Source organism: Pseudomonas sp. A014 (genome assembly GCF_052378495.1).
GTDB lineage: Bacteria > Pseudomonadota > Gammaproteobacteria > Pseudomonadales > Pseudomonadaceae > Aquipseudomonas > Aquipseudomonas machongensis.
This window is the reverse complement of sequence record NZ_CP199001.1, coordinates 3,669,723-3,884,448: the sequence shown is the minus strand read 5'-3', so window position 1 is coordinate 3,884,448 and position 214,726 is coordinate 3,669,723. Positions and strand designations below refer to the sequence as shown.

General features: G+C 60.9%; 255 protein-coding genes, 5 tRNA genes and 2 pseudogenes (2 of these 262 only partly in view). 129 read left to right on the top strand and 133 right to left on the bottom strand.

The window, feature by feature from the left end:
- On the top strand, positions 1–278 hold the 3' portion of the coding sequence (locus ACTYOL_RS18130) for a hypothetical protein (RefSeq protein WP_444756864.1). Its footprint begins 43 nt before the window's first position; 278 of the gene's 321 nt are visible here — the last part of the coding sequence; its start codon lies beyond the left edge, outside the window; it ends in the stop codon at positions 276–278.
- Positions 279–467: 189 nt separating this feature from the next.
- Here ACTYOL_RS18130 and ACTYOL_RS18125 read toward each other — a convergent pair whose 3' ends face one another.
- From ACTYOL_RS18125 to ACTYOL_RS18115, 3 genes are all read right to left on the bottom strand, one after another.
- Positions 468–725: a DUF2790 domain-containing protein gene (locus ACTYOL_RS18125; RefSeq protein WP_054895304.1), complete on the bottom strand. Its 258-nt coding sequence runs from the start codon at positions 723–725 to the stop codon at positions 468–470.
- A 109-nt stretch (positions 726–834) separates the two neighbouring features.
- Positions 835–1,305: a cyanase gene (gene cynS, locus ACTYOL_RS18120; protein WP_054895305.1), complete on the bottom strand. Its 471-nt coding sequence runs from the start codon at positions 1,303–1,305 to the stop codon at positions 835–837.
- 39 nt (positions 1,306–1,344) lie between these two features.
- On the bottom strand, positions 1,345–2,004 hold the full coding sequence (locus ACTYOL_RS18115) for a carbonic anhydrase (protein WP_054895306.1): 660 nt from the start codon (positions 2,002–2,004) through the stop codon (positions 1,345–1,347).
- A gap of 110 nt (positions 2,005–2,114) precedes the next feature.
- Here ACTYOL_RS18115 and cynR point away from each other — a divergent pair, with 110 nt between their 5' ends.
- From cynR to ACTYOL_RS18095, 4 genes are all read left to right on the top strand, one after another.
- Positions 2,115–3,002, top strand: a complete 888-nt coding sequence (gene cynR, locus ACTYOL_RS18110; RefSeq protein WP_197893308.1) for a transcriptional regulator CynR — start codon at positions 2,115–2,117, stop codon at positions 3,000–3,002.
- A gap of 507 nt (positions 3,003–3,509) precedes the next feature.
- Positions 3,510–3,767 (top strand): hypothetical protein, encoded by a 258-nt coding sequence (locus ACTYOL_RS18105; RefSeq protein ID WP_444756863.1) that lies wholly within the window; start codon positions 3,510–3,512, stop codon positions 3,765–3,767.
- Positions 3,768–4,041: 274 nt separating this feature from the next.
- On the top strand, positions 4,042–4,329 hold the full coding sequence (locus ACTYOL_RS18100; protein WP_444756862.1) for a DUF3077 domain-containing protein: 288 nt from the start codon (positions 4,042–4,044) through the stop codon (positions 4,327–4,329).
- 242 nt (positions 4,330–4,571) lie between these two features.
- Complete coding sequence (locus tag ACTYOL_RS18095; protein ID WP_444756861.1) at positions 4,572–5,447, top strand: hypothetical protein; 876 nt, start codon at positions 4,572–4,574, stop codon at positions 5,445–5,447.
- Between the two features lie 291 nt (positions 5,448–5,738).
- On the opposite strand, the gene ACTYOL_RS18090 is transcribed toward ACTYOL_RS18095, so the two are convergent.
- From ACTYOL_RS18090 to ACTYOL_RS18075, 4 genes are read right to left on the bottom strand one after another with little or no spacing between them, the layout of a single operon-like run.
- On the bottom strand, positions 5,739–6,554 hold the full coding sequence (locus ACTYOL_RS18090; RefSeq protein WP_444756860.1) for a PP2C family protein-serine/threonine phosphatase: 816 nt from the start codon (positions 6,552–6,554) through the stop codon (positions 5,739–5,741).
- Entirely contained in the window at positions 6,551–7,924 is a 1,374-nt protein-coding gene (locus ACTYOL_RS18085; RefSeq protein WP_444756859.1) for a serine/threonine-protein kinase, read from the bottom strand. Before ACTYOL_RS18085 ends, ACTYOL_RS18090 begins: the two co-directional genes overlap by 4 nt.
- A gap of 13 nt (positions 7,925–7,937) precedes the next feature.
- Entirely contained in the window at positions 7,938–8,816 is an 879-nt protein-coding gene (locus ACTYOL_RS18080) for a c-type heme family protein (RefSeq protein ID WP_153773436.1), read from the bottom strand.
- A 15-nt stretch (positions 8,817–8,831) separates the two neighbouring features.
- A complete protein-coding gene (locus ACTYOL_RS18075; protein WP_197893301.1) occupies positions 8,832–9,680 on the bottom strand; it encodes a hypothetical protein in 849 nt (282 codons plus the stop codon).
- 322 nt (positions 9,681–10,002) lie between these two features.
- Between ACTYOL_RS18075 and ACTYOL_RS18070 the strand changes: the two genes are divergently transcribed.
- Positions 10,003–10,518, top strand: coding sequence for a DUF3455 domain-containing protein (locus tag ACTYOL_RS18070; RefSeq protein WP_197891127.1), 516 nt, complete (start codon positions 10,003–10,005; stop codon positions 10,516–10,518).
- Between the two features lie 126 nt (positions 10,519–10,644).
- Here the strand turns inward: ACTYOL_RS18070 and ACTYOL_RS18065 are convergent, their stop codons facing one another.
- The gene (locus tag ACTYOL_RS18065; RefSeq protein WP_197891129.1) at positions 10,645–11,973 is read right to left on the bottom strand and encodes an OprD family porin; all 1,329 of its coding nucleotides are present in this window, start codon (positions 11,971–11,973) and stop codon (positions 10,645–10,647) included.
- Positions 11,974–12,440: 467 nt separating this feature from the next.
- Complete coding sequence (gene glpT, locus ACTYOL_RS18060; protein WP_151926185.1) at positions 12,441–13,793, bottom strand: glycerol-3-phosphate transporter; 1,353 nt, start codon at positions 13,791–13,793, stop codon at positions 12,441–12,443.
- Between the two features lie 208 nt (positions 13,794–14,001).
- On the opposite strand from glpT, the gene gcvA reads away from it, so the two are divergent.
- On the top strand, positions 14,002–14,922 hold the full coding sequence (gcvA, locus tag ACTYOL_RS18055; RefSeq protein ID WP_200603364.1) for a transcriptional regulator GcvA: 921 nt from the start codon (positions 14,002–14,004) through the stop codon (positions 14,920–14,922).
- A 12-nt stretch (positions 14,923–14,934) separates the two neighbouring features.
- Here the strand turns inward: gcvA and ACTYOL_RS18050 are convergent, their stop codons facing one another.
- Entirely contained in the window at positions 14,935–15,573 is a 639-nt protein-coding gene (locus ACTYOL_RS18050) for a cupin domain-containing protein (RefSeq protein ID WP_197891133.1), read from the bottom strand.
- Between the two features lie 216 nt (positions 15,574–15,789).
- Between ACTYOL_RS18050 and ACTYOL_RS18045 the strand changes: the two genes are divergently transcribed.
- On the top strand, positions 15,790–16,665 hold the full coding sequence (locus ACTYOL_RS18045; protein WP_444756858.1) for a DMT family transporter: 876 nt from the start codon (positions 15,790–15,792) through the stop codon (positions 16,663–16,665).
- Positions 16,666–16,763: 98 nt separating this feature from the next.
- Here the strand turns inward: ACTYOL_RS18045 and ACTYOL_RS18040 are convergent, their stop codons facing one another.
- The 4 genes from ACTYOL_RS18040 to ACTYOL_RS18025 form a co-directional block, all read right to left on the bottom strand.
- On the bottom strand, positions 16,764–18,056 hold the full coding sequence (locus ACTYOL_RS18040; RefSeq protein WP_444756857.1) for a PQQ-dependent sugar dehydrogenase: 1,293 nt from the start codon (positions 18,054–18,056) through the stop codon (positions 16,764–16,766).
- Complete coding sequence (locus ACTYOL_RS18035; protein WP_054892136.1) at positions 18,053–18,481, bottom strand: DUF2231 domain-containing protein; 429 nt, start codon at positions 18,479–18,481, stop codon at positions 18,053–18,055. Before ACTYOL_RS18035 ends, ACTYOL_RS18040 begins: the two co-directional genes overlap by 4 nt.
- Before the next feature lie 104 nt (positions 18,482–18,585).
- Positions 18,586–19,551, bottom strand: coding sequence for an MBL fold metallo-hydrolase (locus ACTYOL_RS18030; protein ID WP_444756856.1), 966 nt, complete (start codon positions 19,549–19,551; stop codon positions 18,586–18,588).
- Between the two features lie 77 nt (positions 19,552–19,628).
- Positions 19,629–20,246: a dihydrofolate reductase family protein gene (locus tag ACTYOL_RS18025; RefSeq protein ID WP_444756855.1), complete on the bottom strand. Its 618-nt coding sequence runs from the start codon at positions 20,244–20,246 to the stop codon at positions 19,629–19,631.
- A 199-nt stretch (positions 20,247–20,445) separates the two neighbouring features.
- On the opposite strand from ACTYOL_RS18025, the gene ACTYOL_RS18020 reads away from it, so the two are divergent.
- Positions 20,446–21,258 (top strand): crotonase/enoyl-CoA hydratase family protein, encoded by an 813-nt coding sequence (locus tag ACTYOL_RS18020; RefSeq protein WP_444756854.1) that lies wholly within the window; start codon positions 20,446–20,448, stop codon positions 21,256–21,258.
- 36 nt (positions 21,259–21,294) lie between these two features.
- On the top strand, positions 21,295–22,125 hold the full coding sequence (nudC, locus tag ACTYOL_RS18015) for an NAD(+) diphosphatase (protein ID WP_054892132.1): 831 nt from the start codon (positions 21,295–21,297) through the stop codon (positions 22,123–22,125).
- 69 nt (positions 22,126–22,194) lie between these two features.
- Here nudC and ACTYOL_RS18010 read toward each other — a convergent pair whose 3' ends face one another.
- Positions 22,195–22,974, bottom strand: a complete 780-nt coding sequence (locus tag ACTYOL_RS18010) for a TSUP family transporter (RefSeq protein ID WP_112898686.1) — start codon at positions 22,972–22,974, stop codon at positions 22,195–22,197.
- Between the two features lie 126 nt (positions 22,975–23,100).
- On the bottom strand, positions 23,101–24,000 hold the full coding sequence (locus ACTYOL_RS18005; RefSeq protein WP_153774876.1) for a LysR family transcriptional regulator: 900 nt from the start codon (positions 23,998–24,000) through the stop codon (positions 23,101–23,103).
- 106 nt (positions 24,001–24,106) lie between these two features.
- Between ACTYOL_RS18005 and ACTYOL_RS18000 the strand changes: the two genes are divergently transcribed.
- From ACTYOL_RS18000 to ACTYOL_RS17955, 10 genes are all read left to right on the top strand, one after another.
- Positions 24,107–24,970 carry a VOC family protein gene (locus tag ACTYOL_RS18000; protein ID WP_444756853.1) on the top strand — a complete coding sequence of 288 codons (864 nt, stop codon included), beginning with the start codon at positions 24,107–24,109 and terminating at the stop codon, positions 24,968–24,970.
- Positions 24,967–25,674 (top strand): class II aldolase/adducin family protein, encoded by a 708-nt coding sequence (locus tag ACTYOL_RS17995; protein WP_444756852.1) that lies wholly within the window; start codon positions 24,967–24,969, stop codon positions 25,672–25,674. The genes ACTYOL_RS18000 and ACTYOL_RS17995 overlap by 4 nt, the downstream gene beginning before the upstream one ends.
- A gap of 20 nt (positions 25,675–25,694) precedes the next feature.
- Positions 25,695–27,155, top strand: a complete 1,461-nt coding sequence (locus tag ACTYOL_RS17990; protein WP_416767543.1) for a 2-hydroxymuconic semialdehyde dehydrogenase — start codon at positions 25,695–25,697, stop codon at positions 27,153–27,155.
- Between the two features lie 10 nt (positions 27,156–27,165).
- A complete protein-coding gene (gene dmpE, locus ACTYOL_RS17985) occupies positions 27,166–27,948 on the top strand; it encodes a 2-oxopent-4-enoate hydratase (RefSeq protein ID WP_065861828.1) in 783 nt (260 codons plus the stop codon).
- Positions 27,949–27,960: 12 nt separating this feature from the next.
- A complete protein-coding gene (gene dmpH / locus ACTYOL_RS17980) occupies positions 27,961–28,764 on the top strand; it encodes a 2-oxo-3-hexenedioate decarboxylase (protein ID WP_112898682.1) in 804 nt (267 codons plus the stop codon).
- 14 nt (positions 28,765–28,778) lie between these two features.
- Positions 28,779–28,976, top strand: coding sequence for a tautomerase family protein (locus ACTYOL_RS17975; RefSeq protein ID WP_444756851.1), 198 nt, complete (start codon positions 28,779–28,781; stop codon positions 28,974–28,976).
- A gap of 16 nt (positions 28,977–28,992) precedes the next feature.
- Entirely contained in the window at positions 28,993–29,928 is a 936-nt protein-coding gene (locus ACTYOL_RS17970; protein ID WP_200603358.1) for an acetaldehyde dehydrogenase (acetylating), read from the top strand.
- Between the two features lie 4 nt (positions 29,929–29,932).
- The gene (gene dmpG, locus ACTYOL_RS17965; RefSeq protein ID WP_197891155.1) at positions 29,933–30,946 is read left to right on the top strand and encodes a 4-hydroxy-2-oxovalerate aldolase; all 1,014 of its coding nucleotides are present in this window, start codon (positions 29,933–29,935) and stop codon (positions 30,944–30,946) included.
- 61 nt (positions 30,947–31,007) lie between these two features.
- The gene (locus ACTYOL_RS17960) at positions 31,008–32,363 is read left to right on the top strand and encodes an MFS transporter (protein ID WP_444756850.1); all 1,356 of its coding nucleotides are present in this window, start codon (positions 31,008–31,010) and stop codon (positions 32,361–32,363) included.
- 111 nt (positions 32,364–32,474) lie between these two features.
- Positions 32,475–33,806, top strand: coding sequence for an OprD family porin (locus ACTYOL_RS17955; protein ID WP_153774873.1), 1,332 nt, complete (start codon positions 32,475–32,477; stop codon positions 33,804–33,806).
- 50 nt (positions 33,807–33,856) lie between these two features.
- Here ACTYOL_RS17955 and ACTYOL_RS17950 read toward each other — a convergent pair whose 3' ends face one another.
- From ACTYOL_RS17950 to ACTYOL_RS17935, 4 genes are read right to left on the bottom strand one after another with little or no spacing between them, the layout of a single operon-like run.
- Entirely contained in the window at positions 33,857–35,284 is a 1,428-nt protein-coding gene (locus ACTYOL_RS17950; RefSeq protein WP_444756849.1) for an efflux transporter outer membrane subunit, read from the bottom strand.
- Complete coding sequence (locus ACTYOL_RS17945; RefSeq protein WP_444756848.1) at positions 35,277–38,456, bottom strand: efflux RND transporter permease subunit; 3,180 nt, start codon at positions 38,454–38,456, stop codon at positions 35,277–35,279. The genes ACTYOL_RS17950 and ACTYOL_RS17945 overlap by 8 nt, the downstream gene beginning before the upstream one ends.
- Before the next feature lie 15 nt (positions 38,457–38,471).
- The gene (locus tag ACTYOL_RS17940) at positions 38,472–39,629 is read right to left on the bottom strand and encodes an efflux RND transporter periplasmic adaptor subunit (RefSeq protein ID WP_332261733.1); all 1,158 of its coding nucleotides are present in this window, start codon (positions 39,627–39,629) and stop codon (positions 38,472–38,474) included.
- Between the two features lie 36 nt (positions 39,630–39,665).
- A complete protein-coding gene (locus ACTYOL_RS17935) occupies positions 39,666–39,908 on the bottom strand; it encodes a hypothetical protein (RefSeq protein ID WP_197891163.1) in 243 nt (80 codons plus the stop codon).
- A gap of 187 nt (positions 39,909–40,095) precedes the next feature.
- Here ACTYOL_RS17935 and ACTYOL_RS17930 point away from each other — a divergent pair, with 187 nt between their 5' ends.
- Positions 40,096–41,016, top strand: coding sequence for a LysR family transcriptional regulator (locus tag ACTYOL_RS17930; protein WP_054892115.1), 921 nt, complete (start codon positions 40,096–40,098; stop codon positions 41,014–41,016).
- A 91-nt stretch (positions 41,017–41,107) separates the two neighbouring features.
- Complete coding sequence (locus ACTYOL_RS17925; RefSeq protein ID WP_125929493.1) at positions 41,108–41,458, top strand: hypothetical protein; 351 nt, start codon at positions 41,108–41,110, stop codon at positions 41,456–41,458.
- 1 nt (position 41,459) lies between these two features.
- Here the strand turns inward: ACTYOL_RS17925 and ACTYOL_RS17920 are convergent, their stop codons facing one another.
- Positions 41,460–42,158 (bottom strand): YoaK family protein, encoded by a 699-nt coding sequence (locus tag ACTYOL_RS17920; RefSeq protein ID WP_444756847.1) that lies wholly within the window; start codon positions 42,156–42,158, stop codon positions 41,460–41,462.
- Between the two features lie 18 nt (positions 42,159–42,176).
- Positions 42,177–43,250, bottom strand: coding sequence for a helix-turn-helix domain-containing protein (locus ACTYOL_RS17915; RefSeq protein ID WP_153774868.1), 1,074 nt, complete (start codon positions 43,248–43,250; stop codon positions 42,177–42,179).
- A 150-nt stretch (positions 43,251–43,400) separates the two neighbouring features.
- On the opposite strand from ACTYOL_RS17915, the gene ACTYOL_RS17910 reads away from it, so the two are divergent.
- Positions 43,401–45,494, top strand: a complete 2,094-nt coding sequence (locus ACTYOL_RS17910) for a TonB-dependent siderophore receptor (RefSeq protein ID WP_444756846.1) — start codon at positions 43,401–43,403, stop codon at positions 45,492–45,494.
- Between the two features lie 39 nt (positions 45,495–45,533).
- Here the strand turns inward: ACTYOL_RS17910 and ACTYOL_RS17905 are convergent, their stop codons facing one another.
- Positions 45,534–45,905: a GFA family protein gene (locus ACTYOL_RS17905; protein ID WP_153774867.1), complete on the bottom strand. Its 372-nt coding sequence runs from the start codon at positions 45,903–45,905 to the stop codon at positions 45,534–45,536.
- Between the two features lie 83 nt (positions 45,906–45,988).
- Between ACTYOL_RS17905 and ACTYOL_RS17900 the strand changes: the two genes are divergently transcribed.
- On the top strand, positions 45,989–46,810 hold the full coding sequence (locus ACTYOL_RS17900) for a class I SAM-dependent methyltransferase (RefSeq protein ID WP_151926195.1): 822 nt from the start codon (positions 45,989–45,991) through the stop codon (positions 46,808–46,810).
- Here the strand turns inward: ACTYOL_RS17900 and ACTYOL_RS17895 are convergent, their stop codons facing one another.
- From ACTYOL_RS17895 to ACTYOL_RS17880, 4 genes are all read right to left on the bottom strand, one after another.
- The gene (locus tag ACTYOL_RS17895; protein ID WP_444756845.1) at positions 46,811–47,578 is read right to left on the bottom strand and encodes an SDR family oxidoreductase; all 768 of its coding nucleotides are present in this window, start codon (positions 47,576–47,578) and stop codon (positions 46,811–46,813) included.
- A gap of 24 nt (positions 47,579–47,602) precedes the next feature.
- On the bottom strand, positions 47,603–48,670 hold the full coding sequence (locus ACTYOL_RS17890; protein ID WP_197891167.1) for a phosphotransferase family protein: 1,068 nt from the start codon (positions 48,668–48,670) through the stop codon (positions 47,603–47,605).
- 201 nt (positions 48,671–48,871) lie between these two features.
- Complete coding sequence (locus tag ACTYOL_RS17885; protein ID WP_027920549.1) at positions 48,872–49,189, bottom strand: SCP2 sterol-binding domain-containing protein; 318 nt, start codon at positions 49,187–49,189, stop codon at positions 48,872–48,874.
- A 53-nt stretch (positions 49,190–49,242) separates the two neighbouring features.
- Positions 49,243–49,956, bottom strand: coding sequence for a histidine phosphatase family protein (locus tag ACTYOL_RS17880; protein WP_444756844.1), 714 nt, complete (start codon positions 49,954–49,956; stop codon positions 49,243–49,245).
- 199 nt (positions 49,957–50,155) lie between these two features.
- Between ACTYOL_RS17880 and sohB the strand changes: the two genes are divergently transcribed.
- Positions 50,156–51,181: a protease SohB gene (sohB, locus tag ACTYOL_RS17875; RefSeq protein ID WP_151926198.1), complete on the top strand. Its 1,026-nt coding sequence runs from the start codon at positions 50,156–50,158 to the stop codon at positions 51,179–51,181.
- 145 nt (positions 51,182–51,326) lie between these two features.
- Positions 51,327–51,400 (top strand) — tRNA-Cys (locus ACTYOL_RS17870).
- A 798-nt stretch (positions 51,401–52,198) separates the two neighbouring features.
- Here the strand turns inward: ACTYOL_RS17870 and ACTYOL_RS17865 are convergent.
- Complete coding sequence (locus tag ACTYOL_RS17865) at positions 52,199–52,981, bottom strand: EAL domain-containing protein (RefSeq protein WP_153774863.1); 783 nt, start codon at positions 52,979–52,981, stop codon at positions 52,199–52,201.
- A gap of 324 nt (positions 52,982–53,305) precedes the next feature.
- Here ACTYOL_RS17865 and ACTYOL_RS17860 point away from each other — a divergent pair, with 324 nt between their 5' ends.
- Together ACTYOL_RS17860 and ACTYOL_RS17855 are read left to right on the top strand one after the other, a co-directional pair.
- Positions 53,306–53,599, top strand: coding sequence for a hypothetical protein (locus ACTYOL_RS17860; protein WP_153774862.1), 294 nt, complete (start codon positions 53,306–53,308; stop codon positions 53,597–53,599).
- A 231-nt stretch (positions 53,600–53,830) separates the two neighbouring features.
- The gene (locus tag ACTYOL_RS17855) at positions 53,831–54,700 is read left to right on the top strand and encodes an AraC family transcriptional regulator (RefSeq protein WP_065862473.1); all 870 of its coding nucleotides are present in this window, start codon (positions 53,831–53,833) and stop codon (positions 54,698–54,700) included.
- A 7-nt stretch (positions 54,701–54,707) separates the two neighbouring features.
- On the opposite strand, the gene ACTYOL_RS17850 is transcribed toward ACTYOL_RS17855, so the two are convergent.
- Both ACTYOL_RS17850 and ACTYOL_RS17845 read right to left on the bottom strand, forming a co-directional pair.
- Complete coding sequence (locus ACTYOL_RS17850; protein ID WP_153774861.1) at positions 54,708–54,887, bottom strand: DUF2388 domain-containing protein; 180 nt, start codon at positions 54,885–54,887, stop codon at positions 54,708–54,710.
- Positions 54,888–54,961: 74 nt separating this feature from the next.
- Positions 54,962–55,636 carry a polysaccharide lyase family 7 protein gene (locus ACTYOL_RS17845; RefSeq protein ID WP_151926200.1) on the bottom strand — a complete coding sequence of 225 codons (675 nt, stop codon included), beginning with the start codon at positions 55,634–55,636 and terminating at the stop codon, positions 54,962–54,964.
- On the opposite strand from ACTYOL_RS17845, the gene ACTYOL_RS17840 reads away from it, so the two are divergent.
- Both ACTYOL_RS17840 and ACTYOL_RS17835 read left to right on the top strand, forming a co-directional pair.
- On the top strand, positions 55,623–55,760 hold the full coding sequence (locus tag ACTYOL_RS17840; RefSeq protein ID WP_153774860.1) for a hypothetical protein: 138 nt from the start codon (positions 55,623–55,625) through the stop codon (positions 55,758–55,760). The two genes, ACTYOL_RS17845 and ACTYOL_RS17840, sit on opposite strands and share 14 nt — an antisense overlap.
- A 112-nt stretch (positions 55,761–55,872) precedes the next feature.
- A complete protein-coding gene (locus ACTYOL_RS17835; RefSeq protein ID WP_054892098.1) occupies positions 55,873–56,067 on the top strand; it encodes a hypothetical protein in 195 nt (64 codons plus the stop codon).
- A 1-nt stretch (position 56,068) separates the two neighbouring features.
- On the opposite strand, the gene ACTYOL_RS17830 is transcribed toward ACTYOL_RS17835, so the two are convergent.
- From ACTYOL_RS17830 to ACTYOL_RS17820, 3 genes are all read right to left on the bottom strand, one after another.
- The gene (locus ACTYOL_RS17830) at positions 56,069–56,482 is read right to left on the bottom strand and encodes a DoxX family protein (RefSeq protein ID WP_054892097.1); all 414 of its coding nucleotides are present in this window, start codon (positions 56,480–56,482) and stop codon (positions 56,069–56,071) included.
- Positions 56,483–56,586: 104 nt separating this feature from the next.
- A tRNA-Leu gene (locus ACTYOL_RS17825) sits at positions 56,587–56,671 on the bottom strand.
- Positions 56,672–56,777: 106 nt separating this feature from the next.
- Positions 56,778–56,990: a hypothetical protein gene (locus ACTYOL_RS17820; RefSeq protein ID WP_197891244.1), complete on the bottom strand. Its 213-nt coding sequence runs from the start codon at positions 56,988–56,990 to the stop codon at positions 56,778–56,780.
- A 136-nt stretch (positions 56,991–57,126) separates the two neighbouring features.
- On the opposite strand from ACTYOL_RS17820, the gene ACTYOL_RS17815 reads away from it, so the two are divergent.
- Genes ACTYOL_RS17815 through ACTYOL_RS17805 form a run of 3 tightly spaced genes read left to right on the top strand, consistent with a single transcriptional unit; the run spans position 57,127 to position 60,115 of the window.
- A complete protein-coding gene (locus tag ACTYOL_RS17815; RefSeq protein ID WP_054892095.1) occupies positions 57,127–58,275 on the top strand; it encodes a two-component system sensor histidine kinase NtrB in 1,149 nt (382 codons plus the stop codon).
- 22 nt (positions 58,276–58,297) lie between these two features.
- Positions 58,298–59,743: an ATPase domain-containing protein gene (locus tag ACTYOL_RS17810; RefSeq protein ID WP_444756843.1), complete on the top strand. Its 1,446-nt coding sequence runs from the start codon at positions 58,298–58,300 to the stop codon at positions 59,741–59,743.
- Positions 59,744–59,755: 12 nt separating this feature from the next.
- The gene (locus ACTYOL_RS17805; protein ID WP_444756842.1) at positions 59,756–60,115 is read left to right on the top strand and encodes a response regulator; all 360 of its coding nucleotides are present in this window, start codon (positions 59,756–59,758) and stop codon (positions 60,113–60,115) included.
- 71 nt (positions 60,116–60,186) lie between these two features.
- On the opposite strand, the gene csrA is transcribed toward ACTYOL_RS17805, so the two are convergent.
- The 7 genes from csrA to ACTYOL_RS17770 form a co-directional block, all read right to left on the bottom strand.
- Positions 60,187–60,384, bottom strand: a complete 198-nt coding sequence (gene csrA, locus ACTYOL_RS17800) for a carbon storage regulator CsrA (protein WP_054892092.1) — start codon at positions 60,382–60,384, stop codon at positions 60,187–60,189.
- A 264-nt stretch (positions 60,385–60,648) separates the two neighbouring features.
- On the bottom strand, positions 60,649–61,662 hold the full coding sequence (locus ACTYOL_RS17795; protein ID WP_197891252.1) for a DNA topoisomerase IB: 1,014 nt from the start codon (positions 61,660–61,662) through the stop codon (positions 60,649–60,651).
- Positions 61,663–61,716: 54 nt separating this feature from the next.
- Positions 61,717–62,808, bottom strand: a complete 1,092-nt coding sequence (modC, locus tag ACTYOL_RS17790; protein ID WP_153774858.1) for a molybdenum ABC transporter ATP-binding protein — start codon at positions 62,806–62,808, stop codon at positions 61,717–61,719.
- Between the two features lies 1 nt (position 62,809).
- Positions 62,810–63,490 carry a molybdate ABC transporter permease subunit gene (gene modB, locus ACTYOL_RS17785; protein ID WP_063545336.1) on the bottom strand — a complete coding sequence of 227 codons (681 nt, stop codon included), beginning with the start codon at positions 63,488–63,490 and terminating at the stop codon, positions 62,810–62,812.
- Entirely contained in the window at positions 63,490–64,248 is a 759-nt protein-coding gene (gene modA / locus ACTYOL_RS17780) for a molybdate ABC transporter substrate-binding protein (protein WP_197891255.1), read from the bottom strand. Before modA ends, modB begins: the two co-directional genes overlap by 1 nt.
- 167 nt (positions 64,249–64,415) lie before the next feature.
- Entirely contained in the window at positions 64,416–64,586 is a 171-nt protein-coding gene (locus tag ACTYOL_RS17775) for a hypothetical protein (protein WP_172964765.1), read from the bottom strand.
- Between the two features lie 8 nt (positions 64,587–64,594).
- The gene (locus tag ACTYOL_RS17770; protein WP_153774856.1) at positions 64,595–64,897 is read right to left on the bottom strand and encodes a DUF1883 domain-containing protein; all 303 of its coding nucleotides are present in this window, start codon (positions 64,895–64,897) and stop codon (positions 64,595–64,597) included.
- A 163-nt stretch (positions 64,898–65,060) separates the two neighbouring features.
- Here ACTYOL_RS17770 and ACTYOL_RS17765 point away from each other — a divergent pair, with 163 nt between their 5' ends.
- From ACTYOL_RS17765 to ACTYOL_RS17710, 12 genes are all read left to right on the top strand, one after another.
- Positions 65,061–65,420, top strand: a complete 360-nt coding sequence (locus ACTYOL_RS17765) for a hypothetical protein (protein ID WP_197891257.1) — start codon at positions 65,061–65,063, stop codon at positions 65,418–65,420.
- Positions 65,421–65,565: 145 nt separating this feature from the next.
- Positions 65,566–66,216, top strand: a complete 651-nt coding sequence (locus ACTYOL_RS17760; protein WP_063545334.1) for a c-type cytochrome — start codon at positions 65,566–65,568, stop codon at positions 66,214–66,216.
- Positions 66,213–67,127, top strand: a complete 915-nt coding sequence (locus ACTYOL_RS17755) for a c-type cytochrome (protein WP_200603309.1) — start codon at positions 66,213–66,215, stop codon at positions 67,125–67,127. The genes ACTYOL_RS17760 and ACTYOL_RS17755 overlap by 4 nt, the downstream gene beginning before the upstream one ends.
- A 95-nt stretch (positions 67,128–67,222) precedes the next feature.
- On the top strand, positions 67,223–68,584 hold the full coding sequence (locus ACTYOL_RS17750; protein WP_200603308.1) for a UDP-glucose dehydrogenase family protein: 1,362 nt from the start codon (positions 67,223–67,225) through the stop codon (positions 68,582–68,584).
- 48 nt (positions 68,585–68,632) lie between these two features.
- Positions 68,633–69,472, top strand: a complete 840-nt coding sequence (galU, locus tag ACTYOL_RS17745) for a UTP--glucose-1-phosphate uridylyltransferase GalU (RefSeq protein ID WP_054892082.1) — start codon at positions 68,633–68,635, stop codon at positions 69,470–69,472.
- Between the two features lie 102 nt (positions 69,473–69,574).
- Entirely contained in the window at positions 69,575–70,930 is a 1,356-nt protein-coding gene (gorA, locus tag ACTYOL_RS17740; protein WP_153774852.1) for a glutathione-disulfide reductase, read from the top strand.
- Positions 70,931–71,145: 215 nt separating this feature from the next.
- The gene (locus tag ACTYOL_RS17735; RefSeq protein WP_153774851.1) at positions 71,146–71,670 is read left to right on the top strand and encodes a fimbrial protein; all 525 of its coding nucleotides are present in this window, start codon (positions 71,146–71,148) and stop codon (positions 71,668–71,670) included.
- 58 nt (positions 71,671–71,728) lie between these two features.
- Complete coding sequence (locus tag ACTYOL_RS17730) at positions 71,729–72,472, top strand: fimbrial biogenesis chaperone (RefSeq protein WP_063545329.1); 744 nt, start codon at positions 71,729–71,731, stop codon at positions 72,470–72,472.
- 4 nt (positions 72,473–72,476) lie between these two features.
- Complete coding sequence (locus ACTYOL_RS17725) at positions 72,477–74,933, top strand: fimbria/pilus outer membrane usher protein (protein ID WP_200603307.1); 2,457 nt, start codon at positions 72,477–72,479, stop codon at positions 74,931–74,933.
- A gap of 152 nt (positions 74,934–75,085) precedes the next feature.
- Positions 75,086–75,649, top strand: a complete 564-nt coding sequence (ahpC, locus tag ACTYOL_RS17720; protein WP_004375926.1) for an alkyl hydroperoxide reductase subunit C — start codon at positions 75,086–75,088, stop codon at positions 75,647–75,649.
- Between the two features lie 125 nt (positions 75,650–75,774).
- Positions 75,775–77,337, top strand: a complete 1,563-nt coding sequence (gene ahpF / locus ACTYOL_RS17715; protein WP_054892077.1) for an alkyl hydroperoxide reductase subunit F — start codon at positions 75,775–75,777, stop codon at positions 77,335–77,337.
- Between the two features lie 166 nt (positions 77,338–77,503).
- Positions 77,504–77,695: a hypothetical protein gene (locus tag ACTYOL_RS17710; RefSeq protein WP_054892076.1), complete on the top strand. Its 192-nt coding sequence runs from the start codon at positions 77,504–77,506 to the stop codon at positions 77,693–77,695.
- A 1-nt stretch (position 77,696) separates the two neighbouring features.
- Here ACTYOL_RS17710 and ACTYOL_RS17705 read toward each other — a convergent pair whose 3' ends face one another.
- The 3 genes from ACTYOL_RS17705 to nhaR form a co-directional block, all read right to left on the bottom strand.
- Positions 77,697–78,344, bottom strand: a complete 648-nt coding sequence (locus tag ACTYOL_RS17705; protein WP_063545327.1) for a YceH family protein — start codon at positions 78,342–78,344, stop codon at positions 77,697–77,699.
- A gap of 67 nt (positions 78,345–78,411) precedes the next feature.
- Positions 78,412–79,623, bottom strand: a complete 1,212-nt coding sequence (gene sstT, locus ACTYOL_RS17700) for a serine/threonine transporter SstT (protein WP_200603306.1) — start codon at positions 79,621–79,623, stop codon at positions 78,412–78,414.
- A gap of 132 nt (positions 79,624–79,755) precedes the next feature.
- The gene (nhaR, locus tag ACTYOL_RS17695) at positions 79,756–80,649 is read right to left on the bottom strand and encodes a transcriptional activator NhaR (protein WP_063545325.1); all 894 of its coding nucleotides are present in this window, start codon (positions 80,647–80,649) and stop codon (positions 79,756–79,758) included.
- A gap of 137 nt (positions 80,650–80,786) precedes the next feature.
- Between nhaR and ACTYOL_RS17690 the strand changes: the two genes are divergently transcribed.
- Positions 80,787–81,026, top strand: coding sequence for a hypothetical protein (locus ACTYOL_RS17690; RefSeq protein WP_063545324.1), 240 nt, complete (start codon positions 80,787–80,789; stop codon positions 81,024–81,026).
- A gap of 15 nt (positions 81,027–81,041) precedes the next feature.
- Complete coding sequence (locus tag ACTYOL_RS17685) at positions 81,042–81,794, top strand: TerC family protein (RefSeq protein ID WP_054892071.1); 753 nt, start codon at positions 81,042–81,044, stop codon at positions 81,792–81,794.
- Positions 81,795–81,856: 62 nt separating this feature from the next.
- On the opposite strand, the gene ACTYOL_RS17680 is transcribed toward ACTYOL_RS17685, so the two are convergent.
- Positions 81,857–82,036 (bottom strand): hypothetical protein, encoded by a 180-nt coding sequence (locus tag ACTYOL_RS17680; protein ID WP_197891267.1) that lies wholly within the window; start codon positions 82,034–82,036, stop codon positions 81,857–81,859.
- Between the two features lie 159 nt (positions 82,037–82,195).
- Here ACTYOL_RS17680 and ACTYOL_RS17675 point away from each other — a divergent pair, with 159 nt between their 5' ends.
- Entirely contained in the window at positions 82,196–82,933 is a 738-nt protein-coding gene (locus tag ACTYOL_RS17675; protein ID WP_200603305.1) for a peptidase C39 family protein, read from the top strand.
- 100 nt (positions 82,934–83,033) lie between these two features.
- On the opposite strand, the gene ACTYOL_RS17670 is transcribed toward ACTYOL_RS17675, so the two are convergent.
- Positions 83,034–84,317, bottom strand: a complete 1,284-nt coding sequence (locus tag ACTYOL_RS17670) for an NAD(P)/FAD-dependent oxidoreductase (RefSeq protein WP_444756841.1) — start codon at positions 84,315–84,317, stop codon at positions 83,034–83,036.
- A gap of 203 nt (positions 84,318–84,520) precedes the next feature.
- On the opposite strand from ACTYOL_RS17670, the gene ACTYOL_RS17665 reads away from it, so the two are divergent.
- From ACTYOL_RS17665 to ACTYOL_RS17650, 4 genes are all read left to right on the top strand, one after another.
- Positions 84,521–84,597: transfer RNA gene (locus ACTYOL_RS17665), tRNA-Val, on the top strand.
- Between the two features lie 139 nt (positions 84,598–84,736).
- Positions 84,737–84,813: transfer RNA gene (locus ACTYOL_RS17660), tRNA-Val, on the top strand.
- Between the two features lie 153 nt (positions 84,814–84,966).
- On the top strand, positions 84,967–85,536 hold the full coding sequence (locus tag ACTYOL_RS17655; protein WP_444756840.1) for an SPOR domain-containing protein: 570 nt from the start codon (positions 84,967–84,969) through the stop codon (positions 85,534–85,536).
- Positions 85,537–85,801: 265 nt separating this feature from the next.
- Positions 85,802–86,227 carry a GTP pyrophosphokinase gene (locus ACTYOL_RS17650; protein WP_054892066.1) on the top strand — a complete coding sequence of 142 codons (426 nt, stop codon included), beginning with the start codon at positions 85,802–85,804 and terminating at the stop codon, positions 86,225–86,227.
- Positions 86,228–86,275: 48 nt separating this feature from the next.
- Here ACTYOL_RS17650 and ACTYOL_RS17645 read toward each other — a convergent pair whose 3' ends face one another.
- Positions 86,276–86,734: a MarR family winged helix-turn-helix transcriptional regulator gene (locus ACTYOL_RS17645; RefSeq protein ID WP_054892065.1), complete on the bottom strand. Its 459-nt coding sequence runs from the start codon at positions 86,732–86,734 to the stop codon at positions 86,276–86,278.
- A gap of 105 nt (positions 86,735–86,839) precedes the next feature.
- On the opposite strand from ACTYOL_RS17645, the gene ACTYOL_RS17640 reads away from it, so the two are divergent.
- Positions 86,840–87,823, top strand: coding sequence for an aldo/keto reductase (locus ACTYOL_RS17640; RefSeq protein WP_153772783.1), 984 nt, complete (start codon positions 86,840–86,842; stop codon positions 87,821–87,823).
- 48 nt (positions 87,824–87,871) lie between these two features.
- Here the strand turns inward: ACTYOL_RS17640 and ACTYOL_RS17635 are convergent, their stop codons facing one another.
- The 3 genes from ACTYOL_RS17635 to ACTYOL_RS17625 form a co-directional block, all read right to left on the bottom strand.
- Positions 87,872–88,837, bottom strand: a complete 966-nt coding sequence (locus ACTYOL_RS17635) for an endonuclease (protein ID WP_125929591.1) — start codon at positions 88,835–88,837, stop codon at positions 87,872–87,874.
- Positions 88,838–88,888: 51 nt separating this feature from the next.
- Positions 88,889–89,128: a DUF1654 domain-containing protein gene (locus ACTYOL_RS17630; protein WP_054892062.1), complete on the bottom strand. Its 240-nt coding sequence runs from the start codon at positions 89,126–89,128 to the stop codon at positions 88,889–88,891.
- A gap of 140 nt (positions 89,129–89,268) precedes the next feature.
- Positions 89,269–90,357, bottom strand: coding sequence for an asparaginase (locus tag ACTYOL_RS17625; protein WP_054892061.1), 1,089 nt, complete (start codon positions 90,355–90,357; stop codon positions 89,269–89,271).
- Between the two features lie 399 nt (positions 90,358–90,756).
- On the opposite strand from ACTYOL_RS17625, the gene ACTYOL_RS17620 reads away from it, so the two are divergent.
- The 7 genes from ACTYOL_RS17620 (at position 90,757) to ACTYOL_RS17590 (ending at position 97,785) form a co-directional block, all read left to right on the top strand.
- Positions 90,757–91,710, top strand: coding sequence for a sugar ABC transporter substrate-binding protein (locus ACTYOL_RS17620; RefSeq protein WP_054892060.1), 954 nt, complete (start codon positions 90,757–90,759; stop codon positions 91,708–91,710).
- Between the two features lie 94 nt (positions 91,711–91,804).
- Positions 91,805–93,358 carry a sugar ABC transporter ATP-binding protein gene (locus ACTYOL_RS17615; protein ID WP_153772789.1) on the top strand — a complete coding sequence of 518 codons (1,554 nt, stop codon included), beginning with the start codon at positions 91,805–91,807 and terminating at the stop codon, positions 93,356–93,358.
- Positions 93,355–94,350: an ABC transporter permease gene (locus ACTYOL_RS17610; protein WP_444756839.1), complete on the top strand. Its 996-nt coding sequence runs from the start codon at positions 93,355–93,357 to the stop codon at positions 94,348–94,350. The genes ACTYOL_RS17615 and ACTYOL_RS17610 overlap by 4 nt, the downstream gene beginning before the upstream one ends.
- A gap of 3 nt (positions 94,351–94,353) precedes the next feature.
- A complete protein-coding gene (locus ACTYOL_RS17605; protein ID WP_063545313.1) occupies positions 94,354–95,376 on the top strand; it encodes a LacI family DNA-binding transcriptional regulator in 1,023 nt (340 codons plus the stop codon).
- Between the two features lie 9 nt (positions 95,377–95,385).
- Entirely contained in the window at positions 95,386–96,294 is a 909-nt protein-coding gene (rbsK, locus tag ACTYOL_RS17600; protein ID WP_444756838.1) for a ribokinase, read from the top strand.
- Complete coding sequence (gene rbsD, locus ACTYOL_RS17595; RefSeq protein ID WP_444756837.1) at positions 96,291–96,695, top strand: D-ribose pyranase; 405 nt, start codon at positions 96,291–96,293, stop codon at positions 96,693–96,695. Before rbsK ends, rbsD begins: the two co-directional genes overlap by 4 nt.
- A gap of 124 nt (positions 96,696–96,819) precedes the next feature.
- On the top strand, positions 96,820–97,785 hold the full coding sequence (locus ACTYOL_RS17590; RefSeq protein WP_151926244.1) for a nucleoside hydrolase: 966 nt from the start codon (positions 96,820–96,822) through the stop codon (positions 97,783–97,785).
- On the opposite strand, the gene ACTYOL_RS17585 is transcribed toward ACTYOL_RS17590, so the two are convergent.
- The gene (locus ACTYOL_RS17585) at positions 97,757–97,969 is read right to left on the bottom strand and encodes a hypothetical protein (protein ID WP_444756836.1); all 213 of its coding nucleotides are present in this window, start codon (positions 97,967–97,969) and stop codon (positions 97,757–97,759) included. The genes ACTYOL_RS17590 and ACTYOL_RS17585 overlap by 29 nt on opposite strands.
- A 291-nt stretch (positions 97,970–98,260) precedes the next feature.
- On the opposite strand from ACTYOL_RS17585, the gene ACTYOL_RS17580 reads away from it, so the two are divergent.
- Positions 98,261–98,584, top strand: coding sequence for an I78 family peptidase inhibitor (locus tag ACTYOL_RS17580; RefSeq protein ID WP_153772779.1), 324 nt, complete (start codon positions 98,261–98,263; stop codon positions 98,582–98,584).
- Between the two features lie 89 nt (positions 98,585–98,673).
- On the opposite strand, the gene ACTYOL_RS17575 is transcribed toward ACTYOL_RS17580, so the two are convergent.
- Positions 98,674–98,886 (bottom strand): cold-shock protein, encoded by a 213-nt coding sequence (locus ACTYOL_RS17575; protein ID WP_012313861.1) that lies wholly within the window; start codon positions 98,884–98,886, stop codon positions 98,674–98,676.
- A gap of 163 nt (positions 98,887–99,049) precedes the next feature.
- Entirely contained in the window at positions 99,050–99,352 is a 303-nt protein-coding gene (locus ACTYOL_RS17570) for a hypothetical protein (RefSeq protein WP_054892052.1), read from the bottom strand.
- A gap of 330 nt (positions 99,353–99,682) precedes the next feature.
- Here ACTYOL_RS17570 and thrS point away from each other — a divergent pair, with 330 nt between their 5' ends.
- The 9 genes from thrS (at position 99,683) to ACTYOL_RS17525 (ending at position 107,170) form a co-directional block, all read left to right on the top strand.
- Entirely contained in the window at positions 99,683–101,605 is a 1,923-nt protein-coding gene (gene thrS / locus ACTYOL_RS17565; protein ID WP_054892051.1) for a threonine--tRNA ligase, read from the top strand.
- Positions 101,605–102,156 (top strand): translation initiation factor IF-3, encoded by a 552-nt coding sequence (gene infC / locus ACTYOL_RS17560; protein ID WP_172964767.1) that lies wholly within the window; start codon positions 101,605–101,607, stop codon positions 102,154–102,156. The genes thrS and infC overlap by 1 nt, the downstream gene beginning before the upstream one ends.
- Before the next feature lie 61 nt (positions 102,157–102,217).
- Entirely contained in the window at positions 102,218–102,412 is a 195-nt protein-coding gene (gene rpmI, locus ACTYOL_RS17555) for a 50S ribosomal protein L35 (RefSeq protein WP_003250667.1), read from the top strand.
- 28 nt (positions 102,413–102,440) lie between these two features.
- Entirely contained in the window at positions 102,441–102,797 is a 357-nt protein-coding gene (gene rplT, locus ACTYOL_RS17550; RefSeq protein WP_003250671.1) for a 50S ribosomal protein L20, read from the top strand.
- 110 nt (positions 102,798–102,907) lie between these two features.
- Positions 102,908–103,924 (top strand): phenylalanine--tRNA ligase subunit alpha, encoded by a 1,017-nt coding sequence (gene pheS, locus ACTYOL_RS17545; protein ID WP_054892050.1) that lies wholly within the window; start codon positions 102,908–102,910, stop codon positions 103,922–103,924.
- 33 nt (positions 103,925–103,957) lie between these two features.
- Positions 103,958–106,339, top strand: a complete 2,382-nt coding sequence (gene pheT, locus ACTYOL_RS17540; RefSeq protein WP_200603896.1) for a phenylalanine--tRNA ligase subunit beta — start codon at positions 103,958–103,960, stop codon at positions 106,337–106,339.
- A gap of 4 nt (positions 106,340–106,343) precedes the next feature.
- Positions 106,344–106,646: an integration host factor subunit alpha gene (ihfA, locus tag ACTYOL_RS17535; RefSeq protein ID WP_003250679.1), complete on the top strand. Its 303-nt coding sequence runs from the start codon at positions 106,344–106,346 to the stop codon at positions 106,644–106,646.
- Entirely contained in the window at positions 106,627–106,983 is a 357-nt protein-coding gene (locus ACTYOL_RS17530) for a MerR family transcriptional regulator (RefSeq protein ID WP_054892048.1), read from the top strand. Before ihfA ends, ACTYOL_RS17530 begins: the two co-directional genes overlap by 20 nt.
- A 110-nt stretch (positions 106,984–107,093) precedes the next feature.
- A tRNA-Pro gene (locus ACTYOL_RS17525) sits at positions 107,094–107,170 on the top strand.
- Positions 107,171–107,249: 79 nt separating this feature from the next.
- Here ACTYOL_RS17525 and ACTYOL_RS17520 read toward each other — a convergent pair.
- The 11 genes from ACTYOL_RS17520 to ACTYOL_RS17470 are packed head-to-tail and all read right to left on the bottom strand — an operon-like array spanning position 107,250 to position 112,180.
- Positions 107,250–108,413 carry a tyrosine-type recombinase/integrase gene (locus ACTYOL_RS17520; RefSeq protein WP_444758164.1) on the bottom strand — a complete coding sequence of 388 codons (1,164 nt, stop codon included), beginning with the start codon at positions 108,411–108,413 and terminating at the stop codon, positions 107,250–107,252.
- Positions 108,299–108,703 carry a hypothetical protein gene (locus tag ACTYOL_RS17515; RefSeq protein ID WP_444756835.1) on the bottom strand — a complete coding sequence of 135 codons (405 nt, stop codon included), beginning with the start codon at positions 108,701–108,703 and terminating at the stop codon, positions 108,299–108,301. Before ACTYOL_RS17515 ends, ACTYOL_RS17520 begins: the two co-directional genes overlap by 115 nt.
- A 39-nt stretch (positions 108,704–108,742) precedes the next feature.
- Entirely contained in the window at positions 108,743–109,294 is a 552-nt protein-coding gene (locus tag ACTYOL_RS17510; RefSeq protein ID WP_444756834.1) for a hypothetical protein, read from the bottom strand.
- Positions 109,295–109,347: 53 nt separating this feature from the next.
- Positions 109,348–109,827 carry a class I SAM-dependent methyltransferase gene (locus tag ACTYOL_RS17505; protein WP_444758163.1) on the bottom strand — a complete coding sequence of 160 codons (480 nt, stop codon included), beginning with the start codon at positions 109,825–109,827 and terminating at the stop codon, positions 109,348–109,350.
- A 46-nt stretch (positions 109,828–109,873) separates the two neighbouring features.
- On the bottom strand, positions 109,874–110,227 hold the full coding sequence (locus ACTYOL_RS17500) for a hypothetical protein (protein ID WP_444756833.1): 354 nt from the start codon (positions 110,225–110,227) through the stop codon (positions 109,874–109,876).
- Entirely contained in the window at positions 110,224–110,574 is a 351-nt protein-coding gene (locus ACTYOL_RS17495; protein WP_444756832.1) for a hypothetical protein, read from the bottom strand. The genes ACTYOL_RS17500 and ACTYOL_RS17495 overlap by 4 nt, the downstream gene beginning before the upstream one ends.
- Positions 110,571–110,858 carry a hypothetical protein gene (locus ACTYOL_RS17490; protein ID WP_444756831.1) on the bottom strand — a complete coding sequence of 96 codons (288 nt, stop codon included), beginning with the start codon at positions 110,856–110,858 and terminating at the stop codon, positions 110,571–110,573. Before ACTYOL_RS17490 ends, ACTYOL_RS17495 begins: the two co-directional genes overlap by 4 nt.
- Positions 110,855–111,211 (bottom strand): hypothetical protein, encoded by a 357-nt coding sequence (locus tag ACTYOL_RS17485; protein ID WP_444756830.1) that lies wholly within the window; start codon positions 111,209–111,211, stop codon positions 110,855–110,857. The genes ACTYOL_RS17490 and ACTYOL_RS17485 overlap by 4 nt, the downstream gene beginning before the upstream one ends.
- On the bottom strand, positions 111,208–111,564 hold the full coding sequence (locus tag ACTYOL_RS17480) for a hypothetical protein (protein WP_444756829.1): 357 nt from the start codon (positions 111,562–111,564) through the stop codon (positions 111,208–111,210). The genes ACTYOL_RS17485 and ACTYOL_RS17480 overlap by 4 nt, the downstream gene beginning before the upstream one ends.
- Positions 111,561–111,854: a hypothetical protein gene (locus tag ACTYOL_RS17475; RefSeq protein WP_444756828.1), complete on the bottom strand. Its 294-nt coding sequence runs from the start codon at positions 111,852–111,854 to the stop codon at positions 111,561–111,563. Before ACTYOL_RS17475 ends, ACTYOL_RS17480 begins: the two co-directional genes overlap by 4 nt.
- The gene (locus ACTYOL_RS17470; protein ID WP_444756827.1) at positions 111,851–112,180 is read right to left on the bottom strand and encodes a hypothetical protein; all 330 of its coding nucleotides are present in this window, start codon (positions 112,178–112,180) and stop codon (positions 111,851–111,853) included. The genes ACTYOL_RS17475 and ACTYOL_RS17470 overlap by 4 nt, the downstream gene beginning before the upstream one ends.
- Positions 112,181–112,303: 123 nt before the next feature.
- On the opposite strand from ACTYOL_RS17470, the gene ACTYOL_RS17465 reads away from it, so the two are divergent.
- Entirely contained in the window at positions 112,304–112,528 is a 225-nt protein-coding gene (locus ACTYOL_RS17465; RefSeq protein ID WP_444756826.1) for a hypothetical protein, read from the top strand.
- A 42-nt stretch (positions 112,529–112,570) separates the two neighbouring features.
- Here ACTYOL_RS17465 and ACTYOL_RS17460 read toward each other — a convergent pair whose 3' ends face one another.
- The 5 genes from ACTYOL_RS17460 to ACTYOL_RS17440 all read right to left on the bottom strand — a co-directional run bounded on the left by ACTYOL_RS17460 (position 112,571) and on the right by ACTYOL_RS17440 (position 115,772).
- Positions 112,571–112,975 carry a DUF7446 family protein gene (locus ACTYOL_RS17460; protein ID WP_444756825.1) on the bottom strand — a complete coding sequence of 135 codons (405 nt, stop codon included), beginning with the start codon at positions 112,973–112,975 and terminating at the stop codon, positions 112,571–112,573.
- Positions 112,976–112,977: 2 nt separating this feature from the next.
- The gene (locus ACTYOL_RS17455) at positions 112,978–113,766 is read right to left on the bottom strand and encodes a hypothetical protein (RefSeq protein WP_444756824.1); all 789 of its coding nucleotides are present in this window, start codon (positions 113,764–113,766) and stop codon (positions 112,978–112,980) included.
- A gap of 375 nt (positions 113,767–114,141) precedes the next feature.
- Positions 114,142–115,092, bottom strand: coding sequence for a phosphoadenosine phosphosulfate reductase domain-containing protein (locus ACTYOL_RS17450; protein WP_444756823.1), 951 nt, complete (start codon positions 115,090–115,092; stop codon positions 114,142–114,144).
- A gap of 86 nt (positions 115,093–115,178) precedes the next feature.
- Positions 115,179–115,370: a hypothetical protein gene (locus ACTYOL_RS17445; RefSeq protein WP_444756822.1), complete on the bottom strand. Its 192-nt coding sequence runs from the start codon at positions 115,368–115,370 to the stop codon at positions 115,179–115,181.
- Positions 115,371–115,376: 6 nt separating this feature from the next.
- Positions 115,377–115,772, bottom strand: a complete 396-nt coding sequence (locus ACTYOL_RS17440) for a hypothetical protein (protein ID WP_444756821.1) — start codon at positions 115,770–115,772, stop codon at positions 115,377–115,379.
- 14 nt (positions 115,773–115,786) lie between these two features.
- Here ACTYOL_RS17440 and ACTYOL_RS17435 point away from each other — a divergent pair, with 14 nt between their 5' ends.
- The gene (locus ACTYOL_RS17435; protein ID WP_444756820.1) at positions 115,787–116,206 is read left to right on the top strand and encodes a hypothetical protein; all 420 of its coding nucleotides are present in this window, start codon (positions 115,787–115,789) and stop codon (positions 116,204–116,206) included.
- Here the strand turns inward: ACTYOL_RS17435 and ACTYOL_RS17430 are convergent.
- The 13 genes from ACTYOL_RS17430 to ACTYOL_RS17370 all read right to left on the bottom strand — a co-directional run bounded on the left by ACTYOL_RS17430 (position 116,198) and on the right by ACTYOL_RS17370 (position 121,933).
- The gene (locus ACTYOL_RS17430; protein ID WP_444756819.1) at positions 116,198–116,716 is read right to left on the bottom strand and encodes a hypothetical protein; all 519 of its coding nucleotides are present in this window, start codon (positions 116,714–116,716) and stop codon (positions 116,198–116,200) included. The genes ACTYOL_RS17435 and ACTYOL_RS17430 overlap by 9 nt on opposite strands.
- A gap of 41 nt (positions 116,717–116,757) precedes the next feature.
- Positions 116,758–116,952 carry a hypothetical protein gene (locus tag ACTYOL_RS17425; RefSeq protein ID WP_444756818.1) on the bottom strand — a complete coding sequence of 65 codons (195 nt, stop codon included), beginning with the start codon at positions 116,950–116,952 and terminating at the stop codon, positions 116,758–116,760.
- Between the two features lie 2 nt (positions 116,953–116,954).
- A complete protein-coding gene (locus ACTYOL_RS17420) occupies positions 116,955–117,641 on the bottom strand; it encodes a hypothetical protein (protein WP_444756817.1) in 687 nt (228 codons plus the stop codon).
- Between the two features lie 12 nt (positions 117,642–117,653).
- Entirely contained in the window at positions 117,654–118,280 is a 627-nt protein-coding gene (locus tag ACTYOL_RS17415) for an AAA family ATPase (protein ID WP_444756816.1), read from the bottom strand.
- Between the two features lie 13 nt (positions 118,281–118,293).
- Positions 118,294–118,437 (bottom strand): hypothetical protein, encoded by a 144-nt coding sequence (locus ACTYOL_RS17410; RefSeq protein WP_444756815.1) that lies wholly within the window; start codon positions 118,435–118,437, stop codon positions 118,294–118,296.
- Between the two features lie 260 nt (positions 118,438–118,697).
- Positions 118,698–118,919, bottom strand: a complete 222-nt coding sequence (locus tag ACTYOL_RS17405; RefSeq protein ID WP_444756814.1) for a hypothetical protein — start codon at positions 118,917–118,919, stop codon at positions 118,698–118,700.
- Positions 118,916–119,158, bottom strand: a complete 243-nt coding sequence (locus ACTYOL_RS17400; protein WP_444756813.1) for a hypothetical protein — start codon at positions 119,156–119,158, stop codon at positions 118,916–118,918. Before ACTYOL_RS17400 ends, ACTYOL_RS17405 begins: the two co-directional genes overlap by 4 nt.
- 20 nt (positions 119,159–119,178) lie before the next feature.
- Complete coding sequence (locus tag ACTYOL_RS17395; protein ID WP_444756812.1) at positions 119,179–119,403, bottom strand: hypothetical protein; 225 nt, start codon at positions 119,401–119,403, stop codon at positions 119,179–119,181.
- Between the two features lie 5 nt (positions 119,404–119,408).
- Entirely contained in the window at positions 119,409–119,606 is a 198-nt protein-coding gene (locus ACTYOL_RS17390) for a DUF551 domain-containing protein (protein ID WP_444758162.1), read from the bottom strand.
- An 8-nt stretch (positions 119,607–119,614) separates the two neighbouring features.
- Complete coding sequence (locus tag ACTYOL_RS17385) at positions 119,615–119,857, bottom strand: hypothetical protein (RefSeq protein ID WP_444756811.1); 243 nt, start codon at positions 119,855–119,857, stop codon at positions 119,615–119,617.
- 424 nt (positions 119,858–120,281) lie between these two features.
- Positions 120,282–120,536 (bottom strand): hypothetical protein, encoded by a 255-nt coding sequence (locus ACTYOL_RS17380; protein WP_444756810.1) that lies wholly within the window; start codon positions 120,534–120,536, stop codon positions 120,282–120,284.
- Complete coding sequence (locus ACTYOL_RS17375) at positions 120,533–120,718, bottom strand: hypothetical protein (RefSeq protein ID WP_444756809.1); 186 nt, start codon at positions 120,716–120,718, stop codon at positions 120,533–120,535. Before ACTYOL_RS17375 ends, ACTYOL_RS17380 begins: the two co-directional genes overlap by 4 nt.
- Before the next feature lie 480 nt (positions 120,719–121,198).
- Complete coding sequence (locus ACTYOL_RS17370) at positions 121,199–121,933, bottom strand: S24 family peptidase (protein WP_444758161.1); 735 nt, start codon at positions 121,931–121,933, stop codon at positions 121,199–121,201.
- 115 nt (positions 121,934–122,048) lie between these two features.
- On the opposite strand from ACTYOL_RS17370, the gene ACTYOL_RS17365 reads away from it, so the two are divergent.
- The 15 genes from ACTYOL_RS17365 to ACTYOL_RS17295 all read left to right on the top strand — a co-directional run bounded on the left by ACTYOL_RS17365 (position 122,049) and on the right by ACTYOL_RS17295 (position 128,463).
- Complete coding sequence (locus tag ACTYOL_RS17365) at positions 122,049–122,294, top strand: hypothetical protein (protein ID WP_444756808.1); 246 nt, start codon at positions 122,049–122,051, stop codon at positions 122,292–122,294.
- Positions 122,295–122,323: 29 nt separating this feature from the next.
- Complete coding sequence (locus ACTYOL_RS17360; protein WP_160290763.1) at positions 122,324–122,518, top strand: hypothetical protein; 195 nt, start codon at positions 122,324–122,326, stop codon at positions 122,516–122,518.
- Between the two features lie 296 nt (positions 122,519–122,814).
- Positions 122,815–123,606: a Rha family transcriptional regulator gene (locus tag ACTYOL_RS17355; protein WP_444758160.1), complete on the top strand. Its 792-nt coding sequence runs from the start codon at positions 122,815–122,817 to the stop codon at positions 123,604–123,606.
- Complete coding sequence (locus tag ACTYOL_RS17350; protein ID WP_444756807.1) at positions 123,603–123,854, top strand: hypothetical protein; 252 nt, start codon at positions 123,603–123,605, stop codon at positions 123,852–123,854. Before ACTYOL_RS17355 ends, ACTYOL_RS17350 begins: the two co-directional genes overlap by 4 nt.
- Positions 123,851–124,756: a helix-turn-helix domain-containing protein gene (locus ACTYOL_RS17345; RefSeq protein WP_444756806.1), complete on the top strand. Its 906-nt coding sequence runs from the start codon at positions 123,851–123,853 to the stop codon at positions 124,754–124,756. The genes ACTYOL_RS17350 and ACTYOL_RS17345 overlap by 4 nt, the downstream gene beginning before the upstream one ends.
- Positions 124,743–125,549 (top strand): hypothetical protein, encoded by an 807-nt coding sequence (locus tag ACTYOL_RS17340; protein WP_444756805.1) that lies wholly within the window; start codon positions 124,743–124,745, stop codon positions 125,547–125,549. Before ACTYOL_RS17345 ends, ACTYOL_RS17340 begins: the two co-directional genes overlap by 14 nt.
- Complete coding sequence (locus ACTYOL_RS17335; protein WP_444756804.1) at positions 125,549–125,740, top strand: hypothetical protein; 192 nt, start codon at positions 125,549–125,551, stop codon at positions 125,738–125,740. The genes ACTYOL_RS17340 and ACTYOL_RS17335 overlap by 1 nt, the downstream gene beginning before the upstream one ends.
- Positions 125,740–126,054, top strand: coding sequence for a hypothetical protein (locus tag ACTYOL_RS17330; RefSeq protein ID WP_444756803.1), 315 nt, complete (start codon positions 125,740–125,742; stop codon positions 126,052–126,054). The genes ACTYOL_RS17335 and ACTYOL_RS17330 overlap by 1 nt, the downstream gene beginning before the upstream one ends.
- Positions 126,051–126,374 (top strand): hypothetical protein, encoded by a 324-nt coding sequence (locus ACTYOL_RS17325; protein ID WP_444756802.1) that lies wholly within the window; start codon positions 126,051–126,053, stop codon positions 126,372–126,374. Before ACTYOL_RS17330 ends, ACTYOL_RS17325 begins: the two co-directional genes overlap by 4 nt.
- Positions 126,367–126,528, top strand: a complete 162-nt coding sequence (locus ACTYOL_RS17320; protein WP_444756801.1) for a hypothetical protein — start codon at positions 126,367–126,369, stop codon at positions 126,526–126,528. The genes ACTYOL_RS17325 and ACTYOL_RS17320 overlap by 8 nt, the downstream gene beginning before the upstream one ends.
- Entirely contained in the window at positions 126,521–126,979 is a 459-nt protein-coding gene (locus ACTYOL_RS17315) for a recombination protein NinB (RefSeq protein ID WP_444756800.1), read from the top strand. Before ACTYOL_RS17320 ends, ACTYOL_RS17315 begins: the two co-directional genes overlap by 8 nt.
- The gene (locus ACTYOL_RS17310; protein WP_009396439.1) at positions 126,976–127,278 is read left to right on the top strand and encodes a nuclease domain-containing protein; all 303 of its coding nucleotides are present in this window, start codon (positions 126,976–126,978) and stop codon (positions 127,276–127,278) included. The genes ACTYOL_RS17315 and ACTYOL_RS17310 overlap by 4 nt, the downstream gene beginning before the upstream one ends.
- Complete coding sequence (locus ACTYOL_RS17305) at positions 127,275–127,634, top strand: endodeoxyribonuclease RusA (RefSeq protein ID WP_444758159.1); 360 nt, start codon at positions 127,275–127,277, stop codon at positions 127,632–127,634. The genes ACTYOL_RS17310 and ACTYOL_RS17305 overlap by 4 nt, the downstream gene beginning before the upstream one ends.
- Positions 127,631–127,780 (top strand): hypothetical protein, encoded by a 150-nt coding sequence (locus tag ACTYOL_RS17300; RefSeq protein WP_444756799.1) that lies wholly within the window; start codon positions 127,631–127,633, stop codon positions 127,778–127,780. The genes ACTYOL_RS17305 and ACTYOL_RS17300 overlap by 4 nt, the downstream gene beginning before the upstream one ends.
- The gene (locus ACTYOL_RS17295; protein WP_444756798.1) at positions 127,777–128,463 is read left to right on the top strand and encodes a hypothetical protein; all 687 of its coding nucleotides are present in this window, start codon (positions 127,777–127,779) and stop codon (positions 128,461–128,463) included. The genes ACTYOL_RS17300 and ACTYOL_RS17295 overlap by 4 nt, the downstream gene beginning before the upstream one ends.
- Positions 128,464–128,821: 358 nt before the next feature.
- Here ACTYOL_RS17295 and ACTYOL_RS17290 read toward each other — a convergent pair whose 3' ends face one another.
- Both ACTYOL_RS17290 and ACTYOL_RS17285 read right to left on the bottom strand, forming a co-directional pair.
- On the bottom strand, positions 128,822–129,244 hold the full coding sequence (locus ACTYOL_RS17290; RefSeq protein ID WP_444756797.1) for a type II toxin-antitoxin system HicB family antitoxin: 423 nt from the start codon (positions 129,242–129,244) through the stop codon (positions 128,822–128,824).
- Positions 129,245–129,289: 45 nt separating this feature from the next.
- Complete coding sequence (locus ACTYOL_RS17285) at positions 129,290–129,475, bottom strand: type II toxin-antitoxin system HicA family toxin (protein ID WP_241105720.1); 186 nt, start codon at positions 129,473–129,475, stop codon at positions 129,290–129,292.
- A gap of 94 nt (positions 129,476–129,569) precedes the next feature.
- On the opposite strand from ACTYOL_RS17285, the gene ACTYOL_RS17280 reads away from it, so the two are divergent.
- The 5 genes from ACTYOL_RS17280 to ACTYOL_RS17260 are packed head-to-tail and all read left to right on the top strand — an operon-like array spanning position 129,570 to position 130,799.
- The gene (locus ACTYOL_RS17280; RefSeq protein ID WP_016711287.1) at positions 129,570–129,881 is read left to right on the top strand and encodes a hypothetical protein; all 312 of its coding nucleotides are present in this window, start codon (positions 129,570–129,572) and stop codon (positions 129,879–129,881) included.
- Positions 129,881–130,150, top strand: a complete 270-nt coding sequence (locus ACTYOL_RS17275; RefSeq protein ID WP_444756796.1) for a hypothetical protein — start codon at positions 129,881–129,883, stop codon at positions 130,148–130,150. Before ACTYOL_RS17280 ends, ACTYOL_RS17275 begins: the two co-directional genes overlap by 1 nt.
- Before the next feature lie 55 nt (positions 130,151–130,205).
- Entirely contained in the window at positions 130,206–130,436 is a 231-nt protein-coding gene (locus tag ACTYOL_RS17270; RefSeq protein ID WP_019751353.1) for an Acb2/Tad1 domain-containing protein, read from the top strand.
- A gap of 10 nt (positions 130,437–130,446) precedes the next feature.
- Positions 130,447–130,611: a hypothetical protein gene (locus ACTYOL_RS17265; protein ID WP_444756795.1), complete on the top strand. Its 165-nt coding sequence runs from the start codon at positions 130,447–130,449 to the stop codon at positions 130,609–130,611.
- The gene (locus ACTYOL_RS17260; RefSeq protein ID WP_444756794.1) at positions 130,608–130,799 is read left to right on the top strand and encodes a hypothetical protein; all 192 of its coding nucleotides are present in this window, start codon (positions 130,608–130,610) and stop codon (positions 130,797–130,799) included. Before ACTYOL_RS17265 ends, ACTYOL_RS17260 begins: the two co-directional genes overlap by 4 nt.
- On the opposite strand, the gene ACTYOL_RS17255 is transcribed toward ACTYOL_RS17260, so the two are convergent.
- The gene (locus ACTYOL_RS17255) at positions 130,789–131,196 is read right to left on the bottom strand and encodes a hypothetical protein (protein WP_444756793.1); all 408 of its coding nucleotides are present in this window, start codon (positions 131,194–131,196) and stop codon (positions 130,789–130,791) included. The genes ACTYOL_RS17260 and ACTYOL_RS17255 overlap by 11 nt on opposite strands.
- On the opposite strand from ACTYOL_RS17255, the gene ACTYOL_RS17250 reads away from it, so the two are divergent.
- From ACTYOL_RS17250 to ACTYOL_RS17110, 29 genes and pseudogenes are all read left to right on the top strand, one after another.
- Complete coding sequence (locus ACTYOL_RS17250) at positions 131,154–131,762, top strand: putative metallopeptidase (RefSeq protein ID WP_444756792.1); 609 nt, start codon at positions 131,154–131,156, stop codon at positions 131,760–131,762. The two genes, ACTYOL_RS17255 and ACTYOL_RS17250, sit on opposite strands and share 43 nt — an antisense overlap.
- Before the next feature lie 32 nt (positions 131,763–131,794).
- On the top strand, positions 131,795–132,256 hold the full coding sequence (locus tag ACTYOL_RS17245; protein ID WP_063912507.1) for a DUF2280 domain-containing protein: 462 nt from the start codon (positions 131,795–131,797) through the stop codon (positions 132,254–132,256).
- Positions 132,243–133,541 carry a terminase large subunit domain-containing protein gene (locus tag ACTYOL_RS17240; RefSeq protein WP_044047016.1) on the top strand — a complete coding sequence of 433 codons (1,299 nt, stop codon included), beginning with the start codon at positions 132,243–132,245 and terminating at the stop codon, positions 133,539–133,541. Before ACTYOL_RS17245 ends, ACTYOL_RS17240 begins: the two co-directional genes overlap by 14 nt.
- 2 nt (positions 133,542–133,543) lie before the next feature.
- Positions 133,544–134,950, top strand: coding sequence for a DUF4055 domain-containing protein (locus ACTYOL_RS17235; RefSeq protein WP_444756791.1), 1,407 nt, complete (start codon positions 133,544–133,546; stop codon positions 134,948–134,950).
- Positions 134,950–136,026 carry a hypothetical protein gene (locus ACTYOL_RS17230; RefSeq protein WP_444756790.1) on the top strand — a complete coding sequence of 359 codons (1,077 nt, stop codon included), beginning with the start codon at positions 134,950–134,952 and terminating at the stop codon, positions 136,024–136,026. The genes ACTYOL_RS17235 and ACTYOL_RS17230 overlap by 1 nt, the downstream gene beginning before the upstream one ends.
- Before the next feature lie 151 nt (positions 136,027–136,177).
- Positions 136,178–136,924 carry a DUF6651 domain-containing protein gene (locus ACTYOL_RS17225; protein WP_444756789.1) on the top strand — a complete coding sequence of 249 codons (747 nt, stop codon included), beginning with the start codon at positions 136,178–136,180 and terminating at the stop codon, positions 136,922–136,924.
- A gap of 9 nt (positions 136,925–136,933) precedes the next feature.
- The gene (locus ACTYOL_RS17220; protein ID WP_444756788.1) at positions 136,934–137,902 is read left to right on the top strand and encodes a major capsid protein; all 969 of its coding nucleotides are present in this window, start codon (positions 136,934–136,936) and stop codon (positions 137,900–137,902) included.
- A 41-nt stretch (positions 137,903–137,943) separates the two neighbouring features.
- The gene (locus tag ACTYOL_RS17215) at positions 137,944–138,240 is read left to right on the top strand and encodes a hypothetical protein (protein WP_444756787.1); all 297 of its coding nucleotides are present in this window, start codon (positions 137,944–137,946) and stop codon (positions 138,238–138,240) included.
- Positions 138,240–138,611 (top strand): hypothetical protein, encoded by a 372-nt coding sequence (locus ACTYOL_RS17210; RefSeq protein WP_247282990.1) that lies wholly within the window; start codon positions 138,240–138,242, stop codon positions 138,609–138,611. The genes ACTYOL_RS17215 and ACTYOL_RS17210 overlap by 1 nt, the downstream gene beginning before the upstream one ends.
- 1 nt (position 138,612) lies before the next feature.
- Positions 138,613–138,996, top strand: coding sequence for a glutamate 5-kinase (locus ACTYOL_RS17205; RefSeq protein WP_444756786.1), 384 nt, complete (start codon positions 138,613–138,615; stop codon positions 138,994–138,996).
- A 2-nt stretch (positions 138,997–138,998) separates the two neighbouring features.
- Positions 138,999–139,385, top strand: coding sequence for an HK97 gp10 family phage protein (locus tag ACTYOL_RS17200; protein ID WP_444756785.1), 387 nt, complete (start codon positions 138,999–139,001; stop codon positions 139,383–139,385).
- Positions 139,382–139,789, top strand: a complete 408-nt coding sequence (locus ACTYOL_RS17195) for a phage tail terminator-like protein (RefSeq protein WP_444756784.1) — start codon at positions 139,382–139,384, stop codon at positions 139,787–139,789. The genes ACTYOL_RS17200 and ACTYOL_RS17195 overlap by 4 nt, the downstream gene beginning before the upstream one ends.
- A gap of 60 nt (positions 139,790–139,849) precedes the next feature.
- The gene (locus ACTYOL_RS17190; RefSeq protein WP_444756783.1) at positions 139,850–141,019 is read left to right on the top strand and encodes a phage tail tube protein; all 1,170 of its coding nucleotides are present in this window, start codon (positions 139,850–139,852) and stop codon (positions 141,017–141,019) included.
- A gap of 57 nt (positions 141,020–141,076) precedes the next feature.
- Positions 141,077–141,520 (top strand): hypothetical protein, encoded by a 444-nt coding sequence (locus tag ACTYOL_RS17185; protein WP_444756782.1) that lies wholly within the window; start codon positions 141,077–141,079, stop codon positions 141,518–141,520.
- 80 nt (positions 141,521–141,600) lie between these two features.
- Positions 141,601–141,882, top strand: coding sequence for a hypothetical protein (locus tag ACTYOL_RS17180; protein ID WP_444756781.1), 282 nt, complete (start codon positions 141,601–141,603; stop codon positions 141,880–141,882).
- Positions 141,883–141,896: 14 nt separating this feature from the next.
- The gene (locus ACTYOL_RS17175) at positions 141,897–145,322 is read left to right on the top strand and encodes a phage tail length tape measure family protein (RefSeq protein WP_444756780.1); all 3,426 of its coding nucleotides are present in this window, start codon (positions 141,897–141,899) and stop codon (positions 145,320–145,322) included.
- Positions 145,323–145,502: 180 nt separating this feature from the next.
- The gene (locus ACTYOL_RS17170; RefSeq protein WP_444756779.1) at positions 145,503–145,955 is read left to right on the top strand and encodes a transposase; all 453 of its coding nucleotides are present in this window, start codon (positions 145,503–145,505) and stop codon (positions 145,953–145,955) included.
- Positions 145,952–146,431: a DUF1833 family protein gene (locus tag ACTYOL_RS17165; RefSeq protein ID WP_444756778.1), complete on the top strand. Its 480-nt coding sequence runs from the start codon at positions 145,952–145,954 to the stop codon at positions 146,429–146,431. Before ACTYOL_RS17170 ends, ACTYOL_RS17165 begins: the two co-directional genes overlap by 4 nt.
- A gap of 2 nt (positions 146,432–146,433) precedes the next feature.
- Positions 146,434–146,838: a hypothetical protein gene (locus tag ACTYOL_RS17160; RefSeq protein ID WP_444756777.1), complete on the top strand. Its 405-nt coding sequence runs from the start codon at positions 146,434–146,436 to the stop codon at positions 146,836–146,838.
- A complete protein-coding gene (locus ACTYOL_RS17155; protein ID WP_444756776.1) occupies positions 146,807–149,860 on the top strand; it encodes a host specificity factor TipJ family phage tail protein in 3,054 nt (1,017 codons plus the stop codon). Before ACTYOL_RS17160 ends, ACTYOL_RS17155 begins: the two co-directional genes overlap by 32 nt.
- Before the next feature lie 56 nt (positions 149,861–149,916).
- A complete protein-coding gene (locus tag ACTYOL_RS17150) occupies positions 149,917–151,917 on the top strand; it encodes a GDSL-type esterase/lipase family protein (RefSeq protein WP_444756775.1) in 2,001 nt (666 codons plus the stop codon).
- Between the two features lie 315 nt (positions 151,918–152,232).
- Positions 152,233–152,859 (top strand): glycoside hydrolase family 19 protein, encoded by a 627-nt coding sequence (locus ACTYOL_RS17145; protein ID WP_444756774.1) that lies wholly within the window; start codon positions 152,233–152,235, stop codon positions 152,857–152,859.
- The gene (locus ACTYOL_RS17140; protein ID WP_444756773.1) at positions 152,856–153,209 is read left to right on the top strand and encodes a hypothetical protein; all 354 of its coding nucleotides are present in this window, start codon (positions 152,856–152,858) and stop codon (positions 153,207–153,209) included. The genes ACTYOL_RS17145 and ACTYOL_RS17140 overlap by 4 nt, the downstream gene beginning before the upstream one ends.
- Positions 153,206–153,532 carry a hypothetical protein gene (locus tag ACTYOL_RS17135; RefSeq protein WP_444756772.1) on the top strand — a complete coding sequence of 109 codons (327 nt, stop codon included), beginning with the start codon at positions 153,206–153,208 and terminating at the stop codon, positions 153,530–153,532. Before ACTYOL_RS17140 ends, ACTYOL_RS17135 begins: the two co-directional genes overlap by 4 nt.
- Before the next feature lie 67 nt (positions 153,533–153,599).
- A complete protein-coding gene (locus ACTYOL_RS17130) occupies positions 153,600–153,908 on the top strand; it encodes a hypothetical protein (protein ID WP_444756771.1) in 309 nt (102 codons plus the stop codon).
- Positions 153,898–154,122: pseudogene (locus ACTYOL_RS17125) on the top strand (hypothetical protein); the annotation flags it as partial. The gene ACTYOL_RS17130 and the pseudogene ACTYOL_RS17125, both read left to right, overlap by 11 nt.
- Positions 154,123–155,963: 1,841 nt before the next feature.
- Positions 155,964–156,890, top strand: a complete 927-nt coding sequence (locus tag ACTYOL_RS17120) for a DUF4007 family protein (RefSeq protein ID WP_444756770.1) — start codon at positions 155,964–155,966, stop codon at positions 156,888–156,890.
- Complete coding sequence (locus ACTYOL_RS17115) at positions 156,880–160,188, top strand: ATP-binding protein (RefSeq protein WP_444756769.1); 3,309 nt, start codon at positions 156,880–156,882, stop codon at positions 160,186–160,188. The genes ACTYOL_RS17120 and ACTYOL_RS17115 overlap by 11 nt, the downstream gene beginning before the upstream one ends.
- Positions 160,181–161,020, top strand: coding sequence for a hypothetical protein (locus ACTYOL_RS17110; protein ID WP_444756768.1), 840 nt, complete (start codon positions 160,181–160,183; stop codon positions 161,018–161,020). Before ACTYOL_RS17115 ends, ACTYOL_RS17110 begins: the two co-directional genes overlap by 8 nt.
- A gap of 229 nt (positions 161,021–161,249) precedes the next feature.
- Here the strand turns inward: ACTYOL_RS17110 and ACTYOL_RS17105 are convergent, their stop codons facing one another.
- The 3 genes from ACTYOL_RS17105 to mobH form a co-directional block, all read right to left on the bottom strand.
- Positions 161,250–163,103: a hypothetical protein gene (locus tag ACTYOL_RS17105; protein WP_444756767.1), complete on the bottom strand. Its 1,854-nt coding sequence runs from the start codon at positions 163,101–163,103 to the stop codon at positions 161,250–161,252.
- Between the two features lie 2 nt (positions 163,104–163,105).
- A complete protein-coding gene (locus ACTYOL_RS17100) occupies positions 163,106–165,580 on the bottom strand; it encodes a sensor histidine kinase (protein ID WP_444756766.1) in 2,475 nt (824 codons plus the stop codon).
- Between the two features lie 415 nt (positions 165,581–165,995).
- Positions 165,996–167,729, bottom strand: a complete 1,734-nt coding sequence (gene mobH / locus ACTYOL_RS17095; protein WP_444756765.1) for a MobH family relaxase — start codon at positions 167,727–167,729, stop codon at positions 165,996–165,998.
- A 223-nt stretch (positions 167,730–167,952) separates the two neighbouring features.
- On the opposite strand from mobH, the gene ACTYOL_RS17090 reads away from it, so the two are divergent.
- Positions 167,953–168,147, top strand: coding sequence for a DUF7740 domain-containing protein (locus ACTYOL_RS17090; protein ID WP_444756764.1), 195 nt, complete (start codon positions 167,953–167,955; stop codon positions 168,145–168,147).
- A 127-nt stretch (positions 168,148–168,274) separates the two neighbouring features.
- A complete protein-coding gene (locus tag ACTYOL_RS17085) occupies positions 168,275–168,640 on the top strand; it encodes a histone-like nucleoid-structuring protein, MvaT/MvaU family (protein WP_051095762.1) in 366 nt (121 codons plus the stop codon).
- 81 nt (positions 168,641–168,721) lie between these two features.
- On the opposite strand, the gene ACTYOL_RS17080 is transcribed toward ACTYOL_RS17085, so the two are convergent.
- From ACTYOL_RS17080 to ACTYOL_RS17005, 16 genes are all read right to left on the bottom strand, one after another.
- Entirely contained in the window at positions 168,722–169,660 is a 939-nt protein-coding gene (locus ACTYOL_RS17080) for an ArdC family protein (protein ID WP_444756763.1), read from the bottom strand.
- 702 nt (positions 169,661–170,362) lie between these two features.
- Complete coding sequence (locus ACTYOL_RS17075; protein ID WP_444756762.1) at positions 170,363–170,728, bottom strand: DUF3085 domain-containing protein; 366 nt, start codon at positions 170,726–170,728, stop codon at positions 170,363–170,365.
- Between the two features lie 824 nt (positions 170,729–171,552).
- The gene (locus tag ACTYOL_RS17070; RefSeq protein WP_444756761.1) at positions 171,553–173,091 is read right to left on the bottom strand and encodes a conjugal transfer protein TraG N-terminal domain-containing protein; all 1,539 of its coding nucleotides are present in this window, start codon (positions 173,089–173,091) and stop codon (positions 171,553–171,555) included.
- Between the two features lie 9 nt (positions 173,092–173,100).
- Positions 173,101–173,409: a hypothetical protein gene (locus tag ACTYOL_RS17065; protein WP_444756760.1), complete on the bottom strand. Its 309-nt coding sequence runs from the start codon at positions 173,407–173,409 to the stop codon at positions 173,101–173,103.
- A complete protein-coding gene (locus ACTYOL_RS17060) occupies positions 173,406–174,761 on the bottom strand; it encodes an integrating conjugative element protein (RefSeq protein ID WP_444756759.1) in 1,356 nt (451 codons plus the stop codon). The genes ACTYOL_RS17065 and ACTYOL_RS17060 overlap by 4 nt, the downstream gene beginning before the upstream one ends.
- Positions 174,758–175,738, bottom strand: a complete 981-nt coding sequence (locus tag ACTYOL_RS17055; protein WP_444756758.1) for a TIGR03756 family integrating conjugative element protein — start codon at positions 175,736–175,738, stop codon at positions 174,758–174,760. The genes ACTYOL_RS17060 and ACTYOL_RS17055 overlap by 4 nt, the downstream gene beginning before the upstream one ends.
- Before the next feature lie 224 nt (positions 175,739–175,962).
- On the bottom strand, positions 175,963–178,704 hold the full coding sequence (locus ACTYOL_RS17050) for a conjugative transfer ATPase (RefSeq protein ID WP_444756757.1): 2,742 nt from the start codon (positions 178,702–178,704) through the stop codon (positions 175,963–175,965).
- A complete protein-coding gene (locus ACTYOL_RS17045; protein WP_444756756.1) occupies positions 178,704–179,123 on the bottom strand; it encodes a TIGR03751 family conjugal transfer lipoprotein in 420 nt (139 codons plus the stop codon). The genes ACTYOL_RS17050 and ACTYOL_RS17045 overlap by 1 nt, the downstream gene beginning before the upstream one ends.
- A complete protein-coding gene (locus tag ACTYOL_RS17040) occupies positions 179,086–180,594 on the bottom strand; it encodes a TIGR03752 family integrating conjugative element protein (RefSeq protein ID WP_444756755.1) in 1,509 nt (502 codons plus the stop codon). Before ACTYOL_RS17040 ends, ACTYOL_RS17045 begins: the two co-directional genes overlap by 38 nt.
- Positions 180,584–181,390 (bottom strand): TIGR03749 family integrating conjugative element protein, encoded by an 807-nt coding sequence (locus ACTYOL_RS17035; RefSeq protein ID WP_444756754.1) that lies wholly within the window; start codon positions 181,388–181,390, stop codon positions 180,584–180,586. The genes ACTYOL_RS17040 and ACTYOL_RS17035 overlap by 11 nt, the downstream gene beginning before the upstream one ends.
- Positions 181,390–182,028: a PFL_4703 family integrating conjugative element protein gene (locus tag ACTYOL_RS17030; protein ID WP_444756753.1), complete on the bottom strand. Its 639-nt coding sequence runs from the start codon at positions 182,026–182,028 to the stop codon at positions 181,390–181,392. Before ACTYOL_RS17030 ends, ACTYOL_RS17035 begins: the two co-directional genes overlap by 1 nt.
- Positions 182,025–182,426: a TIGR03750 family conjugal transfer protein gene (locus tag ACTYOL_RS17025; protein ID WP_444756752.1), complete on the bottom strand. Its 402-nt coding sequence runs from the start codon at positions 182,424–182,426 to the stop codon at positions 182,025–182,027. The genes ACTYOL_RS17030 and ACTYOL_RS17025 overlap by 4 nt, the downstream gene beginning before the upstream one ends.
- Positions 182,427–182,433: 7 nt before the next feature.
- The gene (locus tag ACTYOL_RS17020; RefSeq protein ID WP_444756751.1) at positions 182,434–182,811 is read right to left on the bottom strand and encodes a TIGR03745 family integrating conjugative element membrane protein; all 378 of its coding nucleotides are present in this window, start codon (positions 182,809–182,811) and stop codon (positions 182,434–182,436) included.
- 15 nt (positions 182,812–182,826) lie between these two features.
- The gene (locus ACTYOL_RS17015) at positions 182,827–183,066 is read right to left on the bottom strand and encodes a TIGR03758 family integrating conjugative element protein (protein ID WP_444756750.1); all 240 of its coding nucleotides are present in this window, start codon (positions 183,064–183,066) and stop codon (positions 182,827–182,829) included.
- Positions 183,053–183,388, bottom strand: coding sequence for an integrative conjugative element protein, RAQPRD family (locus ACTYOL_RS17010; protein ID WP_444756749.1), 336 nt, complete (start codon positions 183,386–183,388; stop codon positions 183,053–183,055). Before ACTYOL_RS17010 ends, ACTYOL_RS17015 begins: the two co-directional genes overlap by 14 nt.
- A gap of 209 nt (positions 183,389–183,597) precedes the next feature.
- Positions 183,598–184,050 carry a helix-turn-helix domain-containing protein gene (locus tag ACTYOL_RS17005; protein ID WP_444756748.1) on the bottom strand — a complete coding sequence of 151 codons (453 nt, stop codon included), beginning with the start codon at positions 184,048–184,050 and terminating at the stop codon, positions 183,598–183,600.
- 263 nt (positions 184,051–184,313) lie between these two features.
- Here ACTYOL_RS17005 and ACTYOL_RS17000 point away from each other — a divergent pair, with 263 nt between their 5' ends.
- The 3 genes from ACTYOL_RS17000 (at position 184,314) to ACTYOL_RS16990 (ending at position 185,737) form a co-directional block, all read left to right on the top strand.
- The gene (locus ACTYOL_RS17000; protein WP_444756747.1) at positions 184,314–184,472 is read left to right on the top strand and encodes a hypothetical protein; all 159 of its coding nucleotides are present in this window, start codon (positions 184,314–184,316) and stop codon (positions 184,470–184,472) included.
- 158 nt (positions 184,473–184,630) lie between these two features.
- Positions 184,631–185,200 (top strand): TetR/AcrR family transcriptional regulator, encoded by a 570-nt coding sequence (locus tag ACTYOL_RS16995; protein ID WP_444756746.1) that lies wholly within the window; start codon positions 184,631–184,633, stop codon positions 185,198–185,200.
- 60 nt (positions 185,201–185,260) lie between these two features.
- Positions 185,261–185,737: a nuclear transport factor 2 family protein gene (locus tag ACTYOL_RS16990; RefSeq protein WP_444756745.1), complete on the top strand. Its 477-nt coding sequence runs from the start codon at positions 185,261–185,263 to the stop codon at positions 185,735–185,737.
- Between the two features lie 638 nt (positions 185,738–186,375).
- Here ACTYOL_RS16990 and ACTYOL_RS16985 read toward each other — a convergent pair.
- The 13 genes and pseudogenes from ACTYOL_RS16985 to ACTYOL_RS16925 all read right to left on the bottom strand — a co-directional run bounded on the left by ACTYOL_RS16985 (position 186,376) and on the right by ACTYOL_RS16925 (position 197,641).
- Positions 186,376–187,104: a TIGR03747 family integrating conjugative element membrane protein gene (locus ACTYOL_RS16985; protein ID WP_444756744.1), complete on the bottom strand. Its 729-nt coding sequence runs from the start codon at positions 187,102–187,104 to the stop codon at positions 186,376–186,378.
- Positions 187,105–187,139: 35 nt separating this feature from the next.
- Positions 187,140–189,266 (bottom strand): type IV conjugative transfer system coupling protein TraD, encoded by a 2,127-nt coding sequence (gene traD / locus ACTYOL_RS16980; RefSeq protein WP_444756743.1) that lies wholly within the window; start codon positions 189,264–189,266, stop codon positions 187,140–187,142.
- Between the two features lie 9 nt (positions 189,267–189,275).
- Entirely contained in the window at positions 189,276–189,695 is a 420-nt protein-coding gene (locus ACTYOL_RS16975) for an integrating conjugative element protein (RefSeq protein WP_444756742.1), read from the bottom strand.
- On the bottom strand, positions 189,692–190,246 hold the full coding sequence (locus ACTYOL_RS16970; protein ID WP_444756741.1) for a transglycosylase: 555 nt from the start codon (positions 190,244–190,246) through the stop codon (positions 189,692–189,694). Before ACTYOL_RS16970 ends, ACTYOL_RS16975 begins: the two co-directional genes overlap by 4 nt.
- Positions 190,228–190,947, bottom strand: a complete 720-nt coding sequence (locus tag ACTYOL_RS16965) for a TIGR03759 family integrating conjugative element protein (RefSeq protein WP_444756740.1) — start codon at positions 190,945–190,947, stop codon at positions 190,228–190,230. The genes ACTYOL_RS16970 and ACTYOL_RS16965 overlap by 19 nt, the downstream gene beginning before the upstream one ends.
- Before the next feature lie 10 nt (positions 190,948–190,957).
- Complete coding sequence (locus ACTYOL_RS16960; RefSeq protein ID WP_444756739.1) at positions 190,958–191,629, bottom strand: hypothetical protein; 672 nt, start codon at positions 191,627–191,629, stop codon at positions 190,958–190,960.
- A complete protein-coding gene (gene pilL2, locus ACTYOL_RS16955; protein ID WP_444756738.1) occupies positions 191,626–192,132 on the bottom strand; it encodes a PFGI-1 class ICE element type IV pilus protein PilL2 in 507 nt (168 codons plus the stop codon). Before pilL2 ends, ACTYOL_RS16960 begins: the two co-directional genes overlap by 4 nt.
- A 129-nt stretch (positions 192,133–192,261) precedes the next feature.
- Entirely contained in the window at positions 192,262–192,978 is a 717-nt protein-coding gene (locus ACTYOL_RS16950; RefSeq protein ID WP_444756737.1) for a DUF5983 family protein, read from the bottom strand.
- Between the two features lie 67 nt (positions 192,979–193,045).
- Complete coding sequence (locus ACTYOL_RS16945; protein ID WP_444756736.1) at positions 193,046–193,540, bottom strand: JAB domain-containing protein; 495 nt, start codon at positions 193,538–193,540, stop codon at positions 193,046–193,048.
- Positions 193,541–193,606: 66 nt separating this feature from the next.
- Positions 193,607–193,864, bottom strand: coding sequence for a hypothetical protein (locus tag ACTYOL_RS16940; RefSeq protein ID WP_444756735.1), 258 nt, complete (start codon positions 193,862–193,864; stop codon positions 193,607–193,609).
- A gap of 67 nt (positions 193,865–193,931) precedes the next feature.
- Complete coding sequence (locus ACTYOL_RS16935; RefSeq protein ID WP_444756734.1) at positions 193,932–194,471, bottom strand: STY4534 family ICE replication protein; 540 nt, start codon at positions 194,469–194,471, stop codon at positions 193,932–193,934.
- A gap of 741 nt (positions 194,472–195,212) precedes the next feature.
- Complete coding sequence (locus tag ACTYOL_RS16930; RefSeq protein WP_444756733.1) at positions 195,213–197,180, bottom strand: DNA topoisomerase III; 1,968 nt, start codon at positions 197,178–197,180, stop codon at positions 195,213–195,215.
- Between the two features lie 111 nt (positions 197,181–197,291).
- Positions 197,292–197,641 (bottom strand): annotated as a pseudogene (locus tag ACTYOL_RS16925) (helix-turn-helix domain-containing protein).
- Between the two features lie 140 nt (positions 197,642–197,781).
- Here ACTYOL_RS16925 and ACTYOL_RS16920 point away from each other — a divergent pair.
- Entirely contained in the window at positions 197,782–198,009 is a 228-nt protein-coding gene (locus ACTYOL_RS16920) for a hypothetical protein (RefSeq protein WP_444756732.1), read from the top strand.
- A gap of 93 nt (positions 198,010–198,102) precedes the next feature.
- Here the strand turns inward: ACTYOL_RS16920 and ACTYOL_RS16915 are convergent, their stop codons facing one another.
- The 9 genes from ACTYOL_RS16915 to ACTYOL_RS16875 form a co-directional block, all read right to left on the bottom strand.
- The gene (locus ACTYOL_RS16915) at positions 198,103–198,531 is read right to left on the bottom strand and encodes a single-stranded DNA-binding protein (protein ID WP_444756731.1); all 429 of its coding nucleotides are present in this window, start codon (positions 198,529–198,531) and stop codon (positions 198,103–198,105) included.
- A gap of 5 nt (positions 198,532–198,536) precedes the next feature.
- Positions 198,537–199,031 carry a DUF3158 family protein gene (locus ACTYOL_RS16910; RefSeq protein ID WP_104883723.1) on the bottom strand — a complete coding sequence of 165 codons (495 nt, stop codon included), beginning with the start codon at positions 199,029–199,031 and terminating at the stop codon, positions 198,537–198,539.
- The gene (locus ACTYOL_RS16905) at positions 199,028–199,783 is read right to left on the bottom strand and encodes a PFL_4669 family integrating conjugative element protein (RefSeq protein WP_444756730.1); all 756 of its coding nucleotides are present in this window, start codon (positions 199,781–199,783) and stop codon (positions 199,028–199,030) included. The genes ACTYOL_RS16910 and ACTYOL_RS16905 overlap by 4 nt, the downstream gene beginning before the upstream one ends.
- Before the next feature lie 150 nt (positions 199,784–199,933).
- Positions 199,934–201,145, bottom strand: a complete 1,212-nt coding sequence (locus ACTYOL_RS16900; RefSeq protein ID WP_444756729.1) for an STY4528 family pathogenicity island replication protein — start codon at positions 201,143–201,145, stop codon at positions 199,934–199,936.
- Complete coding sequence (locus ACTYOL_RS16895; protein WP_444756728.1) at positions 201,139–201,690, bottom strand: DUF2857 domain-containing protein; 552 nt, start codon at positions 201,688–201,690, stop codon at positions 201,139–201,141. Before ACTYOL_RS16895 ends, ACTYOL_RS16900 begins: the two co-directional genes overlap by 7 nt.
- Positions 201,691–201,706: 16 nt before the next feature.
- Positions 201,707–203,245, bottom strand: a complete 1,539-nt coding sequence (locus ACTYOL_RS16890) for a ParB family protein (protein ID WP_444756727.1) — start codon at positions 203,243–203,245, stop codon at positions 201,707–201,709.
- Between the two features lie 14 nt (positions 203,246–203,259).
- Positions 203,260–204,138, bottom strand: coding sequence for a ParA family protein (locus ACTYOL_RS16885; protein WP_444756726.1), 879 nt, complete (start codon positions 204,136–204,138; stop codon positions 203,260–203,262).
- 4 nt (positions 204,139–204,142) lie between these two features.
- On the bottom strand, positions 204,143–204,358 hold the full coding sequence (locus ACTYOL_RS16880) for an AlpA family transcriptional regulator (protein WP_444756725.1): 216 nt from the start codon (positions 204,356–204,358) through the stop codon (positions 204,143–204,145).
- 705 nt (positions 204,359–205,063) lie between these two features.
- Complete coding sequence (locus tag ACTYOL_RS16875) at positions 205,064–205,954, bottom strand: LysR family transcriptional regulator (RefSeq protein WP_444756724.1); 891 nt, start codon at positions 205,952–205,954, stop codon at positions 205,064–205,066.
- Between the two features lie 155 nt (positions 205,955–206,109).
- On the opposite strand from ACTYOL_RS16875, the gene ACTYOL_RS16870 reads away from it, so the two are divergent.
- Both ACTYOL_RS16870 and ACTYOL_RS16865 read left to right on the top strand, forming a co-directional pair.
- Complete coding sequence (locus ACTYOL_RS16870; RefSeq protein ID WP_444756723.1) at positions 206,110–207,306, top strand: CaiB/BaiF CoA transferase family protein; 1,197 nt, start codon at positions 206,110–206,112, stop codon at positions 207,304–207,306.
- A gap of 473 nt (positions 207,307–207,779) precedes the next feature.
- Positions 207,780–209,108 carry an MFS transporter gene (locus tag ACTYOL_RS16865; RefSeq protein WP_444756722.1) on the top strand — a complete coding sequence of 443 codons (1,329 nt, stop codon included), beginning with the start codon at positions 207,780–207,782 and terminating at the stop codon, positions 209,106–209,108.
- A 265-nt stretch (positions 209,109–209,373) separates the two neighbouring features.
- Here the strand turns inward: ACTYOL_RS16865 and ACTYOL_RS16860 are convergent, their stop codons facing one another.
- From ACTYOL_RS16860 to ACTYOL_RS16825, 8 genes are all read right to left on the bottom strand, one after another.
- The gene (locus ACTYOL_RS16860) at positions 209,374–210,096 is read right to left on the bottom strand and encodes a GntR family transcriptional regulator (RefSeq protein WP_444756721.1); all 723 of its coding nucleotides are present in this window, start codon (positions 210,094–210,096) and stop codon (positions 209,374–209,376) included.
- A gap of 45 nt (positions 210,097–210,141) precedes the next feature.
- Complete coding sequence (locus ACTYOL_RS16855; RefSeq protein ID WP_444756720.1) at positions 210,142–210,705, bottom strand: fumarate hydratase C-terminal domain-containing protein; 564 nt, start codon at positions 210,703–210,705, stop codon at positions 210,142–210,144.
- 10 nt (positions 210,706–210,715) lie between these two features.
- On the bottom strand, positions 210,716–211,558 hold the full coding sequence (locus ACTYOL_RS16850) for a fumarate hydratase (RefSeq protein ID WP_444756719.1): 843 nt from the start codon (positions 211,556–211,558) through the stop codon (positions 210,716–210,718).
- A 443-nt stretch (positions 211,559–212,001) separates the two neighbouring features.
- A complete protein-coding gene (locus ACTYOL_RS16845; protein WP_444758158.1) occupies positions 212,002–212,301 on the bottom strand; it encodes a LysR substrate-binding domain-containing protein in 300 nt (99 codons plus the stop codon).
- Between the two features lie 412 nt (positions 212,302–212,713).
- Positions 212,714–213,769 (bottom strand): aldo/keto reductase, encoded by a 1,056-nt coding sequence (locus ACTYOL_RS16840; protein WP_444756718.1) that lies wholly within the window; start codon positions 213,767–213,769, stop codon positions 212,714–212,716.
- Between the two features lie 59 nt (positions 213,770–213,828).
- On the bottom strand, positions 213,829–214,089 hold the full coding sequence (locus tag ACTYOL_RS16835; RefSeq protein ID WP_444756717.1) for a DUF6506 family protein: 261 nt from the start codon (positions 214,087–214,089) through the stop codon (positions 213,829–213,831).
- Between the two features lie 26 nt (positions 214,090–214,115).
- The gene (locus ACTYOL_RS16830) at positions 214,116–214,673 is read right to left on the bottom strand and encodes a flavin reductase family protein (protein WP_444756716.1); all 558 of its coding nucleotides are present in this window, start codon (positions 214,671–214,673) and stop codon (positions 214,116–214,118) included.
- 14 nt (positions 214,674–214,687) lie between these two features.
- A protein-coding gene (locus ACTYOL_RS16825) for an NAD(P)H-dependent oxidoreductase (RefSeq protein ID WP_444756715.1) crosses the window boundary here: on the bottom strand, positions 214,688–214,726 show its final stretch. 615 nt of this gene lie beyond the right edge of the window; the window shows 39 of its 654 coding nt (coding positions 616–654); the start codon falls outside the window, past its right edge; the stop codon is at positions 214,688–214,690.

The window sequence follows — 214,726 nt, the reverse complement described above, 5'->3', positions numbered from 1 at the left end:
AAGATCTGAAAAGGCACGGTGTGCTGATCGGCTACGATCCCGAGTTTACTACTGCTGAATTCGGGTGCGACCTGGACCATCACGTTGCTCAGGTCAGAGAGGATCCGAATAACCGTGTGTTGCAGATTGCGATACATGACGAAGGGCTCTGGAATCAGCTCCAGCAGGGAAATGTGTATCGGTGTAGCGTCAGTGATTGTCGAGGAAAGCTCTTCGGCATTCCTATTACGATAGAACCGAGAGAGGATGAGTCCTACACCATTGAGTACAGGCTCTGAAGTTTCAGGAGGGTCGTCTGCCGTCCAGATTCCCGTCCCGCAGACGAGTCGGCAGATCACCCTCTGTCGGAAGCAAAAAGCCCACAGCGATTTTCGCAGTGGGCTTGCGTCCATACAGGATGCCAAGCCTCGATCCCATCTGCCCTGATGTCCAGGAACTGCCTGTCGAGCTGCAGTAAGGATGGCGCATCAGTTGTTGGCACAGCCATTCCCCACGATTCTGTACTCCATGATATGCCGCTCGCCATTGGAGTCGTCGTAAGTCAGCTGCATCGGCACAACTTCGCAGACATTGGGCACCGGCGTAACAGCCACAACGTGCGCGATATCCAGGTTCTGAGAGTAGCGATAGGGTTCAACCGTCATTGGTGCAGCTCGAGTACCTTGGTCATCGGCCATGGCAACAGAACCAAGGCAGCCTAGGAACAGAGCGAGTAAGAGTTTCATGGTGATCACCTGTACTGAGGGCGTAGGAGGGCCTGAGCATCCGATTGGCGCTCAGTCGTCATGAATGTTGGGGACGGCCCGGCGCGGTATGGCGCCGGGCTGAGCTACATCAGAAGGGCTTGGTAGGCAGGTACTTGCCGTCCAGCGTGATCACAGCTCGGTGACCACCGTCCGGGTCTTCGACCTTCTTGATGTCCAGCTTGAAGTTGATGGCACTGATGATGCCGTCGCCGAACTTCTCGTGGACCAGCGCTTTGAGGGTGGTTCCATACACCGACATCATTTCGTAGAAGCGGTAGATGGTAGGGTCGCTCGGCACCCCGTCGAAGAAGCTGCCGCGGATCGGCATCGATTGCAGCAGTGCGACTTGATCAGCGTCGAGGTCGAGCTTTTCGCCTACGACCTTCGCGGCGCTTTCAGGCAGCGGATGTTGGCCGAGCAAGGCCGCGGTGACGAAGGCCTCGGACAGGCCCGTACCGTCAACGATTTGCGCAAAGGACAGGTCCTTGCGAGCCTTGGCCTGAATGATGACTTCGGTCAGTTCCTGGCGAGCGGTGCGGGTGGCTTGGGTCTGGATCATGGTGAGTCTCCTGGGTAAGAAAAGGTGCAGGTACAGGTTTCAGGCGACGTGCCTGGCTGGCTGGGAAACGGCGTGGACTTCTGGGTTTTCCGCGAGAGAGACGAAGGTGCCGGTGCTGCCATCAAAAGCGTCGATACGTCCGGTCTCGATGTCATAGATCCAACCGTGCAGGGTCACGCGGCCTTCTTCGAGCGCCAGGCGCACGGAGGGGTGGGTCTGGATGTTGGCCAACTGCGCGACCACGTTTTCGCGCACCATGGAAGCAACCTTGCTTGGCCCGTCCGCATGCTGACGGGCCTCATTGACTACCTTGGCTGAGTCGGCATACCGCAACCAGCTGGCTACGGCGGGCATGTGATCCAGGCATTTGCAGGTGGCGATGGCGGTCATCGCGCCGCAGTCGGAGTGGCCGCAGATCACAATGTCTGCAACCTTGAGTCCGGCGACCGCGTATTCGACCGACGCCGAAACCCCACCCGGCTCTGGCCCATACGAGGGCACGATATTGCCGGCATTACGGATGACAAACAGATCGCCTGGCTCGCGTTGGGTGACCAGTTCAGGCACCAGTCGGCTATCAGAGCAGGAGATGAAGAGAGCCTTTGGCGCCTGCTGATTGGCAAGGTCCTTGAACAGTTTGACCCGCTCCGGAAAGGCGTTTTTTTGAAACTTCAGAAATCCGTCGATGATCGCTTTCATGGTTGCTGTCTCGATGTCGCTGGGTGTGAGACGGAGATTAAGCAGTGCATGGCATAAGGTAAAAGTCTCATTTATTATGAGTAGGATCAGATTATCTTATGGGTCTAGACATGCTCGCTCGCCACATCCAGTACTTCCTGGCCGTTGCAGAACATCTCAGTTTCACGAAGGCCGCAGCAGCGCTGCATGTCTCTCAGCCGGCGCTTTCTCAGCAAGTAAGGCAGTTGGAAGAGAGCCTGGGAGCCCAGTTGTTCGACCGATCAGGCCGCACGACGCGTTTGACTGACGCGGGGGATGTCTACTTTCTCTATGCGCGCCGTGCGTATCAGGAACTGCAGGAAGCCAAAAGGGCTATACATGATGTCAGCGACCTCAGCCGTGGCTCATTGCGTGTTGCGGTAACGCCGACGTTCACGACCTATCTGGTGGGGCCGCTGATCGAGGCATTTCACTCCAGATACCCCAAGATCACCGTCAACCTGAAAGAGATTTCCCAGGAGCGTATCGAGGAGTTGCTGTTGGCGGGAGAGCTGGACGTAGGGATCGCATTTGATGAAATACATGCGCCGGATATCGAAGCCATCCCCTTGCTGAACGAAACGCTTGCTTTGGTCATGAACCGCAGACACCGCCTGGCCGAGGAACGCTCCATTACCTCGCACGGCCTGAGTGCAGAGTCTTTGGTCCTGCTCAGCACAGAGTTTGCCACTCGCGAGCAAATCGACCGCTACTGCCGCAAATATGAGATTCGTCCCAAGGTGCAGATGGAGGCCAATGCCCTCGGCGCAGTGATCGAGATCGTTCGCCGGACGAATCTCTCGACCTTGTTGCCTGCCAGAATTGCGTTGGCCCATGACGACCTGGTCGCCATCACGCTGGAGCCGGAGCGCTTGCAGCGACGGGCCGTTCTGATGCGGCGCAAAGACGCCTTTCTGAGTGCAGCGGTGCGCGTCTTCATCGAGCTGGCTAAAGAAGTATCCAGCGATCTTGATCGTTGAGGGTTTGCGCGACCGTAGGATGTGCGTGTGCAACAGGGCCCAATGGCAAGTGCAACGATGATGGCCTAGCCGACCTACGAAGCGGAGACTGGCAGGAGAGGGAAGCCCCTACTGCTTTCTAGCCGCTGACGGCGCACTGATGTGTACTACTAACCTCCAGCAAGCAACTCACCCCTAAATCAGATGACTTCCTACACGAACGAATCAGATTTTCGCTATTTCATGTAGGCCCTTTCCCAAGCATCCTCCGTCCGCTTTTGCATCATACAGATGACGACTAGTCTCGCCGGGTCGTTGCCAAATCAACGACCGGGCCTGCAAGCCCGAAGATGAGACTACCTTCGCTGGCCGAGCCTACCCGGTCACGCCGTCTATGGTGGCTACGTGCGGGAGATCTTCGGATCTGCCGGTTTTCTCGTCTTCCGGTCTTGCAGACCTGTACGTAGCCGCCACCCATCAAATGCAAGTGGTGTCGTGGTGGTCCAATCGAATAGACGAGATCACGCCATGCTCAAGATAGTCCCCGACCCACCGCACACTACAGAAACCCCCGACTACCTCGAAGACACCCTGGTCGAAGCCATGGAGTACACCCTGTGTGGCCTGGCGGTAGCCAACCAGTCGATCACCTCCCTCCCCAAATCCCCCGCCACGATCATGCTGCTCAGCGTGATGCACGAGCTCGACGCCGTGCGCTCGCTGTTGGAGTGCGCGTTGGCCCAGGTGCAGCTCAAAAGCCGAACGCGGCCCCTATCCCTGCATTAGTCCGTACTCATTTCCAAAAGGCTTGCAGGGCCTCTGTGGGAGCGGGCTTGCCCCGCGATCACGGGCAACGCCCGTGCCATACACCGCATCGCTTGCTTCGCGGGTAAACCCGCTCCCACAGGTACCCCGCTGTACTCAAAATCAGCGGAGTACCTGTGGGAGCGGGTTTACCCGCGAAGAGGCCAGCATTGGCACAACACAAATAACTGCCCCGCACCATCACCGCAGCCCCAGCCACAACCGCCCATTCACAGCACACTCGAAGGACTTCCAGATGGACAAGGACTCACCAGACCACCTCGGCAAGCTTGGCTGGACCGTCGGCACCACCACCTGCCTGGAAAGCGAAGTCAAAGGCAAACACCTGTTCCGCGTAGAGCCCGGCAACTGCGCCGACCACGCGCTGCAACAGGCTTCGGAACTACTGGCTAGCGCCCGGCGCGCATCGTTCATCGGTGTGATGGACGACGAGCCGGTGTTGGTTTGGGCTTCGCAGTACCTCAGCGAGATGGCAAAGGCGTTGATGGATGATGCGCATAGGGGGATGCATAAAAGGGATTGAGGAAGGATTTGGTCAGCTTAGAGTTGTCCGTTGGGATCTACTGCCACGTCTTTGGATGACTGCTTTCGACCCAAAGCTGTCGTTCGCGGCAGACAGCTATCCGCCAAAGCGGTTGGTCGAGAGTGAGCGGCAGGATGAACTCATGAGAAATGCTAACGACGGCGTTATGCTCTGGATTGTTCCTGACAGACACCGCAGCTATGATCGCTGGCTATTTGGTAAGGTCAGATCAAGGGGGGGCGATGGCGGTCTGGGAGCCGATCAGCGGCGTGTATATGGCTACGACTTCATGTCTTGCAAGCCTAGAGTGGCTGGAAAAATGGGTTAATTCACCGCTGAGTTCGGCTGCTATCGGTGGCATGATTGGCGCGGGTTTCGGGGCCTGGGCCGCTGGATGGATCGCTAGGAGGAGCAAACGACTCGATTCCGTTAATGAGGAAATTCGGGCTTGCAACCTAGCAACGCTCCTGGCTCAGCAAGCCTTCAATCTTGCCCTAGCGCTAAAGATTGATGCGATAAAACCCATGACAGATGCCTACGATAAAGCTCGTAGTGAGTATTTGAATCCGAAGGCTGGCGCTGCCTCGGAGACGCAAAGCCTGCAAAAAATCAGCCCGATAAATCCGCCGCTCAACGAGTTGCGCACCGTTGCCCTAGAACGCCTCACTTTGCCAGGCCCTGCCACGCGGGCGGTATTACAGGTAGTCGAATCGATGAGTCGCCTGAACCGCGCGCTGACAAGTCGCAACGAGCTAACAGATGTGTTTTTGCACAAGCAATTCCCGCCAGGTATGGATTTTCACCATATGTATTTCGGGGTACCGAAGAATGGTTCCTGCCATGCCGGCTACATGGACTGTATGAAGAGCATGGTTAGATACACTGACGAAGCGCTGTTTTTCAGTATGACGCTATGCCAAATGTTGGATGAGCAAGGGGTGCAACTGCGGAAAGAGCGTAAAAAGCTAGTTCGAGGCAAAGTGTCCATCAATCGTTTCCGTCTGGCTACCAGCATTCCCGAGGGGATCATCCCGGACGCCAAGAACTACGCGACGTGGTTTGCTGGCTATGAAGTGCAGGCCATTAGAAAAAAATGGTGGCAGTGGAGTAAAAAGTAAAGTGGCCCACACTCCGGACACGCTGTCATTTCCCTTGCCAATAGCTTACTGAACATCTGCCTTAAGCCGACTGCCACGCTGCATTCCGAAGAGCACGGACCTTTTTGTGCGAGGCACTGAATGCGCATAGTCTTCGAGTAGATGAATACCGCTTAGGCGGTAGTGGACCGGCAGCTATGGGGCGAAGACGGTCGTTCGCTAATCAACAGCCTCAGGGGCCCAAGCCGGCCCCAACCAACACACCATTTTCGAAAACACCAGCAATCCTGTGAGGCCGGTAACTTCCACCCCTCACTCAAACTTCACCAACACCACCGTAGCGTTATCCCGCCCCCCATACTCCACCGCCAACCGAATCAACCGCTGACTGCTCGCCGCCAAGTTGTCCCGCCCGGCACCCTCCAGCACCCGCGCCATCTCATGATGCGGCACACACCCATGAACCCCATCACTGCACAACATCAGCAAATCTTCCGCCTGCACCGCCTGCACCCACACCTGCGGCTCCACCCGCGGCGCTGGCCCGATCGCCTGCAGCAGCACATTGCGCGCCGGCAGCCGATCGAAATGCCCGGCGTCCAGCGCCTGCTGGTACCAGGTCTGGTCGCGGCTCAACTGCTCCAGCTCACCGTGGCGATAGCGATACAGGCGGCTATCTCCAACATGAAACGCCAACAACGGCCCGCCGACCTGAGGGCGCCAGACGCCGGTGAGGGTGGTGCCCATGCCGCGACCTTCGCTGAGCTGGCGGGTGTGGTTGTGCGCGTACAAGCGGGTGTTGACCGCTTCGAGCGCCTCGTGCAGCACGCTCAGGGCCTGCATCGAGGGCACTTGGCAGGTGGCGTCGGGGTCGCTGGAGGTGTGGGTGAGCTGCGCCAGTTGGTGCGCCAGGCAATCGCGCAGCGACTCCAGGGCCAGGGCGCTGGCCAGGGCGCCGGCCTGGTGGCCGCCCATGCCGTCGGCCACGGCCAGCAGCTCCAGGCGTGGGTCGATCAGGAAGTGGTCTTCGTTGTGCTGGCGCACCGGGCCGGTGTCGCTGTGACCGAAGGCGATGCCGCCGCGCAGCAGGCAGGGCGCGGTTGCCATGTGGTTTTGTGGCGCGCTCATGGCTGCTCCTCGAGAAAGGCGCTGCGTTGGGCGGGGTCGGGAATATGTTCGGCCAGGGTCTGCAACAGCGCCTGGCGGGTGCTGGCGCGGGGCAGGGCGCGGCGCATGACGACGCGGGCGATGGGGCCGATCAGGTAGGTCAAGCGCGTTTCGCAGGCCTCCAGGAAAGCGGGGGCCAACGCTTCTGGCGTGCCGGGTTGGCTGACCAGGATGTCTTGGGCTGGCAGTGTTTCGGTCGAGCTCAGCAGCGCTTCGGTGGCGGCGACGAACTGTTCGCGGCCACGCTCGGAGGGAATGTGCGGCAGCAGGGCGCTGCGCAGGCTGGCGAAGTCGTCGGCGCTAGCCAGGCTGCGCTTGACCAGCAGGCGCGCCAGTGGGCCGATCTGTTGCGACAGCAGCGATTCGAGCTGCGGGCGGACCTGGCGTTTCCACGGGGTCAGGGTGTCCGCCGCTTCACTGCTGCTGGTTGGCGAACTGCCCAGGCTGGCGTGGCTGAACGAGGCGGGCATCAGCAGCCGGGTGCGGTCGTCGTCCAGTTCCACGCTGCCCAGAGTCTGTGGGCCGGACAGGGCTTCCAGGGCGTCGAGGAAGTCCTGCGCCGAGGCGAAGCGCTCGTCCGGGCGCTTGGCCAGGGCCTGGCGGATCAGTTGGTCGAACTGCGGGTCGAGGGTCGGGTTCAGGCTCGACGGCGGCACCGGGGTCTGGTTGAGGATCTGCTGCATCACCATGGTCGCGGAACCCGAGAACGGGCGCTCGCCGGTGAGCAACTGGTACAGCACGATGCCTGCCGAGAACACGTCGGAGCGGCCATCCACCAGCTCGCCGCAGAACTGCTCGGGCGACATGTAGCTGGGTGTGCCGATCATCGAGCCGGTCTGGGTCAGCACCGAGGTGTCGATGCGGGCGATGCCGAAGTCGGTGACCTTGACCTGGTCGTCGGCGGTGATCAGCAGGTTGGCGGGCTTTACGTCGCGGTGCACCACGCCCTTGGCGTGGGCGTAGTGCAGGGCGCCGAGCAGTTGGCGCATCCAGCCCAGCACCTGGGCCAGCTGGCGCGGCTCCTGGTTCTGCAGGCGGGTGTTGAGGGCGATGCCGTCGACGAACTCCATGGCGATGTAGGCTGCGCCGTCGTCTTCGCCGTAGTCGTACACTGCGACGATATTCGGGTGGCTCAGGCGCCCGGCGGCCTGGGCCTCGTTCTGGAAGCGGCTGAGCAACTGGTGCTGCTGGGCGTCGCCGAGCAGCTCGCGGCGGATGGTCTTGAGCGCCACCACTCGGGCGATGTGCGGGTCGAAGGCTTTGTACACGGTGCCCATGGCACCTTTGCCGAGCACGCTGTCGATGCGGTACTTGCCCAGTTGTTCGAGCATGGTGGGCTCCCGGTTATTCTTCGAGCATCTTCATGGCACTGACCAGGCTGGTGCGCATACGCACGAACGATTGGCCCATGCGTGCCAGTTCATCGTGGCCGCTGACGTCCATCTCGGGCACGTCGTCTTCGCCGAGGCTGACCCGGTCGGCCAGTGCCGACATCGCCCGCAGGCGGCGGATGACGAACAGGTGGACCATCACGTTGAGCGCGCAGAACAGGAACACGAACACCCCCAGCAGCGACAGCATGAAGGTGTGCAACAGCTCGTTGGCGCGTTGCAGCGGCACGGCCAGCGGCACCGAGACCAGGCGCGCGCCGATGATCTCGTTGAGCTTCCAGCCAAAGCCGTTGTGCGTGCCGTAGCGGTCGACCACGGTTTTCGGTGCGGTTTCCGGGGAGGTATGGCAGGCCAGGCAGGCGGGGTCGGTGATCTGGATCGGCTGGGCGACGAACAGCGCCGGGCCCTTGCCATCGCTGCGCTCGCCGATCAGTTCCTGGGTGTCGGGTTTGCCGCGCAACTGTTCGACCACCTCGGTTTCCCAGCCGGTGGCCTTGTTGCGCGGGTTGGTCGGGTTGAGGGTGGCTTCCTTGTAGAGGAAGTCGGGGTAGGTCTTGAGCAGTTGCTGGAGCTGTTCGGTGGCGGCGAAGGAGGGGATCGACTGTGGCAGGAATTCGAACTTCAGGCGGTTCTCCAGCAGCGGCACGATCTGTTCGGCGGTGTAGGTGCTGCTGGCGCTGGCGGCGCTCATGAGCATGCGTGCCTTGTCCAGTGATTCTTCACGTGCGCTCTTTTGCAGCAGGTAGTGGGCGAACAGGCTGCTGGCGATGAAGCCAACGATGAAGACGGCCAGGAACACCAGGTTGAAGCGTACGGCCAGGGTCAGTTTCATGGGGGCTCCGGGGTGTCAGCGCGTGGCGTTCTTGCGTTCGAATCGGTACAGCGCGGTTTCCCAGTCCAGCGTGCCGCCGAAGCGCTGCACGATGGCCTGGCGGAAGGCCGGATCGGCCAGGCGCGGTGTGAATCGTGTGGCCAAGGATGCGCCGTTGAGCTTGAGGGGGCCGAGCAGCAGCGGGCTGGCGTCGGCGAAGCTGGCCTCACGCAGCTTGTTCAGCGGGTCGGCTGTGAGCTTGCGGGCGGCGACGCTGGGCAGCGGGTCGAAGAAAGCGGGCGGCATCGCGCCGATGAAGTCGCCACTGGGGCGACCCGGCGCGCTCACGGGGCCTTGGCCCTTGGCCTGGGCAAATTCTTCGCGGCGCAGCACCTGCCTGGCAGTGTCGCGCGGCTTCTGCCCCGGATCACGGACGCTGACCATGCCGTCTTCGACGAACACTTCGGTGCCACTGGCGTCGGCATGGATGACGCTGGCGGCCTTGCTCGCATCGAGCGCCAGGTTGGCGGTGCTGACCCGTAGATTGCCTTGGGGTACGCCACTCAACGGTTGCAGCTTGAGCCAGCCCTGCAGCAGGTTGAGATGGGTGGTGTTGCCAGTGTGTTCCAGATACAGGCGGGTGTGCGGGCCAAGGGCAATGCGTGTGCCGGCCAGTTGGTCGATGAGCACGCCTGTGCTGCCGGCTTCGAGGTAGTCGGCACTCTGCAGGCGGGTGCCGGCGCTGGCTTGGTAGACGCTCGTGCCACGCAGCAGTTGCACGGGCTTTTCCGCCGCGCTGATCACCCCGATATCTGCCGGGGCGGCGAGCAGTGGCGAGAGGTGGAGCAGGCCAGCCAGGAGGGGGAGGAGCGCGGTTCTGTTCACGGTTCGGTCATCGTGTGTACGGAAGGGGTAACCCCGGGATGAGCGCAGGCTACCGATTCACGGGGTGCGATGAACGTCAATTTTTTCTATGTATTTCAAGGGGATGTATTGAATGAAATCATGGAATAAAAGGGCGATGGCGGGTGTTCTCGTCATGGGCGCGCGGGTTATTCGTCGGCCTTGCAGGCCCTATCGCGGGACCAGTCGCAGCGGCGAACCGCCGCTGCGACTGGTCCCGCGATAGGGCCGGTAGATACAGCGGGAATAAACGGGTGGGCTGGTTTGTTGTGTAGAGGTCCCCATTGATCACAGGCAAAACACCATGCACCCGACCTCATGCACCACCCCGCAACGCCGCCGCGCTTTCCTCGGCGTCTGCGCCCTGGCCGTGCCACTGCTCGCTGGCGCGGCGCCGACCAGCTTCACCGTCGCGCCGGGCAAGGCCGAGATCCTCGCTGTGCAGGCAGTGGGGGTGCAGGTCTATGACTGCCGGGCCGATGAAACCGGGCAGTTGAAATGGGCATTTCGCGAACCGCTGGCCACCCTCACCCTTGGCGGCAAGACCGTCGGCCATCACTTTGTCGGGCCGTCCTGGGAGATGGACGATGGCAGCCGGGTGAGTGCCAAGGTGGTCGCCCAGGCGCCGGGCGCGGGCGAGCAGGATATTGCGCTGTTGCAACTGGAGGTTGCCAGCCACCAGGGGCAGGGCGTGTTGAGTGGAGTGGACGAGGTGCAGCGGCTCGATACCCAGGGTGGCAAGTTCGCCGGAAGCTGCACACAGGAAGGCGCGCTGCACGTTGAACCGTACAGCGCGCGGTATGTGTTTCTGGGGCGGTGATGGAGTGTTCAGGGTTTGATGGATTTCAGTGCCGGCCTCATCGCGGGGCAAGCCCGCTCCTGCAAGGGCCAGCGGCGACCTGTGGGAGCGGGCTTGCCCGCGATAGGGCCGGCACTGACGTCGCGGTCAGAGAATCGACAGCGGGTAGTCGACGATCACCCGGAACTCGTTGACATCCCCTTCGGCCTGGTCGGCATTGCCCCGATGGATCGCCTCGCGAAGGCGCACCGACAGGTCCTTGGCGGGGCCGGACTGCACCACGTACTTGGCTTCGAGGTTGGTCTCATGATGCTTGCCATCCTCGCCATAGCCATAGCCCAGGTACTTGCTGTCCGCGGCCATCTTGCTGCCATCGATGCCATGGCCGTTGACGTAGCGGGCCATGAAGCTCAACCCCGGCACGCCGAAGGTGCTCATGTCCAGGTCGTAGCGCACCTGCCATGATTTTTCCTCTGGCCCGTTGAAGTCCGAGTACTGGATGGAGTTGGCCAGGAAGATCCCGTCACCGGTGTCTCCCGGGCCGTTGATGCCGAAGGCGACATAGTCGAACGGGGTGTCGCCGTGCACTTTCTGGTAGGCCAGGGTGATGGTGTGCGCCGAGAGGAAACTGTACGCGGTGGAGAACGACCAGGTGGTGTTGTTGATCGCGCCGGCGTCGGCGCGACCATCGTCGTTGGTGCGGTAGAGGTTGAAGTCGAAGTTCAGCGACTGGTCGTCGGCCAGCGCCAGGATGTAGTTGGCGTTGCCGTAGTACTGGCGCCAGATGTCCTGCAGCTTGGAGCCGTACAGCGACACCGACAGGGCGTCGTTGACCGCGTACTTGCCGCCGATGTAGTCGATGCTGTCGGCCTGGATATTGGCGTAGGAGGCCCACAGGCCATGGTCGCCATTGGTGGTGACCGGGCCGTTGCCGCCGGTGAAGTGGCCCGCTTCCAGATCCAGTCCCTTGATCTCGCTGCTGAGCAGGTTGAAGCCAGTGGCGGTTTGCGGCAGCAGGCGCGTACCGCCGGCGGCGAATACTGGCGCCGTGGGTTGCAAGTCGCCCCAGCGCAGTTCGGTCTTGGAGATGCGCACTTTCAACGCACCACCGGCGCGGCCGTAGTCGTCTTCGGGTGAGCCGTTGTCCCTGACGGGCAGGTTGCCGGTGCCGGAGGTGCCCTTGCCGCCGTCGAGCTTGACTGCCAGGTGGCCGAACGCTTCGACGCCGAAGCCCACGGTACCCTGGGTGAAGCCGGAGCTGTAGTTGAGGATGAAACCTTGGGTCCAGTCGCGGCGATCCGGGCCTTGCGACTTGCCATCACGGTTGAAGTAGTAGTTGCGCAGGCGTGCATTCAGCTCGCTGCCTTCGAAGAATCCCTTGGCTTCGGACTGGCTCGAAACGGCTTCGGCGAATGCGGCTTGCAACGGCGCGCACAGCAGTGCCGCGCTCAGCATGGAGAGTCGGAATGGCGACATGTCATACCCCTTGGTTGGAATTGTTGAGGCAGGTGTCTGGGTAAAGGAATGTAATTGTTGTAAGGGTGTAGCCGGTATTGATGCCGGGCTACTAGTAACAAATGCCGCGCCGCGCATGCCATTGTGTTTCGTTGATAATCGAAATCACGGTTTTTGATTGCAGTATCGAGTGACTATGGGGTTAAAGTCGGCCCCGATAAAGTATTCGTGCACTCAGGACATCCCCCGTGCTAGAGCACCTCCTGGGTGGGCTCCACTTTATCGCCCTTTGGTTGTTTGCCGCCTGGTTTCAGGCGGCTTTTTTATGCCTGGTATTTAATGATGGGTGGCGAAGAGCCATTTTTTTGCGCACTGATTTCAGCGCGCCTGGAAGGGCAGGGGGCAACTTTCCTGCAGCAGAAACAACAAGGCCGGTGACAAAGCATGTCACCGGCCTTGTTGTTTGCCGCGGGCGTTATATCAGCCGATCACACCACCGCTTCGCGGCGGCTGCTGGCAACCTGAGTGTGGCGCAGTGTCGGCAGCAGGAAGGCGATCGACAGCAGGCAGGCACCGACCAGCAGCACGAAGCCGCCGTCCCAGCCGAAGTGGTCGACGGTGTAGCCCATCGCCGCACTGGCTGCGACCGAGCCGCCCAGGTAGCCGAACAGGCCAGTGAACCCGGCGGCGGTGCCGGCGGCTTTCTTCGGCGCCAGCTCCAGCGCCTGCAGGCCGATCAGCATCACCGGGCCGTAGATCAGGAAGCCGATGGAGAACAGCGCGATCATGTCGACGGTCGGGTTGCCCGGTGGGTTGAGCCAGTACACCAGGGTGGCGACGGTGACCAGGGCCATGAACACGATGCCGGTCAGGCCGCGATTGCCACGGAAGATCTTGTCCGACATCCAGCCGCACAGCAGGGTGCCGGGGATGCCTGCCCACTCGTAGAAGAAGTAGGCCCAGGAGGTCTTGTCGACGGTGAAGTGCTTGGCCTCCTTGAGGTAGGTCGGCGCCCAGTCGAGCACGCCGTAGCGCAGCAGGTAGACGAACACGTTGGCCAGGGCGATGTACCAGAGCATCTTGTTGCGCAGCACGTACTTGACGAAGATCTGCTTGGCGCTGAATTCCTGTTCGTGGCTGGCGTCGTAGCCTTCGGGGTAGTCGTTCTTGTACTCCTCGATCGGCGGCAGGCCCACCGATTGCGGGGTGTCGCGCATGGTGGCGAAGGCGAACACGGCCACCAGCACCGCCACGGCGGCCGGTACGTAGAAGGCGGCATGCCAGTCGTTGGTCCAACCCAGGCCGAGGATGAACAGCGGGCCAATCAGGCCGCCACCCACGTTATGTGCCACGTTCCACACCGACACCACGCCGCCGCGCTCCTTCTGCGACCACCAGTGCACCATGGTTCGTCCGCTCGGCGGCCAGCCCATGCCCTGGGCCCAGCCGTTGATGAACAGCAGGATGAACATGATGGTGACGCTGGAGGTGGCCCAGTGCGCGAATCCGAACACGAACATCACCGCTGCCGATACCAGCAGGCCGAAGGGCAGGAAGTAACGGGGGTTGGAGCGGTCGGACACCAGGCCCATGAGGAACTTGGACAGGCCGTAGGCAATGGCGATGGCCGAGATTGCCAGACCGAGCTGGCCGCGGGTGTAGCCTTCCTCGTCGATCAGGTAAGGCATGGCCAGGGAGAAGTTCTTGCGCAGCAGGTAATAGCCTGCATAACCGAAGAAGATGCCGGCGAAGATCTGCCAGCGCAGGCGGCGATAGGTACTGTCGACCTGTTCAGCGGGCAGCGGCGCCCGGTGCACGGCGGGGCGGAAGAAGGCAAACATCGGGGTACTCCAACGTTGTTGTTTTATCTGCGAAAGCGAATATTACATTTTCGTTACAGAAAAAAATATCGCTTTCACAGTCGGAAGTGTTGCTTTGCGAACGTTCCGTCAGATCGTGATCAAGGGCGCCTGCTGTGTGCTAGCGTTGCGCCCATTCGCGTGTGTAACAGCACATAAGACTTTGCCTTTATTGAAAGAACAGCTATCGATGACGACGCCTGCCTATCTCAACGCCCTGCGCGCCTTCGAGGCCGCTGCACGGCATCAGAGCTTTTCCGCCGCAGCGGCGGAGCTGAACGTCACACCCGCTGCGGTCGGCCAGCAGGTACGCAACCTCGAGGCCTGGCTGGGCATTGCACTGTTCACCCGCGCCGGCAGCGGCAGCGCGCGCTTGGTGCTGACCGAGGCAGCGCGGGTGGCCTTGCCGGATATCCGCGAAGGATTCGAACGATTGACGCTAGGCTTGGCCCGCTTGAAGGACGCCTCGGTGCATGCGGGGCTGACGGTGACGGTGAGCCCGGCGTTTGCCTCGAAATGGCTGTTGCCGCGCATCGAGCGCTTTCAGCAGGCCTATCCGGACATGGACGTGCTGCTCGACACCAGCGCCCGCTCGCTGGATTTCCAGGTCGAGCGGATCGATGTGGGCGTGCGCTATGGCGCGGGCAAATGGCCGGGGTTGGCCGCGGTGCACTTGATGGACGAGGTCATGTTCCCGGTGTGCGCGCCAGACTACCCGCTGCTGCGCGAGGGCATGCTGACCCCCGAGGCGCTGGCGCGCAGTACGCTGATCCATGATCTGACCATGGGCCGTGACACCGACTACCCCACCTGGCGGATGTGGCTGGATGCTTCGGGGCTGTTCGAGATCAAGTCCGACCACGGCCTGCGCATCAACAACTCGGCGGCGGTGCTGCAGGCGGCGATGGATGGGCAGGGCCTGGCGCTGGCACGCAGTGTGATGGTGCGCGATGACCTGGCGGCCGGCCGGCTGATCCGGCCCTTCGCCGACAAGGGCCTGGATTGTCCGCTTACCCAGGCGTACTACGTGGTGTATCGGCCTGAAAGCGCGAGCCTGGCCAAGGTGCAGGCGTTTCGCGACTGGTTGCTGGAGGAGGCGCGCAGCGCTTGAAGGGGCGCGCGCTCACAGCTGCAACGAGGCATCCTTGACCCAGACGCGGGCACCATCGGAGCCCGCCTGCGCCTGCAAGTCCATGCCTGCTGGCAGGCGCATCCAGCTCCACGGGCGCAGGACGAAGCCGTCGCCCTCCAGACTGCCGTCCAGCACCAGCACCTCGAGCCCACGTCCGTTGTCCAGGTGCAGCGACGCTGAGGGCTGCAACCGCTCGACGCTGACTCGCTCATGCACGTTCTCGAACAGCAACTGGTGCGGTTGTCCGTTCAAGTGCGTGCTCATCTGCACGTTGTCATGGTCATCGAACTGGCGCAGACGGACGAAGATCGTGCAACCCTGCGCGCCGCCCGGTGTGTGCTTGCTTCCGGGTGGATTACGCACGTAGCTGCCGACCGGGTAGCGCCCGTGCTCGTCTTCGAACACGCCTTCCAGCACCAGGAACTCCTCGCCGCGCGGATGGCGGTGGGTGCTGAAATGGCTGCCTGGTTCGTAGCGCACCAGGGTGGTGGCCCGCGCCTTCTCACAACCAATGCGAAACAGCGGACGGCGCTGCACGCCCGGGCTTGGGCTGTCGATCCAGGGCAGGTCGGCGCCGTGCATGATCACGCGCTGGCTCAGGTCATCGTTGAGGTATTTCTGCAGTTCCATGAGGGCGCTCCTGGGACAGTCTGAAGGTCTGGAATTGAAGCCATGATCGATGCATGGCCGTCGCTGGCGCAACCGAGCAAATCTTTGCTGCTGCTAAAGAAAATCTATGTTGCCGCTGCGCGCTCGCAGAACCGACTATCCGTTTGTGCGCGGAGCAAGCGCGGGTCAACCTGACAGTCGCTGCGCAGTGCAAAGTTTTTCTTTCGGAATGGGACTATGAACAACAAGACCATCGCCGTTTCCAGCCCGTGTGCGCGTCGCTGGCTGTGGGCTGCACTCTTCAGCCTGCTGGCCTTTGCCGCCAACTCGATCTTCTGCCGCCTGGCCCTGGCGCAGGGGGCGATCGATCCCGAGTCCTTCACCGCGCTGCGCTTGCTCAGCGGCTGCGCTTTCCTGCTGATTCTGCTGCGCCTGCGCGCACCGCGCCAGGGCCTGGGTGGCAGTTGGAAGGGCGGTCTGGCGCTGTTCCTGTATGCCTGGCTGTTCTCGGTGGCCTATGTGCAGCTGGGTGCTGGGGTAGGGGCCTTGGTGCTGTTCGGCGCGGTGCAGATGACCATGTTCCTGTACGCCTGGATTCGTGGCGAGCGTTTCAGCGGGCGGGTGATGGGAGGCATGTTGATGGCCTTTGCCGGGTTGGTGCTGCTGCTGTTGCCGGGGGCTGCAGCGCCGCCTTTGGCGAGTTCGCTGGTGATGGCGTTGGCGGGAGTGGCCTGGGGCGCGTATTCGCTGCTGGGCAAGGGGTCGTTGCGGCCCTTGGCCGATACGGCGGGCAATTTTCTCTTCAGCTTGCCGTTGCTGCTGTTGCTGGCTGCGGGGCTGGTGGTTGGCGATGGGCCGGTGGTGGGGACGAGTGGAGTGCTCTATGCACTGGCCTCAGGTGTACTGGCATCGGGGGCGGGGTATGCGGTGTGGTATGGCGTGGTCAGGCAGGTCAGCGCACAGCAGGCGGCGACCATGCAGTTGAGTGTGCCAGTGATCGCTTCGCTGGGCGGGGTGTGGCTGTTGGGCGAAACGCTGTCGCTGCGCTTGCTGGTGGCCTCGGTGGTGGTGCTGGGCGGGGTAGGGCTGGCGCTCTCGGCACGGCGCGTGTAGGCGCGCTTGTTGGAGCACCGAACCCACAGGTATTCAGCATGCCTGTGGGCTCGGGTCGGCTTCAGCGATCAGGGCATTTCACCGCAATTGCCCTTGGCTCACTGGTTGCGCGTCACTCGCCAGATGGTGTTGGCCAGGTCGTCGGCGATGATCAGCGCACCCTTCGGATCCACCGTCACCCCCACCGGGCGGCCGCGGGTCTTGCCGTCGTCACCGCGGAAGCCGGTAGCGAAGTCGACTGGCTCACCCGCTGGCTTGCCGTTGCTGAACGGCACGAAGATCACCTTGTAGCCGACAGGGTTCGGTCGGTTCCAACTGCCGTGTTCACCCACGAACACACCGTTGGCGAACTTTTCGCCCATCGCCGGCAGGGAGAAATCCACGCCCAGTGCGGCGACGTGCGAACCCAGGCTGTAGTCCGGCTTGATCGCAGCGGCGACCTTCTCCGGGTTCTGTGGTTGGGCACGGGTATCGACGTTCTGCCCCCAGTAGCTCCAGGGCCACCCGTAGAACGCCCCCTCGCGCACCGAGGTCAGGTAGTCCGGCACCAGGTCCGGTCCCAGCTCGTCACGTTCGTTGACCACCGCCCACAGTTGCCCCGAATCAGGCTGGATGGTCAGCGCCGTCGGGTTGCGCAGGCCGGTCGCGTAGGGCTTGTGGGCGCCGGTCTGGGCGTCGATCTGCCAGACCATCGCGCGGTCGATCTCCACTTCCATGCCACGCTCGGTGATGTTGCTGTTCGAGCCGATGCCCACATACAGGTAGCGCCCGTCCGGGCTGATGGTCAGCGCCTTGGTCCAGTGGTGGTTGATCGCCGAGGGCAGCTCGGTGAGCGTGGTCGGCGGGCCGTCGGCCTTGGTCTGGCCTTCGGTGTAGTCGAAGCGCACCAGTGCGTCCTGATTGGCCACGTACAGCTTGCCATCGGCAAACGCCAGGCCGTAGGGGGCGTTGAGGTTGTCGGCGAACACCGTCTGCACTTCGTAGCGGCCGTCGCCATCGGCGTCGCGCAGCAGGGTCAGGCGGTTGCCGCTTTTCACCTGGGTGTTGCCCTTGGCCTTGATCTGGCTGGCGATCACGTCCTTGGGCTTGAGCTTGGCGGCATTGCCGCCACGGCCTTCCGCCACGATGATGTCGCCGTTGGGCAGGATCAGCGTCTGGCGCGGGATCTTCAGGTCGGTGGCGATGGCCGTGATGCTGTAGCCGTCCGGAACCTTGGGTTTCTGCTCGCCCCACTGCGCCGGTTCGGCGATCTTCATGCTCGGTAACAAGCCACGTTCGGGGGCCGGAAGTTTCGGGTCGGGGCCGCGGGCCTGGGTGGCATCGCCGTCACCACCGCAGGCGGTCAGCAGCAGGCTCATGCTCAGGATCGACAGCGCAAGGGGCGTCTTCATGCAGCACCTCCCGAGCGCAGGTTGGTCAGGCCAATCCAGGTGGCGATGCAGGCCAGCACGCTGACGATCACCGACAGCACCAGCCCCGAGGGCATGACCGCCCAGGCATCCTTGGCGTGCTCGAAGGCGTTGACCAGCCCCAGCAGCCAGGTCACCACCAACAGCAGCACGTACAGCACCGGGCGACCGGCCTTGCGCTCGGCGCGCACCAGGTTGGCCAACGCGAACAGCACGGCCAGGCCGCAGAACAGCAGCCCTCCGGCGATGAGCCAGGCGGCGAAGTTGCTCCACTGGATCTGGAAGGTCTGGTAGTAGGCGATGTCGCTGATCAGTGCCCCGAGAAACAGCGGCACGGTGCCGGCCAGCAGGGTCGCATGCAGCGGCCCGGGCGTGCACCGGTAGGGGTCGTGGACGGTCGTGGTCATGGCGGCTCCTTGTCGTTGGCGATGAAAGCCAGCGATTTTTTTACGCTGGCTGCGCCTAGGGAAGGATCGCGCGGGTGGTCGGTTGGTTCAGTGCAATTTCGCGTTCAAGTATTTTGTTCGCGTACCAGCTGCCCGTTTCGGTCCAGGTGATAACGCTGGAGATCGCGCGCCAAGATCAAGCAACCGTCGTAGTGGGCCTGGGCTTCTGCGTGAATGTCGTCGATGCACGGGCTGCGTCGTGGATCGCCCTGGTAGCGCGCGCTGAAGTGCGTGAGCACGAGATTCTTCACTCCGGCGGCCTGGGCGAAGCGCGCCACCGCCTCGGCGCTGCTGTGCCCAAAGCTGATGCCAGTGCGTTCGATCAGTGGCTGGGTGAAGGTCGCTTCGTGCACCAGTACATCCGCGCCCTTGGCAACCTCTGCCAACAGTTCGGGGCGATCGTTGTCGCCACAGACGATGACCCGTCGCGCAGGCCGGGAGGCGCGCAGGTAGTGCCGTGGATCGAGTGTGCGGCCCTCGTGAACCACGGCAATGCCCTTGGCCAGTTCGCCCCACAACGGGCCGCGCGGGATGCTGTCGGCCTCCAGGCGCGGGATGTCGAGGCGGGGCTCGGGGTTGATCTCGGTGAACACACAGCCACGGCTCGGCACCCGATGGGACAGCTCGACCGCATTGACCTGCAGGCTGGTGTTGCTCCAGGTGCCGAAGGTTTCAGCAGCGTGCAGGCGCAACTCGAAGGGCAGGTAGGTGTCGCTGACAGAAAGGCTCAGGCGCACCCAGTCGTGCAGGGCAGTTGGCAGGATCAGCTCGAGGGGCTCGCTGCGCCCGGACATACCGGCGCTGGCCAGCAGGCCGGGCAGGCCGAAGCAGTGGTCGCCATGTACGTGGGTGATGAAGATCGCGCGCAGGTCGCGGACCGACAACGGCGTGTGCAGGAGCTGGTGCTGGGTGGCCTCGCCGCAATCGACCAGATACCAGCCGCTGCCGCTCGTGTCGATGACGGCCGTGGCGCTGACATTGCGTGCCTTGGTGGGCGCTCCGGCGCTGGTGCCCAGGAACAGCAGGTCCATTTGGAGTGTTTCCAGAGAGTGTCGGCCTATTCTAAGGCGCGACACCCTGGAGGGCACAACCCGCGTTGGCCGCTGTGTCAGGCAAAGCTGCCGGTCTGCACCGCGCCACTGCGCCGGTAGTGAGCGAGCAGTACCCCGCGCGGCGAGCTCAAGGACTCCACCAGGCTCAGTGCTGCCGGTTGCGCGTTGTCTGCGAACAGCCGTTTGCCGTGCCCGAGCATCACCGGGTTGATCAACAGGCGCAGCTCGTCCACCAACCCGGCAGCCAACAGTTGCTGTACCAGTTCGGCGCTGCCTTGGGTGAGCAGTGCCGGGCCGTCCTGCTGCTTGAGCGCACGGACGGCCTGGATCACGTCAGCGCCCAGGGCGCGGCTGTTTTGCCAGTCGAGGGTGTCAGGGTGGTGGGTGGCGACGTGCTTGGGCACCTTGTTGAACAGCTCGGCCATGGGCGCGTTGTCCGAGTCGGCGTCTACCTCGGGCCAGTAGCCGGCAAAGATGTCGTAGGTACGCCGCCCCAGCAGCAGTTCGAAGGGCTGGCTGAACAGCGCTTGCATGGCCTGGCCAAAGGTCTCGTCGGCATAGGGCACGAGCCAGCCGCCAAAACCGAAGCCTTGGCTGGTGTCTTCCTGCGGGCCGCCAGGGGCCTGCATGACGCCGTCCAGGCTGACGAACGCGGCAACTATGAGTGTGCGCATGGGAATGTCCTCGCGAGGGGTGTTCGGGGCAGTGGAAGAATAGGTCACTGCGGTGCCTGAACATTGGTCGAACGGGCAAGACGCGAATCGACAGCCCATTCGTTACCCGCGGCGATCAGTCCCGCCTTTGGCATAAGCACGGCCTTGCAGGTGCGTTATAGTCCAGCGCGTGAACCCTTTCCCCACAGGAGTGCCGCCCGTGACCGAGTACACCGCGTTCAAGGTCGAACTGACCGACAACATCGCCCATGTTCAGATCAATCGCCCGGAAAAAATCAACGCGATGAACGCGGCCTTCTGGGAGGAAATCGTCGAGATCTTCCAGTGGGTCGACGACACCGAGGCGGTGCGGGCGGTGGTTGTCAGCGGCGCGGGCAAGCATTTTTCCTCGGGGATCGACCTGATGATGCTGGCCTCGCTGGCCGGCCAGATGGGCAAGGACGCCGGCCGCAATGCGCGCCTGCTGCGCCGCACCATCCTGCGCCTGCAAAGCTCGTTCACGGCCGTCGACAAGTGCCGCAAGCCGGTGCTGGCGGCGATTCAGGGCTATTGCATCGGCGGGGCCATCGACCTGGTGTCGGCCTGCGATATGCGCTATTGCAGCGCTGATGCGCAGTTCTCGATCAAGGAAATCGACATGGGCATGGCCGCCGATGTCGGCACCCTGCAACGTTTGCCACGTATCATCGGCGACGGCATGATGCGTGAGCTGGCCTACACCGGGCGTATGATCGACGCCACCGAGGCATTGCGCATCGGCCTGGTCAACCGGGTCTATGACGACCAGGCTGCATTGCTCGACGGGGTCTTTGCCATCGCCCGCGAAATTGCAGGAAAATCGCCCATCGCCGTGGCCGGCACCAAGGAAATGATCAGCTACATGCGCGACCATCGTATCGACGATGGCCTGCAGTACATCGCCACCTGGAACGCCGCCATGCTGCAGTCAGAAGACCTGCGGGTCGCGGTGGCGGCCCACATGAGCAAACAGAAACCGACGTTCGCCGACTGACTTCCCGACGGCGCACGCGCCTGAAGGGATCCGAACATGTCAGCACGCTGGACTACCGCAGTACTCGACCCGCAGACCGCTGGCGGCCTGGCCGTCGCCCGCAGCCCTGCGGGGTTCTTGGTGGACGACAACGGTGCATTGTTCCCGCGGGACTGGCTCAAGCGCCAGGAGCTGGACGTGCTCTGCGAGCACGGTATCGGTCATTTCGACGGCGAACCGGTGTTCCTCCTGGAGCTGCGCACTGCCAGCGAACTGCCGGGCATGAGCTGGCGCGGCCTGCGCCAGTTCATGCTCGAAGGCGACTTCGACACCTACAAGCTGCTGGGTTACGCCGCACAGATCGGCACCTGGGCGCGCGAGCATCGTTTCTGCGGCAGCTGCGGCCAGCCGATGACGCAGATTCGCTGGGAGCGGGCGATGCATTGCCAGGCCTGCGACCTGCGCAGCTACCCGCGCATCTCGCCCAGCATGATCGTGCTGGTGACCCGTGGCGACGAAATCCTGCTGGCGCGCTCGCCGCGCTTCGTCACCGGGGTGTACAGCACCCTGGCCGGCTTTGCCGAACCGGGCGAGTCGGCGGAGGATTGCCTGGTGCGCGAAGTGCGCGAGGAAGTGGCGGTGCAGGTCAAGAATATCCAGTACGTGGGCAGCCAGTGCTGGCCGTTCCCACATTCGATGATGCTGGGCTTCCACGCCGAGTACGCTGGCGGCGAGATCGTCATGCAGCCTGACGAGATCGAGGATGCCCAGTGGTTCAGCGTGCACGACCTGCCGCCATTGCCCGCCGGGCGCTCCATCGCCCGTTACCTGATCGACCTGTACGTGGCGCGGCGTCTGGGGCTGGCAGAGCCGGTGCTGCCGACCTGATCAGGGCTGTTCCGCGTGCAACCACGACGGGGTTGTCATCGTGGTTAAACCAGATCAGGGCTGGGCCGCTCAGGCCTGGCCGAACCAGTGCTGCCAGGCCAGGCGCACGGTCAGCGCCAGCACCACGGTGATGAACACCGGGCGAATGAACTTGCTACCGCCGCTGATCGCGGTGCGGGCGCCGAAGAACGCACCGATCATCACCGACACGCCCATGGCCAGGCCGACGATGTAGTCCACTTGCCCGGAAATCACGAACACCGTCAGCGCCGCGATGTTGCTGACGAAGTTCATGCTGCGCGCCACACCACTGGCACGTACCAGGTCGATGGGGTAGAGCAGCAGTGTGCTTACCGTCCAGAACGCACCCGTGCCGGGGCCTGCTACGCCATCGTAGAAACCTAGGCTGAAACCCTGGGGGAACTGCCATTTTTTCCTGATCGGTGCATCGGCATCCAGCGGCGCCTTGGGGGTGCCGCCGAACAGCAGGTACACGCCACAGGCGAAGACGATCACCGGCAGCATCTTGTTCAGCCATTCGGCGGGCATGTAGTGCGCGATCACCGCGCCGATCAGCGCGCCGCTCAGCGTGCCGACGATCGCCAGGCGCCACTGCGCCGGGTGGAACAGCTTGCGCCGGTAGTAGGTGAACCCGGCGGTGGCCGAGCCGAAGGTCGAGCTGAGCTTGTTGGTGCCCAGCACCAGGTGCGGCGGCATGCCGGCGGTGAGCAGGGCGGGGGTGGTGAGCAGGCCGCCGCCACCGGCAATGGCATCGATGAAACCGGCGACGAAGGCCACTGCGGCGAGGATCAGCAGGGTAAGCGGTTCTACGGTGAGTTCGAAGGGCATGGGACGGCTTTCAGGCTACAGGCGAGGGCGCGGCAAAAGGTCGCGCCAGAGGCTGCACATGGTAGCCCTCGGGGCGCGCCCTTGCCAGAGTCGCTAGCGTGGCTGGAGCTTGGGAATCCGTCGTGCCTAGCCCTGCGCAAACAATTCGCTGATCACCCTGCGCAACCACACACTGCGTGGCGCCTGCTGGAAGCGTGCGTGCCAGAACTGCTTGAGGTCGTAGCACGGGATCTCCACCGGCGGCTCGACGATCTGCACGTTCACGGTATCCAGGTACAGATTGGCCACGGTGCGTGGCAGCACCACCACCAGGTCGGATTGCTCGATGATCGAGGGCACGCTCATGTAGTGCGAGGTCTCGAGCACGATGTTGCGCTTGATCCCCGCTTCGTTCAGGTGCGCCTCGAACATTTCCTGGCGGCGGCTGCCGTCGCGCACCTGCAGGTGCTCCATGCGGGCGAAATCTTCGAGCGCCAGGCGCTCGCGGGCCAGTGGGTGGCCGCGGCGCAGCATGCAGGTGAGGTCGTGGGAGAACAGCCGTTGCTGATAGATGTTGGGGGCCGTGAGGTCGGGGAAGTAACCCAGCACGGCATCGACCTTGCCGTCATGCAGGCTGTCGGTGAGCGCATCGGGTGCCAGGCTGAGCGTGCGCAGGCGAATGCGTGGCGCGAGCTGGCGCAGCTTCTGGAACAACGACGGCAGGAACACCACCTCGCCGATCTCGCTCAGGCAGAACACGAACTCGTCTTCGGCGGTGGCAGGGTCGAAGGTCGGGCTGCTGAGGATGTCACGGTCGATGATTTCGATGACTTCGCGGGTGCGCTCGATGATGCCCTGGGCCCGTGGCGTGGCCTCCATGCCGGCACCGGAGCGGATGAACAGCGGATCCTGCAGCGAATGGCGCAGGCGGGCGAGGGCGGCGCTGGCGGCGGGCTGGCTGATGCCCAGCTGTTTCGCCGCAGCGGTGACGTTGCCGGTTTCGTAGACGGCCAGCAGGACGCGAAGCAGATTGAGGTCGGTGCGCATCTCTATAACCAAATCAAATAGTGCGAATAACGAGAATTAGCTTCTGCGATTAAGCGCCGGTTGCGAGGATGAGTCCAGACAAAAATAAAACCAAGGGACTCCACCCATGATCAACCTGCACGATATCCGCTACGTGCGCCTGGGTACCGCCAACCTGGACGATGCACGCCGCTACGCGACGCAGATCCTCGGTCTGCAGGTGGCCCGCGAGGCCAGCGGTGCGGTGTATTTTCGCTCCGACAGCCGCGATCACACCCTGTGCTACTACGAGGGCGACCCGCGCGAAACCACAACCGCCTTCGAGGTCACCAGCAGCGACGAGCTGGAGCACGCCGCCGTGCTGCTCGAACGCAATGCCTTCAGCGTGGTGCACGGCTCGCGCGAAGACGCCGAGGTGCGCCACGTCAACGAGCTGATCCGTTTCAAGGACCCCAGCGGCAACAACATCGAACTGGTGTTGCGCCCCCACGCCAGCGGCAGCCGCTACTTCCCCAGCCGCGACGCTGGCATCACCGGCTTCAGCCATATCGGACTGCGCACCACCGACGCCCGCCGCGACGAGGATTTCTGGACCCGCCTGGCCAACGCACGGGTCAGCGATCGCATCGGCGAGGCGCCGCTGCTGCGTATCGACGAGGTGCACCACAAGATCGCGCTGTTCCCCTCCAGCCACGCCGGGGTGCAGCACATCAACCACCAGGTCGAGAGCATCGACGACGTGATGCGCGCCTACTATTTCCTGCGCGAGCGCAACATCAAGATCCTCTTCGGCCCGGGTCGGCATCCGACCTCGGGTGCGGTGTTCCTGTACTTCGAAGGCCCGGACGGCATGACCTACGAGTATTCCACCGGGGTCAGCCACATCAGTGCCGAAGACGACTCCAGCCACCAGCCACGGCAGTTCCCCGGCGTATCGTCGTCGTACTGCGCCTGGGGTTCGAAACCCGATATCCCGGAGTTCAAGGCATGAGCGGCCAGCCGATTGCCAGCCAGGCGCAGCAACGCCAGGTGCGCATGGCGGCCCGCGCGCTGGGCCGCGCCGGCCTGGCGCATGCCTACGGGCATTGCAGCCTGCGCCTGGACGCCGAGTACTTCCTGGTCTGTGCAGCGCGCCCGATGGGCCTGATCGGCGTGGGCGAGCCGGGCACCGTGGTGCCGGTCCATGGGCCGCTGCCAGACGGCGTGCTGGGCGAGGTGCGTATCCACCAGCAGCTCTACCATCGCCGCGCTGACCTGGGCGCAGTGATCCGCAGCATGCCGGCGCAGGTGATGGCGCTGTCCTGCGCCGGTCTCACGCCACTGCCGCGGCACGGCATGGGCAGTTACTTCCAACCGTCGATCCCGCTGTGGGACGACGTCCAGTTGCTGCGTGACGATGCCCAGGCCAGCGCGCTGGCTGAGCTGTTCGGCCAAGGCAAGGCCCTGGCCATGCGCGGTAACGGTGCCATCGTCGCCGGCGATTCGCTGGTCGAGGCCCTGACCCTGACCTGGTACCTGGAGGACGCCGCGCGCATCGAGCTGCAGCTGCAGGCCGCAGGCCTGGCCGAGCGCGGCCCGTTGCTCGATGCCCAGGCCTGCGCGCAACGCGCCACCCGTGGCGGGCGGATCTATGAGCGGATGTGGGAATACCTCACTGCCGCCGATCCGGAAGCCAGCGACACCGTATTCGAATAAAAAACAGAGGACTACCGATCATGCCTGCGCAAGCGTTTCGTCATTTCATCAATGGCGAGTGGGTCAGCAGTGCCCGCACCTTCGAAAACCGCAACCCTGCCGACAACAGTGTCATCGGCCTCGTCCACGAAGCGGGGCAAGCCGAAGTCGATGCCGCCGTGGCCGCTGCCCGTGCCGCCCTCAAAGGCCCTTGGGGGACGATGACGGTTGCCCAGCGTACTGCGCTGCTGCACAAGGTCGCCGAGGGCATCGAGCGTCGCCACGCCGAGTTCGTCGCGGCCGAAGTGGCCGACACCGGCAAGCCTGCACACCTGGCCGGGCACCTCGACATTCCGCGAGGCGCCGCCAACTTCAAGGTGTTCGCCGACCTGATCCGCAACGTACCGACCGAAAGCTTCGTGATGGACACCCCGGACGGCGGCAAGGCGGTCAACTACGCCGTGCGAGCACCGCGCGGTGTGATCGGCGTGGTCTGCCCGTGGAACCTGCCGCTGCTGCTGATGACCTGGAAGGTCGGCCCGGCCCTGGCCTGCGGCAACACCGTGGTGGTCAAGCCGTCCGAGGAAACCCCGGCCACTGCCACGCTGCTGGGCGAGGTGATGAACGAGGCCGGTGTGCCGCCGGGCGTGTACAACGTGGTGCATGGCTTTGGCGCCGATTCGGCGGGGGCCTTCCTGACCTCGCACCCGGATGTCGATGGCGTGACCTTCACCGGCGAGACCGGGACTGGCGAGGTCATCATGAAGGCTGCGGCCAAGGGCATTCGCCCGGTCTCGCTGGAGCTGGGCGGCAAGAACGCCGGCATCGTCTTTGCCGACGCCGACCTTGAGAAAGCGGTCAAGGGGCTGGGGCGCGCAGTGTTCGAGAACAGTGGGCAGGTGTGCCTGGGGACTGAACGCATCTACGTGCAGCGGCCATTGTTCGAGCGCTTCGTCGAGGCCTTCAAGGCGCACGCCGCGAGCATCGTGGTGGGCGATCCGAACGCCCATGGCACCACCATGGGGCCACTGATTTCCCTCGGCCATCGCGAGAAGGTGCTGTCCTACGCCCGCCAGGCTGTCGACGATGGCGCCACCGTGGTGTGCGGCGGCGGCATTCCCCAGGTGCCGGCGCACCTGGCCGAAGGCGCCTGGTTCGAACCGACCATCTGGACCGGCCTGCCGGAAACCTCGGCGGTGATCCGCGAAGAGATCTTCGGCCCCTGCTGCCACATCGCGCCGTTCGACACCGAAGAAGAGGCCGTGGCCCTGGCCAACGATACCCCTTACGGGCTGGCCGCCAGTGTCTGGACCCGCGACCTGCAGGTCGCCCACCGCTTGGGCAGCGCGCTGGATGTCGGCATCTGCTGGATCAACGCGTGGTTCCTGCGCGATCTGCGTACCGCCTTCGGCGGCGCCAAGCAGTCGGGCATCGGCCGTGAGGGAGGCGTGCACTCGCTGGAGTTCTACACCGAATTGCGAAACGTCTGCGTCCGCCTGTGAGGAGCACATCATGAACCTGAACGACATCCAGCGCGCTGGCCAGCAACTGCACCAGGCCCTGGCGTGTGGCCAGGCCCTGGCGCCGCTGACCGAAACTCACCCCGATATCACCCTGGAGCAGGCCTACCAGGTGCAGCTGGCGATGATCCAGCCGCGCCTGGACGCGGGCGAGCGGGTGCTGGGCAAGAAGATCGGCGTCACCAGCCAGGTGGTGATGAACATGCTCGGCGTCGACCAGCCTGACTTCGGCCACCTGCTCAGCGACATGCTCCACGCCGATGGCGCGGCCATCGCTATCGACGGCCTCATCGCGCCCAAAGCCGAAGGTGAGATTGCCTTCGTGCTCAAGGAGTCTCTGCAGGGTCCGGGCGTCACTGTCGCCGATGTGCTGCGCGCCACCGCCTATGTGATGCCGTGCTTCGAGATCGTCGACTCGCGCATTCGCGACTGGAAGATCCGCATCCAGGACACCGTCGCCGACAACGCCTCGGCCGCTGCCTTCGTGCTGGGGGACCGCGGTGTCGATCCGCGTGACGTGGACCTGGCCTGTGTCGGCATGACCCTGGAAAAGAACGGCGAGATCGTCGCCACCGGCGCCGGTGCCGCCGCGCTTGGCCATCCGGCCAACGCCGTGGCCTGGTTGGCCAACACCCTCGGCCGCCTCGGCATCGCGCTGAACAAGGGCGAGGTGATTCTCTCCGGTTCGCTGGCGGCCATGGTGCCGGTGCAGGCCGGCGACCAACTGCGTATCAGCCTCGGCGGCATCGGCTCGGCCGCTGTTCGCTTCGTTTGAAGGAAAACCCCTATGAACCTGTCCCAAGCCACCATCGCCCAACTGGCCGAACACCTGGAAAACGCCGAACTCAAGCGTGAGGCGGTGGCCAAGATCACCGACGCCCACCCCGACATGGACTGGGACGACGCCTATGCCATCCAGGACGCCATCCGCGCCCGCAAGCAGGCCCGTGGCGTGCGTATCGCCGGCCTGAAGATGGGCCTGACCTCGTTCGCCAAGATGAAGCAGATGGGCGTCACCGATCCGATCCACGGCTTTCTCACCGACTACGGCTCGAGCCTCGACGGCGCGGCTATCGATGTCGACAGCCTGATCCACCCCAAGGTCGAGGCCGAGATCGCCTTCGTCCTCAAGCACCCGCTCAAGGGGCCGGGTGTACATGTTGGCGACGTGCTGGCGGCCACCGACTTCATTGTGCCGGCGGTCGAAGTGATCGATTCGCGCTACGAGAACTTCCGTTTCGACCTCAAGAGCGTGATTGCCGACAACACCTCGTCGGCACGTTTCGTCACGGGCGGGCGCATGTCCGGGGTCGAGGGCATCGACCTCAAGTGCCTGGGCGTGGTGCTGGAAAAGAACGGCGAGGTGGTCGCCACCGGAGCCGGTGCCGCGGTGCTCGGGCACCCGGCGCAGAGCGTGGCGATGCTCGCCAACATGCTCGGCGCCAAGGGCCGCGAGCTGCCGGCGGGCACCTTCATCATGACCGGCGGCATCACCGAGGCCATTGCAGTGCAGGCGGGCGACAACGTCACCGTACGCTACCAACACCTGGGCAGCGTGTCGATGCGCTTCACCTCGTCCGGCCAACGCTGACAGGAGTACCTGACATGCCTATTGCCATCATCCATATCGCTGAAGGCCGCACGCCCGAGAAGAAGCACGCGCTGCTGGACAAGGTCACCCTGGCCATCGCCGACAGCCTCGAAGTACCGGTCGAGAGCGTGCGCGTCCTGTTGCAGGAAATCCCCGAGACCCAGTGGGCCGCCGGTGGCCAGACCCTCGCCGAACGCCGCGCCAAAGCCTGAACACAGGACCACGACAATGAACGACAAGATCAGCGTTGCCATCATCGGTTCGGGCAATATCGGCACCGACCTGATGATCAAGATCCTGCGCAACGGCCAGCACCTGAAGATGGGCGCCATGGTCGGCATCGACCCGGCCTCCGATGGCCTGGCGCGGGCCAAGCGCCTGGGCGTGGCGACCACCGCCAAGGGTGTCGAGGGCCTGCTGGCGCTGCCGGGCTTCAAGGATATCCGTATCGTCTTCGACGCCACCAGCGCCGGTGCCCACGGTCGCCACAACGCGCTGTTGCAGGAGCACGGGGTCAAGGTCATCGACCTGACGCCCGCCGCCATTGGCCCGTTCACCATTCCGGCGATCAACCTGGATGCCGAACTGGCCGCGCCGAACATCAACATGGTCACCTGCGGCGGCCAGGCCACCATACCGATCGTCGCTGCGGTGTCGCGCGTGGCCAAGGTGCATTACGGTGAAATCGTCGCCTCGATCAGCAGCAAGTCGGCAGGCCCCGGCACCCGGGCCAATATCGACGAATTCACCGAGACCACTTCCCATGCCATCGAGAAACTCGGCGGGGCACAGAAGGGCAAGGCGATCATCGTCCTCAATCCCGCCGAGCCGCCGCTGATGATGCGCGACACCGTGTTCGTGCTGTCGGAGCCGGCAGACCAGGCGGCGGTCGAGCGCTCGATCCTGGCCATGGTCGAGGCCGTGCAGGCCTACGTGCCCGGCTATCGTCTCAAACAGCAGGTGCAGTTCGAGGTGATCCCGGCAGACGAGCCGGTGAATGTTCCGGGGCTGGGGCTGCGCAGCGGCCTGAAGACTTCGGTGTTTCTCGAGGTCGAGGGCGCCGCGCACTACCTGCCGGCCTACGCCGGCAACCTGGACATCATGACCTCGGCGGCCGTGGCCTGCGCCGAGCGCATCGCCGCTACCCAGTTCGTGGAGGGCTGAACACATGAACGCCGGCAAGAAACTCTATATTTCCGATGTCACCCTGCGCGACGGCAGCCATGCCATCCGCCATCAGTACACCTTGCAGCAGGCCCGCGACATCGCCCGCGCGCTGGACCAGGCCAAGGTCGATTCGATCGAGGTCGCCCACGGTGACGGCCTGCAGGGCTCGAGCTTCAACTATGGCTTTGGCCGGCACTCGGACCTCGAGTACATCGAAGCGGTGGCCGAGGTCATCAGCCACGCGAAGATCACCACGCTGCTGCTGCCCGGCATCGGCACCGTGCATGACCTCAAGGATGCCTACAACGCTGGAGCCCGGGTGGTGCGCATCGCCACCCACTGCACCGAAGCCGATGTCTCGCGCCAGCACATCGAGTACGCCCGCGAGCTGGGCATGGACACCGTGGGTTTTCTGATGATGAGCCATATGCTGGCGCCCGAGCCGTTGGCGCAGCAGGCGAGGCTGATGGAAAGTTACGGCGCCACCTGCGTGTACATGGCCGACTCGGGCGGCGCGATGAACATGCAGGATGTACGCGAGCGCTTCCAGGCGTTCAAGGCGGTGCTCGACCCATCCACCGAGACCGGCATGCACGCCCACCACAACCTCAGCCTGGGCGTGGCCAACTCGATCACCGCGGTGGAGGCGGGCTGCGATCGTATCGACGCCAGCCTTGCCGGCATGGGGGCTGGTGCCGGCAACGCGCCGCTCGAGGTGTTCATCGCGGCCGCCGAACGCCTGGGCTGGAATCACGGCACCGACCTGTATCGGCTGATGGATGCGGCCGACGATATCGTTCGGCCCTTGCAGGATCGCCCGGTGCGGGTCGACCGCGAAACCCTGGCCCTCGGCTACGCCGGGGTGTATTCCAGCTTCCTGCGCCACGCTGAGGTCGCTGCTCGCCGCTACGGCCTGAACACCGTGGACATCCTCGTCGAGCTCGGCCGTCGCAAGATGGTGGGCGGTCAGGAAGACATGATCGTCGACGTTGCCCTGGACCTGCTGCGACCCTGAAACCACAACGCCTTGCCAATGCTTTGCCCCAACCACAAGCCTAATAAAAAGGGGAAATACCATGAGCCAGCACACTGCCCGAATCGGCGAGATCATCGATAACGCACGAATCTCGCCTTACCAGATCATCGTTCTTACCCTGTGTTTCCTGATCGTTCTGGTCGACGGCTTCGACACCGCCGCGATCGGCTACATCGCCCCGGCCCTGCGTGAGGAATGGGGCCTGCTACCGGCACAATTGTCGCCGGCCTTCGGTGCCGGTCTGTTCGGCCTGTTGGTCGGCAGCCTGGTGTTCGGGCCCATCGCCGATGCCATCGGGCGCAAGCGCGTACTGCTGGTGTCGGTGCTGGTGTTCGGCGTCGGCACCCTGGCCTCGGCCTATGCCCACTCGATCGAGTCGCTGACCGCACTGCGTTTCGTCACCGGTATCGGCCTGGGCGGGGCGATGCCCACCTGCATCACCCTGAGCTCGGAGTACTCACCGGCGCGGCGGCGGATGATCATGGTCACCCTGAGCTGGAGCGGCTTCACCGCGGGCCTTGCGCTGGGCGGCATGCTTGCGGCGCAGATCATCCCGCTGTTCGGCTGGCGTGGCGTGCTGATGATCGGCGGTATCGTGCCGCTGGCCATGCTGCCGTTGCTGGCCTGGCTGATGCCTGAATCGGTGCGCTTCATGGCTTCGAGCCCCAAGCATGGCGATGCCCTGCGCAAGGTGGTCGAGCGCATCACCGGCAATAGCTATGCCGGGGTGACCATCCTCGACGACGAGCGCCCGGCGCAGGTCCGTTCGCCGATCTCGCACCTGTTCATCGAGGGCCGCGCGGTGCGCACGTTGCTGTTGTGGCTGGCGTTCTTCTGCTCGCTGTTCGTCTTCTACCTCCTGACCAGCTGGCTGCCGAGCCTGCTCAAGGACGCCGGTTACGACATCGCCCATGCCGCGCGTGTCGGTGCGATGGTGCCGCTGGGCGGCACGGTCGGCGCGATCCTGCTGGCGCTGCTGATGGACCGTGTCGGACCGTACCGTGTGCTGGCCTGCTCCTACCTGGGGGCGGCGGTGGTGATCGCGGTCACCGGCTACCTGATGGGCGATATCTATGGCCTGGCGGCGGCGGTGTTCCTGATCGGTTTCGGCGTGGCCGGTGCGCAAAACGGCCTGAACCTGGTGTCGGCGACCCTCTACCCGACCACGGCCCGCGTCACAGGGGTCAGCTGGGCCATGGCCTGCGGGCGTTCCGGCTCCATCGTCGGCTCGACCCTGGGGGCCTGGCTGATCGCCGCGGCCGGTACGCCGGTGGTGTTCTTCCACTGGCTGGCCATCCCAGTGGTGGCAGGTGCGGCGGCGATCTTCGTGCTGTACCGGCTGAGCATCCGGCCATCTGCGGCCTGGCCGGCTGAAGCACCTCTCGCGCACTCCTGATCCCTGAACGAACACCAGCGCCCGCTTCGTGACAGAAGCGGCGTCGGGCGCGGCTTGCCTGCGCCCGGCGTTCGCGCTGCACATAACAACAAGAAACGAGGAGCACACAGCATGTCTTGCAAACGGTCTTCTTTCGCTCCCGGGCTGATCGCCCTGGCGCTGGCCCCCCTGACCACCCAGGCTGCCGGCCTGATCGAGGATTCACACGCGCGTCTGGAAATGCGCAACATCTACTTCAACCAGGACAACCGCAGCGGTAGCGCCAACCCGTCCAAGCAGGAGGAGTGGGGCCAGGGCTTTCTGTTCGACTTCACTTCCGGCTACACCGAGGGCGCCGTCGGTGTCGGTGTCGATGCCCTGGGCATGCTTGGCATTCGTCTGGATTCGGGCAAGGGCACCCACTACAACCCGCAGAGCACCAACCGCGGTGGCCTGGTGTTTCCCACCGACAGCGATGGCCGTGCGGTGGATGAGTTCAGCACCCTGGGCATGACTGGCAAGCTGCGCGTTGCCAAGACCGAGGCGCGGCTCGGCACTTTGCGTCCGAAAATGCCGGTGCTGACCCTCAACGACGGTCGCCTGCTGCCGGAAACCTTCGAAGGCCTGCAGGTCACCTCGCGCGACCTGGACAACTTCACGTTTACCGGCGGGCAGATCCAGCGGGTCAAGAGCCGCAACTCGTCGAACAACGAAGGCATGGCGATTGCCGGGGCGGGCGGGCCGTTCGGCAAACGCAGCAATGCGTTCAACTTCTTCGGCGTCGACTATGCCGTAAGCCGCGACCTGACCTTGCAGTACTACTACGGTGAGCTGGAGGACTTCTATCGCCAGCACTTCGTCGGCCTGGTGCACCAGTTGGCCTTGCCGGTGGGCAGCCTCAAGACCGACCTGCGCTATTTCGACAGCGGCCCTTCGGGGCGTAACGGCAGCGTGGCTGGGCGTGCCGAGGGCTACCGCAGTGCTGGTTTCGGCAACAACGGCAAGGTCGATAACCAGGCGTTTGCCGGGCTGTTCACCTACAGCCTCGGCGGCCACGGTTTCAGCCTGGGCTACCAGCAGCTTGAAGGCGACAGCGACTTTCCCTTCGTCAACCAGGGCGATGGCTCGGCCACCTACCTGATCACCGACCGCCAGACCGGTGCACGTTTCCAGAAAGCCGGCGAGCGGACCTGGGTGGCGCAGCACACCTACAACTTCGCCGCTGTCGGCATTCCGGGCCTGACCACGCTGCTGGCCTACCAGCGCGGCGACAACATCAAGTCGGCGCAGGGTGACCAGCATGAGTGGGAGCGCGATTTCTGGGTGACCTACGCAGTGCAGGGCGAGATGTTCAAGGGGCTGTCGTTCTCCTGGCGCAACGCCAGCTTGCGCAGCACCTACGCCAACCAGCGTGACCTGGACGAGAACCGTCTCTACATCACCTACAGCCTGCCGTTGTTCTAAGGCACAGCCCGCGCCACTTTCGTGGGCGCGGGCTTGCTCGTGAACGGGCGCTACTCCTGCTGCACCGGGTGCTGTGGCCACCCGCCGGCAAGTGCGACGAACAGGTCCACGGCGCGGGTGGTGCTGCCCGCCTGGCTGTCGGCTTGCTGGAGCTGCGCTTCGTAGAGCGAGCGCTGTACGTCCAGCAGCTCGAACAGCTCGATGGCACCAGCTTCGTAGCGGGCACTGGAGAGGTTGGCCGCGTTCTGCCAACCATCGGCCGCGCTGGTCAGGCGCAGCGTCTGCTCCTTGCTCCTGGCCAGGCGCACCAGGGCATTCTCGACATCCTCCAGCGCGACCAGCACGGTCTGCTGATACCCCGCCAGGCGACCGGCCGCTTCGGCGTCGGCCGCTGCGATGCGGCTGTTCACCCGCCCCACATCGAGGAACGACCAATCGATGCCCAGCAGAGCCAGGTTCGATTCGCTGGCGCCGCCATACAGACCTGTGCCCGTGAAGGCATAGGTACCAAGCGCGGCGCCAAGGCTCAGGCGCGGGAACAGGTCGGCAGTGGCGACACCCACCCGGGCGGTGGCGGCGTGCAATTGCTGTTCGGCTGCGGCGACATCCGGTCGGCGCCGGACAATCTGCGCCGGGGTGCCCGGCTCGATGGCCGCCGGTATCCGTGGCATGTCGACCACATGCTGCAGCTGCGCATCGAGCGCTGCTGGCGCGAGCCCGGCGAGCACTGCAAGGCGGTGCTTGTCGACGGCGATGCGCGCCTGCAACTGCGGCATGCGCGACAAGGTGGTGTCGAGCTGGGCCTGGGCCCTGGACAGGTCGTAGCTGGAGCCACGCCCGCCCTGCAGGCGCCCCTGCACGACGGCCAGGGTCTGACGCTGGCTTTCGGCGTTGGCGTTGGTCAGCGTGAGCATCCGCTGCGCTGCACGCAGGTCGATGTAGGTCGTCGCCACCTGGCTGACCACCGCAACCTGCATGGCCTGCAGATCGCTTGCCCGGGCGGCGGTCTCGGCCTGCTGCGATTCGACTGCACGGCGCACGCGCCCGAAGAAGTCCAGCTCCCAGCCCAGCACGGCTTTGTTGGCGTACAGGTCGTGGCTGCGGCTGGCGCCGTTGGCCTCGTCGCTGGCCAGGCGCTGGTGACCGGCCTGGGCCGACAGGGTGACGGTCGGGGCCTGGTCGAAGCGGGCCAGGCGCAGCAGGGCATTGGCAGCGTCGTAGTTGGCCAGTGCTGTGCGCAGGTCGTAGTTGCTTGCCAGTGTCGTATTCACCAGGGCTGTGAGCTGCGGATCGTCGAAGCGCGTCCAGAACGCGTCGTCGGCAGCGCTGGCCTGTGGCTGCACGGCAGGCGTGGCCGTTGCCTGGGAGAAGCTGTCGGGTACCTGCGGGGTCGGGGGGCGATGGTAGTCCGGGCCTACGGCGCAGCCCTGCAGGAGGGCCAGCACCGCTGCCAGCGACCAGTTTGCCGGCTTACTCATGGATCAGGCCCTCGGTGCTGTTCGGCGCCATGTGCGACGGATGGTTGGGGATGGTGGCGCCGAGCTTGCGCAGCACCACGTAGAACACCGGTGTCAGGAACAGACCAAAGAACGTCACCCCGAGCATGCCGCAGAACACGGTGACCCCCGTGGCATGGCGCACTTCGCTGCCCGCGCCGGTGCCGACCAGCAGCGGCACGGCGCCGGCGATGAACGCTACCGAGGTCATGATGATCGGGCGCAGGCGCAGCCGACATGCCTGCAACGCCGCCTCGACGGTGCCCTGGCCCTGCATCTCCAGCTCGCGGGCGAATTCCACGATCAGGATCGCGTTCTTGCAGGCCAGCCCCATCAGCACCACCAGGCCCACTTGCACGAACACGTTGTTGTCTCCGCCGGCCAGCCACACGCCGGTCAGCGCGGCGAACATGCAGATCGGCACGATCAGGATCACCGCCAGGGGCAAGGTCCAGCTCTCGTACAGGGCCGCCAGTACCAGGAACGCCAGCATCACGGCGACGGGGAAGACGATCGCTGCGGTGTTGCTCTGGGTCACCTGCTGGTAGCTGAGGTCGGTCCATTCCAGCTCGATACCGCGCGGCAGGGTGCGGGCGGCGATCTCCTGGAGCTTCTCGATGACCTCGCCCGAGGACAGCACCCGCGGGTCGGCATCACCGATCAGGTCGGCGGCCGGGTAACCGTTGTAGCGCATCACCGGGTCCGGGCCGAAGGTCGGCACGATATCGACCACCGCGCTGATCGGCACCATCTCGCCCTGCAGGTTGCGTACACGCAGGCTGCCAATGTCTGCGGCGTTCTGGCGGAACGGGGTGTCGGCCTGGGCCACGACGCGGTACACGCGGCCGAGCATGTTGAAGTCGTTGACGTAGACCGAGCCCAGGTAGGTCTGCAAGGTGTCGAAGATTGCGGTCAGTTCCACGCCCTGGGCCTGGGCCTTGGTGCGGTCGATCTTCACTTGCAGCTGCGGAATGTCCGACTGGTAGGAGCTGACCGGGAAGGTCATGCCCGGGGTGTTGGCCACCTCGGCCTGGAACCGCTCGAGCGCCTTCTGCAGGGCGGCGTAGCCCAGCCCGCCGCGGTCGGTCAGGAACAGCGAGTAGCCGGAGCCGTTGCCCAGGCCCTGGATCGGCGGCGGCAGCAGCGCGTAGGCCGAGCCATCCTTGATCGCGGCGAACTTGCGGTTGAGCTCGGCGTTGATGTCTGCGGCGCTGCGTGTGCGTTCGGAGAATGGCTTGAGCAGCACGTAGGAGGTCACCAGGTTGGGCGTGGTGGTGTTCTGCAGGGCGTTGGAGCCGACATAGGAGTTGGCGTAGGCCACCCCTTCGATGCTCGAGGCGATGGCCGACATCTGTCGGGCGACCGCATCGGAGCGGGCCAGCGAGGCGCCGGGCGGCAGGGTGGCACCGGCGAACAGGTACAGCTTGTCCTGATTGGGGATGAAACCGTTGGGGATGACAGTGAACAGCACACCCGTGGCTCCCAGCAGTACGGCGTAGACCACGAACACCAGGCCTCGTCGCGGCAGGATGCGGGCGATGCTGCCTTCATAACGCTGCGAGCTGCGGTTGAAGAAACGGTTGAACGGACGCAGCAGCCAGCCCAGGGCGGCGTTCATCAGGCGCGTCAGGCGGTCGGGTGGCGTGTCATGGTGGCGCAGCAGCTTGGCTGCCAGGGCCGGCGACAGGGTCAGCGAGTTGATGGTCGAGATCACCGTGGAGATGGCGATGGTGACGGCGAACTGCTTGTAGAACTGCCCGGTGACGCCGCTCATGAAGGCCATCGGTACGAACACTGCGCACAATACCAGGCCGATTGCCAGGATCGGCCCCGACACCTCGCGCATGGCCTGGTGTGCAGCCTGCAGCGGCGTCAGCCCCAGCTCGATGTTGCGCTCGACGTTTTCCACCACGACGATGGCGTCGTCCACCACGATGCCTATCGCCAGCACCAGCCCGAACAGGGTCAGGGTGTTGACCGAGTATCCGAGCAGGTAGAGGAAGGCGAAGGTGCCGACGATCGACACTGGCACGGCAATCAGCGGAATGATCGAGGCGCGCCAGGTCTGCAGGAACAGCACCACCACCAGCACGATCAGGACCATGGCCTCGAACAGCGTGTGCTGTACGGCGCTGATCGATTCACGGACGAACACCGTCGGGTCCCAGACGCTGGTGTAGCTCACGCCTTCGGGGAAGTCCTTGGACAGGCTGTCGAGCTTGGCGTAGACCGCGTTGGCCACCTCGATGGCGTTGGCGCCGGGGGTTAGGAAGATGCCCACGGCCACTTCCTGGTTCTTGCCGCGGAACACGCGCAGGGTGTAGTCGCCGGAGTCCAGCTGCACCCGCGCCACATCCGACAGCCGCGTTACCTGACCGTCGCGCCCGTTCTTGAGCACGATGTCGGCGAATTCCTGTTCGGTCTTCAGGCGGCCCTGGACGTTGATCGAGATGAGGAAGTCGTTGTCCTGCGGCGAAGGCTCTGCCCCCAGCTGCCCGGCCGAGACCTGCACGTTCTGTTGGCGGATGGCGGCAATGGCGTCCTGGGCGGTGAGGTCGCGTGCGGCGAGCTTGTGCGGGTCGAGCCAGATGCGCATGGCGTAGTCGCCCGCACCGTAGAGGATGACGTCGCCGATGCCGGGAATGCGCGACAACTCGTCCTTCACATGCAGGCGCAGGTAGTTGCGCAGGTACAGGGCGTCGAACTGGTCGTTGGTCGAGTACATGTCGACGAACATCAACGGCGTCGGCGATTGCTTCTGGGTGGTGACGCCGTACTGGCGCACCGACTCGGGCAGGCGCGACAGGGCCTGACTCACCCGGTTCTGCACCCGCACCGCGGCGGTGTCCGGATCGACCTTGGCGTTGAAGGTGACCACCACCTGCAGCGTGCCGTTGGAGCTGGCGACGGACTTGAGGTAGATCATGTCTTCCACGCCGTTGATCGCTTCTTCCAGCGGCACGGCGACGGACTCGGCGATTTCCTTGGGGTTGGCACCGGGGTAGGTGGCTTTCACCACGACGGTGGCGGGCACCACTTCGGGGTATTCACCCACTGGCAGCAGCGGGATGGCCACCAGGCCCGCGGCGAAAATGATGATCGACAGGACGATCGCGAAGATCGGCCTGTCGATGAAGAACTTGGAAAAGTCCATGGCTGGAACCCCTGGCTATTGCTTGTCGTGTTGCGCGGCACTGGAAACCTGAAGTTCGCGGGTGTCGCCGGAGAGTGCGTGGGGGGTGACCGGGCTGCCGCTGGCATGCACGTTCTGCAGGCCCGAGACGATGATGCGGTCGTCTGCGACCAGCCCCGAGCGGATGACGCGCTGGCGCTCGATGCGCTGAGCGGTTTCGACGTAACGGCGTTCGGCCTTGTTGTCGCTGCCAAGCACGTAGACGTACTGCTTGTCCTGGTCGGTGAGGATCGCCCGGTCTGGCACCAGGGTGGCCAGCGCCGGTTCGCCCACGGCCAGCTGGACCTTCGCGTACAGCCCGGCGGTGAGCAGGCGGTCGGGGTTGCGCACGGTCGCGCGGGCGCGCAGCGTGCCGGTACTGGCGTTCACCTGGTTGTCGATGAAGCTCAGCTCGCCGCTGTAGGGATAGTCCTCGTCGCTGGCAAGGCCGATACGGACCTCGGTGCTGGCGGCCTGCTTGAGGGCTTTCTGGTATTTCAGGAAGCTGTGTTCGTCGGGGTCGAAGTAAACGTGCACCGGGTCCTGGGAAACCACGGAGGTGAGCACGGACTGGTCGGCGACGGCAAGGTTGCCGAGCGTCAGTTGAGCACGGCTCGTACGCCCGTCGATGGGCGCGCGCACTTCGGTGAACTCAAGGTTCAGCGCCGCCGTGGCGACGGCGGATTCGGCGGCGCGAACCTCGGCCTGGCTCTGCTCGCGGGCCGAGCGCTTCTGTTCGGCTTCTTCACGGGAAACGGCGCTGCTCTTGAGCAGTTGCTGGGCGCGCAGGTCTTGCTGGCTGGCGAACGCCAGCGACGCCCGGGCCCGTTCCAGTTGGGCGCGGGCGCTGTCGAGCGCGTTGCGGTAGGGGCGTTGGTCAATGACGAACAGCAGGTCGCCTTTTCTGACTTCGGCGCCTTCGCGGTAGGCCACCCGGGTGATGTAGCCGCCGACGCGGGGCAGGATCGCTACCGTCTCGGTGGCGCTGACCCGGCCATTGAACGTGTCCCAGGTCTTGACCCTTTGCTGGGTGACCGGGATCACTTCGACATCGGGGGCACTGGCGCTGGCGGCCTGGCTGGATTCTGGGTTGCAGCCACTGACCAGCAAGGCCGTGGCGATCATTCCGGTAACGGCGACTAATCGGGCGCGCACAGGATCATCCTTAACGAGGGGATTGATGGGCGGGACTCAGCACGCAGGCGCTGTGCGTGGTTGGCTATCGTCGGCGGCAGGCTGCTTTTGCCTGGCCTGCTGCTCGGCGGCCTGCAGTGCCTCCTGCTGCTTGTGTCTTTCAATGTCCTTGGTTTGCTCGGCAAAGGTGGCGCGCAAGCGTTCATGGAAGCGTTCGAGGGCTTCGCCACCGTCGGAGGCTTGGGCGAAGAAGGGCAGGGCAGAGGCCAGCAGGACAAGGACCTTGAAACTGTTTTTCATGGCGTTCTCTCAAATGACGCGCACAGCGAGGCGCTAGATAGGATTCGGTAGGTGGAGTGGCAGGCGGTCGATGAGGGCGTTTATCAGGGCCGGTCAATCATCTGCCACGCAGACGAGCGCACTTTAAGAGAAGGTGTTTCACGGATAAACTAGCTGAATTCGTTTTATTCTTACGGGATCTCGGACAATGGCATTCGATCGACTGGAAGCGATGCGCGCCTTTTGCCGCATCGTCGAAGTGGGCAGTTTCAGCCGCGCGGCAGAGTCGCTGAACCTCGCCAAGACCACGGTTTCAGGCCAGGTCCAGGCGCTGGAGAACCTGCTGGGCATCAAGCTGTTGCACCGCACCACGCGCAAGGTCTCGACCACCACCGAAGGCGCGGCCTACTACCAGCGTGCACGGGTCATCCTCGAGGATGTGAACGAGCTGGAGGCCTCGGCATCGCAGAGCTGTGGCGCAGTACGTGGGCGGGTCAAGGTCGAGATGCCGTCGCCGGTGGGGATCTTGCTGGTGGTGCCGGCATTGCCGGATTTCGCCGCCAGGTTTCCAGATATCGTGCTGGATGTGCGTTGCAGTGAACGCGTGGTGGATTTGGTGCAGGAGGGCGTGGATTGTGCGATCCGTGGCGGGCACGTGGCAGACCAGGACCTGGTCTGCCGGCCAATCGGGGTGATGCGGTTCTGCTTCTGCGCCGCGCCGTCCTACCTTGCCTCGGCACCGCCGCTCCAGGTACCGGCTGATCTGCCACGCCATCGCCATCTGGGCTTCAAGTTCCCGGCGACCGATCGCCGCTACATCCCCACCCTGACTCGCGGCGACGAGCATTTCACCCTCGACCATCCACCGGCCATGTACTTCAACAGCGGCAGCGCCACGGCCGCTGCCGTGGTCGCCGGGTTGGGCGTGGCCTTCCTGCCCAGGGCCGAGGCTGAGGTGCACATCCGCAGCGGGCAATTGGTCGAGGTGCTGAGCGATTGGCAGATGGGCACCATGCCGATGTCGTTCGTCTACCCGCCGACCCGGGCGTTGTCGGCGAGGGTCCGGGCGTTCGCCGACTGGGTGACGGCGCTGATGGCAGAGGATCCGGTGTGGGCACCGGTCAGGTAGCGCCGGGTTGAATGCCGCTGCGCTGCACGAGCATTCACGCGCGATCACCGCCAGTGCTACAGTCGCTTCTTTTTTGCCCCGAGGATGGAACATGCGAGCACTACTGCCGATGACTGCAGCCCTGATGTTGATTGGCTGCGCTTCGTCGACCATGGAGGCCGCGCGCAACGGCCAGCCCAGCGCGCGCCTCGACTCGCAGAAAGCGCCGGAGTTGGTGGCCCAGTGCATCCAGTTCAGCTGGCAGGAAGAATCGCGCTTCGGCGTTGACGCCAGTGGTTACCTGGAAACGCGCAAGGGCGGTGGCTTGACGGTGTACACCCGCGAGGCGGAATCCTTCGTTGACGTCTACCCGCAGGCTGGCGGGACCCGGGTCGATTACTACGCCCGCAAGAACGACATGGTTGCGCTGCAGCGCAAGGCTGCTGCGGCAACCTGCCTGTGAGTCAGCGAGGCATGTAGCGCAGTTGCCAGCGCCGGGGAATCTTCCACGAGACCACGGCGAGCAGCAGGGCGGTCAGCGCGCTGGCCAGCAGTGCCGCTCGCTCGAAGCGTTGCTCCAGCAGCACACCCAGCACTGCGCCGATGAACATGCCGCTCCAGGGCACCAGTTGTACGCGCCACCCCAGCCGTTGTTGGCCCAACAGGGTGCGGCCCAGCCCGCGGCCGAACCGCGACAGCGCGCCGGTGACGTAGGTCAGGCCGATCGGCAGGCCGTTCACTTCCTCGACCACCGCATTGATCATGCCCATCGCGGTCACCGCCGCCAGTAGCGCGAGCAGTTGCATGGGCACTGGCAGCATGCCGGCGACCGCCAGCAGCAGGGCGATCACACCCAGCAACGGCCAGTGGCGTCGGCCGCTTCTGGCGGCAACGATCACCCCCAGTGCGTTGCCCAGCACGAACGCCGCGATCACCAGCGCCAGGCGCAGCACCGGCCCCAGCTCGGCGCTGCCCAGCGAGACCGCCAGGCGCGTGGTGTTGCCGCTCATGAACGAAACGAAATCGCCCGTGGCCATGAAGCCGATGGCATCGGTCATGCCGGCGAGTACCGACAAGGCGGCAACGAAATACAGCCCCACCGTGCCGCGGCGCTGTACCCGCTGTTGACGCTGGCTGTCGAGTGACGCACTTCCCGGTAGCATCGCAGCTCTCCCCCTGAATCAGCCCAGCCGTGCCTCGAGCCTGGCGATATGTGCTTGCAGCCGTTCATGTTCTTCGCGTTCGGCGGTGATGTTCGCGAATACGCTGATCAGGTGCTCGGGTTGGCCGTCGGCCTGGCGTTGCAACGAAGTACGCGCGCGGACCCACAGGTAGTGGCCGTTTTTGTGGCGTACGCGCTTTTCCACTTCGTAGCGGTCGATCTCGCCGTCAAGCAGGCGCTGCAGCAAGTGCAGGTTGTGCGGCAGGTCGTCGGGATGGGTCAATTGCTGGAAGGTGGTGCCGTAGAGCTCGTCTTCGCGGTAGCCCAGCAGTTCGCAGAAGCTGCCGTTGACCCGCTGCCAGCTGCCGTCGGGATCGATGTAGGCCAGCGCGCCCCAGGCGAACTCGAAGATGGTGCGAAAGCGCGCCTCGCTCTGGCGCAATTCTTCTTCGGCGACTTTGCGTTCGGTGGTGTCCATGCTGATGCCGACCATCTTCACCGCGCGCCCGGCGCTGTCGGCCAGCACGGTGGCGCGCGAGGCGATCCAGCATTGGCTGGCGTCGGGGCGGGTGATGCGAAAATCGCATTCGCAACCGGTGCCGTCGGCGACGGCCTGAGCGTACATGGCCTGCATCGGCGGAATGTCGTCCGGGTGGATATGTGCCCAGAACTCTTCGTTGCGCTGCACGGGCCAGCCATACACCGCCTCGACGTTGGGCGAGTAGGTGACTTCATCGGTGACCAGGTTCCACTCCCAGGTGACGATGCGTGCGCCTTCCTGGGCCAGTTTCATGCGGGTTTCACTTTCCATGATCTCGGCGGTGTAGCGGCGCCGCACGTCGGTCATCGGCAGCTCCACCACCTCGGCCTGCTGCACGCTCTGCAAGGCTTCTTCACCGTAGCGCAGCCAGATCCAGTTGACCTTGAGAAAGGCGGCGAGCTTGCGCAGGTTGTCGTAGTCGATTTCGCCACCGCGAGTCCACTTGTGCACCGCAGTGCGTGAAATGCCCAGGGCGGTGCCCACGGCTTGCAGGGTCAGCTTGTGGTGTTCGAGCAATTCCTTGAGGCGAAAGGCAAAGCTGTTTTCAACCATGGGGCGGTTCCTGGAAGCGGGCCGGAAACGCGAGTATACCCGAGCCGTAAACTTCAGGTTGACGGGCAAATGCGGTTTTTTCTCATCCGGGTACTCCTCGCATCGTTCATAAATTGTTATGTTATTACATGAAATTTAGGAGCGTCGTTGATGAAAGTTTCCCCCGCCCGGTTCTACCTGGGTTTTTCCCTGTCTGTGTTCGGCCTGCCTGGCAATGCAGCCGAACCTGTAATACTCGAGGCCTTGACCGTCAGCGACAGTCATCTGCAGGAGCGCGCCGACGGCCCGGTGCAGGGCTATCGCGCCACCCGCTCGAGCACCGCGACGCGCACCGATACCGATGTGCGCGACACGCCGCAGAGCATCGCCGTGGTGCCCAGCCAGGTGCTTGAAGACCTCAACAGCACGCGCATCGACCGTGCCCTGGACTTTGCCGGTGGCGTCACCCGGCAGAACAACTTCGGTGGCTTGACCTTCCTCAACTACAGCGTGCGCGGCTTTACCACCGGCGAGCTGTACAAGAACGGCTTTGCCATCAACCGCGGTAGCTACAGTGCACCTGACACCTCGACCATCGAGCGCATCGAGGTGCTCAAGGGCCCGGCCGCCAGCCTGTACGGGCGCGGCGATCCGGGTGGCCTGGTCAATATCGTCAGCAAGCGTCCGCAGGAGGAGGCGTTCACGCGCCTGAAGGCCAGCGCCGGCACCTGGGATCGCTACCGCGGCAGCCTCGACGTCAACACGCCGCTGGACGAGGAGGGGCGCCTGCTGTCGCGCGTCAATCTGGCAGTGGAAGATAACGGCAGCTTTCGCGATCACGTCGACAGCCGCCGACAGATCGTCAGCCCGTCGCTGAGCTGGCAACTCGACCCTGATACACGGTTGTTGCTGGATGCCGAATTCTCGCGCACCGAATCGGTGTTCGACCGGGGTATTCCGGCGGTCAACAACCAGTTGGGATCCGTGAAGCGCTCGACCTTTCTCGGCGAGCCCAACGACGGCCACATTCGCAACGACAACCAGACCCTGGACCTGGCCCTGGAACGCTACCTGAACGACAACTGGAAACTGCGCCTGGCCAACCACTACACCCAGGGCCACCTGCGCGGCAACAGTTCGGAGCCGTCGCGGGTGGTCGGCCAGGCGATCAGCCGTTTCTACCGCGAACGCAATTTCGAGTGGAACGACAACATTACCCAGGCCGAACTGCACGGGCAGTTCGATTTCCTCGGCTGGCAGCATCAGAGCCTGATCGGCCTGGAGTACGAGAACTACCGCAACAGCCAGAAATACCCACAGAGCGCTACGTCGCTCGGCTATGGGCTGGATATCTACCAGCCGGTCTACGGCCAGCCCAAGCCGCCGCTGATCAACCCCAATGACTTCTTCGAACGCACCGAAAGCCAGGCGCTCAACCTGCAAGACCAGATCATCTTCGACGAGCGCTGGCGTGGCCTGCTCGGCGTGCGCCTGGAACGGGTCGAGCAGACGGCGCTGAACCGTGCCACCGGGGTAAGCAACAGCCAGGTCAAGGAAGTCGCTACGCCGCGAGTGGGGCTGTTGTATCAATGGACGCCGGAAGTGGGGGTGTTCGCCAATGCTTCCACCTCGTTCAAGCCCAACGCCATCGGCACCCAAGGCCAGGTGTACAAGCCGGAGAAGGGGCTGGGCTACGAGACGGGTCTGAAGCTCGACCTGTTCGACAGCCGGCTCGGTGCGACTGTGGCGTTGTTCAGCATCGACAAGGAAAACGTCGTCACCACCGATGCCTTTGGTGAAAGCATCGCCGCGGGCAAGGCGCACAGCCAGGGGCTGGACGTGCAGTTCAGCGGTCAGCTCACCGAGGCCGTGCGGGTAATCGGTGCCTATGCCTATATCGATGCCGAGGTCACCAAGGGCGATGCCGCACTGCCCAAGGGCAGCGACCTGCTGGGCATTCCTCGGCACAGCGGCAGCCTGATGGTGGTGCACGAGTTCCAGAACGGCTGGCTGCGTGGCTCGGATGTCGGCGCCTCGGCCAACTACGTGGGTGAGCGCTCCGGGCAGGCGGGCGGCGACCTGCGCCTGCCGGCGTACAGCACGCTGGACTTGCTGGCGCACTACAAGGCCAGCGAGCAGTTGAGTTTCGGGGTGAACCTGAACAACGTCTTCGACCGCAAGTACTACGAGCGCGGCTATAACGCGGCGTGGAACATGCCGGGCGAGCCGCGCAACCTGAGTGTGAGCATGAGTCTGTCGCTGTAACCTGAGGGACCGCAAAGCGGTCCCGAACCAAGCCCCTCATCAACCCCGCTGCATCCACCCCGGGCAGCGGTCCTCGAACGAGTGCCCGGTCGGCACCAGGTGCTCGTCGTCGATCTCATCGAAACACCCCAGCAGCAACGCCACCGTTGGTGCATCGTCGATTGCTCCTATCGAACTGCCGCAGCTTCGGCAAAATGCCCGGCTGGAATAATCCGAGGAGCGCCAGGTGTCAGGCGCACCGCCGACACCTACCCAGCGCACTTGCGCACGATCGAACTCCACCCAGCTCGCCACCAGTGCTCCGGTGTGCTGCTGGCACCAGCGGCACGAGCAGTGGTGGGGATTGCCCGCTGGCCCATCGGCCTCGAAGCGGATCGCACCGCACAGGCAGCCGCCCTTGTAGGTCTTCATGCTGGCGTTCTCTCCTTGAAGGCTGGTTGTCGGCCTGCCCCCTGGCCGGTTAACGTGGCGGTTTTTCGCACAGGGAAGTGTCCATGAATCCGTCACTGGAACTCAACCGCGCCAATTGGGACGAGCGGGCGCCATTGCACGCCGCCTCGCCGGGCTATGAAGTCGAATGCTTCGTGCAGTCTGCCACGCATCTTTCGGAAGTCGTGCGCTTCGACCTGCCGCGCCTGGGCAATATACAGGGCCTCAAGACCCTGCACCTGCAATGCCACATCGGCACCGACACCTTGTCGCTTGCGCGGCTGGGCGCGCAGGTCAGCGGGCTGGACTTTTCGCCCGCATCGCTGGCGCAGGCGCGGTTGCTGGCAGAGCGCTGTGGCACCGATATCGACTATGTCGAGGCGGATGTCTACCGTGCCAGCGACGTGCTGCCCAAGGCGAGCTATGACTTGATCTACACCGGGATCGGCGCATTGTGCTGGCTGCCGGACATCCAGCGCTGGGCGCAGAATGTCGCGGCATTGCTCAAGCCGGGCGGACGGCTGTTCCTGCGTGAGGGGCACCCGATGTTGTGGACGCTCGACGAAACCCACGCCGATCGCCTGCAGGTCGACTTTCCGTACTTCGAGCATGAGGCGCCGCTCATCTTCCACAGCGACCAGACCTACGTCGAAAGCGAACATCGCCTGGCGCAGACCGAGACCCATTCCTGGAACCGCGGCCTTGGCGAAATCATCACGGCGCTGCTTGAACAAGGCATGCAATTGACCGCCCTGGTCGAGCACCCGAGCATCCCGTGGGAGGCGTTGCCTGGGCAGATGCTCAAGGGCGCCGACGGCGAGTGGCGCCTGGCCGAGCGGCCCGAGCGCCTGCCGTTGAGCTACACGCTGCAGGCGCGCAAGGGCTGATCAGGAAAGGAAACCGCCGTCGACGTTGAGTGCGTTACCGGTGGTATAGCTCGACGCGTCGCTGGCCAGGTACAGCACCGCGCCGGCCATCTCGCTCGGGTCGGCCACGCGCTTGAGCGGAATCTGCTGCAGGGCGGCGTTGAGGATGGCGTCGTTCTTCACCAGTGCCGAGGCGAACTTGGTGTCGGTCAGGCCCGGCAGCAGGGCGTTGCAGCGGATGCCGAACTGCGCGCACTCCTTGGCGAATACCTTGGTCATGTTGATCACCGCAGCCTTGGTCACCGAGTAGATGCCCTGGAACAAGCCCGGTGTCACGCCGTTGATCGACGCTACGTTGATGATGCTGCCACCGCCGTGCTCGCGCATCAGCTTGCCGGCTTCCACCGACATGAAGAAGTAGCCGCGGATGTTCACGTCGACGGTCTTCTGGAAGGCGCTGACGTCGGTGTCGAGTACGTTGCAGAACTGCGGGTTGGTGGCGGCATTGTTGACCAGGATATCCAGGCGTCCGAACTGCTCGCGGATGCCGGCGAACACTTGCTGGATCTGGTCCAGCTCACCGATATGGCAGGCCACCGGCGTAGCCTTGCCGCCGGCTGCGATGATTGCGTCGGCGACCTGCTGGCAGCCGTCGAGCTTGCGGCTGGAGACGATCACATGGGCCCCTTGTTGAGCCAGCAAATGGGCGATGGCTTCGCCGATGCCGCGGCTGGCGCCGGAAACGAAGGCGATCTTGCCGTCAAGGTCGAACAGTTGGGTCTTGGACATGCTGGTTTTCCTTGTTGTCGCCGGTTACAGGGTGGATTTGCCGATCAGTTGCAGGCTCATCTGCTCCAGCAGCCGGTTCATGTGGATGAACTGGGCGAAGCGTTTGTCCTGGGTCTGGCCGTGGAAGAAGCGGTAGTAGATCTGCTGGACGATCCCGGCCAGGCGGAACAGGCCGTAGCAGTAATAGAAGTCGAAGTTGTCGATGCGAATGCCGGCGCGCTCGGCGTAATAGTCGACGAACTGGCGGCGGGTCAGCATGCCGGGGGCGTTGCTCGGCTGGCGGCGCATCAGTTGCACCGGTGCCGGGTCGTTGGCCTCGATCCAGTAGGCCAGGCTGTTGCCCAGGTCCATCAGCGGGTCACCGATGGTCGCCATCTCCCAGTCCAGTACGCCGATGATGCGCATGGGGTTGTTGGCATCGAGGATGACGTTGTCGAAGCGGTAGTCGTTGTGCACGATGCCAGGGCGCGCGTGGTCGGCGGGCATCTTCTCGCGCAGCCAGGCGATCACCTCTTCCCAGCGCGGCGCATCCGGGGTCAGGGCTTTTTCGTAGCGGCTCGACCAACCTTCGATCTGACGCTGCACATAGCCTTCGGGCTTGCCCAGGTCGGCCAGGCCGCAGGCGTTGTAGTCGACCTGGTGCAGTTCCACCAGACGGTCGATGAAGCTCTTGCACAGCGCCTCGGTGCGGCTGGCGTCGAGGTTCAGTTCAGGGGGCAGGTCCGAGCGCAGGATGACACCCTCGACCCGCTCCATCACGTAGAACTCGCCGCCGATCAGCGATTCGTCGGTGCAGTGCACATAGGCCTTGGGGCAGAACGGGAAGCCGTCGTTGAGCTGGTTGAGGATGCGAAACTCGCGGCCCATGTCATGGGCCGACTTGGCCTTGTGTCCGAAGGGCGGACGACGCAGCACGAACTCGCGCTCGGGGTAGGCGACCAGGTACGTGAGGTTGGAGGCGCCGCCGGGGAACTGGCTGATGCTCGGGGTGCCTGCGAGGCCCGGGATATGCGCCTTGAGGTAAGGATCGATGATGGCTGCATCGAGTTCTTCGCCGGGGCGGACCTGGGTGGACTGGTCGGTGAGCGTCATGCGTATTCCTTATTCTCGGTCGCAAGGATCATTGGCTAATCTAATGGCCAACCTGGGTTGGGACAAGCGTGCCAAACGTCATATCGACGCGGGTGTTGCTGCGCGATCACTGCCCCTGATGAATGGTGCATGCAGGCTGCGGGCAAAAAAAAACCGAAGCCGGTCAGGCCTCGGTTTTCTTCAAGCGCGTGTTCGCATCACTCAGGAGGGGAACAGCTCGCTCAGCTTCATCGACAGCATCATGTCGCCTTCGACGCGCAGCTTGCCGCCCATGAAGGCCTGCATGCCATCGGTCTCGCCACTGACGATGCCTTTGAGGGTTTCGCTGTCCAGAACCAGGGTGCAGTTGGCGTCAGGGTTCTCGCCTTCCTGGATCTCGCAGGTGCCGTCCTTGACGAGCAGGGCGTAGTGCTTGTCTTCGTCGGTGATGTTGAAGCCGAACACCAGGTCCAGGCCGGCGGCGGCGGCAGGGTTGAACTTGGCTTTCATCGCTTCGACTGCTTTAGCTACGTCGCTCATGGTGTATTCCTTGTTGGGTGAAAGTCGCGTGCACGGGGCACAACAGGCCGGGCTCATCGATAGGTGAGAAGCTCCGGCATCCGCAACAGCTGCACGTGGGCCTGGCTGTTGAAGGAGGTCAATGCCACATCGCGGCCACGGAACTTCAGGTGGCTGAGCGACGTGTTGATGATCTGCCAGTTCAGCGCGAACGCCTGGGCTGGGGTGATTCCGGTGACCAGGTGGAGCAGGGCGGCGATGCTGCCACCGGAGGTGAAGATGGCAATGTTGTCACGGCTTGAGGCTTGTGCCAGGACGCGTTGCAGGCCGGCACCAACGCGCGCTGTGAACGCGGTCCAGGTCTCCAGGCCATCGTGAGCCTCGTGCTCGCCGTCATGCCAGCGCTGCACCATCAGCGCGAACAGACGCTGGAACTCGCTGCGATTCTGCGCAGCATTGCGCAGCACGTGCACCGCCTCGGGCTCGTCTGGCAGCAGGGCAGGGAGCAGGGCGCGGATCACGCCGTCGGCATCGAACTCATTGAAGGCTGCGTCGGTCTCTATGGCCGGGATCGCGCAGCCGGTAGCGGCCATTGCGTCGAGCGTCAGCCGCGCGGTGTCCTGCTGGCGCCGCAGGTCGCCGGCCACGCAGCGATCCAGGTGCAGGTCCAGTTGAGCCAGGTGCTCACCCAACGCCTGACTCTGGCGCACACCCAGCGGCGACAGGACATCGTAGTCGTCGGCGCCGAAGGAGGCTTGGCCATGTCGGATCAGGTAGATGTTGCCCACTGGAATGTCCGGCCGGGATGGAGGTTGCTGCGAGGTTAGGATGCGCCAGAGAGGCTGTCAATGAAAAAACATACAAGCGTTTGAAAAGGTTGTTTGAACTGTGTTGCCAGCATTTTCCCATGCTGGCGGCAGCCTAGGCGCACCGGTATGCTTGCATCAGTTTCGCGTCGTGCAGGCGCAGGTTCATTAAGGAGTCAATGTGGAGTTTCTTGCCGAATACGCAAGCTTTCTCGCCAAAACCGCCACTGTGGTGATCGCCATCCTGGTCATCCTTTCGGGTATCGCCAACCTGCGTGGCAAGGGTCGACGCAAGCCCGGCGGGCAATTGCAGGTCACTCGCCTCAACACCTTCTACAAGGAGCTGCGCGAGCGCCTGGAAGCTGGCCTGCTCGACAAGGCCGAGCTCAAGGCCCTGCGCAAGCAGCAGGCCAAGACGGAAAAACAGAAGAAGAAAGGCAAGGCCAAGCCCGAGGAAAAGGGCCGGGTCTTCGTGCTGGATTTCGACGGCGACATCAAGGCCTCCGCCACCGAGAGCCTGCGCAACGAAATCACTGCGCTGCTCACCCTCGCCACCCCACGTGACGAAGTGGTGCTGCGCCTCGAGAGCGGTGGCGGGCTGGTGCACAGCTACGGCCTGGCTGCCTCGCAGCTGGCGCGTATCCGCCAGGCCGGCATTCCGCTGACCGTGTGCATCGACAAGGTCGCGGCCAGCGGCGGCTACATGATGGCCTGTATCGGCGAGAAGATCGTCAGTGCGCCGTTCGCCGTACTTGGCTCGATCGGCGTCGTCGCGCAGCTGCCCAACGTCAATCGCTTGCTGAAAAAGCACGACGTCGACTTCGAGGTCTTCACGGCCGGCGAATACAAGCGCACCGTCACCGTGTTTGGCGAGAACACCGAGAAGGGCCGGGAGAAATTCCAGGAAGACCTGGATATCACTCACCAGCTGTTCAAGGACTTCGTCGCCCGCTACCGCCCACAGCTGCACATCGACGAAGTCGCCACCGGCGAAGTGTGGCTGGGTGTTGCCGCACTCAACCGCAAGCTGGTCGACGAGCTGCGCACCAGTGACGAATACCTCAGCGACCGCGCCCACGACGCCAACCTGTTCCACGTCCGCTACGCCGAGCGTAAATCCCTGCAGGAGCGCATCGGCGTGGCCGCCAGCGGTGCCGTGGAGAACACCTTGGTAGGGCTTTGGAGCAGGCTTGGCCGCTTGCGCTAACACCTTGAACCCCTTGAAGATTTTTTTCTTCAGGGGGGTTGCAAGGTGAGGGGAATGCCGACATAATGGCGTCCATCGAAACGCAGCTCACTTGAAAAAGCTGAGCGGTTTCAAGGAGATAGCGAAAGCTGACTCCGAACTTTGAGGCCGAGTAGCAAAGTGGTTATGCTCCGGATTGCAAATCCGTCTACGCCGGTTCGATTCCGACCTCGGCCTCCACCATTCGAAAGCCCCGCAGATTAACGTCTGCGGGGTTTTTCTTTATGGGTCCGAAAAGCCAAGAGTTCCGAAACAAAAGGCATGGAGCATGCGCTACACCGGACCCGCAACAGAAGGCCATATCGCGGCAGTTGAAAAAGGTTGTGAGGGAGGGAGATTGCGTCAGACCATGACTGCGGCCATGGCATGGGGGCGGCAGCGCGCCCTGGACTGGATCACCGAGAGCTTTCCGCCTGCGCCTACCGGCCTTGAAGTTAAACCCTCTGGACGCAGGCCTTCACGTACTTCCAGATAAGGATGCTGGAAAACGGAACGCTCTTGAAAAGACATCAGTCGTATCTCCATCGGAGGCGCATTTGAGGCGCACAATTGGAGAAAATGATGAGCCTTCAGTCCATAAGCCATAACCTGTACGAGCACACCTACCTTGGGTACCAGGCATCTATCTACGTGCTGTGGGAGGCTAGCCTTGATTTTCCCACCGGGATGCTGGTTGAAGTAGGGAGACCAGGCGCTACGGCGCGCACCATGCGTGTGAATCGACCATTCTCCTCCCCGTTTGAAGCAGTTATCGAAGGAAAGGTAATGGTCGAACAGTACGTGCAGAGTCAGAACGGCTGAGCATGATTGACACGCACAGCTTTCAGGCTGCTGCTTTCGGCCGAGCCGCATTCAGGTGAAGGCCGTTAGCTGTCGCATCCCGCTCTCTCAGGTCCGCTAGATGGCATTACCAACCGTCGAGCCTCGAAGGCTCGGGGTTGGGCTGCGCTGAATGCCTTCTGCTACAAGCAGGTCAAACTAAGAAAGTCGTTCGACCAATGGCAATGCATTTACCTGTGGTCGAGCGAACAGAAATCCTTGCATCAAATCAATCCCCAATGCTGCCAATGCTTGGCACTCTGCATCTGTCTCAATCCCCTCGGCGATCAGTGTAATGCCTAGCCGTTCGGCTACCAGAACGATACCCGCGACGATGGCTTGCCGAACCGGATCCTGGCTGATTCTCCGCGTGAGTGCCATATCCAGCTTCAGTACGTCTGGCTGAAATTCTGCGAGGAGGTTCAAGCCTGAGTAACCCGAGCCGAAATCATCTATCGCAGTGGTGAAGCCCTGTCGGCCGTATTCCTTGAAGATTGCTTTCAAGTGCTCGGTATCGTCGATCCGCTCACCCTCGGTCACTTCGAACATGAGCTGATTGGCAGGGAAGTCGAATGTCCGGGTGGCTTCCAGGGTAGCTCGGATACAGGTACTGGCACGGTAGACGGCGTTGGGCAGAAAGTTGATGCTCAATTTACAGTCCGCATGCCGTCCCAGTCCTAGTGCTGCCGCTTGCTCGATGGCCTTCACTCGACAGGCCTGATCGAAACGGTACAGATTATCGGGCGACACCTTGGCCAGGATTTGCGCAGCGCTTTCACCGCTTGGACCGCGAACCAATGCTTCATAGCCATACGGCCTACCTGAAGGAACGTGAATGATGGGCTGGAAGGCCATCGTAATGTCGAAACCCAGGCTCGCAAGGTCGCGACATTGGGAGCAGCCAATCGCTAGAAAGGGCTGGGGGAAGACGGGCTTGCTCATGGGTTATCGCCGAGGTGCGTGAGTACGACTGTTGAGAACGCTTGAATCCACAACAAGTTCCAATTTGTACCCACTCGCCTTGGCTCAGGGGCAGTCTGCCGTGAGCTGGCGTTAGGGCGAACTGTGTTCTAACGGCGTCGACCTTCGGGAGTTTATTTGTGGGCTAGAAACCTGTTTCTTGTACATGGTCTTCGCTGGCGTACAAGATTCAGGGCCGCCTGTCAGACTGCGACGGATTTTGACGCCAATTTTATGAATGTCGCCGGAGGCAGCGCTAATGTGGGTACGTCACTTACATTAACGCGTATGTCGAAGGAGGCCGGCATGATTATCAGAGGAGAGGTGTTTTGGGGCTGGGCCGACCCGACCCTGCATCACCGCGATCACGTAGAGGCGCTGGATGACGGAACCGTGATCGATGTTCAGGCGAGGCTGTCTCGAATAGGGGGCACGCAGCTTTTCATCGGCGTTTACTCGTCTTCAGGCGCCAGGCTTCTTGAAGAGGCCTACGATGAACGTCCTGGAGAGTCGATGACCCGCGCTCTTGCATGGGGTGTGGGACGCGCCAGGAGGATTGCGATGGAGGGTGTGCCCAGGAAGATTGCAGCCAGGGCATGACCCTTGAGGTTAACCACGAAGCCCAGCTCCGCGCTGGGCTTTTTGCATCTGGCGACACTACGCCCCCACAGTGCTCTCTCAAAGGGGGATACATGAAATACTGCTCGCATTGCTAGCCATGCCCGGCGTGGTTGGGTGCTCACCGCCGGATGCATTGAGCAAACCCGGCTAGGTACGCTTTCCGAGCATCGACGATCCTTGCCTCACCGCAACCACTGGGCCTTGCCACCGATGTCCTGCACACCTCCCAACGCGATCTACGCCAAGCGCTTCGAAGCGGTGCTCACCCATATCCAGGCCAATCTCGAGGGTGACCTGTCGGTGAACACCCTGAGCGAGATCGCGAACTTCTCGACCTTTCACTTCCATCGGCAGTTCACTGCGTATGTCGGCGTGCCCGTCGCGCGATACGTGCAGCTGATGCGACTGCGTCGGGCTGGTCAACGACTGGCGGGGGATGACAGCCATTCGGTACTGGACGCTGCGTTGGACGCCGGCTTCGAAAGCCCCGAGGCGTTCAGTCGTGCTTTTCGCCGGGCCTTTGGCATGTCGCCGAGCACCTTTCGCCAGGCGCCGAGCTGGCAGCTGTGGAATGCGGTATTTGCCATTCCTCATTTTTCCAGGAGTATCGTCATGCAAGTCAGGATCGTGGACTTTGTCGAGGTCAAGGTTGTAGCGCTGGAGCACCATGGTGCACCGGCATTGTTGGACCAGACCGTCGGGCGCTTCATCGATTGGCGCAAGCGCACGGGCCAGTCGCCGGTGGAGAGCAGTCGCACATTCGGCATCCCTTACGGCAACCCCGACACCACACCAGCGCAGGATTTTCGCTTTGCCATCTGTGGCGAGATCAATCAGCCGCTGGTGCCTGATGACGAAGCGGTGCGAGAGCTCATCATCCCTGCCGGGCGTTGTGCGGTGGTGCGTCATGTCGGCTCGCCGCATGCCATTGGCGAGACGATCTATCCGGTCTATCGCGACTGGTTGCCGGGCAGTGGTGAGGAACTGCGCGACCATCCGCTGTACTTCGAATACTTGAGCGTGTATCCGCAGACGCCGCTCGAGCAATGGCAGACGGATATCTACATCCCCCTGCGTTGAGCGCTGATCAATAGGTGGCGGTGATCGCCAGCGCCAGTTGTCGGTCGCTCATGAAGGGGGGTGTGGCGCTGGCGCGGTATTCATGGCATGCCTGTTCGAAGCGAGCTCCGCGAATGGCGCCGTCGGAGCCGATGAAGGCGAGTGCGTCGACGCAGAAAAAGAAAAACCCGCCATTGGGCGGGTTCAAGAACGTATCGAAGCCTGGTCACTATGCCCCTGTGAATGTCAGCATTTCGTGAAAGGCATGTCGACAGACTGTTTCTAGATGTGGCTGAGTTCGAGTCGGCTGATCACGCACACCGAGCCGTCTTCGGCGGCGGTGGAGTCGCTGTAGTCCACCTGGTTATACACGCCGCCATGGAAATTGAAGGCGCGGACGTTCCAGCTCTGGGCCATCTGCAGGACGCCAGTGCTGCCCGTACGGCCGTTGCAGGTGGCGCTGACCGTTGCCGCACCGGCGCTGGTGACTTCGATGCTGATCTCGAACGGGGTGTTCAGCGGCACGTCGGTCAGTACGTTGCTACTCAGCGGCGTGAGCTGGTTGAAGTCCTGGCGAAACCCCAGGGTGATCTTGCCCTTGTTCCAGAACACCTTGATCACGGGGCTGTCGTCGTCCTTGACGTGCATCTGCGAAATCACCACTTTTTGCGCCGAATTGACCTTTTCCAGGGTCATGCGCTGATGATTGCTGTGGCGGGTAGCGCTGGTCAGGGACCAATAGCGTGCTTCCTTCCACTCGCAGCGGGTGCGGTGGGTGCTCTTGCTCGAAGCGCCGCGGGTCGGAGCGCTCATGCGGATCGAGCCGTCGCTGAGGCGGGCGATTACCTGGGTGAGGGTGGCCAGGGCCTGGGCCCCGGTCAGTTCCAGCGCCACCGGATTGCTGGGTGACTTGGGTACGGGCGTGGTGATGATGAGGTTTTCCATGTTCACGGCCATTGCTGTTCTCCTTGCAAAAAAGACAGGTCCTACACCTAGTGCGAACCTGGAGGAGCGGCGCAAGTTTCAGCTGATCCATGAGCGGCAAAAAAAGCCCGCCATGGCGGCGGGCAAGACGTTCTGAAGGGAGCAGCGCCAGATTACGGCTTGCGCAGTTAAGCGAGCGTTAACCCGGTTCAATGATTGACCGCGACTTCCGATAAGCCTATACAGGCCCCCCAACACGGAGCTGCGCGATGCACGAAGAAGACGATCTCCCCGAACCTGAGCACGATCACTTGCTCGATCACGAATTTCTCTACGAGGACTTCGACCCTGAGGCCGATGCCCAGGGCGCCGAGGATGAGATCGAGGAAGACGAGGCGCTACAGGATGATCTCGACGATGACGAGCAAGACCATCCCGCCTGGCATGACCACCCTGACGACTGAGTCAGCGCCGGTCCAGCGAGAAGCGTCCGGCGCCTGTCACAGCCAATAGCAGCAGCCCGCCGATGATGCTCATGTTCTTGAAGAACTGGGTCATGTTGGCTGCGCGCGCAGGCTCGACCATGTTCCAGAACGGGTGGCCAATCAGCGCCGTGCCGAGCACGAACAGGGCGAACAGCAAAGCCAGTGGTCGGGTGTAGAAACCGAGTATCAGGAGGATGGCTACGAAGAACTCCATGATCACTGCGACCGCCGCCGCGACCGTCGGGGCTGGGGCGCCCAGGGATCCGAGATAGCCCACGGTGCCTTCGAAGCCGGTGAGTTTGCTCCAGCCAGAGAGGACGAAGAGGATCATCAAGAGGATGCGCGCCAGAAGGATGATGGCATCGCGTTGACCGTCGAAGAGGGTGTAGCGCATGTCTGTGCTCCGGTGGACAGTGTAAGCATCCACTCTAGCAGGTGCGCAAGCCTTTGCTGCACGAACGAAAAAGGCGCCTGTTCAGGCGCCTTTGACGAGGAATATGGTGCGAGTGGTGGGACTCGAACCCACAAGGCTTGCGCCGACAGATTTTAAGTCTGCTGTGTATACCAATTCCACCACACTCGCACACTTGACCGGGTCACCGGGACCGGCACGCTTCAATGCTGAAGGGCCATACAATCAAGCGCGCTTTATAACCCATCGTTATAGGTGAGTCAACCGCGCTGCGGGTTCAGGGCCGGATCAGCTGGGCGATTTCGCGCATGTCTTCAGCGCTGTGGCGAAGGTCCTGCACCTGTTCGCCCATGGCGGTGGCATCGTCCTGATGCACCGAGTGTCGCAGAAAACGGGTATGGCCATCGAGTGCCTGGCACAGGTGGTCGATCTGCCGGGCGGTGTGGCGCAGGTCGTCCTGCAGGCCCAGCAGACGGAAATTGATGGCCATATAGGTTCCATGACGGGTGAGGGGCTGGGGTACTATAGGGTAATCCCCGGCTTGCTGTCATTGCGCCATATATCGGACACTGATGCCGTGCACTAAGCTCTTCTACAGTTCCTCTTGTCGTGCTCGTGGAGCCCGCATGGTTTCGACCGATCGTCCCGCCCCGCCGCTCATGACCGCCAATCGCTACGAACAGCTGGTGCAGGCGGTGGTGGATTACGCCATCTACATGCTCGATCCGACCGGTCACGTCGTGTCCTGGAACCCAGGGGCCGAGCGGATCAAGGGCTATTGTGCCGACGAGGTGATCGGTCGGCATTTCTCGTTGTTCTTCACGCCACAGGATTGCGCCGACGGTCGCCCGGCACGCCTGCTGCGCCAGGCGCTGGAGCAGGGCGTGGCGCAGGACGAAGGTTGGCGAGTGCGCAAGGACGGTACGCAGTTCTGGGCCCTGGCGGCGCTGGATGTGGTGCGCGATGAGCATGGCGAGATCATCGGCCTGGCCAAGGTGACGCGCGATATCACGGATCGACGTGAATCGGCGTTGCAGCTCGACACGATGCGAGCGCAGCTGTTCCAGGCGCAGAAGCTCGAGGCCTTGGGGCAACTGACTGGTGGTCTGGCCCATGACTTCAACAACCTGCTGACCATCATCCTCAGCTCGGCGCGCCTGGCGCGTGCCAGTGGCGATCCGCAGCGGATAGAGCGCCTGCTCGAACATATTCTCGAGGCCGGACAGCGTGGCTCGCAATTGACAGGCCAGTTGCTCAGCTTCGCTCGCCACCGGCAACTGAACGTCAGCACCATCTCCCCTGACGAGTTGGTTGCGTCCACCCGCAGCCTGGTGGAGCACGCCTTGCCTGACGGCATCGACCTCATCGCGCAGGTGGCGCCAGAGGTGCCGACGATCGAGGTGGATGCCGGGCAGTTGCAGATGGTCTTGCTCAACCTGCTGTTCAATGCCCGTGATGCCATCAGCGGCAAGGGGACGATCGGCCTGGACGTGACAGTCGTTGAACTGGCGGGTGAGGTAGAGGCGCTGCACGGGCGCTTCCTGCGTTTCGATGTGCAGGACAGCGGCCACGGGATCGATGCGCAGGTGCTGCCGCGAATCTTCGAACCTTTTTTCACCACCAAGGCTTTTGGTAAGGGAACCGGGCTGGGGTTGAGTCAGGTCTATGGTTTTGCCAAGCAGAGCAATGGTGCGATCTGCGTAGCAAGTTCGGTCGGTGAGGGCACGCGCATGAGCCTTTACCTGCCGGTTTCATCGAAAGTGCCCGAACCCTGAGACACGAGGTGGACAGTACGTCATGGTAGAAACACTCAAGCGACTGGCGACCGGTATCGAGGGCCTGGATGCGCTGCTCAAGGGCGGCCTGGTAGCCGGATCCTCGTACATCGTCCAGGGGCCGCCCGGGGCGGGCAAGACCATCCTCGCCAACCAGTTGGCCTGCGGCCATGTGCGTGACGGCGGGCGGGTACTGGTGGCGACGCTGCTCAGCGAGTCCCATGAGCGCCTGTTCAAGTACCTCTCGACCCTGGAGTTCTTCGATCAGACGCTGGTGGGCGACCAGATCCAGTTCGTCAGTGCCTTCGATACCTTGCAGGACGAAGGGCTGGAAGCTGTGGTGCGTCTGTTGCGCCAGGAGATCGCCAGGCAGCAGGCCAGCTTGTTGATCGTCGATGGCCTGCTCAATGCTCGGGCGCGGGCCGAAACCAGTCTCGATACCAAGAAATTCGTCGCCGAACTGCAAGGGCACGCGGCATTTGCCGGCTGCACCGTGTTGCTGTTGACCAGTGCTCGCCTCGATGAGGGCAGCCCGGAGCACACCATGGTCGATGGCGTCATCGAGTTGGGTGAACAGCTCGAGGGCAGCCGCGCAGTGCGTCATATACAGTTGCGCAAAACCCGAGGCAGCGGTGCACTGTCGGGGGTTCATGAATGCCTGATCAACGAGGCAGGGCTGCAGGTCTATCCGCGCCTGGAGGCGTTGTACAGCCACCCGAGCAACCTGGGTTCTGACACCCTGGTGCGTATCACCACGGGTGTGAAAGCGTTGGACAGGATGCTCGATGGGGGTCTGGCCGAAGGGTCGGTGAGCCTGCTCATGGGGCCGTCGGGAGCGGGCAAGTCATCCCTTGGGCTCGGCTTTCTTGCAGCGGCCACGCCTGAGGCGCCGGCGCTGCATTTTGGTTTCTACGAGCCGCCTGCTCGCCTGAGGTTGAAGGCTGCCTCGCTGGGCTACGACTTTGCCGAAATGGAACGCCAGGGGGCCTTGCAGCTCAGCTGGCAACCGACCACCGAGGGCTTGCTCGATCAGGTTGGCGCACGCTTGCTCGCGCAGGTACAGGCGTTGGGGGCGAGGCGTGTGGTGATTGACAGCCTGGGCGCCTTCGCTCGACTCGCTTTCGATCAGGCGCGGCTCAACGGTTTCTTCCGAGCCCTGACCGGCGAGCTGCGCGCACGGGGTGTCAGTGTGATGCTGACCTGGGAGATGCGCGACCTGTTCGGCTCGGAAATCACGTCACCGGCACCGGACCTGTCGAGCATCGTCGACAACCTGTTCCTGATGCGTTTCGTCGAACTGGAGTCGCAGCTGCGGCGTGTGTTGTCGATTCTCAAGGTCCGTGACAGCCACTATGATCCGGCACTCCACGAGCTGGCTATCGGCGCCGATGGCATTACCCTGCGCAACGCATTCGCGGGGGCCAGCGGTGTGCTGTCGGGCACGGCCGTACCCCAGGGGGACCGCTGACGGTACCTGGCAATGAACAGCATCCTGATCGTCGATGATGAATACCTGATCGCCGACATCCTCGGATTCGCCCTGGAGGATGAGGGTTTTCTGGTAGAAAAGGCCAGCAATGGGCGCAAGGCGCTCGAGGCCCTGAGAGAGAAGCGGGTGGACCTGGTGATCACCGACTACATGATGCCGGTGCTCAATGGCGAGGAGCTGGTCAGGGCGATCCGCGACGAGCTGCAGCTGGCCGATCTGCCGGTCATTCTCATGAGCGGCGCACAAGCCTACGAGGGGCACAGGCTGCCGGAACTGTTCAGCGCGGTGTTCGACAAACCGTTCGACATGGACCGTATGATCGCCAAGGTCCGCGAACTGTTGAGTCCCTGAGCCGCAGGCGGAAACCCGCGGGGACGTGCCGTGCGATCAAGCGCGTCCGTGCGGCTTGAGGCGAAGGGTGGTCAGTATTGGTCGTCGGCTTTCTCCGGAGCGGGGTTGCCGGCCTGGATGCGCTTGAAAATCTCTTCACGATGGACCTGGACATCCTTGGGCGCATCGATGCCGATCCTCACTTGCATCCCCTTGACGCCCAGAATGGTGACTTTGATGTCATCGTTGATGACGATGCTTTCGCCAACCTTGCGGGTGAGTATCAGCATGTAGTTCTCCTTGGTGATGTAGAAATCCGTGGGGCCATGTGCCGCAGCGGTGGGAGCCTGTCCCTCTTCCTTCTCATTAAAGACGCTTTCGGAAGATATTAATTCCTGAGCGAACAAAATCTGTTGGCGGTCTTCAGTTGCAGGTGCCGAAATCAACCGGGTCAGATCAATCGGCGAAGGTGCTCGGTGGCAAGGATAGGGGGCCGGAGCGAATATGGGAAATTTCTCTGCTTTATGTTGTAAATAGCTCTGGTCAATGAAACTTCACAGCGCTTCGAGTGCCTGCAGAAAACGCAACAGGGCCACCTCTTCCTGCTCCAGGCCTTTGCGTGCCCGCACTCGCGGAAGTTCGGCAAGGCGGCCCAGGTGGAAGTGCTCGAGCAGCGCTGGATGGATGTAGCAGCGTCGGCACACCGCCGGCGTGTTGCCCAGGCGCGTGGCAACCTCGCGGACGATGGCCGCAACCTGGCGCCTGGCCTCGGCCTCAGGCTGCCAGGCCAGCGGACGCAGCAGGCTCAGGGCCAGGGCGCTGCCGCCCCAGGTGCGGTAGTCCTTGGCGGTGAAGTCGGCACCGGTCAGTTGCTGGAGGAACAGGTTGATGTCACTGGAGCCGATGCGATGGCGCTGGCCGTCCTCGTCCAGGTACTGGAAGAGTTCCTGGCCAGGCAGCTCCATGCAGCGCTTGAGCAGTTGCGCCAGGCGCCGGTCGCGCACGGTGATGCTGTGCTCGACGCCGCGCTTGCCGCGAAACTGGAAGCGAATGGTGCTGCCCCTGACCTCGACATGTCGGTTGCGCAGGGTGGTCAGTCCGTAGGACTGGTTGTCGCGCAGGTATTGACGGTTGCCGATGCGGATCAGCGTGTTGTCGAGCAGGCTGACCACCAGTGCCATGACCTTTTCCCGGTCCATCCCGGGGCGTGCCAGGTGCTGGTCCAGGTGCTGGCGCAGCCTTGGCAACGCTTGCGCAAAGGCCAGCATGCGCCCGTACTTGTGCTCGTCGCGTAACGTGCGCCACTCGCTGTGGTAGCGGTACTGCTTGCGCCCACGGGCATCGCGACCGGTGGCTTGCAGGTGGCCTTGTGGGTCGAGGCAGATCCACACATCGGTATAGGCGGGCGGGATGACTAGCGCCGCGATACGCGCCAGCGTATCCGTGTCGCGCACCCGCACCCCATCAGGGCTGAGGTAGATGAAGCGCCCACGCCAAAGGCGTCGGCTCAGGCCTGGCTGGGTGTCGTCGACATAGTGCAGGGTGCGGGGCAGGGTGATCTCGGGCATGGCGCAGTCCATCGACCAGTTGTCATCTGTGGACAACGACAGTGCCTGAGTTGCTCAGGCCAACAGCGCCACCGACTTGATCTGCGCCCACAGCATCTGGCCCGGCTGCAGCCCGAGCTGGTCTGCCGAGTACCGGGTGATGCGCGCGAGCAAGGCGCTGCCGGCAGCGTCGAGGCTGACCAGCACGTGCGCCGGGTTTTCGGCCGGGCGACATTCACGCACGGTCACCGGCAAACGGTTGAGGATGCTCGAGGCGCCGTCGTGGGCGAGGGTCAGGCTGACATCGCGGGCGTGTACCTTGAGGCGCAGGGTGCTGCCGACATGCAGGTCGGGATGGGCGATGCGCAGCAGCGCACCGTCGCTGCCCGGCAAGCGCAGGTCGAACAGTCCATAGTCGGGTTGGTGGCCGATCACCACACCTTCGAGCACCACACCCGCTTCCTCGCTCTGCGCCAGCGAGAGGTCGAGGCGCGCGAGCGTCTGGCCGATCGGGCCGCTGGCCATGACCTTGCCCTGCTCCAGCAGTACCAGATGATCGGCCAGGCGTGCGACCTCGTCCTGGGAGTGGCTGACGTACACCACAGGGATGTCGAGCTCGTCGTGCAGGCGTTCGAGGTAGGGCAGGATCTCGCGCTTGCGCGGGCCGTCCAGGGCGGCCAGGGGCTCATCCATCAGCAGCAGCCGGGGGCTGCTGAGCAGGGCGCGGGCGATACCGACACGCTGCGCTTCGCCGCCGGAGAGGGTGATGGGCTTGCGTTCGAGCAAGTGCCCGATCCCCAGCAACTGGCAGGCCTGGTCCAGTCCGACCTTGCGTTCGCCGGCTGAGACCCGCCGCCAGCCGAATTCCAGATTGCCGCGCACCGAGAGGTGCGCAAACAGGCTGGCCTCCTGGAACACATAACCCACCGGGCGTCGATGCGGGGCGAGGAAAGTGCCGTGGCGACTGTCTTCCCACACCTCGCCATTGATCTCGATGTAGGCTTCGCTGGCGCGTTCCAGGCCGGCCAGGCAGCGCAGGCAGGAAGTCTTGCCTGAGCCCGAATGACCGAACAGGGCGCTGATCCCGCGGCCCGGCAGGTCGAGGTCGACATCCAGGGTGAAGTCGTCGCGCGCCAGTTTCAGGCGTGCGTGCATGCGTGAACTCATCTCAGCTCCAGCCAGCCTTGCCACGGCGGCCGGCATAGAGCATCAGCAGCACCAGGAAGGAGAACACCAGCATCGCACCGGCCAGCCAGTGCGCTTGCGAATAGGCCATGGCTTCGACGTGATCGAAGATCTGCACCGAAACCACGCGGGTCTTGTCGGGGATGTTGCCACCGATCATCAGTACCACACCGAACTCGCCGACGGTATGGGCAAAGCCGAGGATGCTGGCAGTGATGAAGCCCGGCCTGGCCAGCGGCAGCACCACGTGGATGAAGGTGTCCCACGGACTTGCCCGCAGCGTTGCGGCCACTTCCAGCGGGCGCTGGCCGATGGCGCTGAAGGCGTTCTGCAGGGGCTGGACCACGAACGGCATGGAGTACACCACCGAGCCGATCACCAGCCCGGTAAAGCTGAACACCACGGTGCCTAGGCCCAGCGCCTGTGTAGCCTGACCAAGCCAGCCGTGGGGGCCGAGCGCGATCAGCAGGTAGAAACCGATCACTGTCGGTGGCAGCACCAGGGGCAGTGCCACGACTGCCCCGACGGGCCCGCGCAGCCATGAGCGCGTGCGTGCCAGCCACCAGGCGATGGGCGTGCCCACCACCAGCAGGATCAGTGTGGTCAGGCTGGCCAGTTTGACGGTCAGCCAGATCGCCCCCAGGTCACTGGCGTCGAGTGGCATCAGATTTCATAGCCGTAGGACTTGATCACCGCAGCGGCTTTCGGACCCTTGAGGTACTCGACCAAGGCCTTGGCCGCCGGATTATCCTTGCCTTTGTTGAGAATCACCGCGTCCTGGCGAATCGGGTCGTGCAGGGTGGACGGGACGATCCACGCCGAACCGTTTTCGACCTTGCCATCCTTGTAGATCTGCGACAGGGCGACGAAGCCCAGTTCGGCGTTGCCGGTGGAGACGAACTGGAAGGCCTGAGTGATGTTCTGCCCTTCCACGATCTTGCCCTTGGTGGCTTCGGTCAGCTTGAGTTTGTCCAGCACCTGGGTAGCGGCCAGGCCGTAGGGCGCGGCCTTGGGGTTGGCGATGGACAGGTGCTTGAAGTCGTTCTTCTTCAACACCTCTCCCTTGTCGTCGACATAACCAGGCTTGGCGGACCACAGGGCGAGGGTGCCGATGGCGTAGGTGAAGCGCGAGCCTTCGACGATTTCCTTTTCCTGCTCAAGCTTGGCAGGGGTGCTGTCGTCGGCGGCGAGGAACACTTCGAACGGCGCGCCGTTCTTGATCTGCGCGTAAAACTGTCCTGTGGCGCCAAAGGCTGCGACCAGCTTGTGTCCGGTGTCTTTCTCGAAGTCCTTGGCGATCGCCTGGATCGGCGCGGTAAAGTTGGCCGCCACGGCCACCTGAACTTCATCGGCCCAGGCGCTATTGAGGGAAATCAGGCTGGCCAGGGCGCTGGCGGCCAGGTGGGACAGGCGAATACGCATGAAACGGGCTCCTCGGAGGGTTATCGTTATATTGCGAAATATATAGCGATAAGCCGTGCGCCGGGAAGAGGTGAAATCATGGCAGGGTGCTATCGGGGCACCAGGCCTGTATCGGCGGTGCAGGCACCCAGGGCGGCGGGCACGCCCTGAGCGCTGTGGCTGTTGGATTACAACGCCTTGCTGACCTGAATGTCGCTGATTTTCTCGGCGTCTTCGCCGTGGATCTTGCGCAACGCTTCCAGGGCTTGTTCCTGAGAGGCATCGGGCATCACGGCAAAGTCCCAGCGGCGCTGGCCGTCGAGCTTGTACTTGATCACGTATTTGAGGTTCTGGGTCATGGCAGGGCTTATCCGAGTTTCGACGACGAGCGACGGATGATCTTGATCTTGTGGGTGAAGGTCGGCTTGCGCGTCACCGAGATCGGGCGGGCGGTCACGGTATCGAGCGTGATGTTCCAGAAACCGGTGCTGGGGACGGTGATTTTCGCCGGGAAGCGGTCGAACAGGCCGCCGTGGTAAGTGTGGCGACCGCCGTTCTTGAAGCTGCGGAAGTTGGCGTCGTTCATCAGGCGGATGTTGCAGCGCTGGGAGCACTCGATAACGACGATGTCGTCCTCGTTGAGGTGCTCGCGCTGGTGGACGAATTTCATGTGGGGCTCCGCGAGGTTGGGATTCTGCAAATGCCCAAGATACCACGATGTCAGGGTACACTGGCGGGCTGCACGGCCGGGCCAGGGAGAAATCTGCCAAAGCAGGGAGCAAAACCGCCCGGACGTTGTCGAACGATTTCTTTGATTGGCAGAGGTGCAACGGATGAAGTGGGTGATGGCGGCGGCGACGCTGGTACTGGGTGGTTGCGTCAGCGTCTCGGAGCTGGAGCAGTCGCGAGAGACGCTGGATGTGATCTCCGGCAAGACGCCGCGTGAGTATGCCGATTGTGTCAAGCAGAAGCTGGGCGACACCCGTGATCCGCTGGTGGAAGAGGCGCGTGGCGATGGCCTGCGCCTGATCGTGCCGCAGAAGCTCAGTGCTGGTGTCGGCCCGGCAGCGCTTGTCGATGTCGACAAGCGTGGCAGTGGCAGTGCCATCAAGCTGCATGAACGCTTGAACAACTTCCCTCTGCGTCTGGGTGATGTGCGCTCCGCAGCGACCCAGTGCATCTCCGGTTCTTGATCCAGCGCAAGCAATACGTCGTTAGACGCCCGATCAATACCTTATGACTTGTAGGGACATTGTTCCGCTTTAGTTATCCGGACTAGTATCCATTTCCTTATGTCTTTTAAGACTAAGCTTATAACAAGGAAATGGAGTGTCCCTGATGAACCCGATGAGTCGCGTCATGATCGGCGGTCTGCTGATCCTGGCCTGGCCCGCGGCGCATGCCGTCGATGGCCAGAAAATCTTCACCCAGGGCGGGCAGAATCCCGCCGCCATGGCCTGTCTCGGTTGCCATGGCCCGGACGGCAAGGGTATCGCCGCTGCCGGTTTTCCCCGCCTGTCCGGCTTGTCTGCCGGATACCTGAGCAAGCAACTCGAGGACTTTCGCTCGGGCAGCCGCAAGCAGCCGGTCATGGAGCCACTTGCCAAGGCGCTGAGCGACGAGGAGATCCGCTCGGTCAGCGCTTGGCTGGCCGAGCAGCCTTCCGACCCGGTTACGGGTTCGCGCCGTCAGCAAATGGCCAGCGATCCGACCGAACGCCTGGCCTTGTACGGCGACTGGAGCCGGCAGATTCCCGGTTGTGTGCAGTGCCATGGCCCAGGTGGTGCGGGGGTTGGCGAGCACTTTCCGCCACTGGCCGGACAGCCGGCGGCTTACCTGGTTGCGCAGCTCAATGCCTGGCGCGACGGTAGCAGGCGTAACGACCCTAACCAACTGATGGTCGGTGTGGCCAAGGCCATGACCGATGCCGAGGTGACGGCAATCGCCGACTACTTCGCCCACGCCGCCCGCCAGGAGGTCGCACCATGAAAAAAGTCCTGATCGCAGCATTGTGGCTCGGCGCAGGCGTCGCCCAGGCGACGCAGATCGCCATGCAAGACCAGTCGCAGCTCAAGGTGCCCGGCAGCCAGGCCACTCCGGTATTCGTGCCTCCTGCAGAAAGCGAGTTGCCGGACAACGCGTTCGGCCAGATGGTCCGCCAGGGGCATGCGCTGTTCGTTGATACTCGCCGCTTGATGCCTGAGGCTGTCGGCAATGGCATGAACTGCAGCAACTGCCATCTCGACCAAGGCCGCATGGCCCACTCCGCGCCGCTGTGGGGCGCCTACCCGATGTATCCCGCCTATCGCAAGAAAAACGACAAGGTCAACACTTACGCCGAACGTATCCAGGGCTGTTTCCAGTTCAGCATGAACGGCAAGCCCCCGGCGGCCGACAGCCCGCAGATGACCGCGCTCAGCGTCTATGCCTACTGGCTGGCGACCGGCACTCGCACAGGCGTGGAGACGCCCGGTCGCGGTTATCCTGAGGTGCCGCAACCCAAGGACGGCTACAACTTCAAGCGTGGCGAGCAGGTGTACAGCGAGCAATGCGCGATCTGCCACGGTGGCAAGGGCGAGGGGCAGAAAGTTGCAGGTGAGTACGTCATGCCGCCGTTGTGGGGGCGCGATGCCTATAACTGGGGGGCCGGGATGCACCGGATCAACACCGCCGCGTCCTTCATCAAGCACAACATGCCACTGGGCAAGCCAGGCAGCCTGAGTGACCAGCAGGCATGGGATGTCGCGGCCTGGATCAACCGCCACGAACGCCCGCAGGATCCGCGCCTGGTAGAGGGCTCCATCGAGAAGACGCGGGTGAAGTTCCATGCCAACGATGGCGTCAACCTGTATGGGCAAAAGGTCGAGGGTGTATTGATCGGGCAGGGCACGGGCGGCTGAATACCGAGCACCTGTCATATTCCCGCCGTGTCGCTGTCACGGCCCTGCAATCGCCTGCAGGTTGCAATGTCGTATCTTCCTGAAGGAGTGCGGCCATGGAACTCTGTGTGATTGGGGCGGGGTATGTGGGGCTGGTCACGGCGGCCTGTTTCGCGCAAATGGGCAATCGCGTGGTCTGTCTGGAGCATGACCGCGCGCGCCTGGCCCAGTTGCGTCAGGGACAGTGTCCGATCTACGAGCCCGGGCTTGCTGCGCTCGTGCAGGAGGGGCTGCACAGTGGCCTGTTGAGTTTCACCGAGCACTGGGATCATGCGTTGGCGCGGGTCGATGTGGCGTTCATCGCCGTGGGCACGCCCAGCCATGAAGACGGCTCGGCTGACCTGCAGCATGTGCTGGCGGTGGCCGACAGCCTCGGGCGGCACCTGCTGCGCCCAGCCCTGGTGGTGAACAAGTCGACCGTGCCGGTGGGCACGGCCGAGCGGGTTGCCCGCCAGGTCAACAGCGGCTTGCGCGCACGCGGGGCCAGTTTCACGGTGTCGGTGGCGAGCAATCCGGAGTTTCTCAAGGAGGGCAGCGCCGTCGAGGACTTCATGCGCCCTCAGCGGATCATCATCGGCACCGACAGTGACGCCGCCACTCAATGCTTGCAGCGCCTGTATGCGCCCTTTGTACGTAACCGGGAGCGCGTGCTGGTCATGAGCCCGCGCGCCGCCGAATTCAGCAAGTATGCCGCCAATGCCTTCCTTGCCACCAAGATTTCCTTCGTCAACGAGCTGGCCGGCCTGTGCGCCGAGCTGGACGTGGATATCGAACAGGTGCGTCGCGGGATCGGCAGCGACCGGCGCATCGGCAGCGATTTCATCTACGCAGGCTGCGGCTATGGCGGCTCATGCTTTCCAAAGGACGTGCGTGCGCTGATCCACACAGCCGAGCAGCATGGCTATCAGCCGTCGATCCTGCGCGCGGTCCAGGCGCGCAACGCGCAGCAGAAGACCTTGTTGTTCCAGGCACTGCAGGAGCATTTCGGGGGTAGCATGCGCGGGTGCAATGTGGCGTTGTGGGGCCTGGCGTTCAAGCCTGGCACCGACGACCTGCGCGAGGCACCCAGCCTGGTGCTGCTCGACGCCCTGCTGGCGGCAGGGGCACGGGTGCGGGCCTGTGACCCGGCGGCGCTGGAGGGGGCCGCGGCGGCTTATCCGCAGGCGCTGGCAAGTGGTCAATTGCAGTTGGGGGATGATCCCTATGCCTGTGTGGAGGGCGCGGATGCACTGGTACTGGTGACCGAATGGAAGCAGTTCCGCCAGCCGGATTTTCGTCGGATCAGGGGCCTGATGCGTAAGCCGGTACTGTTCGACGGGCGTAATATTTACGATCCATCGGAACTATCTACACTGGGTTATCTCTATCATGGCATCGGTCGGCCACAGGCGGGGCATTGTAAGGTGACTGCCGCCTGATTAGACTGCGCCGAATACCACAGGCCCAGCCCTTGTTTAAGGATGTATATGATCAAAAAATGCTTGTTCCCGGCAGCCGGTTACGGCACCCGCTTCCTGCCCGCTACCAAAGCCATGCCCAAGGAAATGCTGCCGGTGGTGAACAAGCCACTGATCCAGTATGGCGTTGAAGAGGCCTTGGACGCCGGTCTGAACGAGATCTCCATTGTCACCGGGCGCGGCAAGCGCGCGCTGGAAGACCATTTCGACATCAGCTATGAGCTGGAAAATCAGATCAAGGGCACCGACAAGGAAAAATACCTGGTCGGTATCCGTCGCCTGCTCGACGAGTGCTCGTTCTCCTATACCCGCCAGACTGAAATGAAAGGCCTGGGCCACGCCATCCTCACCGGTCGCCCCCTGATCGGTGACGAGCCGTTCGCCGTGGTGCTGGCGGACGACCTGTGCGTCAACCCTGAAGGTGACGGTGTACTGACGCAGATGGTCAAGCTGTTCAATCAGTTCCGCTGCTCGATCGTTGCCATCCAGGAAGTCGATCCGCAGGAAACCAACAAGTACGGCGTGATTGCTGGCGACATGATCCGCGATGACATCTTCCGCGTGACCAACATGGTCGAGAAGCCCAAGCCTGAAGATGCGCCGTCGAACCTGGCAATCATTGGCCGCTACATCCTGACCCCGGACATCTTCGATATCATCGCCAACACCGAGCCGGGCAAAGGCGGGGAGATCCAGATCACCGACGCCCTGATGAAGCAGGCACAGAACGGTTGTGTCATTGCCTACAAGTTCAAGGGCAAGCGTTTCGACTGCGGCGGCGCCGAAGGCTATATCGACGCCACCAACTTCTGCTTCGAGAATTACTACAAGACCGGCAAGGCCTACTGAGTCCGAGCCTGCGCTGCAGCGCCACTTTTCTTGCTGTCTGACGCTTGCAGCGCGTCACGAAAAGAGCCACCCTCGGGTGGCTTTTTTTGTGGAGTCTGGAAAGTGGCCTACGATTTTGATCTGTTCGTGATTGGTGCTGGTTCCGGCGGTGTGCGTGCGGCGCGCTTTGCCGCGGGGTTCGGGGCGAAGGTGGCGGTGGCCGAGAGTCGGTATCTGGGCGGCACCTGCGTCAACGTCGGCTGTGTGCCGAAGAAGTTGCTGGTGTACGGTGCACACGTCGCCGATGAGCTGGAGCAGGCGGCCGGCTACGGCTGGACCCTCGAAGAAGGTCACTTCGACTGGGGCACCCTGATCGCCAACAAGAACCGCGAGATCGAGCGTCTCAACGGCATCTACCGCAACCTGCTGGTCAACAGCGGCGTCACCTTGCTGCAAGGTCATGCGCGCATGACCGGTGCCCATGAGGTTGAGGTAGAAGGTCAGCGCTACAGCGCGGCGAACATTCTCATCGCCACGGGCGGCTGGCCACAGGTGCCTGACATCCCGGGCAAGGAACTGGCGATCACTTCGAACGAGGCGTTCTACCTCAAGGAGCTGCCACGCCGGGTGCTGGTGGTCGGTGGTGGCTACATTGCCGTCGAATTCGCCGGCATCTTCCAGGGCCTGGGCGCCGATACCACCTTGCTGTATCGCGGCGACCTGTTCCTGCGCGGCTTCGATGGTTCGGTACGTACCCACCTGAAGGAGGAGCTGGAAAAGCGTGGTCTGGACCTGCAGTTCAACGCTGATATCCAGCGTATTGACCAACAGGCCGATGGCAGCCTCAAGGCGACGCTCAAGGATGGTCGGGAGTTGATCGCCGACTGTGTGTTCTACGCCACCGGTCGTCGTCCGATGCTCGACAATCTGGGGCTGGAGAACACCGGCGTGGAGCTCGACGAGCGCGGTTACATCCGGGTCGACGACCTGTACCGTACCACCGAACCTTCGGTGTTCGCCTTGGGCGATGTAATCGGTCGTGTCCAGCTCACACCGGTCGCTCTGGCTGAAGGCATGGCGGTGGCCCGTCACCTGTTCAAGCCCGAGCAGTACCGTTCGGTGGACTACCAGAACATCCCCACGGCGGTGTTCAGCCAGCCGCCGATCGGCACCGTCGGCCTGACCGAAGAACAGGCACTGGCTGCCGGCCACAAGATCCAGATCTTCGAGAGCCGCTTCCGCGCCATGAAGCTGACCCTGACCGACCTGCAGGAAAAGACCCTGATGAAGCTGGTAGTCGATGCCGAGACCGACAAGGTCCTGGGTTGCCATATGGTGGGGCCGGATGCAGGCGAGATCATCCAGGGGCTGGGTATCGCACTCAAGGCAGGCGCCACAAAGCAGCAGTTTGACGAGACTATCGGCGTGCATCCGACCGCCGCCGAGGAATTCGTCACGATGCGGACTGTAACTCGTTGATAGTTCGCAGCATTCTCCGGGCCTCGAAGCATGAGGCCTGGGGATTGTTCCCACAATCGCATAGTAGAGAATCCTACCGCTGTCATGGTTGTCGCTAGCCGCTGATCAACCAATCACCGACAGAGCCTCCCAAGCCTGATGCAGATACTGTTGCCGCGCCGCTCTACGGCGCCGGTTCGGCATGTGCCTGATCGTCTAGCTTGAGGAAGGATGATATGGACAGGTTCTACAAAAGTGTTTTTGCGCTCTGCGGGTTGTCGCTGATCGCTGGGGGAGCCCAGGCAGACCATGGCGAAATCAGCTTTCAGGGGCGGGTTCTGGCGCCGACGTGCATCATCAATGGGGGGGACGGCAATCTTCCGGTGACCCTGCCGGATGTCAACGCCGCGAAACTCGTGCGTCCAGGCGATGTGGAAGGGGAAACGTCCTTCGTATTGCAACTGACGGGTTGTACCCATGTCGGCCAGGTTTCAACTTACTTCGAGCCAGGTGCAAGCGTCAGTGATCAAGGGCGTCTGATCGTCGATGCCGGCGGCAGTGAAAACGTCGAGCTGCAATTGCTCAACAGCGCCAAGAGCGTCATGAATCTCGCTGCAGCCAAGGGTTCGCAGAACTCCCAGCAAGTCACCCTCGTGGACGGTAACGCGACGCTGCGCTACTACGCCCAGTACTACTCGACAGGCCGCACTACCCCAGGCCTGGTCAGTTCCAGAATCCGCTACTCGCTGGATTATCTCTGAGTCCTATGGAGCAGCCCTGTCCGGGGCTGCTCCGCTCCCAATTTTCGAGTGGAACATCATGAAGCTATCTCTCAGCGCCATGGGGTGGGGATCGTTGCTGGCCGCGTTTCTGTCGTGCACGCAGGCCAATGCCAGTGTGGTGATTGCCACCACGCGGGTCGTCTATCCCGCCGAGAGCTCCGAGGTCACTGTCAGGTTGAGCAACGAGGGACGGTATCCGTCGCTGGTGCAGGTCTGGGTCGACGAGGGAGGGCCGGAAGAGGCCGAGGATGAGTTACAGGGGCCATTCAGCGTGACACCTGGGTTGTTGCGCCTGGACCCGGGCAAGCGCCAGAGCCTGAGGGTGTTTCACGATAGTCGTGCCATGCCAACGGATCGAGAGAGCCTGTACTGGCTGAATGTACTCGATGTCCCGCCGAAAGGTGGTGGCGATAACAGCCTGCAGATTTCCCTCAGGACTCGTATCAAACTGTTCTATCGGCCGCAGGGATTGGCCGCAAAACCTGCCGATGCACATGCTCGGCTTACCTGGCGCCTGGTCAGGGAATCCCAGGGCTGGGTACTGCATGCGGACAATCCCACGCCTTATCACGTCAATCTCGCCAAGCTCGAGGCTGTCCATCCGGGTTCGGCGTTGCCAGCATCGGTAGGCCATGTTGCTCCCCTCAGCAGCGCCCGTTTCGCGCTGAGCTCCGCGCCGTCTCGTCCCGATGCGGTTTCCCAGGTCCGCTATCAGTACCTGGATGACTACGGCGCCTCTCGAGAAGCTGTTGCAATCCTGCAGTTCCCTCAAGGCCGTTAAACCCATGAGTTTTCGCCGGTGGTGGGCCATTCTCGGTATGACGGGAGGGTATGTCGGGCTTGTACCTGGCGTGGAGTTCGATCCCGGCCTGTTGCGCCAGGGCAGCACGATCAATCTCGAGCGTTTCCAGGCCAGCGATTCGGTTCCCCAGGGCGACTTTGCCCTGGATATCATCCTCAACCAGCAGTGGATAGGGCGGCGCACCGTGTTTCTGCGCAATCGGGATGCATCCGGTCAGGCGGCGCCCTGTTATGACCGAATCCTGCTCGAAGAGTTGGGGCTTGATCTAGCGAGGCTGGCGGCTCAGCCGCGCAAGCAACTGATCATCCCCGACAGCTGCATGATGTTGCCTCAACTGCTGGTGGCCGCCAGCGAGGACCTGGATTTTGGGGCCTTGCAACTGCGCCTTGAAATTGACCGGTCTTTGCTGCGTCGCCAACCCCAGGACAATTTGCCATTCCATACCTGGGATGCAGGTGTCACAGCAGGGTTTGTCGACTACCGCCTGAATGTGCATGAGCAGCACGACCTGCAGGCAGGCAGTCGTAGCCAGCAGGGCTATCTCGGCCTGCGTGCCGGATTCAATACCGGGGATTGGTATTGGCGCCACGAAGGCAATGCGCAGATGAGCGACAAGCGCGCAGCCCGGTACCAGCCGGGTGCGACGTCGGTACGGCGCGATGTTCCCTTGTGGTCGGCCCAGCTTACTCTCGGCGATGGCTACGCTGCTGGGGATGTATTTGACAGCAGTGCCTTTCGCGGACTGCGATTATCCACCGACGAGCGCATGTTGCCCCGCGCACAGCGGGGGTTTGCGCCGGTCGTGAGGGGCGTGGCCAATACTACGGCGCTGTTGAGCATCCGCCAGCGAGGGATGTTGCTGCATGAGTCGACGGTGCCGCCGGGGCCGTTCGAGATCGACGATCTGTATGCCAGTGGCCTCAACGACGATCTGGAGGTCACCCTGGAGGAGGCTGACGGCAGCGTACGACGCTTCACGTTGCCCTATCAGGCCGCGCCACTGGCCTTGCGAGAAGGGGCAAGCCGTTTCGACCTTAGTGCGGGGGTGTGGCGCGACGACCTTGGGCGTCCTGGCCCAGGTCATGTGCAAGGCAGTTGGCAGCAAGGGGTGGACAACACCTTCAGCGTACATGGAGGCGCCTGGCTGGCAGAGGACTATCTGGCCAGCGCCATGGGGGGGGCGATCAACAGCCGCTTTGGTGCTTTTGGATTGACCGCATACCACGCGCAGGCATCGCTAGGCCAGGGTCGCTCCGCGCAGGGGCAGGCGCTGCGTTTCAGTTGGCGCCAGCGGGTGGAGGCAACGGCCACCGACCTGAGCGCCAGCCTTACCCACCGCAATAACGCTGGCTACTACAGCTTTGACGAGTTCGCCCGCACCAGCCAGCAAACGCAGCGTACAAATCAGCGTTCGCCTCAGCAGTGGCGGGCAGCGCTGACACTTCAGCAGCGCCTGCCCGGGAGCGGTCGTCTGAGCCTGAGGGCCAGCGCAGGTAAGCAGTGGGGATCTGGGGTGGGCAATCGTGAGTACAACGTGGGGTATTACAACAATCTGCGCTCGCTCTCCTACGGCATGACGCTTGGGCGCGAGTATCGAGGCAACGGACAGGCCGTAAGCGCTTTGACACTGACGGCGAGCTTGCCGTTGGGTCTGCAGCGTCGTGGATCGCTGAGCTCCAGCATGAGCCGCGACTCCGAAGGCGGGGCCAGGACGAATGTGCGCTGGAGCGCGACTGCCGGCGAGGATGGGCAATGGGGGTATGGCCTGTCCAGTGTGTACCAGGAGGGAAGGCAAGGCGGCGCAGGGCTCGACGCCAACCTGGTGCATCGCAGCCCGACGGGAGAGCTGAGCGGCGTCGTGGCCCAACGCCAGGGATCCCGCCAGCTCGCACTCGGCGCGCGTGGCTCGGTGGTCGCCCATCCGGGAGGTGTACTGTTGGCGCAACCGTTGGGCGAAAGTTTCGCTATCGTCCATGCCCCCTTCGCTGAAGCGGCGCGTATTGAACAGCATCCGAGTGTGCGGCTGAATGCCCAGGGCTTTGCGGTGGTCCCCTCGTTGAGCCCCTACAGCGTGAATACCGTCGACCTGGATCCCAAGGGCATGTCACAGGATGTGGAGTTGCAGATCAGCGGTCAGTCGGTGGTGCCCCGAGCCGGTGCGGTGACACTGCTGCACTATCCGACGCGCAGCGGTCGCTTGCTGATGCTGGAGGCTCGCAACGAGCACGGGCATGCCTTGCCGTTCGGTGCCCAGGTATTCGATGTGCAAGGTGACGAGGTGGGGATGGTGGGGCAGGGCAGCCGCCTGCATTTTCGCTCGCATGACGCGCGAGGACGGGTAAGGGTCTCCTGGGGTGAGCAAGCAGATGCGAGCTGCTGGCTGGATTACGCAGAGGGCGCAGCCTCGACCTGCACTTCAGGACCGGCAGACGAGGCATAGGAATGAAAAAATCTATCGGTCGCGCAGCTTATAGCCAAAACCAATCACCAACATGAGGTTTACCAATGAGCCATTGTCGAGGTCATTGGATAGGATTACTCCATCGAAAGTTACCCACCCCAAGTTAACTAACCCTCGAAGGAGCGTTTCTCATGCCAATCATCAACAGCCAGGTCAAACCGTTCAACGCCACTGCCTACCACAAAGGCGAGTTCGTTCAGGTAAGCGAAGCCGACCTGAAAGGCAAATGGTCCGTCGTGTTCTTCTACCCGGCTGACTTCACTTTCGTCTGCCCGACCGAACTGGGTGACCTCGCTGACAACTACGCCGAGTTCCAGAAACTGGGCGTCGAGATCTACGGCGTGTCCACCGACACCCACTTCACCCACAAAGCCTGGCACGACACTTCGGACACCATCGGCAAGATCCAGTACCCGCTGATCGGTGACCCGACCCACGTCATCTCGCGCAACTTCGACGTGCTGATCGAAGAAGCCGGTCTGGCTGATCGCGGCACCTTCGTGATCAACCCGGAAGGTCAGATCAAGATCGTCGAACTGAACGACGGCGGTGTAGGTCGTGACGCAGCCGAGCTGCTGCGCAAGGTCAAGGCTGCCCAGTACGTTGCCGCTCACCCAGGCGAAGTCTGCCCGGCCAAGTGGAAAGAAGGCGAAGCCACTCTGGCGCCGTCGCTGGACCTGGTCGGCAAGATCTGAGTCCATGCACCAGTCGAGGGCGGTGAGCAGCCGCCACAGCTGAAGTACTCACTGCCCCGTCAAACGCCCGGGCGACCTTGCCTGGGCGTTTTTGTATCCGAGTTTTGAAAAAGGAATCGCCCCGTATGTTGGACGCCACGCTTAAATCGCAACTGAAAACCTACCTGGAGCGGGTCACCCAGCCGATCGAGATCGTTGCCTCCCTCGACGACGGCGCGAAGTCCCGTGAAATGCACGACCTGCTGGTTGAGATCGCCGGCCTGTCGAACCTCATTACCCTGCGCGAGGACGGCAGCGACGCCCGTCGCCCGTCATTCTCGCTCAACCGTCCCGGGGGCAATATCAGCCTGCGTTTCGCCGGCATCCCCATGGGCCATGAATTCACCTCTCTGGTACTGGCGTTGCTGCAGGTCGGCGGCCACCCTTCGAAGGCCAGCGCCGAAGTGATCGAGCAGATCCAGGCCCTGGAAGGCGAGTTCAGCTTCGAGACTTACTTCTCGCTGTCTTGCCAGAACTGCCCGGACGTGGTCCAGGCCCTGAACCTGATGGCGGTGCTCAACCCCAACATTCGGCACGTCGCCATCGATGGTGCGCTGTTCCAGGATGAAGTCGAATCGCGCAAGGTCATGGCGGTTCCGAGCATCTACCTGAACGGTGAAGTGTTCGGCCAGGGCCGCATGGGCCTGGAAGAGATTCTCGGAAAGATCGACACCAGTGCTGGCAGCCGCCAGGCTGAAAAGATCAACGCCAAGGACGCTTTCGACGTGCTGGTGGTCGGCGGTGGCCCGGCTGGCGCTGCGGCAGCCATCTACGCTGCGCGCAAAGGCATTCGTACCGGCGTTGCCGCCGAGCGCTTCGGCGGCCAGGTGCTCGACACCCTGGCGATCGAGAACTTCATCTCCGTGCAGGAGACCGAAGGGCCGAAGCTGGCCACTGCGCTGGAAGAGCACGTCAAGCAGTACGACGTCGACATCATGAATTTGCAGCGCGGTGAAGCGCTGATCCCGGCCGCCGATGGCGGTCTGCATGAAGTACGCCTGGCCAGCGGTGCGTCGCTCAAGGCCAAGACCGTGATCCTCGCCACCGGCGCCCGCTGGCGCGAAATGAATGTCCCCGGTGAGCAGGAATACCGCTCCCGTGGCGTGGCCTACTGCCCGCACTGCGACGGCCCGCTGTTCAAGGGCAAGCGCGTGGCGGTGATCGGCGGCGGCAACTCTGGCGTGGAAGCAGCCATCGACCTGGCCGGTATCGTCGCTCAGGTGACGTTGATCGAGTTCGACAGCCAGCTGCGTGCCGATGCGGTGCTGCAGCGCAAGCTGCACAGCCTGCCGAACGTCAAGGTGATCACCAGCGCCCTGACCAAGGAAGTGCTGGGTAACGGCGAGAAGGTCACCGGCCTGCGCTACGAAGACCGGACCAGCAACGAGATCCACGAACTGGCGCTCGAAGGTATCTTCGTGCAGATCGGCTTGCTGCCGAACACCGATTGGCTCAAGGGCACGGTCGAGTTGTCGCCGCGCGGCGAGATCATCGTCGACGCCAAAGGCCAGACCAGCATCCCGGGTGTGTTCGCGGCCGGTGATGTGACCACGGTGCCGTACAAGCAGATCGTCATCGCCGTGGGCGAGGGCGCCAAAGCTTCGCTGGCAGCCTTCGACCACCTGATCCGGACTTCGGCGCCGGCGTAAGTCAGCGCGGGCCTCATCGCGGGACAAGCCCACCCCACCGATAAAGCGAAGTTCTCGAGAGCTGCGCTTTACCGGTGGGGTGGGCTTTTCCGTGATATGGCCGACCAAACCAAGTATCACCCGAGGGTGTCTATGATTACTGCAGACGCTCCCAGGAGGTACAGTCATGACCCCGATCAGTCGAGAACCCTGGTGGTTGGTGCCACCCAAGCCCGGCCAGCAGGAGCAGGACCTGCACTGGGGCTATCTGGAAATCTATCCCGACGGCCGCACCGTGTTCGTCGACCAGCGCCCCAGCGACAGAGAGTTGGCCGAGCGCAAGAGCTGCCGTAACTTCCCCGAACCCGACCAGCCCTGACTCAGCCCTCAAGCTGAGCCAGCCGGGCTTCCAGTGCCGCGACCCGGGCTTCCAGCGCCTCGATCCGCTCGTCCGAAGCCGCACCTGACGCACTGCGTGAACCACCTTCCTGCTGACGCGCGGCAAGAATCGCTTCGATCTCGGCCGGATCGCCCAGGGCGTGGGTGTAGCGGTCTTCACGCTGGCCTGCCTGACGTGGCAGGTGCAACGCCAGCCCACGTGAAACCAGGCGTTCCAGCTGATGCTGGACCTGATCGACGTCTTCGAATTCGTGCAGGCGATTGCTGCGGGTCAGTAATTCGTTGAGAGTCTGCGGCCCGCGCAGGAACATCAGGCCCATCAGTACCAACTGTGCCGGCACCAGTTCCAGCGCCTTGTCCACCCGCTGCTCCCAGCGGTCGGCGCGGCTGCCCATCTGCAGGCGGGCCATGTCCTGGCCTTCGAGTGCACGCAGGGCCTGGCCGACCTGGCCGGGGGAGAGGTTCATCACCGGCTCCCGGCTGGTCTTCTGGTTGCAGGCCAGGACCAGCGCATTGAGTGTCAGTGGGTAGCTTTCCGGGCTGGTGGCCTGCTTTTCGATCAGCGCGCCGAGGATACGGACCTCGATACTGTTCAGGCGGCCTTCGCCTGCGGTTTCGTGTTCTGACATGGCCCTGTCTCGTTACTAGGAAAAGGCCATTAGCCTAGGCCTTGCGTCTGGCTTAAGCAATTGCGGCTCAGGCAGCACGCCGCTCCATGGCCTCGCACGCAGCCGCAGTGAACAGTACGTCGGTCGATGAATTGAGCGCGGTTTCCGCCGAGTCCTGCAACACACCGATGATGAAGCCGACGGCAACCACCTGCATGGCAAGCTCGCTGGGAATGCCGAACAGGCTGCAAGCCAGAGGAATCAACAGGAGCGACCCGCCGGCCACGCCCGAGGCACCGCAGGCACATACCGCAGCCACCACGCTGAGCAGCACCGCGGTCGGGAGGTCGATGGTGATCCCCAGGGTATGCACCGCCGCCAGGGTCAGCACGGTAATGGTGATCGCTGCCCCGGCCATGTTGATGGTCGCACCCAGCGGGATCGACACCGAGTAGGTGTCTTCATGCAGGCCCAGGCGCTCCGACAATGCCAGGTTCACCGGAATGTTTGCCGCCGAGCTGCGAGTGAAGAACGCGGTGATACCGCTTTCGCGCAGGCACAGGAGGGTCAGCGGGTAAGGGTTGCGACGAATCTTCCAGAACACGATCAACGGGTTCATCACCAACGCCACGAACAGCATGCAGCCGATCAGCACCCCCAGCAGGTGCAGGTAGCCGAGCAGGGCATCCAGGCCCGCCTCGGCCAGGGTCGAGCTGACCAGGCCGAAGATCCCCAGCGGGGCGAAGCGAATCACCACGCGAACCAGCTGCGTGATGCCGTTGGACAGGTCGTCGACCACACCGCGCGTTGCCTTGCCGGCCTTGCGCAGCACTATGCCCAGGCCGATCGCCCAGGTCAGGATGCCGATGAAGTTGGCATTGACCAGTGCGCTCACCGGATTGTCCACCGCGCTCAGTAGCAGGCCCTGCAGCACTTCGGTAATGCCGCCGGGAGCGCTCAGCGTCGCTTCATGTGCGCTCAACACCAGACTCGAAGGGAACGCCATGCTCGCCACCACGGCGACCACCGCGGCACCGAAAGTGCCCAGCAGGTAGAGCCAGAGAATAGGGCGGATATGGGTCTGCTGGCCTTGTTGGTGGTTGGCGATGGAGGCAATGACCAGCACGAACACCAGGATCGGTGCCACGGCCTTTAGGGCCGAGACGAACACCTTGCCGAGGAATGCAAGATCCCGGGCCAGGCTCGGGGCGACCAGCGCCAGGGCGATACCGGCAGCCAGGCCAATGATGATCTGTGTCACCAGGCTGGTGCGGTTGAGAAGGCGAAAAACAGGGCTCATGTGCAGCGGGGTCTCGGGTTTGAACGAATCGCGGACTTTAGCACAGGCACTGTAGGACAGGGCTGACGGTATTGTTCCTCCGACGCACTGCAGCGATCGCGGTGCAATCTGCCAGACAAAGCCAGCATGGCCTCACCAGTTGAACAGTTCCCTGCGTGCCCCCTCGGTAATCGCCACGATCCCCGGATGCTTGACCTTGCGCTCCACCGAAATCGCATAGAACGACTCATGCACCGCCTCGGTTTGCCCGATCAACTCCACGCCGTATTGCCGACACACCTCATCGGCGATCACGCTTGGTGCCACGAAGATGCCGCTGCCCGATTGCCCGAATGCCTGCATCAAGGCGCTGTCGTCGAATTCCCCGACGATACGCGGCTGCACCTGCTGCTCGGCCAGCCAGCGCAACAGGCGGCTGCGCACCACCGTTTCCTGGCCGGGGATCAGTAGCGGTGCGTCGTTGAGGCAACCGGGGAAGGGCTGCTTCAACCGAGTGGCAAGTGCCGCAGTGGCAAAGAAGCTCAGGCCGCACTCGCCGAGTTTCTGGCTGTAGCCCTTGATGTCCAGGTGGCTGGGCATGGGGCTGTCGGAGATCACCAGGTCAAGGCGCTGGATCGCCAGGTCCGCGAGCAGGCGCTCCAGCTTGTCTTCACGGCAATTGATGCGCAGTACTTCGTCAAGCTCCATGGTCGGTGCCAGCAAGCGATAGACGATGGACTTGGGCACCACGTCGGCGACCCCGACGCGGAACAGGATCTGCTCCTGGGGGCCGGCCCGTAGCAGGGTCTCGAGTTCGCTACCGATCTGGAACATCTGCTCGGCATAGGCGAGGGTCTGGCGGCCGGTTTCGGTCAGCTCCAGTTGGCGACCGACGCGCTGGAACAGCTCCAGGTTGTAGGTCTGTTCGAACAGGCTGATCTGGCCGCTGATGGTCTGCGGTGTGAGATTCAATTGCTCGCTGGCGCGGGTGATGCTGCCAGTGCGGGCTACTACCCAGAAATAGTGAAGCTGCCGGTAGTTGAGCATGGAGACGCTACTCGATTCGTAAAAACCGAAGTATAACCGCTAAAAATACGAATTTTCCTGAACTGTTCTCCTCTCTAGAATTCGACTCCATCAGGCGCGGTGCGCGCGCCAGCCGAATATCGATAAGCGAGGACCCTATGCTACAACTGAAATCCATCGGCACCCCGTTGGTACTGGCGCTGGCGCTCTTGGCCACGGCGGGGTGCGACCAGGCCGAGAAATCGGCGCAGCAGGTGCTGAACCAGGCTGCCGAATCGGCCAAGCAGGCGATCGACAAGACCAACGAGGCGGCCCAGCAAGCGCTGAACGACACTCTTGGTGGTGAAGGGCAAAAGCCCGAGAGCAAGCAAGACAAGAACGACACCCAGGACATCTGAGCGAAGGAACACTAAATGGAATACTTGCTGGAACTTGCCGCGAGCCCCGCCGCCTGGGTCGCCCTGGCTACCTTGGTGGCGATGGAGATCGTGCTGGGTATCGATAACCTGATCTTCATCTCCATTCTCACCAACAAGCTGCCCGAGGCTTACCGCTCCAAGGCGCGACGCATCGGTATCAGCATGGCGCTGATCATGCGCCTGGCGTTGCTCTCTACGGTGGCCTGGATCGTCCAGCTGACGGAGCCGGTGATCGAGGTGTTCGACCACGCCTTCTCCTGGAAGGACATGATCCTGATCGCCGGTGGCCTGTTCCTGCTGTGGAAGGCGACCAAGGAGATTCACGAAAGCGTCGACCCGCATGGTGCGAAGGAAGAGTCCAAGGCCGGCTCCACCGTGACCCTCGGCTTTGCTGCGGCCATCGGCCAGATCCTGCTGCTGGACATTGTCTTCTCGGTAGACAGCATCATTACTGCCGTGGGCATGACCGAGCACCTGCCGATCATGATCATCGCCGTGGTCAGTGCCGTGATCGTGATGCTGGTGGCCGCCGACCCGCTGGCCAAGTTCATCAACGACAACCCTACCGTGGTGATGCTGGCACTGGGCTTCCTGATCATGATTGGCATGACGCTGATCGCCGAAGGTTTCGGCGCCCACGTACCGAAAGGCTATGTGTACGCAGCGATGGCCTTCTCCACGGTGATCGAGATTCTCAACATCATGGTTCGCCGGGCACGCCTGAAGCGCGAGGCGGCGCAAGGCTGACAGCAGGCTGAGGTAAAAGAGAAGGGGCTGCCAGGCAGCCCCTTGTTCTTTTGCGGATCAGGTCAATGTGCCCCGGCGTGCCGGCGGGTGCGATGCAGCGGCTGCGGCTTGGGCATGGTGGCCGCTTGGGTGTGATGCGGTCGGGCATGGCGTCGTGCGATGCGCAGTACCCCCCAGAGCATGGCGGTGGCGACGCTCAACCACATCGCGACCAGCATGAAGATTGCCATTGTCAGGCTCATGTGCGTGCCTCCTTCTCTCGGGACAGCTGTGGGCTGTTCCCTCCAGACACTTACTTAGTCTAGCCGCAGGCGTGTGACGTTCCATTGACCGAAGGTCTATTGCTTGGGTCGTTTCGTTACAAGCCCGAAGCGGGCTATACCCGCGCCGCGCAGGCGCCTATGATCGGAGCCCAGTGCCGGGCGCTGTCTGCCGGGCGTCGAAACAAGCGAGTGTCCATGTCGCAGCATTTCTTCACCTCCCTGAGCCCGCGCCGCCTGCTGGCGGCCTGCCTGGTGGCCGCCAGCCTTGCCGGTTGCGCCGGTTCTCCACCGGCGGCGCTCGACAAACTGCCGCAGCGGGTCGAGATCAGCAGCGTGCCGTTCTATCGTGGCAATGCCAACTTGAGCGGCTCCATGGCCCTGGCCGCCGTGCTTTCGCAGCAGGGCGCGCCGATCACGCCTGGCCTGCTGGACAAGTCACTGAACCTGCCGCAGGACGCGGCGTCGTTGGAGACCGGCATCCCCCGGGTCGCCCGCGAGTACGGGATGGTGGTCTATCCGCTGGACAAGCGCCTGGATGCCTTGCTCACCCAGGTGGCCGCCGGTCATCCAGTACTGTTGCGTTATCACGACGGCTCGGCGCTCTGGGGCGAGCCACGCTATGCGGTGTTGATTGGCTACGACCGTTACAAGCAGCGGGTGTTGCTGCGTTCAGGGATGGCCCGGCGGCATCTGCTGGACTTCGACACTTTCGAGAGTGCCTGGGCCAAGGAGGGGAGCTGGGCTGTGCTGGTACAACCGCCGCAGCGCCTGCCGGCCCAGGTCGATCGCCAGCGCTGGCTGAAGGCCGCCGACGAGCTGGCGCGCGATGGCCAGGAGATTGCCGCGAAACAGGCGCTGCGCAGCCTAGGGCAGTAGTTGCTGGCGGTACTGATTCCATTTCGCGGGTAAACCCGCTCCCACAGGTGCACGTTTGTGGGAGCGGGTTTACCCGCGAAAAGAACAATACGGTGCTACATCAGAACCCCAGGCGATCCCGCAGGCTGTAGTACCACGCACCAATGGCGCTGAACGGTACGCGCAGCATCTGACCACCCGGGAACGGGTAGTGCGGCAGGCCGGCGAAGGCGTCGAAACGCTCGGCCTGGCCACGCAGGGCTTCGGCCAGTACCTTGCCCGCCAGGTGGGTGTAGGTCACGCCATGGCCCGAGCAACCCTGGGAGTAGTAGATGTTGTCGCCGATACGACCGACCTGCGGCAGGCGCGACAGGGTCAGCAGGAAGTTGCCGGTCCAGGCGTAGTCGATCTTCACGTCCTTGAGCTGAGGGAAGGCCTTGAGCATCTTCGGACGAATGATCGCCTCGATGTTCGCCGGATCGCGTGCACCGTAGACCACACCGCCGCCGAAGATCAGGCGCTTGTCGCTGGTCAGGCGGTAGTAGTCGAGCAGGTAGTTGCAGTCTTCGACGCAGTAGTCCTGTGGCAGTAGAGTGCGGGCCAGTTCTTCGCCCAGTGGCTCGGTGGTGATCACCTGGGTACCGCAGGGCATGGACTTGGCGGCCAGTTCCGGCACCAGGTTGCCCAGATAGGCGTTGCCCGCGACGATGATGAACTTGGCGCGCACTTTGCCTTGTGGGGTATGTACCACAGGGTTGGCGCCACGCTCGATGCGTACGGCAGGGGTCTGCTCATAGATGACGCCGCCCAGCGACTCGACCGCAGCGGCCTCGCCCAAGGCAAGGTTCAGCGGGTGGATGTGGCCGCCGCTCATGTCGAGCATGCCGCCGATATAGCTGTCGCAGGCGACCACTTCACGGATGCGCTTCTGGTCCATGAGCTCCAGCTGGGTGTGGCCGAAGCGTTCCCACAGGCGCTTTTGCGACTCCAGGTGGCCCATCTGCTTGCTGGTCAGGGCCGCGAATACGCCGCCGTCTTTCAGGTCGCACTGGATGTTGTACTTGGCCACGCGCTCACGGATGATGCGTCCGCCTTCGAAGGCCATCTCGCCCAGCAGTTGTGCCTGCTTGGGGCCGACGGTGCGTTCGATGACGTCAATGTCGCGGCTGTAGCTGTTGACGATCTGCCCGCCATTGCGGCCCGATGCACCGAAGCCGACCTTGGCGGCTTCGACGACGGCCACCTTGAAGCCGTTCTCCAGCAGGAACAGCGCGCTCGACAGGCCGGTATAGCCGGCACCGATGATGCATACATCGGTCTCCACCTCGCCCTGCAGCGCCGGACGTGGCGGCACCGGGTTGGCCGAGGCGGCGTAGTAGGACTGGGGGTAGGGGGTGTTAGCCATGCTCGGAAAACCTCGTGTTTTATATTTTTAACGAATGTACCGATGCTATCAATAATAATAAACACCCGCTAGTCGTATGGTGAAAATCCTTTACAGGAGCGTTACTGCCACCCATGGGCGCAAACATTTTTAGAATCAGTAGGTTAGCTCGAAAAAAACTGTTGACAGGGATTTTCTAGCGCGTAGAATGCGCCCTCATCGACAGGCACATAGCTCAGTTGGTTAGAGCACCACCTTGACATGGTGGGGGTCGTTGGTTCGAGTCCAATTGTGCCTACCAAATCGAAGAAAAGGGGCGATCCGCAAGGGTCGCCCTTTTTTGCGTCCGGGCATAGCTCCAGCCTGCAAAGTTTTTGATTTTTTTGAGAAAAAACGCTTTACAGGTGTGCATTCGATCACTAATATGCGCACCACACGACAGGCACATAGCTCAGTTGGTTAGAGCACCACCTTGACATGGTGGGGGTCGTTGGTTCGAGTCCAATTGTGCCTACCAAATCGATGAGAGGGGCGATCCGCAAGGGTCGCCCCTTTTGTTTTGGCCTCAGGCAATGCCGGCTTGGCTGCGACACGCCCTGCGACAGCCTGGCCGTCGGCGCTCTGTATCCTCCATGCTAGAATCCGGTCCTTCAAATCAGGAGATAGGTGCGTGCGCAAACTGGCGGTGGTAATGGCGGTGCTGGCCCTGGCTGGCTGTGAGAACGAGGTCGAGGGCGTGCACAACCAGGTGGCCGAACACCTGCACAATCCCAAGACGGCCAAGTTCGCCAACGTGCGGATCGACACTCAGGGTTCGATCTGCGGTCAGGTCCGCGGCAAGGACGACGCCGGCCAGTATGAAGCCTATCGCAGCTATGTGGCGATCAAGCACGATGGCCAGTACGAGATCCTGGTCGACGATAGCGGCAACAATCTGCGCATCCGTGAGATCTGCGGCGGTGCCGAGCTGCAGCGCCGTGCCGATGCCCTGGCTGGCGAACCGGCGCCGGAAGGCTGGGATGTCGAAGTCGTGCAGGGGCCCAATATGGGGGCACTCACCGACATGACCGCGCGCCTGATCGAAAAAGGCATCCCTTCCTGGGTCGAATACCGCGACGGCAAGCCTGTCGTGCTGATGGGGCCTTTCCCCACCAAGGACGAGGCCAATGCGCGCAAGGCCGACGTCATGGCACGCCTGGGCACGGATTCGATCGTCATTCAGCACGGCGTCAAGCGCTGATACTCCCGCGCCCGGGCAGGGGCGTTGCATAGCCTCTGTCATAGCCCCCAGTACTGCGGCCTCTACTGCCAAGGAGGCCGATCACGCCCGCCTTACCATTCAATAGGCCCCGATACAGCGACAACGAACCGGCACTGATCTTGTACAAGCGCCATGGCTTTGAAGTCGAAGGACATTTACTGGACTATGCTTTGCGTGACGGCATCCTTGTCGATGCTGTTGCAATGGCGCGTGTGCGACGACGTGCGGGGTTAAAGGAGGGGTCATGTCTAGCCTGGAACGAGCAATCGTGGTGGCGACCAGAGCCCACGAAGGGCAGATCGACAAAGGCGGCGCCGCATACATCCTGCATCCGCTGCGGGTGATGGAGCGGGTCTCGACGCCCGAGCAGCGGATCGTCGCGGTGCTTCACGATGTGCTGGAGGATACGCCGCTGACCCTGTCCGACCTGGCCCGCGAGGGCTTCACTGTGAAAATCCTGGCGGCGCTGCTGGCGTTGAGTCGGCGTGAGGGTGAGCGCTACGAGGATTTCGTCGTGCGGCTGGGCAGTGATCCGCTGGCGCGCGAAGTGAAGCTGGCCGACCTCGCCGACAACAGTGACCTCTCGCGAATCGTATGTCCGGGGCCCGCCGATATCGCCCGGCTGAGCCGTTATCGAGAGGCCAGCGCCTATCTGCAGGCGCTGGCGTGATAGCGCACGCCCTTGGCGGGGGCGTCTGGTCACGATACGGGGCCGACTCTACAGGGAGTCAGCTGCTTCAGCCTCCGGGTCATTGAGCGTGGTCATGCACGCATCCATCAGTACATGCAGCGCGCTGATGCGCTCGAGCCCCAGCGCGTCCTGCAATGAGTCTTGGGCCGCCTGCCACGCCTGACTGCCTTCCTCGCGTTTTTCTATCCCGGCCTCGGTGATCTGCACCGCACGGCTGCGCGCGTCGCCGCCTGCCGAAATGGTCAGCCAGCCCTGGGCTACCAGTGGTTGCATGTTGCGCGTCAGGGTCGAAGGTTCCATCTGCATGGCCTTGGCCAACTCACCTGGACGCAACGGGCCGAGCCGCAGCACATGGGAAAGCAGGGCGTACTGGGTGTTCTTCAGGCCTATGGCAGCCAAGTGCTGGTCGTAGTGGCGGGTGACCATGCGCGTCAATTGGCGCAGTTTGAGGTTTGTGCAGCCAGAGGGCTTGATTGATGTGTTCATGTGAAATATTGTACCTGCAACATTTGTATATGCAAATGTTCTGTTGGCCGGGGGCGATCCACCCTGGCGCCTTTTGGAACGGTATTCATCGGCTCAGGAGCATCCATGCGCTACACACCCTTTGGCAAGACCGGATTACAACTGTCCCAGCTGGCATTGGGTACAGGCAACTTTGGCACCGCCTGGGGTCATGGCGCCGACCCCGATGCATGCAAGGCGATGTTTGACACCTATCTTGAGGCTGGCGGCAATCTCATCGATACGGCGGACATCTATCAGTTCGGTGAGTCTGAAACGCATCTGGGGCGCTTGCTGGCAGGGCGCCGCGATGAGGTGGTGCTGTCGACCAAGTTCACCCAGGGCGCCTCGCCCACTGCGGGCGTGCTGGCCACCGGCAATAGCCGCAAAGCCATGGTCACGTCTTTGGAGGCCAGTCTCAAGCGTTTGAACACGGACCGTGTCGATCTGTACTGGGCTCACTTCCCCGATCATGTGACCCCGACCGAAGAGCTGCTGCGTGGTCTGGAAGACCTCTCGCGATCAGGCAAGGTGCTGTATGTCGGCCTGTCCAATTTCCCTGCCTGGCGTGTGGCCCATGCGGCCACCTATGCCCAGCTTGCTCGCGCCGTGCCTATTGCTGCTGCACAGTTCGAACACAGCCTGGTGCGCCGCGAATGCGAGCTGGACCTGCTGCCGACCTGTCGAGCATTGGGGTTGGGCATGATGACTTTCTCGCCCTTGGGCGGCGGCATGCTGACCGGCAAGTACCGCCAGGGCGAGGCCGGGCGAGCTCAGGGCCTGGGCGGCAAGGTGTTCCAGGCAGAGAATTCGCCGCAGCGCAGCGCGATCCTCGATGCGCTGCTAGGTGTGGCGCAGGAGCATGGCGTACCGGCAGATCAGGTGGCGATCGCCTGGGCCGCCAGTCACGACACATTGCCGCTGATAGGGCCGCGCTCGCTGGCGCAGTTGCAATCGAACCTGGCGGCGCTTGAGGTGAAGCTCAGCAGCGAGCAGTTGCAGCGCCTGGATGACGTCAGCCAGCTCGTGTCGCTGCAGGTCGAGCGGACTGCTCGCATTCCGGTGGCATGACTGACCTTGCTTCCGGGGCGCCGTAAAGGCGCTCCCGGTTCATGAGGCTCAGCGGCAGTTGCCGGCCTTGCGGTAACCGGCCGCCCGGGCTTGCGACTCGGACTCGAAGCTCACCTGGTTCTTGGCCGACACCTGATTGTAGCCAGGGCAGCCGCTGGGCAGATGGTAGACGTGGCTGTTCTGGTTGCCGATGATCGTGCCCGTCATGCTGGCCTTGGCCAGGGTGGGCTGAGGTGTGGCCTTGATGGGTTTGTCGGCAACGCCACTGACCACACCGTCGCCGACGGTCTTGTAGCCGACTGTCCAGCGCCGCTCACCGCTCACGAACGGGTTGGCGTGCCCCATGATGCCGGCGATGCGACGGTCGCGCTCGCGCTCCCAGGTGGTGACCGGATACTGCTTGTCCCAGGCCATCAGTAGTTGTTGCTGCTGGCGAGACATGTTCAGGCCATAGCGATCGAACATATAGAAGGTGGTGCGGGCGACCAGGCCTTTGACTTCATCGCGCGGCTCGGCAGCGCGCTGGTTGAAATCGACGCGAGTCTTGCACTGGCCGTACTGCTGCCCCACACCCGAGGCCATGCCATAGTTGAAGTTGCTGCGATCGCCATTCACCTCGCCCACGGCCGGGTACAGGTTGAACAGGTCGGCTTCCATGGCACGGAATACCGGGTCGTCGTCGGCGCAGTGCTCGCGGCCACCGTTCTTCCAGCATTGACGTTGATGACCCAGGGTCCAGGCCGGCACGATGTGTTCCCACTCGGTGCGGTCGGCGCGGGTCTGTTGCTTTCGGGCTTGCAGGCCGCAGGAGGCGGGGTCGATGCGCCCGCCGGACTTGCCCACCCAGGTCCACTTGCAGCCGCAGTAGAGCTCACCCATGGCGCTGCTGGCCTGGTCGAGATAGATCTTCTGTTTGGCCACGACCTTGGCTTCGGCAAAGGTGGCGGGAGGGTTGGCGAGCGCTGGAGTGGCGACGGACAGGAGCAGGGCAACGGCAGACAGCAGTTTTTTCATGGGCGAGCGCAAATCATCTTTCGGTGGAAGAGGCGGGGCGGGGAGGAAGGATCAGTCTTCTTTGGGGACGGTCCAGAAGATCTGGATGCCGCCATCGTCACGGTGGGCGAGGGTGACGTTGTCGTTCTCGGCGATTTCTTCGAGCAGGGTTTCCCAGTCGTCGGGTGACTCGTGCTCCAGGCGGAAGATCAGCGCCGCGCGGCTGCGCTGGGCGGTGGGGCTGTTGATGATCTTCTGGATGCGTACGCCCAGTTGTTCATAACTGCTGGGCGCTGCGGCGGTGCTGGCCATGGAACTTTCCTTATTTTGCTGTATGTGCGTACAGTATTTCACTGTCAGTTTTTTCGCAACAGCATGTCAGGCAAAAAGCATCCAAAGGCTAATGCGGTTGTAGCAGGAGCGGCACAGGGCCGCTCCAACTCAAACCTGAATCAATATTCCCAGAAGATCCGCTGCAATTCTTTGCTGTCCTGGGTCTTGGTCATGGCGACCATTGCCAGGATCCGCGCCTTCTGCGGGTTCAGGTCATGGGCCACGACCCAGTCATTCTTGTCGTCCGGCTGTTCGGCGTTACGCAGCACGAAACCGCCCTGGTTGACGTGCGAGGAACGAATGATCTGCACGCCTTCCTTGCGCAGTTCCTGCAGTGCCGGGACTACGCGCGACGACACCGAGCCGTTGCCGGTGCCGGCATGGATGATCGCCTTAGCGCCACCCTGGGCCAAGGCCTTGTAAGCGGTATCGGTCACGTTGCCGTAGCCATAGGCGATGTCCACTTGGGGCAGGCTGCTGATCTGCTTGATGTCGAACTCGGAGTTGCTGGTGTGGCGCTTGGCCGGCAGGCGGAACCAGTACGATTTGCCTTCAACGACCATGCCCATCGGACCCCAGGCGCTCTTGAACGCCTCGGTCTTGATGTTGACCGACTTGCTGACGTCACGACCGGACTGGATCTCGTCGTTCATGGTCACCAGTACGCCCTTGCCACGTGACTGCTTGTCGCCAGCCACGGCCACGGCGTTGTACAGGTTGAGCATGCCGTCGGCAGACATCGCGGTGCCCGGACGCATCGAGCCGACGACCACGATCGGCTTGTCGGTCTTCTCGACCAGATTGAGGAAGTAGGCTGTCTCTTCCAGGGTGTCGGTGCCGTGGGTGATGACGATACCGTCGACATCCTTGCTGTCGGCCAGCTCTGCGACACGTTTGGCCAGCTTGAGCAGGTCGTCGTTGCTGATGCTTTCGGAGGCGATCTGCATCACCTGTTCGCCACGTACATTGGCGATGTCGGCCAGTTCCGGCACGCCGGCAATCAGCTTGTCGATGCCCAACTTGGCAGCTTGGTAGGTCGCGCTGTTGGCAGCGCTGGCGCCGGCCCCGGCAATGGTGCCGCCAGTGGCGAGGATGACCACATTGGCGAGCTTCTGCTGTTGTTCTGCTTCCTTGGCGGAAACGGTCATTGGCAGTGCAAGCAGCAGGGCGAGTGCGCCCGGTGCAAAGGTTTTCAGTGCGGTGTTCATTATTTTTTCTTCTCTCTTCCAAATGAGATGTTTATTCGCACAGGGTTGTAGGCAGGTTCCGTACCAAGGGGGCGGCAGTGGTGAGGCGCAGGGAGAATTGAGTCGGATTTTTCACGGCCAAACCCGCTCCCAGCAGTGTGTGGAGCACTCAACGACGGCGCTGCCATGTTAGGCACGGGTTTTCCCGCGAGGCGGGTTGCAGAGGGTTTTGCTATTCGGAAATCCGAACAATCTCTACAGTAGCTATTCGGTTTTCCGACTATTTGCCGGATAATCTCCGAGCAGTACGACGGGAGCTGGAACCCCGGAAAGTCATTTGACAAAACCTGTTCCTGTTCCCATAGTAAGGCAGCGCAAACGTTTGCGGTCCGATAAAAACCACAAGATTCGGAGTTATCCATGAAGCTGCCGTTCCCAGGTCGTCTGCTGGCTATTGCCATTCTCTCCTCCCTGTCTCTCGCCATCCCGCTGTCCCAGGCCCATGCCGAGGACAAGCCCAAGGTTGCGCTGGTCATGAAGTCGCTGGCTAACGAGTTCTTCCGCACCATGGAGGATGGCGCCAAGGCCTACCAGAAAGAACATCCCAACGATTTTGAACTTGTCGCCAACGGCATCAAGGACGAAACCGACACCGGCAACCAGATCCGTATCGTCGAGCAGATGATCGCCACCGGCGCCAAGGCCCTGGTCATCGCTCCGGCCGACTCCAAGGCTTTGGTGCCCGTGATCAAGAAGGCCATGGACGCGGGCATCACCGTGGTCAACATCGACAACCGCCTCGACCCCGAAGTGCTCAAGAGCAAAGGTATCAGCGTGCCGTTCGTTGGCCCCGACAACCGCAAGGGCGCGCGTCTGGTTGGCGATTACCTGGTGAAAGAGAAGCTCAAGGCCGGCGATCAGGTTGGCATCATCGAAGGTGTGCCGACCACCACCAACGCCCAGCAGCGCACCGCGGGCTTCAAGGATGCGATGGAGGCTGCCCAGATGAAGATCGTTTCGGTGCAGTCTGGCAACTGGGAGATCGACAAGGGCAACGCCGTTGCTGCCTCGATGCTCAACGAATACCCCGATCTCAAGGCGCTGCTGGCGGGTAACGACAGCATGGCCCTGGGCGCGGTCTCGGCTGTGCGTGCTGCCGGCAAGACCGGCCAGGTACAGGTGGTCGGCTACGACAACATCAACGCCATCAAGCCGATGCTCAAGGACGGCCGTGTGCTCGCCACGCTCGACCAGGCAGCCAGCCAGCAGGCCGTGTTCGGTATCCAGGCGGCGCTGAAGATGGTCAAGGGCGAGAAGCCTGATGTCGATGCCGACAATGTCATCCAGACACCGGTAGAACTGATCACCAAGTGATGCTGGCAGTGCGCTGAGTCCGATGCAGCGGTGGTTCGCCGCTCCCGCAGAGTCAGCGCCAGTTCAAGCAGTTGCAGCGCGTTCCATGAGAGAGGTGGCCATGTCGGCCCATGAATCCGTGCTCAGTGTCACCGGCCTGGGCAAGACGTACGCCCAGCCCGTGCTCGGCGATGTCACGCTAGACCTGCGCGGTGGCGAGGTGCTCGCCCTGACTGGCGAGAATGGCGCCGGCAAGAGCACCTTGTCCAAGCTCATCAGTGGCCTGGAAACCCCCACCACCGGGCAGATGACCTACCGCGGCCAGCCTTATAGCCCCGCGAGTCGCAGCGAGGCTGAGCGCCTTGGTGTGCGCATGGTGATGCAGGAGCTCAACCTGCTGCCCACGCTCACCGTTGCCGAGAACCTGTTCCTCGACAACCTGCCCAGCCGCGCCGGCTGGATCAGCCAGAAGCGCCTGCGCCAGTTGGCCACCGCGGCCATGGCCCAGGTCGGGCTGGACGCCATCGATCCGGACACCCCGGTCGGCGAGCTGGGCATTGGCCATCAGCAGATGGTCGAGATCGCCCGCAACCTGATCGGCGACTGCCACGTGCTGATCTTCGACGAGCCCACTGCGATGCTTACTGCGCGCGAAGTGGAGCTGTTGTTCACGCAGATCGAACGTCTGCGCCAGCGCGGCGTGGCCATCGTCTATATCTCGCACCGGCTCGAAGAGCTGCAGCGTGTCTCGCAGCGCATCGCCGTGCTGCGCGACGGCAAGCTGGTGTGCGCCGAGCCGATTGCTCGCTACAGCAGCAACGAATTGGTCAACCTGATGGTCGGCCGCGAAGTCGGCGAGCACATCGACCTTGGCCGCCGCGAAATCGGTGCGCCGTTGCTCAAGGTCGAACACATGACCCGTGGCGACAAGGTGCGCGATGTGTCGTTCGAGGTCAGGGCAGGGGAGATCTTCGGTATCTCCGGGCTGATCGGTGCCGGGCGTACCGAGCTGTTGCGGCTGATCTACGGTGCCGATCGCGCCGACAGTGGCAGCATCCAGCTCGGACGCCCGCTGCAGCCTGTGGTCATCGACTCGCCCAAAGCCGCTGTGCGCGCCGGTATCGCGCTGATCACCGAGGACCGCAAAGGCGAAGGCCTGCTGCTGCCGCATTCGATCAGCGCCAATGTCGCCCTGGGCAACCTGGGTGCGGTATCGCGGGCCGGGATCCTCGACGCCACTGCCGAGCGTGAGCTTGCCGAGCGGCAGATCAGCGCCATGCGTATCCGTAGCGCGAGCCCCGCCCAGGCGGTCGGCGAGCTGTCTGGTGGCAATCAGCAGAAGGTGGTGATCGGTCGCTGGTTGGAGCGCGACTGCCAGGTGCTGATGTTCGATGAACCCACCCGCGGCATCGACGTCGGCGCCAAGTTCGACATCTATGGGTTGCTGGCCGAGCTTGCCCGCCAGGGCAAGGCCCTGGTGGTGGTGTCCAGTGACCTGCGCGAGCTGATGCTGATCTGCGACCGCATCGCCGTGCTTTCTGCTGGCCAACTGATCGAGACCTTCGACCGTGATGGCTGGAGCCAGGACCAGATCCTTGCCGCCGCCTTCGCCGGTTATCAGAAACGTGACGCACTGCTGCACGACGCAGCTCCCAGGATGGATGTATGAAGACCCCCTCCCTCGACTCCTCCGACAGCACGCCGGCCCGCCGCAGCGGCACCTATTTCGGCCTGGGTACCTACCTGGGGCTGGCCGGCGCCTTGCTGGCGATGATCGTGCTGTTCTCGTTCCTGAGCAGCCACTTCCTCTCGTACGCCACCTTCAGCACCCTGGCCAACCAGATTCCCGACCTCATGGTGTTGGCCGTCGGTATGACCTTCGTGCTGATCATCGGTGGTATCGACCTGTCGGTCGGTTCGGTACTTGCCCTGGCCGCCTCGACCGTCAGCGTCGCCATCCTCGGCTGGGGCTGGAGTGTGCTGCCTGCCGCGCTCCTGGGCATGGCCATCGCCGCCCTGGCCGGTAGCATCACCGGTGCGGTCACCGTGGCCTGGCGCATTCCGTCGTTCATCGTCTCGCTCGGCGTGCTGGAAATGGCCCGCGGCCTGGCCTACCAGTTCACCGATTCACGCACCGCCTATATCGGCGACGCATTCTCCTGGTTCTCCAACCCGATCGCCTTCGGGATCTCCCCGGCATTCATCATCGCCTTGCTGGTGATCGTGCTCGCCCAGCTGGTGCTGACCCGCACCGTGTTCGGTCGTTACCTGATCGGCATCGGCACCAATGAAGAGGCCGTGCGCCTGGCAGGCATCGACCCGCGTCCGTACAAGATCGGCGTGTTTGCTCTGATGGGGTTGCTGGCCGGTCTTGCCGCGCTGTTCCAGATTTCCCGCCTTGAGGCTGCTGACCCGAATGCGGGCTCGGGCCTTGAGCTGCAGGTGATTGCCGCCGTGGTGATCGGCGGCACCAGCCTGATGGGCGGGCGAGGCTCGATCATCAGCACGTTCTTCGGTGTGCTGATCATTTCCGTACTGGCTGCGGGCTTGGCGCAGATCGGCGCTTCCGAGCCAACCAAGCGCATCATCACTGGCGCTGTGATCGTCATCGCCGTGGTCCTCGATACCTATCGCAGCCGACGTGCGACCCGGCGGAACTGACCCATGGCAACCATCAAAGACGTCGCGGCACTGGCGGGTATTTCCTACACCACTGTGTCCCATGTATTGAACAAGACCCGTCCGGTCAGCGAGCACGTGCGGCTGAAGGTCGAGGCCGCCATCGCCGAACTGGACTATGTTCCAAGCGCCGTGGCCCGCTCGCTCAAGGCGCGCAGCACCGCGACCATCGGCTTGCTGGTGCCCAGCAGCGTCAACCCGTACTTCGCCGAGCTGGCGCGCGGTATCGAGGACGGCTGCGAGCGCAACGGTTATTGCGTGATCCTGTGCAATTCGGACGATGATCCGAAGAAGCAGCGCAGCTACCTGAGGGTGCTGCTGGAAAAACGCATCGATGGCCTGATCGTCGCCTCGGTGGGCGAAGACCGTGACCTGCTCGAAAGCCTGGCTGCCGTGCGCACGCCAATGGTCATCGTCGACCGAGCCCTCGAAGGTGTCGATGCCGACCTTGTGCGTATCGATCACGAGCTGGGGGCCTATCTGGCTACGCGCCACCTGCTTGAGCTCGGCCATACCGACATTGCCTGCATCGGGGGGCCGGCCGAGACTGGCGTCAGCCAACTGCGTGTGACCGGTTTTCGTCGCGCCATGGCCGAGGCCGGGCTGGACGTGGCCGCCGATCGCGTGCTGCATAGCGACTTTACCAGCCCTGGTGGGCACGCAGCGGCTGCGCAGCTGCTCGAAGACAGGCCGCCGACGGCGATCTTTGCGGGCAACGACATGATCGGCTTCGGTGTGTTGCGTGCTGCGGCCGAGCGCAATATCGACGTCCCTGGCCAGCTCTCGGTAATCGGTTTCGATGACATCGAGCTGAGCCGCTATGTGTATCCGCCGCTGACCACTGTCGGCCAGTCGATCCGCGAGCTGGGCGACAGCGCTGCGCAGTTGCTGCTGTCGCGCATCGCTACACCGCGCCGCGATACGGCGCAGCAACGTATCGTCGCGCCGCGTATCGTGCTGCGCGAATCCACCGGGCCGCGCCCGGACCTGTTCAATGATTACCGCTAAGGAAGACCCATGCATGCCAAGGTCGTAGTGGTCGGCAGCCTCAACATGGACCTGGTGGCCCGTGCCGAGCGTCTGCCGCGTGGCGGCGAAACCCTCGCCGGCGACAGTTTTTTCACCGTGCCCGGCGGCAAGGGTGCCAACCAGGCCGTCGCTGCCGCGCGCCTGGGGGCGAGCGTGGCCATGGTCGGCAATGTCGGCGATGACGCCTATGGCCAGCAGTTGCGCCATGCCCTGGAGAGCGAGAGCATCGATTGCCAGGCGGTGGGCGTCTGCGCGGGCGTGTCCAGTGGCGTGGCGTTGATCGTGGTGGATGCCGCCAGCCAGAACGCCATCGTCATCATCCCGGGCGGCAATGGCCTGTTGACCCCCGAGTCGGTGCAGCGCTTCGATGCGTTGCTGCAGAACGCCGAGGTGATCATTTGCCAGCTCGAGGTGCCACCTGCCACCGTGGCGTGGACTCTGGCTCGCGGTCGCGAGCTGGGCAAGACGGTCATTCTCAACCCGGCCCCAGCGACGGACCCGCTGCCCAGAGCGTGGTTCGCCCATATCGACTACCTCATCCCCAACGAGAGCGAGGCCGAGGCCTTGACCGGCCTGCCGGTGAACGATATCGACAGTGCTCGCTGTGCCGCCGAGCGCCTGCGCGAATGGGGCGCGGGCAAGGTGATCGTCACCCTGGGCGCTGAAGGTGCATTGTTCGTCAGCGAGCATGGCAGCCGTCATTTCCCGGCGACCAAGGTTAAGCCGCTGGACACCACGGCTGCAGGCGATACCTTCGTCGGCGGCTTCGCGGCTGGGCTTGCCTGTGGGCTGGAGGAGGGCGAGGCGATCGTACGGGGGCAGCGCGCTGCAGCCATCTCGGTCACCCGTGCAGGGGCGCAGCCATCCATTCCCTTCCTCAAGGAGTTGGCGCCATGAAGAAGACCACGCTGCTCAATATCGCCCTGTCGCGCACCATTGCCGGCTTGGGGCATGGCGACATCCTGGTGATCGGCGATGCCGGGCTGCCGGTGCCGCCAGGGGTGGAATTGATCGACCTGGCATTGACGCCGGGCATTCCGGATTTTGCCAGCGTGTTGCGCGTGGTGCTCAGCGAGATGCAGGTGGAGCGGCACGTGTTGGCCGACGAGATTTTCAGCGCCGCACCGCCCGGGCTGGTGGAGGTCGAGGAGCAGCATGCGCTGGGCTTGCTCGGTGAGCGTGAGCGCATGCCTCACGAGGCGTTCAAGGCCTTGAGCCAGCGGGCGCGGGCGGTGATCCGCACCGGGGAGTGCAAGCCCTACAGCAATATCGCGTTGATCGCGGGCGTCACGTTCTAGGTAGAGGGCGCCTTTACCGGCCCGCCCACCCGAAACAGACCAAACAACAAAAGCAAAGGAGTGAAGCGGGATGTTGATCAACAAAGCCAAACGTTTGCTACAAGGAGTCGTGCTCATGTCGACGATGGCCGCCGCCAGTGCATTCGCCGCCCCGCGGGACCTGATCATCGACACTGACCCCGGCGCCGACGATGTCGTGGCCTTGTTTCTGGCCATGGCCTCGCCCGAGGAGCTGAAGATCCGCGCCATCACCACCGTCGCCGGCAATGTGCGTCTCGACAAGACCTCCCGCAACGCACGCCTGGCGCGCGAATGGGCCGGCCGTGAAGACATTCCGGTCTACGCCGGGGCGGGGCGCCCCCTGGTGCGCACGCCGATCTACGCCGCCGATGTCCATGGCGAGGAAGGCTTGACCGGTGTCGCGGTGCATGAGCCTAAGCAGCCTCTGGCCAAAGGCAATGCCGTGCAGTACCTGGTCGACACCCTCGATACCGCCGAGCCCCACAGCATCACCATCGCCATGCTCGGCCCGCAGACCAACCTCGCTCTGGCGCTGATCCAGAAGCCGGAAATCGTCAAGGGCATCAAGGAAGTGGTGATCATGGGCGGCGCCCACTTCAATGGCGGCAACATCACCCCGGTGGCCGAGTTCAACCTCTACGCCGATCCGCATGCTGCCGAAGTGGTGCTGGCCAGTGGCGTCAAGCTGACTTATCTGCCGCTGGACGTGACCCACAAGATCATCACCAGCGACGCTCGTCTCAAGCAGCTCGCCGCTGTCGGCAACGACGCCAGCAAGAAGGTGGTGGACATTCTCAACGCCTACATCAAGTACGACATGGACAAGTACGGCATGAGCGGTGGCCCGGTGCACGACGCCACGGTCATCGCCTACCTGCTCAAGCCAGAGCTGTTCAGTGGCAAGCAGATCCACATGACGGTCGACAGCCGCGAAGGCCCGACCTTCGCCCAGACTGTCGCCGACTGGTACGGCGTGCTCAAGCAGCCGGCCAACGTGATGTGGATCGAGAACGGCGACGCCCAGGGCTTCTTCGACCTGCTCAGCGCTCGCCTGGCTCGATTGAAATAGCGGCGTGCGGCGCGTAGCGCTCGAACACTTGTTCGATGAAGCTGCGCGCCGCTTCACTGCCCCGATCACGGACCAGCAGGTCGATGGCGATCAGCAGTAATTCTTCCGGAGTGCTCGGGCTGTAGGCGCTCTGGCCCTCGGCCCATTTGACCTTGATGTCGGCGTCTATGCTGTGGGTGTTCATGGGGGTACTCGCGACTGTGCCTGGTGCCTGGGGTCGAACACCGGCTCCTGGCGTTCGCGGGGGAGGCGAGACGCACTCCACGTCTGCCAAGTAAATCATGCCTTTGCAGCCGTTGCGCTGCGACTTAAGCATAAGCAGGCCCCCCGCCCTAACCAATCGCCACGGTGCAAAATCCGGTCACGATTGCTTTTGGCCTGATCGGGCGAGATCAGGCAGACTTGAGCGGTTTTGCAACAAACTGTGAGCGGAGCGGTCGCATATGACAGTTCCCGAGATCGATTAGGAGGATTCATGTTTCGTACCCGCGCTTCCCTGGCGACCTTGCTGATGGCTGCCGTTCTGGCTGGTTGCAGCACCGGTGGCTCGTCTGATGGCGGCAGCGCCGCGCCGGCGGCCCCTGCTGGTGGCGATGGCCGTTGCAGCGCCGGTGGTGCCGATTTCGCTGTCGGCAAGCAGGGCACGCCCGAGCTGCTCGAGCAGGCCCGCAAGGCAACGGGTGCGCAGACCGCCCGCATCCTCAAGCCCCATGATGTCGTCACCTTGGAATACCGCTCCGATCGTTTGAACCTGAACGTCGATGAGCAGGGCAAGGTCATCCGCGCCAACTGCGGCTGATCGCCCGAGGGAGATGGTTTGTCCGGATAAATCCGAATCCATGAAAAAACCCGCCGGTGAAGGCGGGTTTTTTTACTGCGGTATCCGAATTACTCCGGACGAACCTGAGCAGCCTGCATGCCCTTCTGGCCTTTTTCGGCAACGAAGGAAACAGTCTGGCCTTCTTTCAGGCTCTTGAAGCCGTCGGATTCGATGGCCTTGAAGTGTACGAACAGGTCGTCGCCGCCGCCTGCTGGGGTGATGAAGCCGTAGCCTTTCTCATCATTGAACCATTTGACGGTGCCTTGTTGGCGATTGGACATGAGGTGAATCTCCAGAACATTTAGTTTTTCAGTGGTGCAATGCGGCCGAGGCTACGGAGCACCGGCAACATCATAGTCTAATTCTGCTTATGTAGCGCTGTTTACCTTAGCCGGATACTGATCTGGCGCAAACAATGCGCGATCGGTGCGGCTCGGCGGGTCATCATTTTGGCTTGCAGGCGGCCTGTACCACGCTCTGGGCTTTCGCCATCAACTTGGCGTCGACGCCGTCCGTGCTGTCGAGGTCCTGGATCTCCTTATCGGTGAAATTCTTTTTGATGGCTTGGGCGCCGCAATCGCAGTGCTTCTTCGCCGTTGCCGCGTCCACGCCCTGGCCGGTCGCGACTTGCTGGCACTGGGTCATGTAGGCTGCCTCCTTGCCGGCGGGGAAGTTACCTGCGGTGGCGGCCAGTGGCAGCAGCAGGACGCTCGCGGCACACGCGGCCAGAAGAGACTGAACTCGCATAACCAGACACTCCTTGGGTTAGGTCTCATCAAGAGTAGGATGCTTCAGAGGGTCTGATAGGAATTTTTCCGTACAAGTTCACCGCTCCGGCGTAAATTCCAAATATTTCTGCGTCACGCGCAGGCCGCGTGCTAGCATGGTCGGCTTGCAGCTGTTCACGTCCAGCGCGCAAGTTATCTTTCCAGTCACTCTGGTTCGCCCCTGACAGGCCGAAAGGCTTCTGCCGCTGTGAGGCAGGCTTTCCCCCGGGAAAGGCAGGTCGGATCTTGTACTGGCTCATCCCAACCCACGTGACCTTTGGTAGGGGTCACCACTAGGAGAGGAGGCGCCATGCCCACCATTACTCTTCCCGATGGCAGTCAACGTTCGTTCGACAAGGCCGTAACCGTAGCTGAAGTTGCCGCATCCATTGGTGCAGGCCTCGCCAAGGCCACCTTGGCCGGCAAGGTCGACGGCAAACTGGTCGATGCCTGCGACCTGATCGAACACGACGCCACCCTGCAGATCATCACCCCCAAAGATGAAGAGGGACTGGAGATCATCCGTCACTCGTGCGCCCACCTGATCGGCCACGCGGTGAAGCAGCTGTACCCGACCGCCAAGATGGTGATCGGCCCGGTGATCGACGAAGGCTTCTATTACGACATCGCCTACGAGCGTCCTTTCACCCCCGAGGACCTCGCTGCGATCGAACAGCGTATGCACCAGCTGATCGACAAGGACTACGACGTCGTCAAGAAGATGACCCCGCGCGCCGAAGTCATCGATGTGTTCAGCACCCGTGGCGAAGACTACAAGCTGCGTCTGGTCGAAGACATGCCGGACGAGCAGGCCATGGGCCTGTACTATCACGAAGAATACGTCGACATGTGCCGTGGCCCGCACGTGCCGAATACCCGCTTCCTCAAGGCGTTCAAGCTGACCAAGCTGTCCGGTGCCTACTGGCGCGGCGACGCCAAGAACGAGCAGCTGCAGCGCGTGTACGGCACCGCCTGGGCTGACAAGAAGCAGCTGGCGGCCTATATCCAGCGCATCGAAGAAGCCGAAAAGCGCGACCACCGCAAGATCGGCAAGCAGCTCGACCTCTTCCACCTTCAGGAAGAAGCCCCAGGCATGGTGTTCTGGCACGCCAACGGCTGGACCGTCTACCAGGTGCTCGAGCAGTACATGCGCCAGGTCCAGCGCGAGAACGGCTATCAGGAAATCAAGACCCCGCAGGTCGTCGACCGCATCCTCTGGGAGCGTTCCGGCCACTGGTCCAACTATGCCGAGAACATGTTCACCACTTCGTCGGAAAACCGCGACTACGCGGTAAAACCGATGAACTGCCCGTGCCACGTGCAGGTGTTCAACCAGGGCCTGAAGTCGTACCGCGATCTGCCGCTGCGCCTGGCCGAATTCGGTGCCTGCCACCGCAACGAACCGTCTGGTGCTTTGCACGGCATCATGCGCGTGCGTGGCTTCGTGCAGGACGACGCCCACATCTTCTGCACCGAAGAGCAGGTGAAGAAGGAAGCGGCCGACTTCATCAAGCTGACCCTGGACGTATACAAGGACTTCGGTTTCACCGACGTTGCCATGAAGCTGTCCACTCGTCCGGCCAAGCGTGTCGGTTCCGAAGAGCTGTGGGACCGTGCTGAAGGCGCGCTGGCCGACGCCCTGAACGAATCCGGTCTGGCCTGGGAATACCAGCCGGGCGAGGGCGCGTTCTATGGTCCGAAGATCGAGTTCACCCTGCGCGACTGCCTCGGTCGTAACTGGCAGTGCGGTACCCTGCAGTACGATCCGAATCTTCCGGAGCGTCTGGATGCCAGCTATATCGCCGAAGATAACGCCCGTAAGCGTCCAGTAATGCTGCACCGCGCCATCCTCGGCTCTTTCGAGCGTTTCATCGGCATGCTGATCGAGCACTACGCCGGTGTGTTCCCTGCGTGGCTGGCGCCGACCCAGGCGGTGATCATGAATATCACCGACAAGCAGGCCGATTTCGCCCTCGAGGTGGAAAAAACGCTGAATGGAAGCGGTTTCCGTGCCAAGTCCGACTTGAGAAATGAGAAGATCGGCTTTAAAATCCGCGAGCATACGTTGCTGAGGGTCCCGTACCTTTTGGTTATAGGGGACCGCGAAGTCGAAACGCAAACCGTCGCTGTGCGTACTCGCGAAGGCGCAGACCTGGGCTCCATGCCCGTCGCGCAATTCGCTGAGCTTCTGTCGCATGCGGTTTCCCGGCGTGGTCGCCAAGAATCGGAGTAATGACTATTAAGCGTGAAATGAGAAACGATAAACGAACTGCACCTAAGGCACCGATCAACGAGAATATCTCGGCACGCGAGGTTCGGTTAATTGGCGCTGATGGCGAGCAGATTGGCATCGTCTCGATTGATGAAGCGCTTCGTATCGCTGATGAAGCGAAGCTGGATCTGGTGGAAATCTCCGCTGACGCTGTCCCGCCTGTTTGCAAGGTGATGGACTACGGCAAGCACCTCTTCGAGAAGAAGAAGCAGGCCAACGAAGCGAAGAAGAACCAGAAGCAGATCCAGATTAAAGAAATCAAGTTTCGTCCAGGGACGGAAGAAGGGGATTACCAGGTAAAACTACGCAACCTGGTACGTTTCCTTACCGATGGGGACAAGGCCAAGATCTCTCTGAGATTCCGCGGCCGTGAGATGGCCCACCAGGAGCTGGGTATGGAACTGTTGAAGCGGGTCGAAACCGACCTCGTCGAATACGGGACCGTCGAACAGCATCCTAAGATGGAAGGACGCCAGCTTATGATGGTCATCGCTCCCAAAAAGAAGAAGTAATCTCCCGGGCACGGCAGGCCTGATGATTATTGTGTAATTTTATCGAATGCGGAGTTCCAACATGCCAAAAATGAAAACCAAGAGCGGTGCTGCGAAGCGTTTCCTGAAAACAGCTTCCGGCTTCAAGCACAAGCACGCTTTCAAGAGCCACATCCTGACCAAAATGTCGACCAAGCGTAAGCGTCAACTGCGCGGTGCCAGCTTGCTGCACCCGTCTGACGTGGCAAAAGTCGAGCGCATGCTGCGCGTACGTTAATTTCGGTCAAAGATAGAGGAAGTTACTCATGGCTCGTGTAAAGCGTGGCGTCATCGCTCGTAAGCGTCACAAGAAAATTCTGAAACTGGCTAAAGGCTACTACGGTGCACGCTCGCGCGTATTCCGCGTTGCCAAGCAAGCGGTCATCAAGGCAGGCCAATACGCCTACCGCGACCGTCGCCAGAAGAAGCGTCAGTTCCGCGCTCTGTGGATCGCTCGTATCAACGCCGGTGCCCGCACCAACGGCCTGTCCTACAGCCGTCTGATTGCTGGCCTGAAAAAGGCGTCGATCGAAATCGACCGCAAGGTTCTGGCCGACCTGGCAGTGAACGAAAAAGCGGCGTTTGCTGCGATTGTCGAGAAAGCTAAAGCCGTCCTGGCTTAAGTACCCGCGACAATCATCCGCTGGCGCTCTGTGTCGGCGGGTGTAAAACGTCATCGATAGGGGAAGAGCCTTCAAAGCTCTTCCCCTATTTTCGTATCTGGAGTCTGTACATGGAAAACCTGGACGCGCTGGTCTCCCAAGCCCTCGAGGCCGTGGAGCGCGCTGAAGACATCAATACCCTGGAACAGATCCGGGTCCAATTTCTCGGCAAGAAGGGCGAGCTGACCCAGGTGATGAAGACCCTGGGCAACCTGCCAGCCGAAGAGCGCCCCAAGGTCGGTGCGCTGATCAACGACGCCAAGGAACGCGTCACTGACGTGCTCAACGCACGCAAGGCCGCCTTCGAAGAGGCTGAGCTGAACGCTCGCCTGGCTGCCGAATGCATTGATGTCACCCTGCCAGGCCGTGGCCAGGCCACCGGTGGCCTGCACCCGATCACCCGTACCCTCGAGCGCATCGAGCAGTTCTTCACCCACATCGGCTACGGCATCGCCGAAGGCCCTGAGGTCGAAGACGACTACCACAACTTCGAAGCGCTCAACATCCCCGGCCACCACCCGGCCCGGGCGATGCACGACACCTTCTACTTCAATGCCAACATGCTGCTGCGCACCCACACTTCGCCCGTTCAGGTGCGGACCATGGAAAGCACCCAGCCGCCGATCCGCATTGTCTGCCCGGGCCGCGTATACCGCTGCGACTCGGATATCACCCACTCGCCGATGTTCCACCAGATCGAAGGCCTGCTGGTCGACCGCGACATCAACTTCGCCGACCTCAAGGGCACCATCGAAGAGTTCCTGCGGGTGTTCTTCGAGAAAGAGCTGGCGGTGCGTTTCCGTCCGTCGTTCTTCCCCTTCACCGAGCCGTCCGCCGAAGTCGACATGGAGTGCGTGATGTGCTCCGGCAAAGGCTGCCGCGTGTGCAAGCAGACCGGCTGGCTGGAAGTGATGGGCTGCGGCATGGTCCACCCGAACGTGCTGCGCATGTCCGGCATCGACCCGGAAGAATTCTCCGGCTTCGCCTTCGGCATGGGTGTCGAGCGCTTGGCCATGCTGCGCTATGGCGTCAACGATTTGCGTCTGTTCTTCGACAACGACCTGCGGTTCCTGGCGCAATTCCGCTAGGCCACACCTCGACGCAATCTTCAGGAGAACAGCATGAAATTCAGTGAACAGTGGCTGCGCGGTTGGGTAAACCCGCAAGTCTCCCGTGACGAACTGGTCGCCCGCCTGTCCATGGCCGGCCTGGAAGTCGACAGCGTCACCCCGGCGGCTGGCCAGTTCAGCGGCATCGTGGTGGGCGAGATCCTCGCCACCGAGCAGCATCCGGACGCCGACAAGCTGCGTGTCTGCCAGGTCAGCAACGGCCAGGAAACCTTCCAGGTGGTGTGCGGCGCGCCCAATGCGCGCCCCGGGATCAAGATCCCGTTCGCCATGATCGGCGCCGAGCTGCCTGGCGACTTCAAGATCAAGAAAGCCAAGCTGCGTGGCGTCGAATCCTTCGGCATGCTGTGCTCGGCCGCCGAGCTGCAGATCAGCGAAGAGAACGACGGCCTGCTGGAGCTGGCAGCCGACGCGCCGGTGGGTGAAGACATTCGCCAGTACCTCAACCTGGACGACGCCAGCATCGAAATCGGCCTGACCCCCAACCGCGGCGACTGCCTGTCGGTGGCGGGCCTGGCGCGTGACGTCAGCGCCCTGTACGACGTCCCGGTTACCCGCCCGGTGGTCCCGGCCGTCGCACCTGCCCACGATGAAGTGCGCCCGGTGGACGTCAGCGCTCCCGCTGCCTGCCCACGCTACCTGGGACGCGTCATCCGCAACGTCGACCTGAGCAAGCCGACCCCGCTGTGGATGGTCGAGCGCCTGCGTCGCAGCGACGTACGCAGCATCGACGCAGCCGTCGATATCACCAACTATGTGATGCTCGAACTCGGCCAGCCGATGCATGCCTTCGACCTCGCCGAAATCAACGGCGGCATCCGTGTGCGCATGGCCGAGGAGGGTGAGAAGCTCGTCCTGCTCGACGGTCAGGAAGTTGCCCTGCGTAGCGACACCCTGGTCATCGCCGACCACACCCGCGCCCTGGCCATCGCCGGCGTCATGGGTGGCGAGCACAGTGGTGTCAACACCGAGAAGACCCGCGACCTGTTCCTGGAGAGCGCCTTCTTCGAGCCCGTTTCCGTTGCTGGCAAGGCCCGTTCCTACGGCCTGCACACCGATGCCTCGCACCGTTACGAGCGCGGTGTCGACTCGCAACTCGCCCGCGAAGCCATGGAGCGCGCTACCGCCCTGGTGCTCGAGATCGTCGGCGGCGAAGCCGGCCCGATCGTCGAAGCCGTGAGCGAGCAGCACCTACCCAAGGTTGCTCCGGTCACCCTACGCGCCGAACGCGTCAGCCAGATGCTCGGCATGGACATGGCCCCTGCCCAGATCGAACAATTGCTCGACGCCCTGGAGCTTAAAACCAGCGCCAATGGGGCAGGGGTGTGGACTGTCGAGATCCCGAGCCACCGCTTCGACATCAGCCTCGAAGTCGATCTGATCGAAGAGCTGGCGCGCCTTTACGGCTACAACAATCTGCCGGTTCGCTACCCGCAAGCCCGCCTGGCCCCCAAGGCTCGTTCGGAATCGCGCGGCGAACTGCCGATCCTGCGTCGCCTGCTGGTCGCCCGCGGCTACCAGGAAGCCATCACCTACAGCTTCATTGATCCCAAGCTTTTCGAGCTGTTCACCCCTGGCGTCGAGCCGCTGATGCTGGCCAACCCCATCTCCAGCGACATGGCCGCGATGCGCGCCTCGCTGTGGCCGGGCCTGGTCAAGGCGCTGCAGCACAACCTCAACCGCCAGCAAGACCGCGTGCGCCTGTTCGAAAGCGGCCTGCGCTTCGTCGGCCAGTTGGGCGACCTCAAGCAGCAATTGATGATCGCCGGCGTGATCACCGGCAGCCGCCTGCCGGAAGGCTGGGCCAACGGTCGTGACAGTGTCGATTTCTTCGACATGAAGGCCGACGTCGAAGCCCTGCTGGGCTACTCCGGCGCGCTCGCCGACTTCAGCTTCAGCGCAGGCAAGCACCCAGCCCTGCACCCTGGCCAGACCGCCCGCATCGAGCGCGACGGCAAGGAGGTGGGCTACCTGGGCGCCATCCACCCGGAACTGGCCAAGACCCTCGGCCTGGAGCGTCCGGTGTTCGTCTTCGAGCTGGTATTGGGTGATGTGGTCGAAGGTCGTCTGCCGAAATTCAGCGAACTGTCCAAGTTCCCTGAAACCCGTCGTGACCTGGCGTTGATCGCAGGACGTGATGTGGCGTCGAGCGCCGTGCTTGAAGTAATTCGTGACAATGCAGGGGAATGGCTCACAGACCTCAGGCTGTTTGATGTCTACCAGGGTAAAGGTATTGATCCTGATAGAAAAAGCCTCGCGGTCGGCTTGACCTGGCAGCATCCATCGCGCACTCTTAACGACGATGAGGTGAACACCACCCTGCAAAATATCCTCACCTCGCTCGAACAAAGGTTGAACACCACGTTAAGGAAATAACGGCATGGGTGCTCTGACGAAAGCTGAGATGGCCGAAAGGCTGTACGAGGAGCTGGGGCTTAACAAGCGCGAGGCCAAGGAACTGGTCGAGTTGTTTTTCGAGGAGATTCGTCACGCGCTTGAGGAGAACGAGCAGGTCAAGTTGTCCGGATTCGGCAACTTCGACCTTCGCGACAAACGCCAGCGGCCGGGCCGCAACCCCAAGACAGGGGAAGAGATCCCGATTACCGCACGGCGCGTCGTCACCTTTCGTCCAGGGCAGAAACTGAAAGCCCGGGTTGAGGCCTATGCTGGAACCAAGCCATAACGACGAGCTGCCCCCCATTCCGGGCAAACGCTACTTCACCATCGGTGAAGTCAGTGAGCTCTGTGCGGTAAAACCGCACGTGCTGCGTTACTGGGAGCAGGAATTCCCGCAGCTCAACCCGGTCAAGCGCCGCGGAAACCGGCGTTATTATCAGCGCCAAGATGTGCTGATGATCCGCCAGATCCGCGCCTTGCTGTATGACCAGGGCTTCACTATCGGCGGTGCGCGCTTGCGCATGTCCAGTGATGAGGCCAAGGATGACACGACCCAGTACAAGCAGCTGATTCGGCAGATGATTGCCGAGTTGGAGGATGTGCTGGTGGTGTTGAAGAAGTGACCTGATTGGCGATGAATGGATTTTTTTGAAAAAAAGCTTCCATTAATCAAAAGGTTAGGGTACATTTCTTTTCGTTCTCAGCAGTATCGAGAACATGCTTCAAGCCCAGTCGGGGCGTAGCGCAGCCCGGTAGCGCACTTGCATGGGGTGCAAGGGGTCGAGTGTTCGAATCACTCCGTCCCGACCAATAATCCCAAGGACTTAGGCCATTCCCGTAAGGGTTGGCCTTTTTCCTTTGCGTGACTTTTGCGTGACTTCTCCCATTTTCACGCCTGCCTCCTCTTCAAAATCGTCAGCACCGGCCCACGAGAGTCCGTCGCTGAAACTTTGTTTGCCGCCTCTATCAACTGGCCTAGCTCCGAGCCAGAATAGTGACTGGTCACGCTTCCGTTTTTGTGACCGAGTAGCGACTTCCGATCTTCCTCTGTTACACCCGCTGCTTTCAGGCGCCTGCCGAAAGTGTGCTTCAAGTCGTGAACCCTGATCGAAGCGAACCCAGGGTGTGCCGGCCGCAAATTTTGCTCCTGCCAGAGCTTCGCCGCGCGCACCCTCGCTTTCTTCCAGGCCGAGTCGTTCATCCTGTGCATCCCGGTACCGTTGTACGGGAAAACCCACTCCCGGCTGATTCCGCGCTGCCCGTCGATGATCGACTTAGCTACGCTGTTCAGCACTACCAGGCGCTCGTCTCGGTTCTTCACGCCCGAGTTCTCGTGCCGCCCGCCGAAGTCGGCAGGTATCAGGAACACGCTGGTGCCCAACTCGGGTACCGAGATCTCCCAATCCCACCTCAGCTTGCAGACCTCCTGCTCGCGGCAGCCCGTATTCACCTTGAATAGGGCCATTCGCTGCAGGTGGTCCGGCAATTCCCCGAAGAGAATCGATTGCTCATCCCATGACATGGGGTAGGGCTTTCGACTGGACCTCTTCTCCTCCAGCTTGGCCAGCAGCGGAATGCTGTCGAGCCAGGGCCTTCGCTCTTCATCCCGCCATTTCCGGCAAGCCAACGACAGAACGCGAATCACGCGCTCGATCGCGATGTTCACCGTTCGGTTGCTGACCGCCTTCCTCACCTTCCCATTCGGCAATTCTTCGTCCGTCTGCCGGTCCCGAATGAACGGGGCCAGAGCTTGGTCGTCGATGTGCGTCAGTGGTAGGTCGCCCAGGTACGGGTCGAGCTGCTGCAGGCACAGAGCGGTCAGCTTGATCGACGGCTGATCCTTGTGCTCGATTAGATACCTGGTCGCCGCCTCCCGAAACGTTCGCACCTGCCGAACGCCGTACACCTTGCGCTGGCGGATCTGCTCCAGGCGGTGGATCAGGTACTTTTCTGCTTCCGCCCGGTCACCAACTCCAGTGCTTTCGTAAATTCTCTCTCCGCTGATCTTCTTGTCGATGTGCCAGATGCCGTTCCTTTGGGAAAGGCCGGTGATCGTCTTTCGCGCCATCCATTATCTCCTGATGGGCGCTCGCTGCCGGGCGATTGTCGTCCCTGAGCGCCTTCTTTCGCAATTGCCATGGACTGGATGTAGTCGTTCACCCAGGCGTCCAGTTCTTCTCGGTCGAACCCGATGCCGCGCTCCCCGATGGGAAACTCGCTGACATAGGGCCGGACGGTCTTGTTGAATTCGGCTCGGCACATGCCGAGGTAATAGGGGGCTTCGCCGGCGCGGATGATGCGCGGCAGAATTCGTGCGGCAGGTGCCGCGCTGGAGTTTGCCATGGGATGGTCTCCACGCCGCCGGTGGCGGCAGTACGGTAATCAGGCCAGCAGCACTTCGCGCACGACTTCCCAGAGTCGCGCTGCGGGCCATTGATAGCGGTCGAAGTCTGTGTCGGGCTGCACGCCGTAGCGGCAGGTGGAGTGGGCGCCGGCTGGGTATTCGCCGCGCTTCTGCATGATGGTGGCCACTCGGCCGTCACCGCCCGGCTCGGTCCGGTGGTACTCGTAGGCCCTGGTGGTGTACACATCGCCCGCGGCAATGGTGCAGGTCGAGTGGTGCACCATGTTGGCCCTGCCCTCTGGGGTCCACGGTCTACCGCCGCCAGCCTGCCGCGCGCCTTCGTGCAGATAGAGAACGAATTCACCGTCATCCAGGCGGCGCATGTCGTAGCAGTGGTTGATCTGTTTCCCGACCAGGATCCGCGATACGAAGTTGAAGCGGTGGTCGTGGATCGCCGAATGCTCGAAGCAGGATCGGCGGGGAAGTTCTGGGTGCCACACGTGCAGGCGCTGATCGCCCTGCAGCTGGACCTGGACGAAGCCCAGGCCGTGAAGCGTGATTTTGTCTGTCATCACGTCATCGATGATCATGGCAATAGCTCTCCATGCCCGCAGTCGGCGGGCTTGAGTTGTAGGGGTAGGGGTTAGGCCGAAGCTGGGCGCTTCATGAAGGTGATCCAGTGCGTCTTTTCGCGCTTGCCGGACTTGTGGCCAAACAGGGGCTTCTCATTGGTGAGGGCCAACAGCTCGCTGACCAGCACCTGGGTTTCGTTCCACTTGAATATCAAGATGCCTTCGGGCTCTAGCACGCGGAAGCACTCAGCGAACCCCTGACGAATGTCCTCTCGCCAGTCGCTGGTAAGCACCCCGTATTTGGCCCTCATCCAGCTATCGACGCCTGCGCGGGTGAGGTGCGGTGGGTCGAATACGACCAGGCGGAAGGTCGAGGCCTCGAAGGGCAATTTGCGGAAGTCCATCAGCACGTCGGGCTCAACCTTTAGCACCCGGCCATCGCAGAGAAGATGCTCCTCGTCGCGGATGTCGCCGAACAGGGCGCGCTGGTCCTGCTTATCGAACCACATCATGCGACTGGCGCTGCATGGATCGAGCACCTTTGCGTTCATCGCGGCCCCCGATAGATCAGGTAGGCCATGTACATCACGGGCAGGATCATAGAAGGTGTCCTCCGGCATCCAGCAGGGCGTCGCGATCTTGCCGAAGCTGATCGCGCTCCCTGATCAGGGCCTTGATTGCGGTTGAGATGTTGCGGTGCCCCAGCTCGATGGTGATGGCCTGGGCTTCGTCGAACAGCTTGACCTTCTGGTCTCTCTCCTCGGCCGCCCACCTGGCCAACTGCTTGGCCCGCAGCTTGAGGCAGCGCTTGCAGGTGACGTGACGCCAATCGCTTGCCAACTGCTCGTCTTGCATTTCTCCTTCGGTACCGCACAGCACGTCTTCTGGCGGGTCTTGATCGGCCTCGGTTCCGCCGTCCCACTCGTACATGTGCACAGCGTGCTTGCTCATGGCTTCTTCTCCCGTGCGCGGCGTGCAGCACCTTCCATGATGGCGATCGACATCCGTCGGCGCTCTTGCACTACCGGGCTGTCTGGGTCGTAGCTGGGGCCGAGGTAGGTTTTCGGGTCAGTGGCCATGGCCCGTTTGATGCGCTCGAACTGCTCGTCACGCTGCCAGACGCTGCTCCAGGTCAAGAATGGCTTCTTGCCTTTCTCCTCGCCCTCGGCCAGCTTCCAGATCGCCTGGCGGTCAAAGGTCATGAGCCCGTCCATGGCGCAGACGGCCAGCCGCAGCTCGTCGTAGTGTGGGCGCTCGCCGGATTTGGCTGCTTCGATGATTTCGCCGAGAGTTCTCATGACTGGCCACCGGCGGCCAGGGCCTCAGCCTTTAGCGACGAGTACGCCACGCCATCCAGCGCGCTGTCCTCGTGGAACTTGTCTGGGTTCTGCCATTGGCGTACGTCCTTCAGCACTTGGAGCAGCAGCCATCCTTCGGCTTCGCTGAGGTCCCGGCCGGTGATGGCGTTGAATGCCTGGACGGTGCGGCCCATGCTGCGCTCGCCGCCTGGCGCGTCGTACTGCTTACCGCGCTCGGCCTGCACGTCGATGGCGGCCTGCAGGAAGTCGGTGGATTTCTTCACAGCTCATACCTCTCATCAATCCAGCGCCCAGGCGCCAGTGCGGGTGTAGGTCCGTTGTCCTGCTGCTCGTGCGGGGAGAGCTGGCGCTCGTTGCCGGCCTGGTAGTTGCTGCCGGTGACACCGCTCTGCTGCGAGCAGTTCTTGCCGCAGCTCTCTTCCCACTGGGTGGAGCCGCCGCAGTTGGTGAAGTACCGGGCCCGGCCGCCGTCGTGGAATCGGTAGACAGTGCAGCCGTCGATCTTGAACAGACGGTCGACCTTGAAGTCGGAGCCGGCGCGCGTGGTTGATTCAGCTTCCCCCTGGCAGCCGGCCAGGGTGGCCAGCAGCAGGAGGCAGAGGGCGAGGCGGGTCATCGGCTCACCTCCACGCCGGGCACGAGCTCATCTGCGAGAACCTTTGCCAGGCCCACGGGCCACCAGTAGAGCGGACGCTGATATCGCGGGTTTCGCGTCTCGCGGATGATCAGGCCCTTGGTCTCCAGCGTCTTGAAGGTGCTGAGTACCGAGGACGCGCCAAGACCCAACCGACCACCTACCTGCCAGGTCAAGCCACCGAGGCCGAATACACACGCCTCGTCGCCTTTCAGCAGCTTTTCGCAATCCCGCTGGTACAGGTATGGCGTCCTACCCCGGTGGCGGACCGCGTTGTCTCGGCCGATATCTCGCAGGGTTTCGAGAACCTCTTGCTGGCGCTCAGTGAGCTTCATGGCTGCTCCTCGGCGTTGTAGCGCTTGTAGTCCTCGCCGAACTCCCAGCAGTAGGTCGCCGGCCATGCACCCCGAGTACCCTGCGGCACGATGTTGTACATGCGGTCGTAGGTGCCGTGACCCGGTGTTGTCTTGATCCAGACATGCTCAGGGCCACCCAGGCACCAGCCAGGGTGATCAGCAACGGCAGCCTTCATGAACTCTTCCAGGTCGTGGTGACCCTTGCTCATGCAGATGTAGGAGTCTTCGCCGACGCTCTGCACGTCGAGCGGATGCTTTTTGTTCGTCATGGCTGCACCTCGCGGCGGCCCCACCAGCACACCGGACCGTCGTCGGTGTCGTGGATGGCCAGGCAGAACCAGCCATCGCCTTCGGGCTTGCTTGGCTCCCAGTAGCCGCAATGCGGTTCATCGGACTGGAAGTAGCGCTCAGAGATCGCCTCCGGTGCGTCGGTCTCCAGGTGGAACATGACGAGCCGCAGACCCTGCTGCGCGACCCAGGCCTTGCACTTCTCGCCGTCACCCTCGTCGAAGTCGGGAAGGTCGGGGTGTTGGAACATTCCGTATTCATCGCGCTCAACAGGCGCCGGCTGGATCAGCTTGATTTCTTCAGACATGAGATACTCCTGCCGAATTCTCGGCGATGGTTAAAACCGCAGGGATTTAAAAGCTGGTGGGGAGGTCCACCGCATGAGCCGTTGAAGCTGATAGCTCATTCATCCACCAAAAAGGTGAGCTATATGCCTAGCGCCAAAGAAGGTCGCTACCAGGCCTACAAGCTTCTGAAAGAGCTTGATTCCCAGATTTCCGAAACCATGAATCAAATCGCCTACGGACGAATGAGCGGGGTTGACTGGGAGGAAACGTGCCGCTCGCACCGAATCGCATTTGAGGAGTGGATGCGGTTCGCTGCCGTGCAAGTCGATGCCGCCAGCAGCCACGACGAAGGTATTGAGACAACCTAGCGGCAGTGAATAGAGGGGAGAGGGGTTACAGCGGGGTGGGTGTTACGGCTTGCGCTCCAGGGCGGCGCGGGCTTGCCACAAGCCCCAAGCCCATTCGACGCGGGCATCCCGATATTCTGCGTCAGGGTGCTCGCCGTACTGTTCCAGATTGGGATGAAAGTGCTCCGCCTTGTCGATCACGGCTTTCTCGAACGCCGCCCGCTCATCGCGCTCAACCGGCGCGCTCTGCTCCGCGGTGGCATCCTTGACAGTCACTTCCCACTTTTGGTCGCCACCCTCGATGACGAATGAACCACCGTGGTATTCGGCCTTGTCGATCACGGCTTTCATGAAGTCGCTGGTCACGTCCTGTCGGGAAGCCTCGGTGATTGCGTTGCCCTTGGCGTTCTCGGCCCCGGCGATAACTCGTCCAGCCAGCGCCGTTACTGCAATGCGAATTTTCTTCATGGCTACTCCGTGGCGCTGATGCAGCCGCACTTGGTGCATTCGCCCAGGCGGTAGTCGTGGTTGCAGGGTTTATTTGGATCGACCGGCTCTGCGCTGGCGGATAGGGCGGCATCGATCTCGTCATCTATCTTTCCGCTAGCCCACTCATGCACCGGGCGATTCTTCAGCCCACGCAGCAGCGCATCCCGCTCGGCCAGCCAGGCTCGCAGGGTGTCGCGTTCCTTGATGATCTCGGCATGCTTCCCGATCAGCGACTTGTGCGTAGGCGTTACGCGTTCTCGCATGCGTTCGATCTCAGCGCGCAGCCGCTCAACCTCGGATTTCAAACCTGTAATCACCTGCACCTGTTCATCGGCCACGGCCTTCCAGCGCATGTTGGGATCTGCTGGCGCTGGGTGGGTGTAGAGCTTTTTGCCGTCGGCCAGCAGCTGGAGGTCGTTCCCGTTCAGCCAGTTGAGGTGGTTCGAGGGCTCGTAGCCCATGTACCGAACTTCGGCGACCGGTTCGGCAGGCACTGGGTGGATGTAGAGCGGAACGCTATACCGCTCCAGTCGGTCGCCGTGGCCCATGCTCAGTGTTGTTGCCCGCCCATCTGCTGTGAGGAAGTGGGAGGTCTTGGGGTCGAACCAGGCGAATGGCTCGCCCTGGTGCTGGGCTGGCTGCGGCGCACTCTTCAGCAGTGCGCTCCAGATTGACCTTGCGAGGTCAGGGTGCATGCACACGCCATTGAGCATTTCACGAGTCAGCTCGCGCGGCACGCTGACCATTGTGGATCGGTTTTCTGTGGGCATGGGGATACCTCGCGGTGCTGGCGAATCTTATTCGCATGGGGTATTGATGTTTCGGTTGGCGAAGGCCGGGAGGAAAGCGCTTTGTACGGAAAAAATGAAATTCACTTTGAGCTAAAGAACGCCGTAGAGGCCTTAGTGACCCATTCCGGGTCAGACCTTGAGCGGCTGAAATCTGCCGTGAGCAATCTGCGAGGAATCCAGCTAGCTGACTTCGAGCATCAAATTGACCAGACGTGCTTTTCCGCTATCCAAAGTGCCATTAGGAGTTTTGATCTTGGCGATGTTGGAAGCATTGATGAGCACAATATTCGGCGACAGATCTGGCAGCTTTACGACAGGAATTCGCCGAAACGCTTTCCTGCCAAGCCTTAAGATCTATTCGCAAAGGCCGTAGGCAGAAGAACAGCTGCGCTGGCTGTCGGTGCGGGCGATCAGGTCGATCATGTCGAACTGGCGACCTCCGCGTGCTGTATTGGCCCAGTCGACCATGCGGTCGATGCCGTGGGTTGCGGCACTGATGTTGTCGTTAGCATGCACGGTGGGGTCGTTGGTCGCTGTAAAGAACGTGGCCGATCCGCGCTTGCTGGCGATGCTGACCAGGCGTTCCCATTCGCGGACCCTGGCGACCTCCTCGGGCCACCGGGATGCGATCTCGCGCAGTTCGTCCTTCGCACACATTACGCACGGCATGCATCCGACACGGTTGCAGCCCTGCAGGTACAGCGGGTTCGGTTTGATCCCGGAGACGCGGTGAGCCTCGAATACAGCCTCGACCGGCCACTTGAGGATCGGCCGATAGTTGAACAGGCCGCCGCCAACCTCGTCACATTCCGGTAGATAGCGGCGGTCGACGGACTCGTCGGCCCGCACGCCCTGCCAAGACAGCACCATGCTGTCGCCATCCAACAGCGGCAGGAACACCTGCTCGATGATTGGGTTGCGCTTAAGCTCCTCAGTGCAGAAGCGGACTTTTGACGATGGGAAACGGCCTTTCCACAGGCACAGGTCGAGAAATGGGTTGCCAGTCGGGTGCAGAACGTCAAGGGCAGCCAACACCACCGCCTGAGGCACGCCCTTCTCTGGCCACTTGGTTTCGACGAACTTCCGCTTGTTGGCGATCGGCCGCGAGAAGTCAGCCTTCACCCAGCGGATTGGCACGCCGGTGGCTTCGGCCAGGTAGTGCACATATTCGTAGGTGGCCGGGTGTTCGTGCCCGGTGTCTGCAAATACGGCGCTGAGTTTCGGAACCTCAAGTTCGCGAGCCACCAGCAGCGTGGCCGTACTGTCTTTACCGCCGCTCATGCTGATGATGTTGTATTCGGCCATGGAAAATCCTTGCGTGCAGGCGCCGCCCTCGCCGGGTCGGCGTTATCGTTGAATAGGGGAAGGCGCTGGCGGGCAGCGCCGGAGGGTCAGGCGGTAGGGGTGTTTTCAGTCGCAGGCTTTGGCTGGTAGACCAGCGTGCCGTCAAGGATGGCGGCCTTGATCGCCTCGAACTCCCAGGCGTGGTACTGCGACTCGACGTAGACCCGCAGCTCGGGGTAGTCGTGCTGCTTGCGGCGAATGAAGGCCTCGGCCGCTTCCTTGGTGAAGTGGCTGTTCACGATCTCCTAGCGCTTGTTCCAACCGATGACGGTGTGGTCGTCGAGTTCGCCCAGGAACTCCCACTGGTCGTCAGTATTCAGCTCGAGGAAATTGCACTCGTATCGATCGTGCACAGCTAGGTCGATTTCGTGCTGCTCTTCCTCGTCGAGACCTGCCCAGTATTCCTCAGGGTGGAACCACCTGTTGTCTTCCAGGCAGACCGCCAGGCCCTCGGCGTAGTCGGCCTCATAGCCGTAGTCGATGCGCTTCTGCTGAACGGTGAATATCGCGCAAGCCGTGTGGTGCCACTTCACGCCCTGGCCGTTGCAGTGGTGGCGAAGTCGGGCGACGAAGTCCTGCCAGGTGTCCGCGTCCATCGGGTGGCCGGTTGCCAGGCTCGGGCTGGCTTCGGTATCGCTCATGGCTTTCTCCATGCATGCGCCGCCCTCCGTGCTGGTGGCGGCATGGTGGCAATTTGGTTTGGGATGGGGTATTACGGGTGACCGGCATGGGGCCGGATCAGAAAGGGGAATCAGACATGTCGGTAAAAATTGACCGTAGCGGACTGGATAAACTGATCGAAAACGCTAAGGAGGTCGACGGTAAGCACCAGGTCAAGCTCGTCGACATGATGAATCCAGCCTTCATTTCAGCCCATAGCAAGTTCGCAGATCTTGAGGCATTGTTCGCTGCTTCTGGCTTCAAGGTTGATACCGCTGAAGACTTTGCAGCAATACCTGATGACGAGTGGGATACTTTCATCAAGGAGAACACCGACTTTGAAAGCTGGGTAGAAATGCAAAAGACCGCCGGCGCTGAGTATGTGAAGGCTAAGCTGTTCAGCGGCCTACGATGAGCTTGGGGCGATAATGCTGTCTCCCGGATCCTGCTGAATCATCAGCATACTCTTCCGGTCGAAGGCCAGGGCTAGGCGGGGAGAGATGCTGATCTCATGCCGCGGCGGGGTGAGAAACTTCGCTGCGTGCAGCCTGCCCAGGCCGTAAATGCCGTGGATCAGCGCTTCCATCATCTGGCTGTAGGTGGCGTCGGCCCAGCCGCAGATGGCGCGCAGGTGCTGCCCGGTTCGTTTCCGGGCTGACAGCCGCAGAGGTTCAGTGCGCGCCACGTCTCGGTGAGCTTCGATTTCGTGGCGCGCTATCCTGAACAGCGCGTGATGCCCGAGCGCCTCGATGTGATGAATCATCAGCGTCATCGCCTCGCCCTGCTCCTCGATCCCGGCCCACTCCATCAGCTCCAGCAGGGCCTTTTTAGTCCCTGGTCGAACCTTCAAGCGCAGGTCTTCTTCCTGCAGGCGCTCGGCCTTGGCGCGACGTTTCTCGTCGCGGGCCTGCTGTGACATCGCCATACGGCACCTCCTTCAATCCGCTGGGCGGTAGGTTGAACTGCTCACGCCGCCTTGTTCTTTGCAGTGCGCTTCGGATTTTTCTGCTCAATTTCCATGTCCATGTCGTTCCAACCGGCAAGGAACCATGAGCCGTGGAACGTGTGAGAAGCAAATGGGTTGGCCAGTTTGCCGCCTCCGTTGCGGCGACATTCCCGGCCAAGGTAGTAGACGCTGGGATGCTCGCCGCAAGCGCTCATGGCTATGCACCTGTCAGGTGGTGGAGCGGGGCGAACGGGATATCGTCGTCGAAGTTGTCCGGCGGCGCGGCCTGCTGGCTCTGCTGCGGCTGGCTGTAGGACTGGTTGGCAGGCTGCCCACCATCTCGCAGCTTGCGGACAGGGTTTTTGGCGATATATGCGATGTAGCTACCCAAGGCGGCAGCCTGGCTCTGGCCGCCAAGGATCTCGGCTGCCATGCGCTCGCTCCCGTGTTCGAAAGGAGCTGCAAGCACCATGCGCTCGCCAACTTCACCATTGCCTTTTCGATACTCCTCCTGCTGCAGGACCAGGCCGATCTTCTTGCCGGCAAGCTCGATGCAGCACTCCTTCTGCTTGGATACGACCTTCTGCTCGTCATAGTCGTACAGATCGAGAGGCTGGTTATGCCAGGATAACTTCTTGACCTTCGCACAGGTCATCAGCGCGTTCAGGGTCTTGTAGCCAGCGATTACCTCGCCTCGGCCATTGTGCGTGTACAGCGGCAGAGGCCCGCATTCCTGCCCACTGTCGGAGATGAACATGATGTTCACGATCTCGGTGCCGTTCTGGTTCTGCTCGTAGAAGGCCGCCGCGATAGTGCCTGGGTATTTGCCGGTTTCAGTGATGCGCTTTCCACCAGTGTTTGCTTCTTTCGCTGCTTGGGTATCGAGCGCGTAGGAACGAGCCATGTTGCTGCCTCCTTAGGCTGCCTGTTGGGTGATTGCGTAGTAGTTACAGATGGCCGCGTCTACGGCAGCCAGGTCGTTGTCGATCAGGTCGTCCTCGAACATGCCCATAGGGGCCTTCGTGGTGTCCGATCCGTTGTTGCGGGTGGAGAAGAAGTTTTGCCCGTCCTGCACGACCGAGCGGAGAACTATGGTCACCATGCCTTCCAGGGTGATCTTTTCATCCAGCATCTTGCCGATGGTTTTCATCTTGATCTGGCCGCTGTCCGTCTCTTCGGTGTGGCTCAGGATGTAGACCCGAACATCGTCCGGGAGCTTGAGCATTGCGTCGAAGACGTCCCAGGTGTGCCGACCGATTTCGGTGAACTTGTCGAATCCGCGCTCTCCGCTTCTGCGCATGAATTCGTTGGCCAGCATGTACTGGAAATCGTCAATCACGATCACCTTTCGTTGCGTTTTCTGGCAGGCACGAATGATCAAGCTGTGATCGTCAGTTACCAAGGCCTTCCATTTCGAAGCGTCTGGGAATGGAAGCGGCTTCTTGATGATTTGGATGAGAGCCACTTGTTCAGGGTCAAGGTTGCGAAGAGATGTGCTTTTGCCGCTGCCTGACTTGCCTAGGATTATCGATACGGTTGCCATGTCTGCCTCGTAATTACGGGTGGTTGTCCCATTGCCGCTCAATGCGAGCGGCTTCGTCTTCGTACTCTTTGCGCTCTTCGCCCTGGTACCGCTCAGGCGAGAACGATCCGACCGTCATCCAATCGAGATGGGCGGCCAGGCGGGGTGTTGTGTTCATGGTTACCTCAAGAGGTGATACAGCCAGCGTAAGCGCTGGCGAGCATCCAGGAAGTGCAGAGCGAAAGCGTGATGACGCTGCCGCGCCAGGTTGCCATGCGGCGGGCGCGCTGATAGCTAGTCATGGGAACCTCACAACAAACATGGTCCCCCGCACCTCTATGCGGCTCGGAAGGGATGCGACCAAGAAAAAGCCCTGCAACTGCAGGGCTCTCACAAGATCTGGAATGTTGGCGGCGATCACCGCTCGGCACTTTCCGTTCATGGCTGGTTACCCTCCATCGAAACGATGCGGCTCAGGCGCTCCTTGTAGTGGCGCTGCTGAGTGATATCGATGGCGCCGCACAGGCCTGCCATGTCGATTGCGGTTTCCGCTTCTCGGTGGATGCCGTGCCTGATGATCACGGAGCCCGTTGAAGCGGCCAGCGCCTCGATTCGAGAGAGGATGATGTCCTCGGCCTGCTTTCGGATTGAGTTGTTCATTGCGGCCTCCGAGGGCCCATGTAGCCCCAGCGATTGGCTATTTGATCAATCGCCCCGGCGATCATCCTGGGCAACTGTTTGCGGTGGCGCTCTTCCTTCTCACGCAGCATCTGCAGCCACTGGGCGTTGGCCTCCCTGGCTGCGTCAGAGTCCATGTCGGCGAACAGGTGATCTACGTGTAGTCGATCCGTCTCGCGCGCCTGGGCGCTGTCTGCGTACAGCTCAATTTCACGAGCCATGGTCGACTCCAGGTGGTGGGTTACTCGGGAATGACGCGGTACCAAGAATCGCGACTGCGGTCGTAGGCAATCTTTCCCGCCTTGCGCAGCGACTGAAGCCGGGCATCAGTGGTGCGCCAAGGATCGCGATCGGGACTGACTTTTTCGCCGGCCTTGTTCAGGCGAGAACACAGAGCGCTGTACTGACGAACTCCGGCATCGATCAAGTCCAGCAACAACTGGTCATATGAGGCGTATTTGCTCATCTTGGTTACTCGGTGGGTGGGGAAGGGAGGGGTTGCCAGTGGGTAACGGGGAAAATGTCGTCTCCGTTCTCATCACAGAACCCAGTGTCGCCGTCGTGTATTCCTGGCTCGTGCATGAAGTACTGCCCGGACATGACCCTGAGATCAGACGAGTACACGAGTACGCGCTGGCCCTGATCTGGGATCCTGTCCATGAGCCTCATCCAGCCGCTCATGGCTTCACCCGGGCGGCGATCATTGCGTCGGCCAGTTCGTAGCACTCGGCTACCAGATGCTCGCGTTTGGCACCCGAGGTGTTCGGATCGGCGCACAATCCCTGCAGGGCCTTGGCCGCGAAGTAGTCGCGCAGATCCATGCCGGACATCAGCCGCTTGGCCTCATCGACATGAGTTGGCTGAAAGGTGTCGTGGTCATACGAGACCGGGAACGCCGGACCGCCTGTATCTTTGCTCATCGTGTGAACCTCGGTAGCCAACCGCATTGGCCAGGAGCCAGGCGCGGGTGACCAAACCCACCGTGAAAGGTGGCCTGGCGCCTGCCTAATGCGGTCGTATGTGAAGGGAAGGGGTGATGCAGATGCCGGGCGCTACCCCGGAAGCTGGCTTGGCGTGGACCCATCCAGCGGCGCAATTCGTTTCCCCCCGAAGCGAGGGGAGGGACGTCCACAGGTGCTTCGGTAACCGCGCCCGGAGCTGGGCGCTTCTCTGCATCGGGGTGTGATCTGGCCGGTGCTGATCTCCGGCTTGGCGGCCTAACTCTTTGAGGCCCCAGTAGCTCGCCAACGAGGCAAGGTTTGCGCATCAGCCTGCGCATTCAGATCACACTCCGATGCAGCCTGGTGATGGGGGACCAGGTGAATCGGGCCGTCTTTCCGGCTGTCAGGATGCGAACAGGTCTGGCTGCTCAAGCGCGAGAGGCTTCTTCGCAACCGGGACAGGCTCTGTCTTGCCCTTGGGGTACTTTCCCTGGCCAGCCATGTACAGGCACTTCTCCTCGATGCCATGCGCCCGCTGAGTCTCGGGGTGAACTACGGTGATCACCCCTCCAAACGCCTGAGCTATCAGCGCGTGCTTTTCGGCGATCTGCGCGATGTGTGCGTAGGCCTCTTCGCGCGTCATTTCCGCGGCACTCATGCCGCCGCCTTGCAGTCAGCCGCCGTCATGCGCTGGCCGTCTTCCATCTCAACCACGCAAACACCATTGGTGTAGCCGCGCTCGGAGTTGATTCGGTTTGCCTCTCGAATGCAGGCCGCCAAGTCAGCGTCGGCGAACAGCTCGTGCTCTCCAGCAAGGGTGATGCGAAGGACTTTGTTCATGCTTTGTTCCTCCAGTGGATTCCCAAAGCACCCGGTTGCCCAGGTGCTTCAGTGAATCTCGTGGTGCGCCGCGACCCGCTACTGGCGTCGGTCGCTGGCTCAAATCGCTATGTCTTTACTGGCCGCTGCGTCGGCGTGCCGGGCGCAGCAGCTGAATTCGATAACTCTCAACAGACCAGCGAGCCGACATGTCGGGCAAGGGAGCCTGCCGCATTTCAAAATCTCACCCAGGCTTATGGCCGAGCTGTTGCTGAGGCGTAGGGTGAGTGACGCTTGGCGATGTTAAAGAGCGGTGAGGCTTGAGGGCCTCGGCAGTCCCTGTTCGGTGACTGCTTGAGATGAAATTTATCTGCGCGATAAATGGCTGTCAATATCAATTTGATAAATTTATCTCCGAAAGATGGTCGGCGCGTTTATCAGAGTGAGTTTCTCGGGACGAAAAAAAGCCCGCGCTTGGCGGGCTTGACGGGTTGCTTGAGCCTAGAAGAACGAAGCGCCCCAGAAAACGCGACCGATGATGGTGATTTCCTCAGCCATCAGCTCGTCGGCGGTGTACTCCTCATCTGGGTGCTCGTCGCGGTTGAAGCTGCGCAGGCGGAGGCCTCCGCGTGGAGTGCGGTAGAGCTGCTTCACCCGGACGTGCCCAGCGTGATTCAGAGCGTACATCTTGCCGTCGACGACATCGGAAACCTTGTTCTTGGACCGATCCACGGCCACGGTGCCGCCGTTCTGCAGCACTGGCTCCATCGAATTGCCCGAGATCGAAACGCACACAGCCTGTTCGGGCTGAACGCCCAGGTTGCGCACGGTGTACTTGCCGAATCTGAGCTTTCTGGTACCGCTGACCTCGATCACCGTTTTCCCGCCTCCTGCGGACAGCTCGACTTCCTTCAGAAAAGGAAGCTCGATTTCATCGTCATCGAGCGGGGTATCGTCCGCCCATTCCTCAATGCCTTCCGACTCAATGGAGGCATTCGGCTGCACCGAACGTTTCGCGATCTGTCCATGGACCTGGTCCAACCAGCCATGTGGCAGCCCGGCGGCCGCCTCGATCTTCCTGGCCAGCTTGTCGCCGAGATTTCTCTTTGGGTTGGGGGAAACGATCAGGCTGATAACTGAGGGTGCAGTCCCGCACGCCGCAGCGAATTCGGCCTGTGATGGGTAGCGCGCCGCAAGGGTGCGCAGGTTGTCGCGTCGAATGGTGTTCATGTCCATGCGCGGATGATCGCCGCTTTTATCCATGTGATAAATAACCTTGCTGATCAATCATCGGTTGCCTAAAAATTATCAGTGAGATAAATTTGGTTTATCTCCCGGAAAGGTGACGAAGATGAAAACCCCCATCCCAGATATGCAGAACTGGCTTTCTGGAGCCAGCGCCGACGAGCGCCAGCGCGTGGCAGACGCATCGGGAATCTCGGTCGGCTACCTGTGGCTGATCGCTGGAGGCCATCGGAAACCATCCGAGGACGTAGCCGCGAACCTGCACAAGGCAACCGACGGCCGCGTCTCGGCCTTCTCGTTCTTCCCGAAACTCGCAGCGATCGCGGCAACGACTGCCGAATCCGCCGCTTAACCAATTCACAAGCAAGGAACCATCAACCGATGAGCTACGACGATAGCCGCCACCTGAAAGACAGGGAGATCAAGTCTCGTTACGACGAGGACACGTACGAGGCAGTCAGGGCAGTGGCAAAGCTCCACCGTCTGCAACCAGCTGTCTTCGTTCGCATGTGTGTGGAAGAGAAGCTCGCTCACCTGATCTCTCAGGATGATAACGAGACAACGCAGACGGCCTGAAGGCCCGCAAGGGGGACCCATGGCTGAAACCACGATCTGCCACGGCCTCGAGGAGCGCTTTTACCGAAAGCTTGAAGAGAAGGCGAGGGAAGCCGGAGTAACGCCGGAACAGTACGCCGTCCAGATAGTGCGGGAGAGCCTGGTCGAGAAAACGAGGCCTAAGGGCGCCGGGAAAATCCGGCACCTGCCTCGGCCTTAAAAGGCCCTGAAAAGGGAAGCCCTGGAGACAGGCACAAAAAAGCCGGGATTGCGCCCCGGCTCTCTGCAACATCACATAAGTGAGACCAATTATGCATATGCAGACCCCAAGTGTACAGGCCCTCATCCGGCCCGCGCCACAAAATGCGAACCACGATTTCGTGGCGCGCACGATGTCGTCGCGTGAAATCGCCGACTTGGTAGAGGCTCGCCACAACGATGTGGTGGCCACCATTGAGCGTCTTTTCTCGAAAAACCTTTTGCGATCAAGTCGTAAAAGCCGTCGTGAAGCCACGGGCGGGCGCCCAATCGAAGTTTACGACCTGATCGAGCGCGATACCCACCTGGTGGTGGCCGGATACAGCGATGAGCACCGAGCCAGGGTTATCGACCGCTGGCAGGAGCTCGAAGCAAAAGCGGCCCCGTCCGCGCCTGCCGACCTCAGCAAGCTGGAAATCCTCCAGATGGCCCTGGAGTCGGAGAAAGCCCGTGTTCTGCTCACCGTCCAGGTCGAAGCCCAGGCCAAGAAGATCGACCACCTGGAGAACCTGTTCAAGGAAGGCATGAGCCACGTCCAGTTCTGCAAGGGCCTCAATGGGGTCAACGTGATGCAGGTAGGGCACTTCCTCGAACGCCGTAATTGGCTCTACAACGAGAGCAAGTCCGGCACCCGGTACCGTGTGGCCGCTTACGCCCGCGACAAGTACATGACCGAGCACCAGCAGGAGATCACGCCGCACGGAAAAGAAGCGTTCATCAGCTACACGCCGATCCTCCTGCGAAAGGGCGCCGTGCGCCTGTACGAGCTGTACCTGGCCGGCGAGCTTCCCATGAAGAAGAACTGGGACGGCCTGCACACCCACGACAAGGCCGTGCGGGGTGCAGCATGAGCGATTTTGTGAAAGTCACCGAGATGCCGGACAGCGAGTTACCAGCCTACCTCGAAGGTATGAACAAGCAGATGCGTGACTGGACCGACCAAGCCGCCCGTGGCGAATGTGGCTGGATCTGCTCCGACTGCTGCCTTTCCGATCCGAAAGGGATGCCAGACGCCTGCTTCTACGGCAACGCCAAGTGCACCGAAATCATCCAGCGCGACAAGTTGCGCGCCATGCGTGAAGGGAATGAGCCGTCATGAGCATGGAACTGATGGTCAAGGCCATGAAGACCAAGGTCGGCAATCCGCTGCGCAAGCTGGTGCTCATCAAGCTGGCAGACAATGCCAACGACATGGGCGAGTGCTGGCCGTCATACCAGCACGTTGCCGATCAGTGCGAAATCAGCAAGCGCTCGGTCATGAACCACATCAACACCCTGTGCGGTGCCGGCCTGTTGCGTAAAGAGATCCGCAAGGGCGGACCAAAGGGTAACTCTTCGAACGTCTACTACCTGACCTTGAGTGGTGCAGGAGATTCACTAGGGGTAGTGCAGCAGATTCACCAGGGTAGTGCAGAAGATTCACCCCCTAGTGCAGCAGATTCACTAGGGGGTAGTGCAGGAGCTGCACCCAGAACCAGTCACTCTTTTGAATCAGTAAAGGAACCAGTCACTGAACCAGTTGCGACCCAGGCTGAAGCCGTGGTCGCGGAGGGTATCGTGGTTCCGTTTACGGCTCAGCAGCCGCGCTGCGAGATCCCGGCAGATATGCCAGGGCCGAAGGATCAGTCCTGCAAAACCTTCAAGGCCTGGGCGAATTACGCCATGGCCTACCGCAAGCGCTACCACGCGTGGCCGGTATGGAACGCCAAGGCAGGCGGGCAGGTTGGGCAGCTGATCAGCCGCCTTGGGATCGATGTGGCTCACCATGTGGCCGCGTACTTCCTGACGATCAACGACGCCCGCTTGATCAACGGCTGCCACAACCTGGGCGACCTGCTGGCCAAGGCCGAGGCCTACCACACCCAGTGGGTGACCAACCGCCAGATGAACGCCACGACTGCCCGCCAGCAGGAGCAGACCCAGGCGAACATCAACGCGGCGCAGGAAGCGGCTGACGCTATCCGCAACGGCCAAGGGGGTAAGCGCAATGCTTTCCTCTGACGAACAAGCCGAACTGGCCGTGGCTATCTGCGCCACTGCCGAGGCAATGGGGCAGGCAATCAGCGCTGGAGGCGCTCAGCTCATCGCTGAGGATCTTTCGGCCTATGAGCCTGGCGTGATCATTGGTGCGCTGCGCGCGTGCCGTAGAGAGCCTGCTGGGCGCCTTTCGCTCGGCATGGTCCTCAAGCACATCCACGCGGCCGACAGCCGCCCCGGCAAGGATGAGGCGTGGTCGATTGCCTTGGCGGCCAGTGATGAGCACGAGACCGTGGTGCTCACAACTGAAATCCGCCAGGCCATGATCGCCTCGGCGCCCATCCTTGAGGCTGGCGACAAGGTCGGTGCCCGGATGGCCTTCATGAGCGCGTACGAGCGCCTGGTCAGCTTCGCCCGTGCCGACGACCAGCCGGCCAAGTGGGAGGTGTCGCTGGGATACGACGCTGGGCGCCGAGTGGTGGCTATCGAATCCGCCGTCCGCGCCCAGCTCATCACTCAGGAAACCGGCGCCAAGTACCTGGCTGACCTGCGCATTGCGCCCATCACCCAGGACGGCCAGGCCATTGCGGGCCTGCTCACCGGTGAGGTGCGCCCGCAGGCCAGCGCCAAGACCCGTGAAAAGCTCGCCGAGGTGCGCTGCATCCTCAAGGCGGCCAAGGCCAAGAAAGACCGCGAGCGCGCCAAGGAAGACCAGCGCCGCCGCATCGAAACCTATCTGCGCAAGCGGAAGACACGCGCCGCAGTCGCTCAGTTGAACATCAAGCGCGCCGGGCAGCCGGCCGGGGAGGGGGTGTGATGGCTACCCAAGAGCAAATCGACAAGCTGGTGAGTGCCTGCGACTCCTTCTGCCGTCTCTACGGGCGGCTGTGGGATCTGGCTGAGCCGCCTGGTGCTGGCTTCCTGTCGCCAGAGTCGGTCAAGGACTACGACGCCATTCACAGCAGCATGCGCGCTGCACTCGACGACATTCGCGGGGAGAAGCACTGATGGACACCAACAAGATGCGCGAGCAGTTCGAGGATTGGGCGAGCGGCCAGTTCGTAATGCCGGTCGAGGTTATCAAGGCGTGCCGCTATGAGGATACCTACGCCAACACAGTACTGAATATCGCATGGCGTGGCTGGGCGGCCTCCCGCGAGGCCGTGGTGGTGGCTCTTCCAGCTGCCGAGTTCGGGGTAAGCCCAGAAATCGAGGACGACGAAGAATACGAGGCGGCTGAGGCAATCTCGATGTGTGAGGACGCTGTGCTCTCGCGGGTGCGTAAGCATATCGAGGCCCAGGGCCTGAAGGTGGCGCCATGACCATCGACAAACAGAAGCTGAAGGCGCTGGCTGAGGTGGCTCTGCACCCCACAGGCTGCGCCACGATCCATGACGAGCACGCACTCCTGTACCAATTCCGGAACGCCTGTGATCCCTCTGAAATCCTGGCCCTGCTCGCGGAGACCGGCCAGCTCAAGGCCGAGAACGAGGCGCTGCGCAAGGCGCTGCTGGAAGCATCCGAAGATGTGGCGGCCTGGGGCGCTTATGCAAGTGAGTACTTCCAAGAGAAGCACGACCTTGCCGGGTGCGTAGCGAAGCTGCACGCGGCGGCCATGGCCAAGGAGGCGAGCCATGGATAAGTTCGGGCTTCTCTTCGCGCTGATCGTCGGCATTGGCATCGGCTGGACCTGGGCACATTACACGGTTGCCACTGAATGCGAACGCCTGGGTAAGTTTTACGTCGGTAAGCGGACCTTCGAGTGCAGCAAGATCGAGGGTCGCGGCCATGGCTGAGAAGATCCGCATCAACCAGATCAGCGACCTTGCCGAGCTACAGGCAGCAATCCGCAAGAAGGGCTTTCCCTGCAACGTGGCGATCACCGGCGCCGGGCGCAGCCTTCCCCAGAACGCGCTGTTCCACAAGTGGTGCGAGGAGATCGCGCAGTTCTTCGTGCGCATGGGTAAGACGACCTTCGCCACCGGTGCCGCGATGAACGCCGAGCACGTGAAGCGCAACCTCAAGCAGACGTTCTTGGGCGAAACGCCAATCACCGACATCAACCTAAAGACCGGCGAGATCACCGAGCGATATGAGCTCCGCCACACAAGCCACCTGGACAAGGGAGAAATGCACGCCTTCATGACCTGCGTAGACATGTGGGCCAATGAGCACGGTATCTACCTGTCGCACCCTGAGGATTCGGAATACATGCGCATGCGTATTGAGTTCGGGGAGGCAGCATGAGGGTTGTATCCAAGAAGGTTCGCGAGAGCGCCCGCGGCCAGGACTGCACAGTCCGCATACCTGGCATCTGCAACTTCAACCCGGACACCACCGTGCTGGCCCACCTGCCATGCGGGCAGAAGGGCATGGGCATGAAGGGGTTCGACACAGTGGCGGTCTACGCCTGCAGCGCCTGTCACGACGTGCTCGATGGTCGGGGGAAGGGAGAGGTGGACTGGTCCGACATGCCTCGGGCAATCGCTGAGACTCATGAGGCCCTGATCCGGGCTGGAATTCTGACCGTCAAGGGAGCTGCCTGATGGATCTGACACTACCGTGGCCGCCGGCCGCATGCAGCCCGAATGCCCGGGTGCACTGGACCAGGAAGAGCAAGGCGGCCAAGTCCTACCGGGCGGCCTGCCACCTGCTGGCCAAGCAGGCCGGAATCAAGGCGCCAGAGGGTGATGCACTGCTCGTGCTCGAGTTCGTGCCGCCAGATCGCCGCAGGCGCGACGACGACAACCTGCTGGCGATGTTCAAGGCTGGCCGTGACGGCTTGGCGGATGCCCTGGGCATCGACGACAACGTGTTTGCCACGCAGATCAGGGTGAGCAAGGAAACGATCAAGGGCGGCGCCGTGCGCGTCCGCATACAGGCGCAGGAGACGGCAGCATGACACCAGCATGGGCATTTCTGATTTTGGCGGCGCTGATCGTGGTGTCGGGCGGGGCGCTGTCCTGGGCCGGTGCGGTCCGCCGCAAGCGCTACTACGAAGAGTTTTTGCTGAAGAAAAACAATCGCACCCAGGGAGAACGACCATGAAAGTAATCAGCGCCCGCCAGGTTTGGCACGACGCACTGCACGAGAACCGCGCATCTGCCCTGGCAGTTGCAGCCGAGCAGGCAGCCCTAGGCAAGAAGGGTGGTTCCGGTGATGTGAAGATCATGGTCATGCTGGAGAACCACGACGGCCAGGAAGTGTGCAAGGTGTATGAGGTTCGCAAGGAAGGGGTGCAGGAGACGCGCCCAGGCCGCCGCCTCACCAATGACCGCTGCGCGCACATGCTGACCGCCGGCCTGGTGCTGCAGGCGATCGACTCCCTGCCGAAGTCGCTGCGTCACCTCGGACACTTCCTGTACTCGCCCGTAGCCAGCGGTAACGACCTGAGCATCTCCCATGGTCTGGTATGGCTCGGAAGCGGCCTGGAAGCGCTCACAGACCGCAAGAAGCAGCGAGCCTACTGGATGGCCATGGCTGCTCTCCAATCGCACAAGATCCTCGTCCACGGCGGCGATGCGATGGGGCCTGGTGCAGTGTGCATGTTCGTCGAGGATCGCACGGGCGAGAAGATGAACCCGCAGAACTGGGCCAGGGACTGGCAGGAGGTATGGGATGCGCTCTGCACCCAGGTCGACAAGCTCGACAAGCAGGCGCTCAAGCCAGTTGCTCGGGTGGTGGAACGGCTCCGTCAGCGCAATGACGAGGCGCAGGAAATAGCCGCTTGACAGTTTGAGGAGTATTTTGGCACTATTTCGCCATCGTCATAATTTCGCCTTTGGCGAAAACATCCTGAACCCGGCCCAAAAAGCCGGGTTTTTTATTGCCCGAAGAGGGCCTCAAGAGTCCCTGGCGCGTGCCGGGATTTTTGAACCAAGAAATGCAACTGCAGCCAGGGCAGCCCTAACGGGACAGCCTGGACACTGCTAGCCGGTAGTGTGGTGTACGGAAAAACACCGGCAGCCCGCGCACCCTGACCTCACATGCTTTCAGGGTGGCGCGTGACCGGATCGGCGAGACTGGTGCATTGGGGCGCCAGCGCTGCAATGGTCTTAGGCGGACAGGTGGGGAGAGACCCACACGAATTCAGGCCGGCTCGACAGAAACCACCAGGCGCTTACCGAGCGCGGCCAAAGCTGCCTCGACCTGCTCGATCTTCGAGCCGTGTTCGAAGTCGAGGAGCCGATCCACTTTGGTCTGCACTGCCCCCAGGGTTCGGCACAGGTCAGCCTTCCGCATGCCTTTCTCTCGCATGGCGTTCCACAGCGCGATTTTCGCGTTCACCAGGGCGGACAGCCGAATAACATGCTGCCCCTCTTTCGCTGGCGAGGCAGGCGGGATCGGCCGCAGCTGATCGACGTAGATGGAAAGAGCCACCTCAAGCCCCTCGGCAGCATGGCGCAGCAGCTCTTCGAGCGTGTCGCCCGCGCTGTGCGCCTCTGGGATGTCGTCACACGATGACCAGAAAGACCCGGCCTCCTGGTTCACGTTGATTGCGTAGTCGTACATATCGTTACCTCAGGGCAGATGTATTCGAGCTCAAAGGGTGGAGCCTCAATCCTTGAGGCCCAGTTGTTTGATGATTGCCTTCCTAGTCCCCTCGGCCATTTCCTTGGCCCCGTGGTTGGGAAGGGTTGTCTGTTTGCCGTTGAAGTAGAGTTTGAAGTGACTTCCCTTTGCCGTCTTCGAAACCTCTACCCCTCTTGCCAACAGCCACCGCTTGAACTCGTTACATTTCATCTGCCCTCCGCTGTGTGGTTGATGAGTTCAGTGTACACCATAAATGGTGTATGACAACACATTTATGATGTATTTATAGATTCAGGGATTCCATATGGCCGAACCAGCAAGCACGACTGCCGGCGTCCTGCTGGTGAAGTACGGCGTGATCATTGGCGGCTTCGCAGGAGCGATCCTCTCGCTGACCTTCCTGCGCGGCCTCACCCGGGGCCAAGCGGTCGCCGCCTTCTTCACCGGCTTCGCATCGGCAGTCTTCTGCACCCCGCTCGCCATCAGCTACTTCAGCCTTGGCACAAGCGGAGAAACCCAATACGGCGTGGCCTTTCTGATAGGCCTTCTGGCAATGAACATCATCCCGGTGCTGAAGTCGCTCGTGGGTCAGTTCGGAGCCAAGGGAGCTACCTGATGAGCTCGACCCTGATTTCAGTCCTGATCGGCGCCAATGCCTTCCTGAGCGTGCTGGTGGTAATCGCCGCGTGCGACTACCTGCGCCGCATTCGCCCAATGGATCACCCGCTGCTGGCCATCGCGTTCTACCTGGTGGCCATCGGCGCGTTCGGCGCGTTCGTCTTGGCCATGAACGGCCATGTGCCCACCCTGTACGGCGTGATCCTCAAGCTGGGGATCGTCCTGTATGCGGTCGCTCGGCGCGGCCATGTGTTCCAGCCGGGGTAGGGCGCCACAAATTCCCAATGCGCCGATCTGTGGCGCGACAACCTGAGGGTCATCCATGGACAACCAGCACAAGAAGATCACCGGCTACCGCGACCTCACCCAGAGCGAGATCGACGGCATGAACTCGATCAAGGCCCTGGAGGCCGATGCCGGCGAGCTGTTCAAGCAGATCGGCCAGATCGAAGGCGTTGACCAGCGCACCCTGGCTTTGGCCAAGACCAACCTGCAGCAAGGCTTCATGTGGTTTGTGCGCTCGATCGCCAAGCCGGCTGACCCGTTCAGCTGAGGACAGGCAGATGGCGTCGGTAACTGCACGCATCGTTTGCCGCCATCGCTGGTGGCTCAGGTTCTACCTGGCTGGCGTCCTCGCCATTGCGCATCTGACCGGTCGCGAACCATGCCCGGAGCGCTTCAGTTATTGGGTTGGGCGCGGCATCAAGATCGAGGTTCATCCTGAATGAGCAACGTCACCCGCATACGCCATGAGCTGCCGGTAAGCCTGGATATCGTCCATGCGGTGGCAGAGTTCGATGCCGCCCTGGTGAAGGCGATTGATGCCGCCAAGGAAGCCGGGCTTCCGCAGGGGTTGCTGGTTGGCCTGTTGCATGGTCATGCCCATGCCGAGACGCAGAGGATGGTTAGCCGTTGAAATCGCTGTAGCGATTCACAGTGCCAACCTGAAGCCTGAACGCCAAACCTTGCGCGGTTTCCACATGTTCGCCTACAGCGAGCATCAGCATGCCGAAGCCGACATCGGCTGGTGAGATATCGACTGAATATGCAGTTTGCCATCCGTCAAATGGCGCAGATCTCAGATTGAGGAAGCCAACCGCATCAGCCGGTTTCTCGAGGAAATCGGATTCTACGAATTCGCGGTGGCCATTGGCCGTACGGATGATGACCTTGATTTCTGGTAGCGGCATTGCGGCGATCTCTTTGTTGGTCGTATCGACTTTAAGCGCGATCCGGCTATTTGCAAATTTGGTGACTTTAAGGCGCGCACATGAACAGACCGATGCCGCCGGCCGACCTGCTTGAATCGCCATTCCTGATCCTCACGCCTGCTCCCGAACTGTGGGAGTGGATACAGCGCGAGGTCCTGGCCGAAACCGGCAGCATCCACAACCCAGAGCACTCCCACCTCATCGACGCCAGTGTTGGGGTGATGTGGGCGTCGTCTGCCTTCAACAAGAAGGGGCGCTCAGTGCTGGGGCAGGCCGAACAGCTGATGATCCGCGCTGGCGGGTGGCAGAAGGCACGCCAAGAGCAGCAGATGCGGGACTGGTTCGGCGCAGAGCCCGAGTTCCTCATCACTCTGGCAGGCGACTACTGCGCCCAATGCAGTGAGGCCGAGTTCTGCGCCCTGGTAGAGCACGAGCTGTACCACATCGGCCACAAGCTAGATAAGTACGGTGCCCCGGCGTTCGGTGATGACGGCATGCCCAAGCTTGAGATGCGTGGCCATGACGTCGAGGAGTTTGTCGGAGTGGTCCGCCGGTATGGCCCGAGCCACGACGTACAGCAGCTGATCGACGCTGCAAGCCGGCCACCTGAGGTGGCCAAAATCAACATCTCGAGGGCCTGCGGAACCTGTCTGCTCAAGTCTGCCTGACCCCCTGACAGACCCACGACGGATGAAAACCTATGGCTGCCCTGAGCAACGAGGTGAAAGCCTTCATCGTTCAGGCCCTGGCCTGTTTCGATACCCCCTCGCAAGTCGCGGCAGCCGTCCGAGAAGAATTCGGCCTTGAGGTTACCCGGCAAAAGTGTGAGGCGCACGACCCGACCAAGCGTGCTGGGCGTGACCTGGCCAAGCGCTGGGTAACCCTGTTCGAAGACACCCGCAAGCGTTTCCGCGAGGAGACGGCTGAGATACCGATCGCCAACCGAGCGTTTCGGCTTCGTGTGCTGGGGCGGATGGCTGAGAAGGCCGAGAACATGAAGAACATGGCCCTGACGGCTCAGCTTCTGGAGCAGGCGGCCAAAGAGGTCGGCGATGTCTACGTGAACCGCCAGACCAAGAACGAAAATCCCCATGACAACGTGCCGCCCACCCGGGTGCAGGTCGATGTGGTGGATGCGAGGAAGCCTGATGCCGTCACTTAACGTGCCCCAGGCCAGCTTCCTCCGGATGGAGAACAAGTTCCGCGGCTTCGTGGCCGGGTTCGGCTCGGGCAAGACCTGGGTAGGCTGCGCAGCGCTGTGCAAGCACGTATGGGAGTGGCCCCGGATCGACTCCGGCTACTTTGCTCCGACGTACCCGCAGATCCGCGACATTTTCTTCCCGACCATCGAGGAGGTCGCCTTCGACTGGGGCCTGAAGGTCAAGACGAAGGAGAGCGACAAGGAGGTCGAGTTCTACAGCGGCGGCCAGTACCGCAGCACGACCATCTGCCGCTCGATGGAGAAGCCGCAGACCATCGTGGGCTTCAAGATCGGGCACGCCCTGGTCGACGAACTCGACGTTCTGCCCGCGCTGAAGGCCGAGCACGCCTGGCGCAAGATCATTGCCCGGATGCGCTACAACGTGCCTGGGCTGAAGAACGGCGTGGATGTGACGACGACCCCTGAGGGGTTCAAGTTCGTCTACCAGCAGTTCGTGAAACAGCTGCGCGAGAAGCCGGCCCTGCAGGGCATGTACGGCCTGGTGCAGGCCAGCACGTTCGACAACGAGCTGAACCTGCCGCCCGACTACATCCCGTCGCTGATGGAGTCGTACCCGGCCCAGCTGATCCTGGCCTACCTGAACGGCCAGTTCGTCAACCTGAACTCCGGGTCGATCTACCATGCCTACGACCGGAAGCTGAATTCCTGCTTCGACACCGTAGAGCCTGGAGAGCCCCTGTTCATCGGCATGGACTTCAACGTCGGCAAGATGGCGGCGATCGTCCATGTCAAAAGGCCTGACGGGAAGCCCAGGGCCGTGGATGAACTGATCGACGGCTTCGATACCCCGGACATGATCCGGCGCATCAAGGAGCGCTACTGGCGGCACAACGGCCGGGACTACGAGAAGACCTGTGAGATTAGGATCTATCCCGACGCCTCTGGCGGGTCACGCAAGTCGGTGAACGCCAGTGAGACGGACATCGCCATCCTGCGCCAGGCTGGTTTCAGCGTCATCGCGCCCGATGCCAACCCACCGGTAAAGGACCGGATCAACGCCATGAACGCGATGTTTTGCAACGCGAATGGCGAACGGCGCTACCTGATCAACCCACTGCGCTGCCCTACCTATGCAGACGGCTTGGAGCAGCAGGTATGGGCTGCCAACGGTGAGCCAGACAAGAAATCTGGCGTGGACCACGCGAACGACGCGGGCGGCTACTTCATCCACCACGACTATCCAATTGAGCGACCGGTCTTCACGACCCAATCCCTGAGAATGTGACCATGAGCGATAACCCGAGCATCACGCTGCCCGCTGTCGACGCGATGCGCGCCTACTGGGCCGTGATCTCGCCGCTCATGGGTGGGACGATGGCGATGCGCTCCGCGGGCAAGACCCTGCTTCCGCAGTACCCAGCTGAAGACGACGAGGCCTACAAGGAGCGCCTGCGCCTTTCGACCCTGCTGCCGGCGTACTCCGAGACCGTGGGCAACATGACCTCCCGAGTGTTCGCCGAGCCGCTGCAGGTGGGAGACGATGTGCCAGAGGCCATTGTCGAGATGACTAAGGATATCGACCACGCCGGCAATGACCTCAACTCCTGGGCGGTCGGGTTCTTCACCGAGGGGTTGAGCCATGGCCTGTGCCATGCCTTTGTCGATCACCCGCCAGCGGGCGACCTTAAAACCCAGGCCGACGAGCAGGCAGCTGGTGTGCGCCCTTATGTGGTGATGGTGAGGCCTGAGCAGGTGCTGGGTTGGCGCTCCAAGGGCGGCGTGCTGACCATGGTCCGCTACATCGAGATGGTCGAGGAGGAAGATGGCGAGTTCGGCGCCAAGTGCGTCGAGCAGATTCGCGTGCTGGAGCCGGGCGCCTGGCGAACCTATCGCAGGTCGGCTAAGGCCGTACGGGGCAAGCAGGCCGCAGCCGGCGGTACCTGGGAGCTGCACGAGGAAGGCACCAACAGCCTGACCGCGATCCCATGGGTCACTTTCTACACGGGCCGGACCGGCTTCATGACGGCCAAGCCGCCGCTGATTGAGCTGGCGCACCTGAACGTGAAGCACTGGCAGAGCCAGAGCGACCAGGACAACATTCTTCACGTGATCCGCGTCCCGATCCTGGTTCGCATCGGCATCCAGACCCAGTACGACAACCAGGGGAAGGTGATCCCGCCAGAGTTCAAGGTTGGCACCGGCCAACTGACCGATCTGCCCAAGGACGGTGACCTCAAGTACGTCGAGCACACCGGCAAGGCCGTCGAGTCGGGCCGCACCGCGCTGCAGGACCTGATCAACGAGATGCGCATGGCCGGGGCCAAGCTGCTGACGCCGGACAAAACGGCTACCAAGACCGCCACCCAAGCGGAGGAGGAGGCGGCGCAGGAGTTGTCCCCGCTCGCGCGCATGGCGCACCACTTCGCAGACTGCCTGGCCCAGCTGCTCCAGTTCATGGCCGATTATCGCGGCCTGGGCGATGGCGGAACCGTCGAGATGCGCGGCAACTTCGATGTCGATTACATGCCAGAGGTGTCGCTGCCGACCCTGGTCTCCATGGCCAATGCCGGGATGATCAGCAAGGAGACGCTATTCACCGAGATGCAGCGCCGCGGCGTGATCAGCGACGAATACGACTGGGAAGAGGAACTGGCGAAGATTGAGGCCCAGGGCCCGGCACTCGGTACGCTGTGATGAAGACGGCCAACGAGAAGCTGCTGGATGAGCTGATCGGCCATGAGGTTGACCTGTCCAGGCTGAGCAACAGCCAGGTCGTGGCGATCATCAGGATCCTGAACAGTTCTGACCCTGAGCTGCGGGCAGCGCTCATTGCTGCCATAGACAGCCTGGATGCCGGCGCGTCCGTTGCAGCGATCGATGCCGCTCTGGCGCCCGTGCTGCGGATCAATCAATCGACGTTCTTTAGCCTGCAGCAGGCGCTCACAGGCGTCATCGACGGAGTGGCCAGTTACGAGATTGCCTTTCAGGACGCTGCGCTTACAGCGGCTGTTCCTGAGCTTGTGCAGGCGCGATTCCCGGTTGCCGTGGCACAGTTCAGTCAGGTACGCGCCATTGCGCTGTCAAGGCCCTTCCAGGGGCGGCTGCTCAACGAGTGGATGGCCGGCATTGAGGCTGACCGTGCTGCGTCGATCCGCGATGCCGTGCGGTCTGGCGTGCTTGAAGGACGCACGACGCCGGAGATCGTCAGGCAGATCATGGGTACCAAGGCGGAGAAGTACGCTGATGGCATCCTGCAGAAGTCTCGCCGGGAGGTGGAGGCGGTTGTCCGGTCGGCAGTGTCCAGCACAGCAGAGACGGCCAGCGACAAGGCATTCGAGGCCAACAGCGACATCATCAGCCATGTTGAGTGGCTGAGCACGTTGGATAACCGGACATCTACGACCTGCCGAATCCGTGACCGCCTGCCGTACACGCTGGGCACGTACCGACCGATCGGGCACAAGGTGCCGTGGCTTGCCGGCCCTGGCCGAATCCACTTCTGCTGCCGCTCGACCAAACTGCCGATCCTCAAAAGCGCCCTAGCGCTGGGGATCAGCGACGCCGCGACCCGGGCAAGCATGGACGGGCAGGTGCCGCAGCAGACCACGTACGCTCAATGGCTTGCACGCCAGCCTGCCGCCCGCCAGGACGAAATCCTCGGCCCGGAGCGGGGGAAGCTGCTGCGCCAGGACAAGCTGAAGCTGCAGGACTTCTACAACGACAAGGGCAAGTTCCTGACGCTCGATGAGCTGCGGGATCGGCTGTTGTAGCCCGCGCCACAAAACACCAAAGCGCCATTTCGTGGCGCGCAATTGCAAAGCCTCGCCCAGTGCGGGGCTTTTTCATGCCTGCGGTTCGGATGGACGGGGCGACCTGGGGCCGGATGGCTCACCAACAGGCCGGATGGCCCAGAGAGACGAAATGAAACTCAAGACTGTTGAAGTGGATGGCAAGCAGTACGCAGTTATCGAAGATGGCAAGCCCGTCTACACCGATGACGACGGCAAGGACGTCGCTTTCGATGCAGTTGGCACTCGCAACACCATCACCCGGCTGAATGCCGAGGCGAAGTCGCACCGTGAGCGCGCGGACAGCTTCGAGAAAACTGCGAAGGCGTTCGAAGGCATCGAAGATGCTGCGGCCGCCAAGAAAGCCCTGGAGATCGTTGCCAACCTCGACGCCAAGAAGCTGGTGGATGCCGGCGAGATCGAGAAGGTGAAGGGCGAAATCAGCAAGGCCTTCCAAACCCAGCTGGATGAAGCCAACGGCAAGGCGCAGACCTTCGAGCAGCAGCTGTATGCCGAGAAGATCGGCGGCAGCTTCGCGCGCTCCCAGTTCATCGCCGAGAAGATGGCTGTTCCCGCTGACATGGTCCAGGCCGCCTTCGGCAGCAACTTCAAGATCGAGGAAGGCAAGGTCGTCGCGTACGACTCCCAGGGCCAGAAGATCTTCAGCCGAGCTCGCCCGGGTGAACTGGCCGACTTCAACGAAGCGCTCGAAACCCTCGTCTCGCAGTACCCCCATCGCGACCACATCCTGAAGAGCTCCGGCGCCAATGGCGGCGGCGCACCGAACGGCGGTGGCCAGCACAAAACCACGAAGGGCAACTTCGGTGGCACCAAGGCTGAACGCCTGGAAGCCATCAAGGGCCTGACCGCAAGCGAATAAGGAGGCCCAATGGCCCTTTCGAACATGAAGGTATTCAACGAATACCTCAAGCGCACCACCATCGAGACCCTGGCGCAGGATGTCGAGAAGTTCAACGCATCCTCGGCCGGCGCCATCCGCCTGACTACCCAGGGCATCGACGGCGACTTCCTGCAGGAATCGTTCTGGGCAGGCCTGCACGGCGCCCAGCGTCGCGTCGACCGCTACGCTGCCAACGGCGCCCAGGCGTCCACCCCGCTGGCCCAGAAGCAGTACGACTCGGTGAAGATCGCCGGCGGCTTCGGCCCGATCCTGTGGGAGCCTTCCCAGCTCTCCTGGATCCAGAAGAACCCGGAAGAAGCGCTGGAAGTGATCAGCCGGAACCTGTCCGAAGCCATCATGGCGGACCAGCTGAACACCGCCATCTCGGCCCTGGCCGGCGCCATTGGCAACCAGCCGACCGCCACCAACGACGTTTCGGCGACTGCTGGCGTGACCTACGTCGCGATCAACAACGCCCACGCGCTGTTCGGTGACGCTTCCCAGCTCCTGGTGGCCCAGGTCATGACCGGTGCCATGTACCACAAGCTGGTCGGCCAGAACCTCGCCAACGCCGAGCGTCTGTTCCAGTTCTCCGGCGTGCAGGTGGTCGACATCCTCGGCAAAGCCGTGATCATCACCGACGCCCCTGCGCTGTACGAGGCCGGCACCCCGAACAAGCAGAAGGTGCTCAGCCTGGCCGACGGCGCAGCGGTGGTGATGGATGGCTCCGACCTGATCACCAACATCGAGACCTCCAACGGCAAGGAGCGTATCGAGACCACCATGCAGGCCGACTACACCTTCGGCCTGGGCCTCAAGGGCTACACCTGGGACACCGCCAACGGCGGCAAGTCGCCGACCAACGCCGAGCTGTCCACCGGCACCAACTGGGATCTGGTGGCGAACAGCATCAAGGCCTCGGCCGGCGTACTGACCATCGGTGACGCCACCAAGTAACCGGTACCGCGCCCTCCGGGGCGCATTCCCAGGAGATCGCCATGAGCGAGAAAGTGATTTACGAGAAACACCCGGTCAGCCCTGAGCGTAAAGCAGAGTTGCGGCAGAAGGGGTACAAAATCATCGATGCGCGTTTCGCGCCCGATGACTACGAGCACCCGGAGCCGCTGAAGGAGGCCAAAGGCTCGAAGGCTGGCAAGTCCGCTGCCGACAAGAAGGCTGCCGAAGAAGCCGAGCTGAAGGCAAAGCTGCAGGCCGCCCTGAACGAAAAGGGCGTGCAATTCAGCCCTGACGCCAGCCTGGAAGATCTCAAGAAGCTGCTGGACGAGGCCGCATAATGACCATCTACATCACCGTCGAGCAGGTAGACGCCCTGCTTGGGCCGACCTGGGCGCCCGACGACCAGAAGGCCAGGGCGGTGCTGATGGCCAACACCTGGCTCACCAATCTTGGCCTGCCTGAGTTCGACCCGGTGCCGGACGATGTCATCCAGGCCGGCGCCGAGATCGCCAGAGAGGCTGCGGCGGGCAACATCTACGGCAGCAAGGAGACCGGCGTGCTGAGCAAGTCGGTCAACGCTGACGGGGTTTCCAGCAGCAAAACCTACTCGGAATCCTCCCGCACCATCAGCGCTGGCGAATCGTTCGCCCTGGCGTTGCTGGCGCATTACCTGAACAGCAGCGGCCAGACCAAGATCGTGAGGGGCTGATATGGGACTTCGCGATGAACTGCAGGCCGACCTGGCCGAGGCTTTCAATACGGACCTGGCTGACGCGGTGCTGACCTTCACGGGCGAGTACATGGGGCCTGGAGTGTGGGATCCGGTAAACGAAACCACGACCGCCCAGCCCGTCACGTACACGGGTCGAGGCGTGCTGTCCCGCTACGAAGATAGCCGGGTCGACAACGTCAACATCCTCGTCGGAGATCTGCGCCTAACAGCGCTTGCCAACGAGGTCACCGACACCCCGGATGTTGGGCACAAAATCACCGCTCCCGACCTGATGGACCGCTCCAAGCAGGTGGTCTACCTGGTCAAGTCGGCGCGCTCCGACCCGGCTTCAGCCACTTACCGATTGCAGCTGAGGAAGTAGCCATGGCCAAGAGCAGGGGATGGAGCACACCGCCAAGCCTGTTCACCGGCCTGGTCGAAGAGGCCCTGACGCAGCGCGTGCGGGTCATTGCCCTGGCCATGCTCAACGAAATCGTGCTGCGGTCGCCCGTCGACACTGGGCGATTCCGGGGTAACAACATCGTCAGCGTGGGCGCTCCCGTGTACACCAGCAGCACGAGCATCGACCCGACCGGCTCGGAGACCATCCAGCAGGGCGTCAGGGTGACGACCGGCCTTGAGCCGTTCACACAGGTGTTCATCCAGAACAACCTCCCATACGCTGTACCGCTTGAGGATGGGCACTCCCAGCAGGCGCCCGCCGGCATTTACGCGGTGTCGTTCAACAGCGTCTCGCAGGCCTACTCATGACCTTCGAACAAATCCGGGCCATCGTCACTGGCCGCATGGCGCAGTGGGCGGGAATACCCGCTGACGCTGTGGACTACCCGAACAACCCCAAGGGTCCGTTCGACCCGGCCGGCAAACCGATTTGGGCCAGGCTTGCGGACGTTCCAGGCCTTTCCAGCACACCCGAGGTCGGCATCGGCCCATGCGTGCGCCAGACCGGAATCGTCGTCATCCAACTGTTCGTGCCCAGCTACAGCGGCACCCTGGCCATCACCAGAGCCGTGGACACGCTGGTTACCCAGTTCCAGTACTACAGCGCGCCGGAAGGGCCATTCGACTTCTTCGAAGCGTCCCCGCAGGGCGTCGGCGATGACGGGAACGGATGGTACCAAGTAAACGTCCGCGTTCCATACCGGGCCTACTGAGCCCCTACTTGCACCGCCACATGGCGGTTTTTTTACGCCTATCGATAGGAGATATACCCCATGTCCAGTGGTGCAAAGCGCTCTACCGCGTGGATCCGCGAAGTCACCCCGGGGGTAACCCCACCGGGCCCATGGAACGTGCTGACCCGCGTCAGCTTCGGCCTGGTGCCTACCTACAACACCGAAGAGAACAACGAGATCGGCGAAAGCCGGATGTCGCAGGGTACCGCCCAGACGACCGTGGATGTCGGCGGCGATATTGAGACCAAGTTCCGCTACGGAGCCCTGGACGAGTTCCTGGCCTCCTGCTTCGGCGCGAACTGGTCCGGTAATACCCTGACCATGGGTAACGAGCGTATCTCGTTCTCCATCGCCGCCTATGACGCTGACGTCGGTATCGCTGGCATCGCCCGCGGCGCCCAGGTTGACACGATCAACATCGAGGTCCCGAACGACAACGAGATCAGCGTTACCACCACGTTCATGGCCACCTCGTGGCAGGACAAGGCCGACAATACTTCCTTCATCGTCAGCCCTGCGCCCGAGGCCAGCCAGCGGCGCTACGGCTTCAAGGATGTGACCGGGCTGAAGATCAACGGCGTGCAGCTGGGTGACGACAACGCGTGCGTTGACACGTTCAACCTGCAGTTCGCCAACAACTCGCAGACCCAGCGCTGCATCGGCAACGGCAACCCGTTCGCCGGCAACATCATCCAGACCACCTTCACGCCGTCGGGATCGATCACCATGAGCTGGTCCAAAACTGCCTACCAGTACTGGAAGGCCCAGCAGACCAGTGGCGCTCTCAGCTTCGAGTTCACGCTCAACAACGCCGATGGCGGCTACACCTTCTTCATCCCCGAGATGGAAGTGAGCGGGGACTGGCCTGACGGCGGTGCTACGGACATCATTCAAGTTGAACTGTCCTACACCGCCCGCCGTGTGCCGCCGACAATCACCCGTCTGCCGGCTCCGATCGCCATCGCCGCGGTGAACGTCACGCCGGCAACGCTGGCGTTGGATGTTGGCGAAACTGGCGATCTCGAAGCGGTCGTGACTCCGGTAGGCGCAAGCCAACTGGTCAACTGGTCTTCTTCTGCTCCGGCAATCGCCAGCGTGAGCGCCACTGGCCTGGTAGCCGCGATCGCTGCGGGAACCGCAACCATCACCGCGACCAGCGCGGCAGACGGCACCAAGACCGACACTTGCGCTGTCACCGTCACCGTTTAACCCTTTGCCCGGCGCGCCCTGCGGTGTGCGTCGGGCCTTTTACCGCAGAGGAATACCATGGCCTTCACCATCGCAAAGAAGCCTGAACTGGACATCAACGGCGAGCGCTGGGTCGAGTTCGCTCCGGGCGCCGAGATCCTGGTCGGATCGATCGCCAATCCGCTCTACAAGTCCCATCAGGCGCTGATCAACCGGCACCTGGCAGCAATCAACCAGCAGGCTCGGATCGGAACCGCTGAATTCAACCTTTCAGATATCCCGGATGTCGAGCTGGAGACCGATGACGATCTGTTCATCGAGCTGGCGGCAAAGCACCTGATCAAGGACTGGAAGGGCGTCGATGTTGAAGAAAAGCCGGGCGAGCCAGCCCCATACAGCCCTGAACTGTGCATTCAACTGATCAAGCAGATGAACAGCGTGTACTTCCTGGCTCTGCGCACCGCTACTGATATCGCCCGTCGCATCGAGGATAAGGCAGCAGCCACCGCGGAAAAGCAGTAGCGGCATATCTCTGGGGGCGAGAGTGGGCAGGCGATGACAACGAGAAAAAGCGCTGGAAGCATGAGCGGCTTGGCTCAGGCGTGCCGGAGGCGCCAGAGATCGACGGCGTAACCGCAGAGATCCTTGAGGCCTACGCCTATATCAGCCGGTCCCGGCAGTACGTCGGCATGGTGGGCGCACCGGCGCCAATCCAGCCTTCGGCTGTCACCGAATACCTCAACCGCTACCCCTCGGCGATATGCCGCGAAGAGTTCGACGCAGCCGTCTTTGCCCTCGATGACCAGTTCCGCAAGCACTGGGAGGAGCAGAACGAAAAGTCCCAGGCCGCAGCAGAGGCCAAAAACAAACCCAAGAGGCGTTGACGCCGGAGGATCACATGGCGCAGGAATCACGCCTTGCCATCACGATTGACTCGCGCCCAGCTAAGAAAAATGCGGATGACCTGAGCGATTCGCTCAACAAGGTAGAGCAGAGCGGGGAAGGTGCTGCTGTTTCTGCCGAGAACTTGAGCAGGGTCACAGTCACCCTTGGCTCGAACATGGGAAAAATGGCGTCCGCTGCAGTCACCGCCCTGGATCGAGTCGAGAAGTCCACGGCATCTACCGACCGGCAGATGACGGCTCTGGTATCGAAGTCTGACGCGCTCGAGGCAGCCATGCTGTCGGTTGGGGCTGGCGTCACAAAGCTCGACTCCAGCCTGACCCAGTCGAATGCACTTCTTTCGCAGATGTCCACGGGCATCGGCCAGTTGTCGAATGGGTTCAGCGTATTTTCCAGCACCCAAAGCCAGGTCAACGCCCAGCTGATTCGTGTCGCCGCGGCTCTTGAGCAGGTCGCCAGTGGTGCCCGTCAGGCTGATGCGGCCATGGACTCTGTCTCAGGTAGCAGCAAGGCGGCCGACGCCTCTCTTGAGCAGCAGCGCCAGGAGCTTACCCGCCTAATCGGCCAGATCAACCCGGCAGTAGCCGCGCTTGATCGCCTGGACGCCATGCAGGATAAGCTCAGCAAGTTCAAGAAGGCCGGGCTTGTTGATACCGAAACCTTTGAGGAGTACAGCGGGCGCCTGAAGGAGGCCCGTGACGAGCTTGGCAAAACGTCTACGGCCATGAACACCGCCGGCATGTCGGCCAAGGCCTACAGCGCCGCGCTGCGCGGGCTACCTGCGCAGTTCACAGATATCGCTGTCAGCCTTCAGGGCGGACAGGCTCCATTGACCGTCCTTCTACAGCAGGGCGGCCAGCTCAAAGACATGTTCGGCGGCATCGGCCCTGCAGCCCGGGCAATGGGCGGCTATATCCTCGGCCTCATCAATCCGTTTACCGCTGCAGCAGCAGCAGCCGGAGTGCTGGCTCTAGCCACGTACCAAGGATCAGAGGAAAGCGAGCGATTCGCCAAGGCCATTATCGAAAATGGCAACGCCGCAGGCGTTACGGCTAATCAGCTGGCCGACATGGCCAACGAAGTTGCAGCGAGTAGCGGAACAGTCGGCGCTGCAGCAAGCGTACTGACGCAGCTGGCAGGCGCTGGCAATCCACTGCGCAGCATGTACGTAGAGATCACTCAGGCCTCGCTCGCCTGGTCCAAGCAAACCGGCCGCGATATCAACGATGTCGTCCAGACCTTCAACGAGATCGGCAAGAACCCGGTCGAGGCCATCAAGAAACTCGACGGCGAGCTGAACATCCTCACCGCCTCGCAATACGCCAACATCCAATCCCTGCAGGAGCAGGGCAAAACGATGGACGCGGCGGCTATGGCTGCCGGTCTGTACGCCGAGGCCATCAACATCCGGGCAGGGGAGATCGAGCGCAACCTTGGCAGCCTGGAGTCGGCATGGAATTCCATCGCCGGCGTGGCAAAGAAAGCCTGGGACGAGATGCTCAGCGTTGGTCGAGAGCAGAGCATCGAGGAGCAGATCGCCAACACCGAGAAGATCCTGGCTGAGCGCAAGACAGGCTTCCTGTCGCTTTTGTTCGATGAGGATGATGATTCGACCAGGTTCCTGCAGACCAAGCTAAAGACGCTGCAGAACGCTCTGGCGCAGAATGCCGCCCAGGCTGCAGCCGACGCTAGCAACAAGGCTATCCAAGACGCCGGGAAGAAGGGCGTAGATCTCATCAATTCGACATACAAGTCATCGCTCACCCAAACCGAAAAGCTGCAGAAGCAACTGGACGACCTGCAGAAGGGTAGGCTTGCGGCGCAGAAGGCTGGAGCCTTGAGTGCCGAGGAAGAGGCGAAGTTCGCCCAGTCACGCAAGAACATCGAGCAGCAGATCGCGGACATCAAAGCCCGCGAAGCTAAGAAGAATGCGCCCAAAGGCGTCAACAAGGGCGTATCGGAGGCAGAGAACACATTCTCCCGCCTGTATAACCAGTATGACCCGGCAGCCCAGGCCGCGCGCACCCTGACCAAGGAGCAAACCCAGCTTCAGCTGGCTCTCGATAAGGGCAAGATTAGCCAGGACGAGTATGGCAAGGCGCTGGCCCAGGCTTCGATCAACTACGCCGCCGCCATCAAGGGCGCCCAAGGCCTAACCCAGGCCGAGCAGTACCGCGCGCAGCTTGAGCGTCAACTGGTAGGTCAGCGCAGCGAGTACAGCATCGCCGCCGCCGGAGTTGGCATGGGTGACCAGCAGACGCAGCGCATGCAGCAGCGCGTGCAGATCGAGCAGCAGACCAACGAGCGAATCCTGCAGCTCCGCACCGAACTGGCCAATGCCACAACGGAGAAGCAGCGCCAGGACCTGCAGGCGCAGATCGACCTGGAGCAGGAATACCTGCCGAAGCGACTTGCAGCCCTGCAATCGGGGTTTGCGCAGTACGACGCCGCCATGGCCAGCCCCATGAACGGGTTCAATGCTGCGCTGCAGAACTTCCAGGTCAACGCGGCGAACGTTGCTGGGCAGACGCAGGCTCTATTCACCGGAGCGTTCAGCAGCATCCAGTCGAGTGTGGGCGGCGCATTCCAGGCCATGACGCTCGAAGGCCAGACGTTTGGTCAGTCAGTAGTGAACGTGACGCGCAGCCTTGTCGGCAGTGTCGTCAACTCGCTCGGCCAGATGGCTGCTCAATGGGCGGTGAACAAGGCTATGCAGCTTGCCTTTGGTCAGGCGTCGGCTGCCGTTGCAGCGCAACAGATCGCCCAGGTAGGGGCCGTCACTGCAGCCGAAACAGCAGGCGCCTCCGCAGTTGCAACGGCAAAGGTGGCAGCTGACGGGGTTGCGACTGCATCCAGCATTGCCGCGACGACCGCCACGACGACGGCTCAGACGGCGGCAGCGGCAACAACCGCCAGTGCATGGCTGCCAGCCGCACTCGTCGCATCCATCGGCTCCTTCGGTGCCGCGGCTGTGGTGGGCGGTACCGCTCTCTTGGCAGCCTTTGCGCTGATCAAGGGGTTCTCAACCGGTGGTTATGTCTCAGGTTCAGGGACAGGTACTTCAGACAGCATCCCCGCGCGACTCAGCAACGGCGAGTTCGTCGTGAACGCCAAGGCAACTCAACGCAATCGGGATTTGCTGGAGGCAATCAACTCGAACGAGCGCGTTTCTTTTGCTGGCGAAAACATCTCGCTGAACAAAGTCCAGGCGAACGACCCCCTTCAAAGTCAGCGCCAAGCCGCACCGGTAAACGTCACCGTGAACCTGATTGAAGACAGGTCCCGCGCCGGCACTGTTGATCGGCGCACCGGAAACGATGGCCAGCTGGAGATTGACGCCTTCGTGGCTGACATCTGGGGCGGGGGAGAGCGGGCTCAGGCAATCGAATCGGCGTACGGCCTGTCGCGCAACGCAACGTAGGGAAATCCAATGGCTACCGAAACGGAAGAGGTCGATGACAGGCCGGGCGCAACTGTGCCCGAACCTGTTGTCCCGCCTGATGAGAAAGAGCTCCTGCTGCAGCGGCGACTAGCCCGCATCGAGGAAGCGCTGGGCCTAAGCCCTATGACCTAAAACGCAAGCCTCAGCAGAGGAATGGCAATGATTCAATACCCGGCAGAGTTGCCGCTTCCGCTGCAAGATGGATATGGGTACACGACCGTTGACCCAATGCGCTCAACGCCAATGGTGACCGGACGGCGTCGATACCGGAAGGTGTACAGCTATGTTCCTTCAGAGCTGACCTTCAACTTCGTGTTTGAAGAGGATGAAGCCGCATTCTTCGAGGCGTGGTATGCGCGAACGCTGAATGACGGATTGGAATGGTTCGAAATGCCGCTCCAATTGCCGCCAGGCTTCACAACCTACCAAATCCACTTCACCGGGATTTACGGGAAGGTTGAACTCACCCAGGTAAAGCGGTGGAGGTACTCCATAAACGCCGAGATCAGGCGTAGACCGTTGATCCCAGAAGGCTGGGAGCAATTCCCGGATTACTGGTTTAACAAAAACATCATCGACGTTTCGGTTAACAGGGAGTGGTCAGAAACATGAGCCTGATCGAGGAGTGTTATGCCTCGGGCAGGGGCGAGCTGGTCGACACGATCGAAGCCAGGAAGCAGGGCGGAACGGTATCCCACCTGTACTGCTCAGGGTGGGAGGACCGGGTGTGCACCACTGAGGATGGGCGCACGCTGGTCTTCACTGCGATGGCCATGGACCTGGCCCTGCCTAAGAATGACAACAGCGCGTTCCAGAACCTTGTGCTGGGCCTCGACAACGTGACCGGCGAAGTGCAGGAGATCGTTGAGGAGGCCAAGGCCGCCGGCGACCGATTCATCATCACTTTCCGCCGCTATCTAGCTGAAGACTTGTCTTTCCCGCAAGAAAGGTACCGCATGACGCTGCTCAGTCGCGACTACGAAGATGATGTGGCGAAGCTAACCGCCGGCTTCTTCGACCTGCTCAATACCAACGGTCTGCGCACCATTTTGACCACATCCCTGGCACCCGGCCTGAAGTACATCTGACCATGATCGAGAAATTCATGCGCGCCCCGTATCGCGAGGGTGCTCGGGGGCCTATTGCCTTCGACTGTTGGGGTATTTGCATCGCGGTGCGCCATGAGGTGTTCGGTCTGCCTCTGTTGCCCAGCCTTGGTGCCGTTGGCAAGGACAAGCTCAAGGCCAACACGGCCGCCTATCATGACCTACGCCAAGGCATGGAGGAGTGCCCTCCAGAGCCTGGATCCATCGCCGCCGTGTTCCGCGGTGCGCTGTGCCTGCATGTAGGCGTGGTGGTGGAAAGCGAAGGGCGCCTGAAGGTGCTGGACACAAACCCCGGTGGCGCCTGCCTCCGGACAACCGGCGAGTTCGAAGCCGCTCATCCCAAGGTGGTCTATTACCGTGATCGAGTTCTACCCGAACAAGCTGAGTGAAACGGCGCCGCTCGGCACCTGGAAGACCGACCGCCGCATGTCCATCGAGGAATGGCTGAAGTCACTGGCCCCGTCGTATGAGCGACGGGAAAGCCCGCCCATCAGCGTTGTCCTCAATGAGGAGGTGATCGAGCAGCACCTGTGGCACAAGGTGAACTTCAAGCCTGCTGACCTACTGCAGATCTACCGCGAGCCGAAGGGCACCGACCCTTTCTCCATCACCTTCGCCCTGTTCAAGGGGGCCAAGGCGGTGCTGAAGTCGATCATGCCCAAGATGCCGGGCATGCCATCCAGCGCCGGTACTCAGCAGGGCGATCCGCTGACAGAGGCAAGCGCCAAAGGCAACAAGGTAAAGCTGGGAGATCCAGTTCGCCAAATCGCAGGTCATCAGCGTGTCTACCCAGCTTACTTGACGCAGCCGCGCAGGGTGCATGTCGCGCCGCGCGACCAGCGAGTTGAAATGCTGCTGTACATCGGCGAGGGCCAGTACGACGTCCCACTGGCAAAAGTTAAGGTGGGTGAAACCCCGCTCATCTCCTTGGGCGCCGACGCCACATTCACGATTTACCCGCCAGGCGCTGATCTTTCGGCCGATCCTGCTCATATCAACTGGTTCAACGTGCCAGAGGTAGGTGCAAGCTCGAGCGGATCGGCGGGGCTAGAGCTGACGATGGCAACTGAGCTTACTCAGTCCGCAACAGCTTCTGCATACCAGTTCATCGGAGATACGATCAGCGTACCGGCTGGTTCCGGTCAGTTCCCGGCGGATTGGTCGAACGGCATCATAATCCGGGTGATTGCGCCATACACATACACTGTGATCGACGGCGGGGCTGGGCGAGACATCATCCGTGGGCCGCTGGAAATGTTGAATCCAACGGCAGGCATGCTCATCGAGGTGGCTGGTGCGAATGCTGGCATGTACGTTGTGCACAGCTACACCCCTTACAGCCCGCCAGTTCCAGCAAACCCTGGCACGGCTTCAACCCTCACCGGGTCTGCTGCCCCATCCAGGTACGACTTCAACGTAACGCCGTTGAGCTTCAGCCTGGTACGTGGCGCCTCGACTTATCCGATCACGCTTAACACCGCCACGACCGACCTCGCCGGCCTGGTTTCCGCGCTGAACACTCTGCTCAGCGGCATGCCATTCCAAGCGCAGCAGAGCAGCGGACGCCTGCGCTTCGTGGAGCTCTCACCGTATTCTGGGCAGTCGATCACAGCCACCGGCGCATCAACGATCCTCGGCTCATCGCCAGTCGGCGTGACCGGTACCCCGACTACCAGTGGCGCGCCAGAGCAGCAGGCTGAAATGACGCTTGACTACGACGGCGGATCGCCTGTGGTCGGTCTAGCGCTCGGTCAGGGACTTGCCACAATTGGCCCGCGCGGCCTGCGGTACAGGATCACGGCCTTTAGCACGAGCCTACTCGAAGTCGAGCGGCTTACATCCTCCGGATCAACCGACACCGGCTGGCCTGGATTCAACGCCAGCCAGACTGTGAACGGTCTCATCACGCTTGACCCATCGAACCTGCAGGGCGGCTATCGGGGCCCGTTCGCCTGCTGCCCGGATAATGAGAAGGTCATCGAACTCGAGTGGACCGTAACATACGCGAACGGCCTGTGCGGCATCGGCCGGGAAGGTCAGATTTATGAGATCCCGACCTACTACGTGTTCGAGTATCGAGACATGGACCTTGCGGGGGCGTGGACGGTGCTCGAGCAGGTTAACTGGGGTGGATCTCTGGACGCCCAGGGCTTCTCTGGTCGCGTTTCGCTTCCTTACGCCATGCGTGCTGAAGCCAGGGTACGCAAGCTATACAAAGACCGACCAGGGCGGATCAACAACGAGGCCAGGGATGACGCGACATGGACGGATCTGCGCGGTCGGATGCAGAACTCGCCCACCAGTTACCCAGGACTGACGGTCATCACGTGCAACATCCGCGGTGGCGATCGCCTCTCTTCGCAGTCGGAAAGCCAGGTAAGTGTCGAGGCAACCCGCATCCTTCCTCTGATGGGGGGAGGTAGCGGGCCAAGCCGCGATATCGTGCCGTGGTGCATCTACCAGCTGAAGCGGCGTGGGTACACGGACGACGATCTTGATCTTCCAGAGTGGCAGGACTTCCACAGCATCTGCGTTGCCCGTGGCGACAAGTACGACGAGACTTTGGACGCGACTATCACGGTGAAGGATATGATCAACAACGCGCTGGCCTGCGGGTTCGGCGAGCTGGTGACATTCCGCGGCCTACTGCGCCCCGTTCGTGATGCTGCACGGGCAGCATTCGACGTCACTTACGGGCCCAAGACTCAGACCTATTCTCCACAGAACATGACCAAGATGCTCAAGATCAGCGGCGCCATGCCGTCGATCAACGACTTCGACGGCGTGGATGTGGAGTACTTCTCGCGCACAACCTGGGCATGGGAGACGGTGGAGTGCAGATGGCCTGGCGACCTCGGTACAAAGGTCGAGAAGCTCAAAATGCCGGGGATAAGCGACAGGACAAGAGCATGGCGTATCGGAATGCGCCGGCGTGGACACCAGAAGTTCCGCACCGACGTTTACACCTGGGAAACCGAGATGGACGGCAGCAACAGCGGCTACTTGAGCTTCGCAGCCGTTGCGGATGATGCGCCCAAGCGGTGCCAGAGCGCCATTCTGTTGGGATTTGCGGTGACCGGCTCGGGAACATTCCTGACTTCTTCTGAGCCGCTGGACTTCAGCGCTGGCGGCGAGCACAGAATAGGTGTGCGCAAGCTGGACGGCACGCTATCCGGGCCTTGGACCGCCACGCAGGTGGATCAGTACAAGGTTCGGGTCGATGCGCTCGACTTCACACCAGTAGTGGATGGACCACTGGAGCCGCCGCACATCCTGTTCGGCCCGGCATCCCGCTGGGCCTACCCGGTGCTAATCACCAGCTCAGACCCGGCAAACGGCAACACAGCCATGAAGGGCATGCCCTACGACGCCCGCGTTTACACCTACGACGACCAATTCCCGCCGGCCTGACCGGACCTTTACGAGCATGCCCGCCTAGAGCGGGCTTTTTCATGCCCGGAGAACCTATGCGCTACAACACAATGAACCCGGTGGGCCAGGACGGATCGAACGATCCGCGGGATCTCTACGATAACTCTGGAATCATTGACCAGTTTGTAACCGGCGAGCTTCCTGCATATCCAGACCGTCTTGGTCGGTCCAGAAAATCGCTGGAAGGCATGCGGGTGGATTTTCGACAAGATCAACAAAACAGGGACGCTCAGTTTAATGCTCTGCTGACGTCCTCTGGCTATATCGACCTCGGCGCCTACGATGACGGCCCCTACACGATAATTGCCCCTAACCAGATGTTTTCGAAGGACGGTGCCTACTGGTCTCCAAGCCCAGCACTCGCTCTTCCATACACCACGCTCAACAACTGGTCAGCCGATCGAAGCAAATTCGTCAACCGTGGCGACGCATCGGTCAGGACTGATCTAAAAAAGGCCCTGGCAAGTCTTGATTCGTCATCCGACAAGCTGTTGATTGATCTGCACTATGGCATTTGTCGCGGAGTCGGTTACAACGGGACCGGTGGAGAGCGTGTAACCCAGACTACCTCTGTAGTTGAAAGTGGACAAAGCATACCTGTCGTAGATGCTACAGGTTTCGTTGTTGGCCAACTCATCGTTTATAAAGCTGGTGACGGTGAGTATTACACGGCGGTTGTCGCGGCGATTGTTGGTAACACCATCGCAACACAGTCTCGAATCGAAGTATTCATAGAGGCAGGGGCAGATGTAGGGATCTTCTACACTCAGGAATCTCATGCGACGCTGATGGGGTATAAAGCGATTGCAGATGCAGCGCTTCGCCAGGCAAGCAAGAGATTTGAGACTGTTCACACCTGGACAGCACAGGATGCACACACCCTTGTCGGAGGGGCGGTTGAATCTCAATTCAGCGACGCGACCTATTCCAATCCAGGTTCTTCAAGCCAGTCCTCATTGCTCGTAACCGCGCCGGCCGTAGGTGGAGGTGTCAGCACGGAAGAGATATCTCTTCCGGCAGGTGACTACATAGCGAGGATCTTCGTAACCCCGAACATAAATGGCTCGGCGACGATGATCGCGTCTGTGTCAGAGGTTGGCGTCGGTGCTATCAGTTATTCTGATGCGCCATCCGGTCAACGACCAATAGTGCATGAGGCATTTTTCAGGAAGAGCAAAAAAAGAAAGGTTTACGTAAGCTTGCTGGCTCAGCAGGCAGGGCAAAGTATTGCTGTGTCAAGAATCGAATTTGTCAGGCTGACAGGATTCGTGAAAAACCTGGACCGTGGAGTTCACGTCCTTCTCGGAGACAGCTGGTTTGCTCAGCCAGGAATTGCTCAGCGGCTATCAGAGCGACTGCCAAATGCAACCATAATCAACAAGGGCGTTGGCGGAAACACGGCGGCAGCTCTGTGGCAGAGATTTGATACGGACGTCAGGCCATACAACCCAAACTTTGTTTGGGTAATGTGTGGGACTAACGATGTAGCCACAGGAGTTAGCCCTGATTTGTTCTACACCGGTACTGGAATTATCTCACAGTACATAGCAACAACCGGCGCGACAGGAGTGTTTTTCAACTGCTCGGTAGGTGCGCCAAACCATCCAGTGTATGGAGACCTGCTAACGCCTTCAAGGAACTACGTGATCAATGAAGATTACTTGGCACAGATGCCTGGAGCCACACAGGCTACTGAGGTCTACAACGCGCCTATTAATATTACCGTACCTGCTGGTGCGTCACGAAGAATTCTAGTTCCAGGGTTCACCAAGAAGCCAGCCGTCCTGCGGCGTCTATATGCAGTAGGGCAGGGTGGAGAGACCACCGGAAACATTCGCGTTGGTTTCGGCACAACCGTGACCGCCATGAATGAGGACGTAGTTACCTACGCCCTGGCGGAATCAATACGCAACGGTCTTGACGTACCAAAAACCAATCAGGCCCAGAGATTCCTGATGCTTGAGATCCAGAACACAGGAGCTTCCGAGATATCAGTGGGTGGATACTTCGTGCTGGAGTGGTCTCCAATCCTGTAGGTTAAATGGCGTAGTCAATGGTCTTCCTGTTACCGCGCCAAGTAACCCAGTGATCTTGTAGTTGTTCATTTACATAATCACCGTTACTTGAGCGCGTGAATTTCACGCCTTTGAACTCATCAAGGCTACTAACCTCTGATTCGAACTCATCTCTGTATTGTTCGTAGTCTTTGTCTGAGTCCAGAAAGTCAGAGATTAAACTGATAATTTTTCTGATCATTACTGATTCCCTGTGTATTTGCTTCGCCAGCCTGATAGTCAGACGATTTAGCGGTTGAGTCGATTATAGCCAAATACGACCATGGAGATAGAGCCTTGCAGATTTCCGAGCAGCAACTGCTGCAGATCCTCCCCAATGCCCGCCCAGTCGCGGGCATTTTTGTGCCTGCACTGAACCGAGCGATGCTGCGCTGGAAGATCGATAGCCGCCTGCGCATCGCTGCCTTCCTGGCCCAGGTCGGTCACGAGTCCGGCCAGCTGCGCAATCTGGTGGAGAACCTCAACTACAGCGCAGAGGCCTTGGTGCGCACATGGCCAAGTCGGTTCACACCGCAGACCGCTGGCGCCTACGCTCGGCAGCCAGAGAAGATCGCGAACAGGGTCTATGGCGGTCGTATGGGTAACGGTCCGGAAACCTCAGGTGATGGCTGGCGGTACCGTGGGCGCGGCCTGATCCAGCTGACCGGCCGCGACAACTACCGCGCAACTGGCCAGGCCCTGGGTCTGCCCCTGCTCGAACAACCTGAGCTGCTCGAGCAGCCCGAGCACGCTGCGCAGTCGGCTGCCTGGTGGTGGTCACAGCGCGGCCTGAATGAGTTGGCCGACGCCGGACGCATCCAGGATATCGGCAGCGTGATCAACACCGGACAACCAGGCCGCGTTCCGCATGGCGCTGCTGAGCGGAAAGCGCTGTATGACCTCGCGGTCAAGGTGCTGGCATGAACGCCTGGCTGCTTCGCCTCGCCGGCGCCGGGCTGCTGATCCTGCTCGGCATGGCCGTGGGCACCTGGGTCACCACCAGACACTTCCGACCATTGCTCGACCACCAGCAGGACCAGGCCGCACAGTGCGCCGCCGCGCGCGAAAACTTGGCAGGCCTGGCGCAGGAGCAGGGCAAGGCCCTGGGCAACCTAGTTCTTGAGGCGAGCGAACGCCAGGCCAGGGCAGAGCAAGCGATGGGCGAATCCGAGAAAAAAACCCGGGAAGACTATGCAGTGGCGAACCGGCTTCAGCAAGAGCGCAACCCTGGCGTATGTGCGATCGACCATTTCGACAAGGAGCTTGGCCTATGAAGGCGCAGGTGCTGGAAAAAAGTGCAGGTCGTGTGAAAACGTGCAGGCCTTGGGAAAAAGTGCAGGTGCTGCAGATGCTGCTTGTGAGCTTGCTGGTTACCGGGTGTGCAGCGGCGCCCACGCCGGAGATCCGTTATGTGCGGGTTGAAGTGCCTGTGCAGGTGCCGTGCCGCGCACCAGCGGTACCTGTTCCAGTCTGGGCAACCGCAGGGCTGAAGAAAAGCGACACTCCGGAAACGAAGGTGCTTGCACTGCTTGCTGAACGCCGGCAGAGGATCGGGTACGAGCGCCTGCTGGAGTCGGCGGTGGGTGCTTGCCGCTGAACGGTACTTCCTGCGCGCCTGGTTGCAGTGCTGAAATACTGTATCCATATACAGTATTCGGTGCAGCATGTACTTCCTTATCGTCCGTCGGCGCGTGAATGGCGTGGCCATTCCTTCCGATCAGCTCAAGAAAATCCAGCCCCTGCGCGCCGATATCCACATCGGTGACCACCACAGCGAACCGTTGGGCAGGGTTGCCACGCAGGCATGGGTGTTCAATCCGACGCCCGGCCCCGACATCATCCCTCGGTTGCACGATGCCAAGTTGAACGGCATGGCACAGCTCGGCATCAACATCAACGGGGTCGAGGAGATCGACGGCGTGTTGTACGCCCAGTCCTGGTGGTGCCGGGCGGTGGGTGAGTATGGCAACTGAGCTTCCGCAGGCCTGGGTGGCCGAGCTCAATGACAGCTTCGAGCTGATAGTGGACCCAGATGGGCGCGCTGCGGTGCTGACCGAAATGGCGCTCGCCGCGCGCAGGCGTCGTGAGGTGGGCGATGAGGAACTGTCCGAGATGCTGGAGTTCGTCGAGGCAGGCAGGCTGTGGGCTCTGAACGAGCATGAGGAGGCCTGGGCTTTCGGCCTGTTCTGTGAATAGCTGTCTAAAGGAAGGGAAACGTTCGGCAGAACGCCGGGATGGGCAGTCAGGGCTGCGTGAGAAATGCGTGACTCTTGTGGACACTCGCGAGCACCTATGGACGTTCGATTGCAGCGAGCGCGCCGAAAAGTGCTGCGATATCATGCCGTTAGATGGATTGGCATGCATGGGGTGCAAGGGGTCGAGTGTTCGAATCACTCCGTCCCGACCAAAAAACTCCAAAGAATCCAGTCACTTAGCGGTGGCTGGATTTTTTTATGGGCATCGAAAGTTCTGGGCATCAGAAAAATACCCCTACTTATGCCCCTACTTGGAAAATCGCTTGCATCACTCAGGCGGATGCTTATTAAGCCTCACTGTGTCTCCCAAGGACACGGGACCACCCACCAGTGAGCCTTGTAGCTGTGGGCGAACCGGACCTTGTAGATACCGTTGTCCAGGGCGACGATACCCTCGGAAAATCCAATTTTTGTGGGTGCTTTTGCTATAGGGAGCTGGATTTTTGGGGGCTGTTCTTTAGGGGGGAAACCATTCATTGCCGCCGAAGTCAACGACCCGTCGTTCCGGGAGGGGGCCTTGCGTCCCAGAAGGCTGGCGATCTTATGCTGAAGCATGGTGTCGACTCGGGTGGTGATATAGGCCGTGTCCGCATTCCGCAGATCCGTGCCTATTAGCATGTCACGCGGCATGACGAGCACCGAGGTCGGGGTGCTGTCGTTATTGAAATGGTCGATGGCCTGTCGGCCTTTGTCCTCAAGGGTGTGAGATACCGCCCCAGGATCATCGAGGATGTCTCGGGGGAGTTGCTTTCTTGCAACAACCTCAGCAACTGCTCGTGAATGGTAAGCGCATCGGATGTTTTGTCGGCAACGACAATGGCTTTTCGGCAGGACGGCAATGGCGATGCCTTGATGTCCTCCAGAATGCTGAATGCAATTGATGTGTGGGGAGAGTCCTCTGATCGTGGGTCTGCCTCTCCTGTATTTTGCGCGTCTGGCCGGAAAATCGCGAGATCAAATCAACCGTGATATCAAGGCGCGACGTCTGCTGTCACTTAGCTTGGGGAATCGTAGCCAGCGTATTCCTGACTGGTAGCTAGATCCGCTGAAGCTCAAGTTGGTTCTCGCAATCTTCAAGTCCTTGCCTAAACTCGAAGCTTGGGAAATCTATCGTCTGCTTACTAAACCAGACGATATGTTGAAAGGGCGCACACCGCTAGATGTGGTGCAAACAGAGAATTTTGAGACTACCTTGGCTTCACTGGTTCGGGGGCGAAAAATAGCATAGTTTGTGTCCTTCATTCTTTTTTTGCATGGCTTACAGCGGTCCGAATTTTTGGTTTGTTCCGTTCCAGTCCCGAAAATGGATCCAGTCAACTATCGGTGACTGGTTTTCATGTTTTCAGTTTTTTAGGAGCAGAAAATATAGGGCTCGAGTAGATTCCATTGCCGAATACGTCTGGCCTAGAGTGGCAGGGCGCAGCGGTTGTGACCCACATTAGCCTGGAATTCGCATCGCTCGTGATCTGATAGCCTTCACGGCCTCAGGCCAGAGCAAGGCAGGTAATGGTCTCGTCCTTCCCCAATTGCGCGAATCTCGCCGCAGTAGGCTGTCTGCCATCTTGTACAGAGATTGGTTGGCTCTGCTCAGAGGTCTCCATTGCAGCATGCAGTGGGTGCTAGGGCCGTTAGGCGGGTATCGGGATCTGCTTTTGGAGAGACATAGAAAGATCTCAGCTATACAATGCGCCCTTATCACCTTGGACGACTGGATGGGTCCTCCAGGCCGGACCTCTGGCACTGGAAAGGGTAAGCAGTTTTGGGATGGGGCCAATGAATTCGATGCACGATGGCAAGATAGACGCCCATTTTTCTGGGCATGAGACGTTCCCGCTTCGTCAGATGTGGCTAAAAAAAGCGGTTGAGCGCGCAGATACGGATGGGCTCGTGCCCAAAACCACTTTCACCGACGATAAGGCTATCGCAGAGTTCGGCGTGGGCCGAAATATGGTTGCGGCTATCAAGCATTGGGCACTAGCGTGTGATGTCTTGGTGGAGGATGAGTCACGACGAAATTTCCAGCTCAGTCCTACAGGTAGAGAAATCTTCCTTGATGAGGGTTTGGATCCATTCTCTGAGAATCCTACTACCGCATGGTATGCACATTGGTGCTTGGCTGGTCGCGGGAGCCGCTCGACTACGTGGTATTGGCTTTTCAATGTCTTCACCTCGCAATCATTCAGTCGAGACGAAGCGCTTCCTACACTTACCAAATTTGCTCAAGCCATTTCTGGTGGAAGGAAGCTGTCTAGCGCAACCCTGAGTCGTGATATGGACACCTGCTTGCGCGGATATGCTCCTAGATCCGTAATGTCCTCGGTTGAAGAAGCCGCTGAGCCAATGCTTGCTGAGCTCGGTTTGCTCCAAGAGGAGCGGAAGGGCGTCTTCTCTTTCCGGCGCGGGCCTAAATCAACACTTACCGACGCTTTCTTCACATGGGCCCTCCTAGATTTTTGGCAGCGGCACCGGGCAGGTGAATCTTCTCTCACATTTGAAACCGCCGCCTACGCGCCGGGCTCTCCTGGTCGAGTTTTCAAGCTCGATGAGGAGTCAGTAGCGGAACGCCTTTTCACTTTGAGCGAGCTTACTGACGGGAAGCTGCGATGGTCTGATACGTCAGGCCTACGTCAGGTTTACCGCGGCAATTTTGAATGTGAACTGATGATGTCCAAATTGTTGAGAGAGTCCTATGTCCGTTGAGTCTGATGTTTTGCTCGAGCCCGCGCCAGTGAGAATCGAACGACATTATCGGCGCTCAGTCCGCATAGATGCAGACCTCGGACGGCATGACGCTTTGGACGGCTATGTGCTGACCGAGACCGCGCGTGAGGCGCTTTCGATTATGACGCGACAGATTGTTGGCAGTAGTCAACGCGCGTTCACTTGGACAGGTCCATATGGAGGAGGGAAGTCGTCTCTGGCTCTCGTCCTGGCTGCTGCGATCGCCGATGATGAATCTTTGCGTAAAAAGTCGGAATGCTTCGTTGGTGAGGTTCCCTCATTTAGAGAGGCGTTTAACACTGATGATGGCAATTGGCTTGTAATTCCGGTTGTTGGACGTCGCAGCAGTGTTCTCGCAGAGCTTTCCAAGTCGCTTAGTAAGGCTACCGGGCGAGTCGAAACAGTTAGTAACTCAGATGAGTTGATAGATACTTTGGTTCGCGAGGCAGAGGGCGATGGCCGTGCCGGCGTACTTCTAATCGTCGACGAAATGGGGAAACTGCTTGAGGCGTCGGCCGCCGGCGGTGACGATGTGCACTTCTTCCAAGATCTGGCGGAAGTCGCGGCTCGAAGCCAGGGAAAACTGGTTGTATTGGGCATTCTCCACCAAGCATTCCGACAATACGCATCCCGCCTCGGCATTGAGGCAAGAGATGAGTGGGCTAAAGTCCAAGGGCGGTTCACGGATGTCTCTTTCGTTGCCACGGGTGATGAAGTAGTTGAGCTGATAGGAAGAGCGATCCACTGTGAAATTGCTCATCCAAATACAGTCGAGATGAGCAACACGATTGGAACTGCCATTTCTGGCCGTCGTCCTGCAGTAGGACGTGGTATGGGAGCTCTCCTTGATAAATGCTGGCCACTTCATCCAGTTACTGCAGCGCTGCTCGGACCTGCTTCTCGGCGGCAGTTTGGTCAAAATGAGCGAAGCGTATTTGGTTTCCTAACATCGCTTGAGCCTCACGGCTTCCAAGATTTTATTTCGAGTTGGGATCAGCAGTCGCTTTATGGACCAGACCTTTTTTGGGATTACCTGAGAGCAAATCTTGAACAGGCGATCCTGGCCTCTCCTGACGGCCACCGCTGGGCACAGGCTGTTGAGGCGGTAGAGCGCGCTGCATCCAAGGGAGCCACAGAGACAGAAATTTCACTGGCCAAAGCGCTTGCGTTAATCGATATGTTCCGCAGTGTTTCGGGACTCGCGGCAGATGAGGCCGTGCTGCACACCGTTTTGTCTGGCTATTCAAAAGCTGACATAACACGGGCTATGGAGCGTTTGGCGACATGGCGCGTTGCACTCTATCGAACTCATCTCGGGGCCTGGACCATTTTCGAAGGCAGCGACTTCGATATCGATCAGGAAGTGGCGAAAGCTCGGGCTACATTCGTGGAGGCTGACACGAAAGCATTGACGGCGATGGCGAGTTTAAATCCGATTATCGCCAAGCGTCACTACCACTCCACTGGTACGTTCCGGTGGTTAGGAGTGACTATGCATTCTGTGCAAGAAGCAGAGCGATTGTCGAAAAGTTACGAACCCGATGGTGGAGAGTTTGGCAGGCTGGCATTGGTGCTCCCTGAACGTGCGTCCACGGTGGAAGATGTGACCAGGACCTTGAGCAAGCTGCAGAGCAACTCAAAGAGGACGCTGTTCTTCGGCATTCCGCCTAACCACGAGCTCATAGCAGACCTTGGTGCTGAGCTTATGTCACTGCGACTGGTATACGAGAGCAGCCCTGAATTGGAGGGGGACTCGGTTGCTAGGCGAGAGGTGGCTGCGCGGTTATCCTCTGTAAAGGGAGCAATTGAGGAAGCGTTGCGCGAGGCAGTCGCACGCGCCGAGTGGCTGTATGAGGGGCTGTTCGTAAGGCCTGCTAGCCTGTCATCACTTGCCTCGGACGTGTCCGCTCGAACATTCAGCTCTGCCCCAAGAGTGTGGAGTGAGCTCGTAAACAGAGATGCCTTATCCAGCAATAGCGTGAAAGCACGCCGTGATCTGCTCCATCGTATGGTCCAAAATACACATGAGGAATGCTTAGGTATCGAGGGTTATCCTGCCGAGCGGGGGCTGTACGAAACACTTCTTTCCTCAACTGAACTCCATTGCTTGGATAAGCAAGGGGTTTGGGGTTTCCAGGCGCCTAAAGCTAGCAACAAGAGGAATTTCCATCCCCTGTGGAGCGCAGCACTCAAGAAACTCGCCAGCCAAATTGTCGGTCGTGTAGAGGTGAGAGAGCTTTACACCCTTTGGAGCGGTGCTCCCTATGGAGTGAAAAGTGGGATGCTCCCAGTGCTCGCCGTTGCGTTCATGCTCGCTCACTCTGACAAGATTGCTATCTATCGGGACGGAATATTTGAGCCTCGGCTTACAGACGTTGATGTGGACGAAATGCTGCAAGACCCCGGCCGTTTCGCGCTGCGATGGGTTGATGAAGATCTTGAAAAAGCACAGCAGCTTAAAACTATCTCGGCCGTACTGAATAAGTGTGGCTTTGAAGCTACTTCCGAATCTCCTCTAGATATTGCCAGAGCACTCGTAAAGGTGCTTTTCAGTCAACCTTTGTGGACACGGCGTACTCAACAGCTGTCGGGGCTTGCACGTGCTGTCCGCGATCTTTTGGTGAAAGCATCTGATCCGCATCAATTGCTGTTCGTAGATCTACCAAGAGTTTTTGAGGATGGCTCGGTACGGGATGGTGCTCAGCTAGAAAGCGCTCTGTTGGAGCTAACGGATGCCTTTCCAGCCATGCTGAGGAAAGTAGATAACCGGCTCGCTGAAGCCATTGACGCTAAGGAAGGAGATGATCCCGAACTCAGGGAGCGTGCTAGTTACGTGTCCAAAGCTACTGGAGATCTTCGGCTTGAGGGGTTTGCTCTGCGCTTGCAAGAACGGGATGGCACGGTTTTGGGGATGGATAAAATCCTGAGTTTGGCAGCGAAAAAGCCCCCGCGCGATTGGACCGATTTAGATGTGGACGCCGCCCTGATTGCTGTAGCAGATCTATCGCTCGCTTTCAGAAAAGCCGAAGCGCTGATCGCGGTTAACGGCAGAGCACCAGGGCGTGAGGCCTTCTCTATTGTAATTGGCTCCGGTGGTTCTTCAGATGTGGTCAACAAAACCTTTGAGGTTGCCGGCAGAGATAGAGAGATAGTTTCAGATGCAGCCACAAAGGTCCTAGAGTTACTGCGTAGCTCCGGGCTTGAGGGTGATCTGCTCCTCGCAGCTATTGCCCGGGCCGGATCCACAATCGTGAACGAAGGACCAGGACATGCGTGAGCGGCATCTCTTGGGTCTTTCTGGGGGGCGTGATAGCGCTGCTTTAGCGGTATACATCCGCCAGACAAGGCCCGAATTGGATATCGAATATTTCTTCACCGACACTGGAGAGGAGCTGCCAGAGGTACAGGATTTTCTAGGGCGGCTTGAAGGATTCCTAGGTAAGCCAATCTTAAGACTGAATCCCAGGAGGGATTTTGAGTTCTGGTTAAGGGAGTACAACAATTTTCTTCCTTCACCTCAGACACGCTGGTGTACGCGGCAATTGAAGCTTGCACCTTTCGAGGAGTGGACTCGGCCGATGCTAGCGGCAGGTGAGAAGGTTTTCTCTTACGTTGCCATCAGATCTGATGAGGACTATCGCGAAGGGTATGCCTCTAAGCATGAGAGCCTTAAAGTGGTGCTTCCCTTCCGCGAGGAGGGAATAGATAAGCCCGGCGTCATCGAGATCTTGGAATCCTCTGGTGTCGGACTGCCTGAGTATTACGAGTGGAGAAGTCGCAGCGGATGCACATTTTGTTTCTTCCAGCAAAAAATTGAATGGGTCCGACTGCGCGAGCGTCACCCTGATGCCTTTGAAGAGGCTAAGGCGCTGGAGAAGACTGCTTTGGATCACGGGTCACCTTTTACCTGGTCTAAAGGTGAGCCGCTCTCTGATTTAGAGAAACCAACACGTGTCGCTGCAATCCGTAAGGAGTACGAGGCGCGAAAATTACGTACCAAAGCCCGTCGGTCAAGAAACCCTCTCCGTCCATGGGAAGATAATATGGACATTGATGATATCTATGGGATTGATGAAGCTGATGGAGGCTGTAACGTTTGTCATAAATAGAGGCCTATGAGATGCATGCTGCGATTACCGTCGACCAAGATCTCGCCGCAAGCGGAAGATTCATGGTGCCTCCTATTTGGACCTTATTATGAGGCTTGGAGGTGCCTGCCAAATCAGAGACGATACACTGGGAGTGTTTGCAAAAAAGTTGTAGATCAGGCTAGCGTTAAGGGGGCGGGCAATTTTAAACATATTTACCAAAGCTCCGCCCCTTACATGGTAGGAGCTCCTACGCGTGCCAAACTGCTAATATAATCTTTGCTTTATTTTGTCCGTTGGTTAACCATTTTTCATGGTTAATGAAAATTTTTAAATCGCCCATGGTGCTAGGTTTGTCTTTGCAGTAAACCAGTAAGGTTTCGCTTGTGATTTTGTTGCCGGCCTTAAGCTGTACCCCCATATATGCGCGGAGTAGCTCTTCATTAATTGAGTCTGGAAATGCTTCTATTACTGAGCTTAGGCTTGCTTGATCAATATGAAGTTCATCTGAACTTCCTCTGTTCATAGCGTGCCCTGTTAAAGGCGTGCCTCCAAGTGACTCTGCAGGGTCAGCATCCGATAGCGTGCCTGCTAATATGGCAGTGCCTTGTAAGTGCCAGCTACTTAACCTTCGTTGAAGTCCAACTCTCGACGCTCTCGAGCTATATGTGGCTGCGATACTTTGAGCTTGGTCGAGGCGAAGCTCTCCTACAGAGGTCCACCCGTTTACAAAGTCTTCAGCAAGCTCTTGTATTGTCGGCGTTCGGATGTTTCTTAGGTTCCATCCCAGTGTTTCAGTTTCTGTGTCGGTAGCTGTCGAGCTGAGATAGACTACTGCTTGATTTTTTTCTTGACTTAGAGGGCGCGAACGAACTCCGCTCACAAGTAGTAATGATACCTTGTCGAATGCATCCTCTTTGGCTTGAGCAAGATCACATGCTTGTGTGAGATTAAGCCACTCTCTACCATCGTTCGAACGTAACACCATACCAAAGCGAAGATTTTTCTTTAGCCATTGCGCCTTGTTTAGGGCTGGAGAGTGAACAGGGTAAGTGGTATGGTCGAGACCTTGTCCACCGCGCCACTCCATACTTCTCATCAGCCCTCTGATAGCTGCTCGAGAATCACCTATTTCGGCCACCGGTGCAATGACATTTGTATTGCGGTGCTCCATTAAGGAGTCGCCAAGTGTGAGAAGCGAGTTACGGATCCCAGTGTACGACTCCAGTGCCGTCAGCAAGTGACGGCTTATACATTCTTCTACATATCGGCAAAAATCGTCATTGTCCAATGTTGCTGCTTCGTGGAGTATATCCATGGCTTGCAAGTCTAGCTCCCAAAGCTTATTCGCCTGGTCTCGAGCTGCGAGTTCTAACCCTTTTGATGTCTCGCTCACAAAATTTTCGACTGCTGAAATGAATGGTCTGTCGGATGTCAGTTGGAATAGCGCAGTCTTCCAATGGATCAAATCATCATCAGACATGGGTTTGCCCATGATGCGCATTCTAGAGCTGGAAGCTTTAAGTAGCGGGCGGATAGTGCGAAACTCTGACTGCAGTTGGGTGACATGAGTTGACATTAATATGACTTGCAGCGGATTTTCGCAATCTTTGTGTGCAGTTATTGCGGAATCTATAAAAGGGAGTGTTTGCTGGTTCGAGTTCTGGACTAGGTAGTAGTCGACTATTATTAGGTCGTATAATCTATCTTCAGGGATGAAGGGGGATGAGTAGAAGTGAATATTCTCCGCCGGTACCCCTACGGCCTCCAGTAAACCATGCACGCGCCTTACCGGTGCGGCGCTGTCATAGCGGGCCTCAAGCACTTTACGAACGGCGTCACTTAACCGAGTTGGTGCCTCCTCACATATAGCTTTATCAGAAAGCGGTGTAGCAGGATCGGGGATCGTTTCTATGTCCAGGCCATGCTTGTTCAAAACGCCAGCATAGGCTTCGTAGTCAGGGTCATGGGGGTCCCCAAGAAGAGCGGCAATGTCGCCGTCGATGGAGAGGAGATCTGCGGTACTAATGTCTTGAGACAAGTCATCATCAATAATAGCAATTTTGATAACTTTTGCCTCATGCAGGGATTTTTTTAGATCCATACCTATTCCTTGGGAAGCTCAAGTACAAAGCCTCGAAAGCGGCCGTCATCGTCCGCTGAATCCAATACAAGCTTTGCTTCGTGATAAGTGGCGACCTCGGCAGCAATAAAAAGCCCGAGACCTTGACCGCGCGGCCTTAGTGAAAAGCCAGCCGTGAATATTCTGTTTTTATCAGCAGGTGAAATTCCAGGGCCATTGTCCCTTAGAGTTAACGTTCGGGACTCTGGGTCAAGCTCTATTGTAATGCATCTTTCGGTTCTGCCAGCTTTAGCGCCTTGTTGTACCCAGTATATGGAGTTCGTGATCAAATTCTCGATTGCTAAGCTTACAAAGCCACGAACCATGTTTACTTTAACTGGGCGAAGTTCTGGTTCGTTGGAGATAATTAGTTTGCAGTTTACTTCGTGGCGTTCAAAGCGGGCTGCATAGCCTTCAATTATAGTGTTAAGCAATGCTGATAGGTCAAATATTTCTTTTCGATGCCTGCCGGATGGGGTGAGCGGGTCTAGTTGACGTAATCGGGTGTTAATTGCTTTAATTTCTGCGTCTAGCTTTCCGAGTAGTGCTTTAGTTTGCGGAGATTCGTCTTTAGAAAGCTTTTGCATCAGCTGTCTAGTATGGCCGGTTGTTCTAGTTAGCTCGTGTAATACGCCCGACATGACTGTTCCAACGCCGGCCAGTTCAAGTATGTCTTCACGGCGCTCTCCAGCTAGTTTGCTTGCTTCTTCAAATCGTGTGACCTCGTTTTTTATGAAGTGAAGATGATCCGCAATTGACTGAACAGACCCTTGGACCTCGGGTGAAACCTTTGAACGAATGTCAGTCAAGCCCTGTTCGGCTTGAAGGACTCTTGCCCTTATTGTGGCTGGGGCGCTTTCGACAATATTATCGAGTCTTGCTTTTTTATCTTCTTGCCCTTCATGTTCAATGTAGCGCCGAAGCTCATCAATCGCGAATTTTGTTAGCATCTCACGGACGAGGTTCGCTTCAGAGGATTCGATAAGACCTTCACGGTTTGAGCGGTCAACTAAACCAGGATTTTCTGCTCTGGAAATTTCTAATGCGCCGACTGTTTGTATTCGGTTGACTGCAAATCCTCCGCGTTTAAGCGCTGAGCTATCTAGGCCCAACCAGTCTTCGCCTGTAGATTGTCCTGAAAACCCTACGCGAAAGCCATCGCGATAAATTGCTATACCACCGCTCCATATGTCGAGCTCGGCTTTTGCTGCCTTCCAATTACCATGTAAAGTAGCTTGCTGGCGAAGGCGGTCACGATTGAACCAGCGAATCGTTGCTCGGATGGGGCCAATTTTTTTTAGCGCGACTGCGGTAGTAGACAATGCATGTGTAAGTTCTGCTGTTGTTCTTATAGTTACTTCAGGTTCGTTTCCGCGTTGGTAATCGATTAGCTCCGTTCGAAGTACAGAGCCGTTGCTTTCGTCAAGCTCGCTCGGGTCGAATTCAAGTTCCATGTCGGTTTGAACGAGATCTGTTAGTAATTTCTTCATTCCCTCGATGGGGATACGAGCGCCACCATTTACATGGACATCGATAGGAAAGCCTGACGGTTTTTTCTTTTCGTTAGTGAGAGTTTGTAAATTTTTGGCTGATGCTTCACGCTTTTCCTCAGGCTTTACAAATGGATTCTGCAGGCGGCGGAGGAAATCGCCAATTAATTTATTCCTGACTTTTTCATCCGTCCAATGGCTCTTCAATGCCGAGATTGTGATTACCGTTCCCGACTCGGTTTGGCGAGGGCGAGTACTCGGCTTTATCTCAAGGCTTATGTCGTTTATGTCTTTTGTGGGATCGTCGAATAATCTCCAGTCGAAGTTTATTTCGTGTGCTTGTCCGCCTTTAGTCCAAGATGTTACATTGGCATTGTCGCCGAGGCGCATCATTGCTAAGCGGCCTATACCTTTGTTTCCTAGGATTTTACGACTAAGATCCTTGGAGTTGTTGGTGGCCAGTTTGGAAGGCGTTCCAATTGCTAGAAATACAGATTCAAGCGTATTGGCATCCATTCCGCAGCCTGTATCTTCAATTGATATGTAGTTAATTGACTCAATTACTTTTGTTGCGTTTTCTTTTGTGGGGTTGCAATCAATTTTCCCTAGTAACTCTAATACTCTTTGAGTTTCGTTGGTGTCCGTGATTTGGTTGGTGATTTTTTTTCTTATGTCAGCGACCGCTGTTTGAAATGTGGGGGTGTCTATGCTTTTGCTTATCTTATTTATGCTTTCATCTATTACTGAGTGAGGTACGGGGATGTGGATATCAACTTTTACTCTAGGAGATTCAGCGTCAAACGCATTTTTGATGAGTTCGTTAATCGCTACCTCGTCAGAGGTAATTAACTCTGCGCCAAGATGCACTAATGTCCTGGCAGCTACCGAAAAAATTGCCACTTGATTCAAATCCTTGAATAGATGTTGATGGGTGCAATTTGAGTTTGGAGAGACATGAGTTTCATCCATTCACTCCGACAAGCCAGAAAAACCACCATAGACGCACGATGAATGTCCCTTCAGATTAGCACTTGGAAATAATGCCATGATGATGTCATGGTCACAATGGTTGCCTGCGTTGGACTCAACGTGTTGAATTCGCAGCCTGGTCCGCGAGAGCATCGTGATTCTAAGCGATGACAGGTAATCCACATGAAATCAGTGGTTATTGTCTGTTACGTAGCCGGAGGCGTCAGCTGCTCGCGCTTTCCGAGTTTTCCTACCGAGTGCTGGAGGGCTTGACCTGGCCTATCGCCCGTATCGCACAGAGCGTTTCCGTACTGAAGCATAGCCTTCAGTATCGCCCTAGCCAGACAGGTCGTTTACTCTGGATGTAGCAGTCCGTTAGTCATCGCTAGCAGGCTAAGGCTGTTGAGTATATGAATCATGAAGCTGCAGTCGTCCTGATCAATGTGAGGTAAGGGTTATCTTCCGGAGGCGCTGCAGTTACAGCTTCTGAATCACGCAGAAGGTAACCGTTGAGGACTGTAGTTCTACGAGGCCCTCTTACCTGGCAAGTCCAAATATTCTGGCCATTGGGTTTTTTCAGATGAACATCCAGTTTTTCAAATTGACGTTGGAGAAATCGCCACGCTTCGCTTTTAGGATCTGCATCCGCCAGCTCTGGATGCTCGGACGCGTAGCGTTGGAAAATGCCCGGCGTGACCAGAAAGAAAGTACCTTCCACTGTGTGGACCTTAGCTTTGCTGTCATTGACTACTAAGTGATGACTGCTAACTCCCTCGCGCAGCCATTCGAGAAAGGCCAATCCCGAGGCATCCTGGGGTGGCGCACTGGCGGACGACACCTTGTCCGTATCTGATCCACTTTCGGGCTCGCCTGGCTCTTGCAGCGTGTTCAAGATGTCGTAGAGGTAGTCGAAATCCTGACTCCAGAGCGCTGTGCTCGGTTGCTCTTCGTCCGAGGTATTTTGCGAAGCGTCAGGGTCTGTCGTAATTGCTTCGTTGGTTGACGGGGGATGATCCATCATCGTCTCTACCGTGCCACTAAAGCTATCTGGGCGGGGTTCATTGGCCCAAATCAGGCTCGGTTGCAGGCGGAGGAAAGTAAAACGATGCTGCCAGTTCTTGTCTGCGACGGTGGCGTTCCACACCGCTTTGCCCTCAGGTGTCGCATCCACCAATCCATGTGACTGCAGCTCATCGAACAAGGCGATGTTGGAGGAAGGGATGCCATCCACCGCCTGTGCCAGCAAGTAGGCCCGGAGCTTGTCAGTGGCAATTTTACTGACCAGCCACAGATGGTCCTGGGTGAGCCAGCCGGCGGCGCCGGGCTGGTTGAGCTTGAACTCGTTCTTAGCCAGGTGTCGCAGGCCTGTGAGCAGGTGATGCTGTAGTGAGTGTTTAGGTGACTGCAAGGCTTTGCTGGGATTGGCCCCGATGTTCTGTGCGGTGGACACCCGGTCTGCTTGAAGTACCAACTCTCCGAGAGTGCCGGCGTGCTCGTAGTGGTTGGCTAGTAGAAAGAGCAAGTGGCCCCACAATACCGGGTAGTGGCTAAGCCAGTCGAGCAGACGGGGCGCCAAAATTTGCGTGTACAGCAGTCCCGTCGCGGCGCCGTGCAGTTGGTAGTCGCGACCGGCCACGTAGCGAAAGCGGTAGGGCAGGTTCAAAGGGCCGTGCCAGGGGTGCCACACCACGCCATTCTGATACTCAACCTGTAGGTCGACGGCAATCTTGCCAATGTCGTGGAGCAGGGCGCCGTAGGCAATCGCCGCGCTCCAGGCGTCGGCCTGCGCGGCCTGGTCTTCCGGAGCCGCGCCGCTGGGAAGCAAGTACGACTGGCGCAGCTTTAGGCTACAGGCCACCAGTTCTAATCCATGGTCCAGCATGCCACCTGGATAGGCATGGTGGTGACTTTCGCTGGCGGGGAGTTGCTGTACATAGCTGGCGTAACGGCGGATCGGCTCGAGGTAGAGTTGATCGAACTGAGGCTCGGAGAGCGCCGTGTACTGCCAGATGCGCTCGAGCAGCTTTTTCCGGTGATCGGCACAGAGCAGGGACTCAGAGGATAGCGGGAGGAGGAAGCCCTTGGGCGCTGGAGCGAGCGCGGGCTCTGCGGCACCCCCTTTTTGATGTTTGAACCACCAGCGCTTCATTGTGTTACCTGCTTTGCATTCAGAAGGTCCTTTTGCCTTTTCGGATAGGCCTCTTACCCTTGTGCCCCCTTCCATTGCCGCCGTTACCCTTTACCCCCCTTGGGCCTTTTTGCGAACGCGAAAATACGAAGTCTGGCGCATCGGGTTAGATGCTGGATTGGAATGGCCTGTCCTTTTTTCGGGGGGTAGACTGTTCGGCATCATTTTTAGGGCAGGTGGCCTGATGACGTTGAGCGATGCCGTTTTGATCGTGCTACTGGCGGATCGAATTCATGGTACGGATGCTGCCATTCGATCAGCAGCCAAGCGCTGTGCGAAAAAGCTGCCACGCAGTCAGCGCGATATGTTGTTCAAGGTTGGCAACAGCCCCGCGCCTCGGGAACTAGTAGGTCACCTTTGCCAGTTCTTGCCGGACTGAGCAGTCACATACATGTGTGTAAATTCTGAAGAATGAAAAGTTATCTGAAGGGAGAATTAAAGCTCGGCTAGTAGTTGTGTCTCAGGTACTATCACCTCACATGCCTCAACCCTAGGAAAAATTGCACATGTCCAAACTTGCCGAATTCAAAGCACTGGAAGCTCAACTGGCTGCCCAACTTCAACAGCTGGATGCGATGAAAAACGATTCCGGCCTGAAGCAGGAAATCGAGTTTGAACAAAAGCTCAAGGCCTTGCTGGAAGAGTACGGCATGAACTTGCGTCAGGTAATCACCATTCTGGACCCGTCCAAGGGCGTGAGCGTGACTGCAGTCAGCTCCTCTACTGGCGTTCAGCGCAAGCCGCGTGAAGTCAAGCGCTACAAGAATCCACACAGCGGTGAAGTCGTCGAAACCAAGGGCGGCAACCACAAGATCCTCAAGCAGTGGAAGCAGGAGCACGGCTCGGACACTGTCGAGGGCTGGCTGCAGTAATCGACTGCTCAGACTCAGCAGCGGATGCCCTACAACGGGCAAAATAAAGGCCCCGATCATGGGGCCTTTTTGCTGAAAGTGTCACGCTGTTAGTCGCTCAGTCGTTTCAGTGGCCTGATCGGACTGTAGTGCCAACAGGTACTCGGAGGCCTCACGGGCCTGGCCGCTGGCGCGGAAGATCGCCCGCTTATCCTCCTTGAGGATCTTCAGCCAGGACGCCAGGTACTCCTCGTGGCGCAGTGCACCCTGGGTACCGGTCAGCGCACAGAGAAACGCTGCGCCCATTTCTGCGACTAGCTCCTCGAAGGCGTAGGCTGCGGAGCCGAATGCATGCCCTCCGGTGATGCCCTCGCGGTTCAGACGCGAGCGGTGACCCGACCAGTGTGTCAGTTCATGCAGAGCCGTCGCGTAGTAGCTGCCGACGTCCTCGAACTGAGCCTTGCTGGGCAACTGGATGAGATCACGCACTGGCTGATAAAACGCGTCATCGCCATAGCGATGCTCGATTCGGGCGCCACTGGCGACCAGCAGTTGCTCGGCGGGGGCATGGTCGATGAAGACCGCTTGTCCATCGTTCTCGTCGCGACTTCGTTCTTCGTCAGGTAGACCCTCGGTCTGCTCGATGTTGAACAGGCAGTGCGTGCGCAGGAGCGCGAATTGCACCATCTTGATGTTGCCCTGTTCATCACGAACGACCTGACCGTCCTCGTCGTGCGCTTCCTTGCTCATGGGTTTGTACAGCACGGCGAGGGTCGATTGCTCGCCCTTGCGCACATGGCCACCGGCCTTGCGCGCTTGGTTGAACGTGAGCCAACGATCTTGGCGGAAACCCCGTAGACGGGCCTCGGCCCACAACAGCGGAATGTTGATGCCAGCGTAGGGACGCCGGGTGATGGCGTTGATGGGAAAAGGCGAGTCAGCCTTTAAGCCTGTGGTGGTCCAGGGTTTGATCCAGGGGATCACACCTTGACTCAGGGCACTGACGATCTTGTTGGTGACGTCCAGGTAGATATCGGACATGACGTTCTCCATTGTGAAGGGGGAACGCCGCCCGACCGGGAAGTGTTCCCGGGTGGGGTGAAAGGGGCAGTGGATGGGCTGGAGGGGTCAGAGAGCGGCGATGTCTACCGTGATCTCATCGGCCAGCCGGATGAACAGGAAAGCCGGGCCGCTGCGTGGTGTGATGCGAGCCAGCTGTAACCGTGGTGGGACGGACGTAGGTGATGTGTTTTCGCGCTGCGGGGAGTGGCACTTCAGCTCGACCGGGCACTGCACAGTACGGGGTGCTGAGGTCAGGACGCTGTCGAGCAGGGTCGCTAAGCGCTGCGCTGATTGCCTGGCGGAGTCGTTGTCTGTGGCGGCTCCAACGAACTGTCGCCATACGCCTGGGCTCAGCACCACGGCGGTGGAGAAGGGGGTGTTCCTGAACATTGGAACCTCCGGGCAGTGGATTCCGCGATCCCGCAGCAGGGGTTCTGCGTGGATCTGCTCGCTACGCAGCGAGCAGGGAGCGTGCATGTATTAAAACGCCCTCGGAGGGGAGGTCAATCTCCAATCCGCAACCCACATGGGCGCGTCTGTCCAGAGCGATCCAAGGAGGGCAATCGACCTCAAATGCCTGACCAACGGCACTCTTCAATCCTCCGCAATGTGGTGCGAAATACGTCCAGAGAGGCCCCGTTGTGAGGGGCTTCTGGACGCGGGTAAAGCCTGCAGCAGCCTTCAAGATTTTCTCTCAGGGTTAACCTCGGCGGCCAAGTACAAGTGGGTGGAAGTGGCTTCAACCACAAGTGATCCTGCTGTCCCGCGAAGACTGGCTAGGACAGGATCATCAATGTCGAAGTACTCGGCGAAATCATCGCCACCAAATTCGTCTCGAGCGCGATTCCACCAGGAATCGAAGTCGTCGACGTCAGGGTTGCAGCCGATGGCATAGGCCACGCGTTTGCGGCCGCCCCCATCCGGTTTGTTCTCGCCAACCTCGGACATGAGATAGACACCGTGGTCCTTGGCCAAAATAACCCTGCAGCCATTGATACCGGCCTCGGCCAATACGACATGAAGTTCAATGCCTGTGAAACGCAGCATGGTGAGATCCTCCAGAGGGTGCGGAGGAATGCCACCCGTGCGGGGGAATTCCCAGCACTGGAATGGATTGAGTAAGGTCGCGTCAAAGATGCAGGCTCGGTGAGCCAGAGGATTAGAGAGCGTTCATCACCGTGGGAGCGGTAACCATGCGAGCTGCCGAACGCGAATCGCATTTGGGGATAACCGTCACCGTAGTGACGTAGCCTTGAAGGTTAAGGCTACCTGGAGTGCTGGAAAACCAGCGATTGCACAGTTGGTTTATCAAGCGGATGGGCATAGCGTCAAGGGTGATTTTCATTCGAATGGTGTGCTTCGATCCATGCAGTGCCACTGGCGATAATTAGCGCAACTCAAGCGATCAACGGTCATGGAAAACTGCGGGAGAGGAGTAAGCTAAAGCTTGGATCCAAATTGCCTATAGCGGTTTGGCCACGAATCTGGAGAAGGAAACGGAGGGTAATATATGACAACTCCATCCTCTTTAACGTCCAACCGTACTCCTTTCGGCAAATATTTGATTCGTGTCGCAGGCCGTGCGGGTCGCCTAGTGAGTCAGCTTGAAGCCAGAGTTATGCACTCCCCGATTTTGCCGTCCGTCCCGTTCAGGTACCGGCGAGTCGGTATGCAGGTTTTCAAGTTGATCCTCTTGCTGGCTGTGGCATCCGTAGCAATTTTCCTGGCTATTGGAGTGTTGGCTGTGTGGACCATTGCGGCGTTACCTCTTAGTACTGATAGACAGCCTCGTATTCATGAGGTTAGTCATCCCCAGCATCAAAGTCGGTACCCAGAGATGTACGACGATGATGGGGCTCCAAGGTAACTAGTTATTTTAACTTCTTGGCTCCCGACATGAGCTGAGATGATCCTTTCCCGGCTTGTACCTGAGCACCTTCTGATCCGCGAGTGAAGAGCGTCTGGACCCCACTGCCCACGTTGTATCCTGCCCAGCTCATTACGCCTAGAAAAAACATAGGCAGTACCAAAAACATCGCACCCATCACGTACTCGATCACCTGCGCGCTGACTGTCCCATCCATGAACCCTGCAGTAGGTAATGACAACAGTGTCTGATCCGTAGCTGAGACCTGGTGGTACAGCGTGTCCAGCATACTTGAGTCGATCCATCGGGCGAGTTCCCACCAGAACGTCAGCATGTGCAGCGTGAACAGCGCAAACGTGATCGTCATCAGCGCCTTGAGCTGATAGGTGCTAATCAGCAGCACCAGTGGCAGGCTGATGATCGTGCCCATGATCAGGAAGGCCTGAACCATCGGCAATGCTGCGCGCAGCGCATTCATCGCCGGGAAATTGCTGAACGAACCCAGGGCCAGGCCGGTGTTGGTGGCAAGGTTATTGAGCCCTTGCGTCAATGAGCCACCTCGGGCACTGCTGCCATATTCCTGGAGCACCTGACCAGGTGCCATGCTCAATGACTGCTGTCGCGGGCTCACCAGTTCTCGCAGGGTGGCGTCTTCGATTTCGGTGGAGGTCCGCCCGGTCAGCCAGCCGCGCAACTGAGTGAGTAGATTTGGATCGACCTCGACAACCAGGCGATCACGCAACCCGACCGTGGCATCGCTCCACCATTGCTTGCAGGTAGGGAAGCCCGCGCCGTTGTCTAGCCGCGGCAGCGAGGTATCCCGCGTCTCGTCGTACGGCCAAGCGACCCGGGGTGTGCGCGAGCGATCCGTGTCGTAATAGCCCGGCGTGTTGAGCAAATACGTCGAGCCGATCCAGGACGCATCGTAGCTCTGCGATTCGTCCAGCTCGGGGCGATTGGTGAACAGCCGCGAGCGCGAAAAACCGTAGCAGTCGCGGGTGAAGTCGGCGACTTCCTGCAGCAGCACCTGGTCATTGATCCGTGAGCTGTCGATCTCCATGCGCATCGCGCGAATGTCGGGTGCGCACGGGATCGACGCGGTGGCTGCGGCCGTGATGCCTTTGCTCATGGCATGAACAAGGAACCACCACACCGGCACATTCGCTGACTTCTCGCCGATGGTGTTGAACGTCGTGCCCCAGGCCGTGTCGGCGGGCTTGGCCATCGACACACCACAGCGCTGGCTAGCCGCATCATCGAAGGTCACCGAGGACAGGTTCAACGGGAAAAACGGCATGCAGCTAAACAGGATGACCACGTAGCTCATCCACAACCGATTCTCGACGCGTGGAATCGACAGCAAGCCCTTGTTGCCCTCGTCGGCCCCCTGTTGGCGGGCGGATAGCCATTCCTGCAGGATGATCGCGCCAAACGGTACGGCGAACAGTCCTGTGTCTGCCAGCGTATTCCAGATGCCGTTGTTGATGATCCAGGCGAGCAGCGACAGGTAGTACTCAAGGTAGCTGTTGGTGCTCATGTTCATGACTGCACCTCACGCGCGCGACAGTTCGACCAGGATGATCGAGACGAAGCCGATCAGTCCCAGGCGCTTGAGCTGTTGCTGCTCCTCGGGTGCTGGCCGCAAGCGCAGCACTGCGGTCCAACCGGCGAAGATTAGGGTGTACAGCAGGGCGCGCCAGTAGGCGAAATAGGGTGACTTCACCCGCGCCGGTTCGAACCCATCAAGCTGGGCGTCGGTCAGGTGCAGCAGCGCCATCCAGGCAATCAGCAACATGGTCACGATGGCGCCGAGGATCAGCAGGACCTGGATGAGTGTGGTCCTCAAAGAAATGGGCATCATGGTGCACTTCTCCCCTGTTCAGCGCGGCGCAGGCGGTCCGGCTGCGGGTCGCGCTGATCGATGCTTCGTGAGGCATCGGCGCCACCCGCGTGGCGATCGAGGACCAGGCTGGCGGTGTTGGTGGCCAGCAACTGGCGTACCTGCAGTTCCGTTTGCAGCAGGCGGATCTCGCGCTCCAGCGTTTCGCCATTGCTGTCGAGGGCGGTGGTGGCGGGCTGCGCCGATGCCACATTGGGCTCACGGCTGCCGGCCAGCAACGTACGCTGCAGCAGCATTGCCTTGTAGATCACACTCGACAGCGCGGTCTCACTGGCCAAGCGCCGGGCCAGCAGGTTCTGGTCAGGGTCGTCGCGCAGACCCTCGATGACCCCGCGCGAGACGGGCAGCAAAGGGCTGGAGACTTTGCCAAGGTTTTCCGGTGTAGGCTGCTCAGCGCCCGACAGCATGCGCTGAAGGCCTTCAAGGTGCTGCGTGTAGGTTTCCTGGATCAGCGGCGTGAGGCCTGTACCCGCGCTGACGCGCAACGTCTCGCAGTCATCACAGGTCTCCACCTCGGTTTCTCCGAGCACCCGAGTGGCCCATTCGGAAGCCTCCTCCGGGGTCGACCAGGCTTGGCAGATCGCGCCAGTCTGACAGCCCGAGCCGATGGCCGAGGAGTCCTCGACCGAGCGGTTGTGCAGCAGGTTATAGCCCGCCTTGACCACGTCTGAGGTTACTCGGATAGGTTCTTGACCATGGCCACCGGCTTTCTGTCCGCCGACCCAGCTGACACCGTTGTTGCCATTGTTCGATTCGGTGTTTTTCACCGCCACCACGGCATCCCCATCGGACTGCTCCAGGTTGTGCTGCATTTCCTGGTTCTGTGCCAGCGCTCCCCAACCGGCCTGGTCCACCTTGTCCGCCATTCTGGCCGCCATTGCCTGGCAGGTGAGCTTTGAGCGGTCAAAGTCGATGCGCCCCTGCAGCACGCCGTTGCTCAGCAGCTCATACAGCCCAGGGTTGGCGCGCTGGATGATCATCGCCGGCAAGGACATCACCGCCTGTGTGGCGTTCTGGATGACGTTGCCCATAATCTGTTGGAAGCCTTGAGTGGCACCGTTGAGCTGGTTCTGCAGGGTATTGGACAGGTTCATGTTTCCGCACATCATGTTCGCGCGCCAGGACAGGCCCACGCCGAGCCCGCTGGGTCGGTAGAGCGAGGAGGGCGCGCCCGCCGCCGATCCGCCGCCGATGGTGTACATCACGCGGTCGTCCAAGACTGGGCCCTGGTCGCCGAGGTGGTAGTTGCTTTCGGCGGCATGGCCCACGGCGCACACGAGGAAGCATGCCAGTCCGAACGAGAGGGTGTTCATGACTGGCCGCCCTCAAAGTCGATGCTGAACAGGAAGGTCTGCCCCATGCGTTGGCAGCAACGGTAGGGCCGCCACAGCGACCAGGCATAGGCGCCATCGGCACTCTGGATCGTCGGGCTGGGGAAGATGGCGCAGGTGTTCTGAATCACCGGTGCGAGCAACTGCCAGCGATGGTTGTTGACGTTGTTCTCCATCACCGGCTGTGGCGGCCAATAGCCCGGCGAGGGCGTTGGCTGCAGCGGCAGATAGACGTGCGGCTGGCCGCTACGGGTGATGAAATCACTGGCACGTTGCGCCATCACGGCGGCGGCTTTGAAGTCGTCGGCCTGGACCAGAAAACCCTGCCGTGGGTAGACGTTGCCCCACATGTTGCCGAGGGCCTGGCTGCCAATCTCGCGCATGCCTGGGATGAGTGCCTGCGGGTAGACGGACTCGGGGATGGCGTGGCGCCAGGCCAGCGGATCGAGCGTGCTGAGGTAGTAGGGCGCAAGGGGCACCGCCCCGCTCGGACACGCATAGCCGAAGCTGTGAGCCAGGGTTGTCAGTGCCGCGCCGCCGGGATGCCCGAAGCCGTCGACATTCTTGAAGCGCGGCAGGTTGTTGCGCTGCGGCGAGGGCGTGATCAGGTTGCCCCCGCCTTGCGACGCGGGCGTTGGCGCTGAAAGGGCAGACATCTCGCCCCAGGGGTTGCCGCCGGTGTCGGAATAGCTCGACACCACCAACTCGGGAATGAAGTGACGGACCTTGGGCGAGGTTCGCACCGCGCAGCCGAACGGGGTGCAGAGCAGCCAGTAGCAGATTCCGACGATTCGGTACTCCAGGCACTGCAGCGACGTGACGGAGGCAATGATGGCGGGGGTGGTCAGCGCCAGACACTGCTCGGCAGCCACGAACAAAACGATCGCCATGAACGCACGGCCACGATCAGTCTTCTTGGGCTGTGGTGCTCTGCATGGGGTCGTGACGGTCACGTTCATGGGCAGCGCTCGGCAGGTGGCAGCGGTGTGCATCCATGCGCCAAGCTGCAGCATCCCGGATCAGGCAAAAGAACGAGACGAACAAACCGAGGCCGAGGTGATCGTTTTCGCTAGTCGCTCAACTGAAGGCTGCGAGTAGTGCGAAAATACCAATGGAGTACAAATGTACTCCTGTCGATTTTCATAGAAGGAAAGGGCTTTGAATTACGCTGGTACTGTGGTGTTCACGACATGCCGCGCAGGCGATCAATCTCCGCGGCGACCTGCAGAGCGGCCTCGAGCTCGGACTGCTGATGCGCTTCCATCAGCCGCCAGCGCTGAGCTTTTTCCTCGGGCTCGGTCATGGCCAGGGCAAGGTACAGGCTCGGCGGTACCGCGCGAAACAGCGTCTCCAGCTGCTTTGAGAGCACCACGCCCTCGGTGTACTTGCCCGAGGCCTTGCTCGCCGACAGCAGCAGTGTCTTCTGCGCCGGCGTGAGCTTCTTGAAGCGGGCGATCTCCTCGATCTCCGCTGGCGGCATGTTCAGGCAGATCCACCACTCGATCATGTTGAGCATGGTCTGTGCTGTATCGGGGAAGTCGGCCAGGTTTTGCGTTGCCAACCAGAACCAGGCGCCGAGCTTGCGCCACATCTTGGTGCCCTTGACCACAAAGGGCGCCAGCAGCGGATTCTTGGTGATGATGTGGCCTTCGTCGGTGACCATGATGATCGGGCGACCGAGATACTGGTCGCGTTCGGCCAGGTTGTTCACCGTGTTCATCAGGCTGATGTAGCTGATTGACATCTGCGCTTCATAACCCTCGCGGGCATAGGTGGCGAGGTCGACGATCGTGACATCGCTTTCTGGCCAGGGTGTACCGGGTCGGTCAAACAGCGCGCCCTCGAAGCCCTGGCAGAACAGGTCGATGGACTCGGCCATTTCCTGGGCCCGCTCGCGACGCTTGTCGGGCAGGTGGGCGTCGCTGGCGACCGCTCGAAGGGCATCACGAACATGGCGTGTCATGACCTGCTGGTCGCTGGCTGAGCAGTGCCTGGCCGCATCGAGGATGCACTCGCGGATCAGGCTGCGGTCTGCTCGGGTGAGTCGCGCTTCTTCCTTGGCTTCGCCGCCGGTGATCATCAGGCGGGCGGTAATTTCCAGCTCGCCCAGCACGTCGCGTTGCTCGTCACTGTCCGACGCGACCTCATCCAGGTCCTCGGTCGACAGGCTGGCGACCTGGTCGGGGCGCTCGATCAGCCGCCGAGCATCGGCAAAGGGCGCCAGACTCAAGCCGCTGCCCGGTTTGAGCTGGACCTTGTTGACGCTCAGCCCGAGGGTAGCGAAGTAGTCGCCCTGCAGGCCGAAGGAATTGCCGGCTTCGACGATAAACAGCCGGGGTCGGTACACGGCCATGACCTGCATCAGGATCGAGACCAGGGTGGCCGATTTGCCGGCGCCGGTCGGGCCGAACAACAGCAGGTGGCCATTCATGGAACGGTCGAAGCGTGACAGCGGATCGAACGACAGCGGCGCGCCACCTCGGTTGAAAAAGGTGATTCCCGGATTGCCGGTACCGATGCTGCGTCCCCACAGGGGGAGCAGGTTGGCGACATGCTGGGCAAACAACAACCGGGTGTACCAGTTGCGCGTGTCGCGGGCGGGGTTGTAGACCATCGGCAGCCAGCGCAGGTAGCTGTTGCACGCGGCGACTTCATCGCCCTCGCGCACCGGCTGCAGGCCGGCACCGAGCAGCACATTGGCGGCCTGGATCGAGCGCTGGCGCAGCTGCTGTTCATCAGTGCCGCGCAGGTACAGCGCCAAGGTGCCGCGGTACAGCTTGTGCTGGCGGCCGATCAGGGCACGGGCCTCTTCCACATCCTGGCGAGTCTGGGTCGACGCAAGGTTTTCGCCGATGGCCTTGCGCGCCAAGCGGTTGAGCTGCTCCTCGAGCACATCCTGGGGTGTGATGACCAAGGTCAGGCTCAGGATGGACTGCTCGGGGAGTTGATCGAACAAGGCGTTGAGCGCCTCGCCTTTGCGGGTCTCGCCGGTCAGCTGGCCAATGTGAGGTGGCCTGCGCAACTTGTCGACCACCATCACCGCGTGCGGCTGCTGATCGAAGTACCACAGCCCCTGCTCGCTGTCCGAGCGTGGCTCATGGAAGAACAGTCGCTCGGCAAAGTCGTGGTCGAACGGCAGCGACAGGCCATCGCCGTCATCGGTCTCCGGGTAGGGCACACGTCGATAGAACGCCGCCGCTGATTCGCCGGTGAGGATAGGGGCCGGGTTGAACCAGGGCAGCAGCCAGGCGTAGAAGTCACGCCCGGTCAGTCGGCGAGGATTGACCCCGCAGGCCTGCAACGAGGCCATCAGGCGGTCACAGGTCCTTCTCAGCAACTGAGCGGGGTGTTGCCCTTCGTCGTTGGCCTGGTCACCGAGCCAGCGGTAGATCACCAGCCGAATCCGCCGATTGCTGCCGCGCCAGGGCAGGTGCGAGACGACATGATCGTCAAACAGTCCGCCCGGTTTGGCAATGGCGTCGAGGTGGCGCTGCATCGAGGCGAGGAAGGCGGAGGTGAAGGGTGTGCCTGTCGCCCGTGGTGCAACGTATTGCTCCAGGCGTTCCAGATAAGGGGAAAAATCATTGTCATCCTGGCAGAAAAACTGCACGACCCAAGGCGCCTGGTCGAGCTCGTCGAAGCTGTCCTGCAGCGCATCCTCCAGCGCATCGCGCGCCGCCATCAACCATTCGGGCTCACGGCCCTCGGTGCCGATCGGCTGCAACTCGAACACGGCGCCGACCGAGCGGTTGTCGTCGAGCAGAAAGCACTGGTCTTCCTCGAGGTATTCGACCCAGGGCAAGTGGTCGGTGAAGCTGGGGTTGTGCGCGTACTGAGCGGCTTCATCCTCACGCGTGGCTCGCCGGCGCTGTACCGCGCGCCAGGGCTGCCAGTGCGGCGGGGCGCGATCTGCGTCATCGTCCATCACAGATCGTCCAGGCGTTCACCGGGCAGCGCGTACTGGACCTTCTCGTACAGTGGGAACACGGTCGAGTAGCCGGGCACTGGCGCCTGCTGGGTGCCGGCCAGGTGCGGGTAGACGTACATAACCAGGTCCGGGTTGGGCAGGCGTGGGAACTGGGCGCGGATCTCGTTGGCGGCCGTGCGGGTGTAGGTGCTCTGGTCTTTTATCAGGCGCTCGGGATCGAGCACCGGCCGGCGCAGCTCACCGCGGGCTTGCTGCAACAGCTGCTGGGTGCCGACCGAGCCGCCGCTGTTCCAGATATCCAGCATGGTTTGATCGCCGTGGGGCAGCATTTCGTCCTTGCTGGTGGTGCAGCCCGCCATGTGCAGGCAAAGCAGTAGGCTAATCCAGGTCCAGTACCGAAACGGATGGGCTTTCATGGTTCACTCTCCGGCCTTTGGGTTCGTAGTCGATGTTGATTTCGTGATCCAGGTGCAACGCCACTTTGGCCCCTGGTGGAACGTAGATGGCGGCAAAGGCTTCGCCGTAGAGTTTGTTGACCCAGTCACGGATGTCGCCGATGCCACCGCTGATGACCGAGTTCAGCGCGCTGTTACCGCTGTTCTGGGTCAGCCCCAGGCTGCCGCTGGCCGAGTTGATGAACGAGGTGTTGGCTTGTTCGCTACCCAGCGCTGCCGCGAAGCCGGCGCCGGCCGCAGTGATCAGGCTCTGGCTGCCCAGGTATTGCTGGGCGTTGGAGCGTCGCTCGCCGGCGATGCAGGGAATGCCATAAGGGTCGGAGATATAGCCCAGGCCACCGCGGATCTTGTCGGTGTCCGAGGTCTGGGTGCTGCTGGGATTGCGGCTGGCCACCTTCTGCGGCTGCGGCACTGTGCGCACGGTACCGTCGCTGAAGACAAAGGTGATCGACTCGACCTGGCCGCGCACGCAGGACAAGGTCCAGTCGCCTGCAGCGGTACCGCTCATGACCGCGCCGACCACGTCCGGTAGGTCGATACCGTTGGCGGTAAGGTTGTCCGGTCCCACCAGCACCTTGAACGGGTAGGGATCGTTCACCGTGCCGTCCACCGGCACCCGGCCAATCAGAGCGGTCATGGCGATCGAGCCCATCAGGGTCGAGTTTTCGGGGAGGGTGTAGACCGGCTTGACACCCTCGGCCCGATCCTGAGTGTTTGCCAGGTCGCGCTCGCCTTTGGCTACGGCACGTAGATGATCCTGGCCGCGGTCGATCGCGTTGTTGTCCAGGCCATGCAGATCCTTGAACTTCGACGTCAGCGCCGACAATGGCCCCTTGGCGTTGCCGGCCCCCTCCTGGCCGGCACGCGTATTCGACGGCTCGATCCACTTCATCGCATCGGCCGGTGGTTGTACCCCAGAGAATTGTTGCTCGTCACCCGGCTCGAGACCGAAGCCCACGGGCACGTCGGACTTCGCGGCCGGCTTGCTGGTGAGCTGGTCCTTGAGCCTGGACAGCAATCCTTGGGTCTCGCGGTGTTGCTGCTCAGCCTTCTGCCGAGCATCGTTCGCCTGCTGGCGTTGCTCGGAGACTTGCTGGGTGACACTGCTCAGCGTGCTCTGGATACGGCTGTCGATGTTGCCCTCGCGCGTGCGCAGCCGGTTGTTCTCGGTCTGCAGTGCCTCATTGCCTTTCTTCAGTGACAGCATCTCGCTACGCATCGCCTTGACCTGCCCGATCAGCGTGGCCACGGTATCGCGCGGCGTGTCGCCGGCTATGCCGAGTGCTTTGGCCTGTTCCGGACTGAGGGCGGCGTTTTCGGGATCATGGGCAGGTTGAGCGTCTGTCGGAGACACCCAGGATTTGCCGATGATCAGCACAATCCCCAGCAGGACCGCAGGCACCAGCCATTTCAGCAAACTGTTAGCTTTCATGATCGGCAGCCTCCGGTGCAGGAGGTGGCAGCAGCAGCGCGTGTTTCAGGTCGCCGCCCTGGGTAACGAGATACGCCACCGTGGTGTCTTCAGGCGTGCCGGCGCGGCCGAGGTATTCGTGCTGGAAGGTGGCGGCGTACAGCGTGGCCTGTAGATGACGCGGGTCCAACGCGACCTTGGCCGACCCAAGGTTGACGATCTTCACCGCTGTCACCCAATAGTCACCCAGCCGCCAGGCCGCGAGCCCCTTGATGGCCACCCGCTCGGTAGGCAGGAGCGTGCTGAACGCACCAGACTCGCCCAGCGGTACCCGGCGCACACCGGGCAATGGCGCCACGGTGCGCAGCGGCGCGTACAGGTTCTGCGCCGCATAGCGGGTGAGCACGACGGGTACTGGAGTCGCGACCGGTGCTGACTCCGGCGTTGTTTCGACATCCGATGCCGGCGCCTGGGCCACAATCTTGACCGGCTCCAGCGACTCGCTACCTTCGAGCGCTTCGATGTCGATCAGGATGATGTCCCCCGACTTCACCGACTGCAGCTGTAGTCGGGTAGGGGGTATGGCTTCAGCCGCGAGCAGGTACACCGTCCCGCCGGCGGACTGCACGCGCAGCTTGCTAGCGATTGCACCGGGCAATCCCACGCGAACATCCTCATCCAGCATCAGGATACGTTCCTGACCCACCGTCAGTGGCACGGCCAGCGGGAGGCGGTCCCAGTATTTGAGCTCAACGGCACCTACGGCTGAACACCAGCCGGTGATCGAGACCAGGATCATGATCAAGACACGCATCATCACGTACCTCCAGGCAACGTTAGCTTCTGCGGTGTGCCTTCGTAGCAGTCCAGGGCCAGGCCCCACTTGTTGTGCTCGGGATCGACGTCGAAGCGCACTACGCGCAGCGGGTAGCGCACCACCACGCGCTTCACCGGCTCGGCGGCGTAGTACTCATCGGCATTGAGGTCGAGCTTGACCAGCCAGCTGTGCTTATCCAGCTGCTTCACCCGCAGGCCGGGATCGTCGCTGTAGCCGCGGCCCAGCACCTCGTACACGCCGCGCACGCGGCCGCGCAGTTCGCCGGCGGCCTTGCGGTACTCGAAGTCGCCGTCGAAGAAGGTCTTGCACGCCGGTGTCAGGTAGGGCTGCAAGGCGAAGATGGCACGGTGGTAGTCGACCTCGCCATCGGTGGGCCAGCGGTTGAGCTGACCGAAGATGTATAGGGCGAAGGCGTAGATGTTTTCCGGCGGCACGTCCCACCATTTGCGGGTGCTACCGGAACGCAGGTCGGGTGGCACGTGAATGGTCAGTTCGGCGGGGGCGGACTGCCAGCCGTACCAGAGCCCGGTGCACAGCAGCGCCAAGGTCGCCACCGCCAAGCGCAGGCTGACGATATGCGCTTGCTGCGCATCCACTTTATTGCGGAAGCGACTCATGAGGCGGTCCTCGCAGGCCGGCGCGTGCGCCGGACCGTCCACGGGCCGGAGTACAGGATCAGGTACTGAGTGCCGATGCCCCAGTGCACCGCCAGGTGCCACTGCAGGTGTCGGTACAGCCAGGTTTCGGGACGGGCGCGTTTGGCACGGCGCAGCAGCTTGCCGCCGCCGAGCAGTACCAACGCCATCCACAGGAACATGCAGGTGGGGAGGGTGGCGATGGAGACGGTGGCCACCGCCAGCGGCGCGCCGAGGACCACACCCAGTACGGCACCAACAATCAGCGCGACCCACATCTCGTCGTTGGTGAGACCACGCAGGACGGCCGGATCGCGGTTGAGGCGTTCCGGCAGGAAGGTCAGCGTGCCGTCGGGGAGGGTGGCAGGGGCGTCGGACATGGAAACCTCACAGGATCGTCGCAGCTTTGGTGAGGAACCACAGGATCACCACCACTAGCAGCGCGCCTACGCCGACCACGGCACCTAGGTCCTTCCAGGTCTTGCGCTGGTTCTGCACGTCGGCGTAGACGGTGAGCGAATGCCAGGCCACGCCCAGGAAGGCAAGGGTGGCAATCAGCAGCCCGAGTAGGATGCCGCCGTCGTAGGCGTAGTTCTTGATGGTGTCGATCAGGCCCGAACCCTCGCCGCGCGAGGGCGCTTCCATGGTCGGCAGGTCTGCCCAGGCCAGGGTTGAGCTCAGCAGAACCACACCGCCGAGCAGGGTTTTCGAACAGGTAGTCCGCAGTGCGGCGAGCGGGCGATGGCCGCGACGGGAGAGGTTCATGGCAATTCCTCCTGGTTACGACAGCATGAAAAACATCAGCACGATCAGGGCGAGAGCCAGGCGTAGCATGCTCCCGCCCAGCGCGCCAAAGTTGATATTGCCGGCCGCCCAGCCGCGGTAGCCGGTCCACAGGGCCCAAGCGCACCAGAGCAACGCGAGCACCAGTACCGATGAGCGCCACAGCACCGAACTGAGCTGCGGGGTGAACCCGGCCACGGCAGAAAACGCGCTGAGTTGAGCTTCAGTCATGCTCATTGGAGGGGCTCGAGTGAGGCGCTTCAGTACTGTACTGACCCGCCAGCTCGACCAGGTCGGCTGGCTGCGCGCGGGAGGGCGACAGGTAGTTACGGATGCCTTCACGTACACGTTCGAGGTCGGCCGCAAACCTCTGATAGTCGAAGCGATAGCGCGCTCCAGTGGCACCGTTAGAGCCGCTTGCCGCGCGATCGACCAACTGTTCGATGGCATTGAACTGTCGTTGCACGAGTCCCATATCCGAGCGCTCGCGATTTTCTTGTGCAACAGCCGGGAGTGTTGCTAGAAAAATCACAAGCAACGGGAAGGCATATGTCCTCATGGCGGGCTCCAGAGCAATCTCTGGTCGCCACCATTACTGAGTGGGCGAGTTGGGGCACGAGTTAAAAGGATTCTTGGCCTTTCGCTTTCTGGCGAAGTTGGCCGGACCGGGGTAAGACTGGAGTTCAACCAAGGTGGGGACGATACTAATCTGCGAGCGCTGCTGGCCTCACGAATGCTGCAGCGAACGCCTGAGAGGCTAGCCAGCCATCAGTCGGTGAAGGACAGCTCCGCCTGAACGGAACCTATAGCGTGTGAGGTCATTTTTATTCGAGGATTGCGTGAGCTGGCCGGCAATGGACGTGCAGCTAGATCGTTCCCCAGAGTGGCCTGTAACCCTGGAATTCGGCCATCTGACTCAAGCGCCCGGATCTCGTTTTGGGTTCTGGCGAGCAACTCATTTGCCGCCTGCCCCGTATCCTCGCTCAGCGTCAAAGCCACCAGTGTCAAAGGGCTCATTTCCAATCGCGCGCTGAGCTGTTCAAGTTTGTCCAGTGTGATGCTCGATCTACCGGATTCGAGCTTGGACAAGTAGGTGCGGCTGGTCGTGTCGGCAAATCCGCGCTGGGTGATGTTACGCTGACTGCGTAGTACTCGAAGCACATTGGCAAACGATGACTTTAACGCCATGAAATTACCTGAGGAGTCAGTGATTGGATGCATTTGGCGGCGACTTTAGTTGGGCAGGTGACCCGCCCAGGCCTCTTGGTCGCACTCTATCATACACCCTTGAGCCAGGGCCCGTCGGTGCCAGGCCACTCTGCGAGCGTCTACTTTCGACCTAGGCTGTGTGAAAACCTCGACGGCGGTCCGACTGGCAAAAAGGTGGTATCTCCCAGGCGGCCATAGGCAACGAGAGCAACTCCTTCTCCCGCGGCTTCGCGGTCTCTAACACCACCTTGGACGGCGACGCTCCGCTGACTATCTTGATCGCCGGTTACGGCTCGCTCAGCCAACTGGACATGGCCCAGTACGAGCGCGTGGAATTCCTGCGCGTGCTCGACGGGCTGTACTCGAGCAGTGGCGACCCTGGAGGCACCACCAACCTGGTGCGCAAGCATACAACCCGGCATATCCTTTTATAGCCCCGAAGAACTGTCTAACCGGCCTTGGGGGCGTCCTATCCATCAGAGGTACGCTCGTGGTTGATTGCCAAAACAGTCTGTCACTGGGGCGCGCTCCCCTAACCAAAAATCACCTTGTGATGCTTGACCGGTGAGAACGATCGTTCTACATTGAGTCCATGAGCAGACCAACGATAGATCACAGAGCCCAGATCCTAGCCACCGCCGAGAAACTCATCTACGAAAATGGGATTCATGCCACGGGCATGGATCTACTGGTGAAGACCTCCGGCGTGTCAAGGAAGGGTATCTACAACCACTTCGCTACCAAAGATGACGTCGCAGCTGCGGCCTTGAGCGCCCGCGACGTACGCTGGATGCAATGGTTCAGAACTGAATGCGACAAAGCAGCTACGCCGTACGATCGCATACTGAGTATATTTACTGTTTTGAAAAGCTGGTTTGAGGCGGATGGTTTCCGCGGCTGTGCGTTCATTAACACGGCAGGCGAAGTAGGGGACCCCGATGACCCCATCCGCCAGATCGCAAAGCTTCACAAGCAAAAACTCTTAGACTATACGTTTGAACTGACTGAGCAATTGAACACCGAGCAACCGTTGGTCTTAGCTAGGCAGTTATTTATTCTGATAGAAGGCGCAATCACCATGGCTCGTGTTATGGGTGATTATCACGCTGCTGATAGTGCAAAGCAAGTTGCGCAGATGTTGCTGAAAGAGCTCATGCCCTAAAGCTTGAGCTTCAGAGGCACTACTCACACTTATCTACCCAAATAGACTGGAGTCACTACCATGTCCAATGCCCAAACTCGCCCGCCACTTCCTCCTTTCACTCGCGAAACAGCAATTGAAAAAGTTCGACTTGCTGAAGATGGTTGGAACAGTCGCGATGCGGAAAAAGTCTCGCTCGCCTACACGCTGGATACCAAATGGCGTAACCGCGCTGAGTTCGCGACCAACCGTGAAGAGGCCAAAAGTTTCCTCACCCGCAAGTGGAGAAAAGAGCTGGATTACCGTCTGATCAAAGAGCTCTGGGCCTTTACCGATAACCGCATCGCCGTCCGTTACGCTTACGAGTGGCATGATGATTCCGGCAACTGGTTCCGCTCCTACGGCAACGAGAACTGGGAATTTGAAGCTGATGGTCTGATGCACCGTCGCTTCGCCTGCGTAAACGACATGCCTATCAAGGAAAGCGAGCGTAAGTTCCACTGGCCACTGGGCCGCCGTCCGGATGGCCACCCAGGTCTGACCGAGCTCGGCCTGTAAGTCATCGTTAACCTGATCCTTTTGACCTGGAGGATCAGGTTTTTCGTTCAGAAGCCATGCGTCATCCCTATTGCGGTTTGTGATACACATCAGCGCGTCGTCGGAGGTTAGAAAGCCAACAGGGGGCCTCTCCTTCCAGTCTTCGCTTCGTCGGTCGGGCAAGCCATCATCTTTGCACTTCCCTCTCCCTTGAGTCCTATCGCACGCGCGCGCCCTGCCGCGCAAATTTTCACTGATCAAGATCGCTGGATACTTTTTTAGCCAGCTCAACGAAGACTCGCACCGCCGAGCTTAGAAAGGCGTTTTTGCGCCGCATAGAGCAGCCCGTCGCTGCAAGCGCTCCGGCTCCAGGGTGATGGCCCCCAGTCGTCATGGGTCAACGCAATTCTGGCAGTTAATAAGGTCGAGAGATTCGTCCGGCGAACGATCTCAATCACTGCGCCTAGAGCATTGGCCTCGAACCTTAGGGCGAATTGCTTCCGGCAGAGGGAGACCCGCTCAAGCAAGACCAATCGCCGACCCGTAGTTCAATTGGATTTGCCTCGTCACTGCTTCATGATTGCCCCACCACGATCAAGACGGTCAGAAGCTTAGACAACTGCGGGAGTTTTGACACAGACTGGGTCGATAGCGCACGCTCAAAGATATTTTTTGAACGTCGCAGCTGTGATTGCCACCATCCATCCGAGCAGTACGGCAAATGGCAGCAGCACCCAGTTGGGGTTGAGCGACCAGGGAAGCGAAAGGTAAATTACCCAGGGGCTCACCATCAGCGACGGCAATGTCCGTTTCGCTCGGTGGTAAACAAAGCTGCTCTCCCGGTCTGCCCCGAACTTGCGCAGATCGCGTCGCATCAAGCCATCGACAGCACCGGTTATAACGACCAGCAGGAAAAGCGGCATTGCCAGGGTTAGCACGGCCAGGCGGACCACGAAAGTGAAGACTATAAACAGAGCCGCCAACAAGTAGTTCTGTAGCACGACGTAGGCCTGGGCAAATTGCCCCAGCAGCGACGCCTCTCGACTGAGCAGCTTCAACTGCGTGTCGGATTGCAGCCATCCTGATCGGACCACGACACAGTCGTTCAGGTGCTCAAGGATTTTCGCGGTCGCTTGCGCAGGCTCTTGGACGAGCAACGAACTCTTAAAGTGGCTGCTGAGCCAGCCGAGCTCGGTCTGCCACATGGCATGGCTGTGATGCCAGCCTTGCTCTGGCCAGAACCACAGCATGCCCACGAACTCCAGCACGATGGAAAACATCAGCGCGGCGAACAGCAGCCCGAGCAGCCTTAGGCATAGCTCGAGCGTGCCGAAGATAAGCCCCGGACGTCGTTGTGCGGGAGGTTGGCTGGGTGCGGTGGTGGGCATACGGGCTCCACAGGACTTGATTGTTGTCGGGCCGCTTACGAGGCGCGTCTACGTCCAGGCGGAGGCATCTCTGGATCGAAGTCGACTGTCGGCGCACCTCCGGCACTGGTCCACCAGGTACCCGCATTGGCGTTGTAGGACTCGCGCATGCGTGCAGCCAGGGTCTGTAGGTCCGCTGGCATGGCATCTTCACTGGCCGGTTTGGGCAACGGCATCCGCACCTTCCACAGTTGACCACCTTCTTGAAACGAAAACATCTGTCCCTTCGGCAGGGCAATGATGTGTGCGGGCTCGATCAGCGGCACGGCAGTGGTGGTGACCCGGTCTTGCGAGGAGGAGGTGAAATCGGTATGGGCATCGGGGTCGGCGGTGTCCGTCGCCCCGGAGACCAGGGTACGCGTTTGTACATTGACCTTGGGCAGTTGATTGGTCAGTAGTTCTGCGGTCGCGGTTTCTCGTACCCGCAGCATCTGCAGGGTGTTGAAGTTGCCAATGACTTGGCCGGCTTTGGCCCGGCTGCCGATGCGCGCCTCGATGTCGCTCAAGGTCTGGGTATACGCAGTGACCTGGATACCAGCACCACCGCCCTTGTTGATCAGCGGAATGAACTCGTCGCCCATCAGCTCGTTGAACTCGTCAGCGTGCAGGTTGATAGGGACCTTATCCGCCGCGCTGGAGGAGCCTGGCAGGCCGTGGTCGATGCCATGCTTGTAGATATGGCCGGCCACGGAAACCAGATCGGCAAACATCGAGTTACCGACGGCGGCCGCGACTTCGGCATCGGACAGCGCATCCAGGCCCACGTAGACGATGCCGCGTTTGCGGATGACCTGCAGCCAGTCGAAGATCGGCCGCGGGTCGTCCAGGTCGGTGTAGTTGGGGGCGAGTAGTTGCGCCGTCTTGCCGCTGGTGAGCTTTTCCAGCAACGGTAGGAGCGAGGCGACGATCTTGTCGAAGTAGGTGCGGTCATAACGCACGGCCGAGCGCAGGCCGTCCATCACTGGATCGAAGATGCGCTTGGCGGTGAGGTATTGTTCGATGGCGACTACGCGTTTTTCTCGACCAATCATGTGCCGCGGTATGTTCTTTTCGTTGAGGCGACCCTCAATCTGCACGATCGCTTCCCAGGCCTGCGGATCATGGCGGGCAAAGAAGTGCTGGGCATATTCGATGAACAGTGCATCGATGTTCACCACGTGCCGCTGGATCTGCAGGTAGTCCGGGCGCCGGCCCAGCTCGATCAGGGCGCGGGCGATGATGTTGACAAAGCGCCAGGCGAACTCGCGAAACGCCGCGGAGTTGCCTTCACCACTCAGTTGGCCGGCGATCCGTGTGGCCACTTCGGAGATGCGGCCAAAGCGGCCGATGGCGTTGTAGCGCGCGGAGATCTCCGGCCAGCCCAAGTGAAAGACGTAGAATTCGTTTTCGCGACCAGCTCGCTTTGCATCCGCATACATGCTGGTCAGGAGCTCGGCATCGCCCTTGGGGTCGAAGACGATCACCACTTCCCGCGTGGGCCGGTGGATATCCTGAGTGATGTACACCTGGGCTACCCGTGTTTTACCTACGCGGGTGGTGCCCAGTACCAACGTGTGGCCCACGCGTTCGATCAATGGCAACGAGACCTCCTGCTCATTCGGCTCGACGCCATGCAACAACGGTGAGCCGCCGACCGGCGGCAGCGGACGCACCGGATTGAACGGGCTGTCCCACGCGGTCAGACGGGGCAGGAGCGATAACCCGGGTGGGGCCTTTTCCAACACATGCTCCATCCGGCGCGCCCATTGATAGGCGGCTGACTGGTTGACATAGCGGGCCAACGCTGGGTCCTGCGCCTCGAGTAGGCGCTGGGTGTGCAGACGGGTCCAGCGAAAGCCGCGGCCCATGAACAGGCGTTTGCTACTCACCGGAATCTGCCGGCTGGTCAGCGAGTAGCGCGGCAGTCGGCGGATGTTGCGCCGATAACGCAGGACGATCCGAGCCTCGTTGAGCCGCTTGAGGCCGAACGCGGTGTAGGCCAGGGCCATCCCTGTGCCTACCTCGGGCGACAGTGCCACTGCCCAGGGCGAGTGCAGGCACAAGGCGCCGGCACCCGCGCAGATGCCCACGGTGTACAGCTCCACCGCCGGACGCAGCAGGGATTCCATCGCATGGTCGCCCATGATGTTTCCTCACTGTTCTAGGCCGGTGGGTGTGATGAGCACCGGGTAGTGCTCCAGCTCCAGCCGCTCGGCGATGTCGTCGCCACTCACCGGCCAGATGTTCACCCCAGGGGCTGCCGCCTGGATGCGGCGCAAGGCCTGGACGTCTGTGACCTCGACCGCCAGTCCACTGGCGCCCAGGTCCCGCAGAACCTGCGCATGGCGGGACAACCACTCCAGGGAGGCAAGGTCCTGCCCGACCAGGAACAGCGGCGTGATGGCGGGGAGGTCCAGCGTTCTAGGCGGCACGGTACCCGGCGTGAGGCGCTCGCTGTGCACCGGCAGCACCCATTTCAGTTTGCTGGGATCGGGGGGGATGCTCGAGGCGGCGAGCGCGGTGAGCGGTAGCGACAGACAGATGACCAGCGCCATCAGGTAGGAGCGGTTCATGGCAGCGCCCCTCCAGGAAAAGACGCAACCGCCTCGATACGCTGCCAGTGTCGGCTGAACTGTCTGCGATAGCGCGCCGCCGATGCACCGCCGGCTGGTCGGTGATAGCGGCCGGCCGCCACCACCCAGTCGCCCGTGTCGGCATAGTGCGCGCGCAATAGCGCGGCGGTGACGGCCAGATTCTCACGTGGGTCGAGGGCGTCGCAGGCGCTTGGGTAGCGGTCCGGGTGGTAGCCAAGGTTGGTCTGTCCCAGTCCGACATCGATGCGCTTGGGGTTGTGGTCGGCGAGCGCCTGGCGAAGTGCGGCACAGGCCTCATGGCGGCTGGCAAAGCGCTGCGGCGTGCCGGCAACATTCAAGGTCCAGGGCCAGGGCATGAGGTGACCGCGCAGCGGTGTGCCGCTTTCCTGCAAGGCGATGGCGAACAGCACGGAGGCGGGGATACCGGCCCGTGCGGCGGCCAACTGATAGGCTGGCGGCGGCAGGGCGCCCGCCTGAACGGCGCTGACGCCGGTCAAGGTCAAGGCGAGGATCAGTCGAGGCGCTGCCATTTTCCGTCTACCTGTTGGAAGCGTGCCGGCAACGGGCGGGTGGCGCCCAGCGCGAACCAGCGACCGCGGTCGTGGTTGAGGGTCACCTGACCGCCGCTGACTTGGGTGGGGGTAATGCCAGCGCCACGCGCCCACTGGCGCAGACGCGCATCGTCACCTTGGCTGCCGACCAGGTACACGTCCAGGCGCGCGCCGGCACGCAGCCACTGCTGGGTACGGGTCATACAGACTGGGCAATGTTCTTCCACGAACAAGGCAGTGCGGCTGCTGCTCATGGGCGCTGCATCGTCGCTCATCCCCTGCACGGGCAGCATTCCCGGGAACAGGCGCGCCCAGGCGGCGGTGTAGGCTTTCTGGTAGGCCAGCTCGCGTTCGGCGCGTTTGGCTTCGAGGCGGACCTGCAGCTCGGCATAGCGCTGTCGTTCCTGGTCCGAGTCGGCCTCCACGCCCAGGGTAGTGAGCGGGTCGAGCTGGGGCGACCAATAGTGGCGGGGGCCAGTCTGCAGACGCTTGAACGTAGCCCACTCGTCATCGGTCAGCCCCCAGGCCTTGGCTTGAGTCGCAGCGGAATACTGTTGACCCAGTCGCGTCTGCTCGCTGTACTGCGGGGCAGAGTCGACCAGCGTCGGCGCGCTCCAGGCCGAGCTTACTAGCAGGCCGGCCGGGAGGAAGGTGAGCGAGAGGACGAGGAGCCGAGCCATAAGCACCTCTTCACGGCAGCGGCAGTGTGCGGTCGCCATGATCCGGGACATGGAACACGGCCTGGTCCTCGCGGATCGTACGCAACTGCCAGTTGTTCAGGCTGTCGCCGGGCTGCAGCAGGTGCACAGCCGATAATGACCGCGCACCGGCGGGCAGGGCGGTCACAAACCTGACGGCGCCCCGGGTCTCTATCCCCAGCAGGGTGAAGGGCGGCGTCGGGGCTTTGGCCTTGGTTTTCTGGCCGATGGCCGTAGCCGGCCGTGTGATGGTGGCCGCTGGTACAGCGGGTGTTGACGATAGCTTCTCGAAAGCCACCTCTGCTGTGGCCAGTCGTTGCTCCAGTGCGGTCAAATCTGCGCTACTGGGGCCTCGGGGTGTCGCTTGAAGTACTTTCAGTGAAGCGGTCAGCTCTGCCAGTTGCTGGCTGAGGCCTGTCTGCGCTGAGGCACTCTGGCCTTGCGCTTCGCCCAGCGCTACTACCTGCGGCTGCAGCGTCGCGAGCGTATTGCTTAATGCATCGACGTCGCGACGCAGGGCCGGCACGGGATCGGCAGGGGCATTGCGGGCGGCGGCCTGGAGCTCGGCCAGTTGCTGGTGATGGTTGTATGTTTCGGCGGCGAGCACGGCGGCGCCGAGGCACAGCGCGCCGATCACCAGGGCCTGGAAGTGTTGAACCTTCATGGCGCAATCTCCACGGTCGAGAAGGGTGGTTCGGGCGGAAGTAAGCGCAGGACGTAGCACACGGTTCGGCCGACGGGGTCGATGTCGAGCCGCCAGGCCGGGCCACCGATGATGGTCAAGGCGTCCAGCAGTGTGATCGGGCCGAGCTGGTGGTGCACGGCAGGCAGAGGACGGCGGAACAACCGATCCACCACCCCGCTATCGGGACAGAGTGAGTAGCCCGAACGCTGCAGCACGTGGCGCAGGGCTTCGCCGACATTCGCATGCAGGGCCGGAGCGATTTGCACGTTGATGAGCTGGTACAGGGGCTGGCGCTGCTCCAGCGTCGGCCGCGTACTGACCAAGGTGTAGCGGTCCTGGCGGACCCAAGCCGGTATCGAAGGCTTCGGCTTGAGCGAGGAGAGCGGTGGCTCAGCTGGTGCAGGCGTGGGCGCCGGTGGTGGGGTGTTGCAGCCAACCAGTGCGATCATCAGGCAGAGGACGGGGAGTGGGGAGGTATGCATGACCAGGTCTCGACAAAAGTTGTCGACACCTTGGCGAAAGTGCGGGCGGGTCCCCACTGAAAAACCGAATCCAGTCAGCCAGATTTTCGTCGAGGCCACAAAAAAGGCGCCCATGTGGGGCGCCATGGATCAGTTTTCAGTGAACAGGGGCAGTTCCGGAAGCGCTGCTGCGTCGGGGTCAAAGATCAGAAAACGGGTGTCCGCCTGACCTGCCAGCAGGAGCAGTTGGAGTAACGCGGGCGGTACATGATCATCGCGCAGGCGTGCACGGACTTCGTCGATGCTGCAACTGCGGCTTTCTGTCTCCATTCCTGCTACCCAGGGTGTCGAATACAACTTGCAGCCGACGGCATGGCTGCTGTTGAGTTCAAAGCACTCGAAGAAGCTCGCCGGTGAATTGCACCACGCGCGTACTTGCAGGTACTCGAACGCTTCCGCCGGCAGGTGAGCGCTGCTGATTTCCCAACTGCGGCTGTAGTGCCCGGTGGCGAAGGACAACTGCTCGATCAGGTCGCGTGCAGCTTCCTCGCTGGGGAGGTCGCCGAGGTGCAGCAGGCGTCCGAGGTGACTGCCAATGACCTGGTAGAGCACCGTACTCACCCGGCCGTCCGCCGGGCAGCGCATGTGCACAAGTGATGGCACCCTTTCGCTGTCGGTGATAACGGCATAGTCGTCATCGAACAGGCATGGCCGCAAGTTGATGGCCTCATTGGGTAGCTGGTTCTGGGCCGGGTGCAGCGCGCGGTAGCAGGGCGGGGAGTTGTCGGCATAAGTGATCTGGACGACACGCTCGACGCGAAGATCGTGGAAACCGCGAAGAAACGGGTTGCGAAGGGAAGGGGGCATGATGGTTCTCCGAAGGCGCAGAGGCCACCCCGAATTGGCGGTGGCCCCCTTGGACAGAGGTGGGCTGTTAGAGCCAGCCGTATTCGGCCAACGAAAGCGGGGTGCCTTCGCCGACGATGATGTGGTCCAGGACGCGGACCTCAACCAGGGCCAGGGCCTCGGTCAGGCGTGTGGTGAGTATCCGATCGGCACCGCTCGGTTCCGAGCAGCCGGAAGGGTGGTTGTGGCTGAAGATCACGGCGGCGGCGTTGTGCTCCAGTGCCTTGATGACCACCTCGCGGGGATACACCGAGGCCCCGTCGATGCTGCCGGTGAACAGAATGTCGAAGCTCAACACGCGGTGACGCGAGTCGAGGCAGAGCAGGGCAAACACCTCGTGGTGGTACGGGGCGAGTCGCAGTTTCAGGTAGGCCGCGGCATCGGTGGGGGTGATCAGCTGCTCGCCGCGCTGGAAGTGACGCTGGTCCAGCAACTGCAAGGCTTCGGTGATCAGCGTATCCTCACGGACGCGTTGGGCCAACACGGGGTCGAGTGGGGCGACCCGGTTCAGGGCAGTGTTCATGGGCAATTCCTCGTGGGAGATGGAGCGCCCCCTGGGGGAGTGCCCCAGACTGGTGAAATGCGCGACTCAAAGACGCGTGAAGCGATGACGGGCACCGTGGAGCGAGCTTTGGCAGCCCTCGCACGGTCGGGTGGAAAAGGCCTCGAAACCGGCGCCGGTGTGTGGGTCGAAATCGGCGCTCAGTGGCAGCAGGTCCTGCAGTTGGGTGCGCATATGGGTGATCCGTTGCTCAACTTCAGCCTCGCTGTAGTACAGCGACAGCGCGCTGAAGTCGTCATAGGCGACCGTCTGTAGGCAGTCCTCGCAAAGCCAGAAGATTTCCATGGCAACCTCCGACGTGAGTGAACAACAGGTGCTCGTGGGAGCACCTGTTGTTGGCGGTCAAGCTGCCTCAGGCAGGCTGAGGTACTGCGGTGGATTTATGTGCGGCGGTCGGAGTTGGCTGACGCTGATCGGCGTCACCGCCGGTGTCCGCGTTTTCCGCTTCCGGTTCCTCTGCAGCGTCAGGGGCGCTGGCAGCGTCGGTGCGAGCGGGCGCACGGTAGCTGAACTGGCCATCGACCTTGATCCACTCGATGAAGATCAGCCGGCCTTTGAGGCTGGCGCCGGGTTGCCCCTTGCGCTCGCCTTTCTCGTACAGGAAGGGATCCACCCAGAGGTCGCCGATGCGAAACGCGATCAGGACCTTGCGTTCAGCACGGACGTCTTCCAGGTGTTCACGGATCAGCCGGTCGGCTTCACCACTGGCGACCTTGCAGTCGAAGCGGGTGTACTCGACGTCGTCCGAGGCACCGTGCAAGGCGGCGATGTCGCACGCCATGAAGGCTTGGCCGCGGCGGACCGGGACTTCGCGAACACGGTTCAGGTAACCAATGCCTTGGGTGTGCAGGTTGAAGTAGGTGGTGGGGGCGTTATTGCTTGCAGTCGTCATGATGGCGCTCCTGTTCAGCTGAAACGCGGACCTCCACCGGCCCTGGCGGCGGGTGAGTTCCGCAAGGGGAGGTGCAAAAACGTGTCGGTGTAGAGAGCGCTCATCACCGAGGGGACGGTGACCGTGCGAGCTGCCGAGCGCGCATCGCACTTGGGGAGAACCACCCGAAATGGGCGTAGCCTCGAAGGTTCTAGCTACCTTTACGCTGTCAACGACAGCGGTGTGCAGCTCATCTATAAAACGCGGGCAAAGCCCCGTCAACCGTGGATTGCAGGCGATCTGGGCGGGTGGAAAGCGGTGGCGTTCAGTGGATTCTTGCAGGCGAAAAAATAGCCCGACGGTCATCAGGCTAGGAAGAATTGGACCACCCTTGATCCAGCACTCGGACAGCGGGGTTCGTCGCACAATCTCCCCTGCCGATCAACCTGGATCACCCGACCCTTGTCGTGGTCTGGATCGGAATCAACTGGCACGCATCCGCGCACAAAAGGTGCCCAGTGTTTCGCCGGCGGGCACCGGAGCTGAGCATCGTCGCCGAAGCGGATGACCCCTGCGGCCTGGCGCAAGCCGCACGGGTCATCCACCTGGGGGACCTAGAACACTGAGAAGACATTCGAAAATGCAGTGAAGTGTGGCTCCGAACTCTACGAGTCTGACCGAGCTGCCCGGAGCGAATCGGTCTTGGATCGCCTCGCGGCGAAGGGCACCCTCACTACAGCAGCGCGATGGTGCCTCGTCAAGTCACGGTTTTTTCCCCTGCTTGGGTTTAGCCACCGGCTTGGTGCCCTTGCATTCCGGGTAGCGGGTGCAGGACCAGAAGCTGCCGGTGCGACCCTTGCGCTGACGCATGGTACTGCGGCACACCGGGCAGAGCGGCCCCTTGCTGGGCGGCGGGCGCAGGGTGAGCGAGGCGTGACTGCGCACCAGCCGGGTCAGCCACTCTGCCTGCTTGGCGAGGAAGGTCTCGACGCTCAGTTTCCCTGACTCGATGCGGTCCAGCGCCTGCTCCCACAGCGCGGTCAGCACCGGGTCGGCTACCTCCGGCGGTACCGCCTCGATCAAGGTATGCGCTGCCGCCGAGGCGGCCAGACTGCGTTTCTTCTTGGTCAGGTAGCCATGGTCGATCAGGCCCTGGATGATGGCGGCGCGGGTGGCCTCGGTGCCGAGGCCGCAACTGTCCTTGAGTTTCTGCTTGAGCCGCGGGTCGGCTACCTGGTTGGCGATGGTTTTCATGGCCTTGACCAGGGTGCCTTCCGTGTAGGCCTTGGGCGGCTGGGTGCGTTGCGCGTTGACCGTCGCGTCAATCAATGTCAATGCTGCCGCCTCATGCAGTGTCGGCAGGCGCTGGGTCTGCTCAACTGGTTCGTTGCCATCGCCTTCGTTGATCACCGCTTTCCAGCCGCGAGTCAGGATCTGCTTGCCGCGGGCGAGCAGTTGATCACCCTGGCTGTGCAGCAGCGCCTGGGTTTTCAGGTACTCATGCTCGTGCAGAAACTGCGCTAGATAGCGGGCGCGAATCAACGTGTACACCGCCCGTTCGCGCTCGGAGAGCTGCGCCAGGTCCAGCGAAACAGCGGTGGGAATGATGCCGTGGTGAGCGGTGATCTTGCCGCTGTTCCAAGCACGAGAACGGCGGCAAGGGTCGAGGTCTTTCAGCGCTTGCCCCAGTGACGGCGCGGCCGCCGCCATGGCGTGGAGCACACGGGGTACCTCATCGAGCATGCTCTCCGGGAGGTAGCCGCAGTCGGTGCGCGGGTAGGTGGTCGCCTTGTGGGTCTCGTACAACGCCTGGGCGATCCCCAGGGTCTCCTGCGCACCAAGCCCGAGCTTGGCTGAGCAGACCTCCTGCAGGGTGCCCAGATCAAAGGGCAGCGGTGGGCCTTCACGAACGTGTTCGACCTCCACACTGTGGACCCTAACTGACCCCTGCTGGAGCAGACGTCGCGCTGCTGCCTGTGCGGCTACCTCGTCGATGCAGCGCCCAGCGTCGTCGCAGACAGTGGCGGGCGGCTGCCAGCGGGCCAGAAAGTTCGTGCCGTCGGCTTCCAGCTGAGCGTCGACGGTCCAGAACGGCTGCGGCACAAAGCTCGCGATCGCCCGGTCTCGCTCGACCACCAGGCGCAGCGTCGGCGTCTGCACACGCCCCACCGGCAGCAGACCATCGAAGCCGGCACGGCGACCGAGCAGGGTGAACAACCGGCTCAGGTTGATGCCCACCAGCCAGTCCGCGCGGGAGCGGGCCAGCGCGCAGTGGTACAGCGGCAAGGTCTGCTCGCCTGGGCGCAGGGTGCCCAAGGCCCGGCGAATCGAGGCGTCATCCAGGGCCGAGAGCCACAGGCGCAGGATCGGCCCCTGGTACTGGCAGCGCTCGAGAATCTCCCGGGCGATCATCTCTCCCTCGCGATCGGCGTCGGTGGCGATGACCACCTCGCTGCAGGTGCGTAGCAGCTGCTGGATGACCTTCAGTTGACTGGCGACCTTGGGTTTGACGACCAGCTGCCAACGACTGGGAATGATCGGCAGATCGTCCAGCGACCAGCGCTTGTAGTCGCCATAGGCTTCAGGGGGTGCAGTTTCCAACAGATGGCCGACGCACCAGGTCACGGTGACACCCGTCCCCTGCAGGCAACCGTCGCCACGCCGACTGGCCTGCAATACGCGCGCGATATCACGGGCTTGGGATGGTTTCTCGCAAATAAACAGGCGCATACGCAGGCCCTCTCGGTGGGTACCGACAGGGTGGCGGGGTGGGGAGGGAGCACCAGCGATAATCCGAAGCCGCCGCGCTCCTGTTGGTGTGCAGCGAGATCCGGCAGACGGTTACTTGCGCTGGGCCAGGTGGGTGGCCAGCGTTTGCAGAAACTCCAAGGCAAACTGCTTATCTGCTTCGCCCAGCGCCTTGATGATCGACGTGATCTGCACGTCCTGGTCCTGGTCCTGGGGCGAGGGCTGATGGCCAGTAGCAGCTCATCGGCGGGGCAACCGTAAAGGTCGGCCAGTTGCAGCAGCTTACTCACGGAGAGCTCAACCTGGCCACGTTCGAGTCGCGACACGGCTTCACCGGAGATTTTCAAGTACTCGCCTACCTTCGCTTGGGTCAGACCACGGGCGCGACGATACTCCGCCAACTGGCGGCCAATGTGATGTGGGCTAGGCTCTTTGACTGGCAACGGGGACGCTCTCCAATTCGACCCATATGGTTGACCAGCCACCCAAAGATATGAACGACCCAAAAGGTTGGCTAACAAGCCTTTTAGGCGTATCACCAAAAATAGCTGTATGACCCGCCCGTCAACAGGGAGGCAGCGATTTGCACGGATCAAACCAGAGTGAGGCGGATGTGCTAGCGCTCAAGGCCTATGAGCTGTTCATGGCCACCCACCTGGAACCGGACGACCTCGAGGCGCGCGCCAGGTTGATCGACTGGGTCCAGGAAAGTCCGGCGCACTGGCGGGCATTCCTTGCCCTGGACCAGTACCTGGAGGAAGTGTCGCAGTTGTTGGAGGGTGCCCAACGGGGGAAAGCCCGGCGAGAGTAAAAGCCCAGCAGGCATCGTGGTTGCCCGCCGGGCAGGCTGCACAGGCCCAGCAATATCGCGCTGCGGGCCATGATTCCACTGAGATCCACCCGCTCAAGTCGTCTTGCGCGACGCCTTCTTGCTGGCCCCCTTGCGCTCGGAACCGGCGTTTTCCTGGGCCTTTTCGCGCATGGACACCGACGCCAGACGGTGCGGTAGGATGCCAATACGCCGAGCCTCCACCTTGAAGGTTACCCGGGCATTGTCCTCGCTGTCTTCCCACTCCTCCTTGACCGTCCGACCCTCGACCAGGATGCGCATGCCCTTCTGGAACAGGGTGCTCCAGTGTTCGGCGTCGCGGTGCCAGAGCTCGACTGGGGCCCAGTAGCCGCCACGATCTTCGTAGCCGCTTTCACGCGGTATCGGGTTGTCGAAATACACGTTCAAGCGCAACAGGCGCCGTGGTTCCTCAGGGTTGGTGTTGAACTCCTGGAATTCAGGAATGCTGCCGATGTTGCCTTCGCCAACAAAGAACGTACTCATGCGTGCTACTCCTCGGTGGGGGAACGGGAAAGGGCGAGTTCGGCGACCTCGAGCTTGCTGGCACCGGCGATGGCCTGGCGATACAGTGACTGCAGGCTGCTCATCTGCAGGTTCAGCACCACGCGGTTGGTCTCCAGCTGATACAGCGCCTGCCGCAGCTCGGGGTGGAGTAACGGATGAACCATCGCCTCCTGCCACACCGCCACGCCCATGCGCTGAAAGTCCGGGCTGCGCCAGCGCAAAAAGTCGGTGCCGGTCGCGCTGTGCTGGACCACCAGTCGCAGGTCCAGCAGCGAGAAGGGGGGCTGCGCCATGATCGCCAGCATCACGCCCATCAATTCGGCGACCTGGGTGCGCAGGCGCAGGATCGTCTCGGCGAACTGCTGCAGCTCCCCCTTACCCTTAAAAGGCTTTAAAAGGCCTTTTAGGGAGGCACCTTGTGCAAACTCGCGATAGGCCTCTGCAGACAAACGTCGGGCAATTGCGTCAGCGAGGGTCATACGTCACCTCCGTCGACTGGCGCATCCGGTGTGGGCGGGGGCTCGGCCTCTGGCGCTTCGAGGGCTTCGGTCACCGCAGCAACGCCGCTGCGGGCAATCAGTGGGGCGAATTGGGAACGACGGGCCCCTTCCAGAATGTCCTGCGGCGGTAGGCCGAATTTGTCGATGGCTTCGCGCGCGCGGGCGTTGTTGGCGGCCATGTCATCCCGGCTGACGCCGGCCACGCGGTACTGCTGCGCCAGGCCTAACAGGCTGCGCAGGACATGCGCACCACCATCGATCCAGGATTCCATGTCCATGCGACCGATCAGCGCCGTGTGGTGGGCGAGCAGTACCCGACGGACCAGGACGTCGTAGTCGGTCAGCAGGTAGATGGCGAGAAAGCCCAGTTGGCTGCCGATGAACAGCGGCAGGGTGACGGGGTGGATGTTAAGGTTGTCGCCGACATCGACCTGGGTCGGCAGGGCGCGCTCGACGTGGCTGATTTGCTGGGTCAGGGTGCGTATCTGGGCCTTGGCCTGCAGCAACTTCTCCTCCAACTGCAGCATGAACCAGTCGGCGTACGGATCGTCCTGGCTGCTCGCCTGTTTGAGCAGGTTAGTCACCGCGATGTAGCCGGGCATGCCGAGAATCGGGTGCACTCCGTCGCGTCGGCTACGGCCCTGCCACAATCGCGCCGCATGGTGGGTGTGCAGGGTGAGGGTGATGCTGCTGCGCAAGGAGCCCAGGTTGAGCTGGTAGTGATCGGCCATTGCCAGTACCTCGCCTTCGAAGTGAGGCCGACGATGGGCTGAACGGTGAAGGCCGAGGAGGATCAACGTGAAGCTGACATGCTCGCATTACCGGCAGTGGATCAGTATGGATTTGATGGCAGTGGCATCAATTCCACAGACGTCCAGCGCTTATGATGCTGCACCGAGGCCGCGACAGCGTTGCTTCAGTTCCTCCAGGCAGGCGAGGGCGAGTGGCGAAGCGGTGCGCTGACCGCTGCGGCGTGGCCGTTCGCTGGCCGGCGGCGACACTGACTCCGGCCTTGACGCGCGTGACGGCGCAGCCGCAGGCGTTGTTGCGTCGGCGCGGGCCGCCCAGAGGGTGAATTCGCCCTGGCAGGCGCGCTTGATCAAACCCATCAAGTAGGCGACTGGTTTGCGGATCTCGCCGCGGGCGCAGCGCACCGCCGCTTCGTTGATCACCGCTTGTTGCTGTTCAGGCTCGAGCTGACGCATCGCCTGGGCGGCCATGCGTCGCTCGGTCGGGTTGAGCGGAAGACCCTCCGGCCATCGCGCTCGGCCAAACTCCACCTGCGCCAGTACCGTACTTTTTTTGCTTTTGTCTTTCTGTACGGTACGGCCGGCGTCGGCATTCCGAACTACAGCCGCAACCGGTGCATTGTCGCAGGGTTCGGATTCGGTGGCCGAGCTGCCAGAATTCCGAACGGGGTGGCTGTGGCCAAGTTCGGAATCTTCCGCGTCAGACAAAGGTAGCGCTTGTTGCTGCGCCGCGGCGGGAATCGAACGGAGCCTGTCCTTGTCCGCCTGGGCGACCTGCGGGTCGACCAGGATTTCCTCGATCACATGCTGCGCCACATCACGCACGCCCTTGGTGGCATGGGTGAGGTTCTGCTGCAGCAGTTGCGCATAGCCGGTGTCCAGCTCGAGCTGCTCGGCCGGGGTCAGCGGATCACCGTGCAGCACGTAGACGCAACCGCGCAGGCAACCTTGGGTATCGCGAGAGCGGTCGACCAGGCTGAGCCAGCGGGTGGTCCGCAAGACGTTCAGTGCACGGGCGATGGTTTCGCGCGATGCCTGGGTGCCACAGGGGCTGGTTGCGAGGTAGGGCTGAAGGTCTTGGTAGCGGGGCGTTTTCACTTGGCGCTCGGTGATCAGCCAGCGCAGCACCTGCCAGGTGTTGCGCTCCAAGGGGGTCAGCCGACGGTCGAGCAGCAACGCCTGTGGCAGTGGATGGTTGTCGCCGTAGTAGATCGTGCGCAGCGGCGCTTCCTCGGTGGCAGCGGCCAACTTGGCCTGTGTTGCCTGCCACTCGTTACGCCGCCGGAGTGCTTCATAGCACTGGCGCACCACGTCCTGCCAATCGACCTCGTAGAAGCTCAGCATGGCGCACCTCCGTACAGTTCGACCTGTTGCCAAATCAGGGTCAGGCTGATCTGCTGCTCCTCGGCGAGCATCATCATCGTGTCCAGCGGATCATTGTCCGGATCTTCCGCCCGGAGCTGGCTCCAGCGGTTCCACACCGCATGTTCCTGCGCCTCACTGAGCTGGACCGGGCGGCCGCGGTGGGTCTCGATCTTCAGCACGCGGCGCCGCAGGGCGGTTTCCGAATGGTCCAGGCCGAAGCAGCGGTACATGATGTTGGAGCTCGCGCCCAACTTAAGCGCGCGGTTGATCAGGCGCTCGTTCTGTTCATCGCGTTCAGCCTGGACAATCAGGCGGCGCAGCACGGTGGTGTCGACTTTGACCTCGACCCAGGCGATCGACGAATGCGCCAGGTGCGACAAGGTGGTCGGCGGCAGCGACTGCAGCACTTCGATGTCCTCGTCGGCCAGGCCCAGGGCTTTGCAGCGCTGCAGACGGCCATGACGCAGCTCATGCAGCACCTGATTCAACATGGCATGGTTCAACAGATTGAAGGTCGTGCTCATGAGGCAGTTCCTCACGTTAACGAGTGGAGGACAGCGTCAGCTCGATCAACTGCCGAGCGTGTCGGATCAGCCTGAACAGCTGCTCCAGCTGTGCATCGGGGAGTCGTTCGAGGCCCACGGTCAGGGCAGGGCGCTCGGCAAAGGGCAGTTCGTAGACGCCGATCAGCAGTTGACCAAACAACGCGGCTGGCAACTGCTGGCGTTGGCTCCAGCTCACATCATCCTGCAGGCGCAGCAAGGCCGAGAGGATCAGCTGAATGCCGGTGTGTCGCGGGCTAAGCCGATCGCTGTGTTCAGGTGACAGCGTGAACCCGAGTCCATCAGGGTGCGGGCTGACCAAGGCTGCGGCATCAGCATAATCGGCAAGGTTGGCCGCCAATTCCGCACAGCGTTCACGTAAGATGTTAATGTCGTCCGGCGAAGCGGGGGACGATGGAGATGAGCCCAGATGTGGCTGAACGGCTGCCACACCATCGGTGGTCTTCGTAGAAGGCGGCTCGTCGCTCAATGCCTGGCGAATGTAGGGCAGGCGTGGTTCCACCACCAGCGAGGGACCATTGCCAGAATCTGCCGGGTCTGGGCTGGGCAACTGCGTGGATGTTCCAGACGCGACCTCAAGGGTAGATGGCGACTCCACAGGTTTGTCTGCCAGATCCTGCGGCACGGGTGGAGGGGCGGGCGATAACGCAGGCGGAACGCGTTGCTCCTGGTGCATTTCCAGGGCCAGCAGGCGGGGTGTCTGCTGTAGCGCCACCGCCATCTGGGCAATCAGTTCGTCCTGCAACTCGCTCGCATCCAGCTCGGGTGTTTCACCGTCAAACGCCGACAGCACCTCCAGCCATAGCAGCGCGAACTGTTGGGCATCACCGAAATAGCGATTCCAGCTCGATTCGGCGCGACGCCTTACCGTTATCAGGCGATCGATAGCGGGTTTGCCGAGACCCGCATACAGGGCCTGTGGAATAGCTGGCAGCAAATGCTCCAGCGCGTCAAACATGCGACTGATATGGGATTGGGAGATGGGATAACCACCCTGGCTCAAGCGTGAGGAGAGCTCGCGCTGGCTAAGGGGGCTGTCCGACGCCTGAAACATGTCCAGAAGTTTCGCCACGGCCAATGCCCGCTCGATGAACGTGAGCTGGCCATGCAAATCGCTTTCGGCGAGATGCCCGAGCAAGGCATGACATTCGGACTGCCACGGCCGGAACAGGCAATGAATACGAAAGAATCGCTCCTCGCGGGTTTCCTGCCAAAGTTCGCCGAGGATGCTCAAGCGTGTGTTGCCGCCGTTGCGGATGATGAAGTGTGACTCCTCCGGGCGGCGGGTAATGGCAGGAGGTTGGTCCAGGCCGCGTTCGCGAATCGAGGCTTTGATCTCGTCATACAGCGGGTTGCGTACAATGCGTGGGTTGAGCTCGTAGGGGCGCAACTGCTCGAGACTGACCACCATCGGTGTGTCACCGATCGGCACTACCGTGGCCTCAAGGTCGTTTTTTTGTGGGAAATGCGCCTGCTGCAGTTGACGCGTGATGTCTTCGGAGGTCGGCGGTTTCATCACACATCCTCCGATCAGCCGCGACGGATCAGCCGGCATTCGACTGCCGATCGCTGACTGGGCATCTGCGGGCCGGCCCCCACCAGCCGCTTGACCCACTGCGGGAACAATTCGACTGCCAAGGCGCGCATCACCTCCGCGGCACAAGGGCTGCGGCTTCTGGGTGGCGGGGTGGGCTCGACCCGGTGCACAGGTAGCCCCAGCGAGGCGGCATTGGGGTATGCCACGCGGTCGGGAATGACCGTGGCGCATACGCTGACGTGGGGATCGCCTTCAAAGGACGCTTGCAGGCTCTGCATGATTAAGCGGGTATCGCGGCGATTGGCGTTGACCTGGTTGAGCAACAGCTTCACCGATGGTAACGCCACCCCCAGGTAGCGGTAGGGCTCCAATTCGTCAAACAGCCCCAGGGTGCCACGGCGCAGCTCGCGCGCGGCGAGCATTTCCGGTGGGACCGGACACAGAGCGCAATCGGAGGCGAGGATGACCATCTCGACCACAACGCTGCGTGCGCCTTGAGTATCAACAATGAGTACATCGTAGTAATCCTGGAAGGCCGGCAGCAGGTGGCGTAAACGCAGGCGGCCATCGGCTGCATGCAACAGCAGGGTGCTGATGTGTCCGGCGCGGTCGTTGGACACGATCAGATCCAGATGTTGAATGACTGTGGTGGAGATGACCTGCTCAGGCGCGGTGAGACCCTGGGCGATGAGCTCGTAGCTGCCGGCCTCACGGGGTGCGCACAACGCGTAGTAGCTGGACAGCGTCGGTTGGCTGTCCAGGTCCAGCAGCAATACGCGAAAGCCCGCATCGGCGAGTACTCCGCCCAGGTTGGCGGCGACCGTGGTCTTGCCCGCGCCCCCCTTGGTCGAAATCAGCGAGAGGACGTGCATGGCACTACTCCCGGACCGTCAGTCGCTCTTGAACCCACTGCTCGATCTCCAGTGAATCCCAGCCGACGGCACGCGTGCCTATGCGTCGGCATTGCGGGAAACGGCCGGCCTTCATCAGGTTGTAGATGTGCGAGCGCTTGAAACCGGTTTTCTGTTCGACCTCATCGCGACGCATGATGTGGCGGTCGGTAGGCAGAGGAGCAGGGCTGATCGGTTGCATGATGTCACTCCGTAGCACCATGTGGTGCGCAGTGGGATGTGATAGTCAGTGAAGGCTCATTGGGGTGAGAAATCATTGCCAGGCAATGGCGGGCATTGCCTGGCAATTCGGCGCAAGGCCTCCACCGCCTAGGCGAAAAGACGGCGTGCCTGCGCAGATTTCCGATCAAGGGTGCGTTTGCTCAAACCCTGTAGACCAGGGAGTCGAGCCAAAATGGTTTGGACTACCGCCGTCGGGTTTTTGTAGATCGATTGCACTTGGCCGGACTACTTACCTGCTATGACCGCCAGCGGGGTGCTGATGATTGTGTAGTGAGCGCTCGCGGAAGCGTCAGACGCTGATCCAGCTGCATCAAGTTGTGCCGTGAGCTCTTGCTTCTGGCGCTTATAGACAGTCATTTCCTCGAGAACATAATCTTAGGCCTCATGCATTTCTCAAACTCACGGGCATAGAAGTCCCGTTCGGCTTGCACAGCCAAGAAAGCGTTTAAGGTCACGTGCCTGAGATGGTGGAATTCCTTGGGGGCAGGAGTTCGGGCTTTTCTTTCGGGTGGTTCAGCGCATAGCTGGTATGCCATTGTGAGTGGCACCAAGCGTAGCTACCTGAAAACTATATAGGCCAGCTTCACTGGAAATTGATACGTTCGAAAAAGTATAAGCGCAGCTTGCGCGTTTTCAACTGTCGCTCATACGTGGAGCAGTGATATCAACTCATTTGGTTGGTCATAAGACCAATTAGAGCATGGATGCACGCAGGCAGGGCATTGAATTCCCTTACAAGAATGCTTCGTTCACGGACTGCCCACGGCTCGTCTAGTACGATTGATCGGAGGCGCTTTGTGGCGCTATGACGGGCCGCTGCTGACTCTGGAATGACGCCAACTCCGACGCCTGCTTCGACCATCATGCATATAGCCTCGAAGCTCGAGACTTGCACTCGCAAGCGTAAGGGCTTCCCTAGTAGTTCGGCTTGCTCGCCCATAAACTGTTGCAGTGTACTGCCCATTTGCAATCCGACATGAGGATAATCTAGTGCATCCACTAACCGGATAGAGGCCCGTTTGCCAAGCTCATGTTCTAAAGGGACTACTAATACCAGTTTGTCCGTGCTGAAATGAATCGCTTGCAAGTTGCGAGTGACTAGCGGTCCTGCAACGATGCCCATATCGCTCGTGCCGTCTAATACACCGCGAACGATATCTTTCGTTAAACGCTCCTGCAGATCCACAGTGACGCCAGGATTAGTGGCGAGGAAGCCAGAAAGTATATCTGGCATGATTTCAGTGACTGCCGTCGTATTGGCGAAAATTCGGATATGCCCTGTGCCGTCAGTTCCAAGCTCAGCAAACTCCGATTCTAAATAACTCATTTGACGTAAAACCAAACGTGCGTGCTTGAGTAGTCTTTCTCCAGCGCTTGTGAGCTCGACGCCTCGGTTCCCGCGGTAGAACAGGTGCGCCCCTACCTGGCTTTCCATCGACTTGACCCGCACGCTAGCAGCGGCTGGTGAGATGAAAGCGCGACGTGCACCTTGGGTGAGACTGGTTGCTTCTACGATATGAACGAAAAGCCGAAGATCTACCAAATCGATATGCATGGATGAATCACTCTGCGTTAATGTTTGTTTAATGCACCGTTTAGTAATCGGTTCTTTACGGAACGCAGGTAGCCTCGCATGATTTGCCTCAGAACAACAACGCTGGGTTGGCCATTAGCTTGTGTCCGCGCCCGTATCTGAGGATAGTCATCACCATGAGTACATCTGTACGCCCGCTCGAGGGCGTCGTAGTCGTCAGTCTGGAGCATGCCATCGCAGCACCATTCTGCACACGACAGCTGGCCGAGCTAGGTGCGCGAGTAATTAAAGTCGAACGTCCCGGAGTGGGAGACTTTGCCCGGGCTTATGACGATCGGACCAATGGCTTGGCTTCACATTTCGTTTGGGCAAACCGCAGTAAAGAAAGCTTGGCAATTGACCTTAAATCAGCCGAAGGTCTGAGCATACTGCGAGCGCTGCTTCGAAAAGCTGACGTATTGATTCAAAATCTCGCTCCTGGCGCATCTGCGCGAATGGGGCTCGATTTTTCGTCGCTTCACGCCACTCATCCGCGGTTGGTGGTATGTGATATTTCGGGCTATGGCATGAGTGGCCCATACCAGCATAAGAAAGCGTACGATTTGTTGATTCAGAGCGAAGGCGGCTTTCTTTCGGTTACCGGAGGTCCCGGAACCGATGACTTCGCCAAGGCAGGGTGTTCTATCGCAGATATCGCTGCTGGCATGTATGCTTACACAAATGTGCTATCAGCCCTCATGCTCCGAGATAAAACGGGGGAGGGCAGTCACATAGATCTAAGCATGCTGGAAAGCTTGGTTGAATGGATGGGTTTTCCGCTGTATTACGCCTACGAGGGCGCGTCACCTCCAGCTCGGGCTGGTGCCTCTCATTCGACAATTTATCCGTATGGTCCTTTCGCAGTAGGGGACGGGGGCACCGTCATGTTGGGTTTGCAGAACGAACGTGAGTGGGTAGCGTTCTGTGCAAAGGTCTTGCAGCAACCAGAATTAGCTGTCGATGAACGTTTTGACTCGAATTCGCAACGTTCGAAAAACCGAAGTGACTTGCGTGCAATTATCTTGGGCGTTTTTGAGAAACTAACCGCTAGTGAGGTGGTGGCGCGCTTGGAGGCAGCATCGATAGCAAGCGCTTGCGTCAATGATATGCACGGCGTCTGGCGCCATCCGCAGTTAAAAGCCCGCGAACGCTGGGTGAAAGTGGATAGTCCAAACGGGGCCTTGACCACCATGCTTCCTCCAGGGATAAACAGCGCCTACAGTCCTGCTATCAGCGCGATTCCATCAGTAGGACAACATAACCGAACCATCCTGGCCGAGTTGGGTTACCAGCCTGCAGATATCAGTGCGTTGGCCGCAAGGGGTGTAGTATGAGTCTACCATTTTTAGTCAGTAGCGCGTTGTTTGTTCCGGGGAATCGACCTGATCGATTTTATAAGGCTATCCAAACCGGTGCCTCGGTTGTCATCGTTGACTTTGAAGATGCAGTAGACGAGGCGGATAAGCACTAGGCACGGGATAACCTACGGCATTGGTTGAATGCACATCCCGGTCGATCCGTGGTGGTTCGCGTCAACGCTGGCCACCATGTAATGCATGCCGCCGGCATCGAATTCTGCGCATCATATTTCCAATATTCGGGAGGTATTTTATGGTGCATTTATATTAGACGGTAAAATGATAGGCGGTCCTGCTATGGATGAGGCTCGTCAGTTACTTAAATAAAACTATAGTGTTTTTTGTTTTTTCTAGTAGCTTCAATGCTTTCGCGATTTAAAATGGCCCCTATTCGCTTCAGGTGTGGGAGGGGCAGTGAACCATGACAATTACAACAATAGGTGACTATAATGAGTTATTTATCGCCCCGCTCCGTAGTGGGTGTCATGCGTTGGCGGATGATTATGCCAGCGGTGCTCATCATGTATACGATTTCTTTTTTTGATCGAGCCAATATTGCTATGGCACTCCCCCATATAACGCAAGAACTAGGTTTAACTCCAATAGAGGGTGGGTGGATTGGCGGTGCTTTCGCATGGGGTTATGTTATTACGCAGATTGGTGGGGCTTGGTTGGCATTGCGCTTCGGTGCTCGCCGGCTCATAGGTTGGAGTTTATTTTTGTTCGGTGCTGCAGCAATTGCTTGTGGCTTTACCAAAACCTTTGAACAGGTTCTGATCCTGCGTTTTCTGCTCGGTCTCGCTGAAGGACCAATTTATGCGGCTGTGTCTATGCTCTTGGCTCAGTGGTTTATTAAGCCTGAGCGTGGCCGTGCGTTTGGAATTTGGAACTTGGCAGTACCGCTCGGAGGGTTCCTCGCCGGACCTATCTCAGGAGCTATCCTGGCTCACTCGGATTGGCGCTGGATGTTGATCGTGGAGGGTATCCCGGCTTGGATTTTCTGTTTGTGCTGGTTCCTCATGGTGCCCTCTAGTTTAAATGCGGCCAAATGGTTGAGCGAAAAGGATCGGGAGAGCCTCTCGAGTGCGCTTAAAGAAGAGCAGAAAAGTCATGGTGGGAGCGAGAGAGATCCATGGTGGGCTTTGTTTAATGAACCGGCAGTGTGGCTCATTACCATCGGGTTTAGCCTCAATAGTGTATTACTCTACGGTACAACTCTATGGTTACCCACGATTCTGAAGTCTTACCATCTTAGCGAAATCTTGGTCGGTGTGCTTTCTGGGGCGCCTTTCTTACTAACTATGCTCGGAGTGTGGTACATCACTCGACGATCGGACCGACATAATCAGGAGCGCCGCGTGCACGCCGCGATTCCAACGATAATTAGTGGTATCATCATGATCGCTGCTGCGTGCGTACCTACCGAATACTTCTGGATTCAAATTGCTCTACTCGTGCTCATGGGGCTACCTTTGAAAATGCTTACGCCTCTCGTGTTCACGCGTCTTACTGAAATTTTACCGATGCGTAAGGCTATCCCCGCTGTAGCTATCGTCAGTGGGGTCGGAACGTTCATTGGTCAATTCTTTGGGCCGCTGATGGTTGGATACACTAGGTCAGTTTCAAGCGATTTTCGCTTTGCCCTTTGCATGCTTGGCACTTGTGCAGTCGTCGGAGGGATCATCCTGTTAATGTCCCGAACGCGGGCGGAGAAAAACTCTGTAAAATATAGCTCCCGGCCCGGATTGGATGGATTTACTTCAACGGAGCGTCGCTAGCGTCACCCGTGGGGGGGCTTCCACGCAGAGCCTCCTCACGGTTCTAAAGCAATATATTAGCGCGTCATGATGCTGTCTTTGCTACGATAGAGGGATGAAAGTGTAAGTTTTTTTGAAGCGGCCACTTTTTGTTTTTCGTTGACTCATAAAATCTGCGCGTGGAGTCTTTTGTTTTGCTTTCTCTTAAGACTGGTTCTTCCCGCTGTCTAATGATTGCAATTCGGCGTTAATACCTTCCTTACATAGCTTCTTTCATTGCGAGACTCTAGGGTGCCTCAGCTCTGTGTATCCAGAATGAAAAGCGGAATTTATCTGCAGCATAAGTATTGATGGTAATCAGGTAGGCCTTTCCTGCATCGTCCAGATAAGTTCGAACGATCTGCAGACCTGGAGCACCGTTACTCAAGCCAAGTTGCCGCGCTGCTTCGTCCCTTACGGCGACCGCTCCGATAGTTTGTTTGATGTCCGCAACTGCGACACCCACCTCATCACGTATTAGGTGGCAGAGAAGTCCAGTACCGTCAGGTATCAGGTCGACAATGTGTCCCCCAATTTCTGGAAGCAAATAGGCCTCGTTCCAACAAAGTGGCTCGCCTGATGCTAGATCTGTGCGCAGCATTCGAATCTTCAGCCAGCGAGTTCCAGGCTTGCATTCGAGTGCGGCTGCAACCGCATCATCTGCAACGATGACGGCACTGTCGTATACTTTGCGCTCCGTGTGAGCGGCATAGTTGACGAGGTCTTCAATGCTGTGCAGAGATTTAGAGTATTGGTTGGTGGGGGTGTGCGCCGAAACGATCGTGCCCGCACGACGCTTACGGGTGATCAGGCCTAAATCTTGGACGATGTTCAGTGCAGATCTAACGGTGCTGCGACTTACCCGATACTCCTGAGAAAGGGAGATTTCGCTAGGAAGTTGCTCACCGATGGCAATGTCGCCATCGGTGATGCGTTTGGTGAGAATGTTGGCCAATTCAGTATAGCGCATGATTGCCTCTTACGGTCCTAAGGCAACCATCTTACCCGCTCGCGATCAAACGTTCAGCAAAGATCTATACTTATCCACTTGAGTTTGGTACATGTCTTGGCCGTGTGGATCATTGGTTACCAGTAGCGGCATGTCTTCAACCACCAAGCGTTGCACCGCTTCCGTTTTTAAGTCTTCATAGCAGATTACTTCCGCTGATTTGATACAGGAGAATAGGGTTGCTGAGATCCCTCCGATCGCCGAGAAGCAGACGGATGTGGTGTTGCGACAGCAATCGCGGATTGCGGGGCCACGATTTCCTTTGCCTATCGCACCCTTGACCCCCAGTTTGAAGAGCTCAACTGCATAAGGATCCATGCGATAAGCAGAAGTCGGAGCAACCACGCCAATAACATGTCCTGGTTTGGTCGGGCCGGGGCCGCCGTAGAAAAGAACCTGACCCCGTATGTCCACCGGCAGTACGTCTCCTCTGGCTAAGGTATCGATGAAGCGCTTGTGTGCCGCGTCTCGAGCCATGTAGATCACGCCAGATAGCAGGACCTCATCGCCAGCGTGGAGAGTGAGGATGATATCGTCGGTCAGTGGTGTGCTGATGCGGTGAGTAGTCATGTCATGGTCCTCACAAGGTGACGCTGGCGCGTCGGCCAGCATGGCACTGGATGTTCACCGCTACAGGCAATGCGGTAATGTGGCAGGCATAGGTCTCTACAGCAACCCATAAGGCTGTGGTGCTTCCCCCATAACCCTGTGGACCGATTCCAGTCTTATTGATGGCGTCAAGGAGCTCGCGCTCGAGTTCAGCGATGTGCGGAGCTTCATTGTGTACACCAATGTCTCGCAAGATCGCTTCTTTGGCGATGGCGGTAACCTTGTCGAAGCTTCCGCCGATACCGACGCCAACCGTTAGCGGGGGGCATGCCGCCCCTCCAGCAGCCTCGATTGCACCGACAACGAACTTCTTCACACCCTCTGCCCCCTCTCCCGGAAGCAGGAATTTCATGGTACTCCAGTTCTCGCTACCGCCGCCTTTCGGTACTACGGTGAGCTTCACCTCACTACCCGGGACGATCTCGGTGTGAATCACCGCAGGAGTGTTGTCATTGCTATTCACTCGAAGCAGAGGGTCACTGACAACCGACTTGCGCATGTAGCCCTCAGTGTAGCCTTTGCGAACGCCGGCCTGTATCGCCTGACCAAAATCCCCACCCACTAGGCGAACGTTCTGTCCTATCTCCACATACACGATAGTGAGGCCCGTGTCGTGGCAGTAAGACACCCGGTTTTCACGGGCAATTTGGTCGTTGTCGATCAGCTTGAGCAGGACCGACTTGCCTTGGGGTGAGATCTCCTCTTCGGCAGCAGTATGAAAACTCTGGATGAGATTATCTGGCAGTTCGTGGCAAGCCTGTATGCACAGCTTGGCAACGGCATCGGTTAGGTTTTGAACCTCGATCGTACGCATGTTCTACCTCAGGTCAGGTGTGACGGATGAAGAAGCACTTATTATTGGTACGAACATAATAATAGTTCGTACCAAATAAGCAAGCGCAGCTTATCCTCGTTCTGACAAGCCTTAAATCATCGGTCTAGGTCCTGTAGCGCTTCGACCAGAGCCCGTACTCGTTGCGGTAGGAATTTGGGGAGGGCAAAAGAGTCCAGGTCGGTAATGGTTGAGGTGCCACATGCCCTAGCTCGAACGTGATGATTTCTCCCGATGCAGTCTCCTTGAAAAAAACCAATGCGTCATCAAAGCGATGCCAAGGTCTTCGAGGCATTCGGTACGAGCGCCGTTTGCGCTGCAGCATTTGACGTGTCCATCAACCTTGAGATGTTGTAGGTTTTCACCTACTTGAAAGGGCCAATGTTTTGGCTTGGGTCAGTGTCAGGCAATCGTGTTTACGCCAGTCACTGAGCGTCCTGGGGGCCGAATTGATCTATGTAGACAAGGGCTGCGCAGAGAGTGCGTGGGTTTGTGGATAGCTGTTTTGCTACCAGGCTTGAATCCTTGGGGCGGGCCAGGCGAATCGCTAGATCTAACCCTTCCTCAACGATGTCCATGACGGTATCCGTCATCAACAACTCGACGTTCAGGGCAGGGTTCTCTCTAAGAAGGTCCCGGAGAACCGAAATGAGTACAATTCGTCCGAACACATGAGAGCAGGTCACTTTAAGTTTGCCGGCAACACCATTTCCAGTTCTAGCGATAGCTCTGCGGGCCGAGGCGGCGAGATCGATGATGGACCTTGCATGGGGCAGGGTCAGAAGCTAGTCGCGTTCGGGTGTTACAGAAATCGACCGAGCAGTATGGTGCATCAGGCGCCCGTCGAGCTGCTGCTCCAAGGACGAAGGCCCAGCTGGCGGCCATTGATGTGATGTCCAGTTTTCCCGCCTCTGTCGCGAGGCTTCGGCGCGCAGCGTGTGCCAGTTCGCGCGCATCTTTCAATCCAATGTCGGGGAGCGGCTAATCGCGTACACGTTTTCTTTACCGTGTAAGCGGTACTTCATTCGCCAGTAATTTGAGGCCGGTCATGATTTGGATTCCCTTGCTGCAGCCGTGCCCTAACCGCAGGCGACTCGGACACGGCAGAAGATATAGGCGAGATGCTCGTTACCGGTCTCAGGAGGTGCTAGCTGCCGACCACAGATCGACTGGACCTAGCCTGTCGGCACCCTGGGTATTCAACATCCAGCCCGGGTACTCGGGCGGAAGTGCGCTGACTTCGTCGAGCTGGCGCAACTCTTCCTCGGTCAGGATTAGGTCAATAGCTGCCAGGTTGTCTTGGAGTTGGTCCAGTCGTTTGGCCCCCATGATGACTGAGGTGACAACCGGTCGGGATAGCAGCCATGCCAAGGCGACGCGCGCCGGGCTGCAACCGTGGGCTTTTGCGATAGGCAGCAGAACGTCAATGATGTTCCATGCACGATCTCGATTGACTATCGGGAAGTCGAACTCGGAGCGACGTGAATCGCCAGGCTTCTGATTGTTGCGAGTGAATTTGCCCGAGAGTAAGCCGCCGGCAAGCGGGCTCCATACCAGCAGGCCCATCTTTTCTGCTTCCAGCAGTGGGCCAAGTTCCCGTTCGAGGTCTCGCCCGGCCAGTGAATAGTAAGCCTGCAACGTTTCGAAGCGCGCCAGATTCCGATGTTCAGAGGTGCCAAGTGAACGAGCGATCTTCCAGGCTTGCCAGTTCGAGACGCCGATGTAGCGGACTTTGCCTTGTCGGACCAAGTCATCAAGGGCGCGCAGCGTTTCCTCCATCGGCGTCACCGTGTCGTTGGCGTGAATCTGGTACAAGTCGATATGATCGGTCTGCAGGCGCTTCAGGCTCGCCTCCACGGCGTCCATGATGTGCCCACGCGACGCGCCCACATCGTTGCGGCCTTCACCCATTCGACTGTACACCTTGGTCGCGAGAACGAAATCTTTGCGTGCGATGCCAAGATTTTTGAAGGCCTGCCCCAGTACCTGTTCGCTGGCACCGGCGGAGTAGACATCGGCGGTATCGAAGAAGTTGACGCCTGCGTCCAGCGCAGCCTTGACGATATCGTCTGCGTCTTTCTGTCCAGCGGCGCCGATGTGCTTGTAGATCCCGCTACCGTCACCGAAGGTCATGGTGCCGAGACACAGTTGGGAAACGAGAAGGCCGGTGTTGCCGAGAGTCTTGTATTTCATGATGGATCTCCAATAGGAATGAAGTGGATGAAAAAAGCTCTCCGATGGAGTAGGACTTCTTAAAGGTACGTCACGCGCCCGATCTCGCAGTCGGGGAATCGGCGACGCAGCTTGGTCGCCTCCTGCGTCGAGAAACCGCCGCAAAGCTCGACAATCTGCGTACCTGCGCCGGCGAGGTCTTCGATAGCAGCCATCGCTTCTTCAAGGTCCTCCACACCGATGAGTTTCGCGTCAAACGCAGGCGATTTCATGTGTGCTTTGTGTGTGTTCCTGCGGTAGCCGGGTGCCTTGATGATAAAGGCGTACTTGGTCTGGTCCATATCCGAAACTCCATAGGCTTAGGCATTTACAGGTCAACTTGGAATTGCTTCCAGCGCGTCATGCGGTCTCGCAAATCGAAGCGCTCCCCATCGGCAGTGAACGTGCCGTCGCCGTGATGATGCAAGAGGCGGCGTTCCTTGCGTGAATCGTTGGACCAGGCAGCAACAGCTTCGAGGATGAAAAGCTGATAAATGTCGACCAGTGTGTCGTCGTGCACGACGCATTCGATGTTGTAGAGGCAGTCGCTCAATAGCGGAGCTTTGACTTTCGCTGCTTTAGAGGTGGCCAAGCCAAAGTGTTCGAACTTGTCCACTTCTGTGCCACTGCAGTTTCCGACGTCAACGACGGTGGGTGCCAAGTCAGCACCGGGCACCGCGAGAACGCATTCGCCGGTCGCACGGAGCACGGTGAAGCTGTAATCCCAGGGGCCAACGACGCATCCGATCAACGGTGGCGCGTGCTGAACCATCATGTGGAAACCCATGGTCATGATGTTGGAGCGTGCGCCATCGTTTGTGCAGACCATGACAATCGGGCCAGATTCAAGTATCCGGTAGGTCTTGGAAGCTTCAAGTCGGCGCATAGTGGTCCCCCCGCTCAGGCAGTTTCTGGTTGCGTATGCCTTGCCGCCGTCTC

Coding starts and splice junctions, on each gene's coding strand:
- ACTYOL_RS18125 (WP_054895304.1), bottom strand. CDS start 725: ATGAAACTCTTACTCGCTCTGTTCCTAGGCTGCCTTGGTTCTGTTGCC.
- cynS (WP_054895305.1), bottom strand. CDS start 1,305: ATGATCCAGACCCAAGCCACCCGCACCGCTCGCCAGGAACTGACCGAA.
- ACTYOL_RS18115 (WP_054895306.1), bottom strand. CDS start 2,004: ATGAAAGCGATCATCGACGGATTTCTGAAGTTTCAAAAAAACGCCTTT.
- cynR (WP_197893308.1), top strand. CDS start 2,115: ATGCTCGCTCGCCACATCCAGTACTTCCTGGCCGTTGCAGAACATCTC.
- ACTYOL_RS18105 (WP_444756863.1), top strand. CDS start 3,510: ATGCTCAAGATAGTCCCCGACCCACCGCACACTACAGAAACCCCCGAC.
- ACTYOL_RS18100 (WP_444756862.1), top strand. CDS start 4,042: ATGGACAAGGACTCACCAGACCACCTCGGCAAGCTTGGCTGGACCGTC.
- ACTYOL_RS18095 (WP_444756861.1), top strand. CDS start 4,572: ATGGCGGTCTGGGAGCCGATCAGCGGCGTGTATATGGCTACGACTTCA.
- ACTYOL_RS18090 (WP_444756860.1), bottom strand. CDS start 6,554: ATGAGCGCGCCACAAAACCACATGGCAACCGCGCCCTGCCTGCTGCGC.
- ACTYOL_RS18085 (WP_444756859.1), bottom strand. CDS start 7,924: ATGCTCGAACAACTGGGCAAGTACCGCATCGACAGCGTGCTCGGCAAA.
- ACTYOL_RS18080 (WP_153773436.1), bottom strand. CDS start 8,816: ATGAAACTGACCCTGGCCGTACGCTTCAACCTGGTGTTCCTGGCCGTC.
- ACTYOL_RS18070 (WP_197891127.1), top strand. CDS start 10,003: ATGCACCCGACCTCATGCACCACCCCGCAACGCCGCCGCGCTTTCCTC.
- ACTYOL_RS18065 (WP_197891129.1), bottom strand. CDS start 11,973: ATGTCGCCATTCCGACTCTCCATGCTGAGCGCGGCACTGCTGTGCGCG.
- glpT (WP_151926185.1), bottom strand. CDS start 13,793: ATGTTTGCCTTCTTCCGCCCCGCCGTGCACCGGGCGCCGCTGCCCGCT.
- gcvA (WP_200603364.1), top strand. CDS start 14,002: ATGACGACGCCTGCCTATCTCAACGCCCTGCGCGCCTTCGAGGCCGCT.
- ACTYOL_RS18050 (WP_197891133.1), bottom strand. CDS start 15,573: ATGGAACTGCAGAAATACCTCAACGATGACCTGAGCCAGCGCGTGATC.
- ACTYOL_RS18045 (WP_444756858.1), top strand. CDS start 15,790: ATGAACAACAAGACCATCGCCGTTTCCAGCCCGTGTGCGCGTCGCTGG.
- ACTYOL_RS18040 (WP_444756857.1), bottom strand. CDS start 18,056: ATGAAGACGCCCCTTGCGCTGTCGATCCTGAGCATGAGCCTGCTGCTG.
- ACTYOL_RS18035 (WP_054892136.1), bottom strand. CDS start 18,481: ATGACCACGACCGTCCACGACCCCTACCGGTGCACGCCCGGGCCGCTG.
- ACTYOL_RS18030 (WP_444756856.1), bottom strand. CDS start 19,551: ATGGACCTGCTGTTCCTGGGCACCAGCGCCGGAGCGCCCACCAAGGCA.
- ACTYOL_RS18025 (WP_444756855.1), bottom strand. CDS start 20,246: ATGCGCACACTCATAGTTGCCGCGTTCGTCAGCCTGGACGGCGTCATG.
- nudC (WP_054892132.1), top strand. CDS start 21,295: ATGTCAGCACGCTGGACTACCGCAGTACTCGACCCGCAGACCGCTGGC.
- ACTYOL_RS18010 (WP_112898686.1), bottom strand. CDS start 22,974: ATGCCCTTCGAACTCACCGTAGAACCGCTTACCCTGCTGATCCTCGCC.
- ACTYOL_RS18005 (WP_153774876.1), bottom strand. CDS start 24,000: ATGCGCACCGACCTCAATCTGCTTCGCGTCCTGCTGGCCGTCTACGAA.
- ACTYOL_RS18000 (WP_444756853.1), top strand. CDS start 24,107: ATGATCAACCTGCACGATATCCGCTACGTGCGCCTGGGTACCGCCAAC.
- ACTYOL_RS17995 (WP_444756852.1), top strand. CDS start 24,967: ATGAGCGGCCAGCCGATTGCCAGCCAGGCGCAGCAACGCCAGGTGCGC.
- ACTYOL_RS17990 (WP_416767543.1), top strand. CDS start 25,695: ATGCCTGCGCAAGCGTTTCGTCATTTCATCAATGGCGAGTGGGTCAGC.
- dmpE (WP_065861828.1), top strand. CDS start 27,166: ATGAACCTGAACGACATCCAGCGCGCTGGCCAGCAACTGCACCAGGCC.
- dmpH (WP_112898682.1), top strand. CDS start 27,961: ATGAACCTGTCCCAAGCCACCATCGCCCAACTGGCCGAACACCTGGAA.
- ACTYOL_RS17975 (WP_444756851.1), top strand. CDS start 28,779: ATGCCTATTGCCATCATCCATATCGCTGAAGGCCGCACGCCCGAGAAG.
- ACTYOL_RS17970 (WP_200603358.1), top strand. CDS start 28,993: ATGAACGACAAGATCAGCGTTGCCATCATCGGTTCGGGCAATATCGGC.
- dmpG (WP_197891155.1), top strand. CDS start 29,933: ATGAACGCCGGCAAGAAACTCTATATTTCCGATGTCACCCTGCGCGAC.
- ACTYOL_RS17960 (WP_444756850.1), top strand. CDS start 31,008: ATGAGCCAGCACACTGCCCGAATCGGCGAGATCATCGATAACGCACGA.
- ACTYOL_RS17955 (WP_153774873.1), top strand. CDS start 32,475: ATGTCTTGCAAACGGTCTTCTTTCGCTCCCGGGCTGATCGCCCTGGCG.
- ACTYOL_RS17950 (WP_444756849.1), bottom strand. CDS start 35,284: ATGAGTAAGCCGGCAAACTGGTCGCTGGCAGCGGTGCTGGCCCTCCTG.
- ACTYOL_RS17945 (WP_444756848.1), bottom strand. CDS start 38,456: ATGGACTTTTCCAAGTTCTTCATCGACAGGCCGATCTTCGCGATCGTC.
- ACTYOL_RS17935 (WP_197891163.1), bottom strand. CDS start 39,908: ATGAAAAACAGTTTCAAGGTCCTTGTCCTGCTGGCCTCTGCCCTGCCC.
- ACTYOL_RS17930 (WP_054892115.1), top strand. CDS start 40,096: ATGGCATTCGATCGACTGGAAGCGATGCGCGCCTTTTGCCGCATCGTC.
- ACTYOL_RS17925 (WP_125929493.1), top strand. CDS start 41,108: ATGCGAGCACTACTGCCGATGACTGCAGCCCTGATGTTGATTGGCTGC.
- ACTYOL_RS17920 (WP_444756847.1), bottom strand. CDS start 42,158: ATGCTACCGGGAAGTGCGTCACTCGACAGCCAGCGTCAACAGCGGGTA.
- ACTYOL_RS17915 (WP_153774868.1), bottom strand. CDS start 43,250: ATGGTTGAAAACAGCTTTGCCTTTCGCCTCAAGGAATTGCTCGAACAC.
- ACTYOL_RS17910 (WP_444756846.1), top strand. CDS start 43,401: ATGAAAGTTTCCCCCGCCCGGTTCTACCTGGGTTTTTCCCTGTCTGTG.
- ACTYOL_RS17905 (WP_153774867.1), bottom strand. CDS start 45,905: ATGAAGACCTACAAGGGCGGCTGCCTGTGCGGTGCGATCCGCTTCGAG.
- ACTYOL_RS17900 (WP_151926195.1), top strand. CDS start 45,989: ATGAATCCGTCACTGGAACTCAACCGCGCCAATTGGGACGAGCGGGCG.
- ACTYOL_RS17895 (WP_444756845.1), bottom strand. CDS start 47,578: ATGTCCAAGACCCAACTGTTCGACCTTGACGGCAAGATCGCCTTCGTT.
- ACTYOL_RS17890 (WP_197891167.1), bottom strand. CDS start 48,670: ATGACGCTCACCGACCAGTCCACCCAGGTCCGCCCCGGCGAAGAACTC.
- ACTYOL_RS17885 (WP_027920549.1), bottom strand. CDS start 49,189: ATGAGCGACGTAGCTAAAGCAGTCGAAGCGATGAAAGCCAAGTTCAAC.
- ACTYOL_RS17865 (WP_153774863.1), bottom strand. CDS start 52,981: ATGAGCAAGCCCGTCTTCCCCCAGCCCTTTCTAGCGATTGGCTGCTCC.
- ACTYOL_RS17860 (WP_153774862.1), top strand. CDS start 53,306: ATGATTATCAGAGGAGAGGTGTTTTGGGGCTGGGCCGACCCGACCCTG.
- ACTYOL_RS17855 (WP_065862473.1), top strand. CDS start 53,831: ATGTCCTGCACACCTCCCAACGCGATCTACGCCAAGCGCTTCGAAGCG.
- ACTYOL_RS17840 (WP_153774860.1), top strand. CDS start 55,623: ATGTTCACGGCCATTGCTGTTCTCCTTGCAAAAAAGACAGGTCCTACA.
- ACTYOL_RS17845 (WP_151926200.1), bottom strand. CDS start 55,636: ATGGCCGTGAACATGGAAAACCTCATCATCACCACGCCCGTACCCAAG.
- ACTYOL_RS17835 (WP_054892098.1), top strand. CDS start 55,873: ATGCACGAAGAAGACGATCTCCCCGAACCTGAGCACGATCACTTGCTC.
- ACTYOL_RS17830 (WP_054892097.1), bottom strand. CDS start 56,482: ATGCGCTACACCCTCTTCGACGGTCAACGCGATGCCATCATCCTTCTG.
- ACTYOL_RS17820 (WP_197891244.1), bottom strand. CDS start 56,990: ATGGCCATCAATTTCCGTCTGCTGGGCCTGCAGGACGACCTGCGCCAC.
- ACTYOL_RS17815 (WP_054892095.1), top strand. CDS start 57,127: ATGGTTTCGACCGATCGTCCCGCCCCGCCGCTCATGACCGCCAATCGC.
- ACTYOL_RS17810 (WP_444756843.1), top strand. CDS start 58,298: ATGGTAGAAACACTCAAGCGACTGGCGACCGGTATCGAGGGCCTGGAT.
- ACTYOL_RS17805 (WP_444756842.1), top strand. CDS start 59,756: ATGAACAGCATCCTGATCGTCGATGATGAATACCTGATCGCCGACATC.
- csrA (WP_054892092.1), bottom strand. CDS start 60,384: ATGCTGATACTCACCCGCAAGGTTGGCGAAAGCATCGTCATCAACGAT.
- ACTYOL_RS17795 (WP_197891252.1), bottom strand. CDS start 61,662: ATGCCCGAGATCACCCTGCCCCGCACCCTGCACTATGTCGACGACACC.
- modC (WP_153774858.1), bottom strand. CDS start 62,808: ATGAGTTCACGCATGCACGCACGCCTGAAACTGGCGCGCGACGACTTC.
- modB (WP_063545336.1), bottom strand. CDS start 63,490: ATGCCACTCGACGCCAGTGACCTGGGGGCGATCTGGCTGACCGTCAAA.
- modA (WP_197891255.1), bottom strand. CDS start 64,248: ATGCGTATTCGCCTGTCCCACCTGGCCGCCAGCGCCCTGGCCAGCCTG.
- ACTYOL_RS17775 (WP_172964765.1), bottom strand. CDS start 64,586: ATGACCCAGAACCTCAAATACGTGATCAAGTACAAGCTCGACGGCCAG.
- ACTYOL_RS17770 (WP_153774856.1), bottom strand. CDS start 64,897: ATGAAATTCGTCCACCAGCGCGAGCACCTCAACGAGGACGACATCGTC.
- ACTYOL_RS17765 (WP_197891257.1), top strand. CDS start 65,061: ATGAAGTGGGTGATGGCGGCGGCGACGCTGGTACTGGGTGGTTGCGTC.
- ACTYOL_RS17760 (WP_063545334.1), top strand. CDS start 65,566: ATGAACCCGATGAGTCGCGTCATGATCGGCGGTCTGCTGATCCTGGCC.
- ACTYOL_RS17755 (WP_200603309.1), top strand. CDS start 66,213: ATGAAAAAAGTCCTGATCGCAGCATTGTGGCTCGGCGCAGGCGTCGCC.
- ACTYOL_RS17750 (WP_200603308.1), top strand. CDS start 67,223: ATGGAACTCTGTGTGATTGGGGCGGGGTATGTGGGGCTGGTCACGGCG.
- galU (WP_054892082.1), top strand. CDS start 68,633: ATGATCAAAAAATGCTTGTTCCCGGCAGCCGGTTACGGCACCCGCTTC.
- ACTYOL_RS17735 (WP_153774851.1), top strand. CDS start 71,146: ATGGACAGGTTCTACAAAAGTGTTTTTGCGCTCTGCGGGTTGTCGCTG.
- ACTYOL_RS17730 (WP_063545329.1), top strand. CDS start 71,729: ATGAAGCTATCTCTCAGCGCCATGGGGTGGGGATCGTTGCTGGCCGCG.
- ACTYOL_RS17725 (WP_200603307.1), top strand. CDS start 72,477: ATGAGTTTTCGCCGGTGGTGGGCCATTCTCGGTATGACGGGAGGGTAT.
- ahpC (WP_004375926.1), top strand. CDS start 75,086: ATGCCAATCATCAACAGCCAGGTCAAACCGTTCAACGCCACTGCCTAC.
- ahpF (WP_054892077.1), top strand. CDS start 75,775: ATGTTGGACGCCACGCTTAAATCGCAACTGAAAACCTACCTGGAGCGG.
- ACTYOL_RS17710 (WP_054892076.1), top strand. CDS start 77,504: ATGACCCCGATCAGTCGAGAACCCTGGTGGTTGGTGCCACCCAAGCCC.
- ACTYOL_RS17705 (WP_063545327.1), bottom strand. CDS start 78,344: ATGTCAGAACACGAAACCGCAGGCGAAGGCCGCCTGAACAGTATCGAG.
- sstT (WP_200603306.1), bottom strand. CDS start 79,623: ATGAGCCCTGTTTTTCGCCTTCTCAACCGCACCAGCCTGGTGACACAG.
- nhaR (WP_063545325.1), bottom strand. CDS start 80,649: ATGCTCAACTACCGGCAGCTTCACTATTTCTGGGTAGTAGCCCGCACT.
- ACTYOL_RS17690 (WP_063545324.1), top strand. CDS start 80,787: ATGCTACAACTGAAATCCATCGGCACCCCGTTGGTACTGGCGCTGGCG.
- ACTYOL_RS17685 (WP_054892071.1), top strand. CDS start 81,042: ATGGAATACTTGCTGGAACTTGCCGCGAGCCCCGCCGCCTGGGTCGCC.
- ACTYOL_RS17680 (WP_197891267.1), bottom strand. CDS start 82,036: ATGAGCCTGACAATGGCAATCTTCATGCTGGTCGCGATGTGGTTGAGC.
- ACTYOL_RS17675 (WP_200603305.1), top strand. CDS start 82,196: ATGATCGGAGCCCAGTGCCGGGCGCTGTCTGCCGGGCGTCGAAACAAG.
- ACTYOL_RS17670 (WP_444756841.1), bottom strand. CDS start 84,317: ATGGCTAACACCCCCTACCCCCAGTCCTACTACGCCGCCTCGGCCAAC.
- ACTYOL_RS17650 (WP_054892066.1), top strand. CDS start 85,802: ATGTCTAGCCTGGAACGAGCAATCGTGGTGGCGACCAGAGCCCACGAA.
- ACTYOL_RS17645 (WP_054892065.1), bottom strand. CDS start 86,734: ATGAACACATCAATCAAGCCCTCTGGCTGCACAAACCTCAAACTGCGC.
- ACTYOL_RS17640 (WP_153772783.1), top strand. CDS start 86,840: ATGCGCTACACACCCTTTGGCAAGACCGGATTACAACTGTCCCAGCTG.
- ACTYOL_RS17635 (WP_125929591.1), bottom strand. CDS start 88,837: ATGAAAAAACTGCTGTCTGCCGTTGCCCTGCTCCTGTCCGTCGCCACT.
- ACTYOL_RS17630 (WP_054892062.1), bottom strand. CDS start 89,128: ATGGCCAGCACCGCCGCAGCGCCCAGCAGTTATGAACAACTGGGCGTA.
- ACTYOL_RS17625 (WP_054892061.1), bottom strand. CDS start 90,357: ATGAACACCGCACTGAAAACCTTTGCACCGGGCGCACTCGCCCTGCTG.
- ACTYOL_RS17620 (WP_054892060.1), top strand. CDS start 90,757: ATGAAGCTGCCGTTCCCAGGTCGTCTGCTGGCTATTGCCATTCTCTCC.
- ACTYOL_RS17610 (WP_444756839.1), top strand. CDS start 93,355: ATGAAGACCCCCTCCCTCGACTCCTCCGACAGCACGCCGGCCCGCCGC.
- ACTYOL_RS17605 (WP_063545313.1), top strand. CDS start 94,354: ATGGCAACCATCAAAGACGTCGCGGCACTGGCGGGTATTTCCTACACC.
- rbsK (WP_444756838.1), top strand. CDS start 95,386: ATGCATGCCAAGGTCGTAGTGGTCGGCAGCCTCAACATGGACCTGGTG.
- rbsD (WP_444756837.1), top strand. CDS start 96,291: ATGAAGAAGACCACGCTGCTCAATATCGCCCTGTCGCGCACCATTGCC.
- ACTYOL_RS17590 (WP_151926244.1), top strand. CDS start 96,820: ATGGCCGCCGCCAGTGCATTCGCCGCCCCGCGGGACCTGATCATCGAC.
- ACTYOL_RS17585 (WP_444756836.1), bottom strand. CDS start 97,969: ATGAACACCCACAGCATAGACGCCGACATCAAGGTCAAATGGGCCGAG.
- ACTYOL_RS17580 (WP_153772779.1), top strand. CDS start 98,261: ATGTTTCGTACCCGCGCTTCCCTGGCGACCTTGCTGATGGCTGCCGTT.
- ACTYOL_RS17575 (WP_012313861.1), bottom strand. CDS start 98,886: ATGTCCAATCGCCAACAAGGCACCGTCAAATGGTTCAATGATGAGAAA.
- ACTYOL_RS17570 (WP_054892052.1), bottom strand. CDS start 99,352: ATGCGAGTTCAGTCTCTTCTGGCCGCGTGTGCCGCGAGCGTCCTGCTG.
- thrS (WP_054892051.1), top strand. CDS start 99,683: ATGCCCACCATTACTCTTCCCGATGGCAGTCAACGTTCGTTCGACAAG.
- infC (WP_172964767.1), top strand. CDS start 101,605: ATGACTATTAAGCGTGAAATGAGAAACGATAAACGAACTGCACCTAAG.
- rpmI (WP_003250667.1), top strand. CDS start 102,218: ATGCCAAAAATGAAAACCAAGAGCGGTGCTGCGAAGCGTTTCCTGAAA.
- rplT (WP_003250671.1), top strand. CDS start 102,441: ATGGCTCGTGTAAAGCGTGGCGTCATCGCTCGTAAGCGTCACAAGAAA.
- pheS (WP_054892050.1), top strand. CDS start 102,908: ATGGAAAACCTGGACGCGCTGGTCTCCCAAGCCCTCGAGGCCGTGGAG.
- pheT (WP_200603896.1), top strand. CDS start 103,958: ATGAAATTCAGTGAACAGTGGCTGCGCGGTTGGGTAAACCCGCAAGTC.
- ihfA (WP_003250679.1), top strand. CDS start 106,344: ATGGGTGCTCTGACGAAAGCTGAGATGGCCGAAAGGCTGTACGAGGAG.
- ACTYOL_RS17530 (WP_054892048.1), top strand. CDS start 106,627: ATGCTGGAACCAAGCCATAACGACGAGCTGCCCCCCATTCCGGGCAAA.
- ACTYOL_RS17515 (WP_444756835.1), bottom strand. CDS start 108,703: ATGGCAAACTCCAGCGCGGCACCTGCCGCACGAATTCTGCCGCGCATC.
- ACTYOL_RS17510 (WP_444756834.1), bottom strand. CDS start 109,294: ATGATCATCGATGACGTGATGACAGACAAAATCACGCTTCACGGCCTG.
- ACTYOL_RS17505 (WP_444758163.1), bottom strand. CDS start 109,827: ATGAACGCAAAGGTGCTCGATCCATGCAGCGCCAGTCGCATGATGTGG.
- ACTYOL_RS17500 (WP_444756833.1), bottom strand. CDS start 110,227: ATGAGCAAGCACGCTGTGCACATGTACGAGTGGGACGGCGGAACCGAG.
- ACTYOL_RS17495 (WP_444756832.1), bottom strand. CDS start 110,574: ATGAGAACTCTCGGCGAAATCATCGAAGCAGCCAAATCCGGCGAGCGC.
- ACTYOL_RS17485 (WP_444756830.1), bottom strand. CDS start 111,211: ATGACCCGCCTCGCCCTCTGCCTCCTGCTGCTGGCCACCCTGGCCGGC.
- ACTYOL_RS17480 (WP_444756829.1), bottom strand. CDS start 111,564: ATGAAGCTCACTGAGCGCCAGCAAGAGGTTCTCGAAACCCTGCGAGAT.
- ACTYOL_RS17475 (WP_444756828.1), bottom strand. CDS start 111,854: ATGACGAACAAAAAGCATCCGCTCGACGTGCAGAGCGTCGGCGAAGAC.
- ACTYOL_RS17470 (WP_444756827.1), bottom strand. CDS start 112,180: ATGTCTGAAGAAATCAAGCTGATCCAGCCGGCGCCTGTTGAGCGCGAT.
- ACTYOL_RS17465 (WP_444756826.1), top strand. CDS start 112,304: ATGCCTAGCGCCAAAGAAGGTCGCTACCAGGCCTACAAGCTTCTGAAA.
- ACTYOL_RS17460 (WP_444756825.1), bottom strand. CDS start 112,975: ATGAAGAAAATTCGCATTGCAGTAACGGCGCTGGCTGGACGAGTTATC.
- ACTYOL_RS17455 (WP_444756824.1), bottom strand. CDS start 113,766: ATGCCCACAGAAAACCGATCCACAATGGTCAGCGTGCCGCGCGAGCTG.
- ACTYOL_RS17450 (WP_444756823.1), bottom strand. CDS start 115,092: ATGGCCGAATACAACATCATCAGCATGAGCGGCGGTAAAGACAGTACG.
- ACTYOL_RS17440 (WP_444756821.1), bottom strand. CDS start 115,772: ATGAGCGATACCGAAGCCAGCCCGAGCCTGGCAACCGGCCACCCGATG.
- ACTYOL_RS17435 (WP_444756820.1), top strand. CDS start 115,787: ATGCGCCGCCCTCCGTGCTGGTGGCGGCATGGTGGCAATTTGGTTTGG.
- ACTYOL_RS17430 (WP_444756819.1), bottom strand. CDS start 116,716: ATGGCGATGTCACAGCAGGCCCGCGACGAGAAACGTCGCGCCAAGGCC.
- ACTYOL_RS17425 (WP_444756818.1), bottom strand. CDS start 116,952: ATGAGCGCTTGCGGCGAGCATCCCAGCGTCTACTACCTTGGCCGGGAA.
- ACTYOL_RS17420 (WP_444756817.1), bottom strand. CDS start 117,641: ATGGCTCGTTCCTACGCGCTCGATACCCAAGCAGCGAAAGAAGCAAAC.
- ACTYOL_RS17415 (WP_444756816.1), bottom strand. CDS start 118,280: ATGGCAACCGTATCGATAATCCTAGGCAAGTCAGGCAGCGGCAAAAGC.
- ACTYOL_RS17410 (WP_444756815.1), bottom strand. CDS start 118,437: ATGAACACAACACCCCGCCTGGCCGCCCATCTCGATTGGATGACGGTC.
- ACTYOL_RS17405 (WP_444756814.1), bottom strand. CDS start 118,919: ATGAACAACTCAATCCGAAAGCAGGCCGAGGACATCATCCTCTCTCGA.
- ACTYOL_RS17400 (WP_444756813.1), bottom strand. CDS start 119,158: ATGGCTCGTGAAATTGAGCTGTACGCAGACAGCGCCCAGGCGCGCGAG.
- ACTYOL_RS17395 (WP_444756812.1), bottom strand. CDS start 119,403: ATGAGCAAATACGCCTCATATGACCAGTTGTTGCTGGACTTGATCGAT.
- ACTYOL_RS17390 (WP_444758162.1), bottom strand. CDS start 119,606: ATGAGGCTCATGGACAGGATCCCAGATCAGGGCCAGCGCGTACTCGTG.
- ACTYOL_RS17385 (WP_444756811.1), bottom strand. CDS start 119,857: ATGAGCAAAGATACAGGCGGTCCGGCGTTCCCGGTCTCGTATGACCAC.
- ACTYOL_RS17380 (WP_444756810.1), bottom strand. CDS start 120,536: ATGAGTGCCGCGGAAATGACGCGCGAAGAGGCCTACGCACACATCGCG.
- ACTYOL_RS17375 (WP_444756809.1), bottom strand. CDS start 120,718: ATGAACAAAGTCCTTCGCATCACCCTTGCTGGAGAGCACGAGCTGTTC.
- ACTYOL_RS17370 (WP_444758161.1), bottom strand. CDS start 121,933: ATGGACATGAACACCATTCGACGCGACAACCTGCGCACCCTTGCGGCG.
- ACTYOL_RS17365 (WP_444756808.1), top strand. CDS start 122,049: ATGAAAACCCCCATCCCAGATATGCAGAACTGGCTTTCTGGAGCCAGC.
- ACTYOL_RS17360 (WP_160290763.1), top strand. CDS start 122,324: ATGAGCTACGACGATAGCCGCCACCTGAAAGACAGGGAGATCAAGTCT.
- ACTYOL_RS17355 (WP_444758160.1), top strand. CDS start 122,815: ATGCAGACCCCAAGTGTACAGGCCCTCATCCGGCCCGCGCCACAAAAT.
- ACTYOL_RS17350 (WP_444756807.1), top strand. CDS start 123,603: ATGAGCGATTTTGTGAAAGTCACCGAGATGCCGGACAGCGAGTTACCA.
- ACTYOL_RS17345 (WP_444756806.1), top strand. CDS start 123,851: ATGAGCATGGAACTGATGGTCAAGGCCATGAAGACCAAGGTCGGCAAT.
- ACTYOL_RS17340 (WP_444756805.1), top strand. CDS start 124,743: ATGCTTTCCTCTGACGAACAAGCCGAACTGGCCGTGGCTATCTGCGCC.
- ACTYOL_RS17335 (WP_444756804.1), top strand. CDS start 125,549: ATGGCTACCCAAGAGCAAATCGACAAGCTGGTGAGTGCCTGCGACTCC.
- ACTYOL_RS17330 (WP_444756803.1), top strand. CDS start 125,740: ATGGACACCAACAAGATGCGCGAGCAGTTCGAGGATTGGGCGAGCGGC.
- ACTYOL_RS17325 (WP_444756802.1), top strand. CDS start 126,051: ATGACCATCGACAAACAGAAGCTGAAGGCGCTGGCTGAGGTGGCTCTG.
- ACTYOL_RS17320 (WP_444756801.1), top strand. CDS start 126,367: ATGGATAAGTTCGGGCTTCTCTTCGCGCTGATCGTCGGCATTGGCATC.
- ACTYOL_RS17315 (WP_444756800.1), top strand. CDS start 126,521: ATGGCTGAGAAGATCCGCATCAACCAGATCAGCGACCTTGCCGAGCTA.
- ACTYOL_RS17310 (WP_009396439.1), top strand. CDS start 126,976: ATGAGGGTTGTATCCAAGAAGGTTCGCGAGAGCGCCCGCGGCCAGGAC.
- ACTYOL_RS17300 (WP_444756799.1), top strand. CDS start 127,631: ATGACACCAGCATGGGCATTTCTGATTTTGGCGGCGCTGATCGTGGTG.
- ACTYOL_RS17295 (WP_444756798.1), top strand. CDS start 127,777: ATGAAAGTAATCAGCGCCCGCCAGGTTTGGCACGACGCACTGCACGAG.
- ACTYOL_RS17290 (WP_444756797.1), bottom strand. CDS start 129,244: ATGTACGACTACGCAATCAACGTGAACCAGGAGGCCGGGTCTTTCTGG.
- ACTYOL_RS17285 (WP_241105720.1), bottom strand. CDS start 129,475: ATGAAATGTAACGAGTTCAAGCGGTGGCTGTTGGCAAGAGGGGTAGAG.
- ACTYOL_RS17280 (WP_016711287.1), top strand. CDS start 129,570: ATGGCCGAACCAGCAAGCACGACTGCCGGCGTCCTGCTGGTGAAGTAC.
- ACTYOL_RS17275 (WP_444756796.1), top strand. CDS start 129,881: ATGAGCTCGACCCTGATTTCAGTCCTGATCGGCGCCAATGCCTTCCTG.
- ACTYOL_RS17270 (WP_019751353.1), top strand. CDS start 130,206: ATGGACAACCAGCACAAGAAGATCACCGGCTACCGCGACCTCACCCAG.
- ACTYOL_RS17265 (WP_444756795.1), top strand. CDS start 130,447: ATGGCGTCGGTAACTGCACGCATCGTTTGCCGCCATCGCTGGTGGCTC.
- ACTYOL_RS17260 (WP_444756794.1), top strand. CDS start 130,608: ATGAGCAACGTCACCCGCATACGCCATGAGCTGCCGGTAAGCCTGGAT.
- ACTYOL_RS17250 (WP_444756792.1), top strand. CDS start 131,154: ATGAACAGACCGATGCCGCCGGCCGACCTGCTTGAATCGCCATTCCTG.
- ACTYOL_RS17255 (WP_444756793.1), bottom strand. CDS start 131,196: ATGGCGATTCAAGCAGGTCGGCCGGCGGCATCGGTCTGTTCATGTGCG.
- ACTYOL_RS17245 (WP_063912507.1), top strand. CDS start 131,795: ATGGCTGCCCTGAGCAACGAGGTGAAAGCCTTCATCGTTCAGGCCCTG.
- ACTYOL_RS17240 (WP_044047016.1), top strand. CDS start 132,243: ATGCCGTCACTTAACGTGCCCCAGGCCAGCTTCCTCCGGATGGAGAAC.
- ACTYOL_RS17235 (WP_444756791.1), top strand. CDS start 133,544: ATGAGCGATAACCCGAGCATCACGCTGCCCGCTGTCGACGCGATGCGC.
- ACTYOL_RS17230 (WP_444756790.1), top strand. CDS start 134,950: ATGAAGACGGCCAACGAGAAGCTGCTGGATGAGCTGATCGGCCATGAG.
- ACTYOL_RS17225 (WP_444756789.1), top strand. CDS start 136,178: ATGAAACTCAAGACTGTTGAAGTGGATGGCAAGCAGTACGCAGTTATC.
- ACTYOL_RS17220 (WP_444756788.1), top strand. CDS start 136,934: ATGGCCCTTTCGAACATGAAGGTATTCAACGAATACCTCAAGCGCACC.
- ACTYOL_RS17215 (WP_444756787.1), top strand. CDS start 137,944: ATGAGCGAGAAAGTGATTTACGAGAAACACCCGGTCAGCCCTGAGCGT.
- ACTYOL_RS17210 (WP_247282990.1), top strand. CDS start 138,240: ATGACCATCTACATCACCGTCGAGCAGGTAGACGCCCTGCTTGGGCCG.
- ACTYOL_RS17205 (WP_444756786.1), top strand. CDS start 138,613: ATGGGACTTCGCGATGAACTGCAGGCCGACCTGGCCGAGGCTTTCAAT.
- ACTYOL_RS17200 (WP_444756785.1), top strand. CDS start 138,999: ATGGCCAAGAGCAGGGGATGGAGCACACCGCCAAGCCTGTTCACCGGC.
- ACTYOL_RS17195 (WP_444756784.1), top strand. CDS start 139,382: ATGACCTTCGAACAAATCCGGGCCATCGTCACTGGCCGCATGGCGCAG.
- ACTYOL_RS17190 (WP_444756783.1), top strand. CDS start 139,850: ATGTCCAGTGGTGCAAAGCGCTCTACCGCGTGGATCCGCGAAGTCACC.
- ACTYOL_RS17185 (WP_444756782.1), top strand. CDS start 141,077: ATGGCCTTCACCATCGCAAAGAAGCCTGAACTGGACATCAACGGCGAG.
- ACTYOL_RS17175 (WP_444756780.1), top strand. CDS start 141,897: ATGGCGCAGGAATCACGCCTTGCCATCACGATTGACTCGCGCCCAGCT.
- ACTYOL_RS17170 (WP_444756779.1), top strand. CDS start 145,503: ATGATTCAATACCCGGCAGAGTTGCCGCTTCCGCTGCAAGATGGATAT.
- ACTYOL_RS17165 (WP_444756778.1), top strand. CDS start 145,952: ATGAGCCTGATCGAGGAGTGTTATGCCTCGGGCAGGGGCGAGCTGGTC.
- ACTYOL_RS17160 (WP_444756777.1), top strand. CDS start 146,434: ATGATCGAGAAATTCATGCGCGCCCCGTATCGCGAGGGTGCTCGGGGG.
- ACTYOL_RS17150 (WP_444756775.1), top strand. CDS start 149,917: ATGCGCTACAACACAATGAACCCGGTGGGCCAGGACGGATCGAACGAT.
- ACTYOL_RS17140 (WP_444756773.1), top strand. CDS start 152,856: ATGAACGCCTGGCTGCTTCGCCTCGCCGGCGCCGGGCTGCTGATCCTG.
- ACTYOL_RS17135 (WP_444756772.1), top strand. CDS start 153,206: ATGAAGGCGCAGGTGCTGGAAAAAAGTGCAGGTCGTGTGAAAACGTGC.
- ACTYOL_RS17130 (WP_444756771.1), top strand. CDS start 153,600: ATGTACTTCCTTATCGTCCGTCGGCGCGTGAATGGCGTGGCCATTCCT.
- ACTYOL_RS17120 (WP_444756770.1), top strand. CDS start 155,964: ATGAATTCGATGCACGATGGCAAGATAGACGCCCATTTTTCTGGGCAT.
- ACTYOL_RS17115 (WP_444756769.1), top strand. CDS start 156,880: ATGTCCGTTGAGTCTGATGTTTTGCTCGAGCCCGCGCCAGTGAGAATC.
- ACTYOL_RS17110 (WP_444756768.1), top strand. CDS start 160,181: ATGCGTGAGCGGCATCTCTTGGGTCTTTCTGGGGGGCGTGATAGCGCT.
- ACTYOL_RS17105 (WP_444756767.1), bottom strand. CDS start 163,103: ATGGATCTAAAAAAATCCCTGCATGAGGCAAAAGTTATCAAAATTGCT.
- ACTYOL_RS17100 (WP_444756766.1), bottom strand. CDS start 165,580: ATGGATGAAACTCATGTCTCTCCAAACTCAAATTGCACCCATCAACAT.
- mobH (WP_444756765.1), bottom strand. CDS start 167,729: ATGAAGCGCTGGTGGTTCAAACATCAAAAAGGGGGTGCCGCAGAGCCC.
- ACTYOL_RS17090 (WP_444756764.1), top strand. CDS start 167,953: ATGACGTTGAGCGATGCCGTTTTGATCGTGCTACTGGCGGATCGAATT.
- ACTYOL_RS17085 (WP_051095762.1), top strand. CDS start 168,275: ATGTCCAAACTTGCCGAATTCAAAGCACTGGAAGCTCAACTGGCTGCC.
- ACTYOL_RS17080 (WP_444756763.1), bottom strand. CDS start 169,660: ATGTCCGATATCTACCTGGACGTCACCAACAAGATCGTCAGTGCCCTG.
- ACTYOL_RS17075 (WP_444756762.1), bottom strand. CDS start 170,728: ATGCTGCGTTTCACAGGCATTGAACTTCATGTCGTATTGGCCGAGGCC.
- ACTYOL_RS17070 (WP_444756761.1), bottom strand. CDS start 173,091: ATGAACATGAGCACCAACAGCTACCTTGAGTACTACCTGTCGCTGCTC.
- ACTYOL_RS17065 (WP_444756760.1), bottom strand. CDS start 173,409: ATGATGCCCATTTCTTTGAGGACCACACTCATCCAGGTCCTGCTGATC.
- ACTYOL_RS17060 (WP_444756759.1), bottom strand. CDS start 174,761: ATGAACACCCTCTCGTTCGGACTGGCATGCTTCCTCGTGTGCGCCGTG.
- ACTYOL_RS17055 (WP_444756758.1), bottom strand. CDS start 175,738: ATGAACGTGACCGTCACGACCCCATGCAGAGCACCACAGCCCAAGAAG.
- ACTYOL_RS17050 (WP_444756757.1), bottom strand. CDS start 178,704: ATGGACGATGACGCAGATCGCGCCCCGCCGCACTGGCAGCCCTGGCGC.
- ACTYOL_RS17045 (WP_444756756.1), bottom strand. CDS start 179,123: ATGAAAGCCCATCCGTTTCGGTACTGGACCTGGATTAGCCTACTGCTT.
- ACTYOL_RS17040 (WP_444756755.1), bottom strand. CDS start 180,594: ATGAAAGCTAACAGTTTGCTGAAATGGCTGGTGCCTGCGGTCCTGCTG.
- ACTYOL_RS17035 (WP_444756754.1), bottom strand. CDS start 181,390: ATGATGCGTGTCTTGATCATGATCCTGGTCTCGATCACCGGCTGGTGT.
- ACTYOL_RS17030 (WP_444756753.1), bottom strand. CDS start 182,028: ATGAGTCGCTTCCGCAATAAAGTGGATGCGCAGCAAGCGCATATCGTC.
- ACTYOL_RS17025 (WP_444756752.1), bottom strand. CDS start 182,426: ATGTCCGACGCCCCTGCCACCCTCCCCGACGGCACGCTGACCTTCCTG.
- ACTYOL_RS17020 (WP_444756751.1), bottom strand. CDS start 182,811: ATGAACCTCTCCCGTCGCGGCCATCGCCCGCTCGCCGCACTGCGGACT.
- ACTYOL_RS17015 (WP_444756750.1), bottom strand. CDS start 183,066: ATGAGCATGACTGAAGCTCAACTCAGCGCGTTTTCTGCCGTGGCCGGG.
- ACTYOL_RS17010 (WP_444756749.1), bottom strand. CDS start 183,388: ATGAGGACATATGCCTTCCCGTTGCTTGTGATTTTTCTAGCAACACTC.
- ACTYOL_RS17005 (WP_444756748.1), bottom strand. CDS start 184,050: ATGCATCCAATCACTGACTCCTCAGGTAATTTCATGGCGTTAAAGTCA.
- ACTYOL_RS16995 (WP_444756746.1), top strand. CDS start 184,631: ATGAGCAGACCAACGATAGATCACAGAGCCCAGATCCTAGCCACCGCC.
- ACTYOL_RS16990 (WP_444756745.1), top strand. CDS start 185,261: ATGTCCAATGCCCAAACTCGCCCGCCACTTCCTCCTTTCACTCGCGAA.
- ACTYOL_RS16985 (WP_444756744.1), bottom strand. CDS start 187,104: ATGCCCACCACCGCACCCAGCCAACCTCCCGCACAACGACGTCCGGGG.
- traD (WP_444756743.1), bottom strand. CDS start 189,266: ATGGGCGACCATGCGATGGAATCCCTGCTGCGTCCGGCGGTGGAGCTG.
- ACTYOL_RS16975 (WP_444756742.1), bottom strand. CDS start 189,695: ATGAACCGCTCCTACCTGATGGCGCTGGTCATCTGTCTGTCGCTACCG.
- ACTYOL_RS16970 (WP_444756741.1), bottom strand. CDS start 190,246: ATGGCAGCGCCTCGACTGATCCTCGCCTTGACCTTGACCGGCGTCAGC.
- ACTYOL_RS16965 (WP_444756740.1), bottom strand. CDS start 190,947: ATGGCTCGGCTCCTCGTCCTCTCGCTCACCTTCCTCCCGGCCGGCCTG.
- ACTYOL_RS16960 (WP_444756739.1), bottom strand. CDS start 191,629: ATGAAGGTTCAACACTTCCAGGCCCTGGTGATCGGCGCGCTGTGCCTC.
- pilL2 (WP_444756738.1), bottom strand. CDS start 192,132: ATGCATACCTCCCCACTCCCCGTCCTCTGCCTGATGATCGCACTGGTT.
- ACTYOL_RS16950 (WP_444756737.1), bottom strand. CDS start 192,978: ATGCCCCCTTCCCTTCGCAACCCGTTTCTTCGCGGTTTCCACGATCTT.
- ACTYOL_RS16945 (WP_444756736.1), bottom strand. CDS start 193,540: ATGAACACTGCCCTGAACCGGGTCGCCCCACTCGACCCCGTGTTGGCC.
- ACTYOL_RS16940 (WP_444756735.1), bottom strand. CDS start 193,864: ATGGAAATCTTCTGGCTTTGCGAGGACTGCCTACAGACGGTCGCCTAT.
- ACTYOL_RS16935 (WP_444756734.1), bottom strand. CDS start 194,471: ATGACGACTGCAAGCAATAACGCCCCCACCACCTACTTCAACCTGCAC.
- ACTYOL_RS16930 (WP_444756733.1), bottom strand. CDS start 197,180: ATGCGCCTGTTTATTTGCGAGAAACCATCCCAAGCCCGTGATATCGCG.
- ACTYOL_RS16915 (WP_444756731.1), bottom strand. CDS start 198,531: ATGAGTACGTTCTTTGTTGGCGAAGGCAACATCGGCAGCATTCCTGAA.
- ACTYOL_RS16910 (WP_104883723.1), bottom strand. CDS start 199,031: ATGACCCTCGCTGACGCAATTGCCCGACGTTTGTCTGCAGAGGCCTAT.
- ACTYOL_RS16905 (WP_444756730.1), bottom strand. CDS start 199,783: ATGGCCGATCACTACCAGCTCAACCTGGGCTCCTTGCGCAGCAGCATC.
- ACTYOL_RS16900 (WP_444756729.1), bottom strand. CDS start 201,145: ATGCTGAGCTTCTACGAGGTCGATTGGCAGGACGTGGTGCGCCAGTGC.
- ACTYOL_RS16895 (WP_444756728.1), bottom strand. CDS start 201,690: ATGAGCACGACCTTCAATCTGTTGAACCATGCCATGTTGAATCAGGTG.
- ACTYOL_RS16890 (WP_444756727.1), bottom strand. CDS start 203,245: ATGAAACCGCCGACCTCCGAAGACATCACGCGTCAACTGCAGCAGGCG.
- ACTYOL_RS16885 (WP_444756726.1), bottom strand. CDS start 204,138: ATGCACGTCCTCTCGCTGATTTCGACCAAGGGGGGCGCGGGCAAGACC.
- ACTYOL_RS16880 (WP_444756725.1), bottom strand. CDS start 204,358: ATGCAACCGATCAGCCCTGCTCCTCTGCCTACCGACCGCCACATCATG.
- ACTYOL_RS16875 (WP_444756724.1), bottom strand. CDS start 205,954: ATGCATATCGATTTGGTAGATCTTCGGCTTTTCGTTCATATCGTAGAA.
- ACTYOL_RS16870 (WP_444756723.1), top strand. CDS start 206,110: ATGAGTACATCTGTACGCCCGCTCGAGGGCGTCGTAGTCGTCAGTCTG.
- ACTYOL_RS16865 (WP_444756722.1), top strand. CDS start 207,780: ATGAGTTATTTATCGCCCCGCTCCGTAGTGGGTGTCATGCGTTGGCGG.
- ACTYOL_RS16860 (WP_444756721.1), bottom strand. CDS start 210,096: ATGCGCTATACTGAATTGGCCAACATTCTCACCAAACGCATCACCGAT.
- ACTYOL_RS16855 (WP_444756720.1), bottom strand. CDS start 210,705: ATGACTACTCACCGCATCAGCACACCACTGACCGACGATATCATCCTC.
- ACTYOL_RS16850 (WP_444756719.1), bottom strand. CDS start 211,558: ATGCGTACGATCGAGGTTCAAAACCTAACCGATGCCGTTGCCAAGCTG.
- ACTYOL_RS16840 (WP_444756718.1), bottom strand. CDS start 213,769: ATGAAATACAAGACTCTCGGCAACACCGGCCTTCTCGTTTCCCAACTG.
- ACTYOL_RS16835 (WP_444756717.1), bottom strand. CDS start 214,089: ATGGACCAGACCAAGTACGCCTTTATCATCAAGGCACCCGGCTACCGC.
- ACTYOL_RS16830 (WP_444756716.1), bottom strand. CDS start 214,673: ATGCGCCGACTTGAAGCTTCCAAGACCTACCGGATACTTGAATCTGGC.